The following is a 230,686-nucleotide window of genomic DNA, read 5'->3' as shown; positions in this document are numbered from 1 at the left end:
ATTGACGACATTGACCCTGATCTGCGCCTCCGCTCCTTCGAGCGCCAGGCAGCGGGCAAGATGGATCTCGGCGGCCTTGGCGGTGCAATAGGCGGACGCGTTGGGCGAAGCGGCAAGCCCGTTCTTGGAGGCGACGAAGACGACATTGCCACCGATTTTCTGGGCTCGAAACAGCCGGAAGGCCTCGCGCGAGACGAGGAAATAGCCGGTAGACAGGATGTCCATATTCCGGTTCCACAAGGCGAGTGTCGTCTCCTCGATCGGCGCCGAGGAGGCCAGGCCGGCATTGGAAACCAGGATGTCGATGCCGCCGAACTCGACCGCCGTTTCGGCGAAGCCCGAAAGCACCTGGTCCTCGGAGGTAACGTCGATCCGCACCGGACGGACGAAGTCCTTTCCGAACGCCTTCGACAGCTCTTCATTGGCGCTGGCCAAAGCCGCCTCGTCAATGTCGGCGAGCACCACGCAGGCGCCTTCGCGCAGCAACCGGTTGGCGGTGGCGCGGCCGATGCCGCCGGCGCCGCCAGTGACCAGCGCGATCTGGCCGGCCAGCGCCTTTGGCTTCGGCAGGCGCTGCAGCTTGGCTTCCTCGAGCTGCCAATATTCGATGTCGAAAGCTTCCTGCGCCGGCAGGCCGACATAGGACGAGACGGTGGAGGCGCCGCGCATGACGTTGATGGCGTTGACGTAGAATTCGCCGGAAATGCGGGCCGTCGCCTTGTCGCCGGCGAAAGTAAACATGCCGACGCCGGGCATCAGATAGACCACCGCATTGGGATCGCGGATGGCGGGCGAATCCGCATGCTTGCAGGCGTCGTAGTAGGCCTGGTAGCCCACGCGGTATTCAGCAATGTCGTCGGCGAGCCGCGCGATGACGGCATCGATATCGGGCTTTGCCGGATCGAACTCGATCACCAGCGGTCGGATTTTTGTGCGCAGGAAATGGTCCGGGCACGAGGTGCCAAGCGCCGCCAGCGACCGCAAATCCTTCGAGTTGACGAATTCGAGCACCGCCGGCTGGTCGTCGAAATGGCCGAGCTTATGGCTCTTTTCGGAGATCAGGCCGCGGATCCTCGGCATCAGCTTGGCGGCAACGGCGCGGCGCGCCGGCGCATCGAGCGACTTCACCGCCTCGCCGCCGAAAATAGCCACGCCTTCCGACCGGCGCTCGAACCACTCGATTGCCTGGTTGATCACCGAGATCGTCGTCTCGTAGCATTCCTTGGGCGTGTCGCCCCAGGTGAACAGGCCGTGGCTTTCGAGCACGACGCCCTTGGCTTCGGGGTTGTCGAGGCAGAATTTCTCCAGCCACAGGCCAAGCTCGAAGCCCGGACGCTTCCAGGGCAGCCAGCCGATCGCATCGCCGAAGATCTCCTTGGTGATCGCCTTGGAATCCTTGGCAGCGGCGACGGCGATGATGGCGTCGGGATGCATATGGTCGACACAGGCCTTCGGCACGTAAGCATGCAGTGGCGTGTCGATGGAGGCCGCGCGCGGATTGAGGTTGAAGGTGCAGTGGGGGAGATAGCCCACCATCTCATCCTCGTGCTCCACGCCGCGATAAAGAGCTTTGATGGCGCGCAGCTTGTCCATGTAGAGGGTGGCGAAACCGTCGAGCTTGATCGAGGCGCTGTCGCCGCCCGAGCCCTTGACCCACAGGACCTCGACCTCCTCGCCGGTCAGCGGGTCCTTCTGCCAGACCTTGGACGAGGTGTTGCCGCCGCCATAATTGGTGACGCGCTTGTCGGACCCCAGCGTGTTCGAGCGGTAGACCAGGAGCTCGGGACCGCTCATCCCTTCGGCTTTTGCATCGTCCCAAAGATTGGCGAGGCGCGAGCCGGAGCGCTTGTCGAGCATAGGTATCCTCCCTTGGAGCACGAAACGCCGCGCCCCTCATTTCTTGCTCGGGAATGTCTACGCTAGCGACCTACTTGTCAATCACAAACGATCAATATCGATCATATTGCACTGCACAATGAAAATATATGATCGGAAATGATTGACACTGCGCGTTTTCTAAGGCCTGATGCTCGGGCTGGGAGGAACCATGCACGAGAAAGAACGCCACAGGATCATTCTGTCCGCCGTCCAGGAAAAGCCTGTCGTGACGGTGCAGGAAATGGTCGAGCTGACGGACTCCTCCGAGGCGACGATCCGGCGCGACATCGCGGCGCTGCATGTGCAAAAGCGCCTGCGCCGGGTGCGCGGCGGCGCCGAGGCGATCTCGCCGCCGCAATTCATCGGCCTTGCCGGCCGGCCCTTCTCCGTCAACGAAACGCTGAACGCCGCGCAGAAGCGGGCGATCGCGCGGGAAGCGGTGAACCTTTGCGCGGACGGTGAGCCGATCATCATCAATGGCGGCACCACCACCTTCCAGATGGTGCATTTCCTGACCGGACGGCGCATGCCGATCTTCACCAACTCGTTCCCGATCGCCGAGCATCTGCTCAGGCACTCCAAGAACACGGTGATGCTGTCGGGCGGCACGATCTACCGTGAGCAGAACATCATCCTCTCGCCCTTCGACAATGACGTGACGCGCAACTTCTATGCGCGGCGCATGTTCATGGGGGCGCAGGGGCTGGGACCGCTCGGGCTGATGGAAGGCGATCCGCTGCTGATCCAGGCCGAGCAGAAGCTGATCGACCAGGCCGACGAACTGGTGGTGCTGGTCGATTCCTCGAAATTCCGCATGCGCTCCAGCCTGATCCTGTGCGGGCTGTCGCGCATCGCAACCGTGATCACAGACGACGGCATCGAGGACCGGGAGGCCAAGATGCTGGAAACAGCGGGCGTGGCGCTGATCGTCGCCCGCAAACAGTCAAGCGACAAGGAAGAATCTTCACTGCAGGCCTGAGGGAAACTCACGCCCGCAGCGGCGATGGAATGCAACGCTCAAGGGAGGATGTTCGATGAGCTTTTTGAAGAAACTGCTGGTCACGGCGGCCTTTTCCGCCGCCATGTTCGTGAATGCCGCCTATGCCGAAAACGTCAAGATCGCGCTGGTCGTGAAGTCGCTCGGCAACGGCTTCTTCGACGCCGCCAACAAGGGCGCCGAGGAAGCGGCCAAGGAACTGGGCGATGTCGACGTCATCTACACCGGCCCGACCAAGGCGACCGCCGAAGCGCAGATCGAAGTGATCAACTCGCTGATCGCGCAGAAGGTCAACGCCATCGCCGTTTCGGCCAATGACGCCGACGCGCTGGTGCCGGTGCTGAAGAAGGCGATGGATCGCGGCATCACCGTGATTTCGTGGGATTCCGGTGTCGCCAAGGAAGGCCGCCAGCTTCACCTCAACCCGTCCGACACCGGCCTGATCGGCGAGACCATCATCAAGCTCGCCGCCGACTACCTGCCGGAAGGCGGCGACGTCGCGATCCTCTCGGCTTCCTCGACCGCGACCAACCAGAATGCCTGGATCGAAGCGGCCAAGAAGGTGCTGCCGGAGAAGTTCCCGAAGATCAAGCTGGTCGCCACCGTCTATGGCGATGACGACTCGGCCAAGAGCACCGACGAGGCCAAGGGCCTGCTCAAGTCCTATCCGAACCTCAAGGCGATCATCGCGCCGACCACCGTCGGCGTCGTCGCCGCCGCGCAGGTCGTCACCGACGAGAACCTGATCGGCAAGGTCAATGTCACTGGTCTTGCGCTGCCGTCGGAATTCAAGAAATTCATCGACAACGGCGCTTCGCAGGCTGTTGCTCTCTGGAACCCGATCGACCTCGGCTATTCGGCGATCTATCTCGCCCATGACCTGGCGGTGAAGAAGGAAGAGGCCAAGCCCGGCGCCACGCTGTCGATCGGCCGCGTCGGCAAAGTGACGCTCGATGACACCAACTCGGCCGCGATGGCCCCGCCCTTCCAGTTCGATAAGACCAACATCGAGAAGTTCTCCAAGATCTATTGATCTCGGACTGACGGCGCTGCCCCTCATCCGGCCGCTTCGCGGCCACCTTCTCCCCGGTGGGGAGAAGAGCCAGGCGCCAAGCTCGCCAACCTCCTCTCCCCTCGGGGAGAGGTCGACCGAGCGAAGCGGAGGTCGGGTGAGGGGGAGTCAATGCGGAACATAGACGGGCTTGATACGACTCATGGATACGACGGCCCATCACGGCAAAGTAAACGAACGACCCCCGGCCTCAGCTCCCCGCCTGACGCTCTCCGGCATTTCCAAAAGCTTCCCGGGCGTCCGCGCCCTGCACAATGTCAGCCTGTCACTCTACCCCGGGCAGGTGACGGCGTTGATCGGCGAGAACGGCGCCGGCAAGTCGACGCTGGTCAAGATCATGACCGGGATCTACCAGCCCGACTCCGGCGAGATCGGCATCGACGGCCAGGCCACGACGCTGCCCAGCGCGCATGCCGCCTTCGGCCACGGCATCACCGCCATCCATCAGGAAACGGTGCTGTTCGACGACCTTTCGGTCGCCGAAAACATCTTCCTTGGCCACGCGCCGCGCACTCGCTTCGGCACCATCGACTGGCGCACCATGCGCAACAATGCCCGCGAGGTGCTGGAGACGATGCGCGCCGGCCATATCGACGCCGACGCGCGGCTGAAGGATCTCGGCATCGCCAACAAGCACCTGGTCGCCGTGGCGCGCGCGATGTCGATCGACGCGCGCATCGTCATCATGGACGAGCCGACCGCCGCCCTTTCGATGAAGGAGATCGAGGAGCTTTTCCTCTTGATCGAATTCCTGAAAAGCGACGGCAAGGCCGTGCTCTTCATCAGCCACAAGTTCGACGAGATCTACCGCATCGCCGACCGCTACACCGTCTTCCGCGACGGCGAGATGGTGGGCGAAGGTCTGCTGAAAGACACCGGCCAGAACGAGATCGTGCGCATGATGGTCGGCCGCAACGTCGACCACATCTTTCCGCAGCGCGAGCCGAAGATCGGCGCGCCGGTGCTTTCGGTCTCCGGCCTGTCGCATCCCACCGAATTCGATGACATCGGCTTCGAGCTGCGCAAGGGCGAAATCCTCGGCTTCTACGGGCTGGTCGGCGCCGGGCGCAGCGAGGTCATGCAGGCGATCGCCGGCATTACCCGCACCAGCCGAGGTGCCATTTCGCTGGACGGCAAGACGATCGCACCGAAATCGGCCGCCGATTCGATCGAGGCCGGCATCGTCTATGTGCCGGAGGAACGCGGCAAGCAGGGCGTGGTGATCGGCCTGCCGATCTTCCAGAACGTGTCGCTGCCTTCGCTCAAGCGTACCTCGAAATCCGGCGTGCTCAGGCTCGCGGAAGAGTTCGCGCTTGCACGTTCCTATACCGAGCGGCTCGATCTGCGCGCCTCATCGCTCAGCCAGGATGTCGGCACGCTGTCCGGCGGCAACCAGCAGAAGGTGGTCATCGCCAAATGGCTGGCGACGACGCCGAAGGTGATCATCCTCGACGAGCCGACCAAAGGCATCGACATCGGCTCCAAGGCCGCCGTGCACGGCTTCATGGCCGAGCTCGTCGCGCAAGGGCTTTCGGTGATCATGGTGTCGTCCGAACTGCCCGAGATCCTCGGCATGTCGGACCGCGTCGTGGTCATGCGCGAAGGCCGTATCGCCGCGACCTGTGACAACAAGGGCCTGGACGCCGAAACGCTGGTTCGGACGGCAGCGGGGATCGCGGCATGAAGAACTTTCTCAAATATCGCGAGATCTGGCTGCTGACCGGCATCGTCGTGCTGATCGGCCTGATCTCCACCCGTTTCCCTGGTTTCGCCGATCCGGCCAATCTGCGCCAGGTGTTCAACGACACCTCTATTTTGATGATCCTGGCGCTCGGCCAGATGGTGGTGATCCTGACACGCTCGATCGATCTTTCGATGGCGTCCAACCTGTGCTTCACCGGCATGGTGGTGGCGATGCTGAACGCCGCGCATCCGGCGATCCCGATCCCGGTACTGATCGTCATCGCATTGCTGGTTGGCCTGGTGCTCGGCGTGATCAACGGCTTCCTGGTGTGGCGGCTGAACATCCCCTCCATCGTGGTGACGCTCGGCACACTGACCATCTATCGCGGCGCCACCTTCGTCGTCTCCGGCGGCGCCTGGGTCAATGCCGACCAGATGAGCCCGGACTTCATCAACTTCCAGCGCGCCGCCTTCCTCGGCCTGCCGGTGCTGTCCTGGATCTCGATACTGGTGATCGCGCTGTTCTTCCTGGTGATGACGCGCACGCAGATCGGCCGCTCGATCTACGCGATCGGCGTCAATCCGACCGCCTCGGTCTATGCCGGCATCGATGTCGGCCGCACCAAATTCATCGTCTTCTGCATCTCCGGCATGATCGGCGGGCTCGCCGGCTATCTCTGGATCTCGCGCTATGTGATCGCCTCGGTCGAGGTCGCCAACGGCTATGAGCTCAACATCATCGCCGCCTGCGTCATAGGCGGCATCTCGATCGCCGGCGGCATAGGCTCGGTCGGCGGCGCGGTGCTGGGGGCGTTGTTCCTCGGCATCATCTCCAATGCCCTGCCGGTCATCAACATCTCGCCCTTCTGGCAGATGGCGATCTCGGGCAGCGCCATTATCCTGGCCGTGGTGCTCAATGCGCGCGGCGAGCGCCGGCAGGGCCGCATCATCCTGAGAAAGGCGGAAGCGGCATGACCGACACCCCTGCCCCGCGCCATATCCCCGACCGGCTCGACAAGCCGCTTTCCTCGGCGATCTTCTCCTGGGAAGCGCTGCTGGTCGTCATCGCGGTCGCCATCTTCGCGGTGAACAGTTTTGCCTCCCCCTATTTCCTCGATCCGTGGTCGCTGTCGGACCTCACCTTCAACTTCACGGAAAAAGGGCTGATCGCGCTGGCGATGGCGCTGCTGATCATCTCCGGCGAGATCGACCTCTCCGTCGCGGCGATCGTGGCTTTGGCCTCGACCATGATGGGCATGGCGGTGCAGGCCGGCGCCGGAACGCCGCTGCTGGTGCTGATCGGCATTGCCGTCGGCCTCGCCTGCGGCGCCTTCAACGGGCTGCTGGTCACGCGGCTCGGCCTGCCGTCCATCGTCGTCACCATCGGCACGATGAGCCTGTTTCGCGGCATCGCCTTCATCATCCTCGGCGACCAGGCCTACAAAGGCTATCCGGAAAGGTTTGCGTTCTTCGGCCAGGGTTATGTCTGGTGGGTTTTCTCGTTCGAGCTGGCGCTGTTCCTCGTCGCGGCGCTGATCTACTGGTTCGTGCTGCACCGCACGAGCTTCGGCCGGCGGGTCTTTGCCATCGGCAACAATCCGGTCGCCTGCCAGTTCTCCGGCGTGCGCGTCGATCGCATCAAGTTCATCCTGTTCTGCCTGACCGGGCTTATGTCGGGCATCGCCTCGGTGCTGATCACCTCACGGCTCGGCTCGACAAGACCGTCGATCGCGCAGGGCTATGAGCTCGAGGCGATCACCATGGTGGTGCTTGGCGGCGTGTCGATCCTCGGCGGCGCCGGCAGCATCCTCGGCGTCGTGCTCGCCGCCTTCATCATGGGGCTGGTGACGTTCGGCCTCGGGCTGCTCAATGTGCCCGGCATCGTCATGTCGATCTTCATCGGCCTGTTGCTTATCATCGTGATTGCGCTGCCCATCGTCTGGCGGCGGCTGCGCGAAGGACGCTTCGCCTGATGGAGAAATACGCCTTCAAAATGAAGCTCAATCCCGGCATGAAGGCTGAATACAAGCGCCGCCATGACGAGATCTGGCCTGAGCTGGTGGCGCTGCTGACAGAGGCCGGCGTTTCCGACTATTCGATCCATCTCGACGAGGAGACCGACATCCTGTTCGGCGTGCTGTGGCGGCGTGACGATCACGGCATGGCCGATCTGCCGAAGCACCCGGTGATGCAGCGCTGGTGGGCGCATATGGCCGACGTCATGGAGACCAAGCCCGACAACGAGCCGGTGGCGGTGCCGCTGGAAACAATGTTCCATATGGCATGATCGTCGCCGTCATCGACATCGGCAAGACCAACGCCAAGGTGGCGCTGGTCGATCTCGCGACACTGAGCGAGATCGCGCTGCGCCGCACGGCGAATGCGCCGGTGCGCCAAGGGCACTACCCGCATCACGATGTCGAGGCGCTGTGGACGTTCATCCTCGACAGCCTCGCCGATCTCAACCGCGAACGGCGCATCGATGCGATCTCGATCACCACGCATGGCGCGACTGGCGCGCTGGTCGACGCCGCCGGCGAACTAGTGCTGCCGGTGCTCGACTATGAATTCGACGGCCCCGACCGGCTGGCGCAAGAATATGACGCCGTCCGCCCGCCCTTCGCCGAGACCGGTACGCCGCGGCTGCCGGTCGGCCTCAATCTCGGCGCGCAGTTTTTCTGGCAGCAGAGGCGCTTCCCGGCGGAATTCGCCAGGGCGACCGCGATGCTGATGTATCCGCAATATTGGGCGCTGCGGCTGACCGGCATTGCCGCGACCGAGGTCACCTCGCTTGGCTGCCACACCGATCTGTGGAACCCCTGGACGTCCGACTATTCGTCGCTGGTCGGCAGAATGGGTTGGCGCCCGTTGATGGCGCCGGTGCGACCGGCCAAGGACCGGCTTGGCCCGATCCTGCCAGCGATTGCGCAACGGACGGGGCTCAATCCACAGACCCCGGTTTTCTGCGGACTGCACGATTCCAACGCCTCGCTGCTGCCGCATCTGCTGTCCGACGCGCCGCCCTTCTCCGTCGTCTCGACAGGCACATGGGTGGTGTCGATGGCCGTCGGCGGCAGGAAGGTGGAACTCGACCCGGCGCGCGACACGCTGGTCAATGTCAACGCGCTCGGCGATCCCGTGCCATCGGCGCGCTTCATGGGCGGTCGCGAGTTCTCGCTGCTCACCGACGGCCAGCCGCAGGAATGGATCGATGACGATGTCGCTGCGGTGCTGGCGCGGCAGGTCCTGCTTCTGCCTTCCACCCAACACGGCTCCGGACCCTTTCCGCATCGCGACGCGCAGTGGGTCAATGCCGAGACCTTAAGTCCCGGCGAACGCTTCGCCACCATCTCGTTCTATCTGGCGCTGATGACCTCGACCTGCCTGGAACTGATCGGCGGCGACGGACCGACGACGGTCGAGGGGCCGTTCGCGCGAAACCCGCTTTTCGTCCGCATGCTGGCGGCGGCGACAGAGAGGCCGGTCATCGTATCGGAGAACTCGACCGGGACCAGCATCGGCGCGGCGTTGCTGGCGACGGACGGCGCGCCCGCGATGAGTAAGGGCGAGTACAGCGCACAGCCTGCCGATCAGGCTTGGGGCGACTATGCAAGGACGTGGCAGTTGGCTGTTCAGACGCAACCGACCACTATCTGACAGGCAGGCGCTGCCCCTCATTTGCCCTGCCGGGCATTTCCCCCCGTAAAGTGACGGGGAGAAAGAAACTGGCGCCGACGATTTCGCCAATTGTCTGCGTCGCAAAATGGGCGTCGGCATCGCGGCCAGCTCTCTTCTCCCCGTTCAACGGGGAGAAGGTGCCGGTAGGCGGATGAGGGGCAGCGCCGACCTCAGAGATTAGGGAGGTTTCAGCGTGCCGTCCCGTGCAGCAATCCTTTGGGATCGATCTGCGGCTTTCTGCCGGCGACGACATCGGCCAGGAACTGCCCCGAGCCGCAGGCCATGGTCCAGCCGACATGGCCGTGGCCGGTGTCGAGGTAGAGGTTGCGGTATTTCGCCTGGCCGATCACCGGCACCGAATTCGGCATCATCGGCCGCAGGCCCGCCCACAGCACGGCCTTCTTCTCGTCGAAGGCTCCCGGGAAAAGATCCTTGCCGGTTTCCAGGATGGTCCTGCAATCACCTGGCTTGAAGCTGCGGTCGAAGCCGGTGAACTCGGCCGTCGAGGACATGCGCAGGCGATTGCCGAGCCTGGAATAGCCGATCAGCCGATCCTCGTCGGCGCCGCCCATGGTCGGCCCCTTGCTCTCATCCTCCAAGGGAATCGTCGCTGTGTAGCCCTTCACCGGATAGACCGGCAGGTCGATGCCGTAGCGGCGGCCGAGCAGCCCGCTCTCTGGCCCCATCGAAATGACGACGGCGTCGCCGGTTACCGGGCCGGCCGAGGTGACGACCGCGCGCACGCGATCGCCCTCGATGTCGAGGCCCTCGACCGTCGTGCCGAACAGGAATTTGACGCCGAGCTTTTCGGCGGCATAGGCGGCGAGCCTGTCCGTGAACTGCTTGGAATCGCCGGTCTGGTCGATCGGCGAATAGATGCCGCCGGCGATCTTTTCCTTCACGCCGGCAAGGCCAGGCTCCAGCTCGACCAGGCGCTCGCGGCCGACGATCTCGATCGGCAGGCCGTGCTCGCCGAGATAGCGATAATTGTCGGTGCCGGTGTCGAGGCTCTTTTGCGACCGGAAGAAGTAGAGGATGCCCTTCTTGCGCTCGTCGTAATGGATGCCTGTTGCCTCAGACAGTTGATTGATGCACTGGCGGGAATGGAGCGCCAATCTCAGCTTGATATCGGTATTGGCGCGCAGCCGCTTCACGGTGCATTCGCGCAGGAAGCGCAGACTCCAGAGATAGAAATACGGGTCGAGGCGCAGCCTGACCTTGATGCCGAGATCGTGGTTCCAAAGCGCGCGCAGGAATGTCTTCAGCGCGGCGGGCGAAGCCCAGGCTGTGGCGTCGCCCGGCGACACCAGGCCGGCATTCGACTGGCTGGTGCCGCGCGCCGCGGCTTCATGGCGCTCGATCACGGTCACCTCGTGACCGTCTTTGGCCAGATAATAGGCAGCCGCCGTGCCAACCACGCCGGCGCCGAGAACCAGGATCTTCATGCCGTCCCCTCAAGCATCATAGCGGCGGCGCGCGCCAACGCGCACCGCCGCATGAGGCTCAATACCGCTTCTAAAAGCGCCGGACGAGTCCTTGGCCCAACAGCTGGACTTTTTGTCTTGACGCAATTCCGGACGGAAAACCGCTACACACTTTTCCTGGAATTGCTCAGCTTCTCACGGAATTCTTGCCCGTCAGGATACGCTCCCAGGCCAGCGCATCGTTGACGATCAGGTCGAGATCGTCGCGCTGCGGCGTCCAGCCGAGCTCCTTGCGGGCAAGCTCGGAATTGGCGACCACGGCGGCGGCGTCGCCCGGCCGGCGATCCCCCATGCGGACATCGAAATCATGACCGAAGGCGCGTCGAACGCTGTCGATCACTTCCAGCACCGAATAGCCGTGGCTGTAGCCGCAATTGGCGACGAGGCTCGTGCCGCCGGCACGCAGCCGCTGCAGCGCCAGCCGGTGCGCGGCGGCCAAATCGCTGACATGGATGTAGTCGCGCATGCAGGTGCCGTCCGGCGTCGGATAATCGGTGCCGAAGACCTGCATGAAGGGGCGTTTGCCGAGCGCGGTCTCGCAGGCAACCTTTATGAGATGCGTGGCGCCGGGCGTCGACTGCCCGGTGCGGCCCTTCGGGTCGGCGCCGGCGACGTTGAAATAGCGCAGCGCCGTATAGCGGATGTCGTGCGCGAGCGCCGCGTCGCGCAGCATCCATTCGCTCATCAGCTTGGAGAGGCCATAGGGCGATTCCGGCGCAAGGCGGGCATCCTCGCGCACCGGCTCCAGCCCGGCGCCGCCATAGACGGCGGCGGTGGAAGAGAAGATGAAATGCGGCACGCCCTCGCGCACGGCTGTCTCGATCAGCGTGCGGGTCTTGCAGGTGTTGTTCTCGTAATAGCCGAGCGGATCGGCGACCGATTCCGGCACCACGATCGAGCCGGCGAAGTGGATGATGGCGTCGACCTTGTTTTCGCGGATGATCCGGCCGACCAGGTCACGGTCGGCGACGTCGCCGACAACGAGCTTTGCTTCCGGGGCGACCGCCCATTCGAAACCGGTGGAAAGCCGGTCGAGCACCACGACGCTCTCGCCGGCATCCAGCAACTCCCAGACCATATGGCTGCCGATATAACCGGCACCACCCGTCACCAAAACCGTCATCTTCTACCTCGCTGATCAAGATTTATCGGAAACTGTCTCAACAGCCCCCGTGCTGGAAACCCCGCCGCAAGCCCTTTATCCTCCCCCTAAATGTTAAACCCGTAATAGTTTCTCCCGTCCGAGGCATCGTACTGAAACAAAGCTCGTTCACACCCCGGGGAATAGGCCACGATCCGGCATCGTTAGGAACAGGGCAAAGGCGTGGCATTTTGACCGGTTGGGTTCGGTGGACGCGGCATGGGGCAGTGACTATGATCCGCCGCAAAATTGGGAAGTCGACATGAATTACCAGCGGTTCTTCGAGGATGCGATCGACCAGCTCCACGCGGAGCGGCGCTACCGTGTCTTCGCCGACCTCGAGCGCATGGTGGGCAAGTTCCCGCGCGCCATCTGGCGTTCCAACGGCCGCGCCCAGGAAATCACCGTCTGGTGCTCCAACGACTATCTCGGCATGGGCCAGAACGAGGATGTGATCGCCGCCTTCCAGACCGCTGCCGGCAGGATGGGCTCGGGCGCCGGCGGCACCCGCAACATCTCCGGCACCTCCAACCCGCTGGTCGAGCTCGAGCAGGAGCTCGCCGACCTGCATGACAAGGAGGCAGGGCTGGTCTTCACCTCCGGCTTCGTCTCCAACGAGGCCTCGATCTCGACCATCGCCAGGCTTTTGCCCAACTGCCTGGTGCTCTCCGACGAGCTCAACCATGCCTCGATGATCGAGGGCGTGCGCCGCTCGGGCGCGGAAAAGAAGATCTTCCGCCACAACGACGTCGCGCATCTGGAAAGCCTGCTTCAGGCAGCGGGCCGCGAGCGCGCCAAGCTGATCGTGTTCGAGAGCGTCTATTCGATGGACGGCGACATCGCGCCGATCAGAGAGATCGTCGAGCTGGCCGAGCGCTACAACGCCATGACCTATATCGACGAGGTGCATGCGGTGGGCATGTACGGACCGCGCGGCGGCGGCATCACCGAGCGCGAGGGCCTGGCCGACCGCATCGACATCATCCAGGGCACGCTGGCCAAGGCCTTCGGCACGCTCGGCGGCTACATCACCGGCACCAGCGCCGTGATCGACGCGGTGCGCTCCTACGCGCCGGGTTTCATCTTCACCACCGCGCTGCCGCCGGCGATTGCCGTCGCCACCACCGCCTCGATCCGTCATCTCAAGCGCTCGCAGGCCGAGCGCGACGCGCAGCAGCGCCAGGCGGCGCGCACCAAGCAGGTGCTTGCCGCGGCCGGCCTGCCGGTGATGGAATCGGCCACCCATATCGTGCCGGTGCTGGTCGGCGACCCCGAGCTTTGCAAGATGGCGAGCGACCGCCTGCTTGGCGTGCACGGCATCTATATCCAGCCGATCAACTATCCGACGGTGCCGCGCGGCACCGAGCGGCTGCGCATCACGCCCACACCGTTCCATTCGGACGCGCTGATCGCCGAACTGCAGGATGCGCTGGTCGAGACCTGGGATGCGCTCGGCATCCCCTATGCCGGCTCAGGCCGTCCCGCCGTCGCCAAGACCGACCGCATCATTCCGCTGCTTGTTCCGAAGTCAGGCGGCTGAAGCCGTTTTAAGCTCTACTCCGGCGGCCATCCGCTGCAACTTTCTGCGCTTCTACAGCGCCGCGCGTCCATTTCGGACGCGCAAAGGACGCTGTAGCAATTTCAATTTGGCGCATGATCCTTTCCGAAGATCGAATCCGATCTTCGGGGTCATGCGCGTGCTCACGGACCTGAATGTCCGCTGCGCTCCGGTTCTCGAAAGTCACACCGGCTGACTCACCGGAGCGAGTTTCAATCGACGGCTCGGCTACACAGTCTTCATCCACTTCGCCAGGCGATGCGCCGCTTCCTCGAGCTGATCGAGGCGGCGGTGGAAGCATAGTCTGAGGAAGCTCTCGCCGCCGGGACCGAAGGCGGTGCCCGGCGCCAGGCCGACATTGGCATTGTCGACGATGTCGAAGGCGGCTTTTCGAGAATCGGTGAGACCGTCGACCCTGAAGAACAGGTAGAAGGCGCCCTGCGGCACGGTGAAACGCGCCTTGCCGGTTTCGCCCAGTATATCGCAGACCAGATCGCGCGCGGCATGCGCGCGCTCCACCTGTTCGGTGATGAAGCCGTCGCCCTCGTCGAGGGCGGCGACAGCGCCGCGCTGCATGAACTGCGCGACGCCCGAGGTCGAGTACTGGATCAGGTTCTCGAACACCTGCTGCAAGGCTGGATGGGTCTTGATCCAGCCCACGCGCCAGCCGGTCATCGCCCAGTTCTTGGAAAAACTGTTGACGAACAGGATACGGTCCTCGGCCGTGGCGATGTCGAGGAAGGACGGCGCGCGGCCATGGCCATAGTGGAACAGCGAATAGATCTCGTCGGCGATCATCCATAGGCCCTTTGCGCGGGCAAGATCGAGGATCGCCTGGAGCGTTTCCTTGTCGGCCGTCCAGCCGGTCGGGTTGGACGGCGTGTTGATGAACAACAGCTTCGTGCGCGGCGTGATCGCGGAGGCGATCTTGTCGACGTCGCAGGACCAGCCATTGCCGGACTGGTCGAGCGTGACCGGCACCGGCACGGCGCCCGCCACGCCGGCGGCGGCGGCGAAATTCGGCCAGGCGGGAGAGAGGTAGATCACCTCGTCGCCGCTGCCGGCGATGGCGTCGATGGCCAGCTGGATGGCATGCATGCCGGATCCGGTGACGATGAACTCCTCCTCGGCGAAGATCTTGCCGAAATGCCTGGCGTAGTAGCGCGCGAGCGCCTGCCGGAGCTCGGGAACGCCTTTCTGCCAGGTGTAGAAGGTCTCGCCACTGGCGAGCCCGCGGGCAGCGGCATCGCTGATGAAGGAAGGCGTCGGCAGATCGCCCTCGCCGGCCCAGAGCGGGATCAGCCCTTCGCGCAGGCGGCCATGGTTGATGACGGCGACGATGCCGCTTTCGGGTGCGGCGCGGGCTTCGGCGCGCAAGGTCTCGATAATGGTCATGGCAAATCCGTGTTCGTGTCGTCAGCGCTCTTATCAGATCGCTAAACGAAAAACCCCGGCCGCCTGGAGCCGGGGTTTTGGTCCAGAGGGCCCACTCTGCGTTACTTCTTGGCGAGCAGGTCGCGGATTTCGGTCAAAAGCTGCACGTCGGCTGGCGGCGGAGCCGCGGGAGCGGCAGGCTTTTCGCGCTCAAGCCGCTTGCGCAGATTGTTCACCGCCTTGACCATCAGGAAGATGATGAAGGCAAGGATCAGGAAATTCAGCACCACAGTGATAAAGCTGCCATAGGCGAAGACGGCGCCCTCTTTCTTGGCATCGGCCAATGCGGCCGAATGGACGTTCGAGGACAGCCCGAAGAAGTAATTGTTGAAGTCCAGCCCGCCGAAAATCGCGCCGACGATCGGCATGATGATGTCGTTGACCAGCGAATCAACGATCTTGCCGAAGGCGGCGCCGATGATGACGCCGACGGCCAGGTCCATCACATTGCCCTTGGAAATGAACTCCTGGAATTCTTTCAGCATTCGACCCTCCTTGCCGTGACGGGCCGCGCTGCCGCCTCACCGATTGTCCTTCGGCGCTGGCCCCAGCCCACAATAACAAAAACCCCCGGTTGCAAAACCGGAAAAACAGCGGAGGCACCGGTTTGTGCTACGCTTCGTCATCGGCCGCATATGCGCCGAAAGCCGCGATGGACTTGGGCCCCGAGCTGTGGTTGCGTCAGGGCGGTCGAGCGTTTCATCGAAATGCCCGGCCGCTTGGGTATTTGTTCTGACGCAATTCCGGACGGCAAATCGCCTGGTAATTTTGCCCGGAATTGGTTGGGCAGGCCGGATGGGAGACCGGCCAGGGAGGAAGCGCGGGCCGTGCAAGGCTGGTTCGTCGTCATCATCGCGATCGCCTATGTGACGCTGCTTTTCGCCATTGCCAGTGTCGGCGACCGGCGTGCCGTCGCCACTGGGCTCGGCCGGGCGAGGCCGTTCATCTATGCGCTCAGCCTGGCCATCTACTGCACCTCCTGGACCTTCTTCGGCTCGGTCGGCCTTTCCTCCGAGCGCGGCCTCGAATTCCTCGGCATCTATACCGGCCCGGTGCTGGTCTTCGTGTTCGGCTTCCCGCTGCTCAACCGCCTGGTCCGACTGGCGAAAAGCGAGAAGATCACCTCGATCGCCGACTTTCTCGGCGCCCGCTACGGCAAAAGCTTCACCGTCGCGGCGATCGCGACGCTGATCGCCACGATCGGCGCGGTGCCCTATATCGCGCTGCAGCTCAAGGCAATCTCGGGCTCGGTCAGCCTGATGATCGAGCACTATACCGGCTCGCCGCCCTCTTTCGATCCGTTCGTCAGCGATATCTCGCTGGTTGTGGCGATGCTTTTGGCGCTGTTCGCGGTGCTGTTCGGCACGCGCCACGCCGACGCCACGGAGCATCAGGACGGGCTGGTTCTGGCGGTTGCAGTCGAGACCGTGGTGAAGCTCGCCGCATTCATAGCCATCGGCCTGATGGTGACGTTCCTGATCTTCGGCGGCCCCGGCGATATGTTCGCCAAGCTCGCCGCGAACGGTCAGGTGCGCCAGGCGATGAGCTACAACACCTCTTTAGCCACCTGGCTGGTGCTGACCACCTTGAGCGGCTTTGCCATCCTGATGCTGCCGCGGCAATTCTATGTCACCATCGTCGAGAACCGCAGCGAGGCCGAACTGCGCACGGCGACCTGGCTGTTCCCGCTCTATCTCGTGGCGATCAACCTCTTCGTGCTGCCGATCGCCTTTGCCGGCCTGTCGCTGGTCGGCACCAAGACCAGCAGCGACCTTTATGTGCTGTCGCTGCCGCTGCTCGGCGGCCATGACGTGCTCGCCATGGCCGCCTTCGTCGGCGGCCTGTCGGCGGCGACCGCCATGGTGATCGTCGAAAGCGTCGCGCTGTCGATCATGATCTCCAATGATCTCATCATCCCGCTGTTCGTGCGCCGCGTGATCAAGACCAGTTCTTCCGAGAACGAGGACTGGTCAACGCTGATCCTCAACGTACGGCGCGCTTCCATCTTCATCCTGCTGTTCATCGCGTTCCTCTATTACCGCGAGAGCACCAACAGCGCGCGGCTGTCCTCGATCGGCCTGATGTCGTTCGCGGCGATCGCACAATTCGCGCCGGCGCTGATTGGCGGTCTGATTTGGCGCCGCGCCAATGGCCGGGGCGCCGCGCTTGGCATGGTCGCGGGCATCGCTGTCTGGGGTTACACGCTTCTTCTGCCTTCGCTCGCCGGGCCCGGTTCCGACATCGTCGTGCATGGGCTGTTCGGCTTCGAGGCGCTGAGGCCACAGGCGCTGTTCGGCACCGTCGGCGAGCCGCTGAACCATGGCGTGCTGTGGAGCCTCTCGGTCAACGCCCTGTTCTTCATGCTGGGGTCGCTGTCGCGCGCGTCCGTGCCGCTTGAGCGCATCCAGGCGGCGATCTTCGTGCCGCGCGAGGCGGGCCCGATGCCAAGCCTCAGGCGGTTTCGCACCGCCGTCACCGTCAACGATCTCAAGGACACGATCTCGCGCTATCTCGGCGTCGAGCGCACGGAGCGCTCCTTCCAGTCCTTCGAGAAGAGCGCAAGCGTTTCGCTCCACGGCAAGGAGCAAGCCAGCATGGATGTCATCCGCTTCTCGGAGCAATTGCTGGCAAGCGCCGTCGGCTCTTCCTCGGCGCGGCTGATCCTGTCGCTGCTCTTCCGCCGCAACGACCGCGATTCCAGGGATGCCTTCAAGCTGCTCGACGACGCCACCGAAGCGCTGCAGCACAATCGCGACCTTTTACAGATCGCGCTCGACCAGATGGAGCAGGGCATCACCGTCTTCGACCGCGATTTCCGGCTGATATGCTGGAACCGGCAGTACCGGCTGCTGTTCGACCTGCCGGACGAAATGGGCCAGGTCGGCGTGTCGCTCGACCGGATCCTGCGCCATCTCGCCGAACGCGGCGATATTCCGGCCGACCAGCGCGTGACGATGCTCAACCGGCTAACCAGCTTCGCCGGGCCATGGCAGATGGAGCTGAAGACCAGCGGCCGCATCCTGGAGCTGCGCTCCAACCCGATGCCCGACGGCGGCATCGTCGCCACCTATGCCGACATCTCCGGCCGCGTCGAGCAGGACCTGGCGCTGAAGCGGGCCAATGAATCTCTGGAGCAGCGGGTCAAGACCCGCACCATCGAGCTCACCCGGGTCAACGAGGAACTGGCGCAGGCGCAGATGCTGGCCGAGGAGGCCAATCTCGGCAAGACGCGCTTCCTGGCCGCCGCCGGCCACGACATCCTGCAACCGCTGAACGCCGCCCGGCTCTATTGCTCGTCGCTGATCGAGAAGGCCGGCAAGGGGCCTGCCGGCAAGGCGGCGGTCAACATCGAGTCCTCGCTGGAATCGGTCGAGACCATCCTCGGCGCGGTGCTTGACATCTCGCGGCTCGACGCCGGCGCCATGAAGCCGGAAGACACCGCCTTCAGCCTCGGCGGACTGCTCAGCCAGATCGGCAACGATTTTCGCCCGCTCGCCGCTGAAAAGAAGCTCGAGCTCACGATCATCCCATCCTCGCTCGGTGTCATGACCGACCGCAATTTGCTGCGCCGGCTGATCCAGAACCTGGTCTCGAACGCCATCAAATACACGCGCCAGGGCCGCATCTTGGTCGGCGTGCGGCGGCGCGGCGAGCTGGCCGAGATCCAGGTGATCGACACCGGCATCGGCATCGCCGGCGACAAGCTCAACACCGTTTTCCATGAGTTCACGCGCCTCGATGAGGGCGTGCGCGAAGCGGAAGGCCTTGGCCTGGGGCTCTCCATCGTCGACCGCATCGCCCGGGTGCTGAGGCTCGAAATCCGCATTTTCTCCAACCCAGGCAAAGGCACGCGCTTTTCCGTCATCCTGCCGGTCGCCGCAGTCGCGGCGCCGCCGCGCGAGATCGGCAGGGCGCCGGCCCGCTCCGCATCGACGCTTGCCGGGCTCAATGTGCTCTGCATCGACAATGACGCGCGCATCCTCGACGGCATGCGGCTGCTGCTTGAAGGCTGGGGCTGCCGTGTCGAGACGGCTTCGGGATCGGCAGAGCTCGTGCTGCCCGGCAGGGCGAGGCCGGACGTCGTGCTGGCAGACTATCATCTCGACGGCGGCACCGGGCTCGATGCAATCGCCAGGCTGCGAGCCGCCTACGGCCAGGACCTGCCCTGCGTGCTGGTCACCGCCGATCGCTCCAGCGAGGTGCGCGCCGCCGCAAGCCAGCTCGACATTCCGGTCGTCAACAAGCCGGTGAAGCCCGCCGTGCTGCGCTCGATGATGGCAAGGGTCAGGCCGCTGGCGCCGGCGGCGGAGTGATTTTATGGACTGCCCTCAGCCACGATGGCCGAGACTTTTGAGATAGGCGCAGAGCATGTCGGCGAGCGCGTCGGAATAGGCTTCGATCTCGCCGGCCGTCCGCTCCTTCTCCGAGAAATCCGCTCCCACGGCGCTCAGTGTCCTCATCATCAGTTCGCCGGCCAGAGCGCGATCGGAATCCGGCGCGTCAGGAAGCGTCTCGCGCACGAAGGCCTCGACGGTCCGGTTCGCCGTCGCCCTCGCCTCCTGCGCCTCCGGCGCATCCCGGTAGAGCGGCGCGGCGTCGTTCAGCGCGACGCGCACCGCCGCCTCCTCGCATTCCGAGCGGATGAAGGCATGGACCAGCGTTCTTATCCGTTCGAGCGGCGATAGCTCGGCGTTTTCGAGGATGCCGCACAAGAGCTCGGTGGTCTGGCGCCATTCGTCGCTCTGCAGCCGGAACAGCAGCGCCGCCTTGTTCGGGAAATACTGGTAGAGCGAGCCGACGCTGACGCCGGCCCTTTCGGCGACGCGCGTGGTGGTGAAACGCTGCGCCCCCTCGCTCGCCAAAACCTGAGCGGCCGCCTGGAGAATGGCCGCGACAAGCTCCGTGGCGCGCGCCTGTTTGGGCTGTTTTCGGGTGGAAATTGAAGGGCTTGGGCGAATGGTCACGGACGCGCTCGGAAATGCGAATTGGAAACCTGAAGGATTATTCGTATTTTTCGAAGCAACACAAGAACCCGCCCGGAGACAGTCATGACCACCTTGACCGCAACCCCTTTGGCTCCGCTGCTCGCGCGCCTGTTCAAGGAAGCCGATGCGGCGACCAGCCCGGCGATCGCCCGCTACTCGCGCGAGGAACGGACGCGCCTCACTCACAGCAAGACCGAATACCGCCAGTTCTACGGCAGCCTGAAGGACTTGTGGCTCGCGGTCTCGCCGGAGACCGGCACGCTGCTCTACATGCTGGCGCGCAGCACCGGTGCGCGCATCATCGTCGAGTTCGGCATCTCGACGCTCTATCTTGCCGCGGCGCTGCGCGACAATGGCGGCGGCCGCCTGATCACGACGGAATTCGAGCCGTCCAAGGTGGTGCGGGCCAAGTCAAACCTGACGGAAGGCGGCCTCATCGACCTGGTGGAGATCCGCGAGGGCGACGCGGTGGAAACGCTGAGCAGGGACCTGCCCGACCGGATAGACCTGCTGCTGCTCGACGGCGCCAAGGCGCTCTATCCGGAGATATTGAGCCTCGTCGAGAGCCGGCTCAGGCCCGGCGCGCTGGTCATCGCAGACAATGCCGACTTCTCGCCCTCCTATCTGGAACGGGTGCGCGCCCCGGCCGGCGGTTACATGTCGACGCCGTTCGGCGACGACGTGGAGCTGTCGATGCGGCTGAACTGAACACCCTCCAACAATAAACCCATGCTGTCCGTCGGGCAGCCGTAGGCGTTTACGTCAACCAACGCGCAATCCCGGCCTTCGGGCCTTTTGACGCGTAGGTGACATCATGACCATCCTCCCATCGTCCTGGCGCGGGCTGCCGCGTCCGGCCCTGCTCGGCCTCTTCCTGTTCTTCTGCGCCGGTTTCGCGGACGGCGCGCTGGTGCCTTTCTTTCCACTGTGGGCGAGCAGCGAGGCGAACATCCCGATCGGCGCCATCGGCCTCTTGTTCGCCTGCTATGCCGGCGGCGAACTCGTCGCCGCGCCGCTGATCGGCGGCATCGCCGACCGGATCGGCCGGCGGCCGGTGCTGATCCTGTCGTCGCTCGGTGTCGGCTGCGGCTTCATCGCGCTGTTCTTCGTCCATGGCGTCGCCGCCACCGCGGCCGTGCTGCTGTTGACCGGCATGTGCGAGTCGGTGCTCCACCCGACCATCCTCACCGCGATCGCCGACGTGACCGAGCCGGCAGCGCATCCGCGCTGGTTCGGCATGGCAAGGGTGAGTTCGAGCGCCGGACAGATCCTCGGCCCGGCCTGCGGCGCGCTGCTGGCGCTCGTTTCGCTCGGCAGCGTGTTCCTGGCCGGCGGCGGCATGCTCATCCTTGGCGGCATCGTCATGATCGTCGCATTCGCCGAAACGCATGGCAGCGGTCGTGCCGAAGACGAAGCGGAGGAAGAGGACGGCCTGTCGGCGCTGCTGCCGGCTTTCCGCGACGGCCGCCTGGCGAAGCTGCTCGCCTGGCTCGTGCTGTTCGAGATTTCCGGCAACTGGATCGAGGCCGTCATCCCGCTCTACGCGCAGGATGCAGGCTCGCTCACCCCGTCCGGCGTCGGCGCGCTGTTTGCCTATGCGGCCGCCCTGACGGTCGGCCTGCAGATGCTGGTCAGCCGCTTTGCCGAGACGCGGTCGGCTCTTTGGCTGGCAGCCGGTGCGGGCATCTCGACCATCGCCGCCTTTTCGCTGCTGGCGGCCTCGCCGGCCATGATCTCGCTCGTCGCTGCGGTCAGCCTTTGCGCGGTGGGACAGATGCTGGTCGGGCCGCTGGTGCCGACGGCCGTCAACGCGTTGGCGCCGTCGGCGCGGCGCGCCTCCTATATGGCGGCTTCTTCCGTGGCGGTCGACCTCAAGGACTCGCTCGGGCCGTCGATCGGCACCGCACTCTATGCGCTGGCGCCGCGCCTGCCCTGGATCGCCGGCATTCCGCTGGTGGCCATCGCCTCGCTTGGTCTCGGCGCGGCGATCGGGCACGCTCGCAATCCTTCAGGCCCGACCGAGGACGATGCCTCGTCGCAGTTGGGCTCCGCCGTCGAAAATTATCGCTGACGGGCGCAGGCCGCCGACCCGACGCGAAGCGACCGCATCATCGCTTCGCGTCGGGTCGGATTCAGTTAGGGTGAAAAGCTTCGCCTCAAGTGGCCTGCGGTCAGCCAACCGGCTGCAACGGGTCATTGCCGATCTTGGAAAGCTGGATGACCGCCTGGGTGCGGCTGTCGACGCCGAGCTTCTGCAATATGGCCGAGACATGGGCCTTGATGGTGGCCTCGGAGACGCCGAGCTCATAAGCGATCTGCTTGTTGAGCAGGCCTTCCGCCAGCATGCCGAGCACGCGCGTCTGCTGCGGCGTCAGCGCCTGCAGGCGCTTGATCAGGTCGGAGATCTCCGGGTCGCGCTCGACGCCGAGCTCGATGCCGGCAGGTGCTGCTATGTCGCCAGCAAGCACGGCCTGCACAGCGGCGCGGATTTCTTCCATGCTGGCCGATTTGGAGATGAAGCCGGAAGCGCCGAGATCGAGGGCGCGGCGGATGGTGACGGGATCGTCATGCGCCGACACCACGACCAGCGGCACCGCCGGATGGATGCCGCGCAGCGCAATCAGGCCGGAAAGGCCGCTGGCGCCCGGCATCGACAGGTCGAGCAGCACCATGTCGATATCCTCATTGGCCAGCACCAGCGCCTTGGCGCTTTCGAAATCCCCGGCCTCGTGGATGGCGGCAACATCACCGATACCGGCCAGCGCCTCCTTCAGCGCGCCGCGAAAAAGCGGATGGTCGTCGGCAATGACGAAAGTGTGGCCCGACGGCAAATATTCCTCCCCCGATCCCATCATCATTTGTGTGCTTCTTGCGGGGACCGGAATGATTATGCGGCGGCGCGGCGCTTTTTCAAGCGGCAAAGGCCGCGCGCGGGGTTTTCCCCAGGGTCGGCCCGGCTGTTGTTTGCGCAATTCCGGACGGAAAACCGCTGTGCGCTTTCCCGGAATTGCGTCCCGGCTCAGGTCTTCTGCTGGTTAAGCTTGCCGCCGCCGTCGCCGTCTTCCTTGTCCATGTCCTTGACGATGTCCTTGAAGGTCCGGAAGAAGCGTTCCATGTAGCCCATGGTCCTGTTGAAATCCTCTTCGCTCGGCAGTTGCGATTCCAGCCGGGCGGAGAGCGAATTCTCCAGCTTGGCGACCCGCGCATCGAGGGCCTTGACCGAATTGTCCAGCCGGTCGATCTCGTCCTGGTAGGCGGCGCGCTCGTCCGCCGCCATCTTGCAGACGAGCTGGCCGGTGCGCTCCTCGCAGATCGACATGGCGCCGGTCCTCGTATCCATGCGGACATAGCCGTTGGCCGACTTCTCCAAACGGTAGTGGTCGGTCTCCTCGGAAAAGGCGGAAGCGGCAACCAACGAGCAAAGCGCCGCGGGGATCAGGATGTGCTGCAGACGCATATCGTCCTCCATGAGCCAGTGAAGGCCGGCTATCACAGGTTTGCGCCGGAAATGGGGAAGAGTCGAGCTTCAAGCCTTTCCCGCTCCTTCGGTTAAGACTATAGCGCGGGAATGTCTCAGATTATCTACAAGATCGCCCCCGAGGCGCTGTGGCGCGAAGCCGAAAAGAACGGGCGCTTCACCGGCGCGCCGATCGACCTCGCCGACGGCTTCATCCATTTTTCCACGGCTGCGCAGGTGCGCGAGACGGCGGCGAAACATTTCGCCGGCCAGAGGGGTCTGCTGCTGGTCGCCATCGACGCGGCAAAGCTGGGCGACGCGCTGAAATACGAGGTGTCACGCGGCGGCGCGCTGTTCCCGCATCTCTACGCCCCACTCGCTCTCGATGCCGTCCTTTGGGCCAAGCCTTTGCCGCTCGGCGCCGGAGGCCACGAATTCCCGGCGCTGGAGGGCGAATGAGCGTGCTCGACCGGATCGGCCAGAAGCTGCTTTTCTCCTTCGATCCGGAAACCGCGCATGGCCTGTCGATCGCGGCTTTGCGCTGCGGGCTGCCGGTCGGAGCGACGTCGCCACGCGACGCGCGGCTCAAGATCAGGCTTTGCGGGCTCGACTTCCCGAATCCGATCGGCATGGCCGCCGGCTACGACAAGAACGCCGAAGTGCCGGACGCGCTGCTAGGGCTTGGCTTCGGCTTCGCCGAAGTTGGCACCATCACGCCGCTGCCGCAGCCCGGCAATCCGAAGCCGCGCATCTTCCGCCTGACGGCGGACGAGGCGGTGATCAACCGGCTGGGCTTCAACAATGAAGGTCATGCGGCCGCCGAAAAGCGGCTTGCCGCGCGCAAGGGGCGGCCTGGCATTGTCGGCGTCAACATCGGCGCCAACAAGGACAGCGCCGACCGCATCGCCGACTATGAGCGCGGCGTCGCCCGCTTCGCGCCCCATGCGAGCTATCTGACCGTCAACATCTCCTCGCCCAACACACCGGGCCTGCGGAACATGCAGGCGCGCGAGCAGCTTGGCGAATTGTTGGCGCGGGTGATGGCCGCGCGTGCCGCGGCCGCCGCGCAGCCGCCGGTCTTCCTCAAGATCGCGCCGGATCTCGTCGAGGCGGAACTGGAAGACATCGCCGCCGAGGCCGCCGAGAAGAGGATCGACGGCGTCATCGTCTCCAACACGACGCTGGCGCGGACCGGATTGCGGAGCGGCGGCGTGGCCAATGAAGCCGGCGGCCTCTCGGGAAAACCATTGTTCGAGCGTTCGACCGCGGTTCTGGCCCGGATGCGCAAGCTGCTCGGACCGCAGATGGCAATCATCGGTGTCGGCGGCGTCGACTCCGCCGAGACGGCGCTGGAGAAAATCCGCGCCGGCGCGGATCTCGTCCAGCTCTACACCGGCATGATCTACGCCGGGCCGGCGTTGCCGGGGCGCATCATTGCCGGCATGGCGCGCTTCGTGGAGCGGGAACGGCTCAAATCCATCGCGGAGCTGCGCGACAGCGGCTGCGCAAGCTGGTCCGAACGACTCTGACGCACAGCATCAGGAGGACGGAAGATGGCCGAGATTCTGAGTTCCGTCGTGGACGCGATCGGTGGAACACCACTGGTCCGGCTCGACCGGCTGACGGCGCAAGCCGGCGTCGACGGCACAATCCTCGCCAAGCTGGAATATCTCAATCCGGGCTTTTCCAAGAAGGATCGTGCGGCGCTTGGGATAATCGAGGAGGCCGAAAAATCCGGCGCCATCAAGCCGGGACAAACGGTGGTCGAGCTTACCTCCGGAAATATGGGCACGGGCCTCGCGATCGTCTGCGCGGTCAGGGGTTACCCCTTCGTCGCGGTGATGTCGAAGGGCAACTCCGAAGAGCGCGCCCGGATGATGACGGCGCTCGGCGCGGAAGTGATTCTGGTGGACCAGTTGCCGGGGTCGGTGCCGGGGCAGGTCTCGGGCGGCGATCTGGCGCTCGTCGAGCAGGCCGCCAGAGCGGTGACGGCGGAACGAGGCGCCTACCGCGCCGACCAGTTCCATCGCGACGGCAACTGGCTTGCGCATTATCACGGGACCGGCCCGGAAATCTGGGACGCCAGCCATGGCGCCGTCGACGCATTCGTCGACTTCATCGGCTCGGGCGGCACCTATGCCGGGGTGGCGAGGGCGCTTAAGGAACGCAATCCCCTGATCAAGTGTTTCATCGTCGAGCCTGAGGGCGCCGCGGCGGCGGCGGGCGAGACGATCACCCAACCCGAACACCCCATTCAAGGCGGCGGCTACGCCATGCCGGACCTGGCGTTCCTGACCGACGCGCCCGTCGATGGCTATCTTCAGGTTTCCGGCGACGAGGCACGCGAGACCACGCGCCTGCTGGCGCACGCCGAAGGCATCTTCGCCGGCTTCTCCTCCGGAGCGAACGTGGCCGCCGCGCTACGTCTCCTACGCGGCGATCAAGCGGGCAAGACGATCGCCGTCGTGATTTGCGACGCCGGTCTGAAGTACCTCTCGACCGACCTCTGGAGCTGAGGAACGCCGGCGCTCGGCCGGAGCCGACCAATCGGGGCTAAAATGCGGTGCGCACCCTGAGCCTCAGCACCGCAAGCAAGCTCACTCCGCGCACCAGCAGGAAGACATGCAGCGACGCCCATAGCCCGTTGTTGCCGAAGGCCGGCGCCAGCGTGACGAGCGCGGCGCTGAAGGCGAGAAACGACAAAAGCATCATGTTGCGCATGTCGCGCGACCAGGTGGCGCCGATGAAGACGCCATCCATCTGGAAGGCCAGCACGCCGCTCAGCGCCGTGAAGGCCGCCCAGGGCAGATAAATGTCGGCGACTTCGCGGACCTCCGGCGAGGTCGTGACCAGCGCCACCAGGCTCGCGCCAGCAGTCAGCAGGATAAGGCTGGCGGCGGCCGCGAGGCCAAAACCCCAGATCAGCGTCAGCCGCACCGCCTGCCGGAAGGGAGCAGGCGCCTGCGCGCCGATGGCGCGGCCCGCGAGCTGCTCGGCGGCGGTGGCGAAACCGTCGAGGAAATAGCCGGCGACGAGGAAGAAATTCATCAGCACGGCGTTGGCGGCAAGCGTCACAGTGCCGAACTGCGCGCCCTGCCTGGTGAACAGCGCGAAGGCGGCGAGCAGCGAAAAGGAGCGGATCATGATGTCGCGGTTGAGCGACAGCATGCGCCGATAGGCCGGCAAATCGAGGATGCGGCGGCGCGAGGGCCGCTCCAGCCTGCGGAAGCGGTTGAGCACGATGGCAAGGCCAAGCAGCATGGCCAGGAACTCGCCGGTGACCGTCGCCCAGGCGACGCCGGCAACACCCCAGCCGAGCTCGAGGCCGAGGAGAAAGCAGAGCACGATGTTGATGCCGTTGAGCACCGCCTGCAGCATCAGCCCGAGCCCGCCTTCGCCGCGCCCCAGCACGTAGCCCAATATGGCGTAGTTGATCAGCGAGAAAGGGGCGGCGAGCAGCCTGATGCGGATATAGATGGACATCGCCGCGCTGACGCGCGGCTCGGCGCCCATGAACCACTGGCCGGCCACGGCAAAGAGCGGCGAAAGGGCGGCCAGTATGACGCCGGCGACGACCGCGATCAGCACGGCGCGCCACAGCACCGCCTGCTCTTCCAGCGCATCGCCGCGCCCGAAGGCCTGGGCGACAAGGCCGGTGGTGCCCGAGCGCAGGAAGTTGAAGGTGGTGAAGACGACGTCGAAGACCAGCGATCCCGCCGCCAGGCCGCCGAGCAGGGCCGCGTCGCCGAATTGGCCGACCACCGCCGTGTCGACGATGCCGAGCAGCGGCGTCGTCAGATAGGCAAGCGTCATCGGCACGGCGATCGCCAGCACCGAGCGGTTGGTGACGGCGAAGGACCTGACATTGGCTTCAGTCGCGTCCAAGGGGATTGCTGCCTTTTGATTGCGGCTTGATCGAGGACCCGATGTGCCCCAGTTTGCCGGCGTCACGCAACCACATCCGCCGGACTGCCAACCGAATTCCAAACCTGGCGCAGCCCCCGATACATGCCGCTACAGATCGTCCATCACCCCGACTATGACGCCGGCTTCGCCGTCAACCATCGCTTTCCGATGAGCAAATATCCGCTTTTGATGGAGGCCTTACGCTCGCGCGGACTGACCGCGCCGGAAGCACTCTCGATGCCGGAACCGGCGCCGGCATCACGGCTCAAGCTTGCCCACGCAGCCGACTATGTCGACCAGGTGATCGCCTGCCAGGTTCCGCAGATGATAGAGCGCGAGATCGGCTTTCCGATCGGCCCGCGCGTGTCGCTGCGGGCTCAGCTCGCCACGGCGGGCACGGTGCTGGCGGCCAGGCTGGCGCTGAAACACGGCATCGCCTGCAACGCCGCCGGCGGCAGCCATCACGCCAGGCGCGCGCAAGGCGCCGGCTTCTGCACCTTCAACGATGTTGCAGTCGCCGCGCTGGCGCTGCTGGCCGAAGGCGCCGTCGAAAACGTGCTGATTGTCGATCTCGACGTGCATCAGGGCGATGGCACGGCCGACATTCTGAAGGACGAACCGCGCGCCTTCACCTTTTCCATGCATGGCGAGCGCAATTATCCGGTGCGCAAGATCGCTTCCGACCTCGACATCGCACTGCCGGACGGCACCGGCGACGCCGCCTATCTCGAGCGGCTCGCCACCATCCTGCCGGAACTGTCCAGGCAAAGAAGCTGGGACATCGTCTTCTACAATGCGGGCGTGGATGTGCATGCCGAGGACAGGCTGGGCCGGCTGGCGCTGAGCGACGATGGCCTCAGCGCCCGCGAAGACATGGTCATCGGCCATTTTCGTAGCCACGGCGTGCCGCTGTGCGGCGTCATCGGCGGCGGCTACTCGACCGATGTGCCGGCACTCGCCGCGCGCCACGCCATGTTGTTCGAGGCTGCCTCGCGATACGCGTGATGCCACGCTGGGCTATTTCCTGTAGCTGGCGATCCGAAGCAAGATGAACACAGGAACGACGATCGCGGCGCCGAGCAGGATATAGCCGAGGAAGCGGTCGACGGCGTGGAAGCCGAGATTCCACAGATCCACGAAGAACTGGCGGATACCGTAGACGACGTCCATCGGCGACCAGCCGAAGGCATGCATGACGAGGCCGACGAGGAAGGAGACCACGAGCAGTTTCAGGAACACCCTGAGCGGCGTGTCGCCAAGAAAGCGCGTCAGTGCGGACAAGGCCATTCTCCGGTTCGAGCCGCCCGATTCGGCGGCGCGGTACCAGAGATACGCACTCGGCTGTCTACCATCAAGCCGGCGGCATGTGAGAGGGAGCCTGCGTCAGCCGCCGGCCGGCAAGTTGGAAAGCTCCAGCAGTTGGCTGAGCGGAGAACCGGCGGGGATAGGACGGTTGCCGAGCCGCTCCTTGAGCGAGTTGTCGCAGAGATGGATGCAGAGCGTGCGCGGGGTCACGATGTCCGCAAGCGAAAGGCCAGGGTCGAGCAACAACGAGACCTGAGCGTAGTGGACCGGATAGAAGACGTCGATGGCCGAGGCGTGATCGATGACACTGGCCCTACCGGCAAAGTAGGTCATCGCGCAGGGCCCGAGCATGCCCCATCCATAGTGCGAGATATCAATCGGCAGGCCTATCGCCTTGCGCCAATGGTAGCGTCGGCGCTTGCGCTCGCCGAGCCACGGGGCGATGAAATAGGGATCGTCGACCATCTTCAGCGCCTCGCACAGCATGTCGCTGTCCGAGGGCAGTTTCAGCACGGCGCCGTTGAGTTCGGTGTCGGTCTGGTAGCCGAATATGTAAGCGGCTTGCGGAATCGGCTTCAAGCAATAGACATCGCAATCGACATAGAGGCCCATTCCGGCCTCAAGGATCTTCAACCGGTAGAGGTTGGAGAACAATGAAGGACTGCCGTTGGATCTATAGGTGACAATGCGTTCCCTCGGCATCAGCCGGGAGGCATCGAAAACCTCGACGCCCTCGGGCACATTGTCCGGGACGTCATAACAATGAAGACGTACCCGGTGCCCGGCGAGCAGGAAGGAACGCAGACAGGCAGCATGGATTTTGCCAAGCGCGCGGCCGATCCAAAGGGCGTTTACGACGGGTTCCAACGGTGTCATGCGGCACGCCCGGCCGCGATGGCGCCCGCCTGAGCAATAAATTCGCCGACGATCCTTGGCGGTGATCGCAATTCGCGCATGGCATCGCGATAGGCCGCCGCACGACTTTCGAGTTCCGATATCGGCTCGCGCAGATCGCTCACCAGGTCCCGCGAGCAGGCCGTATGCGGTCGGAAACATCGCTTTGCGGCTGCGCTGAGGGAGTTCGCCGGCACGCCGACGGGTACCGAACCGGCATAAGCGCACTCGACATACTTCATCAATTCGACATTGAAGCGGGTACCGCACAGGAAGAAGTGCGTGAAACGAGCGACAAGAGCGACAAAGCGATCATGGGTGATGTCGTGCCGCGGCGGCTTGCCCTGTTCGGGATAGCCCGGATGCTCCAGATCGTGGACAAGGTATCTCAGCAACGGAGACCAGCGCCGCCTGCGGCGCAAGGCGTAGCGGACCGGATAGAGGCCTCGCGAATTGGCGCCCGACAGGAAGAGCCTGCGGCTGCGGCCTCGAAGAGGGGCGTCGATCTCTCGCGCGGAATCGTAGGCGAATGGAAGCCGGGCGACGCCGGATATCTTGAGTCGCGTGGTGAAAGCCAGGAACGGACCTTCCGGGTCGTAGGTCGTCGCGTAATGAACGCCGGGAAGGTCGGCGCAATCGAAGATGAAGCGGACGTTGGGGTTGGCCGCGTCCGGCATGTCGGGATCGCTGATCCGAAAGAAGATCGGAGGCCGGCCCCTCGCGGGATGTTCGAGGTAACGCCTGAGGCGCGCTACGTCTGCCTGCTCGAGACGGTTGTCGACGACGCCGATGTTGAAATCGCCAGCGTCCAGCCCGCTGATCGGCCTGACTTCCCAGCCGAGCGGGCGCGCAAAAGCCGGACCGACGCCCGGATAGATCGCCTTTTCGTAAGGATGAGTGTCGGAATAGAAATAGATGATCCGCAATACGATGCCCCAGACCGCCGCTGTGCGGGCACCGGTGCCTGACGGGCAGTGTCCTTCGCGGCAAGCGAAACCCCAGCATTTTGTAATTCATGTCGAGAGGTTCCGGCAATGCCGCTCGATACAGCGAGAGCTTCGGTCCGGTGGCACGGATGACGCCCGGCTCCACAGGTTAGTCCAATCGCTTTGCCGATTGCTTGCAGCCGGGGCCTCATGGTAACGAGGGCTCGCGCGGGTATGATGTAATGGTAGCCTGTCAGCTTCCCAAGCTGAACGCGCGGGTTCGATTCCCGCTACCCGCTCCAGTCTCTCAACCTGTTTGCTTGAACGTCGTGGCGCGCTGCTGCGCGACGCTGGCAGAGTTCTCCAAACACGGAATCGGGTCTTGCAGTGATCGTGCAAGACCCGATCCACGTCACTCAATCCTTAACCGGCGCCGGAACTACAGCCAGATATTGATCCAATAGCGCTCGCGCCAGCAGCGGCGGCGCCAGCGCCCATGACGCCAATAGCGGCGGCAGACGTGCCTCCAGCCACGCCGGCGGCGACGCCGGCGATGGCGCCAGCGCCAATCTCCGTAATAATGACGCCGGTGGGAGACCAGCTCCACTTCGGCCGGATCGTCGCCTTCGAAGACCGCGTTGTCCGGCTTGTCGAGCTCGTCCAGGATCCCGTTGCCGCCGGGAATACCGGCAACCGCCTTGCCGGGTCCGGCCAGGCTTGCAAGTGCCGCCGCTCCCGCAACGCCAAGCATTCCAGTCAGAAACAACCGACGTTCCATCAAAAACCTCCCGAGCTGTTGAGCATCGGCGGCTCTTCCCTCACCCGCAACGGGCTCCAGCGAGCGACCGATCGGTTTGAACGTAGAAGTAGCGTTCTCGTTCCATCACCCCACTTCGCGCAAGATGAAGTCGTGCAGCATTTTCGCGGCGGGCGAGAGCACGCGATTCTTGACCGTGATCAGGCTGTAGGGCCGGACCTCGATATCGAACTCGGTCTGAACCACGTCGATGGCGCCGGCGAGACCGTCGGCCCCCTGGATGAACCTGGCGACCTGGATCGAGACCGGCGCGATGGCGTCGGATTGCGCCACCATCACCAGGGTGAGCAACAGCGACGAGGTGTTGAGGATGCGGTCGGGCAGCGGAATGTCGCGGTTCAAAAAGTTGCTTTCCATCGCTTGGCGCAGCGGCGAGCCGCCGGACTGGAACACCCAGTCATAGGCTGCCGTGTCTTCCAGCCGCACCATCTTGCCGCTCGCCAGCGGGTGGCCGCGGCGCACGATCAGGCAGGCCTTCTCGACGCCGATAACACGCGATTCGAAGAGCCGCGGGTTAAGGTCGTCGGGAATGCGGGCGATGATGAAGTCGTGGCGCGAGGCGATCAACTCGCGGGCAAGCACGTTCGAGGTCTCGACCTGCATGGTGATCTCGATGCGCGGATAGATGCGGCGGATTTCGCGAATCGCCGGCACGGCCAACTCGATTGCCGGAGCCGTCACCGCGCCGAGGAACACAGAGCCGCCCTTGCCGGCCTTGAGCTCGGAAATCTCGCGATCGGCCTCCCGCATCTCGAGCAGGATCGAGCGGGCGCGCCGCGCGAGCGCCTTGCCATAAGGGGTCAGCGTCACGCCGCGCGGCAGCCGCTCGCACAACTTGACGTCGAGCACCGCCTCCATCTCGGCGATCATGCGGGACGCGGCGGGCTGCGAGATGTTCATGACCTGCGCGGCGGCGCTCACCCGTCCGTGATCGTCCAGCGCGGTGATCATGCGCATGTGGCGGAGGCTCAGGCCGCTGCGCAGCAGCGTCTCGCCGTCTCCCGGCGATTTCTCGTAACCACCTGAAATCGCGCCGAAATCTTGCATTGCCGCCATGATCCTGGACCTCCGCAGCGGGTTTCCGTTCAACCCTCTAAGCCATATCAGTTTCGATATAGCAACCACCAAAGATCGCATTTGACAGTTATGTCAAAGGGCCACACCCTTCGCGCGTTCCGAGGCGCAGGGGTCGGTAACGAGCGAATTCGTATCGATTGAAACTGCGTCGCGGGGCCGATTGGGAGGATACCGGAGATCGATAAAGCCGACAGAGGCGCGCCAGCGCATCTGCCCGGCTGCGCGGCCCGCGAAGCCCCGAGGTCGCGACCATCAACCAGGGAGAGTAATCGTGAAGATCATCAAGACGCTGGCCGCCGTGGCGGCCCTTGGCATTGCCGCTATGAGCTATTCGGCGCACGCGGCCGACAAGGGCCTCATCGGTGTGCTGATGCCGACCAAGACCTCGCAGCGCTGGATCAACGACGGCGATGCCGTCAAGTCCCAGCTCGAGAAGCTCGGCTACACGGTCGACCTGCAATACGCGCAGGACGACATCCCGAACCAGCTCAGCCAGCTGGAAAATGAAATCACCAAGGGCCCGAAGGCGCTGATCATCGCATCGATCGACGGCACCACCATGGCGGACGCGCTGCAGAAGGCCAATGATGCCGGCGTCGTCGTCGTCGCCTATGACCGCCTGATCAAGAAGACCCCGAATGTCGACTACTACACCACCTTCGACAATTTCGGCGTCGGCGTGATCCAGGCGAATTCGCTGGTCAAGGGCCTCAAGGAGCGCTTCCCGAACACCAAGCCGTGGAACGTCGAGCTGTTCGGCGGCTCGCCGGACGACAATAACGCCTTCTTCTTCTACAACGGCGCGATGTCGGTCCTGCAGCCGCTGATCGATGACGGCTCGATCAAGATCAAGTCCGGCCAGATGGGCATGGACAAGGTCGGCACGCTGCGCTGGCTCGCCGCCACCGCCCAGGCGCGCATGGACAACCTGCTTTCGGCCAACTACTCGGACGGCAGCCGCGTCGACGGCGTTCTGTCGCCTTATGACGGCCTGTCGCGCGGCATCACCGCCTCGCTGCGCGCCGTCGGCTACGGCACGGATGCCCAGCCCTGGCCGATCGTGACCGGCCAGGACGCCGAGACCGCCTCGGTCAAGCTGATCATCTCGGGCGAGCAGTATTCGACGGTGTTCAAGGACACCCGCGAACTGGCCAAGTCGACCGTGGAGCTGGTCGACAAGGTGCTCTCCGGCGGCAAGCCTGAGGGCCTCGACACCAAAACCTATAACAATGACGTCAAGGTCGTTCCCTCGATCCTGCTGACGCCGGTTGAGGTCGACAAGTCGAACTACGAGAAGCTGGTCGTCGAGTCCGGCTACATCAAGGCCGAAGAGCTGAAGTAATCCAGTCTTACAGGAAGGGGTCCTGCGCGGCCGCAGGACCCCTTTTCGTTCAAAAACGACCCCGGTATTGTTTTGCCGGCTTCTGTGGCGTCACGCGCCGCAGTATGTTGATTTCGCGCATGAGCCCTTCCGGAGTCCGATCCGGAGCCTTGCGCCCAAGGAGCAGACCCGATGGCCTCGACGATTTTGGAGATGCGCGACATCACCAAGACGTTCCCCGGCGTGAAGGCGTTGTCGAACGTCAATCTCAGCGTTGAGGAAGGTGAGATCCACGCCATCGTGGGCGAGAACGGCGCCGGCAAGTCGACGCTGATGAAGGTGCTGTCAGGCGTCTACCCATCCGGGACCTATGATGGCCAGATCGTCTTTCGCGGCCAGGAATGCCATTTCAAGGGCATTCACGACAGCGAGCATATCGGCATCGTCATCATCCATCAGGAGCTTGCCCTGGTGCCGATGCTGTCGATCGCGGAAAACATCTTCCTCGGCAACGAGCACGCCAGCTATGGCGTCATCGACTGGGACGCGAATGAGACGCGCACGGCCGCCCTGCTCAAGAAAGTCGGGCTGAAGGAAGATCCCAAGACGCTGATCACCAATATCGGAGTCGGCAAGCAGCAGCTGGTCGAAATCGCCAAGGCGCTCAGCAAGGAAGTGAAACTCCTGATCCTGGACGAGCCGACGGCCTCGCTCTCAGAAAAAGACAGCCAGGCGCTGCTCGACCTCCTGCTCGAGTTCAAGCGCCAGGGCATGACCTCGATCCTGATCTCGCACAAGTTGAACGAGGTGAACCGTGTCGCCGACAAGGTGACGGTGATCCGCGACGGGCGCACCATCGAGACCTTGCCGAGGAAGGACATCTCGGAAGACCGCATCATCACCTCGATGGTCGGCCGTTCCCTCGACGACCGCTACCCGCCGCGCGAGCCGCAGATCGGCGAGGTCATTCTCGAGGTCAAGGACTGGTCGGTCTACCACCCGATCCACGCCGAGCGCCAGGTGATCAAGAACGTCAACCTCAATGTGCGCAAGGGCGAGGTGGTGGGCATTGCCGGGCTAATGGGCGCCGGCCGCACAGAATTCGCGATGAGCCTGTTCGGCCGCTCCTATGGCCGGCACATCACCGGCGAGGTGTCGCTCCACGGCAAGCCGCTCGACCTCTCGTCGGTGAGCAAGGCGGTGGAGAACCGCATCGCCTATGTGACCGAGGACCGCAAGACCTATGGCCTCAACCTCATCGACCACATCAAGCACAATGTGACTTTGGCCAACCTCTCCGGCGTTTCCAGCCGCGGCGTCATCGACGACATGCGCGAGATGAGCGTCGCCAACGACTACCGCAAGAAGACCAACATCCGCGCCTCCAGCGTCTATCAGCTGACCGGCAACCTGTCGGGCGGCAACCAGCAGAAGGTGGTGCTGTCGAAATGGCTGTTCGCCGATCCGGAAGTGCTGATCCTCGACGAGCCGACGCGCGGCATTGACGTCGGCGCCAAGTACGAAATCTATACGATCATCGCCCGCCTCGCCGCCGAGGGCAAAGCGATCATCGTCATCTCGTCGGAAATGCCCGAATTGCTCGGCATCACCGACCGCATCTATGTGATGAACGAAGGGCGTATCGTCGGCGAAATGGCGGCAAGCGACGCCAGCCAGGAAAAAATCATGCGCGCCATCGTTCGCGGAGAAGGAAAAAAAGCATCATGAGCACAGAAAGCGCTCCCGCACCGCAGAGCGGCACAGCCGAGGACGTCAAGCAGGGTCCCCGCATCGCCGTGTCGGCGCTGACGACGAATCTGCGCGAATACGGCCTGATCATCGCGCTGATCGTCATCATGCTGTTCTTCCAGTACACGACGTCGGGCACGCTGTTCAAACCGGTGAACCTCTCGAACCTGGTGCAGCAGAACTCGTTCATCATCGTGATGGCGCTGGGCATGCTGCTGGTGATCGTCGCCGGCTATATCGACCTCAGCGTCGGATCGGTGGCAGGCTTCATCGGCGCGCTCGCGGCGATGATGATGGTGATCTGGCCGCTCGGCATATTCTCGAATCCGCTGGTGGTGTCGATCGTCTGCCTGATCGTCGGCGCGCTGATCGGCGCGGCGCAAGGCTACTGGATCGCCTATCACAAGATACCGAGCTTCATCGTGACGCTGGCCGGCATGCTGATCTTCCGCGGCATCTGCCAGGCGCTGCTTGGCGGCGGCTCCTCGGTCGGCCCGCTGCCGGACAGCTTCAAGGCGCTGAGCTCCGGCTTCATTCCTGACGTGATCGGCCCGCTGACGCTGATCCCGCCGACGGTCAATGCCGCCGGCAAGACCATCGTCGGCAGCGGCTTGACGCTACACATGACGACGATCGTGCTCGGCCTGATCGCGGTGCTCGCCTACGCCTATTTCGGCTTCCGGACGCGGCGCAAGCGCGAGCGTCATGGCTATGAGGCGGAGCCCTTCCCGCTGTTCGTCGTCAAGACGCTGGTCGGCAGCGTGCTGGCGCTATTCCTGGTGTTCCAGTTCGCGAGCTACCGGGGCCTGCCGGTCGTGCTGCTGGTGATGGGCGTGCTCATCTCGCTATTCGTCTTCGTCACCAAGCGCATGACCATCGGCCGCCGCATCTATGCCATGGGCGGTAACGCCAAGGCGGCGCAGCTGTCGGGCATCAACACCGAAAGGCTGACGCTGATGGTCTTCATCAACATGGGCGTGCTGTCGGCTCTGGGCGGCCTGATCATCGCGGCGCGCCTCGGCCAGGCCGTGCCGGCCGCCGGCCTCGGCTCAGAGCTCGACGTCATCGCGGCCGTCTTCATCGGCGGCGCCTCGGCAATGGGCGGCGTCGGCCAGGTGATCGGCGCCGTGGTCGGCGGCTTCATCATGGGCGTGATGAACAACGGCATGTCGATCATGGGCGTCAATGTCGACTGGCAGCAGGTGGTCAAGGGCCTGGTGCTGCTCGGCGCCGTCATCTTCGACGTCTACAACAAGAACAAGGCTTAACGGCCGGAACAAGTTCAGGAGGAATACGGGTTCCAGATCGCGACGCTGCCGGCAACCCGTCGGCGCCAAGAAGTCCAGGCAAGGACCGAGCTCGCGAACGCAATCCGGACGAAGAGTTTCAACCGTGGTGGGGATCGCTCCTCGCCGCGCCGGGTAAGGCTTGCCCGCGGGCGGCCGCTAAATGAGAGAGGATTCGAACATGCTGATCTCCCAGATCCTCGACGACGCCGAGACGATCCGCGTCGTCGCCCGCAATGGCGGCGGCAAGACCAGGGTCATCAATGGCGCGCGCAGCGTCTATTCGCTGGCGATGGAGGCCGCGCGCACCGGCATCGGCCTTGAAGCGCTGATCGAGCGCAAGGGCTATGGCGAGACGGTCGATCTCGATGCCGTCTACAAGAGGGGCCGGCTGGTTTCGCCGATCAACCATCCGGATCCGGCGCATCTGCATCTCACCGGCACCGGGCTGACGCATCTCGGCTCCGCGGCGACACGCGATTCCATGCACAAGAAGCTCAGTGAGGGCGGTGAGGAGGAGCTCACCGATTCCATGAAGATGTTTCGCATGGGTCTCGACGGCGGCAAGCCGGCCAAGGGCCAGGTCGGCGTGCAGCCGGAATGGTTCTACAAGGGCAACGGCACGATGGCGGTTGCGCCGGGCGCGCCGCTGATGTCGCCGGCCTTCGCGCAGGACGGCGGCGAGGAGCCCGAGATCGCCGGTATCTATGTGATCGGCGACGACGGCGCTCCGTTCCGCGTCGGCTTCACGCTGTCGAACGAGTTCTCCGACCACGTCACCGAGCGGGTGAACTATCTGTTCCTCGCCCACTCCAAGCTGCGCAACGCCTCGTTCGGCCCCGAGATCCTGATCGGCGACCTGCCGGCCGACGTCCGCGGCGCATCGCGCATCTGGCGCGACGGCAAGCTGCTGTGGGAAAAGCCGTTCCTGTCGGGCGAAGCGAACATGTCGCACACCATCGCCAATCTCGAGCACCACCACTTCAAATATTCGGCCTTCCGCCAGCCGGGCGACGTGCATGTGCATATGTTCGGCACCGCGACGCTCTCCTTCGCCGACGGCATCAGGACCGAGGCCGGCGACACGTTCGAGATCGAGGCGCCGGATTTCGGCCTGCCGCTGCGCAATCCGCTGGAGATCGAAAGGCCGGTGAAGGTGGCGGTGAAGGCGCTGTAGGATAGGACCGAGATTGGGGGAGAAATGAAACGCATCCGGCCGAGCTTGGCGTTCACAGGCTTGGTACTGGCGCTCGCCTGCTCCTCCTTGACCGCTTACGCCGCCGGAAAATGCAGTCCAATAACCTATCGTGAAGCCCGGTCGGCAATGTCGAGCCGTCTTCTGGCCACCGGATACTCAAGGACGCAGGCGGACTTTCTCATGCGCAATGCGGATCGCATGACATCCGCGCTGCCCGCAACTGCGCTGAACGACAGCGGCCAGGCTTGCGGCATCGACTCCGTGAGGGCCCATGTCCTTGGATGCCTCGACAGGCAACTGTTCCCATTGGGCGCGGGCTCAAGCTCTCCGCTTGATGAAACGAAGCAGACCAAGGGATTTTGGGGCAGGAAGCGTCTGACCGTTCGAGAGCTACTCTTTATCGGCCATTTCCATGCCTGCCTCGGCGCGGCGGAAGAATATCTCTTTCGCCACTGACAGGGCCAGCGAGGATCACCGCGCCGCGCGAAAATGCTTGGAAAGCTTCAAGCCCTGCGCCTGGTAGTTCGAGCCGAGATCGGTGCCGTAGAGCGCCCGCGGACGCTTCAGCATGTGCTCGTAGACGAGACGGCCGACGATCTGGCCGTGGTCGAGGATGAAAGGCACTTCGTGGCTGCGCACTTCGAGCACCGCGCGGCTGCCGCTGCCGCCGGCGGCGGAGTGGCCGAAGCCCGGATCGAAGAAGCCGGCATAGTGGACGCGGAACTCGCCGACCAGCGGATCGAAGGGTGTCATCTCGGCGGCGTAGAGCGGCGGCACGTGCACCGCTTCGCGCGAGACCAGGATGTAGAACTCGTCAGGGTCGAGCACGATCTCGCCGGCGCCGCTCTTATAGATCGGCTCCCAGAAGTCGACGACGTCCTGCGCGGCGCGCTTGTCGACGTCGACCAGGCCGGTGTGGTGCTTGCCGCGATAGCCGACAAGCCCGTCCTTGTCGCCGTCGAGATCGATGGAGAGCGCGATGCCGCCGCCGGAAATGTTGGGCGGCTCGGTGGCGACCAGCATCTCGGTGCGGTGAAGGTCACGCAGCTCGCTTTCCGAAAGCACGGCATTGCCGATGCGGAAACGGATCTGCGACAGCCGCGAGCCGGCGCGCACGACAATCGGGAAGGTGCGCGGGCTGACTTCGAGATAGAGCGGCCCGTGATAACCAGCGGCGATCTTGTCGAACTCGTGGCCGCGATCGGTCATGACCCGCGTGAAGATGTCGAGGCGGCCGGTCGAGCTCTTCGGATTGGCCGAGGCCGAAACCTCGGCCGGTAATGCCAGGCTTTCCAGCAAAGGCACGATGTAGACGCAGCCGGTTTCCAGCACCGCGCCCCCGGTGAGGTCTATCTCGTGAAGCTTCAGCCGTTCGAGCTTGTCGGCGACCAGATGATCGGGACCCGGCAGGAAGGAGGCGCGCACGCGATAGGCCTTGTCGCCGAGCCTGAGATCGAGGCTGGCCGGCTGGATCTGGTTGGTGTCCAGCGCGCGCGGCGACTTAAGCGCGTTCGCCTTAAACAGCGCCGCGATGTCCTGATCCGGAAGAATGCCTGTCTGCCGCAAAGGCTGGCTCCGTTCACAAGGCCGGGCGAGGACCTTAGCAGGCTCTTGCCGCCCGGCTGGTACAAACCTCTTAATGAAGCCGGCAATTGACGCAAGCGCGACACGGGTCTAAAGGGTCGTTATCCCGTGGTGATTTGGCCGGTCGGCTTGCAGCCACGTTAAACAAGTCGCTAAAGGACCGTCGAGCCGCAAGGCTATATGGACCGGTTGCGACTTCGCGGCCGGTTTTTTTGTGTCTGGAAGCAGGGCTATGAGCACCAAGAAGCGGAACTGGAAACCTCAAACGGCACTCGTGCATGGCGGAACGCTGCGTTCGCAGTATGGCGAGACGGCCGAGGCGATGTATCTCACGCAGGGCTATGTCTACGAGACGGCGCAGGCGGCGGAAGCTCGCTTCAAGGGCGAGGAGCCTGGCTTCATCTATTCGCGCTACGCCAACCCGACCGTCGACATGTTCGAAAAGCGCATGTGCGCGCTGGAAGGGGCCGAGGACGCCCGCGCCACGGCCTCCGGCATGGCCGCCGTTTCCGCCGCCCTGCTCTGCAGCGTGAAAGCCGGCGACCACATCGTGGCGGCGCGGGCCCTGTTCGGTTCCTGTCGTTGGGTGGTGGAGACGCTGGCGCCGCGCTACGGCATCCAGTCGACGCTGATCGACGGCACCGATATCGCCAACTGGGAAAAGGCGGTTCGGCCGAACACCAAGCTGTTCTTCCTGGAAAGCCCGACCAATCCGACGCTGGAGGTGGTCGACATCGCCGCTGTCGCCAAGCTTGCCAATTCGATCGGCGCGCGCGTGATCGTCGACAATGTCTTCGCCACGCCGCTGCAGCAGAAGCCGCTGCAGCTCGGCGCCCATATCGTGGTCTATTCGGCGACCAAGCATATAGACGGCCAGGGCCGCTGCCTCGGCGGCGTCATCCTGTCGGACAAGAAATGGATCGACGAGAACCTGCACGACTATTTCCGCCACACCGGCCCCAGCCTGTCGCCCTTCAATGCCTGGACGCTGCTCAAAGGCCTGGAGACACTGCCGCTGCGCGTGCGCCAGCAGACGGAGAGCGCCGGCAAGATCGCCGATTTCCTGGCCGAACGGCCGGAGATCGCCCGTCTCATCTATCCGGGCCGCGCCGACCATCCGCAGGCTGATGTTGTCAAGAAGCAGATGTCGGGCGGCTCGACATTGATCTGCCTCGACGTCAAGGGCGGCAAGGAGGCGGCCTTCGCCTTCCAGAACGCGCTCGACATCGTGCTGATCTCGAACAATCTCGGCGACGCCAAGAGCCTGATCACCCATCCGGCGACGACGACGCACAAGAACCTGAGCGACGAGGCGCGGGCGGAACTCGGGATCGGGCCCGGCACGCTCAGGCTCTCCGTCGGCCTGGAGGACACCGACGATCTGCTGGAGGACATCGAGCAGGCGCTGAAGGCGGCCAAGTAGTCCTGTAGATACCGCCGAAGATCGACCGAGACCTTTCAGGCGATCTCCTCGAGCTCCGTCAGCTCGCGGGTGCGGATGGTCATGGCGTTGCCCCGCCATTCGACAGCGCCGCCGAACCAGGCGCGCGCCCAGATGGCGGGCAGCATGACGTCGCGCACGATCATCGCGGTGACGCTGCGCGGCGACAGGCACCAGCCCTTGGCCAAGGCCAGCAGGCATTCCGGCAGGTAGGCGATCGCCAGCACGCACAAGGCCGTGGTGGTAAGGCTGACGCCGGCGCCTGCCGCGGCGATCAGCGCCAGCAGCAGCGGCACCGCGGCGCCCGTCAGGATCTCCGGCGCGAAGAACAGCGGGAACGTGACCCGGCGCAGCCGCGCCCAGCGCGTCTGTCGCGACCACATCTCGGCGAAGCTGCGCTGTCCGAGCGGCTGCTCGAAAGGCGAGGCGACGAGATTGACGTTGAGACCCAGGCCGTTGACCAGCTTGGTGGCGGCGGCGTCCTCGGCGATTTCGGCGGCCAAGGCCTGGATGCCGCCATTGGCGTCCAGCGTCGGCTTGTTCCACAGCATGCTCTTGCCCTGGGCGAAGCCGAGGCCGAGCGCCTCGCCGGCATATTGCCAGCGCGCCTGCAGCGTGTTGAGGAAGGCGCATTCGACTTCGGCCCAAAAACCGTCCGGCCGCGAGCCGATCGGCGTCGAGCAGACAAGGCCGGTATCCGGACGCCATGCCGCCATCAGGTGCTGGACGTAGTCCTTCGGCATCAGCACATTGGAATCGGCGAGGATCACCCAATCGTGCCTGGCCGACTGCCAGCCCTTGACGCAGTTGTTAAGCTTGGGATTGGCGCTGACGCGGTCGTCACCGATCAGTAGCCGCGCCGGGACCTTGGGGTGGCGCGCGACCGCCGCGTCGATGAGCCTGACCACCGGGTCCTCGGCTTGCGCGACGCAGAAGATCAGCTCGTAGCGCGGCCAGTCGAGCGAGAAGGCGCGCTGCAGGGTCTCTTCGGTGAACGGCTCGACGCCGCGCGAGGGCACGATGATCGAGACCGGCGGCCGCGCGGTGGCGGGCGGCGCAATGACATGCCGCCGCCTCAGCCGCGACGAGGCGAGCAGGATGCTGGCGAGATTGGAGAGAAGAAGGGCTGACGAAGCCAGGCCGGCTGCGATAGTCAGTTCCATCGAGATCTGGTCACTCCCGATCGAGAGTTTCACCGTTTCACAGAAACGGCGAACCACTCTATCTCTTTGTTTTCACGCAATTCCGGACGGAAAACCGCTCACACTTTTCCTGGAATTGCTCCTGGCCTAACGCGGCCGTTTCATCAGTCGACAGAGCGCCCGAGTCGCCCGGCACGGTTTGTGCACACCAACATTGTCATGTGTCACTTAAATGACATTGTTTTTCGGCACGTGCACTACAACGCTGGCAGGCGGACTTCCGCTTTCGCGTAATAACCGCGACTTGTGACAAATGTTTCCCTGCAGCGGCAACCGGAGTAGCCCATGTATCGCGCCGTGACGCGCAATATCGAAGTGCTGGTCAGGCCCTTCTATCTGGAGGATAGATCCGATCCGTCGGAGAACCGCTATGTCTGGGGCTATCAGGTGACGATCGACAACCGCTCCGACGATTTCGTGCAGCTTTTGTCGCGCTACTGGCACATCACCGACGGCCAGGGCCGTGTCGAGGAGGTGCGCGGCGCAGGCGTCGTCGGCGACCAACCGGAGCTGAATCCCGGCGACAGCTATCAATACACCTCGGGCTGCCCGCTCTCGACGCCGTCGGGCATCATGGTCGGCCACTACACGATGCGCAACGGCCGAGGCGAGACGTTCGATATCGCTATTCCGGCATTTTCGCTCGACATGCCGGGGACAAGGCGGACGGTGAATTAAAGAACTTGAGTTCCTCGCCCCCGCAAAGCGGGGGAGAGGTGTCCCGGCGAAGCCGGGACGGAGGGGGGGCGACCTTCGTGACGCCAGATCCCAGCGGAGGGATTGGTGCGGAACCGGCCACGAGATATGCGCTCAGGCGTCTTCGGGCAGCGATTTACCAACTGCGCCAAAGACCCCTCTCCGTCCCGGCTTCGCCGGGCCACCTCTCCCCACTTCGTGGGGCGAGGAACCGGAGCTTTCTCACTCCACCGCGAACTCGGCCGGATCGAAGTCGTATTGCGTCGAGCAGAACTCGCAGGCGACGTGGATGCCGCCCTCCTCGGTCGAGTCCTTGATCTCCTCAGCCGAGAAGCCCTGGAGAATGCCGTGGATCTTCTCGCGCGAGCAAGAGCACTGGTCGTCGACCGGCACGCCACGGAAGACGCGCACGCCGTGCTCGTGGAACAGCCGGTAGAGCAGCCGCTCGGCGCCCACAGTCGGGTCGATCAGTTCCGTCGGCTCGATGGTGCCGAGCAGCGCCAGCAATTCCTGCCAGGAATTGTCGGCCGGGTGGTCCGTCAACTCGCGGTCGTCGCCGTCGCCGCCCGAAATATCGGGAATGCGCATGCGCTCCGGCGCCTGCGGCAGGAACTGCGCCAGGATGCCGCCCGCCCGCCACTGCTCGCGTGCGCCACCCGGGCCGGGCGTGACCAGCTTGGCGACCGACATCTTGATATCGGTCGGGATCTGCTCCGACTGGCGGAAATAGGTGCGCGCGGCATCCTCCAGCGAGGTGCCGTCGAGTTGGACGATGCCCTGATAGCGCTGCGTGTGCGCGCCCTGGTCGATGGTCAAAGCCAGCACGCCGTTGCCGAGCAGCGCCTGCTGCGAGGTCTCGCCGGCGGCGATCAGGGCCTGCAGCCGGTCGGCGTCGAAGCGCGCATAGGCGCGCAGCGCATTCGGCGTGGTGAAATCAGCCACCAACATATCGACCGGCCCGTCGGTGCGGGTCTGCAGGATGAACTTGCCTTCGAATTTCAGCGAAGTGCCGAGCAGCACGGTGAGCACACAGGCTTCCGCCAGCAGGCGGGCGACCGGCTCGGGATAATTGTGGCGGCTCAAAATAGCGTCGAGCATCGGCCCGAGCTGCACGGTGCGGCCGCGCACATCGAGCGGCGCGACCTCGTAAGGCACGACGTGGTCGTCGCCGGCGAAGCCGAATTCACCGAGTTGGGGTTTGTGCTCAGCCAAGGTCTGGGTTTCCAACATGACAAAACTCCGGGGCGCAGCCATGCAACCCGATGAGCCGCATGCGTCGAAGCGCGTTCAATTTACGTGATGGCCCGCAGATAGGCATCACATATCCCCGGATCAAGTCGATCCCGATCGGGCCGGAAGCGGGCAGGTCCGCCCTTCTCAAGCGCCCAGGCACCAGGCCAGCACCGCCTTCTGGGCGTGCAGCCGGTTCTCGGCCTCGTCGAACACCACCGAATTCGGCCCGTCGATCACATCGTCGGTGACCTCTTCGCCGCGATGCGCCGGCAGGCAGTGCATGAACAACGCATCGGGCTTGGCCTTGGCCATAAGCGCCGCGTTGACCTGATAGGGCAGGAAGACGTTGTGACCGCGAGCGCGGTGCTCCTGGCCCATCGAGACCCAGCTGTCGGTGACGACGCAATCGGCCTGGTCGACGGCTTCCTCGGCCGATTTGGAAAAACGGACCTTGCCGCCATTGGCTTTCGACCAGTCGACATATTTCTCGAAAGGCTCGCTGCCTTCCGGCACCGCGACATTCAAGTTGAAACGGAATCGCGCCGAGGCTTCGAGCAGCGAGTGCAGCACATTGTTGCCGTCGCCGGTCCAGGCAAATGTCTTGCCGGCCACCGGACCGCGATGCTCCTCGAAGGTCATGATGTCGGCCATGATCTGGCAAGGATGCGTGTCGTCGGTCAGCCCATTGATGACCGGAACCGTGGCGTTCTCGGTCAGCTCGATCATCCGGTCATGCGAGGTGGTGCGGATCATGATGGCGTCGACATAACGCGACAGCACTTTTGCCGTGTCGGCGATGGTCTCGGAGCGTCCGAGCTGCATCTCGGTGCCGGTCAGCATGATCGTCTCGCCGCCGAGCTGACGCATGCCGACATCGAAGGACACGCGCGTGCGCGTCGACGGCTTGTCGAAGATCATCGCCAGCACCTTGCCATCGAGCGGTTTGGAGCGCTCGCCCGCCTTGAGCCTGGTCTTTCGCGCCATCGCGTCGTCCAGCATGATGCGCAGGTCGCCCGCCGAAACGGCGGATAGATCGGTGAAGTGGCGGACGCTCATCGGCAGGTTCCAGAACTTATTTCGCGGCTTCGGCCGCTATCGCGTCGGTCAGGCCCTTGGCGCCGCCACGGATGCGCTTCAGCGCCTCGCCGATCTCCTCGTCGGTGACGGTGAGCGGCGGCAGGAGGCGGATCACGTTGTCGCCCGCCGGCACGGCAAGCAGGTGCTGGTCGCGCAGCGCCATGTTCACCTTGGTGTTGGGCATGGCGCATTTCAGGCCAAGCATCAGGCCGGTTCCCCTGATGCCCTCGATGACATCGGGAAATTCATCCGCGACCGAGGCCAGACCTTGCTTCAACAACAGCGCCTTGCGCTGCACGTCCTCGAGGAAGCCGTCGGCCAGCACCACGTCGAGCACGGCATTGCCGACCGCCATCGCCAGCGGATTGCCGCCGAAGGTGGTGCCGTGCACGCCGGCGGTCATGCCGGTCGCCGCCTCGTCCGTGGCAAGGCAGGCGCCCATCGGGAAGCCGCCGCCGATGCCCTTGGCGATCGCCATCAGGTCGGGCGTGACGCCGGCCCATTCATGCGCGAACAGCTTGCCCGTGCGGCCGATGCCGCACTGGACCTCGTCGAAGATCAAAAGCAGGCCGTGCTGGTCGCAGAGCTGCCGCAGCCGTTTCAAGGACTGCGTCGGCACCGGGCGTATGCCCCCCTCGCCCTGCACGGGCTCGATCAGGATGGCCGCGGTCTCGGCCGTGATCGCCTTTTCCGCGGCATCGATGTCGTCGAATGCAACCTGGTCGAAACCTTCGACCTTGGGCCCGAAGCCCTCGAGATATTTGTACTGGCCGCCGGCGGCGATCGTCGCCAGCGTGCGGCCATGGAAGGCACCTTCGAAGGTGATGATGCGAAAACGCTCGGGATGGCCCTTGACGAACTGATAGCGCCTGGCCGTCTTGATGGCGCATTCCAGCGCCTCGGCGCCCGAATTGGTGAAGAACACCTTGTCGGCAAAGGTGGCATCGACCAGCCGCTCGCCCAGCCGGCGCTGTTCCGGGATCTCGTAGAGATTGGAGACGTGCCAAAGCTTGGCGGCCTGTTCGGTGAGCGCCGCGACCAGATGCGGATGGCTGTGGCCCAGCGAATTCACCGCGATGCCGCCAGCGAAGTCGAGATATCGCTCGCCCTTGTCGGTGACCAGCCAGGTCCCCTCCCCACGGTCGAAAGCCAGGGGTGCGCGGGCGAAGGTCTCGTAAAGCGCCGAACCGCTCATTATATGCGTCTCCGGAACCGGAAATCAAAAAAGCCGCCAATGCGGCGGCCTTTGCGGCTTATCATGTTTTTCGGCCATGAAGTCAACGAAAACGTCACGCAGAAGCGCGTGGCAAGCCCTGACGCCACGCCGGCTCATGAGCAGGCCGGCAAGTTGGGGAAAACCGTAAAAACCGAATCGGTGTTGCCTTTGGGACTCTTGTCACCGAGTCAGCGCATAAGGTATTTGTAGTCGAGAAATAACTATATTTCGTGCGGCGGACCTAAATCACCCGGTACATGTGGTGTCGTTTGCCCGGCGAGAGCCGGCTCGGGAAAGGATTCTGGCCGCCGCACGCATTAGCAGGAGCGCGGTCTCATGAACTGGACTGACGAGCGGGTAGAACTTCTCAGGAAATTGTGGTCGGAGGGTCTGAGCGCAAGCCAGATTGCCGCACAGCTTGGCGGAGTGAGCCGCAATGCCGTCATCGGCAAGGTGCATCGCCTGAAGCTGTCGGGCCGCGGCCGCGCGACGGCTGCCCCGGCACGCCAGAAGAAGGTGACGCAAGGCGCCTCGATGCAGAAGTCGGTGGCTCGCGCCGCGAGCCCGGCGCGCCATGTGACCGCCACCATCGGCGCCACCGCGCTGCAAGTGCAGTTCGACGCCGAGCCGGTCGCTCGCCACTACATCCGTCCGGTCGAGAACGTCGTGGTGCCGATCTCGCGCAACCTGCAGCTCGTCGAGCTGACCGAACGCACCTGCAAATGGCCGAACGGCGACCCGCTCTCGGAAGACTTCAGCTTCTGCGGCAACGACGCCGCCGAGACGGGACCGTATTGCAAGTATCATTCCCGGGTTGCGTTCCAGCCGGCGGCGGAACGGCGCCGCGCTCGCTGAATAGCGAATAGCGAATAGCGAATAGCGAATAGCGAATAGCGAATAGAACGGCTTGGCTTCTGTGATAGGGAGCAAGCCGTTTTTTCGTCGTTCCCTACTCGCTACTCCCTATTCGCTATTCGCTATTCACTTTTCACAGCCATCCGTTCTTCTTGAACCGCCAATACAGGAACGAGCAGATCGAGGCCATCACCAGCAGGATGACGGGATAGCCATATTCCATCTTTAGTTCCGGCATGTCGGAGAAGTTCATGCCGTAGATGCCGGCGAAGGCCGTCGGCACCGCCAGGATGGCGGCCCAGGAGGCGAGCTTCTTGGAGATCGCGGTTTCCTGGCTCTGTCCGACCAGAAGACTGGCTTCGAAAGCGAAGGCCAGAACCTCGCGCAGGGAGTCGATCTTTTCCTGCACGGTGCGGATGTGGTCGGTCACGTCGCGAAACAGCGGATGCATGGCGGCATGGATCTGCGGCAGGTCGGCGCTGGTCAGCCGGCGGCAGACCTCGACCAGCGGCAAGGCCGCATTGCGCAGCCGCAGCAGATCGCGGCGCAGCATGTAGAGGCGCTCGATTTCGGAACCAGTCATCGGCTTCAGAAGTACCTTGTCCTCGATCGCCTCGACCTCGTCCTCGATCTGCTCCAGCACCGGCATGTAGTTGTCGACGATGAAATCGAGGATGGCGTAGAGGACGAAGTCCTCGCCCTTGGCCAGGGAATGCGGGCAGCTTTCCCAATGCTGGCGCACGGCGGCGTAGGAGGTCGACGGACCGTGCCGGACGCTGACAATGTAGCCGGTGCCGACGAACAGATGCGTCTCGCCGAAGGTGACGCGGCCGTCGATCAATTGCGCGGTGCGGGCGACGATGAAGAGGGCGTCGCCATACTGCTCGATCTTCGGGCGCGCATGTGGATGCTCGGCGTCCTCGATCGCGAGGTCATGCAGGTGGAATTGCGCCTGCACCCTGAGCAGAAGGTTGCGGTCGGGCTCGAGCAGGCCGATCCAGACGACATGGCCGGGTTTGGCCGCCCATTCACCCGCCTGTTCGATGGCGATGTCGGCGACGCGCTTGCCGCTCAAATAGACGCTTGACGCTATGATGCCCGACGTTGGGGCCGGGGTCAGGTTTCGAACTTGTTCCATCGCAAACCTCCCGAGACTGCGACTGACAAAATCGCTCTGCCTGGAAGAGCTTAGCCTAAATCAGAAAACCGTTCGAGGGGCGCCCGTTCACTTAGCCGGCACCGTGCCGGGCAGCACCACCTTGTCGGTCTTGTCGCCCTTCGGCCGGTCGGCGGGCATCTGGTCGCCGGTGACGATGTAGTAGATGGTCTCGGCGATGTTGGTCGCATGGTCGCCGATGCGCTCGATATTCTTGGCGCAGAACAGAAGATGCGTGCAGGGCGTGATGTTGCGCGGATCCTCCATCATGTAGGTTAAAAGCTCGCGGAACAGCGAGGTGTACATGGCGTCGATCTGGTCGTCCCGGTCGCGCACGAAGCCGATCCTCTCGACCGAGCGCGAGGCGTAGACGTCGAGCACTTCCTTGAGCTGCGTCAGCGCCAGGTTGGCAAGCGCCTCGATACCGCGGAAAAGGCTGTTCGGTTGGCGGCCGTCGACCGAGGCCACGCGCTTGGCGACGTTCTTGCCAAGATCGCCGACACGCTCGATATCGGCCGAAATGCGGATCGCGCCGACGATCTCACGCAAATCCGTCGCCATCGGCTGGCGCCTGGCGATGATGATGATGGCCTTGTCGTCGATCTCGCGCTGTCCCTCGTCGAGGACGATGTCGTCCTGGATGACCTTCTGGGCAAGGCCATGGTCGACATTGACAAGGGCCGCGACAGCCTGCTCGACCATGCGCTCGGCATGGCCGCCCATCGCCGCAATGCGCTTGGACAGGAATTTCAGCTCTTCATCATAGGCACTGACAGTATGGACGGACTGCATCGATATGCCTTCCCGGTTTGTGCCGGCTGGTGCGTTCCCTCAATCTGTCGCTGATACGCGAACCGCATGACAGAAAGAAGAAAATCTCGGTTGGCAACCGGTACACGATCAGCGAGCCGGCAAATGAACCGTGAACGCCGCACCCTTGCCGACTTCCGACTTGATCGACAATCTTGCGTTATGACGGGTCAATATATGCTTGACGATCGAAAGGCCAAGCCCGGTGCCTTTCTGGGTGCGGCTGTTTTCGACATCGACGCGGTAGAAGCGCTCGGTTATGCGCGGGATGTGTTCTTCGGCGATGCCCGGGCCGTAGTCTCTTATGGTGACGTCGATGCCTGGGTCCTGACCGTCCTCGACGCGTGCCATGGAGACGGTCACGCGTCCGCCTGACTGGCCGTATTTGCAGGCATTCTCCATGAGATTTTCGAAAACCTGGAAGAGTTCGTCGCGGTCGCCGGGGACGGAAACCGGGCCATCGATGAAGTCCCGCTCGATGACGATGCCGTTTTCCGCGGCCAGCGGTCCGAGCGAATCGATGACGCTATCGATCGTCTGGCGAAGGTCGACCTCCGTGCCCGGCCGCAGATAAGGCTTCATCTCCAGCCGCGACAGCGAGAGCAGATCATCGATCAGACGGGCCATGCGTCCCGTCTGGTTCTGCATGATCTGCAGGAACTGGTCGCGCGCCGCCGGATCGTTGCGGGCCGGCCCGCGCAGCGTCTCGATGAAACCGGCGATCGAGGCGAGCGGCGTGCGCAATTCATGGCTGGCATTGGCGATGAAGTCGGCCCGCATGCGATCGATGCGGCGTGTCTCGCTCTGATCCTTGAACACCAGCACATAAAGGCCTGTGGCATGGCCGACCGTTGACGCGCTGACCCGGTATGTCCGCTCCACCGGGAGCTTTTCGGTGTAGTCGACCACATCGGCGGCGACCTCGCCCGACAGGATGCCGTCCAGCAGCGCCTGCATTTCCGGCGCGCGAAACTTCAACGCCAGCGACATGCCCGGCGCCAGGCCGCCGAAGGCCGCGAAGGCGGCGGCGTTGGCGTGGACCATCGTGGCGGAATGGTCGAAGATGATCAGCGGGTCGGCGACAGCCGCCGCCAGATATTCGCCGGACAGCCGCTGCAGTCCGCTGGCCTCGATCGCCGCGCCTGAATCTGCCGATCGGCGTTCGGCATCGACAGGCAGCATCGCGGCAGCCGCCAGCGCCACTAAGGCCAGGACCGGCACGTAAACGGACGCGCCGGCGAAGCTATAGACGGCAAGGACCGCGACAATGCCCGCGCCAAGCAGCCAGCGATTGCGCCACAACCGCGCCGCCAGGGCTTGTCCCTTACTGTCCTGCCCCGCGCCTGTCTCAGCCATAGGCCCGCGCCACCCCGCATCCCGTCGACCGGTCAGCAGTCTGCCGGACCGGCCTGGCGCATGGCCTGAAAATCAGGATCGATTTTCGCGAAGGTTCATGCGCAAAATCAACATGCTACAGCGTCTTTGCGCCTGGAGGCGCTTTGCTGCACAGGCTCCATAGCATGAGTCCGCAAACTGGAAAGGTTCGTCTGGATGAAAAAAGCCAAGCAAACGGCTGAAGCGGTGCCGGCCACGGCACCGATCAAGATCAAGATCGGCGGCAAGGAGCGCGAGTTCGACATCGACAATCCGGTGCTGCCGGACTGGATCGAGGACAACAAGCTGACTGCCGGCGGCTATCCTTACGACAAGAAGATGAAAGGCGAGGACTACGAAAAGGAACTCGAGCGGCTGCAGATCGAACTGGTCAAGGCGCAGGCCTGGCTGCAGGCGGCCGGGAAGCGGGTGATGGCGCTGTTCGAAGGCAGAGACGCGGCCGGCAAGGGCGGCACGATCTTCGTGGTGCGGCAATATATGAACCCGCGCACAGCGCGCAACGTCGCGCTGACCAAGCCGACGCCGACCGAGGCCGGACAATGGTACTACCAGCGCTATGTCGACCATTTCCCGACAGCCGGAGAATTCGTGACCTTCGACCGCTCCTGGTACAACCGGGCCGGCGTCGAGCCGGTCATGGGCTTCTGCACGCCGGAGCAGCACGAGAAATTCCTCGACGAGACGCCGCATTTCGAACGGATGATCTGCAACGAAGGCATCCACTTCTTCAAATTCTGGCTGAATATCGGCCGCGAAACGCAGCTGGAGCGGTTTCATGACCGCCGCTGGTCGCCGCTGAAGAACTGGAAGTTCTCACCGATGGACGTCGCAGGTATCAGCAAATGGGACGACTACACCAAGGCGCGCGACCAGATGATCGAGCGCACGCACAAGGAATTCTCGCCCTGGATCATCGTGCGGGCCAACGACAAGCGCCGCGCCCGGCTTGCGGTGATCCAGCGCATCCTGCTGTCGCTGCCCTATGACGGCCGCGACCTCGATGCCGTCGGCAAGCCCGACAAGAAGATCATCGGCGAAGGGCCTGCCTTCCTGAAGGACTAAATCAATTCCGTAAGTTACAGCGCCGCGCGGCTTTTGGCTCGCGCGGCGCTGAGACTTGCATGCCGGCCGCTCAGGCGGCCAGACGAGCGATCCGCTGCAGCCGCTTCAGCGTGGTGTCATCCTGAAGCGCCTGCTGGAACAGCGTGATCTCGTGGTCGATACGATCGCACAACACCGCCGTATCGCCCTTGAGAAGGCTCCGCGTCTGCAGCAATGCCGCCACCGGCTTCTTGGCGAGTTGTTTCGCCCTCGCCAGCGTTGCTTCCTCGGCGCTGCCTTGCGTCACGATCTCGCCGACAAGGCCGAGCGCCTTGGCATCCTCGACGCCGAGCGTGTCGCCCAGACAGAAGAAGCGGAAGGCACCGGCATAGCCGAGCTTCTGGGGCGCCAGGATGCTGGTCGCCGCGTCGGGCACCAGGCCGAAATCGACGAACGGCACCCTGAAGGTGCTGCCCTTCGAAGCGATCACCATATCGCAGTGGAACAGGATGGTGCAGCCGACGCCGACCGCATCGCCGTCGACACAGGCAAGCACCGGCTTGGGGAAAGTCGCCAGCATGCGGAACATGTCGGTGACGGCGGCGATCAGTTCCCGGTGCTTGGTGGCATCGAGGAATTCCGAGAAATCGCCGCCAAGGCAGAAACAGCCGGCAAGGCCACGCAGCATGACGACACGGACCTCGTCATTGACGGCCGCCTCGTGGAAGGTCCTGGCAAGGCTCGCATAGGCATGCCGATCTAGCACCGGCCGGCCGTCGTGCGAGGACACGGTGACGACCAGCGTATGGCCGCGCAGTTCCGGTTCGGGATGGAAGCTCATGACCACCTCCCCGCTCACGACGCCTGCTTCAGGCCGAGCAGGCCGGGATAGCCCCGGTTCAGCACCGGCAGGAAGTGGTTGCGGCGCTGGCGCACGATATCGAGCGTATGCTCGGTGAAAGTGAGCAAGGTCGCCACCACCTGCTGGTTGCCATAGGTGCGCTGGTAGCCGAGCGGCTTTGCCAGGAAGTGCAGTTGCAGCGCCCTGAGCACCCACATCGGCTCGAACTCGATGATGACCTGGTTGACGTTGCGCTTCAGTCCCCATTCGACGAAGCCGGCGATCAGTTCGGTGCCGACCGTCGAGACGCCGCGCTTGCCGTCACGAAAACCCGGAGCCACCGCGTAGCGGGTGAGTTCCCAGACATTCGGTCCCGAGGGGGACTGCCCCTCGCAGAGATCGGACAGCACGTCCGTCAGAAGATGCGGTCGAGTGGTCGGCAGCATGCGTTGGTAGCCTGCCAGTTCACCGTTGCGGATGACGAGGTGATGCTCGGCCTCGTCATGGTCGAACTGATCTATCTCGAGCTGGTCGGGACGGGCGAGATCGGTCCATCCCATTTCCTCGACGAAGATCTTGTGGCGCAGGCGATGCACGGCCTCCCAAAGGTCGGGGCGTTCCATCAATTCCTGAGTGGTAAGGGCGAAAAGCATTAGCCGTCTCCTGGGCTTAAGAGGATGATACGGCCGGGCTTTCCCGAAAATATTACGCGAACGCGTAGGCAAGAATTTTAGGCCAGCACGGCCGACTTGGCTAATATAGCCACGCCTAATGGCCTCCGCGACTGTCCGCACGCGGTTGGGGATGCCCAGTTTGATTTGGCGTTAAGAAATCATTAGCCCTCTCCCAAGAGGGAGATTCGGCTGCGCTTTTCTGAAAATATCACGCGATCGCGTAGGCTGAAATTTCTAGGTCGGCACGGCCGACCTAGCTAATATAGCCACGCCTAATCGCCTCCGCGACCGCCTGCACCCGGTTGGCTGCGCCGAGTTTGCTCTTGGCGTTAAGAAGATGTTTCTCGGAAGTGTGTTCCGAGATGCCTAAAATTTGAGATATCTCCCATTCGGACTTGCCAACGGCCGCCCATTGCAGGCATTCCCGCTCACGTGCCGTCAATTCTATATGATCGACGAGCTTGTCGGCCTTGGTATGCAGTTGCATGGCGCGGCCGATCGCATAGGTCGACGCCAGCGACACCATTCCGAATTCGGCATCCGACAATTCAACGGATTCGCCACCCAGCGAGACCATGACGATCTGGCCGTCGAGCGTCACCAACGGAAACGCAAGTCCGTCGCGCAGCTTGAACTGGCGGGCGTCGCCCATGACCTCGTCGCTGCTCTTGTCGATCACGGCGTTCTTGGATGCGTCCCGCCATTGGAACGGCGCCTGAAGCTGCTTCATGTGGCTGACGACGGGATCGTGGTCGACATAGTTGCGCGCCACGTAGCGCTCCAGCCATTCGCCGGGCCAATCGCAAAGCATCACATGCTGTTTCTGCCGGCCGCGTGGCGTGCCGGGCTGCGGCACGGTTCCCGCCATCAGGGCGGTCAGGCCGAAATTCGAAGTGACGCCCAGCAGCCTCTCGCAAACCGCCGCCGCGGTGCCAGCATTCTGCAACTGGTCTATATATTCCAGAGTTCTGTCAAACAGGCCCATCGCAACATCTACCCCATGTTGCTTCTGCTTTTTCGTTACCGATAGTAGACGCTCGAACACTCCTTCGCCATCAACCACGGGTCGCAATGGTCTCCGCAAAGCCGGTGGCTTCCCCCTTCCGGCGCGCAGGTTCATTTGCAACGAGCTGAACCATACGCTGAATTTAGCCGCTTGAAATCAAAAACCGTTGTGCCTGCATCATTTTCGTACGAAAAGCCTCCGAACGGGGACGAGGTCGGAGCCATATCGTGATCTTGCGGTGGATAACTCTGGTCCTGATATCCGCACTTGCCGGCATATTGCCCTTTGCCGGCGCGACTCAAGGCGCGGAGCCGCAGGTGCCGGTGCTGTGGGATGCCAAGGAGCGGTTGCCGAAACCCGATCTCTCCGCGTTGCCGCGACTCAGATTCCTCACGACCACCGATTTTCCACCCTTCAACTTCCTCGACGGCTCGGGCCGCCTGTCCGGTTTCCACATCGATCTGGCGCGGGCGATCTGCGCCGAACTGGACGTCGTCGAGAAATGCCAGGTCCAGGCCCTGCCGTGGAACGAGTTGGAGGATGCCCTGCAGAAAGGCGAAGGCGAGGCAATTATCGCCGGCATCGCCGCGACGGCGGACAGCCGCGAGAAATATGCCTTCTCGCGCTCCTATATGCAGTTCCCTGCGCGCTTCATCATGCCGAAGGCGAAAGCCTTCGCCGAGCCGATCCTCGACAAGCTGCGCAGCAAGCGGGTCGGCGTCGTCGCCGGCTCGGCGCATGAGAAAATGCTGCGCGATTACTTCAACACCGTGCAGGTGGTGACCTTCGACACACCGGAAGACCTTTATGCCGGCCTCAAGGCAGGCAAGATCGACGCCGCCTTCGGCGACGGTATGCGCTTCGCCTTCTGGCTGGGCGGCTCCGACGCGGCCGGCTGTTGTCGCTTTGCTGGCGGTCCGTATCTGGCGCCGGAGTATCTGGGCTCGGGCATGGCGATCGCCACCAGGGCGGGCGATCCCGCGCTGGCCGGCGCCTTCGACTATGCGCTGCAGGAAATCTCGATCAAGGGCACCTTCGCCGAGTTCTATCTGCGCTATTTCCCGGTGAGCTTCTTCTGAAGGTCGCGCCAACGCTAAGTCAGCGTGCGTAGGCGCGCCTTGGTCGCTCGCGCAATCGCAGCCACGGTCAGCGTGTCGAGGTCGAGCTTGAGGCGGATCAGTTGCAGGACGCGCACCTCCTCCATGCGCATTTCAAGATCGACGGCGGCGACCTCGAAGGCGGCGGCGTAAGCGGTGTCGCGCAGCCGCTCGGGCAGGGCTTCGGCAACGCGCGCCAGCACGCCTTCCAGCCCGCCCTTCTCTTGCAGCGCCTTCTGGCAGGCCTGCGCCACTGGAACCAGCCTGTCCTGGTTGAAATCGACGAACACCGGCCAGGAACGAATGACGTCGCCGATCCGCGCCAGTTCGACGTCGGTCATGTCGCGATCGGAAGCCGAGGTGATGACCATCAGGTAGATCAAGGCTTCGTGCGTCGTCAGCGAAGGCATTCAAAACTCCTTGAGTGTGCGGCTCGAACGTAGGAGCGCAATTGTGGCGCCGCAAGGAAAACCGCCGCAAATCGTTGACGCTCCGGCCTGTCGCGCCTAGAGACCGGTCGACAAATCTTATCCGCCGCAAAGACGGCCATGACTGGAACTTTGACATGACGGGATCAAACATCATCGATCTCACGCCCGAGATGCTTGCCGCGGCCGCCGAGAGCAAGGCCTGGCCGTTCGAGGAAGCTAAGAAAATCATCGCCCGTTACAAGGGCAAGGATTTCCCGGAAACCGTGCTGTTCGAGACCGGCTACGGCCCGTCCGGCCTGCCGCATATCGGCACCTTCGGCGAGGTGGCGCGCACGACCATGGTGCGGCATGCCTTCCGCGTGCTGACGCAGGACAAGGTCAAGACCAAGCTTCTGTGCTTTTCCGACGACATGGACGGCATGCGCAAGATTCCGGAGAACGTGCCGGATCGCGCGGCGCTCGAGCCCTACCTGCACATGCCGCTGACCTCAGTGCCCAATCCGTTCGGCGGCGATTATGCGAGCTTTGCCGACCACAACAACGCGATGTTGTGCCGCTTCCTCGACACGTTCGGCTTCGACTACGAGTTCGCCAGCGCGACGCAGTACTACAAGGCCGGCCGCTTCGACGAGGTGCTGCTGCGCGCCGCGGAGCGCTATGACGAGATCATGGCCGTGATGCTGCCGACGCTCGGACCGGAGCGCCAGGCGACCTACAGCCCGTTCCTGCCGATCTCGCCGAAGAGCGGCCGCGTGCTCTACGTGCCGATGATCAATGTCGACGCCAAGGCCGGCACCATCACCTTCGACGACGAAGGCACCGAAACCACGCTGCCTGTCACCGGCGGCCATGTGAAGCTGCAGTGGAAGCCGGATTTCGGCATGCGCTGGGCGGCACTCGGCGTCGATTTCGAGATGTTCGGCAAGGACCACCAGACCAATGCGGCGATCTACGACCGCATCTGCAACATCCTCGGCGGGCGCGCGCCGGAGCATTTCGTCTACGAGCTGTTCCTCGACGAGGAAGGCCAGAAGATCTCCAAGTCGAAAGGCAATGGGCTCACCATCGACGAATGGCTGACCTACGCGCCGACCGAGAGCCTCGGCCTCTATATGTACCAGCGGCCCCGGCAGGCGAAGAAGCTCTATTTCGACGTCATCCCGAAGGCGGTGGACGAATATTACGCCTTCCTTGGCGCCTATCCGCGCCAGGACTGGAAGGAGCGGCTGGGCAATCCGGTCTGGCACATGCATGACGGCAACCCGCCGGCCATCGACCTGCCGGTGCCCTTCGCGCTGCTGCTCAACCTGGTGAGCGCTTCCAACGCACATGACAAGTCGGTGCTGTGGGGCTTCATCTCGCGGCATGCGCCGGGCGTGACGCCGAAGACGCATCCGGAGCTCGATCGGCTGACCGGCTACGCGATCCGCTATTTCGACGACTTCGTGAAGCCGACCAAGGTTTTCCGCGCCGCCGACGAGGTGGAGCGCGAGGCGCTGGCGAAGCTTTCCGATGCGCTCGGCGCGCTGCCTCAGGGCGCCGACGGCGAAGCGATCCAGAATGCCGCGCTCAATGTGGCGCGCAAGATCGAGCGCTACCAGGACCATTCGAAGCGGAGCCCGGAAGGCGGACCCGGCGTGTCCGTCGCCTTCTTCCAGATGATCTACCAGGTGCTGATCGGCCAGGAACGCGGCCCGCGCTTCGGATCCTTTGCCGCGCTCTACGGCATTGCCGAGACGCGCGCGCTCATTGAGCGGGCGCTGGCTGGTCAGTTGGCGGCGTAACGGCGCCGCCATCGGCCGGCAGGATCGAATCCGGCGCCACCAGCGCCGGGCCCGAGACGGCCGGCACCGCCGGCAGGCCGTCAAGCTTCGGCGCCGGGCCGAAAATACCCTTCCTGGCAGTGCGGGCCTTGTTCTCGGCCTCGACATAGGGGCCGCCTTGCGCGGCGCGCGCCCAGCCGTTCTCGACCAGCCACTGGCCGATGTCCTGGTTGCCGATATGGCATTCGGCGGAAATGGTGTCGCGGCCGCCCTCCGGCGGCAGCGCGCAGGCGACCGCACGGCCGCGCAGGAAGGCGCGGAAGGCAGTCCTGGCGCGCGCGCCGCAGGCCCAGGTCTGGCCCTCGTCGCTGCAGGTTTCGTCCGCCTTGACAGCGTCCACGCCGGACACCGCGACCGCATAGCCCTTCGCCTCGATCAGCCCGGCGGCGGTGGCGACCGGCTGGAACAATTTGGTGCCGTTCCAGTCGCCCGGCATCTTCGTTTTGGGCGGCTTGGGCGGCCCGGCCAGCGCCAGATCGCTGAGTGGCGCCCGGGGCTCGACCCGCTCGAGTTCCTGGTCCGACAGCTCCGGCGGCGCCACGACGTCGGGATCGATGGCCCTCGAGTGAACAACGGGGTTCGGTGCCTGCGGAGCGGCTGGCGCCGGAATGGCCGAGGTCATGGGCTCTTCCGGGGGCGTATCCGCGCCGGAAGCGGAGAGCGTATCGTTGCCGTCGGTGGGGAGCGCATCGGCGATGGGATCGATCTGATCGACCGTGATGACGCTCTCATGCCCCTTGACCACGCGGCCGCCTGCCACGACGAGCGCGGCCATCACCGGAACCGCCAGAACCGTCAGGATGATCTGAAGAAGGCGCAACAGCCCGGACCTACTGGCTCGCCCAGACGATGCGCGCCACCCATTCGATTTCGCGCGTCGGGATGTCACGATCCGGGTGGGCGGGGTTGAGCGAAACCAGCACGATCGATTTCACCGTTTGCCGGTCGAGCACCTTGGCCATCACCTCCCCGGCGGTGGTCTTTACGACGACGCGATCGCCCTTGCGCGTCGGCGCGCCTGGCTCGACGATCAGCACATCGCCATTGCGGTAGAGCGGCAGCATGGAATCGCCCTGCACCTGCAGCGCGTAGGATGTCTCGGTCGCCCGCGCCGGAAGCTCGACCAGATCCCAGCCCTGCCCCGCCGGATAGCCGGCATCGTCGAAGAAGCCTCCCGCCCCGGCCTGGGCGAAGCCAAGCAGAGGAACGGCGCTGCGGTGTTGGGCCACCGACGCGGCGCCGCACCCTTCGACAAGTCCAGTGAATTCCTCGAGCGAAGCGCCGGTGGCCTCGATGATCTTGGCCAGCGACTCGGTCGAGGGCCAGCGCGGCCGGCCGTCGGAAGACAGGCGCTTCGACTTGTTGAAGGCTGTCGAATCGAGGCCCGCGCGCCGCGCAAGGCCGGAAGCCGACAGCGAATAGCGCTCGGCGAGAGCGTCGATTGCGGCCCATACGCGGTCGTGTGAGAGCACGCGCGCTCTCCTTCAAAACAGGAAAAAATGCCTCAGCTCTGTCTAACGCGCGACTATCTGATTGTCCACTGGCGAAGGGTCGGATCGCCTACGATCGGACCTGCTTCGCCTGCTCGCGCAAATTCCGGTGCGAAAGCATGAAAGCCCGCTCGGCGTCGGTCGGCGGGCGTGGACTGGCGGCGTGGCCGAGCGCCGCGACGACCTCGTCTATGTCGAGGAAGCGGCGTCCGCCGCGGTCATAGACGCCACCCGTGGTCAGGATCAGCGCCGCGGTCTCGCCGCCATCGAGGACGAAACGATGCCTGCCGACGACGGACGTACCTTCCCAGGTCTCGATCGACGAGACCACCTCGAAGCGGTGCCACAGCTTGATCTCGCGCACATAGGCCACCTGCAGGCCGCCGATCATCGGCGCCCAGCCCTTCTTGCGCGCCAGCGCGATGAGGCCGACGCGCAGGAATATGTCGATGCGGCCGAGATCGGCCAGCATCATGTAGCGCGCATTGTTGAGATGCAGGTTGAAATCGACGTCGATCGGCAGGCATCGAAAGGCGAGCCGGCTTTCCTCGCCGACCCGATAGGGACCACGGCTCGACGCCGTGGCCATGGTGCGTGCCATTCGCCCCCAGACATACATCCCGGTTCGTCAGGCCGCTTCTCTGACCTCACCCTTCTGATAAGGATCGAAGCGCTGGTAGAAGGTCTCGCCCTTCTCAGCCATATCGAGCAGCAGCTTCGGCGCCTTGAACTCGGCGCCATATTTCTTCTGCAGGCCCTTGGCGATCTTGACGAAACGCTTGGCGCCGATGCCGTCGACATAGGACAGGGCGCCGCCGGTGAAGGGCGCGAAACCGAAGGCGAGGATCGAGCCGACATCCGCTTCGCGCGGGTCGGTGACGATGCCTTCCTCCATCACGCGCGCCGCTTCCAGAGCGATCGTGACCAGCAGGCGCTCTTTCAGCTCCTCATAGTCGACCTTGTCGGGGTTGAGCTGCGGGTAGAGGTCCTTCAGGCCCGGCCAGAGCTTCTTCTTCGCGGGCTTCGCCGGATAGTCGTAGAAGCCTTTGCCGTTCTTGCGGCCGAAACGGCCATGCGTGTCGACCATGGTGTTGATCAGCGCCATCTGCTTGGGATCGACGGCCTTGTCGCCGAGATCGCGGATGGTCTGCTTCATGATCTTCTGGGCAAGGTCGACCGCCGTCTCGTCGGTCAGCGCCAGCGGGCCGACCGGCATGCCGGCAGCCTTAGCGGCGTTCTCGATCATCGGCGCCGGGACGCCTTCGATCAGCATCTTATAGGCTTCCGACATGTAGCGCAGCACGCAGCGGTTGACGTAGAAGCCGCGCGTGTCGTTGACAACGATCGGCGTCTTCTTGATGGCGCGCACGAAGTCGAAGGCGACGGCCAAAGCCTTGTCGCCGGTCTTCTTGCCGAGGATGATCTCGACCAGCATCATCTTGTCGACCGGTGAGAAGAAATGGATGCCGATGAAGTTCTTCGGCCGCGCCGAATTCTTCGCCAGCGCGGTGATCGGGATCGTGGACGTGTTCGACGCGAAGATCGCCGACGACTTCAGCACCGCTTCGGCCTTCTCGGTGGCGTCCTTCTTGACGGCTGAATCCTCGAAGACCGCCTCGACAACCAGATCGCAGCCGGCAAGGTCGGCATAGTCGGCCGTCGGAGTGATCAGCGACAGGAGCTTGTCCTTGTCTTCCGGCTTGGCGCGGCCCTTCTTGACCTGGTCAGCCATCAGGCTGTCGGAATGCGCCTTGCCCTTCTCGGCCGACGGCAGATCGCGGTCGAGCAGCACCACCGGAATGCCGGCGCGAGCCGTGACATAAGCGATACCGGCGCCCATTAAGCCGGCGCCGAGAATGCCGATCTTCTTGAACTTGGTGTCCGGCACGCCTGCTGGGCGGCGCGCGCCCTTGTTCAGTTCCTGCAGCGACAGGAACAGCGAGCGGATCATCGCCGCCGCTTCCTTGGTCTGCATGATCTCGGTGAAATAGCGCTGCTCGATCCTGAGCGCCGTGTCGAAGGGCACCAGCAGGCCTTCATAGACGCATTTCAGGATCGCGGCCGCGGCCGGATAATTGCCGTAGGTCTCGCGGCGCAGGATGGCGATGGCCGGCGGCCAGAGATTGGCGCCGGCCGCCGAATAGATCGGACCGCCGGGCAGCTTGAAGCCCTTCTCGTCCCAGGGCGCCACCGGCTTCAGGCCGTTCTTGATCATCGCCTTGGCGGTCTCGACGAGCTTCGAAGGCTCGGCGATCTCATGGATCAGGCCCATCTGCTTCGCCTTCTGCGGCGTGAGATTCTGCCCAGTGGTCAGCATCTGCAGCGCCTGCTGCTGATCGGTCAGCCGCGGCACGCGCTGGGTGCCGCCGGCGCCGGGGAAGATGCCGATCTTCACCTCGGGCAGCGCCATCTTCACCTTGTCGGAATCGGCGGCGACGCGGCCGTGACAGGCGAGCGACATCTCGAAGGCGCCGCCCATGCAGGTGCCGTTGATTGCCGACACAAACGGCTTGCCGCAGGTCTCGATCTTGCGGAACAGGCCGGTCATATAGCCGGCATTCTCGAACAGCGTCTTGGTCGCCTTGTCGAGATCCTTCTCCTTGTCGACGGCGAAGGTGGCGAGCATCTTCTGCAGCATGGTGATGTCGGCGCCACCGGAGAAAGAATCCTTGCCGGAGGTGATCACCGCGCCCTTGATGGCGGCATCGCCGGCCACCTTATCGACGACGGCGTTCAGCTCGCGCATCACCTCTTCGGTGAAGACGTTCATCGAGCGGTCCGGCATGTCCCAGGTGATCAAGGCAATGCCGTCGGCATCCACGTCGAGGGTGAAATTGGTGTAGCTCATCTCTTCTCTCCCTCAGACGCGTTCGATTATGGTGGCGGTGCCCATGCCGGCGCCGATGCAGAGCGTGACCAGCGCGGTGTTGAGGTCGCGGCGCTCCAGCTCGTCCAGCACCGTGCCCAGGATCATGGCGCCGGTGGCGCCGAGCGGATGGCCCATGGCGATCGCGCCGCCATTGACGTTGATCTTGTCGTGCGGAATGTCGAAAGCTTGCATGTAGCGCAGCACGACGGAGGCGAAGGCCTCGTTGAGCTCGAACAGGTCGATGTCCGACAGCTTCATCTTGGCGCGCTTCAGCAACTTCTCGGTGACGTCGACCGGACCGGTCAACATCAGCACCGGCTCGGAGCCGATATTGGCGAAGGCGCGGATGCGGGCGCGGGGCTTGATGCCCATGGTTTTCCCGGCCTTCTTGGAGCCGAGCAGCACCGCGGCGGCGCCGTCGACGATGCCAGACGAATTGCCGGCGTGATGGACGTGGTTGACCTCCTCGACTTCCGGATGCTTCTGCACGGCCACCGCATCGAAGCCGCCCATTTCGCCCGGCATGACGAAGGACGGGTTGAGCGAAGCCAGCGACTGCATGTCAGTCGTAGGCCGCATGTGCTCGTCATGATCGAGAATGGTAAGGCCGTTCTGATCCTTGATCGGGATGACCGAATTCTTGAAGCGGCCCTCGGACCAGGACTTCGCGGCGCGCTTCTGGCTCTCGACGGCATAGGCGTCGACGTCGTCGCGGGAGAAACCATACTTCGTCGCGATCAGGTCGGCCGAGATGCCCTGCGGCACGAACCAGCCGGGCAGGCCGACGGACGGGTCCATGAACCAGGATCCGCCGGACATGCCCATGCCGACGCGCGACATGGATTCCACACCGCCGGCGATGACGATCTCGTCCGCGCCTTGCGCGATCTTGGCGGCGCCGAAATTGATGGCGTCGAGACCCGAGGCACAGAAGCGCGATATCTGCATGCCGGGCGCCGAGGTCGCGTAGCCAGCTTCGAAGGCGGCGGCGCGCGGAATGACCGAGCCCGCCTCGCCGACCGGGTCGACGCAGCCGAAGATGATGTCGTCGACATTGCCGGTGTCTAACCCGTTACGGTCGCGCAGCGCCTCAAGCGTCTTTGCGGCAAGCCGCACCGCCGGCACCTCATGCAGCGAGCCATCCTTCTTGCCCCTGCCGCGCGGCGTGCGCACGGCGTCATAGACGTAAGCCTCAGTCATTTTCGTGCTCCTTGGCTTTGCCGGCCGCCGCGCTCAGAGAGAGCGCCCGATCAGCAATTTCATGATCTCGTTGGTGCCGCCATAGATGCGCTGGACGCGGGCGTCGCGGTACATGCGGGCGATCGGATATTCATTCATGTAGCCATAGCCGCCATGCAGTTGAAGGCATTCGTCGACGACTTTGCCCTGCAGGTCGCTAAGCCAGTATTTGGCCATCGAGGCGGTCACGGGATCGAGGCCGCCATCGATGTGGCGGGCGACGCAGTCATTGTAGAAGACGCGGCCGATCGTAGCCTCGGTCTTCAGCTCGGCCAGCTTGAACTGGGTGTTCTGGAAATCGATGACCGCCTTGCCGAAGGCCTTGCGCTCCTTGACGTAGTCGATGGTGAGCGCCAGCGCCCGCTCGATCATGGCAATGGCGCCGGTGCCGATCTGCAGCCGCTCCTGCGGCAATTGCTGCATCAGCTGGACGAAGCCCTTGCCTTCCTCGTGGCCGAGCAGGTTGGAGGTCGGCACGCGCACGTCGTTGAAGAACAGCTCGGACGTGTCGTTCGACTTCAGCCCGATCTTGTCGAGGTTGCGGCCGCGCTGAAAACCTTCGACCTCGTCGGTCTCGACGACGATCAGCGAGGTGCCCTTGGCGCCCTTGTCCGGATCGGTCTTGGTGACGACGATGATCAGATTGGCGAGCTGGCCATTGGTGATGAAGGTCTTCGAGCCGCTGATCTTGTAATGGTTGCCGTCCTTCTCGGCGCGGGTCTTGACGCCCTGCAGGTCGGAGCCGGCGCCAGGCTCGGTCATGGCGATGGCGCCAATCAGCTCGCCGGTCGCGAGCTTCGGCAGCCATTTCTGTTTCTGCTCCTCGGAGCCGTAATGCAGGATGTAAGGGGCGACGATCGAATTGTGCAGGCCGATGCCGAAGCCGTCGACGCCGACATGGCCGATCGCCTCGATGATGGCGCTCTCATGCGCGAAGGTGCCGCCCGAGCCGCCATATTTTTCCGGCATCGAAGCGCAGAGCAGGCCGGCCGCTCCGGCCTTCAGCCAGCTCTCGCGGTCGAACATCTCGTTCTTCTCGAACTCTTCATAGCGCGGCGCGATCTCTTCGGCCATGAAGCGGGACGCCATGTCGTAGAGCATGCCGACCTCATCCGCCGCCCAGGCGGGCTTCGGGAGACCAAGAATTTCGGCTGGGTTTGTCGTCACGATTTCCTCCGCGTTCCGACGATTGTGGGCCGGCGGCGCCGGCCCGCCGAACCTAGAACGCTTCCGCCGGCAGCGCCATTAGCGTGTCCGCGCCACTGGAAATGCGGGCAAGCCGCGTCGCCGTTTCCGGCATGATGCGCTCCATGAAGAAGCGGGCGGTCACCAGCTTGGTGTCGTAGAACGACGCAGCGCCATTGGCACCATCCGCCAACTTCGCCTGCGCGGATTTTGCCATCTGCGCCCACATATAGCCAAGCGCCACCAGGCCGAAGAGATGCATGTAGTCGGTCGAGGCCGCGCCTGCATTGTCGGGCTTGGCCATGGCGTTCTGCACCAGCCACATGGTGGCGGCCTGCAGGTCGTTGAGGCCCTTCTTCAGCGCCTTGGTGAAGGGCGCCATCTTCTCGTCAGTGCGGTTTTCCTCGCAGAACTCGCCGACCTCCTTGAAGAAGGCCTGCACGGCGCGGCCGCCATTCTGCGCCAGCTTGCGGCCGACGAGGTCGAGCGCCTGGATGCCGTTGGCGCCTTCATAGATCATGGCGATGCGGGCATCGCGCACGAACTGGCTCATGCCGTGCTCTTCGATATAGCCGTGGCCGCCGAACACCTGCTGGGCCATCACGGCGTGATCGAACCCCTTGTCGGTGAGCACGCCCTTGACCACCGGCGTCATCAACCCGGTGTAATCGTCGGCCGCCTGGCGGTCCTTGTCGTCGCCGGCGCGATGGGCGACATCGGATTTGATGGCCGTCCACAGCGCCAGCGCGCGGCCGGCCTCGTTGTAGGCCTTCATGGTCATCAGCGAGCGGCGGATGTCGGGATGGACGATGATCGGGTCGGCCTTCTTGTCCGGCGCCTTGGCCCCCGACAGCGAGCGGCCCTGCAGGCGGTCCTTGGCGTAGGAGACGGCGTTCTGGTACGCGATCTCGGAGACCGAAAGACCCTGCAGGCCGACGCCGAGGCGGGCCTCGTTCATCATCGTGAACATGGCCTTCAGGCCGCCGTTCAACTCGCCGAGCAGCGTGCCCTCGGCCTCGTCATAATTCATGACGCAGGTCGAGTTGCCGTGGATGCCCATCTTCTCCTCGATCGAGCCGCAGGAGAGCGTGTTGCGTTCACCGGGATTGCCGGAGGCATCCGGCTTGAATTTCGGGACGATGAACAGCGAGATGCCCTTGACGCCTTCCGGCGCGCCTTCGACGCGGGCCAGCACCAGATGGACGATGTTGTCCGACATGTCGTGCTCGCCGGCGGAGATGAAGATCTTCTGGCCGGAAATCCTGTAGGTGCCGTCGCCATTGGGAACGGCCTTGGTGCGCAGCAGGCCGAGGTCAGTGCCGCAATGCGGCTCGGTGAGGTTCATGGTGCCGGTCCAGCCGCCCTCGATCAGCTTCGGCAGCCACGTGGCCTTCTGTTCGTCCGTGCCATGGGTGACGATGGCAGCGATCGCGCCTTGCGTCAGGCCGGGATACATCATCAGCGCCATGTTGGCCGAGATCATGTATTCGGAGACGGCAGTGTGGACCGCATAGGGCAGACCCTGGCCACCGAATTCGGCAGGCGCGGCAAGCCCCATCCAGCCGCCCTCGCGGTACTGGTCATAAGCGTCCTTGAAGCCCTTCGGCGTCGTCACCGAGCCATCGTCATGGCGCACGCAACCTTCCATGTCGCCGACCCGGTTCAGCGGATGCATGACGTTCTCGGCGAGCTTGGCGCCTTCGGCGAGGATCGCCTCGACCACATCGGGCGTCGCATCCGAGAAGCCTGGAAGATTGGAATAGCGCTGATAGCCCAGCACGTCGTTGAGCACGAACAGCGTGTCCTGGATCGGCGCCCTGTAGATCGTCATGCCTTCCTCCACCCTTACAATCCGGCCGGCCAGCAAATTGCCTGTCCTGGACAGGGAGGCCGGGCCGATGTCGATGTTCGGATAGCAAATATTGACGTTTGCGTAAACGTCAACTTCGTCGCAGCCAAAAATTTTTCTGAGCGGCCAGGCATTGTGATGACAAAAAAGCCGCGCGGCCATAGCCACGCGGCTTTCCATTTCCGAGGTTTGCGCCGTTGAAGGCGAGGTGCGATCAGCCGGCGGCGCTGGCCTGCGGCGCCGCGGTGCGCTCGATGAGCATCTGACGCACGACGGACATCGAGTTGCTCAGCTCGCCGATCGCGTCGTCGATCAGCGCCCGCTGCTTCTGCAGGCGGGCGAGTTGCTTCTCGGACTTGTCGAGCGCCAGGCGCAGCTGCTTGGTGTTGGTGCCGGTTGGATCGTAGAGATCCATCATCTGCTTGACGTCGCGCAGCGAGAACCCGACCTTGCGGCCGAGCAGGATCAGCTTCAGCCGAGCCTTGTCACGGCGCGTGTAGAGTCGGGTCGAGCCGTCGCGATGCGGATTGAGGAGGCCCTTGTCTTCATAGAAACGCAGCGTGCGCAGCGTCACGCCGTATTTCTTGGCCATCTCGCCGATGCGGACGAATTCCTCGCCGGCTTCGGCCGGTATGTCATTGGTATTGGCCGCGGCTTCGCCGGGCGAAACGAGTTTCATGGTCACTGGCTTTCCCCTGGTGGCGTCGCGGTCGCGGACCAAGCGTCGCCTGAGTGGAAGCGGGGGCGTGCTTCCAATCGTGGTTGCAACAAATCAATCGCAAGAGGCACGGCTTCGCACCTTTTACGTTTACGTCAATCCTATACCGACAGCCGCAAGGTGACGCAAGGGCGTTGTCGGATCCGACCTTTATGCCGCACCCAGGCGCCGGCTCGTCAGGCGGGTCACGATTATACGCGTCTTCTTAAGCTTGGTTAACGCCTTGTTTACCACGTTGGGCGAAATGTGCGCATGTCGGTCACCCGTGGTTATCCTGTAGCGAATTTTTCACGGTTTTCGAAGCGCGGGTAAAACCCGGGAAGCTCGCCTTCCTCCGCAGCAAAACCGCTCGGCTCGCTTCGTACCCGGCAAGCTACTGGGAAACCGGTCTTTTGGCCGGCCACTCTGAACACGGGCGCATCGATGAACAGCAAGCGGTCCTATCTCGATACACTCAACGCCGGCAGGCAGCGCCGGCCGCACGCCTCGCTCGAAGAGCTGAACCGTTCGCTCGAAACGCTGGAGCAGCGGCTGGACCGGACGCGCGCCGACGTGCCCGACCGCCCCGACCTGCGGCGGCCGACCGCCGAGCCGCGTTACCCCAGCGCGCAGCCTTACGGCCAGGCACCGCGCTGGTATGAGGATCCCTATTCCGCGCAAAGGCCCCTGGACCGTGCGCCGCACAACCCGCGGCCGCAGGAGCGCGCCCCGCAAAACCCCGCGCCCGCCTATCAGGCGATCGCGCGCGACATCGACCGGGTGCGCGGCCAGGAAGACAGCGTCGCCATGGTCGGCAAGATCGCAGTCGAACTGCGCGGTCTGCGCGAGGAACTGCGCCACCAGATGACGGCCGGTCTGCAGCGCGAGTTCGAAGCGTTCCGCCAGGACATCGACCGCGCCCTGCAGGCCAACAGCCAGCGCGGCGCGATGCCCGACAAGAGCAGCGCCGAGCTTGGCCTCGAATTCGAACGGCTTTCGGGAGCGATCCAGTCGCTCGCCGAAAAAAGCGACGACCGCAGCGTCAATCTGCTGCGGCTGGAACTGGAACAGGTGAAGGGCGCGCTGGACACGCTGGCGCGCGAGGAAAGCGTGCAGAAGGTTGACCGCCGCTGGGACGATTTCGACCGCCGCTGGAGCGCCTTCGAGGACCGCGTCGATGCCGACCAGCGCAAGCGCGCGGAAGGCCCGAGCCTTTCGGTGCTGACCGACCGGCTCGAGCAGATCAGCAGCGCCGTCAACAGCCTGCCGGAATCGCTTTCGCTGCGCTCGCTGGAGGAAAAGGTGCGCACGCTTGCCGGCGCCGTCGACCGTTTTGCCGGCCAGCAGACCGCGCGCGGCGGCGAAACGCTCGCCATGATCGACGAGCGGCTGGACGAGATTTCCCGCGCCATCGTCGCATCGACCGTGGCCGCGCAGGCGAATGCCTTCGACCCCGAGACCTTCGGCCGGATCGAGAAGCGCATGGCCTCGCTGGCGGTGCAGATCGAAGAGGTCGCGCAGTCGCGGCCCGGCGCCGAGGTCATCGATCGCCTCAATCTTCTCACCAGCCGCGTGGACCAGCTGGCCGGTCGCGCCGACCTGCCGGAACAGGCCATGGAGCGGCTGGGCAAACAGATTGCTTCCATTACCGACAAGATGGACCGCGCGCCGGCCATGCCCGACGCCGACCAGATCTTCCACGGCCTGGAGCAGCGCTTCGACGCGCTGTCGATGCTGCTCGAGCGCCGCCAGGGAGATGCAATCGAACAAAGCAATGCATTGTTCCACGATCTCGAGCGTCGGCTGGACGAGGTTGCGAACAGGCTCGACCAGCGCATGCGCCAGGACGACAGCGCCGACATCATGGAAGCGATCGACGCCCGCTTCACCGCTTTGGCCAAGCGCATCGAAACGCGCGCGCCGGATCCCGCCAACGACATGGCGATCCGCGGGCTGGAAAGCCGGCTCGAGGACATTTCCAGCCGGCTGGAATCGTCGGCGCAGCAGGTCGCCGGCATCGATCCGGCCCTGATCCGCAGCCTGGAAGCGCAGGTCGCCGGCCTGTCGGCGCATCTTTCCAGGCCAGGCACGCCGCTGCCCGAATTCGAGGACATCAGCCCGCGATTGAACGAGATCGAGAAGTCGCTGGCCGGCACGCGCGACTCCATCTTGAGCGTGGCGCGCGAGGCGGCCGAGAGCGCCGTCAAATCGCTAGCAGAGGCGACCTCCAGCACGGCCCAGACCAACGCAACCGCCGTTGCCGGCCTCGCCCAGGACCTGAAGACGCTGGAAGCGCTCACCCGCCGCTCCGACGAACGCAACTCGCGGACTTTCGAGGCAATCCACGACACGCTGCTCAAGATCGTGGACAGGCTGGGTTCGCTTGAATCGAGCGAGACCAGCGAAGCGGTCAGCGAACTGGTCGATCCGCAACCGGTCGGCAAGCGCGGCCGCGGCAGCAAGATCGCGGTGCAGGACGCGCCTTCGATGGATATCGACCAGCCGCTGCCGCTCACCGGAGACATGGGAAGCCTTGAAGGCCGCGCAGCGGCGATCATGCGCGATGAGCCAGACGCGCCACGCACGCCTGCCGAGGCCGCGGCCGCAGCCGCCATGGCAGCCCTCGGGCCGGATGCGATCGGCGACCGGAGCGAGAGGGCCAACCGCAAGAAATCCATGTTCAGCGGCCTGGCGCGCGCTTTCAAAGGCAAGAAGGAAGCGGACACGCAGCCGCTTGCCGGCTCGGCGCCGGTCGGCGACGTGCCAAGCGTCGACATCGACGAACCGCTCGACCCCAAGGCCGCCAACCGGCCGTTGGAACCCGGCTCCGGTGCGCCGGACCTCAACGCCATCATGAGGCGCGTGCGCGACGAGCGCGGCGGCCAGCCGACGCGGCGCACCGACAGCGATGCCGCGAAGTCGGATTTTATCGCCGCGGCCCGCCGCGCGGCCCAGGCGGCAGCTGCGGAAGCCGATACGCTGAAGCGGCAATCGACCATGACCGGTCCGGTGAAGGCGCTGAGGATCGGCGACCTGCTCAAGGCGCGGCGCAAGCCGATCCTGATGGCGGCGGCGGCGATCATGATGGCGTTGGCCGGCCTGCAGCTGGGCAAGGCCTTCCTGTCCGATCCGGTCGAAACGGCCAACAACCAGCCCGCGCCGCTCGTCTCGACGCAGACGGTCGACACGGCGTCGCTCAACGCCACAGCCGCACCACAGGCCGACACGCAAAAAACCGACACACCGAAGATTGATGCCGCGGCGGCACAGGCCGAAAGCGCGCCTGCCCGTCCCGTCAGACAGGCGGAGCCCGTCCAGGAGACGGCACCAGCCGCATCTGTCCCGGCAAGTCCCGAAAGTGCTGCTGCCATGCCGGCCGAACCGGCACCCGCCCCGGTGGCGCTTGCAGCGCCTGCCGCCCCGGCGCCGATGGCTTCAGCGACGCCATCCGAACCCGCCGCCGCGGCTGCCACCGCGACGGACAGCGATGGCGACACGCAGCCGATGGCCAAGGAGCCCGTAGCAGCCAGTCCGGCAGCCGACGGCGCCGCGTCGAGCGCGCCGGCGACCACCTCCGCCGACACGACAGGCGCCGTGCCGCCGGCCGCAAGCCAGACGGCCGCGGCCAAATTCGACATTCCTTCCGAAATCGGCCCGGTGGTGCTGCATGACGCCGCCGCCGGCGGCGACGCCAAGGCGCTGTTCGAGGTCGGCTCGCGCTATGCGGAATCGCGCGGCGTGAAGGAAGACATGAAGGCCGCCGCCAAATGGTACGAGCAGTCGGCCGAGCTCGGCTTCGCGCCGGCCGAATACCGCATCGGCAATTTCTACGAAAAGGGCATCGGCGTCGCGCGCGACATCAAGAAGGCCAAGACGTACTACCAGCTCGCCGCCGAACAGGGCAACGCCAGCGCCATGCACAATCTGGCGGTGCTGTTCGCCATGGCGGCGGACGGGGTGAGCGACAATGAATCGGCGACGCACTGGTTCCAGGAAGCCGCCGACCTCGGCGTCAAGGACAGCCAGTTCAACCTCGGCATCCTGGCGGCCAAGGGCGTCGGCATGAAGCAGAACCTGGAAGAGTCCTATAAGTGGTTCGCGCTGGTCGCCAAAACCGGCGACAAGGACGCCGCCGCCAAGCGCGACGAGATCGCCAATGCGCTGCGGCCCGAACAGCTCGAGCGGGCGCGCGCCGCCGCGGAATTGTGGAAGGCCAAGCCGCTCAACGCCGCTGCCAACTCGGCCGACATTCCGGAATCCTGGCAGGACAGCACGCCACAGACCACCGCCGGCATCGACATGAAAAAGGCGGTGAAGAACATCCAGCTGATCCTCAACAAGAACGGCTACGATGCCGGCGGCGCCGACGGCGTGATGGGCGGCAAGACCAAGAACGCCATCATGGCGTTCCAGACCGACAACAAGATGACGCCGACCGGCGAGATCGACGCGCCGCTCGTCAAGGCGCTCCTGGCGAAGAAATAACGGCAGCGCGTCGCATACGCGACGCCCTGCCACACATTTGCCTGTTAACTGATTGAGATGGTTTTTGTTTCGGCGCGGCCGCGGGGGTTCAATCCCGCGGCCGCGCCGGCGCAATAAAAAATTGGCTTTTCGGTGCTTTAGTGTCCGGGGACGGCGCTATACGCCGACACGCAAACTGATCGAGACAGACGGGTGGGCATCTATCTCCCGATCGCGGAAATTTCCGTCAACGTCTTCGTGCTGCTGGCAATGGGCGCGGCGGTGGGTTTCCTGTCGGGCATGTTCGGGGTCGGCGGCGGCTTCCTCATCACGCCGCTTTTGATCTTCTACAACATCCCGCCGGCGATCGCGGTGGCCACAGGCGCAAACCAGGTCATCGCCTCCTCCTTCTCCGGCGCGCTGTCGCATTTCAAGCGCGGCACGCTCGACTTCAAGCTGGGCGGCGTGCTTCTGGCCGGCGGCATTGTCGGCTCGACGGCGGGCATCTATGTCTTTGCGCTGTTGCGCCGGCTCGGCCAGTTGGACCTTTTCATCTCGCTGCTCTACGTGGTGTTGCTCGGCACCGTCGGCGGGCTGATGCTGGTCGAAAGCCTCAATGCGCTGCGCGCCAGCCGCAGCGGCGCAGCGCCGGTCTTGAAGAAATCCGGGCAGCACAACTGGATCCACCGGCTGCCGTTCAAGATGCGCTTCCGCGCCTCCAAGCTGTTCGTCAGCGTCATCCCGGTGCTCGGGCTCGGCGCCGGGATCGGCTTCCTGTCGTCGATCATGGGCGTCGGCGGCGGCTTCATCATGGTGCCGGCGCTGATCTATCTGCTCAAGGTGCCGACCAATGTCGTTATCGGCACCTCGCTGTTCCAGATCATCTTCACCTCGGCCTACACCACCCTGGTACATGCCACGACCAACCAGACGGTCGACGTGATCCTGGCCTTCCTCCTGATGGCAGGCGGCGTCGCCGGCGCGCAGTATGGCGCCAAGGCCGGCCAGAGGCTGCGCGGCGAGCAGTTGCGCGCACTTCTGGCGATGCTGGTGCTGGCCGTCGCCATACGCCTCGCCGTCGATCTGTTCGTGACGCCGCCCAATCTCTATTCGCTGTCCGCCGCGGGCCTCAACTGATGGCGGGGTTGAGAGCGTTTGCAGCCGCCGTCCCGTTGTCGATGCTCTTCGCCCTTTCCCCGGCGACGGCCCAGACGCCGCCCACCGAAAGCATCCAGATCGGCCTTTCGACCGACGCCATTTCCATCACGGCGGGCTTCTCCGGCGCCGACCTGACGATCTTCGGATCGCTGGAAAACCCCGATCCGCTGGTCGCGCGCCAGGGACGCTACGACGTGGTCGTCGTGCTCGAAGGGCCGCCACGGCCCGTGGTCGTCCGGCGCAAGGACCGCGTGCTCGGCGTCTGGATCAACCTGGACTCGGAGACTTTCGAGAACGTGCCGGTCTCCTACTCCGTCGCGACGACGCGGCCGCTGCAGGACATCGCCGATCCTGCCAAATACAAGCAGCTCTCGCTCGGCGCGCAGAACCTCTACCTGAAGCCCGCCGACGCGACCGACAGCCCGGCAACAATCGAGGAATTCACCGCGGCACTTCGGGAGCGCAAGGCGGCGACCGGCCTCTACAGCGAAAATGTCGGCGGCGTGCAGTTCCTGTCGCAGAACCTGTTTCGCGCCACGGTGCGGCTCGCGCCCAACGTGCCGGTCGGCACGCACAAAGCCCGCGCCTTCCTGTTCAAGAGCGGCATGTTCGTCAAGGAAAGCTCGGCCCAGCTCGAAATCCGCAAGTCCGGTTTCGAGCAATCGGTCTTTCGCGTCGCGCATGACTATTCCTTCCTCTACGGCGTGTTCGCCATATCGCTCGCAATGCTGACCGGCTGGCTGGGGCGGCTCATCTTCCGCAAGGATTGAAGACACGGGAAAAATGGAAGCCCATTTTCCCGCAAGGGGTTTTCCTGCGGGCGATCATGCGATAAACCGCCGCCTCCCAGCCCAAGGGGTGAACAAGCACAATCAATTCGGCAGAGCGGTCCGGCCATCCGGATGACGGCGCGCTTGGCGTCGTCGGCAAGCCCGCCGCAAGGCAACGACAGGAGGCTGCGATGCAATCGGCATTCGGCGGCATCGATTTCGGCACGTCCAATTCCACTGTGGGCGTGATCCGCGACGGCCGGGCGCGACTGGTGGCGCTGGAAGGCGAGCAACCCACCTTGCCGAGCGCCGTCTTCTTCAATTTCGAGGACGGCTTCACCTATTTCGGCCGCCGCGCGATCAGCGACTATACCGACAGCATCGAAGGGCGGCTGATGCGCTCGCTGAAGAGCGTGCTCGGCAGCACGCTCGCCAACGAAAAGACGCGCATCAAGGCGCGCCAGATCGGCTTCATCGACATTGTCGGCATGTTCGTCGGCCATTTGAAGAAGCGGCTCGAAGAAGACGCCGGCGGCGCGGTTGAGAACGTGGTGCTGGGTCGGCCCGTGCAGTTCGTCGACGACGACGCGGCCGCCGATGCAAAGGCGCAGGGCGAATTGGAGAAGGCGGCGCGCGCGCAAGGCTTCAAGCACATCGCCTTCCAATTCGAGCCGATCGCTGCGGCGCTCGACTATGAGCAGAAGGTCACCCGCGAGGAGCTGGCGCTGATCGTCGACATGGGCGGCGGCACCTCCGACTTCTCGATCGTGCGGGTCTCGCCGGACCGCGCCCGCTCGACCGACCGCAAGGCGGATATCCTCGCCAATCGCGGTATCCATATCGGCGGCACCGATTTCGACCGGCTGCTCAGCATTGCCCATGTCATGCCCGAGCTCGGCTATCTGACGCGGACCAAGGACCACAAGCGCAACCTGCCGGCAGCCTATTTCATCGACCTAGCCACCTGGCAGCGCATCAACCTCGTCTACACCGCCAAAGCGATGACCGACCTGCGACAGATCCGCTACGAGGCCGAGCGGGCCGACCTCGTCGACCGGTTCATCCATGTCGTCGAGCATCGCTACGGCCACGCGATGGCGGGCCTGGTCGAAAAGGCCAAGATCGCGCTGACCGACCAGCCTTCGGCCGAGGTGAAGGTGTCGCTGCCCGGCGCGCGCTTCGCGGCCGAGATCACGCGCGCGGGCCTCGAGGAGACCATCGCCGGCGACATCGAACGCGTGGCCGCGACGGTCAGACAGACGATCGCCGACGCCGGCGTTCCAGCCTCCGCCATCACCGCCGTGTTCCTGACCGGCGGCTCGACCGCCATCCCGCTGGCCAAACGGGAAATCCTGTCGCTGGTGCCGCAGGCTTCGGTCATCGAAGGCGATATGTTCGGCTCGGTCGGCCTTGGCCTGGCGCTCGACGCGCAGCGGAAATACGCGTGATTATTCCGCGCTCGCCGGCGCGTCCGCCCGGCCCGTGAGATGCGCCTTCAGCGCCATCTGGGCGAGGCTGGCCTGGCGGTCGCGGTGCGTGATCATTGCGAAGTCGCGCTTCGGCAGCTCGACCGGAACGGCCCTGAGGCTGCCCTCGGCCAGGGAGCGCGCGACCACCAGCTCCGAGATGATCGTGGCGCCCGCGCCGGCCTCGACCGCCTGACGCACGGCCTCGTTGCTTGGCAAGACGAGGAAAATCTGCAGCTCGGCCGGCGGAACACCCTGACCATGCGCGAAATCCTCAAGCGCCTCGCGCGTGCCCGACCCGCCTTCCCTGATGATCCAGCGCAGCGCCTTGATGTCGAGATTGCCCGCCCGCGTCATCGGAATCTCGGGATGCGAACGCGCCACCACCAGCGTCATGCGGTCCTCGTCGACCGTGGCGCGGCGCAGGATGTCGGACTCGGTTCGGCCCTCGACCAGGCCGAAATCGGCGCGGCCATCCAACACATTGGTCTCGACCTGCCTGGTGTTGCCGATCGTCACGCTTAGCTTCACGGCCGGATAGGCTTCGTGGAAGGCGGCCAGGCGACGCGGCAGCCAGTAGCTGGCGATGGTCTGGCTGGCCGCGATCGACAGGCTGCCGGCGACGGTCTGCGAGACATCCTCCAGCACGCCGCGGGCGGCGGCGGCGCGATCCAGGACCGCCTTCGCCTCCGGCAGGAAACGGTGGCCGGTCTGGGCCAGCTCGATGTTGCGGCCGACGCGGTTGAACAGGCGCACGCCATGCTGGCTTTCGAGCGCGCGGATGGCGGCAGAGGCCGCCGATTGCGAGATGCCGAGCCGCTCGGCGGCCTTGGTCATATGGCCATGCTCGGCGACGGCAACGAAGATGCGCAACTGATCGAGAGTCATGGGCCAACTAAGAAGCAAAATCGATCGGAATTACAAGAGCCGCTTGTTAGACGCATCAATTGCTTTGTTCTAAGTTTTCGCCTGAGGTTGGAAAAAACTGGTCGTCAAAGGCCAAGACTGGGAAATGGCAGGGCGCTTCAAATCCCTATTCGCGCATTGGAGCCGCCGGCTGAAGCGGCAGCTCTCCGGCGAGCGCTATCATCCTGAACTTCATTACATGCGCGGCCCGGGACCGAAGACGAAGGCCAAGATGGCGAACGGCAAGAGCGTTCGCCAATCATGAGCAAAGCCGCGCCGCGCGGCGCCAACTCCGCACCCTCGCAACGGCCGCTGGCCGACACTCACGCACCAAATGAGGGCGACGGCGTCGAAACCTCGCCCAGCGTCTCCGACCGCATCGCCAAGACCACCTGCTATATGTGCGCGTGCCGCTGCGGCATCGACGTCCATATCAAGGACGGCAAGGTGCGTTACATCAACGGCAACAAGGACCATCCGGTGAACCGCGGCGTGATCTGCGGCAAGGGCAGCGCCGGCATCATGCAGCATTACAGCCCGGCGCGGCTGAGGAAGCCGCTGCTGAGGACAGGCCCGCGCGGCTCGGGTGAATTCCGCGAGATCGAATGGGACGAGGCGCTGACCATCGCCACTGAACGGCTGTCGGCGATCCGCCGCACCGATCCGAAAAAACTCGCCTTCTTCACCGGACGCGACCAGTCGCAATCGCTGACCGGCTGGTGGGCGTCGAAATTCGGCACACCCAATTTCGCCGCGCATGGCGGCTTCTGCTCGGTCAACATGGCGGCGGGCGGACTCTACACGATCGGCGGCTCGTTCTGGGAGTTCGGCGAGCCCGACTGGGACAATACGAAATACTTCATGCTGTTCGGCGTCGCCGAGGACCATGATTCCAACCCGATCAAGATCGGGCTGGGCAAGCTCAAGGCGCGCGGCGCCAAGGTGGTTTCGATCAATCCCTGCCGCACCGGCTACAACGCCATCGCCGACGACTGGATCGGCATCAGGCCGGGCACGGACGGACTGTTCGTGCTGGCGCTGGTCCATGAACTGCTCAAGGCCGGCCGCGTCGATCTCGACTATCTGCTGCGCTACACCAACGCGCCGGTGCTGGTTGTGCAGGAGCCGGGCGCGGCCGATGATGGACTCTTTGTGCGCGACGCCGACGGCAACCTGCTTGCCTGGGACCGTGTGGCGAAGCAGCCGGTCAACGCTGCCAACCCCGAGGCTAAACCAGTGCTGACCGGCGGCTATGAAGTCGGCGGGCGACGCTGCGTGCCGGTGTTCCAGCTCATGGCCGAGCGCTATCTCGACGAGAGCTATTCGCCGGATGCCGTGGCGGAGCGTTGCGGCGTCAGCGCCGAAGAGATCAGGCGCATCGCGGCGGAGCTAGCGCATGTCGCCTTCGAGCAGGTGATCGAACTGCCGGTCGCCTGGACCGACTGGGCGGGCCGCCGCCACGAGACGATCAAGGGGCGGCCGGTGTCGATGCATGCCATGCGCGGCATCTCGGCTCATGCCAACGGTTTTCACACTTGCCGCGCCATCCATTTGCTGCAGGTTCTGCTCGGCACTGTGGACGTTCCGGGCGGCTTCCGCTTCAAGCCGCCCTACCCGCGCTGCGCGCCGCCGGGACCGAAGCCATGTGGAAAGAATGCTCAGCCGATGACGCCGCTGGATGGCATGCCTCTCGGCTTCGTCTGCAGCCCGGACGATCTTCTGGTCGACGAAGCCGGCCGGCCCACCCGCATCGACAAGGCCTATTCCTGGGAAGCGCCCTTGGCCGCGCACGGGCTGATGCATACGGTGATCCGCAACGCCTGGGCCGGCGACCCTTACCCGATCGACACGCTGATGATGTACATGTCGAACATGGCGTGGAACTCGTCGATGAACACGATCGAGACGATCCGCATGCTGACCGACAAGGACGAAGCGGGCGCCTACAAGATTCCCTTCATCATCTATTCCGACGCCTATAATTCCGAGACGGTGGCGTTCGCGGACCTGGTGCTGCCCGACACCACCTATCTCGAGCGGCACGACTGCATCAGCTTGCTCGACCGGCCGATCAGCCATGCCGACGGAGCCGCCGACGCCATTCGCCACCCAGTGGTGCAGCCCGACCGCGACGTGCGGCCGTTCCAGTCGGTGCTGATCGAGCTCGGCGCGCGGCTTGGCCTGCCAGGCTTCGTCAACGAGGACGGCTCGGCGAAATACCGCGACTATGCCGACTATATCGTCAACCACGAGCGCACGCCCGGCATCGGCCCTTTAGCCGGCTGGCGCGGCAAGGATGGCGGCTCGATCGGCAAGGGCGACGTCAACCCTGACCAGTTGCAGCGCTACATCGACAATGGCGGCTTCTGGCACCACGATTTTTCCGACGACCAGCGCTATTACAAGATGGGCAACCGCGCCTATCTCGACTTCGCGGTGGAGATGGGTTTCATCGCCAAGGCGGAGCCTATCGTCTTCCAGCTCTATTCCGAGCCGATCCAGCGGTTCAGGCTGGCAGCGCGCGGCCATGGCAAGGTGCAGCCGCCGGAGGCCGAGCGCGGGCGCATCGAGGCCTATATGGACCCGCTGCCCTTCTGGTACGCGCCCTTCGAGGACGACACCGTCGATCTCGAAAAATACCCGCTGCATGCGCTGACGCAGCGGCCGATGCACATGTACCATTCCTGGGGCTCGCAGAATGCGTGGCTGCGGCAGATCACCAGCCAGAACCGGCTGTTCGTGCATCGCCAGACGGCCGCCGGACTTGGCCTTGCCGACGACGACTGGGTTTGGATCGAAAGCGTCAACGGAAGGGTGAAGGGCCAGATCAAGCTGATCGACGGCGTCAACCCGGACACGGTGTGGACCTGGAATGCGATCGGCAAGCGACGCGGCAGCTGGGGCCTGAAGGACGATGCGGCCGAGAGTAATCGCGGCTTCCTGCTCAACCATATCATCGGCGACCAGACATCGGCCGACGCCAACGGCAAGCGCTATTCTAACTCCGATCCCGTCACCGGACAGGCGGCGTGGTTCGACGTGCGCGTGCGCATCGTTAAATGCGCGGCGGACGAAGCCGGCTTCACCGAGCCGCAATTCGAACGCTTTGCCCAGCCGCCGCATTTCCAAGCTTCGCCCGAAGTGCTTCGCTTCGGCGCGGAATTCCGTATGAAGAGGGAAGCCGCCGAATGACCTGCCTTCCCGCCCAAACCGACAAGAAACTCGGCCTCGTCATCGACCTCGACACCTGCGTCGGCTGCCAGGCCTGCGTCACCGCCTGCAAGGAGTGGAACACGGGCGGCCACATGGCGCCGCTGACCGATGTCGATCCCTATGGCGGGCATGCCGACGGCGTCTGGTTCAACCGCGTGCATAGTTACGAACACACGACGGAATTGGGTGGCCGCACGGTGAACTTCCCGCGCTCCTGCCTCCATTGCGAGACGCCGGCCTGCGTCACCGTCTGCCCGACCGGCGCCTCCTACAAGCGCGCCTCGGACGGCATCGTGCTGGTCGACGAGGACAAATGCATCGGCTGCAAATTGTGCAGCTGGGCCTGTCCCTATGGAGCGCGCGAGTTCGACACAGATGTCGGCGTGATGAAGAAATGCACGCTCTGCGTCGACCGCATCTACAACGACCATCTGGCCGAAGAGGATCGCGTGCCAGCCTGCGTCGCCGCCTGCCCGACCAGCGCCCGGCATTTCGGCGATCTCGGCGATCCGGCCTCGGCGATCTCGCAGCTCGTCGAGGAGCGAGGCGGCGTCGCGCTGATGCCGGAGCTTGGCTACAAGCCGACCAACCGCTATCTGCCGCCGCGAGCCCGCAGCGAACGCGCCGCGAAGGTCGATGCGCCGGCGCTGCAGCCGATCAAGGCCGAGGGCGGTTTCCTCGGTTGGGTCGACCGCATGCTTTCGAACTGATCATGCATCCCGCTTTCTCGGTCGTCTTCTTCACCACCGCCACGGGCGCCGGCTACGGCCTGCTGGCGCTGCTCGGCGTGCTTGGTGGGTTGGGGTTCATTCCCGCCGATTTCTGGCTTGGCCTTGCCGGCATGGCGCTGGCGCTCGGCTTGACCGTAGCCGGGCTTTTGTCCTCCACCGGTCATCTCGGCCGGCCGGAACGCGCATGGCGCGCCTTCTCGCAATGGCGCAGCTCCTGGCTGTCGCGCGAAGGCGTGGCGTCGGTCGCGACCTTCATCCCGGCCACGCTGTTCGGCGTCGGCTGGGTGTTCCTCGGCAAGAGCGGCGGCTGGGTGGCGGTGGCCGGGCTGCTGGCGGCGGCAGGCGCGGTCACGACCGTCTGCACGACCGCCATGATCTACGCTTCGCTGAAGCCGATCGCGCAGTGGCACAGCCGCTATACGCTACCGGCCTATCTTATCTTCGCGGCGATGACCGGGAGCGTTCTGGCGAACGCCCTGCTTCAAAGCTTCAGCGCCGGCTCCAGCGCTATACTAGAGCTCGCTCTGCTTGCCACGCTCGCCGGCTGGGTCTGGAAGCTCGCGACCTGGCGCTACAATGACCAGTTGGAGATTCCGACCACCGCAAACACCGCGACCGGGCTTGCAGGTGGCACCGTGCGGTCGATCGAATGGCCGCATACGGAAGAAAACTACCTGCTGAAGGAAATGGGTTTTCGAATTGCGCGCAAGCATAGCGCGAAGCTGCGGTGGATCACGCAGGCGCTGGCTTTCGTGGTGCCGATCGTCCTGCTCATCCTCGCCTTCATGGCGCCATGGCCTTTGGCGGCAATGGCGTCCGTGCTTGCAGCCGTCTCGCAATTCGCCGGCATGCTTGTCGAGCGCTGGCTGTTCTTCGCCGAGGCGAAGCACACGGTCACGCTCTACTATGGCAGGGCATAGAGCCTCATCCCGGCCGCAGCATCGAGCCGGAAATCGCAAAAATGCGTTCGGCGCCGAGCATATAGGCCATCAGCGTTTCCAGCCGGAACAGGCCGGCATAGGCGCGGTCGAGCACGTTGAGCGAGCCGGTATAGGCGCCGAAGGCCGGCATGATCATGCGGCCGCCGTCGCCGGCGAAGCAGCGCCGCCTGACTGAGCGGCCGCGCTGGACGATACGCGCGCAAGGGTGGAGGTGGCCTGATATCTCGCCCTCGATCCGTGTCTTGGAGGGCTCGTGCCGGAAGAGCAGCGAGCCGATGGCGAGTTCCCGCACCGTCTCGCCGGGCAGATCGGCGGGCGCCTCGGGATCGTGGTTGCCGGCGACCCAGATCCAGTCGCGGCCGCCCATCATCGCTTCCAGGCGCTCGCGGAAGCTCGAATGCATGCGCTCGGCGCCGCCGCCGTCATGGAAGGAGTCGCCAAGGCTGACGACGATCCGCGGCTGGTAGTCGGCGATCACCGCCTGCAGCCGCAGCAAGGTCGCGCCGGTATCGTAAGGTGGAATCAGCGCGCCGCGCCTGGCCAAGGACGAGCCTTTTTCGAGATGCAAGTCGGAGACCGCGAGCAGCCGCAGATCGGGGAAATAGAGCACACCACGCCGATCGCAGACCGCGCGCTCGCCGGCGATGCCGACGAGATCGGCCTCGGCGATCAGCGTTGCGCGCGACAGCGAAAAATTCATCCCCTCTCGGCTCTCTCTTTCAGTCCGTCATCTCGGGCCCCATGGCCTCTTCGACGAGGGTGGCGGCATCCATCAACAGCGTCTCGTCCGCCTCGCCATTCACCGGCATCTTGCCGATTTCAAGCATGATCGGCACCGCCAGCGGCGATATCTGCTCGAGATTCTTATGCATGATTCGACCGCGGATGCGCGAGAGCATCTCGGCAAGTCTGCTGACATCGAGCAACCCGGTCGCGGCATCCGTGCGAGTGGCCTGCAGCAGAATATGGTTGGGTTCGTGGCTGCGCAGCACGTCATAGATCAGGTCGGTCGAAACGGTCACCTGGCGGCCGCTTTTCTCCTTGCCGGGGTGGCGCTTTTCGATCAGTCCGGAAATCAGCGCGCAATTGCGGAAGGTGCGCTTCAAGAGCCAGCTGTCGGCAAACCAGGCTTCGAGATCGTCGCCGAGCATGTCTTGATCGAACAGCGTGGCCAGGGACGGTTTTCTGTTCTTGAACATCCAGCCCATGTCGGCCAGCGACCAGATGGCCAGCGCATAGTCTGTGGCCACGAATCCGACCGGCTTGGCACCCGCCCGATCCAGCCGCCGGGTAAGCAGCATGCCGAGCGTCTGATGCGCAAGCCTGCCCTCGAACGGATATGCCACCATGTAATACCGGTTGCCGCGCGGAAAGGTTTCGATCAACAGGTCATCGCGTTTCGGCAAGACGGACTTGTCCGCTTGAAATCTCAACCAGTCAGCGACCTGCTCGGGGAGTTTCTTCCAGCGTTGCGGGTCGTCGAGCATGGCGCGCACCTGCTCGGCGAGGTAGGTCGAAAGCGGGAATTTGCCACCGCCATAGTAAGGCACCTTCGCGTCGCTGCCCGGCGCGTTCGAGACAAAGCACTCATTCTCGCGAATGCCTTCGAAGCGCAGGATCTTGCCGGCGAACATGAAGGTGTCGCCGTGGGTCAAAGTCTCCAGGAACGCTTCCTCGATCTTTCCCAGAACCCTGCCGCCGCGCGAGGCTGCCCCCCGACTGCCGGCCTGGACGTAGCGTACATTGAGCGCCGGCACCTCGATGATGGTGCCGACATTGAGCCTGTATTGCTGGGCAACGGCCGGATTTGAAACCCGCCACAGGCCTTCCTTGGTCTGCCGGATGCGGGCATAGCGCTCGTAATTCCTGAGCGCGTAGCCGCCGGTGGCGACAAAGTCGATGACCCGGTCGAATGTCGGCCTGTCCAGGCTGGCGTAAGGCGCGGCCGTCCTTACCTCATCAAACAGTGCGTCGGCATGGAACGGCGCGCCGCAGGCACAGCCCAGCACATGCTGCGCCAAGACGTCCAGCCCGCCATTGACCAATGGCGGCGTGTCCTGGGCGCCGAGATAGTTGGCGTCGAGCGCGGCGCGGCATTCCAGAACCTCGAAGCGGTTTGCGGGGATGAGGATCGCCTTCGACGGCTCGTCCATGCGATGGTTGGCGCGGCCGATGCGTTGTGCCAGCCGGCTGGCGCCCTTCGGCGCGCCGACATGCACCACCAGGTCGACATCGCCCCAGTCGATGCCGAGATCGAGCGTCGAGGTGGCGACGATGGCGCGCAGCGCATTCTCGCCCATTGCCTTCTCGACGCGGCGACGCTGGGCGACGTCCAGCGAACCGTGATGAAGCGCGATCGGCAAGGTATCCTCATTGACGCGCCATAGTTCCTGGAACAGCAGCTCGGCCTGGCTGCGGGTATTGACGAAGAGCAGCGTGGTCTTGTGCCGCTTGATCTCGCGATAGATTTCCGGCGTGGCGTAGCGGGCCGAATGGCCGGCCCAGGGAACGCGCTCTTCGGAATCGAGGATCGAGATCTCGGGCTTGGCGCCGCCCGTGACGACGATGAGCTCGGACATTGCGTCCGGGGAAGTCTGGCTGACCAGCCAGCGCCGCAATTCATCGGGCTCCGCGACGGTCGCCGACAGACCGATGGTCTGAAGGTCGGGGACAAAGGTGCGCAAACGCGCCAGGCCAAGCGCCAGAAGATGGCCGCGCTTCGAGGTGACGAGCGAATGAAGCTCATCGAGCACGACATAGCGCAAATCCTCGAAGAAGCGCCTCGCGTCGTTCGAGGCGATCAGCAGCGCGAGCTGCTCGGGCGTGGTGAGCAGGATATCGGGCGGCGCCAGTTTCTGCCGCTGGCGCTTGTGCGAGGGCGTGTCACCGGTGCGGGTCTCGATGGTGACCGGCAGGCCGATCTCCTCGACCGGCTTGCCGAGATTGCGCTCGATGTCGACGGCCAGCGCCTTGAGCGGCGAGATGTAGAGCGTGTGGATGCCGCGATGCGCCTGGCCCGGCTTGCGCTTCGGCCGGTTGGCCAGTTCTGTCAGCGAGGGCAGGAAGCCAGCCAGCGTCTTGCCGGCGCCGGTCGGCGCGATCAGCAGCACCGATTGCCCGCTTTGCGCCTTCGCCAGCAGCTCGAGCTGGTGGACGCGCGGCGACCAGCCCTTTTCGCCGAACCATTTGAGGAATGGCTCAGGCAGCAGGACGGCGGCATTCTGTTCGGCAAGGCGCGGCTGCTCTGTCACGCGCAACAGGTAGCGCGACGGCGCGCGCTCGCCAAGGAAAATCGGAACAAAAGGGGATCAAGGCGCCCTTTTCCTTCTCCCCTTGTGGGAGAAGGGTAAGCTGGCGCTACGGCCTCCTGAACCCCGTCGGGCCGCCATAGAGATAGCCGATGCGCTCGACCGCCCCTTTCAGCCCTTCGAGCGAGACCAGCATGGTGTGGCCGTTGGCGTGGATCATGTCTTTTTCGTCGGTCATGATCGCCACATGGCCCTTCCAGAAGACGAGGTCGCCGCGCTGAAGTCCGGAGTAATCCGGACCCGGCTCGAACGCCGTGCCGATCGAAGCCGCCTGCATATCGGAGTCCCGCAGGACATCCTTGCCCGTCATGCGCATTGCCAGCTGCACGAGGCCGGAGCAGTCGATGCCGAAGCCGGAGACGCCGCCCCACAGATAGGGCGTGCCGAGGAAGCTTTCGGCGATTGTGACGTAGTCCTCTGCGAGTTCGCTGATGGGTCGCAAATGGCGCGCGATGATCGCCTGGCCGGAAGGCAGCAGCGCATAATGCGTGCCGCGCGTTTCGGCCGAGCCGCTTACCGTCACGGCCGAGCCCATCGACAGCTGTCCGCTGATCGGAAAGCGCAAATCCGGCCCGGGATAGAGGAAGGTGCGCGGCACGCAGACGATGTGCGTGGGCGCATGTTCGCGCTGACCCAGGAGATTGTCCGCCACATAGCCGACGTAACCGTCGCGCTCGGCCTGTACCCAGGCCCAGCCTTCCGCGTCCTCGAAGACGAGCACGTCGTCGCCGAACAGCGCCTGCGTGTTCACGCCCGCATCGGGGCGCGGCGCCTTGCGCAGGTCGGCCACCGACGCCGTGATCCGCGCCGGGCGGCCGGTGACGAAGCGGTCGGCGGCGACCTCGCCTTTCAGCCTTGCGTCGGCAAGGTCGGAGCGGAAGGCGTGAAGGCGGGCATCCCTTGCGGTCAAATCGATAATCCAGTCGTCAGCGATGAGGTCAGATGGGCAGTTCTTGCGCCCTGGCGACGATACCATCGCCGAAGCGCTCGACAAAGAGCGCGCCTTCCACCGTGCGCCGGATGAGCACATTGCGCTTGTCGAGCTCGTCGCGGTGGCGCGAGACGAGCTTCAGCGCGCCCATCGTGTCCAGCGCCCGGGTGATGACCGGCTTGGTGACGTTGAGCCTGGCAGCCAGTCCGCGCACCGTATGCGGCGGCGGATCGAGGTAGATGGTGAACAGGATCGCCGTCTGGCGCATGGTGAGATCGGGCTCGCCATAGCGCACCTGGGCCAGCATCACCTGCTGCCACAGTCGCAAGGCCTGGCTCGGGCGCATCGAGATCGACATCGCCCAAGCATGCCGGCAAATTGTTTCGGTTCCGTTTCAGTAACGGCGTTTGCCGCTACGCTCCGAAACGCCCGGCGATGACCCGCTCCAGCGCGCGAATGCCCTGCGCCTCGCCGCCGGTCAGGCCGTGGGGACGGTCGGCCGGGTTCCAGGCGAAGATATCGAAATGCGCCCAGCTATGGGTCTTCTCGACGAAGCGCTTGAGGAAAAGCGCCGCGGTGATCGAGCCGGCAAAGCCGTCGGTGGTGACGTTGTTGATGTCGGCAATCTTCGAGGAAAGCTTTGCATCGTAAGGACGCCACAGCGGCATGCGCCACAGCGGATCCTCGACCGCCGCGGACGCGGCGGCAATTTCGGCGGCAAGCGTCTCGTCGGCGGTGTAGAAAGGCGGCAGGTCCGGCCCGAGCGCGACGCGCGCGGCTCCGGTCAGCGTCGCCATGTCGACCAGCAAATCGGGCTTCTCCTCATCGGCCAGCGCCAGCGCGTCGGCCAGGATCAGCCGCCCTTCGGCGTCCGTGTTGCCGATCTCGACGGTGATGCCCTTGCGGCTCCTGAGCACGTCGCCGGGTCGGAAGGCGTTGCCGGCGATCGAATTCTCGACGGCGGGAATCAACACGCGCAACCGGACATTCAGTTTCGCCCCCATGATCATGGAAGCGAGGCCCAGCACATTGGCGGCTCCGCCCATATCCTTCTTCATCAGAAGCATGCCGGACGACGGCTTGATGTCGAGGCCGCCGGTGTCGAAGCAGACGCCCTTGCCGACGAGCGTCACCTTCGGCGCGTCACTCTGTCCCCAGCTCATGTCGATCAGCCGCGGCGCGTCGGCGCTGGCCCGGCCGACAGCATGGATCATAGGGAAATTCCGCGCCAGGAGATCGTCGCCATGGACTGCCGAAATATCGGCGGCATGGGCGGCCGCCACTTGCCGGGCGGCTTCTTCCAATTCGACTGGACCGAGGTCGCTGGTCGGCGTGTTGACGAGGTCGCGTGTCAGGAACACGCTGTCGGCGACGCGGCGGACATGCGCAGCGTCAGCGCCCTCCGGAAGCGCGAAGCGCAAGGCCTTGCCGGGCTTCTTGCCGTAGCGGGTGAAGACATAGCCGCCCAGGACAAGCGCGAGTGCGGCGAGTTCGGGTTGCGCCAGGCCCGACGCGAAATACCAGTCGCCTTCCGGCAGCGCCCTCGCGAGCGCGCCCAGAGCAAGCGCGCTCTCGCCGTCGCCGGTGCCGAACAGCGCGCCGGCGAGGCCGCCGTCTTCGCCCGGCAGGACCAGGGTGCGTCCCGCCTCGCCGGAAAAAGCGTTGGCCCTTGCCCAGGCGATGGCAGGCGGCGGCAATGCCGCGGCTTCAAGGGCGTCCTTTGCCACCAGATAGACAGGCAAGGCGGCTTGCGGCTTTTGTCCGACGAGTTCGACAGGCATGCGATGATCTCCGGCCGAACAGGATGAGTCGGCTTCTTAACGGTCCGTTAGGGTTAACAGAATATTTCTGCGGGAGGGAAGACGGCCAGCCTATGGCCGCACAGGAATGGAGACCGGGCGCCGATGCCGATCAAAGCGTTGAACCATAGAGCCAGGCGTCTGATCAGCACAGCCTTCATGGCGGCGCTGGCAGCCAGCGTGGCAGGTTGCGGCAGCACCAGCCAAATGACCACCGGCTCCATCTCGCGCTCCGACAGAAGGCCGCTGGAAACGATGTCGGCCGGCGAACTGCACACGGCCACGTCCAGGCTTGGCGAATCCTACGCCCGCAATCCCAATGACAAGCGCATGGCGATGAATTTCGCGGCGGCGCTGCAAATGGACGGCGATGCCGATCAGTCGCTCGCCGTGATGCGCAAGCTGGCGATCGCCTATCCCAAGGATCGCGAGGTGCTTGCCGCCTATGGCAAGGCGCTCGCCGCCAACGGCCAGTTCGAGCCGGCGCTCGACGCCGTGCGTCGCGCGCAGACGCCCGAATATCCGGACTGGAAGCTGGTGTCGGCGGAAGCCGCGATCCTCGACCAGATGGGCCAGAAGGAAGAGGCGCGTCAGGACTACCGCAAGGCGCTGGAACTCAAACCGAACGAACCTTCGGTGCTGTCCAATCTCGGCATGTCCTATGTGCTCGAAGGCGACCTGCGCACGGCCGAGACCTATATGCGCTCGGCCGCGCAGCAGCCCAGCGCCGACAGCCGGGTGCGGCAGAACCTTGCGCTGGTGGTGGGCCTGCAGGGTCGCTTCGACGAGGCCGAGAAGATCGCCTCGCAGGAATTGTCGCCCGAGCAGGCGCAGGCCAACGTCGCCTATCTGCGCCAGATGCTTGCCCAGCAGAACGCCTGGAGCCAGCTGAAGGATCAGGACAAGAACAAAGCGAAAGTCGCCACGAACTGACCGGGGACCGCCGCTAGGCGTCGACCGCTGCAGAAAATCAAAAGCCGCGCGAAACCCCGCGCGGCTTTTTGATTGGCGCCAGCCGATAGCCTACTGGCTCGAGGAGCTGTGCTGGTCGCCGAAGATGCCGCGCTGGCTGACCTGGATGCCGGCCGGGCCCAGGATGATGGCGAACAGCACCGGCAGGAAGAACAGGATCATGGGCACGGTGAGCTTCGGCGGAAGTGCTGCGGCCTTCTTCTCGGCCGCGTTCATGCGCATGTCGCGGCTTTCCGAGGCGAGCACGCGCAGCGCGTGCGCCACCGGCGTGCCGTACCGTTCGGCCTGGACCAGGGCCTGCGACACCGACTTGACCGATTCCAGGCCGGTACGGCTTGCCAGGTTCTCATAGGCGATCTTGCGATCCTGCAGATAGGACAGCTCGGCATTGGTGAGCACGAATTCCTCGGCAAGCGCGACCGACTGCGCGCCGATTTCATCGGCGACCCTGCGCAGGGCCGCTTCCACAGACATGCCGGATTCCACGCAGATCAGCATCAGGTCGAGCGCGTCCGGCCACGCCAGCTGGATCGACTGCTTGCGCTTGGTCGCGCGGTTGTTGACGTAGAGGATCGGCGCGTAGAAGCCGCCATAGGCGACGACGACACAGACGAACAGCTTGATGAAAGCCGGCTGCTGCGGCAGGCCGCCGAGCACGAACAGGTAGACGGCCGCCAGCGCAAAACCCACGAATGGCAGGACGAGGCGGAAGAACAGGAAGCGCGTCAGCGGGTTCTGGCCGCGGAAGCCCGCGACCTTGAGCTTCTGGATCGTGCTTTCGTCGGCAAGCGCGCGCTTCAGATCCAGGCGGTCGACGATGTTGCGCATGCCGACGGACTGTTCCTCGCGCAGGCCCTTGCGGCGGCGGTCGGCCTCGCTGGCCAGCCGCGCGCGCTGCTCGGCGCGCAATCTGTCGCGTTCGAGCGCCACGGACTTCATGCGCGATTTGAGCGACGTGCCGCCGAACGCCGGCATAAGGGTGAACACGGTCGCGAACACGGCGATGCCGACCAGCATCGCGATCAGGAAGGAAGGGTCGGTGAGTGTTTTGACGACCTGTTCTGTCACCGGATTCGCGCCCCTACACCTCGAAGTTCATCATCTTGCGCATCACCAGGATGCCGATCGACATCCAGACGCCCGAGCAGCCGAGGATCAGGTTGCCGACACTGGTGGTGAACAGCGGCATGATATAAGTCGGGCTCGACAGATAGACGAGGAAGGCGACGACGAAAGGCAGGGCGCCGATGATGACGGCGGATGCCTTGGCTTCCATCGACAGCGCCTGGACCTTGGCCTTCATCTTCTTGCGGTCGCGCAGGACGCGCGAAAGGTTGCCCAGCGCCTCGGACAGGTTGCCGCCGGCTTGCGACTGGATCTGGATGACGATGCCGAAGAAGCCGGCCTCGCTGCAGGGCATCGTCTCGGACATGCGCATGGCGGCGTCGGGGACCGACATGCCCATCTGCTGGGAATCGACGATGCGGCGGAACTCCGACCGGACCGGTTCGGGCGATTCATTGGCGATCAGGCGGATCGCGTCGTTGAGCGGCAGACCGGACTTGACCGCGCGCACGATGATGTCGAGCGCGTTCGGAAACTCTTCCAGGAAGGCCTTGACGCGACGTGTGCGGCGAAACGAAACAAACCACCGCGGCAGGCCGAGCCCGCCCACCAGCAGGGCGCCGGGCAGCGCCCACAGGGGCGCGCCGACGAAAAAGAGAAGGCCCGTCAGGATGATGCCGCAGACGGCGGAGTACATGTAGAAGCGCTCGATCGGGACCTGCATGCCGGCCTGGCGGATCTGGACCTTCAGCGGCGGTTTCTTGACGTTGCGATCGTTGGTCTTCTGCTTCTCGTCGAGCTGCTTGAGCGAGTCCTGGAGACTCTTGCGCCGCTTGACCGCCTCCGCGGCGCGATCGCGCGTGGCTTTCACCACCGACCGGTCGGTTTCGGCCGTCTTGATCGTCTGAAGCCGCTTGCCGGCCTGCTTCTCATTGTCGAGGCGCGTGAACAGGAAAGCATAGGCCACCGCGCCGGCGCTGAAGCCGGCAAGTACGATGAACGCCAGGACGGTGGTGTCAATTCCGAACATCGACCGGTGCCCCTAGGCCCTTTCGCCGTTTCACAGAAACGGCGAACCGCCCTATTCCTTTGTTTAGATGCAATTCCGGACGGAAAGTTACGGCGAAGTCGCCGAACCCGACCGCTTCACACTTTTCCTGGAATTGCTTCAGACCTCCAGACAAATCAGTCAGCGCGTTTCTCCATCGCCTCGAGCGCATTGGCGAGGCGCTGCTCCTCGCCATAATAGCGGGCGCGATCCCAGAAATGCGGGCGGCCGATGCCCGTCGACACGTGCTCGCCGACCAGCCGCCCGCTCGAGTCCTCACCCTTGATGTTATAGAGGACGAGATCCTGGGTGATGATGACGTCACCTTCCATGCCGACCACCTCGGTGATGTGGGTGATGCGGCGTGAACCGTCGCGCAGGCGTGCGGCCTGGATGATCACGTCGATCGAGCCGACGACGATCTCGCGCACGGTGCGCTGCGGCAGCGAATAGCCGCCCATGGCGATCATCGATTCGATACGGTTGAGGCATTCGCGCGGGCTGTTCGAGTGGATCGTTCCCATCGACCCGTCGTGACCGGTGTTCATCGCCTGCAGAAGGTCGAACACTTCCGGTCCGCGCACTTCGCCGACGATGATGCGCTCGGGCCGCATGCGCAGGCAGTTCTTGACGAGATCGCGCATGGTCACCTCGCCCTCGCCCTCGAGATTGGGCGGCCGGGTTTCGAGACGAACCACATGCGGCTGCTGCAGCTGCAGTTCGGCCGAGTCCTCGCAGGTGATGACCCGCTCCTCGCGATCGATATAGTTGGTCAGGCAGTTGAGCAGCGTCGTCTTGCCGGAGCCGGTGCCGCCCGAGATGACGACATTGCAGCGGACCCGGCCTATGATCTTGAGGATTTCCGCGCCTTGCGGCGAGATGGCGCCGAACTTGACCAGCTGGTCCAGCGTCAGCTTGTCCTTCTTGAATTTACGGATGGTGAGCGCGGTGCCGTCGATGGAGAGCGGCGGCGCGATAACGTTGACGCGCGAGCCGTCGGGCAGGCGCGCGTCGCAGATCGGGCTCGATTCATCGACGCGACGGCCGACCTGGCTGACAATGCGCTGGCAGATGTTGAGCAGCTGCTGGTTGTCACGGAAACGGACGCCGGTCTGTTCGACCCTGCCATTGACTTCGATGTAGACGTTCTTGGAGCCGTTGACCATGATGTCGGCGATGTCGTCGCGGGCAAGCAGCGGCTCCAGCGGCCCATAGCCCAGAACGTCGTTGCAGATATCCTCGAGCAGCTCCTCCTGCTCGGAGATCGACATCGCGAAGTTCTTGATCGCGATGATGTCGTTGACGATGTCGCGGATTTCCTCGCGCGCGCTCTCGGGATCGAGCTTGGCGAGCTGCGACAGGTCGATCGTGTCGATGAGCGCGGAGAAAACCTGGCTCTTGGTGTCGTAATAGGTCTCGCTGCGCTCGCGCTGGACCCTTCTCGGCGGCTCGGGCGCCATCGGCGGAGCCTCGACGGGACGGCGGGCCGGCGGCGCGGACGGCGCGGGCGGCGCGCTGGACGCCGGCGCGGCCGGCCGCTCGGCCGTCATCGTTCCCGTCGAAGCGGGAGCGGCGGGCGCCGATGCCGGCGGACGGAATTCGGGCGTCACCCGGTTGCCGTCGTCTTTGCCTCTCTTACCAAACATGATCGACTACCCGATGCCGCTCAAACAGCGTCACTTCTTGTTGCGCGAGAGCTTGCCGAGGATCGAACCCAGGCCCGCCTTCTTCTTTGTCTTGATTTCGCTACGTCCGGTCAGCACATGCGCTATCTCATTGATGGTGGCGACGACCGGGTTCTTGGCGTCCATCTCGGAGAGCATGCGGCCGTTGTTGGCGGCATTGCCGAACAGCACCGGTTCGAAATTGATCACCGCCATGGGCGTGATGCCGAGCGGCTCGGCGAAATCGGAAGGCGCTATCTCCGGCCGTTTCGGCACACCTGCCTGGTTGATGACCAGCTTCGGCGGCGGATCGTTCGGACGCAGCCGCTTCAGCATGTCCACCATGTTCTTGGTGTTGCGAAGATTTGCGAGCTCGGGTGTGGCCGTGATGACGATCTCGTCGGCCTTGATCAGCGTGCTCTTCGTCCACCCGCTCCAGATGTGCGGGATATCGAGAACCAGCAGGGGCGCGCTGCGCTGCGCCATCTCGATGACCTGCGAGAACGCCTCAGCGTCGAAATCATAGACGCGCTCCAAGGTGGAGGGGGCCGCAAGCAGCGACAGATGCTCGGCGCATTGCGCGAGCAGGCGATCGAGATAGACCTCATCGACCCGCTCCGGCGAGAACACGGCCTCGGCGATGCCTTGAGCCGGATCCTGATCGAAGTTGATGTTGGCGGTGCCGAAGGCGAGGTCGAGATCGGCGATGACAACTTCGGACTTGAACAGCGACGACATCGCCCAGGCGGTATTGTGAGCAATGGTCGATGAGCCGACTCCACCCTTGGCGCCGATGAAAGCAATCGAGCGGCCGATCGGCTCCGATTCCGGATCGACGAAGATCGACGACACGACGCTGACGATGTCGGTCATCGAGACCGGCGCGATGACATATTCGGAGATTCCGGAACGGATGAGCTCGCGGTAGAGCCCGACATCGTTGTAGTGGCCGATGACCACGACCTTGGACGACGGATCGCAATATTCCGCGAGCTGGCCGAGTTGTTCGAGCAGTTGCTTCGGCTCGCTGCGCGATTCCAGCAGGATCAGGTTCGGCGTCGGCGCGGACTGGTAGAACTCGATCGCGGTCGGGACACCGCCCATATGGACCTTGAGATGGGCCTTGGCCATCCGGCGGTCCTCACCGGCGCGCTCCACGGGGCTGGCGACGCCTTCCGTCTCGCAGAAAGCCTGGATCGAAATGCGCGGCACGGGGCGCAGCGCCTGCATGGCGGCGATGTCCTGCTGCGAAAGGTCGCCGGTTTCCGCGGGCGTGTCGTAGGCAAGATTGCTCATCGTCATGCTCTTTCCGTGACTGCTCTCTTCGTCGTCCGGCGGCTCAGTACGTCACTTCCGAATTGCCGAGGAACTCGTCGGAGATGCCCCTGGCCCGGTACACATCGATCACCGCGCCGCGATTTTCGGCGTCGATTTCGGATTGCTTGCGCGGCCCGATCAGATCGTTGGGATTGGCGACCTGGGCCGCGAGATTGTTCTGGTAGGAGCAGCCGAAGTCAGCATAGTGCTTGTTCTCCGACGTCTCGGTCAGGTCGTCGGGCCAACGCCCGCATTTGTCGGTCTGGGCCCGCACCGCGACGAAGGCGACGCGCACCGGCGCGGACGCCTCCGGCACGGCCGACTGATAGGATGTCATGACGATGCGGTTGCGCTTGACGCCCGCGGCCATGGCAAGCCTGGCGAAATCGCGACCGGCCGCGCGGGCGGCAAGTTCGTTGGCGGAGCCGGCCGGCATCGCGATCGTCAGCGCCGGCGCGGCGCTCTTGTCGTAACCGTCGAGAAAACCGAGCAGCGTGTCGCGTTGCGCGCCCGTCATGCCGCGATCGCCGGCGCCGACCGGCAGGTCGATCTTCTGGTTCTTCTCGGCGATGACGATGGGATGGGTCGTGCGGTAGTCGTCGGGTATCGATCCGACTGTAACGCTGTCGCGATTGGCGCATCCGGCGAGCGACGCCGCAAGCGCGACCGCCAGTGCCGGGACCACCTGCCGGCGTATCCTTGCGATGCCGGATGCTGTCCGGACCGTCATGACCTTCGATGCTGACTTGGACATATCCGCATTCCCACTCATTTGTAGATGAAGCCGACAACGCCGTGATAGCGGCCCGGCGGCCTGTCGGTCTGCATGGTGCCGTAGACGCGGTTGACGCGGCCGAGGAACATTCCGGCGCCGTCGCTCGCCGCGTTGAAGTTATCATCCGGCTTGGCCAGGTCGTTGCGCGCCACCGGCCGCGCCAGGTAAGGCGTGATGATGATGACGAGCTCGCTTTCGTTGCGGACGAAGTCGCGGCTGCGGAAGAGCGTTCCGAGCACGGGGATCTTGGTCAGGCCGGGCAATCCGGTGACAGCCTGCCTGAGATCGTCGCGCACGAGGCCCGCGATCATCATCGAACCGCCGGAAGGCAGTTCCACCGTCGTATCGGCCAGGCGCTTGCGCAGCGACAAGGCGTTCATGCCGATGCTCTGATTGTCCGTGGATGCCGATACGGATCCTTCGGTCGTCGGTTCGGAAACCGACGTCCTAACCTTCAGGCTTATGCGACCGGGCGACAGAACAACCGGCTGGAACTCCAGCCCGATACCATACTCGATCTTGTCGACCGAATAGTTCTTCAGACCGGTCTGGTTGTCGGTGGACACGTTGGCGGAAACGCTCTTCACAATATTGTACTCGCCGCCGACCTTGAATGTCGCCTTTTCCCCGGACACGGCGGTCAAAGTCGGCTCAGCCAGGGTCTTCATGACCCCCGACTGTTCCATTGCGTTGATATAGGACTGCAGCCCTGACGAGCTGGTAGAGAGGCCCGCGTTCGACAGCGGTTTGCCAAGACCCGTGTAAGGGTCGCTGAGCGCCGCCCAGGAAATGCCGTTGCTGCCGCCGCTGGCGAGCATATTGACGCCGAGCTGTTTCATCACCGAGCGGCTGACTTCTGCGACCGTCACCTTGAGCGTTACCTGATCGTCGCCGATGATCTGCAACAGGTTGACGATTTTGGAGACCCGGCGTTCCTGGTCGGGGTTGTTGATGTCGACGCCGCCATTGACCGAGCCGCCGGCGGCGGTCTGCGAATATTGACCGGTCGTCGCTTCACCGCCGGACACGAAGATGGTTGCCAGGTCGACGGCGCGCTTGGCATCGAGAGGCGTGTCGACCGTGCCCGTCAGCACGACGTTGTCGTTGAGCAGCTCGACCTTGATCTGCGAAGACGGGATGAAGCGCTTCAGATAGTCTTCCAGCCCGGCGACATCGCGCTCGACGGCCAGGTCGAGGCTGACAATCTGCTCGCCATTGGGGCCGAAGACAAAGATGTTGGTTTCGCCGACCGCCTTGCCGAACAGGTAGATGCGCCGCGCCGTGCGCGTCACCGCGTCGGCAACCGCCGGATTGGCGACGAGGATGTCATAGGCATCGTTCGGCAGATCGATGACCACGGATTTGTTGAGGCCAAGCTTGACGCGCTGCGTGGCGACGGAAGCCGATACGCCGGCGCTCGCGGCTTTGGCTTCGACCAGTCCCGAAGCGTTGGTGCCAATCAGGAGCAGGCCGATCGCCGCGGCCGCCAGGAAGGGCAGCAGTTTACCGTTTAGCCTCATTTCCTTGCTCCAACCTCGGAAACTTCGCCCGACTTGATCAGACGCACTGTTCCGTGCCGGCCATTGCCGTTGACCAGATAGTCGGCTTCGTCCGTACTCTTTTCATGGATGTCGGTGATCGGACGCAGCGCGAGCGTCAGGCGGTCCGCCATCTGCTGCGCCACGGTGATGATCTCGGCCTGCTGCGGCGTCAGTTCCAGCGTCGCGGTCTGGCCGACCCTGGTCTTCTTGCCTTCCTCGTCCTCCTGGATGGTCTGGTCGATGGCCAGCACGCGGATGTTCTTGAGGATGGTCGAGGTGTTGAAGCCGCTGCCGCCGTTGCCGGTGTCGGCACGGCGGGTCATGATGACGTCGACGAAGTCGTTGGGCAGGATGAAGCCGCCGGCAGAGGTGTCGGCCGATATCGCGGTGGCGACAGCGCGCATCCCCGAAGGCAGGATCGAGGACATGAAGCTCTGCCCCTCGCCGACCAGCTTGGAGCGGCGCAGCGGCTCGCCCGTATACATGGCGACGCGCGCGACCGAGCCCTTGAGCTTTTCGACCGCGTCAGGTTCGGCGGCCCGCGTGATGAAATTGGCATTGACGCCGTCGGCCGGCCATTCTTCCCAGCTGATGTTGTTGCCGAGCTGGCTGCCCATCGCCACGTCGCCGGAAAGCACCAGAACGTCCTGCAATGCGACTGCCGGCTGCGCGGGCGCATTGACAACGACCTGCGCTGGCGGCGCCACGACCATGTTCTTGGCGACATAGCCCGCGCCACCCGCCGCGACCGCAGCCACGCCCAGAATAATCAATCGGGATGCTGGCATTCGTCCAAAACCCTTCGCCTCGTGGCAAACCACCCACGCCTGGCCGGACTTTGCAGCTGCAATCGTCAAAACAAGGTTAATGCAATGCTTACGATCGTGATTAATTTAAGGTTTACTCAAATTAGATCGAACGGCCCGCTATTAACAAAAAAGGCGGCCTGGCCGCCTTCGGTCGCCGACATCGATGTCGCCAAAACCTATGCCGTGAGCCTCTGCAGCGCCCAGACCACCAGCGGCGAATCCGGGAACGTGATCAGTCCACCGGCGCCAAGCGCGATGCCATAGGGAATGCCCACTTTCTCGTCGGCAAAGTAGCGCAGGAATCGGCTGTGGCCGGTATACGCGGCCAGCGGCGATTTCCGGTAAGCCAGGATTGCGACGGTCAGCAGTCCCCCGATGAAAGTCGACGTCACCAGATAGCCGATCAAGTTGATGTTGAGGCCCATCCATAGAGCGGTCGCGGCCAGAAGCTTGGCGTCGCCGCCGCCCATGCCGCCCAGCGCAAAAAGGCCGAATGTCGTGGCAAGCACGAGGGCGCCGGCAGCGAAGTGCCAGCCATAGGTTGCCCAGTCCATGCCGGTGAGCGGCGCGACAAGCGCGAATGTCGCCACCAACAGCACGGGAACGCGGTTGGCGATCGTCATCGACAACGTGTCGGAGATCGCAGCAAACAGCATGCAGAATGGGAAGACGACGAAGATAACGGCTTCAAGCATTGAAGCGGCACCCGTGGAAGCTCGGTTTGGAACTTAAGCACATCCCGTTAACAATCGATGAGACGGGACACTCCTTGATGCGCGCCGTAATGAAGCGGGTCCAGGCGATGCGTTTCAAGCGCTTGCTGGATGCATCTCTCATCGCGGCAAGATCGCTGCCCGCATCCGGACGACAGCATTGGTTGCCATCATGAAGAAGGGCCGCCAAACGGCGGCCCCTCTACTAGACAAGAATATTTCCGTTTATCACGGAGCGGTGCCGGTGTTGACCGCGCCTGCGATGGCGGTGAACTTGGCGTTCAGCGCGCCGCCGAGCTGCGAAGCGCCGACCATGATGGCGAGCGCGATGAGGGCGGCGATCAGACCGTATTCGATGGCGGTCGCGCCGGATTCGTCCTTCACGAAACGTGCAATGAGATTAGACATTCGAGAGCTCCTACTCCACGTGTTACAGCACTTCCGTCAACTTCTCTTTGCGGTTGATCGGATGCTGCGAATCTAGGGAGAAGCCGTTTCGATCGGCTTAATAAACAGCCTTACCGATTCCTTTCCGGGGGTGAACGCGCTGCGTGGTTAACCGCAGCCTAAACGTCATCGGCCAACGTGCGCCCCCCGCAAAACAGCGGAAACCAGCGGCTCCCGCAATCTTGCTAAAACAGCGGGCACAATGGATATGTGAGGCATCGGCAAACCGATCCCCCATCGCGACCCGGCACGGTTTAACCGTTGCTTCACCAATCTCGTTCATGTTCCGTTGAAGAATCCGCCTGCCGGGAGCGCTTCAATGACCTTGTCGAGATCACTGTTTCCAGTCGCCGCGCTGCTGGCGGCTGCTGCCTTGGTGATGCCGGCCAGGGCTGGCGCGGGTGTAGAAGTGACCATGAACCAGGCAAAGATCGTCAAATTGTCCCGCGCGGCCGACACCGTCGTCATCGGCAACCCGGCCATCGCCGACGCCTCGGTGCAGGACGCCTCGACCATCGTTCTTACAGGCAAAGGGTTTGGCGTCACCAATCTGGTGGTACTCGACTCGGACGGCAGCCCGATCATCGATGAACAGGTGACCGTCGTGCGGCAGGCCGCTTCCTCGGTGCGCATCTACAGGCGTGCCGAAGTCCAGACCATGTCTTGCACGCCCTATTGCGAGAGCGCCTACAAGACCGACGCCGAGAAGGCTTCCGAGACCGAAATGAGCGCCGCGCACTAAGCCCGAAGGGAGCGTCGGAGCAGGCGTTAAGGACAGCTTAAAGCCTGCCCGGCGAATTTAACGATCATCCAAACCGGACCTCAACGGGTCTTCGCTACCTTGCCGCCGGTACCGCAAGGGGATCGGCAGGAACGCAAATGAGCAAGGATGCCACATCCGGCAACGGCATGGACAGCACGGCGCGCGCCAAATCCCGCCCCGGCTTCTTCAGCGACAGACGCGGCAGCACCGCAATGGAATTTGCGATGCTGGCCATCCCGTTCGCGCTTCTCGTCTTCGCCATCCTCGAGAGCTGCATCTCGTTTGCCGGCCAGGAGGTGATGGCCAACGCCACGGATGACGTCGCCCGCCAGCTGCGAACCGGGCAGTTGCAGAGGTCGAACGTCACCGAAGCTTCCATCAAGCAAGCGATCTGCAGCCGCCTGCAGATCATGGTCGCCCAGAACTGCCCGGGGCTGAAGGTCGATCTGCGCGAATATTCGAGCTTTGCGCAGGCCGCCACGGCAGGCTTCAAGATCGTCGGCAACGACATCGTGCTGACCCAGTCGGGAAGCGACATGACCTTCACGGTTACGCCCGGCCTGGCAGAATCCATCAACATGCTGCGGGTGTTCTACAAATGGCCGGTGATGACGGATCTGCTGGCCAAGCAGATGCAGAATTTCAGCGACGGCACCACGCTGCATTTTGCGTCCGTGACCTGGCAGAACGAACCATTCGACGACAACTAAGGCCGGCGGGCGGCTGGGGCTTGGGCGGCTTGGAGGGATAGGATGTACCGTGCGGGGGCACATTGGGGGATTTCGGCCATCGTGGCGCGAGCGAGGCGGTTCGGCCACGATCGGCGCGGCGTCGCCGCGATCGAGTTTGCGTTCATCGCGCCGGTGCTGCTCATCATGTATTTCATCACGATGGAGGCATCGCAAGCCATCGAGACCAGCAAGAAGGTCAGCCGCATCGGCAGCATGGTGGCCGACCTCGTCACGCAGCAGCAGACGGTCGTGAAGGCGAACCTCGAAGCGATCATGCAGATCGGCAGCACGACGCTTCTGCCTTACAACCGCTCGCAGCCGTCGATCATCATCACCGCGATCCAGATCACGGACGAGGCAACACCGAGGGTGCTGGTGGCATGGTCGCGCAAGCTGGTGGGCAACACCTACAGCGCCGACGCGACCCCGAACACGATCACCACGGTGCCGACGAACTTGAAAATCCGCAACACCTTCCTGATCCGCGTCGAGAGCGACCTTGGCTATACGCCGGTGATCTCGTGGGACGCGAACAACGCCCAGCAGAGATCGGCCGGATTGTTGTCGACCTTCAGCCACATAAACATGAGCGAGACCTATTATCTCAGGCCTCGCCGGAGTCCGACCATTCCTTGCAGCGACTGCTGATCGTCACTCCCGGCCATCGGATGCCTGCCGCAAGATGGCCGTCGCCATGGCGTAATCCTTGGACATCGCCGGCACGAAGCCACCGGAATGCGCCCTCTCCAGCAGGTCGTACATATCGGGCGTCTGCGATTTGAGATTGGTCAGGAAGACCGTCAGCCGGCGTTTCGCCTCGGAATCGAGATCGCTGCGGACTGCGTGCGGCCCGTAGCGCAACAGGTCGGAGGTCCATAACACCCTAAGCGATGCCCCGGGGATGCCGGCAGCCTCCAGCCGCGCGAGCGTGCCGCCGGAATGGATGGATTGACCGTCGGCATCGGCCGGCTCCCATCCGAACAGGCCATCCGCATCGCCGCCGCTCAACATCGTCTCGGCCGCCGTGGCCGACGCGGTGCGTGCCAGGAACGGCGAATCCTGCGCAATCTTGACCCCTGCGGCGGAAAGGGCAGCCAGCGGCAGCAGCGCGCCGCCGACATTATCGGCCGGCGCAATCGCGATCCGATGCGAAGCCATGGCGGCAAGATCCTGCAGCCTGCCGTCGCGCGTCACCAGGACGGAGCGGATGCCGACGGCGCCGTCGGCGTCGACCGGCGCCACCAGTGGTTCGACACAGCCGCAGCGCTCTGAGGCCGTGGCATAGGCGAGCGCCGAATAGACAGCGTATTGCACGCGCCCGCTCGCCTGCGCCTCGATCAGCGCCGCATAGTCGCGCGCAACGACGAATTCGACCTTCATGCCGAGCGCATTGGCGTAGGCTTCCGTCAGACGCGCAAGCCCGGGGACGGAGTTGCCGCCGCCCGGCTCGGCAACGATGCCGATGCGGAACGTGCCGATGTCGTCACGCCAGTCGGCGTGTGCCGGCCATGCGGCGGCGCCTGACGCCAGGAGAGCGGCCGCGCATATTTTCGCGGCCTGCCTTGCCGCGGTTTTGCCGCGCCTCGCCATGCTTGCTTTGCTCCCGCCATATCCACGCCTCGTCGCAACTATGGCGCGAAGCGGTTGCGGTTTGGTTTCCGATTTGCCAACGCCGCGAGGGAACCTTATGTCTGGCGACCAGGACTGACAACAATGACACCCATGGCGCGCGCGTTCCTGTTCGTTCTCGATTCTTTCGGCATCGGCGGCGCGGCCGACGCCGAACGTTATGGCGATGCCGGCGCCGACACGTTCGGGCATATCTTCAAGGCTTGCGCCGAAGGCCGCGCCGATCGGGAGGGTTTGCGCAAAGGACCGCTCGCCGTGCCCAACATGATGTCGCTCGGGCTTGGCCGGGCGGCGCAAACCGCGACGGGGCTCAGAACCGGCATCGATGCGCCGCCGGTCGCCTCGGTCTTCCACGGCGCCGCCCAGGAGGTGTCGAGCGGCAAGGACACGCCGTCGGGCCATTGGGAGATCGCTGGACTGCCCGTGCGCTTCGACTGGGGTTACTTTCCCGATACCATGCCGGCCTTCCCGCCCGAGCTGACCGAGGCGATCATCCGCGAGGGCAAGGTGCCGGGCATCCTCGGCAATTGCCATGCGCCGGGAACCGAGATCATCGAGCGCTTCGGCGAGGAGCATATCCGCACCGGCAGACCGATCTGTTACACCTCGGTGGATTCCGTGTTGCAGATCGCCGCGCATGAAACGCATTTCGGCCTGGAGAGGCTTTATGAGCTTTGCCTCACGGTGCGCCGGCTCGTCGATCCGCTCAAGATCGGGCGCGTGATCGCGCGGCCGTTCGTGGGCGAGACGCCTGCCACGTTCCAGCGCACCCACAACCGCCGCGACTATGCGGTGCCGCCGCCGGAGCCGACCCTGCTCGACCGGCTGACGGAGCGCGGCAGCAAGGTCATCGCGGTCGGCAAGATCGGCGATATCTTCGCCCATCGCGGAATTTCGGACGTGCGCAAGGCCGGCGGCAACATGGCGATGTTCGACAAGGCGCTCGGCGCCATGGACGATGCCGGCGAAGGCGACCTGGTCTTTGCCAATTTCGTCGACTTCGACACCGAGTTCGGCCATCGGCGCGATGTCGCCGGCTATGCCGCGGCGCTCGAAGCCTTCGACCGCCGGCTGCCCGAGGCGCTGTCGCGCCTGAGGCCGGGCGACCTTCTCATCCTCACAGCCGATCACGGCAACGACCCTACCTGGCGCGGCACCGACCATACGCGTGAGCGCGTTCCGGTGATCGGCATCGGGCCGGGGCTGAAGGGCGGCGACATCGGGCTCAGGCCGACCTTCGCCGATATCGGCGAAACCGTTGCGGATCACCTTGGCCTGGCAGCCGGCCGCCATGGAACATCCTTCCTCGCAACGATAGGCGGCCATGCCTGAGCTGCCCGAAGTCGAGACAGTCCGGCGTGGACTGCAGCCGGTGCTAGAGGGTGCGCGGCTGGTCAAGGTCGAAGCGCGCAGGCCCGACCTTCGCTTTCCTTTTCCCGAACGCTTTTCGCAGCGGCTTACCGGCAAGACCGTGACGGCGCTTGGCCGGCGCGCCAAATATCTGACGATGCATATCGAGGATGGTCCGGTGCTGATCTGCCACCTCGGCATGTCGGGATCATTCCGGGTCGAAACCGCCGGGAGCAGCGACATCCCCGGCTCTTTCCATCACGAGCGGTCGAAAAATGCGGCGCACGACCATGTCGTGTTCGACGTCGTCTCGCAAAAGGGCGTGCGATCCAGCGTCATCTTCAACGACCCGCGCCGCTTCGGCTTCATGCTGTTTGCCGAAGGCGCGCCGGACACGCATCCGATGCTGGCCGGACTGGGCGTCGAGCCGACCGGCAACGCGCTCGACGGTCCCCTGCTCGCCTCACTGCTCAAGGATCGCAGATCGCCGCTCAAGGCGGCGCTGCTCGATCAGCGGCTGATCGCCGGACTTGGCAATATATATGTGGCGGAGGCCCTGTGGCGCGCCGGCCTGTCGCCGTTGCGCGAAGCTGGTACCATTGCCGGGTCGGCCAAGAAGGCGAAAGAGCAAAGCGGGCGCCTCGCGGAGGCGATCCGCGCGGTCATCGCCGACGCGATCGCCGCCGGCGGCTCCTCGCTGCGCGACTATGTGCAGGCCGATGGATCCCTCGGCTATTTCCAGCATTCCTTCGCGGTCTATGATCGCGAGGGAGAGCCATGTCCGAAACCGGGCTGCCGCGGCCATATCGAGCGCATCGTGCAGAGCGGCCGCTCGACCTTCTATTGCCGGACCTGTCAGCGGTGAGCTAGACCGGTCTCTCCAAGAGAAGCGAGGAGACGTACGCCATGACCTATGAAACCATTCTCGTGGAAACACGCGGCAAGGTCGGGCTGATCACGCTGAACCGGCCCAAGGCGCTCAATGCGCTGAATTCGCAGGTCCTTGCGGAGGTGGTGGTGGCGGCGGGCGCGTTCAACGCCGATGCGGGGATCGGCGCGATGGTGCTCACCGGCTCGGAAAAGGCGTTCGCTGCCGGCGCCGACATCAAGGAAATGCAGGCGATCTCCTTCGCCGACGCCTACACGCAGGATTTCTTCGTCGGCTGGGAGGAATTCACGCGCACGCGCAAGCCCATCGTCGCGGCGGTCGCGGGCTATGCGCTCGGCGGCGGCTGCGAATTGGCCATGATGTGCGACTTCATCATCGCCGGCGACAACGCCAAGTTCGGCCAGCCCGAAATCACGCTCGGCGTCATGCCGGGCATGGGGGGCTCGCAGCGGCTGACGCGCTTCGTCGGCAAGTCGAAGGCGATGGACATGTGCCTGACCGGGCGCATGATGGATGCGGGCGAGGCCGAGCGCTGCGGACTGGTGTCGCGGGTGGTCCCGGTCGCCGAACTGCTCGACGAAGCGTTGAAGACGGCGGCGAAGATCGCCGAGTTCTCGCTGCCGTCGGTCATGATGACCAAGGAAGCCGTCAACCGCGCCTACGAAACGACGCTGGCCGAGGGGCTGCGCTTCGAGCGCCGTCTGTTCCATTCGCTGTTTGCGCTCGACGACCAGAAGGAAGGCATGGCTGCGTTCGTCGAGAAGCGGAAACCCAATTTCACCAATCGCTGAGCCATGGCACGGCGCGATTCTGAGCGACACGTTATGAAGCCCGAAAAACACGGCAAAGCGGCGTTGACGCGCCGAAAAAGCTGAACTATAAGCCGCACCAACCGAGGCGGCCCGTGGCTGCCCGTTTGTTTTTTGCGCCCTGCGACATCGCTGGCGCTCACCAGATCAGAAGAGAGGCATCATGGCCAACACTTCCTCGGCCAAAAAGGCTACGCGCAAGATCGCCCGCCGCGCTGCGGTCAACAAGAACCGTCGCTCGCGCGTGCGCAGCTATGTCCGCAAGGTCGAAGAGGCGCTGTCCGCCGGCGACAAGGCCGCCGCGGTCGAAGCCTTCAAGGCAGCGGAGCCGGAATTGATGCGCGCCGCCACCAAGGGCGTCGTTCACAAGAACACGGCTTCCCGCAAGGTTTCGCGGCTGGCCCAGCGGGTCAAGACGCTGTCGGCCTGACCGACTCCTCTTTCACTCCGTCGATATTGAACCCGGCCGTACAGGCCGGGTTTTTTCGTTTGCCGGCAAGTACTTAAAAAGTTCGCCCGGAAGCCGCACTTGTGAGGCGATTCAAATGCCGGTAATGTTTTGCCGGCATATACAGCGCCGCTTATATCTGCGCGCCCCCGCTGCGGCAGCTGCCCAAATTCCCCTGTCAGAAATTCGGCATTTTTTTCAAAGACTTACAGACGGTCATCCACAGCTTGTTCAACGCGCGGTCGGACGGCGGGGGAGAAGTAGCTGTCAAGAGAATTATTTCAGAATATTTCGTTTCGGGGGGCCTTTTTCATATTCGCCGGAAAAGGGTTTGAATCACAATGGCTTTGTCAAAACGTGCCGTGGCGGCATCCGAATTCAAGCCCCTTCCGGTAACCAGATTCGTTAAAAAACCGTTAGACGTGGCCTTGCCCTATCCACAGCGATTTCGGTAATGTCCATCCATCGAAGGGACGGGCACTAAGCCCCTGACCCAGCCTGAATCGGCCAGCACAAAATGGCAGAATTCATGACGTGGAGCAATTCCGCGCGTGGCTTGGTTTGTCTCTTCGGTGGCGGTAGGGGACTGGCGTAATTGTACATTGGCAGTCGATGTCTCGCCGGCGTTTTCGCCGGAGGGTGGCGTATTGCCTTGTCTTTGTCGAAAGCCGGCGCGCGGAGCCGGCGGCTGGTCCCTTGCGCGAGTTGCGATGACCGTTTGCCGGCGGCGGCAGCGGCAGCGCAGCGAATGAGGTCGTCGGACCAAGGATGCAGGAGGCGCATCCCCGGCGGGAAAAGGGTACGAGAAGACAAGGAACTTTGATCATGCAGGGCGGCATCGAGAGGGAGATAGCGGGCGAGCTCCCATTTTCAGCAACTTTTGTCGGAGGGGACGACGTGGCGGCATCCAACGACGCGGAACAGAAGTTCGAGCGGGTCAAGGCCCAGCTGAAGGCGCGTCTCGGGGCCGAGGTCTATTCGAGCTGGTTTGGTCGCATGAAGGTCGCCGAGGCCTCCCGCGGCATTATCCGCATCTCGGTGCCAACCGCCTTCCTGCGGTCATGGATCAACGGCCACTATCTCGAGCTTATCGCGGAGCTGTGGCGGCACGAGGATCCCGACGTCCTCAAGATCGAGATCGTCGTGCGCACCGCGACGCGCCAGGGGCGCAACCATGTCGAGCCGGAAATCGTGCCGGCCCGCAAGATGACCAGGCAGACGCACACCGCGCTCGCCAACGGCACCGCGAGCGCCGGACGCGTGGAACAACGGGCGCCGGCGCCCCGTCAGGGCGCGTCCGTGGAACCGGAGTTCCGCCACAATGTGCTGGGATCGCCGCTCGACCCGCGCTACACATTCGCCTCCTTCATCGAGGGACCGTCCAACAGGGTGGCCTTCGCGGCGGCGAGAGCCGTGGCGGAATCGCAGTCGAGCGCGGTGCGTTTCAACCCGCTTTTCCTGCATGCCACCGTCGGGCTCGGCAAGACGCACCTCTTGCAGGCGATCGCGGCGGAATCGCTGCGGCACAATCCGAAGTCGCGCGTCGTCTATCTGACGGCGGAGTATTTCATGTGGCGCTTCGCCACGGCGATCCGCGACAACAACGCGCTGACGCTGAAAGAGCAGCTGCGCGACATCGATCTGCTGATCATCGACGACATGCAGTTCCTGCAAGGCAAATCGATCCAGCACGAGTTCTGCCACCTCATCAACATGCTGCTCGACAGCGCCAAGCAGGTGGTGGTGGCGGCCGACCGGCCGCCGTCGGAACTGGAATCGCTGGAACCGCGCGTGCGTTCGCGCCTCAATGGCGGCGTGGCGCTGGAAATGTCGGCGCCGGATTTCGCCATGCGGCTCGGCATGCTGAAGCTGCGCCGCGCCACCGCCAAGACCGATGACACCTCGCTCGACATCTCGGACGAGATCCTGGAGCATGTCGCCCGTACGGTCACCGGCAGCGGGCGCGAGCTCGAAGGCGCCTTCAACCAGCTTCTGTTTCGCCAGTCCTTCGAGCCGCAGATCACGATCGACCGCATCGACGAGATTCTCGGCCACATCTACCGCTCGGGCGAGCCGAAGCGGGTGCGCATCGAGGACATCCAGCGCATCGTGGCGCGCCACTACAACGTGTCGAAGACGGAGCTTCTGTCCAACCGGCGCACGCGCACCATCGTCAAGCCGCGGCAGGTGGCCATGTATCTGTCGAAAGTGATGACGCCGCGCTCGCTGCCGGAGATCGGGCGTCGCTTCGGCGGCCGCGACCACACGACCGTGCTGCATGCCGTGCGCAAGATCGAGGATCTCTCGGGCGGCGACAACACGCTGGCGCAGGAGCTCGAACTGCTCAGAAGGCTGATCAACGACCAGGCCTGAGGCAATGCGAAAATGGCCGGCGACCCGCATCGCCGGCTTTATCCCCAGAAAGCCCGCGCAACCGGCCGGAACCGGTGCCGCGGGCTTGCGTTCGCAGGCTTTTTACTGTCAGCTTACAGAGATTCTGAAAGCCTTTCAGGGCTTTCGCGGGATGCCGCCTGACGGTGACCCGTTCATTCATTGAAGCGAGCCTGTTCGTCATGCGTGTTATCCTGGAACGGTCAAATCTCCTGAAGTCCCTCAACCACGTCCACCGCGTGGTCGAGCGGCGCAACACCATCCCGATCCTCTCCAACGTGCTGCTCAGCGCCGAGGGGGCGAGCCTCGAGATGAAGGCGACCGACCTCGACCTCGAGGTGACGGAGGCGACACCCGCCAAGGTCGAGCGTGGCGGCGCGACGACGGTGCCGGCGCATCTGCTCTACGACATCGTGCGCAAGCTTTCCGACGGCGCCGAGGTGATGCTGAAGACGGACGAGGACGGCAACGCGATGACCGTCACCTCGGGACGTTCGAGCTTCCGCCTGCAGTGCCTGCCGCAATCCGACTTCCCGGAGCTTTCTGCCGGCTCGTTCTCGCATATCTTCCGGCTGGAATCGGCGGCGCTGAAGGGGCTGATCGACAAGACCCAGTTCGCCATCTCGACGGAGGAAACGCGCTACTACCTGAACGGCATCTACCTGCACGCCGTTGAGGTCGGCGGCAAGCTGAAGCTGCGCTCGGTCGCCACCGACGGACACCGCCTGGCGCGCGCCGAGATCGACGCGCCGGCCGGTTCGGAAGGCATGCCGGGCATCATCATTCCGCGCAAGACGGTGAGCGAGCTGCAGAAGCTGGTCGACGACCCCGATGTCGCGGTGACGACGGAACTGTCGGATACCAAGATCCGCTTCACCATCGGCAGCGTCGTTTTGACGTCGAAGCTGATCGACGGCACTTTCCCCGATTATCAGCGCGTGATCCCGACCGGCAACGACAAGAAGCTGATCATCGATCGCCAGAGCTTCGCCGCCGCGGTCGACCGCGTTTCGACCATTTCCTCCGAACGCGGCCGGGCCGTAAAACTGTCGATCAATGACGGCCAGCTCACGCTCGCGGTCAACAATCCGGATTCTGGCAGCGCCACCGAGGAACTGGCGGCCGACTATTCGTCGGACCCGATCGAGATCGGCTTCAACGCCAAGTACCTGCTCGACGTGGCGGCCCAGCTCACCGGTTCGGAGGCCAAGTTCATGCTGGCGGATGCCGGCTCGCCGACGCTGATCCACGACATGGCCGACGAAACCGCGCTCTACGTGCTGATGCCGATGCGGGTCTAGGTCTCTTGTCGACGCAATTCCGGACGGAAAACCGCTGTGCACTTTTCCTGGAATTGCGCTTTTGTCCGTCGCAATTCCAGGCGGAAAACCGCAGTGCCCTTTTCCTGGAATTGCTCTAGCGGACCTGATGTGTCGTCGTGACCGCGGATGCGAAACAGCTTCAGCAGCAAAGCTATATAAGTAAGTTAAAGCTTACTAATTTCCGCAACTATGCGGCGCTTTCGCTCGACCTTATACCTGGCGCGGTGGTGCTGTCGGGCGACAATGGCGCCGGCAAGACCAACCTCCTGGAAGCGATCTCATTCCTGACGCCGGGCCGGGGCCTGCGCCGCGCGCCTTATGCGGATGTGGCGCGCGAAGGCGGCGATGGCGGCTTCGCCTTGCATGCGCGCATCGAGGGGCCGGAGGGCCAGGTCGAGATCGGCACCGGCATTTCCGGCGGCGACGCCGCCGGCGAAGGCGGCAGGAAGGTGCGGATCAACGGCGCGCCGGCGCGATCGGCCGAAGACATGCTGGAATGGCTCAGGGTCGTCTGGCTGACGCCGGCCATGGACGGGCTGTTTCCCGGGCCGGCGGCGGACCGCCGCCGCTTCCTCGACCGGTTGGTGCTGGCGATCGATCCAGGCCATGGCCAGCGCGCGCTCGACTATGAGAAGGCCATGCGCGGCCGTAACCGCTTGCTTACCGAAGGCTCGCGGGACGGCGCCTGGTTCGACGCGATCGAGACGCAGATGGCCGAAACCGGCGTGGCCATCGCCGCGGCGCGGGCCGAGCTGGTGCGGCTGCTTGCGGCCATGATCGACAGATTGCCCGGCAGCGGGCCGTTTCCGCAGGCCGATATCAGCCTCGCCGGGGACCTGGAGAGCGCGCTCGGCGATGCAGCCGCCGTCGATGTCGAGGAACGCTATCGCGCGGCGCTTGCCAATGGCCGTGAACGCGACCGCGCCGCCGGCCGCACGCTGGACGGCCCGCACCGCTCCGACCTGGTGGTGCGGCACCGGCCCAAGTCTATGCCGGCGGAACTTTGCTCGACCGGCGAGCAGAAGGCGCTGCTGGTCGGCATCGTGCTGTCGCATGCCAGGCTGACCGGCGAGATGTCGGGGCTGACGCCGATCCTGCTGCTGGACGAGATCGCCGCGCATCTCGACGCGGGCCGGCGCGCGGCGCTGTTCTCGATCCTCGAGGAGCTCAACTGCCAGGCCTTCATGACGGGCACGGATGCCGCCTTGTTTTCGAGCCTTGCCGGCCGGGCGCAATTCCTCACGGTCGATCATGGCAGCGTCGCGCTGACCGGCTAGCCGGTGAAGCTATTTCGGCACTGCGCCACAAGGCCTTGCCTTGCGTCATGCCAATCTTTTGCCTCGTCATGTGGACCACAAGGCTTTGCCTTGCGCTTACTGACAAGGCTCTGCGTCAGCGATAAGGTCCAGCCATGACCAGTGCCGCCCTGACCGACGAAGAACTCGAACGCTATGCCCGGCACATCGTGCTGCCCGAGATCGGCGGGCCGGGCCAGCAGAGGCTGAAACGGGCGCGGGTGCTGGTGATCGGCGCCGGCGGGCTCGGCGCGCCGGTGCTCGAATATCTCGCCGCAGCCGGTGTCGGCACGCTCGGCATCGTCGATGACGACACGGTTTCCCTGTCTAACCTGCAGCGGCAGGTGATCCATGGCAACGACACGATCGGCCTGGCCAAGACCGACAGCGCAGCAGCAGCGATCATGCGCATCAACCCCAACGTCACGGTGGAAGCGCACCGCCTGAGGCTGACGGAAGAGAACGCCCCTGCTCTCGTTGCGCGCTACGATGTCGTTGTCGACGGCTCCGACAATTTCGAGACGCGCTACGCGGTCGCCGATGCCTGCGCCAGCGAGAAGAAGCCCCTCGTCACCGCCGCCGTCGGCCGTTTCGACGGCTCGGTGACGGTACTGAAGCCGTTCGAGACAGGCGCCGACGGCAAGCGCAATCCGGGCTATCGCGACCTGTTCCCGGAAGCGCCGCCCGAAGGGCTGGTGCCCTCCTGCGCCGTTGCCGGCATCGTCGGCGCGCTGACGGGCGTCATCGGCGCGCTGGAGGCGATGGAGGCGATCAAGCTGATCACCGGCATAGGCGAGCCGCTGATCGGCAGGCTGCTGCTCTATGACGGGCTCACGGCCCGCTTCGACACCATCCGCTACAAGGCCGTCTGAGCGCATGGACCAGACCGTCGGCATCTCCATAGTCGGGCTTCAGGCGGATTTCGACCGATGGGGCGACTTGCTCGCGCTGATCCGCCGCGCCTTTGCCTATATGGACGGCGTTATCGACCCGCCCTCCTCGGCGCATCTTCTGAGCGCCGACAGCCTTGCCGAGAAAGCGAAAAAGGAGACAGGGTTTCTGGCCGTCGAGAACGACCGCATCGTCGGCTGCGTTTTCGCGCTGGAGCGGGCGCGGGATTTCTATGTCGGCAAGCTCGCGGTCGAGCCAGAATTCCAGGGTCAAGGCGTCGGAGCCAGGCTGATGAAAGCGGTGGAGGATCTTGCCCGCGAACGGGACAAGGATGCGATCGAGCTCCAGACCCGCATCGAGCTGACCGCAAACCACGCGGCCTTCGCCCGGCTCGGCTTTCACGAGACCGGGCGCACGGCGCATCAGGGCTATGACAGGCCGACCTCCATCACCATGCGCAAGGTGCTGTCTTGAGTCTCGCACTCATCCCGCAAGAACAGGCGATCGCCGCCGGCCAGGACGGCGCGGGCATGGCGATGCGCATCGTCGCCGAAAGCGCACGGCTGCTCGGCGCGCCGCGGCTGATCCCGATCGCTTCCACCCATATCGACGGCGCGCTCTATCATGGCGACTCCGGGACGCTGTTCGCCGAGAGGCTGGTCGAAGGCGGCGCGAAGGTCGCGGTGCGCTCGACGCTCAATGTCGGAGCGCTCGACCTGATGGGCTGCTCGCGCATTCGTCTCGAGGAGCCGCAGCGCGGCATGGCGCGGCGGATGATGGAGGCCTATCGCAAGCTCGGCTGCGAGCAGAGCTGGACCTGCGCGCCCTATCAGGCCGGACACAGGCCAACACTCGGCAGCGACGTGGCCTGGGGCGAGTCCAACGCGGTCGTCTTCTGCAATTCTGTGCTGGGCGCGCGCACCAACCGCTATGGCGATTTTCTCGACATTGCCTGCGCCATCACCGGACGCGCCCCGGATTACGGGCTGCACCGGCCCGAGAATCGCCGGGCGAGGCTCATTTTCGATGTCTCGGGCCTGTCGCCTTCCTTCCTTGCCTCGGAGATCGCCTGGCCTGTCCTGGGCAGCCTCTACGGCCGCGAGGTCGGCAACGCGATCGGTGTCGTCACCGGCGTGGCCGGTCATCCCGGCGAGGACGCGCTGAAAGCCTTCGGCGCTGCGGCCGCATCGTCCGGCGCGGTCGGCCTGTTCCACATTGCCGGCGTCACGCCCGAAGCTCCCGACGTCGCAACCATCCTGGCCGGGCCGGAACCGGAGGCGGTGATCCGCGTGACGCCCGACATGGCGGCGAAGGCGCGCGCCGGCTTGTCCACCGCGGCGGCGGCCAGGACGATCGATGCGGTGGCGATCGGCAGCCCGCATCTGTCGCACGCCGAATTCGACGGCCTGGAGCGGCTGATCGCGGGACGGCGGCTAGCCGTGCCGATCTATGCCTGCACCGGCCGTCACGCGCTTGCCTTGCTGGAAAAGGACGGCCGACGCAAAAGGCTCGAGGCCAGCGGCGTGGTCATCGTCGCCGACACATGCGTGGTGGTGACGCCGATCATGCCCGACATCGGCAACGGCGTGCTGATGACCAATTCGGGCAAGTTCGCGCATTACGCGCCGGGCAACACCGGCTATGCGGTGCTCTACGCGTCGCTCGCCGACTGCGTCGAAAGCGCGGTCCTCGGCAGGCCGGTCTTCACGGATGTCACCGCATGAGCGCCGCCACCGAAATCCTTGTGCCGGGCACGGCGGGCGAAGGCGAAGCGCTGGTGCTGACGGCGCCGATCAGTTTTTGGGGCGGCGTCGACCCGAAGACGGGCCGCATCGCCGATGTCCGCCACCCGCAGCATGGCGAAGTCATTGCCGGCAAGGTGCTGTTCCTGCCGGGCACGATCGGCTCGTCATCGGCCTCGGCGGTGCTGATGGAACTGGTCCACAACGGACGCGCGCCGGCCGCACTCGTCCTGCACGAGCCGGACGCCATCCTGCTGCTCGGCCTGATCGTCGCCCGGGAGATGAGCTGGCAGACGCCGATCGCGGTGCGGCTTGAACGCGATCAATTCGACAGTTTTCGAGGCGGCCAAGTCGCCGTCGGCGCCGACGGGTCGATCTTGCGGCGTCTTGGTATTTTGGACGGGCTGCCATGAGCATTCTCATTCGCCCGGCGGCAAGGAACGACGCGTTGCACGTCGCAGCGATCGTCGACATCGCCGGGCACGGTATCGATCTCGACAGCTGGATCAGGGACAGCGGTCAAGACCATGCAGTGCTGGAGGCGGCCCGTCGGGCTGCATCCGCCGATGCGAACGCGCCCTATCATTTCTCCAAGTCCTGGCTGGTCGAGGTCGATGGGACGATAGCCGGCGGATTGGTCGGAGAGCTGCTTGCAAATAACCAGGACTACGCGGCAGAGATCTCGCCAGCCCTGATGCCTCTGGTCACGCTGGAAACAAGACTGATCGGCTACTGGTCCATCCTCGCGATTGCCACCTATCCCGAGTTCCGCGGCAAGGGCTTGGCAACGCGGCTGCTTGCTCATGCCGGCGAACTCGCCAGCTCAGCCGGAGCGAAAGGCCTGTGCCTGACCGTAGAAGACGCCAATTTTGCCGCGATTTCCGTCTATCAAAGGCTTGGTTTCGTCGCGGCCGACAAACTTCCCTGGATCGCTTATGGCGGCAGGAGCGGCCCAAGCGAATGGGTCATGATGAAGCGGGACTTCTAAAGCCACCCGCGACTGATTTGTAACTCAGGTCCTCAACGGCAAAACCCGGTCCGGCGGGCGATGGCCGTCGAAGAAGGCGCGGATGTTGATGATCACCTTCTCGCCCATGTCGATGCGGCCCTCGAGCGTGGCCGAGCCCATATGCGGCAGAAGCACCACCTTGCCCTTGGCGGCAAGCTTCAACAACTTGCTGTTCAGCGCCGGCTCGTGCTCATAGACGTCGAGGCCAGCGCCGGCGATCTTGCCGTCATGGATCAGCTTGATCAGCGCTTCCTCGTCGATGATATCGCCGCGCGCGGTGTTGACGAGGTAAGCTGAAGGCTGCATCAGCGCCAGCCGGCGGCCGGACAAAAGGTGGAACGTCGCCGGCGTCGAGGGACAATTGACCGAGATGATGTCCATGCGGGCCAGCATCTGGTCGAGGCTTTCCCAATAGGTTGCCTCCAGCTCCTCCTCGACCGCCGGCAGCACGCGGTGCCGGTTGTGGTAGTGGATCGACAGGCCGAAGGCTTTGGCCCGCCTGGCGACGGCCGTGCCGATGCGGCCCATGCCGACAATGCCGAGACGCTTGCCCCAGATGCGCCGGCCGAGCATCCAGGTCGGCGACCAGCCGGCCCATTTCTTCTCGCCCGTCAGCACATTGGCGCCTTCGGCGAGCCGGCGCGGCACGGCGAGCATCAGCGCCATGGTCATGTCGGCGGTGTCTTCGGTCAGCACATTCGGCGTGTTGGTGACGGTGATGCCTTTCTTGGCCGCCGCCGCGACGTCGATCTTGTCGACGCCGTTGCCGAAATTGGCGATCAGCTTCAGGTTTTCCCCGGCCTGGGCGATCAGCGCGGCGTCGATGTGATCGGTGATGGTGGGAACCAGCACGTCGGCTTCCTTGACCGCCGCCACCAGCTCCGGCTGGGTCATCGGCCGGTCCTCGACATTCAGCCTTGCGTCGAACAGCTCGCGCATGCGGGTCTCGACAGGGTCGGGCAGCTTGCGCGTGATGACGACGAGGGGCCGTTTTTTGCCTGCCATTTTATCCCCGAAGCTTCCTAGAGCAGGATGACGTTTCGTTGAATCGTCATCCTGATCCTACTCTTTTTTGGAGCATGATCTGTTCCGAAAACCGGTTCCCAATTTTCGGGATCCTGCTCTCGAAACCGATCTCGTTGAGACCTCTTTAACCAAGACCGGCGAAACTTGTAGCCAGTCGCGGCATCAGCCCACTCCTGTAACAAGCGGTGCCGCCGAAGACAAAGAAAAAGGGGCGCTCATCCGACGGACCGGCGCCGAAAGGAACGAAAGTGTCTGGTTTCGCGTCGCTTCGCCTGGCCTTCAGCGCAGCCATCCTTGGCGCCCTCCTTTGCGCGCCGCAGGCATTCGCGCAAAGCGCGGCCGCGCCGGCGCAAACCATAACGCTTGGTCCGAGCGGCCTGCCGCTGCCGCGCTTCGTCAGCCTGAAACCGGCCCGCGTCAATTCGCGCGTCGGCCCCGGCGCCAATTATTCCGTCAACTGGATGTACATGAAGGCCGGGCTGCCGATGGAAGTCATCCAGGAATTCGACACATGGCGCCGCGTGCGCGATGCAGATGGATCGGAGGGCTGGATCAACCAGTCGCTGCTTTCCGGCCGGCGCACCGCCATCGTCGCGCCCTGGCAGCGAGGCAAGGGCGGGCAGGTCAACCTGCTCGACGAACCCGACAAGGATGCCGGTGTCATCGCCATCATCGAGCCGGGCGTGATCGGCTCGATCAAGAAATGCGACGGCCAATGGTGCGAGATGACCTTTGACGGCCACACCGGCTGGATGGCCCAGTCGCAGGTCTGGGGCGCTTATCCCGGCGAGAAGTTCAAGAACTAGGCTGTGTCGATATTCAGGTGAGGCCGGCCTGCGAATGGCGGCTGCGCTTCCGGTGCTCACGTACTTTAAGTACGCTCCGCTCCGGTTCTCGGAAACCACCATTCTCGGCTCAGGCTGACCTGAATCTCGAAACGCCTCAGCCGGTCGCGCCGCTGCGGTCGCGGCCGATGCGGCCGAGATGCGTATCCTGAAAACCGGTGGGCAGCTTGAGGCCGTAGCCGAGGGCCCGGTCGATCGCGATATGCGCTATCCAGACAAGCGCCACCGCGGTCGTGAGCCGGCCGGCGAGCAACGCGCCCGCAAGCAGAAAGACCAGCGGAGCAATCAGGATATGCAAGGCATTGTAGGTGACGGCGCCGACGCGCGGCCCGGCGAGGTAGCCCAGCATCGACAGGTCCGGCGCCAGGATAAGCAGCGCAAACAGCCACCAGGAAAAGCCGGCCAGCGCGTAGCAAGCGACGGCCAAGGCGGCGACGGTGCCCCACTCAAACCGGACGATCAGGTCGACGGGCCGCGTCGCCACGGGATCAGTCACCGCGCTTCGGGCGAAGCCTCACGACGATGTCGACATTGGCGATCTCCATGCCCTCCGGCGGTGCCGGCAGGTTGGAGACGGTGACCGGCCCGCTTTCGATGTCGAAAATCCGGTTCTCGCCCTCGACGTAGAAGTGATGATGGTCGGAGGTGTTGGTGTCGAAATAGGTTTTCGAGCCTTCGACCGCCAGGATGCGCAAAAGGCCGGCCTCAGTGAACTGATGGAGCGCGTTATAGACCGTCGCCAAAGAAACCGGCACGCCGGCGGCGATCGCCTCTTCGTGCAGTTCCTCGGCCGAAAGGTGGCGGTCGCCCTTGGCGAAAAGCAGATCGGCCAGCGCAATGCGCTGGCGCGTCGGCCTCAGGCCGGCTTCGCGAACCCGCTTGTCCACAGCGACATTGTCCTTCCGGTAGCCCGAATCCATCTCTTCGCTTCGACGCTTGTTGCCCAGCCCATCAACAGGTCCAGAGTGGCAAAAAGACGTCAAAAGCCAAAACCGGACATCAGTCGACATATATTCTGTAGTCCGAATGCGATCAATAGCGCGCATTGACCCGGGCAGGCGCACGGGTTAAGCGCAAACGCCGGTTTCCGGCCGCAAACAGAGTGTGTTAGGAAACCAACGACAAGGGCGCTCTGCCGCCCGCGAAGAACACGGGGACGGAAATTTGATGGCGGATCAAAAGTCCAGCTACGATTACGAGGAACTGCTCGCCTGCGCCCGCGGCGACCTGTTCGGGCCGGGCAACGCCCAGCTGCCCTACCCACCTATGCTGATGTTCGACCGCATCACCGAGATCAGCGAGACCGGCGGCGCTTTCGACAAGGGCTTCATCCGCGCCGAATTCGACATCAAGCCGGACCTGTGGTTCTTCGCCTGCCACTTCATCGGCAATCCGATCATGCCGGGCTGCCTCGGCCTCGACGCGATGTGGCAGTTGACGGGTTTTTATCTCGGCTGGCTGGGCGAACCCGGCAAGGGCATGGCGCTCTCGACCGGCGAGGTGAAGTTCAAGGGCATGGTGACGCCGTCGGTGAAGAAGGTCGAGTACGGCGTCGACTTCAAGCGCGTGATGCGCGGCCGGCTGGTGCTCGGCATCGCCGACGGCTGGCTTAAGGCGGATGGCGAACCCATATATGCCGCCACGGATCTGAAGGTCGGCCTGTCAAAGCAGTCGGCCGCCTGACCGTTTTTCGCCACGGCGTCCGCGTACCCAATGGGCGCCACGTCAGTTTATTTGCGTATGATCACAGGCGAAAACCGGCTAGGTTTTCCGCCCGGATACGCCGGAAGGAGTTGCGAATGAGACGGGTCGTAGTGACAGGGCTCGGCATTGTGTCGTCGATCGGCAACAATGCCAACGAGGTGCAGAGCTCGCTTTACGATGCCAAATCCGGCATCAGCTTTTCCAATTCCTTCGCCGAGCACGGCTTCCGCTGCCAGGTCTGGGGCGCGCCGACGCTCGATCCCACACCGATGATCGACCGCCGCGCCATGCGCTTCCTGAGCCAGGGCGCGGCCTGGAACCACGTCGCCATGGACCAGGCGATCGCCGATGCCGGCTTAGGCGAAAGCGATATCACCAATGAGCGCACGGGCATCGTGATGGGGTCCGGCGGCCCGTCGACCCGGACCATCGTCGAAGCCGCCGAAACCACGATCAAGAACAACAGCCCCAAACGCATCGGTCCATTCGCCGTGCCGAAGGCGATGTCGTCGACGGCATCGGCCACCCTGGCCACATGGTTCAAGATCCATGGCGTCAACTATTCGATCTCATCGGCCTGCTCGACCTCGGCGCATTGCATCGGCAATGCCTATGAGCTGATCCAGTGGGGCAAGCAGGACGTGATGTTCGCCGGCGGCCATGAAGATCTCGACTGGACGATGTCGGACCTGTTCGACGCCATGGGGGCCATGTCATCGAAGTTCAACGACAAGGCATCGGCCGCTTCGCGCGCCTATGACGTCAACCGCGACGGTTTCGTCATCGCCGGCGGCGCCGGCGTGCTAGTGCTGGAGGAACTGGAGCACGCCAAGGCGCGCGGCGCCAAGATCTACGCCGAGATCGTCGGCTATGGCGCGACCTCCGACGGCTACGACATGGTCGCTCCGTCCGGAGAAGGCGCCATCCGCTGCATGCGGCAGGCGCTTACCACCGTCTCGACCCCGGTCGACTACATCAACACCCACGGCACCTCGACGCCGGTCGGCGATTCCAAGGAAATGGGCGCCATCCGCGAGGTGTTCGGCGACAAAATGCCCTACATCACCTCGACCAAGTCGCTCACCGGCCATTCGCTGGGCGCGGCCGGCGTGCAGGAATCGATCTATTCCATCCTGATGATGCAGGGCGGCTTCATCGGCGAGAGCGCCCATATCGACGACCTCGATCCGGAATTCGAGGGCATGCCGATCGTGCGCAAGCGTATCGACAACGCCAAGATCGACACCGTTTTGTCCAATTCCTTCGGTTTCGGTGGCACCAACGCAACGCTGATTTTCCAGCGCTATTCCGCATAAGGATCTGCCGCATATGGAAGGCTTGATGAAGGGCAAGCGCGGGCTTGTCATGGGGGTCGCCAACGATCACTCGATCGCCTGGGGCATCGCCAGGAAATTGTCCGAGCACGGGGCGGAGCTGGCCTTCACCTACCAGGGCGACGCCTTCGGGCGGCGGGTCAAGCCGCTTGCCGAGAAGCTCGGCGCTTCGCTCGTCGTGCCATGCGATGTCGAGGACAGCGCCTCGGTCACCGCGACCTTCGAGACCCTCGGCAAGGCCTGGGGCGGGCTGGACTTCGTCGTGCACGCCATCGGCTTTTCCGACAAGAACGAGCTCAAGGGCCTCTACGCGGACACCAGCCGCGACAATTTCGTGCGCACCATGGTGATCTCCTGCTATTCCTTCACCGAGGTCGCCCGCAATGCCGCCCCGCTGATGGGCAATGGCGGCTCGATGATCACGCTCACCTATGCCGGGTCGGTGCGGGTGATGCCGAACTACAATGTCATGGGCGTCGCCAAGGCCGGGCTCGAGGCCAGCGTGCGCTATCTTGCCAATGACTACGGGCCGCGCGGCATCAGGGTGAACGGCATCTCGGCCGGGCCGGTGCGCACGCTGGCCGGCTCGGGCGTTTCCGACGCCCGCCATATGTTCTCCTATCAGCAGCGCAATTCGCCTCTGCGGCGCACCGTGACCCTGGACGAAGTCGGCGGCTCGGCGCTTTACCTGCTCTCCGATCTTTCGTCGGGTGTTACCGGCGAGATCCATTATGTGGATTCCGGTTATCACATCGTTTCGATGCCATCGCTGGAGGAGCTGAAGCAGAACGACGGCCGCGAATAGTTCGCTAAGGCAAAGAGTATTTTCCAGTAAAATTGATTGCATCGGCGGAAACTCATTTTAAGGAGATATCCGCTATAAGGCCCCTTAATCCAGGGACCTTGCATGTCTGCAGTCAGTAACCCGAAGCGAACACCGCTGTTCCGGCTGATCACCATCGCCAGCTCCGGCATGGGCAGTTTCATCCTCGGATTGTGGGGGCTGCGGTTCGGCTTCGGCGACGGCATGGCCGGCATGCCGGCCGAGACGATGATAGGCGCCATCGCCGCGCTGTGCGCGCTTGCCGCCGGTGGTGCGGCGATGTCGTTCTTCGCCGGCGTCGATGAATCGGTGGCCTATGTCGTCAAGGAAACCCATTTCGACAAGCTGACCGGGCTTTTGTCTCGCCAGGCCATGGTCGGCGAGATAGCCGATGCCGCCTCGGAGACGATCCGGACCGGCGAGCCGGTGTTCCTGATCGACATCGATATCGACCGCTTCAAGCAGATCAACGACGCCATCGGCTACAGCCATGGCGACGAACTTGTCCGCGCCTTCACCAGCAGGCTGAAGGAGAGCATGCCGAAGGATGCGGTGATCGGGCGGATCGGCGCCGGCGAGTTCGGCGTGCTGCTGCCGGACCGCGACATCAAAGGTTCGATCGAGCGGCTCATCGAGAAGCTCATCAACGAGATGATGGAACCCTATCAGTTGCAGAGCCACCTGCAGTCGGTCAGCCTGTCGGTAGGCATCGTGGCGATGCCGAAGGACGGCGTCGACCCGGTCCAGGTCCTGCGCCGCTCGAACCTGGCGCTTCAGAATGCGCGGGCCAGCGGCGTCGGCAACTGGTCTGTCTTCCACGCCGACATGGGCCGCGTGGCCGACTATCGGCAATGGATCGAATCGGAGCTGAAGACCGCTTTCGACCGCGGCGACTTCAGCCTCCATTACCAGCCGCAGCTCAATCTGCCGAGTGGTCGTGTCGTCGGCTACGAGGCGCTGATCCGCTGGAAGCACCCGGAACGCGGCATGATCCCGCCGATGGAGTTCATTCCGATCGCCGAGGAAACCGGCATGATCAATCCGATCGGCGAATGGGTGCTGCGGAAGGCCTGCAGCGATGCCAAGCATCTGCCGCAGGACTGCTTCGTCGCCGTCAACATCTCGCCGGTCCAGTTCATGACCAGGGACTTCGTCGGCATCGTGCGCGAAGTGATGGAATCGACCGGCATCAAGCCGTCGCGGCTGGAGCTCGAGGTCACCGAGACGGCGATGATGCAGGATCGCGACCGCGCCGCCACGATCCTGAAGCAGCTTGCCGAGATGGGGATTTCGGTGGCCGTCGACGATTTCGGCACCGGCTATTCCAATTTGAGCTACCTGATCGACTTCTCCTTCGGCAAGCTGAAGATCGACCGTTCCTTCGTCAGCCGCATCGACACCGACTCCAGTTCCGGCGCGATCGTCTCGACCATTGTCGGCCTGTCACGGGCACTGGGCGTCGGCATCATCGCCGAAGGCGTGGAGACCGAGAACCAGGCCACGCTGCTCAGGGCCGCCGGCTGCGAGGTGGTCCAGGGCTATCTGTTCGGCCGGCCGGCGCCGCTCACGGTCGAGCTCGGCGAAGCGCGATCCGCTTTCGGCGCCCGCGAGCCGGCACGCATCGTCAGCCTGCAGTAAACTGCCACGCAACAGGCATTTCAGCGTCGCGCCGAAAACACCTTGAACATGCCGTCGCGGGCAATCTCGGCATGGCTGGCAAAATCCGCGGACAGCACCTGTTCGTAAGGAAGCTGCCGGTTCGCGACCATGAACAGGCGGCCGCCCGGTTTCAGCGCCTTCGACGCCGTGCGGATGATGCCGGCGCCGATACCGGGCTCCGCCGCGCGGCCGCTGTGGAACGGCGGGTTCATGACGATCGCGTCGTAGCGCCGTTCGACCGGCTCGGTGAGCAGATCAATCCAGAAAAAGCGGGGCTCGACGGCGCCATGGACATTCAGCCTGGCTGCCTCCAGGGCCTCGAAATCCGCTTCGTAGAGATCAAGCGCGGTGAGGCTCCGCGAGTGCTGCAGGATCTCCGCCGCCAGATAACCCCAGCCCGCGCAGAAATCAGCGATATTGCCTTTGAGGTCACCAGGCAGGTTCGCAACGAGTAGTTTCGAACCAGCATCGACCCTGTCAAACGAGAACATGCCAGGCGCGGTTCTGAAACCGCCTTCAACAACAAGGTTGGGATTGCCGGCGCGCAGCGTCGCGGCCGCCTCCGTGCCGGCCCGCCGGAACCAGAAGGCAACGCCGTGATGCTTTGGCAGGTGGCCTTCGAGCGGCGCCAGCGCATTGATCCGCTTGCGCAGGCTGTCGATGCCGTCATCCTTGCCACCGGCGACAGCGATCAGCCCGCCTGGCGCGACACGCTCGAGTGCTTCGGCGATGCGCAACTCATTCAGGCCGCGATGGCGGCCCGCAAGCACCAGCGCCATATCGAAGCCGGAACCTTCCACGCGCGGCGTGACCGTGTAGCCAGACGCCTGCAAGGCGCGAAAATGCGGCCGGAAGCCCTGCACGAGATGCAGCGCCGCGTCGAAGCCGACAGGCAGGCGGAAGCCGGGCTCGGCGCCGAGAAAAAGAACGCGGGCATCCTTTCGCGGCAGAGGCAGCGCCTCGGCCTCGAACGGATAGAACAGCGTCTTCAGCGGCTCGGCGGCCATTCATCCACCCTCGAAACAAAACGGGCGCGACCTTGCGGCGCGCCCGTCTCAAACTATCCAGCCAAACCGATCAGGCGGCGTCTTCCTCGCCTTCGGCCTTCTTCTTTTCCTGGACGATTTCCTTGCCGGTCGCCTGGTCGACGACCTTCATCGACAGGCGAACCTTGCCGCGCTCGTCGAAGCCCATCAGCTTGACCCAGACCTTGTCGCCTTCTTTGACGACGTCGGAGGTCTTGGCGACGCGCTCATTGGCGAGCTGCGAGATGTGGACGAGACCGTCGCGCGGGCCGAAGAAGTTGACGAACGCGCCGAAGTCAGCCGTCTTGACGACGGTGCCTTCGTAGATCTCGCCGACTTCCGGCTCGGCGACGATGGTGTGGATCCACTTCTTCGCCGCCTCGATCTCCTTGGCGTTGGCCGAAGCGATCTTGACCGTGCCGTCGTCCTCGATGTTGATCTTGGCGCCGGTCTTCTCGACGATCTCGCGGATCACCTTACCGCCGGAGCCGATGACGTCGCGGATCTTGTCGGTCGGGATGTGCATGACCTCGATGCGCGGGGCGAACTCGCCGAGCTCGGCGCGGGCGCCGGAGATGGCATGCGCCATCTCACCCAGGATGTGCAGACGGCCGTCCTTGGCCTGGGCAAGCGCGATGCCCATGATCTCCTCGGTGATGCCATCGATCTTGATGTCCATCTGCAGCGAGGTGACGCCGTTGGCGGTGCCGGCGACCTTGAAGTCCATGTCGCCGAGATGGTCCTCGTCACCGAGGATGTCGGAGAGCACCGCGAAGCGCTCGCCTTCCTTGATCAGGCCCATGGCGATGCCGGCGACCGGCTTCGCCAGCGGAACGCCGGCGTCCATCAGCGCCAGCGAAGTGCCGCACACGGTCGCCATCGAGGACGAGCCGTTGGACTCGGTGATCTCCGAGACGACACGCAGCGTGTAGGGGAACTGTTCCGCCGAAGGCAGCATCGGATGGATCGCGCGCCAGGCGAGCTTGCCGTGGCCGATTTCGCGACGGCCCGGCGAGCCCATGCGGCCGGTCTCGCCCACCGAGTAGGGCGGGAAGTTATAGTGGAGAAGGAACTTCTCCTTGTACATGCCGGTCAGCGAATCGACGAACTGTTCGTCCTCGCCGGTGCCCAGAGTGGCAACCACCAGCGCCTGGGTCTCGCCGCGGGTGAACAGCGCCGAACCGTGGGTGCGCGGCAGGACGCCGACTTCGGAGACGATCTTGCGCACAGTCTTGAGATCACGGCCGTCGATGCGCGAGCCGGTGTCGAGGATGTTCCAGCGCACGACCTTGGCCTGGAGCTCCTTGAAGACGCTGCCGATCTGCTCGGAGGTGTACTTGGCTTCCTCGCCCTCGGCCGGAGCGAAGGCGGCCTTGACCTTGGCCTTGACGGCGTCGACCGCGGCATAGCGCGACTGCTTGTCGGTGATCTTATAGGCCTCGCGAAGCTCGTCGCCGACGACCTTCAGCATCTCGGCTTCGAGCGCGGAATAATCCGGCGCGGTGAAGTCGCGCGGCTCCTTGGCGGCAACCTCGGCCAGCTTGATGATGGCATCGATGACCGGCTGGAAGCTCTTGTGGCCGAAAACGACGGCGCCGAGCATCAGGTCCTCGGAGAGTTCCTTGGCCTCGGACTCGACCATCAGCACGGCGTCGGCGGTGCCGGCGACGACGAGGTCGAGCTTGGATTCCTCCATCTCGTCGATATGCGGGTTGAGCACATATTCGCCGTTGATGTAGCCGACGCGGGCGCCGCCGATCGGACCCATGAAGGGCACGCCCGAAAGCGTGAGCGCGGCGGAGGTGGCGACGATCGACAGGATGTCCGGATCGTTCTCGAGATCATGCTGGACGACGGTGACGACGATCTGGGTATCGTTCTTGTAGCCGTCGGCGAAAAGCGGGCGGATCGGGCGGTCGATCAGGCGGGAAACCAGCGTTTCCTTTTCGCTCGGACGGCCCTCGCGCTTGAAGTAGCCGCCCGGGATCTTGCCGGCGGCATAGGTCTTTTCCTGGTAGTTGACGGTGAGCGGGAAGAAATCGAGGCCGGGCTTCGGCTCCTTCATCGAGACGACGGTGGCCAGAACCACGGTCTCCCCATAGGTGGCCAACACCGCGCCGTCAGCCTGGCGGGCGATCTTGCCGGTCTCCAGGATGAGCGGACGACCGCCCCATTCGATTTCCACTTTGTGATGATTGAACATATCTTGTCCTTCATGTGCGGAAAGGGCCGCACCGTCCTAACGGTCGCGGGTTCTCCCTTCCCTGGCTTCCTTCGGGCAGCCACGGGCAAGACAACGGGAAGCTCGATAGATCCGGCTCAAGGCCGAGCGAGCATCCTGCAATCCTGCCCCATGACCGTCCATGGGCGGTTCCGGATAGCCCTCTGCAGTCCGGAACCCGATTGGCCGGCTGGTCGGCCGGCCTTGCGCTTGACGCCGAAAACCCTGTTTCCGGAACGCGCCATGCGCGCAGGCGAATTTCCTTTCAGCATTGCGGCACCGGACCATCCGATGCGCCAATGCGCGACCGGCGGGCTCCCTTGGAGAGCCCGCCGGTCAATTGGTCAGCGACGGAGACCGAGCTTGTCGATCAGCGTCTGGTAGCGCGCGTCATCCTTGCGCTTGAGGTAGTCAAGCAGGCTGCGGCGCTGGGAGACCAGAGCAAGCAGGCCACGGCGGGAATGGTTATCCTTCTTGTGGTCCTTGAAGTGCTCGGTCAGGTTCTTGATGCGCTCGGAAAGGATGGCAACCTGGACTTCCGGAGATCCGGTGTCGCCCTTGGCGGTTGCAAATTCGGTCATCAATTCCTTCTTGCGATCGGCAGTGATCGACATCGAGCTTTTCCTTATCTGTTGGAGGAAACGGGACGCCCACAGCCGGGATGTCGTCCAGCAGGGGCCAGTGCAAGCGACGCGTCAGGGCGCGAAGCTGCGGCGCATATAGTGCAATTCCAGAAAAAACACCAGCCCAATTGTCAAGCCGGCTTGTCGCAGGTTCCGGCCGCGAAACCGGGAGAATTCAAAGGCTAATGCTTGTCGCCCAGAAGCGTGCAGCGGTTCTGGGAAACGCGCTTTAGAGCCACTTCTTCCATTTGAAGAACGCGATCAAACCGACCGCGACGACCGCCATGAATATGAGCGACGCCGGATAACCGTAGTAGGCCTTCAGCTCGGGCATGTTCCAGGGCGAGCTTTCCGGATCGAAATTCATGCCCCAAACGCCGACCAGGAAGGTCAGCGGCATGAAGATCACCGAGACGATCGTCAGATAGGAAATGACGTCGTTGGTGTGGGCCTGAGTCAGCGAGAGATGCATCTCGATCAGGCCGGTGAGCATGTCGCGCTGGTTCTCGACCAGCTCGATCAGCCGCAGCGAATGGTCGAGCGTGTCGTTGAAGAAGATCTTGGTTTCGGCTGTCACGAAGGGCACGTCGTTGCGGATCAGCGTCGCCAGCGCATCGCGCATCGGCCACAGCACCCCCTTCAGCACGTTGGCGTCGCGCCTGAGTTCATGCAACTGCCGCATCTGATGCTTGTGCGGCTTGTTCAGCATCTCGTCCTCGATGCCGTCGACCAATTCGCTCGCCGCTTCGATCGGCGGAAAATAGCTGTCGACGATGGCATCGATCAGCGCATAGGCGAGATAGTCGGCGCCGCGCGAGCGCAGCCGGTTCGGCATCGCGGCCGCGATGCGCTTACGCACCGGATCGAACGGATCGCCCTCGCGTTCCTGGAAAGTGACGACGAAATTCCGGCCGAAGAACAGCGAGATCTGTTCGTAGCGATGCGAGGTGACATCGTCGATCATGCGCATGACGACGAAGGCATGGTCCTCGAAGAAATCCACCTTGGGCCGCTGGCCGGTGTTGACGACGTCCTCCAGCGCCAGCGGGTGGAGGTTGAAGATACGGCCGATCTCCTCGATCAGCGGAATGTTGGCAAGCCCCGTGCAGTCCAGCCAGACGACAGGCCATTTCTGGCAATGGGTGTTGAGGTCGTCGATCGAGGCATTGTCGATGGTTTCGTATTTCTGCGGCGAGATCAATGTCAGCCGAAGCTCGCTGCGCCGTGCCGCCGGATCGGCGATCAGCGTGCCGGGCGACGCCCCGACCGGCGGCCGGCGGGTTCTCAGCGGCGCCCTCTTGTTGCCTGTATCAGCCATGTTCTTCCTGGGGTCATGAGTTCCCCGGGCTTCCGCGCTCGGCCGAGATTAGAGCATTCCAGGACAAGCGTGCAGCGGTTTTCCGTTCGGAATTGGATAAATAACAGACACTTGCACCGGATTATCCGGCAAAGACCCGCTTGGGCTTGAACATGCCCTGCTCGATGGCGCCGATGGCGACGAGCCTACCGCGCGCGGTGGCGCAGGCCTCCTCCGCCTCGACCGGCGCATCGCGGCCGCGAATGATGACGGGATTGCCCAGCCGGATCTTCGTCGCCGCGTCGTCGCTGACCGCGACCTGCGGCAGGCAATCGAGCGCCGCCGCCGTTTCGACCAGCAGCGCGTCGATGGCGCTGAAATCGACCGGCGTCTCGGCCTCGTCCGGAACAGCTTCGGCTTTGCCGCCAAAACGGGCCGCTTCCAGTTCGGCCACCGTGACAAAATCGTCCGGCGTGAACGGCTCGACCTCGACGCGACGCAGTTCGGCGATATGGCCGAAGCAGCCGAGATCGCGGCCCATGTCGCGGGCCAGCGAGCGCACATAGGTGCCCTTGCCGCATTCGACCTCGAAGACGGTCTTGTCGGCGCTGTGCTCGACGATGTCCAGGCGGCCGATCTCGATCTCGCGCGCGGGTATCTCGACGGTCTCGCCGTCGCGGGCAAGATCATAGGCGCGCTCGCCGGCGATCTTGATGGCAGAGAATTGCGGTGGCGTCTGCATGATGACGCCGGTGTACTTCGGCAGCAGCGCCCGCAGCTCGGCCTCGGCCGGGCGCCGGTCGGAGCTGTTGGTCACCGGGCCTTCTAGGTCGTCGGTCGAGCGTTCCTCGCCCCAGGCAACGGTGAAGCGGTAGACCTTGGCGCCGTCCTGCACATAGGGAACGGTCTTGGTCGCCTCGCCGAGCGCGATCGGCAGCATGCCGGAGGCGAGCGGATCGAGCGTACCGGCGTGGCCGGCCTTCTCGGCCTGGAACAGCCATTTGATCTTGGAGACGGCCTCCGTCGAGCCCATGCCGACCGGCTTGTCCAGCACCACCCAGCCGGAGACCGGCCGGCCCTTCTTCTTGCCGCGGCGCGCCACTATTCCTCGTCCTTGCCGTTGTTCTTGCCGTCGCCGAGATCACGCGCCACTTCGGGCGATTTCAGCAGTTCATTGATCTTCGCGAAGTTGTCGAAGGATGTGTCGAGCCGGAAGCGGAACTCCGGCATGTACTTCATCTGCCTCAGCGCGCCGGACACACGGCCGCGGATGAACTTCGCGTGTCTGTTGAGCGCCTCGACCACAGCGTTGTCGTCACCCGCGCCAAGCGGCGAGACGAATGCGGTGGCGATCTTGAGATCGGGCGACATGCGCACCTCGGAGACCGAGACGACGCTGTTCTCGATCACCGGATCGATGATCTCGCCGCGCTGCAAGGTTTCGGAAAGGGCATGGCGCACCTGCTCGCCGACGCGCAGCATGCGCTGGGATGGGCCTGACGTTGTCGAACGTGACATTTCTTCGGTCCTGAAATCGTGGAGCGCGGGATGGGACCACGCCGCATGTCTCAATATATGCGTAAAGGGAGCTGGGCGGCAGCCTCGCGGCCGCCGCCCGTTTCATTTCGGCAAGTATACCCGAATTAGAGCGTCCTGCTCACCATCTCGACGCGGAAGCATTCGATGACGTCGCCGACGCGCATGTCCTCGTAGTTCTGGAAAGCCATGCCGCATTCCTGGCCAGCCGGCACTTCCAAAACCTCGTCCTTGAAGCGCTTGAGCGTCTTCAACGTGCCTTCGTGGACGACGACGTTGTCGCGGATCAGGCGCACGCCCGCACCACGCTCGACCTTGCCTTCGGTGACGCGGCAGCCGGCGATCTTGCCGATCTTGGAGATGTCGAAGATCTCGAGGATCTCGGCATTGCCGATGAAGGTCTCCCGGCGTTCCGGCGAAAGCATGCCGGAAAGGGCCGCCTTCACGTCGTCGACGAGGTTGTAGATGATCGAGTAGTAGCGGATCTCGATGTCCGCGGCAGCCGCGGCCGTGCGCGCCTGCGCGTTGGCGCGGACGTTGAAGCCGATGATCGCGGCACCCGAAGTCTCTGCCAGCGAGACGTCGCTTTCGGTGATGCCGCCGGCGCCCGAATGGACGATCCGCACCCTGACCTCGTCGTTGCCGAGCTTTTCGAGAGCGGCGTTGATCGCCTCGATGGAGCCCTGCACGTCGCCCTTGATGACCAGCGGGAATTCCTTCAGCCCGCTCGTCTGCAACTGCGACATCATCTGTTCGAGCGAGCCGCGCTGGCCGGCATGCTTGGCCACCGCCTTGTCGCGCGCCAGGCGCTGACGGTATTCGGTGATCTCGCGGGCGCGGGCCTCGTTGTTGACGACGGCAAAGCGGTCGCCGGCCTGCGGCGTGCCCTGAAGGCCAAGCACCTCGACCGGCATCGCCGGCGGCGCTTCCGGTACATGCTCGCCGCGGTCGTCGACAAGCGCGCGCACACGGCCCCACTCGTTGCCGGCGACAATGATGTCGCCCGGCATCAGCGTGCCGGTCTGCACCAGAACGGTGGCGACCGGACCGCGGCCCTTGTCGAGCTTGGCTTCGATCACCGCGCCTTCGGCGGTGCGGTCAGGATTGGCCTTGAGGTCGAGAACTTCGGCCTGCAGCAGGATCGCTTCGAGCAGCTTGTCGAGATTGGTGCCCTTGGTCGCCGAAACCTCGACGTCCAGCACCTCGCCGCCCATCGATTCCACGAACACTTCGTGGCGCAGCAGTTCGGTCCGCACCTTCTGCGGATCGGCGTCGCGCTTGTCGATCTTGTTGATCGCCACGATGATCGGCACGCCGGCCGCCTTGGCGTGATTGATCGATTCGATCGTCTGCGGCATCACGCTGTCATCCGCCGCCACCACCAGCACGGCGATGTCGGTGACCTGAGCGCCGCGGGCGCGCATGGCCGTGAAGGCGGCGTGGCCGGGCGTGTCGATGAAGGTGATCTTCTGACCGTTCTTCTCGATCTGGTAGGCGCCGATATGCTGGGTGATGCCGCCGGCCTCGCCGGAGACAACATTGGCGTTGCGGATGGCATCGAGCAACGAGGTCTTGCCGTGGTCGACATGGCCCATGATGGTCACGACCGGCGGACGCGACACCAGGTCCTCCGGACGGTCGGCGATGTTGAACAGGCCTTCCTCGATGTCGGACTCTGCAACGCGGCGGACCGTGTGGCCAAATTCGGAAGCCACCAGCTCGGCCGTATCGGCGTCGATGACGTCGCCCGGCTTCAGGATCTGGCCCTGCTTCATGAAGAACTTGACCACGTCCACGGCGCGCTCGGACATGCGTTGCGCCAGTTCCTGGATGGTGATGGTTTCGGGCAGGATCACTTCGCGCATGACTTTCTCGCGCGGCTCATTGTGGAGCGCGCGTTTGAATTTTTCCTGGCGGCGGCGCATCGACGACAGCGAGCGGCCGCGCGCATCGTCATCCGACAGCGCCGAATTGAGCGTCAGCTTGCCACGGCGGCGATCTTCCTCGCCCTTGGTCGGCTTGGCCGGACGGGCCACTTCCGGGGTCGCGAGACGGCGCGGCGGCGCGCTGGCTCCACCACCGGCACCGGCGCGCCTCGGCTTGGCTTCTTCCTCGTCATCGGCCGTAGCGACATCGGCTGCCTGCGGCGCGCGACGGCGAGCCTCTTCCTCGGCACGACGCCGCGACTCGGCCTCGGCCTGCAGGCGCGCTTCTTCCTCCGCCTGACGGCGCGCGGATTCGTCGCGCTCGCGCTTGCGGCGCTCCTCTTCTTCGGCGCGACGCTTGGCATCTTCCTGAGCGCGCAGGCGATCCTCCGCCTCGCGGGCCTTGGAGCCTTCCAGCGCCCTGCGGCGCGCTTCCATCTCGCCGCGTGACAGCTCGTTCAGGACCATGCCCGAACGCTCCGGCGGCGGAGGCGGCGCCTTCGGCGCTTCCTGCACGACAGGCGCGGCGGCGACAGGGGCTGCCGCGGCGGGCTTCGGCGTGAACACGGACGGCGCCACCGGCTCCGGCTTGTCGCCGGGCAGCGAGAACTTGCGCTTCTTGGTCTCGACGACGACCGACTTGGTGCGGCCGTGCGAGAAATTCTGGCGCACGGTGCTCTGCTCGAGGCCGGGCCGCTTCAGCGTCAAGGTCTTCTTCGGCGTAACGCTCAACGTCTTGTCGTCGCCCGATTTCGTATCGTTCATTCCATATCCTCTGCGGCATCATCTTCGTCGGCAACGGCCGCAAGCATTGCCAGATCGTTCGGGGTACCGCCCCGATATCGGTCGAGCGCAACAACGCGCTTCTCAACCGCCAGTCCCGCGTCCTGCGCGAGGACGGCAGCATGTATCACATTTGTACCCCCCAATGCCAAGCTCAACTCGGCCTCGGAGAAAAGTTTGTAGGCAAGGATGGCGGGGCCGCCGAGATGGACGGTCGCCCGCCGCGCCTGACTGATCTTGCGGACACCGTCGTCCGACGCCTCTGCCGCATGCAGCACGAGCAGCGCCTGCCCGTCGCGCACCGCACCCTCGACCTTGGCGGCGCCAAGAACGACGGCGCCAGCCTTGCGGGCAAGGCCAAGCATGCCCAGAGCGGATCTGGAAAGCAGCCCATCGACCATGCCGCCGAGATCGGCCGGAACGGTCACCTGCGCCTTGAATGCGCGGGCAAACAGGTTCTTCGCCGCTGCCTTGTCGATATGTAGGCGATCGGCGGTGACCCAGCAACCGCGGCCGGGCAGATTTCTCTTGATGTCCGGAACGACGGCCGAATCCGGGCCGACGACGAAGCGGATCAGTTCATCCGCTTCGGCCTGCCTGCGCGTAACGATGCAAGTGCGATCGTTCATCTCGTCCACGGGCTTTGCGATTGGTGGTCACCTCACGCACCGACGGTTTCGCCGGCCACCGCCTCTTCGGCGGCGAGTTCTTCCTCGGTGATCCAGCCGGCCTGCTTGCGGGCGGCAAGCACCATCTGCTCGGCATCGGCGCGCGAGACGCCGTGAGAGGCGAGAACGCCCGGATAGACCTTGGTCTCGCCGTCCTTCCGCTCTTTCCAGCCGATCAGGTCGTCGGCGGCATAACCGGCGAAATCCTCGATCGTCTTCACGCCGTCCTCGCCGAGCGTCACCATCATGGCGGTGGTGACGCCGGGGATGTCGCGCAGTTCGTCCTTGACGCCCAGCGCCTTGCGCTTTTCGTCATGCTCGGCCTCGATCTTCTCCAGATATTCGCGGGCGCGGGTCTGGATTTCCGAAGCCGTGTCCTCGTCGAAACCGTCGATGGAGGAGATTTCGCCGGAATCGACATAGGCGACTTCCTCGACGCTGGTGAAGCCTTCGGAGGCAAGCACCTGGCCGACCATCTCGTCGACGTCGAGGGCTTCCATGAACAGCGCCGAACGCTCGACGAATTCCTTCTGGCGGCGCTCGCTCTCTTCCTGCTCGGTCAGGATGTCGATATCCCAGCCGGTGAGCTGCGAGGCCAGGCGCACGTTCTGGCCGCGGCGGCCGATGGCCAGCGAGAGCTGGTCGTCCGGCACCACCACCTCGATGCGCTCGGCATCCTCGTCGAGCACCACCTTGGCGACTTCGGCCGGCTGCAGCGCGTTGACGATGAAGGAAGCGGCCGAAGGCGACCACGGAATGATGTCGATCTTCTCGCCCTGCAATTCGCCGACCACGGCCTGGACGCGGCTGCCGCGCATGCCGACGCAGGCGCCGACCGGATCGATCGAGGAATCGCGCGAGATGACGGCGATCTTGGCGCGCGAACCGGGGTCGCGGGCCACCGACTTGATCTCGATGATGCCGTCATAGATTTCCGGCACTTCCATGGTGAAGAGCTTGGCCATGAACTGCGGATGGGTGCGCGACAGGAAGATCTGCGGGCCGCGCTGCTCACGGCGCACGTCATAGACATAGGCGCGGACGCGGTCGCCATACTTATAGTTCTCGCGCGGGATCAGCTCGTCGCGGCGGATGATCGCCTCGCCGCGGCCGAGATCGACGATGACGTTGCCATATTCGACGCGCTTGACGGTGCCGTTGACGATCTCGCCGATGCGATCCTTGTATTCGTCATACTGGCGATCGCGTTCGGCCTCGCGCACCTTCTGCACGATGACCTGCTTGGCCGACTGGGCGGCGATACGGCCGAAATCCATCGGCGGCAGCTGCTCGGCGATGAAGTCGCCGAGCTGGGCGTCGGGATTGCGCTCCCGCGCCGTGGAAAGCGCGATCTGCGTCGCGTAGTCCTCGACGTTATCGACCACTTCCATCAGCCGCTGCAGCTTCATCTCGCCGGTGTTCGGGTTGATGTCGGCGCGGATGTTGGTCTCCTGGCCGTAGCGAGAGCGCGCCGCCTTCTGGATCGCATCGGCCATGGCGGCGATGACGATCGACTTGTCGATCGACTTTTCACGCGCGACCGCATCGGCGATCTGCAGCAGTTCAAGCCTGTTGGCGCTTACAACCATTGTCTTTCTCCCGATTTCGCCTCGGACCTCAGCCCGGCGGCGCTATCAACTTTCCTGTTCGGTTTCGTTTTCCTCGGCGGCGTCTTCCGCTTCGCCGCGGCGTTTCCTGGCTTCCTTGCGCGCCCGGTTGTCCTTCGACAGGGCATCGCGGATGAGATCGTCGGTCAGCACCAGCCGGGCCTCGGCGATCGCGTCGTAAGGCACGCGCACAGTCGGCTCCTCGCCATAGGCCGCCTTGTCGCGTTCGATAAGGATGCCGTCGGCGTCGGCCGCGGCGATCTTGCCCTTGAAGCGCTTGCGGTCGCCGACGAGGACGGATGTCTCCAGCTTGACCAGATGGCCGGTCCAGGTGGTGAAATCCGACTTGCGCACCAGCGGCCGGTCGATGCCGGGCGAGGACACTTCGAGATGATACGCCTTTTCGATCGGATCATCGACATCGAGGGCCGGCGACACCGCACGGCTGACCTCTTCGCAATCCTCGACGGTCATGGTGCCGTCCTCGCGTTCGGCCATGATCTGCAGCGTCAGCCCGTTCTGACCGGTCAACTGCACCCGCACGAGACGGAAGCCGATGGCCTTGAGCACCGGCTGTACGATCAGCGCAATGCGCGCATCGATGCCGCTTTCGCGGATGATACGGTCGTCGGCCTCGCTTGCCGCTGCAGTCATCAGATCCCTGTCGCTTTTTTGGGTTCCGGCCGGCGGGTAACAAAAAAGAGCGGGACCGGGTGGACCCACTCTTCGTCATACCGACCAAGAATTTGACGCTGATATAGACGATTGCCGCCAGTGTTTCAAGCCTGCAGGCAGGGTTTGCGGCGATGCCTACAATTGTCGCGGCCATCGCTGGCTAAATGTAATACACAGGCCCCGGCTGCCACCTATCCCCGGATAAAGGTCAGATAAGCCGGCCGCCGTCCCTCGCGTATCGCCTTGGCCTCGTAACGCGTGCCGGGCCAACCCTCATAGGGTCGATGCCAATCCGCAGCCTCTCCAGCCTGCCACTGGAAGGCGCCGTGAGCGCGGCAGGCAAGCAGCGTCCAGTTGACATAGCTGTCGATGTCGGAGGCGAAGCGGAACCTGCCGCCCGGCTTCAGGACGCGGGCGAAGCGGCCGAGATTGGCGGCGCCGACGAAGCGGCGCTTCCAGTGCTTCTTCTTCGGCCATGGATCGGGATAGAGCAGGTCGATGCCGTCTAGCGAGCCTGACGGCAGCCAGTCGAGCAGGCGGGTGGCATCGTCGTCATAGACCCTCAGATTGCCAAGCGGCGCCTTGGCTAGCGCCGTCATCATCTTGGCCATGCCGTTGACGAAGGGCTCGACGCCGATGAAGCCGGTCTCCGGCGCTTCCTTGGCGCGGTGCAGGAGATGCTCGCCGCCGCCAAAGCCGATCTCCAGCTGCAACGCCGAAACCTCGGCCTTGAACAAGGTCCTCAAATCCGCCGGCGCTTGTGCCGTCAGGTCGAGCCGGTATTCGCGCAAGCCGCTTTCGAGGGCGATCGCCTGCTGCGGGCGTATGGTCTTGCCGTGCCGGCGGCCGAAGAATCCTTCGGTCGCCCGGCTCGGCCTGTCCTTTGCGTTCGCTGGCGTCAGGCGGCGACGGCGTCCTTGAGCGCCTTGGCGAGATCGGTCTTCTCCCAGGAGAAGGAACCGTCGCGACCGGCCTTGCGGCCAAAATGGCCGTAGGACGAGGTTTTTGCGTAGATCGGCTTGTTGAGGTCCAGGTGACGGCGGATGCCCGACGGCGACAGGTCCATCACCTTGCGCAGCGCCTCTTCAAGCTTCGATTCGTCAACCTTGCCAGTGCCGTGCAGGTCGACATAGACCGATAGCGGCTGGGCGACGCCGATGGCGTAGGAGAGCTGGATCGTGCAGCGGTCGGCGAGCTTGGCCGCCACCACGTTCTTGGCAAGGTAGCGCGCCGCATAGGCGGCCGAACGGTCGACCTTGGTGGTGTCCTTGCCCGAGAAGGCGCCGCCGCCGTGCGGTGCCGCGCCGCCATAGGTGTCGACGATGATCTTGCGGCCGGTGAGGCCGGCATCGCCGTCAGGCCCGCCGATGACGAACTTGCCGGTCGGGTTGATGTACCAGTTGCAGTCCTCGGCGATCTTCAGCTCGCCAAGCGCCTCGCGGATGTAGGGCTCGACGACCTTGCGGACCTTCTTGGAGTCCCAGCTGGCATCGAGATGCTGGGTGGAGAGCACGATCTGCGTGACTTCCGCCGCCTTGCCGTCGGCATAGCGCACGGTGACCTGGCTCTTGGCGTCCGGGCCGAGCTTGCCGGCCTCGCCATTGCCTTCATGGCGCGCGGCGGCAAGCAGTTCGAGAATCTTGTGGCTGTAATAGATCGGCGCCGGCATCAGGTCGGGCGTCTCGCGGCAGGCGTAACCGAACATGATGCCCTGGTCGCCGGCACCTTCCTCGCCCTGGCGGTCGGCGGCATTGTCGACGCCCTGGCCGATATCGGGGGATTGGCCGTGCAGCAGCACGTCGATCTTGGCGGTCTTCCAGTGGAAGCCGGACTGCTCGTAGCCGATCTCGCGGATCGCCTTGCGGGCAACCGACTTGAACTTGGTCGGATTGACCACGGGATGGCCGGACGCATCCTTGAGGACGTTGCCCGCCTTGTCCTTCTTCAAGAGTGTGTCGGGGACGCGGACTTCGCCGGCGATGACGACGCGGTTGGTGGTGGCCAGCGTTTCGCAGGCGACGCGAACCTTCCACGGATCCATGCCTGTCTTCTTGGCTTCGCGATAGACCAGATCGACGATTTCGTCGGAGATGCGGTCACAAACTTTGTCGGGATGACCCTCGGAGACGGATTCCGAGGTGAAGAGATAATTCTGCCGCGTCACGGGTGTCCCCTCTCGAAAAAAAATCGGCAGGTTGCCGATTTTTGGCGCGCCACGTGTTAGCGGTGCCGGGCGCCGCTCGTCAAGCGGGGCGACGGATCTGGCATGAATGTAGGCGAGGCCGGCTATGCCACCGGCGGCAGGGCGCTGCCGGCGGCATAGGTAAAAATCAATCGGCGTCTTCGGCGGAGAGCGCCTTCACTAGATCGATGATCCGGCGGCGCACCTTGACGTCGCCGATCTTGACGAAAGCTCGGTTGAGCTGAAGCCCTTCGGGACTGCCACAGAATTCGATGGCGAAGGCCATCGAGGAGTCTTCGGCAAATCCCCGGTTGCCGCCGCCGGTCTCCTCGCCCGGGGCGTCCTCGAAAAAGAAGGCGACAGGAACGCTCAGGATGGAGGCGATCGCCTGCAGACGGCTGGCGCCAACCCTGTTCGTGCCCTTTTCATACTTCTGGATCTGCTGAAAGGTGATGCCGAGATTTTCACCCAGCTTTTCCTGGCTCATTCCAAGCATATTGCGGCGCAGCCGAATGCGACTCCCGACATGAATGTCGATCGGATTCGGCTTCTTCTTGTTCTCTTCTGTCATTTTTTCCTCGCCGAATTTTTCCGGCTTTTTCTATTTTGTTCCGCCCATATGAAGCCGGAGCCACCTGCCCCAACAGAACCCTCCAACCGACTTCGAGAAAATTTTAGGCGTTACAGTATGAGTTTCTAATGTGCCGACTGTCAATTCACCCGTAGCCGCTGCCTTACATTCAATGTGAAGGCCGCCAGCGCAAACAGCAACATGATCAGCAATCCGTTAATTCGCCGCTGTTCGGGAGGCAGAAGGGCGCGCCCGGAGACCGGTACATGCGCGTCGATGGCGCCGCGCGCGTTGACTGCAAGCGCATCGATGATGCGCCCGCGCGAATCGACGACCGCGGAGATGCCGTTGTTGGCCGCGCGCAACAGCGGCAATCCGTTCTCCACCGCGCGAATCTGGGCCTGCCTGAAGTGCTGATACGGGCCTGGTGTGTCGCCAAACCAGGCGTCGTTGGTGACGTTCACGATCACGTCAGATGACGCAGAGTCGGCCGCGACGAGATCGGGAAAAATCACCTCGTAGCAGATGAATGGCGCGGCGCGCAGGCCGCCCGGCAGACTGATCGGATGCCGCTCGTTGCCGGCGGCGAAATTCATCGGTCCGGCAACGAGCTGGCCTATGCCGAAGCGTTCGAAAAGATCGGCGAAGGGCAGGTATTCGCCGAAGGGCACCAGATGCACCTTGTCGACGGCGTCGACGATCTCGCCCTTGTCGTTGATCGCCACCACGGAATTGTAATAGCGGCTGCCGGCATTCGCCGATCCGCTTTCCTCGCGCACGACCCCGGCAATCAGCATCTGGCCGTCGGCCAGCATGTCGCCCAGAGCCGTGAGCGCGTCCGGACGCTCGGTGAACAGGAAGGGCACCGATGTTTCCGGCCACAGGATGAGCTGCGGCTTGGCATGGCCCTCTTCCGGCGCTTTCCCCGATATCCCCAGCAAAGTCGCGAAGATGCGGTCGCGCACCGAGGCGTCCCACTTTTCGCTGAGATCGACCGACGGCTGGACGATGCGAACGTCGATCGAGCGGGCCGGCTCGACCGGGGCCGCGAGCCTGGCATAGCCGAAGCCGACATGGCCGGCGACGAGGATGACGAACAGGGCAAGGCCCAGCCTCAGATGCCGGCGCGCCGCGACCAGCGCGGGCAGCGAAAACACGAAGACCGCGAGCGCGTTCATGCCGATCATGCCGGTCACCGACACGCTCTGCATCAGCAGCGGCACCGGCATCGCCGCATAGCCGACGGCGTTCCAGGGAAAGCCGGTGAAGAGGAAATCGCGCAGCCATTCGGCGAGGCCGAAGCCGAAGGCAAGCGCGGCGACGCGGCCGATGTCGCTGCTCCAGAACAGCCGCGCTACCACGGCGGCGAAGCCATAGAAGAAGGCGAGCGCGAAGGGGATGCCGACAACGGCGAAGGGCAAGGCCCAGGCGAAATTGTCGGCCTCGACCAGCAATGCCTGGCCGATCCACCAGAGGCCGGCGAGGAAGTAACCGAAGCCGAACCACCAGCCGGTGGCGAAAGCCGGCCTCAGGCGCCGGAACCAGCCATCGGAAGCCTCGCCGGTGGCGCCGTCGAGCAGCCAGACCAGAACCGGGAACGAGACGAAGCAGACGGCGAAGAAATCGTAAGGCGCCTGGGCAAGCACCGCCAGCGCTCCGGCGGCAAAGGCCACCAGCGCCCGCCGCCACCCCCACAGCAGAATTATCCGGCCGGCAAAGCGCTGCATCCAGCTTCCCAAGTCGCGCGAATCAGGGAGCTAGAGGTTTAACAGGCTGCGGTGCCCGATCCAAACCCGGATAAGCGCGACCTGATTCAACGTCGCGCAATAGCGCATGCCGGATGACGTCAGGCCTGTTCGGTGCGTGCGGCGCGGCGGCGCTGCCGCTCGCCCTTCGGGCTCTGCACGATGCGCACGCGCTTGACGCGGCGCGGGTCGGCGTCGAGCACGTGGAACTCGAAGCCGGGAATGGCTTGCACGACTTCGCCCCTGGCCGGGACCCGGCCGAGCGTGTTGAAGATCATGCCGCCAATGGTGTCGACATATTCGCCATGCTCGCCGGCGGCGAAATCCTCGCCGATCATCTTGGCGACCTCGTCGATCTCGGCTTTGCCGTCGACGACAAAGACGCCGTCGCCGGTCTGCGTGATCATCGGCTCGTCGTCGTCATGCTCGTCCTCGATGTCGCCGACCACCATCTCGACGATGTCTTCCAGCGAGGCGAGGCCGTCGGTGCCGCCATATTCGTCGATGACTAAGGCCATCTGCGTGCGCGTCGTCTGCATGCGGCCCATGAGGTCGGAGGCCAGCATCGAGGGTGGCACGAACAGCACCTGGCGGATCAGATTGAGATCGCCGATGGTGCGCGCGAGATCGACCTGCGCAAGGTCGAGCGCCGTCGTCACCGGCGCCTTCGCCCTGGTGCGGCCCTTCTTGACGCGGGCGACCTTGGTGATGTGCGCGAGCACATCGCGGATGTGGACCATGCCGCGCGGATCGTCCAACGTCTCGGAATAGACCGGCATGCGCGAATGGCCGGATTGCTCGAAAAGGCCGAGCAGGTCGCCAAGCGTGGTGTTGATCTCGACCGCCTCGATATCGGCGCGCGGCACCATGACGTCCTCGACCCGCACCTCGCGCAGGCGCAGGATGTTGTTGAGCATGGCGCGTTCGCCGGGCGAGAAGGATTCCGCATCGGTCGTCGTTTCGGCGAGCGCGCCGGCGATCTCCTCGCGCAGGCTGGTGCCGTTGCGGTGCCGGAACAGGCCGAGCACGCGGTCGAAGAGGGAAGGACCGGCATGCGTCGGCTCAGCGGCCGCGCTGCCGGTGGGAATACTCGGACTCGAGCCCTCTTCCGTCTTTTCGGAAGGCTTGGCAGCACTGCCGGCGTCCGGGCGGGCGGCAGTTTCTGGTGTATCGTTCATCGCCATCAGGTCAATTGAGCTTTTTTGTTACGCGTAGGGATCGGGAATGGCAAGCCTCGCAAGCGCGGCGCGCTCGATCGCTTCCATCTCCTCTGCCTCGGCGTCGGTCTCGTGATCATGACCCAGCAAGTGCAGCAGGCCATGGATAACGAGATGGGTGATATGGTTCTCAAGCGGCTTGTCTTCCAGTGCGGCCTCGCTCGCCACCGTCTCGGAAGCCAGCACGATGTCGCCCAGCATCGGCGGCAGCTTGCCGCCTTTCGGAAACGGAAAAGCCGGAAAAGACAAGACGTTGGTGGGCTTGTCCTTGCCGCGCCATTCGGCGTTGAGCGTCTGGATGTGGGCATCGTCGGAAAAAACGAAGCTGAGCTCGGAGACGCCGGTCGCCCCGGTTTCGGCAAAGGCGGCCGCAACGGCGCGATCGACCAAGCGCGTCAGTTCGGCTTCGGCAGGCCAATCGCCGGCCTCGACGAAAATATCGATATCGACCGGCGTCTCGCCGCTGGATGCTGGATTGTCAGCCATATAGCCTTTTGATCAGCTTTCGGCGCCCAGGCCCCGCGCCAGCTTGCCGTCGCGGTCATAGGCCTTGACGATCTCGGCGACCAGCGGGTGGCGCACCACGTCGCCTTCGTTGAAGCGGACGGTGACGATGCCGGGCACGCCGTCGAGGATGCGCAGCGCCTCGACCAGGCCCGACTTGGTGTTGGGCGGCAGGTCGATCTGGGTCGGATCGCCGGTGACGATCATGCGCGAGTTCTCGCCGAGACGGGTCAAGAACATCTTCATCTGCATCTGCGTGGTGTTCTGCGCTTCGTCGAGGATCACCGCCGCATGCGCCAGCGTGCGGCCGCGCATGAAGGCCAGAGGCGCGATCTCGATGACTTCGGCCGCGATCGCCCGCTCGACCTTGTCGGCGGGCATCATGTCGTAAAGCGCGTCGTAAAGCGGCCGCAGATAAGGATCCACCTTCTCCTTCATGTCGCCGGGCAGGAAGCCCAGCCGCTCGCCGGCCTCGACGGCCGGGCGCGACAGCACGATGCGCTCGACCATGCCGCGCTCCAAGAGCATCGCCGCATGCGCCACCGCCAGATAGGTCTTGCCGGTACCGGCGGGGCCAATGCCGAAGACCATCTCCGAGCGCTCCAGCGCCCGCATATAGGCGTCCTGCGTCAGCGAACGGGCGTAGATCGTCTTCTTGCGTGTCGAGATCTGAGCGGCCGACACCTTGCCCTTGCGCTCCATGGTGGGCAGCGTCAGCTGGTCGTCGGCGGCGATCGCCATGCGCACGGCGCCATCGACATCCGACTGGCCGATGTCGACGCCCTTCTGCAGGATGCCGTAGAGCGTATCCAGCGCTCGGCGCGCCTGTTCGGCGGCCGAAGCCGAGCCCTTGATCGCAAGCTGGTTGCCGCGCGAGCGGATATCCACGCCGAGCTTCTGCTCGAGCCGCGCCAGGTTCTCGTCGAACTGACCATAAAGGGCGCTGGCAAGCTTGTTGTTGTCGAAGGTCAGTACGATGTGCGCCATGTCGGAAGCCCCGGACGCCTGGTTCTGGGGCGGATTCTTCAGTTCGGCAGCGCTCAACCGTCTCTCCTCATCTGCCGAGGCCCGTCAGGCCAGTTCGGCGAACAGGCTGTTGGGGCCTGTCTTCGTGATTCGCACATCAATAATGTCACCGATTCCACCGGCCTTGTCGTCAACAATCACCGGGTTCAGCCATGGCGAGCGGCCGACAACCTGGCCGGGGCGGCGACCGGGCTTCTCGATCAGCGTGCTGACGGTGCGGCCGACCACGCTGGTTATGAAATTCCGCTGCTGATCGTTGATCAGCGCCTGCAGGCGCTGCAGCCGTTCGTCCTTCACAGTTTCGGAAAGATGGCCGTCCATCTCGGCGCCCGGCGTGCCGGGGCGAGGCGAATATTTGAAGGTGAAGGCCGAGGCGTAGCTCACCTCGCGCACCAGTTTCAGCGTCGCCTCGAAATCCTCCTCCGTCTCGCCGGGGAAGCCGACGATGAAATCGCCGGACATGGCGATGTCGGGACGGGCGGCGCGGATGCGCTCGATGAGTGACAGGTAGTCGCGTGCCGTGTGCCTGCGATTCATCGCCTTCAAAATCCGATCGGAGCCCGACTGCACCGGCAAATGCAGATAGGGCATCAAGGCGGGCAGGTCACGATGCGCGGCGATCAATTCGTCGTCCATGTCGCGCGGATGGCTGGTGGTGTAGCGCAGCCGCGCCAGTCCGGGGATTTCCGCAAGCCGGAACAGCAGGCGGCCGAGCCCCCATTCCTCGCCGTTTTCGCCCACGCCATGCCAGGCATTGACGTTCTGGCCGAGAAGGGTCACCTCGCGCACGCCGGCCTCGGCCAGCCGCTCGGCCTCGGCGACGATCTGCGCCACTGGGCGCGAGACCTCCGAGCCGCGGGTATAGGGCACCACGCAGAAGGTGCAGAACTTGTCGCAGCCTTCCTGCACCGTGAGGAAAGCGGTGACGCCGCGCCTGGCAAGCTCGGCACGCTTCGGCTGCGGCAGATGCTCGAACTTGTCCTCTATGGCATATTCGGTCTCGACGATCTTCTCGCCGCCACGGACCCTTGCCAGCACGTCGGGCAGCCGGTGATAGGTCTGCGGGCCGATGACCAGGTCGACCGCCGGAGCGCGGCGGATGATCTCGGCGCCCTCGGCCTGCGCCACGCAGCCGGCGACACCGATCAGCAATTCGCGGCCGGCCTCGGCGCGCTCGGCCTTCATGTCGCGGATGCGGCCAAGCTCGGAATAGACCTTTTCCGCCGCCTTCTCGCGGATATGGCAGGTGTTGAGCAGCACCAGATCGGCGTCCTCGACGGCGTCGGTGGCGACATAGCCGTCGGCGGCCAGCGCATCGGTCATGCGCTGGGAATCGTAGACGTTCATCTGGCAGCCATAGGTCTTGACGAAGACCTTTTTCGCCGTGCGGTCAGTGCCAGCCGAGCGCTCGGCGGCAGCGCCGATACCGTGGCTTTCAATCGTGCTCAGTTCCATTGGGCGGCTTCTACCGCCTTTCCGTGACAAAAAACAGACGATTCTGCCCGAGGCGCGCCGCGCAACCCCGGACTCACCGGCTTTTGGCCGGGTCGGCGAGGATGGCCTGCATCATCTCGCGCACCTTGGCTTCCATCAGCCTTGCCGTTTCCTTGCGGTTCGAGCCCTTGGAGAACGGCACCGGCTGGCCGAAATGCACCTCGGCATCGATCGCGCCTTCGGCAAGCAGGGTTTTCAGATGCGGCATCAGGTCCTGATCGCCGATCCAGGCGGTCATCGGCCGGTGGCGTCGCCCCATCGGCATGCCGTGCAGGCGCGTATAGGCGATCGCCACGGGCTGGATGAAGACCTGCTCCGCGGCGCCTTCCGAGATCGCCATCGAGGCCGCGCCGAACAGCGTGCTCTTGAACGGCAGCACAAGGTTGCCGTCGCCGGTCGAACCTTCGGCGAACAGCACCATGGCGTCACCGTTCGCCATCCTTTTGGCGATCTCGCTCGCCTGGTCGCCGGAAGTGCGCTTGCGCTCGCGCTCGATAAAGACAGTGCGCTGCAGCTTGGACAGCATGCCGATCAGCGGCCAGCCCTCCATGTCGGCCCTGGCGATGAACTTCACATCGACGAAGGAGCCGAGCACCATGATGTCGGTCCAGGAAATGTGGTTGGCAGCCACCAGCAGAGGGCGGTCTTTGGCCAGCGCGCCCTTCACATGCACCCGCATGCCCAGCGCCCGCAGGATCATGCCGTGCCAGATCTTCAGGATGAACGTTTCGGGCCAGAGCCCCGTCTTCATCGACAGGATCTGCAGCGGCACCAGCACCAGTGAACAGACGACGACATAGAAGAGCGCCAGGAAAATCCGTAATTTCTTGATCATTCGCTCCCGCCCTACCGCGCGGATTGGCTAGCGAAGATCGCGGCGCATGACAAGCGCGCCGGTCGGGCCGTGCTCGGTCGAGCGGTAATAGTTCGGGCGATGACCGACCTGGATAAAGCCAAGCCTGCGGTAAAGCCCGATCGCGGGCGCATTGGTCTCGTCGACCTCGAGAAAGAGCGCTTCGGCGCGTTGCGCATGAAGCTCGCGCAGCACCGCGTCCATCAATTGCCAGCCAAGGCCCTGGCGGCGATGGCTGCGGGCGACGGCCACGGTCAGGATCTCGCCCTCGCCGGCCGCGAGCCGCGCCAGCACAAAGCCGACCGGCGGCTTGGAGCCCTGTCCCGTCTCACGCGCGGCATAGCCGAAGACCGTGTCCTGTTCGAGGAGTGCCGCAAACTCGCCGTCGGTCCAGGGCCGCACGAAATCCTCGCGGTGCAGCACCGAGACAGCGGCGCTGTCGGCGACCGTCAGCGGTTCCAGCGCATAATCCCTGCGGCGCGGCTGGAAGAACGGAATGCGCATCAGGAATCGTTCCCCTTGCCCTGTCTTGGCAGAATGAAGCCCGCCTGCGGCTTGGCGTCGGCGCCGCGCAGATAGAGCGGCTTCGGCTTCTCGCCGGGTCCCTTGGCGGCGGCCAGCCTGGCATAGGTCGCAATATCGGCGGTGGCGGCGACCGGACCGGTGTCGAAGACACGACCTGCCGACTGGGCAATCAGCGGCGCGGCGGTTCCGACAAGGATCGCGTCGGCGTTGATAGCCACGGTCACTGCCTCGGCAAGCGTGGCTACGGATGGTCCGTAAGTTTCGACTAACGCTCTATCATAGAGCGCCGCGTGGATTTCCTCGCGGCCGGCATCGAGCGCGGCAAGCACAGCGCGCCCGGGAAAGGCATGCGCACCCTCCGCGGCCAGGGCTTCCAGTGTCGTCACGCCGATCGCCGGGATTTTCAGCGCCAGGGCCAGGCCGCGCGCGGTCGAGACGCCGACACGCAGGCCGGTGAAGGAGCCCGGTCCGATCGAGACGGCAACAGCATTGAGGTCCTGATAGCCGGCCCCACTTGCTTCAAGCGCGGTCTCGATGACGGCCATCAGATGCTCGGCATGCCCTTTGCCGAGATCGCGCACCTCTCGGCCAAGCTCCGCATCCGCGTCCGAGTCATAGACGCAGGCGGCGCAGAGATTGGCAGCGCAATCGATGGCGAGCAGCTTCATAAGGTCGGCTTCATTCGGGCAGCTTCATATGGCCGGTTAAAGAACTGGATCGAAACACAATTCCCTCTGCCCGGCATGGGCCGCCGCCGCAAGGGCCAAGGTTGAGAAATGTTAAGCGGCTTTGCTTACCAGCCTCCAGGGGCCTCGGTTATCAAACCGGGGCCGCAATGCGCAGTATGTGGTTGTCCCAGACAAAATCCGGCTCGGAACGGATGGCGCCGGTGCCGCCGACGATCTCGCCGGCGCCGGTCGTCGCCATGAAGCCGGCGCCGTCGGGCGCGAGGCCACAGACCTCGACGAGCGACTTGGTCGCGACCACGCTTCCGCTGGCGGCATCGATGACGGCCAGCGAATTGCCCTCCGGCGAGGTGACGGCGACCGTACCTGTCGCGGCATTGGCGGCGACCGAGCCGATATAGTTGCGGAAGCCGGAGAGCACGTCCTGCGGCATCTCCACGAGCTCGAGCTCCTTGCCGCGCGCGGCACGGCCAACCAGCGCGGGGCGGTCTGTCGCCGGCCCGCGATACTGGCAACCGAACCAGACGGTGCCCGCCTGGTCGCGGTCCATATGGCGGATCGAAAGCTGATGCAGCGCCGGCGGCAATTCGTGCTTTTCGATCAGGTCGCCGGTGATGCGGTCGACCAGCGTGTAGGAGGGCTTCATCGTCGCGATGTTGAGCTCGGCACGGCCGTAGTCGGGATGAGTTTCGATGCCGCCATTGGCGATGGCCAAAGTGCGGCCGTCGCCGAGCAGGAGCAGCTCGTGCGGCCCCATGCCGTAGGTCGGGAACTCGCCGACGCGGCTGAACCTGGCCTTCGCGTCATAGACGCCGACGACACCGGCCGCGTTGTCGAAGTCGTTCTCCGTCGCATAGAGCAGCGCGCCGTCGGGCGAGAACACGCCATGGCCGAAGAAATGCCGGCCGGCGATGCTGGCAATGGTCAGAGGCTTGTCGCGGCCGGCATGGTCGAAGACGACCGCGAAAGTGCCGGGCTGCCGGGCAAAAACGACCGAGCGTTTCGACACCGGATCGAAAGTGACGTCATGGCCGCGATCCGGCAGATCGATGCTGTGCAGGATTTTCCCCGCTTCGGAGAGCACGGCTGCGCCAAAACTGCCGCCGCGCTTGACGAAGGCCGTGGCAAACACAGCGTCGGCGGCCAGCGTTTCGGCCCAGGCGCGCGGCGCCATGGCGGCGGCAAAGCCAGCGCCTGCGGCGCGGAGGAAATCGCGGCGGTCGATGAGGGGAGTTCTCACGGGACGATCTCCCTCGGAGCATGACCTTGTCCAAAAAGTCTGCAACTTTTTGGGGTCATGCTCAGTCCCCATCCAGCGACGAGAAACCGGCGGTAAGGCCGAACTCGGCGGTCATCCTGGTGCCGATCAAGGTCGACAGGCTCGAGGTGATCAGCGCGAAATGTTCGAGCTTGTCGCGCAGCGCGGGGTCGGCGAGCGCCTTGTCGATCGGGCCGGGGATCGATTTCGCAGTTGTTATGCCGTTGCTGAGCTGGATGTGGATGGACTCGGCCATCCACTGCGCGTCGGCGGGCAGCGCATCGCCTAGCTTGGAAGCCTGGAACAGCTGGTCGATGCCGGAGAGATTTCCGGCAAGCGAGGCCGCCGTGTTCCGCGAGCGCCAGTAGATCGCCTGCTTTGGCTTGTCGGCGTCCGGCTTGGCGCCAAGGAAGCCCTTGAGCCGCACATCGCGAATCATGTCCAGCTCGTTGATGAAGACGCCGACCAGTTCCGTCACCGCTTCGTTGCCGTCGCGGTAGAGCGGGTTCTTCGGGCCGGGATTGGCCCAGAGCGAAGCGAAGCCATCGGGCTTTTGCCAGGCATCGCGCACCTCGCCGGCCATGGTTTCGACGTTGCCGGCGACCGCCTTGCCATAGGCGCAACGATAGGGCTCGTCCTTCCCTGCAAGCGTTTCGGCGCCGTCGCCATAGAGCACATATTCGAGCGCGCCGAGGCCCTGCATGGCGACGCTCTTTCGCGCCAGTTGCACCGGATCGGTGGCTGACGGATCCTTCGATGCGAGCGTGGCCTGCACTTGTCTCAAGCCGATGCTCTTGCGGTCCGGCCAATAGAGCATGCGTTCCAGCCGGTTGTTTTCCTTGATCGGTCCGAAGGCAATGATCTCGGCCACCGACCAGGCCTCGACCGCGCCGGAAAACGCCGAGCGCGCCGCTTCGAGATTCTCCTCGGACGGCGTTTTGCAAAGCTGGCGCATCGTTTTGGTCAGCCCCACCGCATGCTCGTCAAGGCTGGCATAGGCGGGGCGGACGAACCCATCGATCGCGCGTTCGATGACATCGGAAGCCTTGACCGCGGCCGATGCCGGCAAGGCGGCGGCTAGAAATAGCGCAAGAACAAGGACTAGGCGTTTCGACATCAGAGCGACGCGTTTTAACATCACAGGGACTCCAGGAATTTGATCAGCGCCTCACGGTCGACCGCGGCCGCCTCGGCAAAGCGGTCGCGCGCCTTCTGCCCCTCGCCGCCATGCCACAGTATCGCCTCGGCGAGCGTTCGGGCGCGGCCGTCATGCAGATAAAAGGCGTTGCCGTTGACTGTCGCGGCGAGCCCAATGCCCCATAGCGGCGGGGTGCGCCACTCGCTGCCCGTGGCTTCTCCAACCCGTTGTCCGTCCGCAAGGCCCTCGCCCATGTCGTGCAGCAGGAAGTCGGAATAGGGCCAGATCAGCTGGAAGGCCTGCGCCTTGTTGGGCGTGCCGCGCATGGTGACGAATTTTGGTGTGTGGCAGGCAATGCAGCCCATGTTGTAGAACTGCTTCTTTCCGGCGAGCACTTGCGGTGTGGCGATGTCGCGCCGCGCCGGCACGGCCAGATTCTGCGAATAGAAGGTGACGAGGTCCATCACCGGCGGCGGGGCTTCGGCCGTGCCCAGCCGCTGCTGCACGCCGTTCGGCATGGCCAGGCAATCCTTCTCGGCCTCCGTGCAGTCGCCCCAAGGCTTCGGCATTTCCGGAGTCGAGATGCCGATATCGCCGGCAAAAGCATCGGCCGCCTGCTGGCGGATCGAGGCGGTCTGCGCCTTCCAGCCGAAGCGGCCCAGGGTCACCGCACCGCTTAGCTCGTCGCGCACGATGTTCGGCCGGCCCGAAATGCCGTCACCGTCGCGATCGTCCGGATCGGCATGGGCGAGGATATCGGCCGGCGCGATCTGCTCGATGAGGCCGAGCCCGATCATCGGCGGCGTCAGGCGCGGCGACAGCGTGGTGCGCGGATCGAGCGGACCGTAGCCGGGATTTTCGACAGAGTAACGCGGCTTGCGCAGCGAAACGACCGCGCCGTCGCCGAGCGTGACCTTCTGCTCCTGGTAATCAACGCGCATCCTGCCTTCGCCCTTGAGGCCCGGGACGGCGAGTTCCTGCAGTTGGGAGCCGTAAACAGGATCAGGAAAGTTCAGCACCTTGTGGTCGGCGAGCGCTGCTTTTTCCTCTGCGCTGCTCGCGTCGCGCGCGAGCCTGAGGAACATCGACGTCGATCCGGCATCACCTTGCGGCGGGCGGCCGCGGCCATCCTTCAGATGGCAATTCTGGCAGGCGCGCTCATTGAACAGCGGGCCGAGGCCGTCAGAAGCCTGAGTCGACGACGGCGACGACACCCAGTTCTTGCGGAAAAGCGCATTGCCGAGCTTGAAATTGCCCTCTTCCTCGAAAGTGATGTTGGCTGAGGACTGCGAGAAGGCATCGCGGTTGACGTCCTTCTCCGACGTGCCGGCTCCGCCCTGCATCAGCTCGAACGGCTCAGGCCTGGTGAAGTCGGTCGTTGGCCTGGTGACGGCCAGAACCCGCGCCTGGTCCTTCGGCGTCAGGTCGGTGCGGCTCGTCGGCAGAGCGGCCGGCTCGCCGGCCAGCGTGGGTGCGGAAAGCATGATCGCCAGCAAAAGCGACGCCCCGCGACCGGTCCGGTATCGCGGGCTCTTCTGAAGCGGCAAGCCGTCGATTGCGGCCCGCCGGGCGCGGCGCGAAACGTCTACGGGGCGCCGCATTCCCGCATGTCCTTACTCCGCCTCGTTGGCCGAGTCGGCATTGAGCAGGCCGTACTTCTCCTCGCCGATCGAGGCGAGCAGGTCGAGCTGCGTTTCCAGGAAGTCGATATGACCTTCCTCGTCGGTCAAAAGGTCCTCGAACAGTTTCATCGAGACGAAATCGCCTTCGTCGTGGCAGATCTCGCGCGAGCGCTTGTAGGCGGTGCGCGCGTCATATTCGCCGGCCAGATCGGATTCGAGCACTTCCTTGACGTTCTGGCCGATGCGCAGCGGCGCGACGGACTGCAGGTTCGGGTGGCCTTCGAGGAAGATGATGCGCGCGATCAGCCGGTCGGCGTGATGCATTTCCTCGATCGATTCCGCCCGCTCCTTCTTTGCCAGCTTGGTGTAGCCCCAATCCTCGAGCAGACGGTAATGCACCCAGTACTGGTTGACGGCTCCAAGCTCCAGAAACAGAGCTTCATTAAGCCGCTCGATGATCTGCGGTTCGCCTTTCATGGGTTCTGCTCCGGTATTGGCCGCGCAAGCCTCGCACGCGATCCAGGTGTGAAACGATGTCCACGCCGCCCACCTCTGAGCGGGCGTGGTAGTTCTCGGTGACCCGAATGATCGTTTCCACCACATTTGGGAAACAGCCGCAACAGCGGCCGCGCTTGCGCATCGCGTGGTAGACCTTCGCGGGCACGATCAGTTGCCAGGGATCCTCATCCAGCAGGCCGACGATCGTCTGCTCGATCTCCTTCTCGGTGATGATGTTGCAATGGCAGATCAGCATTTCACTTGCTCTGGCTGACGGCGCCGGTCCGGCGCCGCTTGGCTGGTGGCTACGTTTAAACCTTACTTGAACACCTTGTCAGGCGCGTCGAGGCTGTCGGAACCCTCGAAGGCGATCTGGTTCAGCTTGAGCGATCCGACGGCGCGCTCGATCGACTTGGTCTGGTCGATCAGCGCGTCGATCGCCGCCTGTACGGTGGCGTTGCCTGCAGTGTTGCCCTCGGCGATCTGCTGGTCATAGGCCTCGCCGGCCAGCGCGCGCGCCTTGATGGCCTCCATCTTGGCGACGGTGGTGTCGAGCTTGCCCGACAGCTCCTTGTCGATCGCCGGATCGGCGGCCTTCACCATGTCGGACACCGACGGACCCGAGACCACGGAGCCGTCGAGCCGGGTGTAGCTGGCATGATAGGCGGCGCGGATGCCGATCGCGTCATAGAGATGCGAGTTGTAGGTGTTGTCGGAGAAGCAGTCGTGCTCCTCTTCCGGATCGTGCAGCAAGAGGCCGAGCTTCATGCGCTCGCCCGCCAGTTCGCCATAGGAGAGCGAGCCCATGCCGGTGAAGATGGTGGAGATGCCGGTATTCGCGTCACCCTCGGTGAGGTTCTTGCGCGCGGCGCCGTCTTCCTTCCAGTTGCCGACCATCTCCTGCAGGTCGGACACCAGAAGGTCGCTCGCCGATTTCAGATATTCGGCGCGGCGATCGCAATTGCCGCCCGTGCAGTTCTTGAGGTCGTAGTCCGTGTAGGGCCGCTCGCCGGCGCCCGGACCAGTGCCGTGCAGGTCCTGTCCCCAGAGCAGGAATTCGATCGCGTGATAGCCGGTCGCGACATTGGCCTCGACGCCACCGGCTTCCTGCAGCGTGCCGGACAGGAATTCCGGCGTCAGCTTCGAGGCGTCGACCTTCTTGCCGTTGATCTCGATTTCCTTGTTGGCGATGACGTTGGCCGTGTAGAGCGAGTTCTCATCCGACTCGGTGCCGTAGCTCTTGGCGACATAGTCGATCAGGCCCTCATCCAGCGGCCAGGAATTCACGCGGCCTTCCCAGTCGTCGACGATCTTGTTGCCGAAGCGATAGACCTCGGTCCGCTGGTAGGGAATGCGCGCCGCCTTCCAGGCTTCGCGCGCGGCGTTCAGCGTGTCGGCGGAGGGGCTTGCGATAAGCGCATCGACAGCCTTGTCCAGCGCCTGCGCGGTGGTCAGCGAATCCTCATATTTGGCCAAAGCGATGTCGGCATAGGTCTTGATCACTGCTTTGGCGTCGGTCTCGGCTTTCGCCGGCAACACGAACACCGCCGCCGTCAGTGCAGCCGTGGCGCAAATCGCAGCCAGCCTGCCGCCATTACGTGCCGTCATCATGCTTCTCCAGTTCTTTCGGAATTTGACAAAAGGCGCATGTGTCCACCCGCGCCGAGGCATGAGCATGCCGGGAAAAATGGTGGCCGCGCCGATGCGCGGTTCGCGATAAAAAGACACTCACTTGCCTCCAATCGAAAGGGTTCAAGGCCCAGACATCAAAGGGGATGCGCTTTCCGCGCAGCTCTCCATAAAGCGATGGAAAGGCCGGAAGTCAACTAGCGCCGCAGGAAAAATTCAATTGAAACAATAGTTTAGAATTATTCTAAACTGCAAATGTCAACTTTAAGTCGGACCAAGGCAGGAAAAGTTCACCGACGGCTCGATTGACAGACAGCCGTTCTGGGTGCGACCCGATCGGCGGCTCTTGCGGCGGCGGCAGACAATCGCCACTTGGCGCAACAGCCTAGATTTCAAGGCAAAAAGGATTGCGATGACGAACGGGGTTGTGATTGTCGGTGCGGGCCATGCCGGCGTGCAGGCCGCAGCCAGCCTGCGCGAAGAGGGCTATGAAGGGCCCGTCGTCCTGATCGGCGACGAGCAGGAACTGCCTTATCACAAGCCGCCGCTGTCCAAGACCTTCATCAAGGATCCCGAGGCCAAGCCGCAGCCGTTGCGCGGCGAGGCCTTTTACACCGGCAACAGCATCGATTTTCGGCCTGGTGTGTGGATCGAAGGCATCGACGCTAGCGCGGGCCGCCTGAATGTCGCAGGCGGCGGTAACCTTGCCTTCGACCGGCTGATCCTCGCGACCGGGTCGCGGCCGCGCCTGCTCAAGCTCGACGGCACCGGCCTTGCCGGCGTGGTCTCGCTGCGCTCGCTGGCCGACGCGCGCCTGATCCGCGAGCTCAGCGCGCAAAGCGAGGACGTGGTCATTCTCGGCGGCGGCTTCATCGGGCTGGAGATCGCGGCGACGCTCAGGGCCGCCGGCCGCAACGTCACCGTCGTCGAGGCCGTCGACCGGCTGCTCGGCCGCGCCGTGGCGCCGGTCATCGCGACGCATGTGCGCCAGCGCCTGGAGGCGATCGGCGTACGCATCCTGACTGGCACCACCGTTGCCGGTCTGGAAGGCGACAACGGACGCGTCTCGGCCGCGATCACATCAGGCGGCGAGCGGCTGCCGGCGCAGATGGTGATCATCGGCATCGGCGTGGTGCCCAATGTCGAACTGGCGGAAGCCGCGGGCCTCGCCATCGGCAACGGCATCCGCGTCGACCAGCATATGCAGAGCTCTGTTCCCCAAATCCTCGCCATCGGCGACGCGGCCTCCTACCAGCACTGGTTCACGGGCGGTGACGTGCGGCTGGAATCGGTGCAGAACGCCACCGACCAGGCGCGGCTTGCCGCGCGCACCATCCTGGGGCACGTGGAGCCCTTCTCCGCCGTGCCGTGGTTCTGGTCGGATATCGGCGACATGAAGCTGCAGATGGTCGGCCTGACGCAAGGCGGGGACAGCCACGTGGTGCTCGGCGATCTCGCCGACAACAAATTCTCGATCTACCACTATGCCGGAAGCCGGCTGCTCGGCATCGAATCCGTCAATCGGCCGGCCGACCACATGCTTGGCCGCAAAATGCTCGGCGCGGGCTTCTCACCGACGCCGCAGACGGTGGCGGGCGGGCCGGATGCGCTGAAGGCGGCGCTTGCGGCCTTCAGCCAGGACGAACCGGCCAGGGCGACGGGCTGATTGTTCAATCCAACATGCTGGTAACAGCGCTTGGGGGTGCGAAAGACACCAAACCTTGGCAAACGGACATCGCTGACTTATCATAAACTGATAATTTCGGATAAAGCGAAAGATTGTTCCATGCCTGCAAGCTACAGCATTGGCTCCCGCTACGAGGCATTCGTGCGTGAGCTTGTCGAGAGTGGCCGCTATGCCAGCGCAAGTGAGGTGGTGCGCGATAGCCTGCGTCTGCTGGAAGAACGCGAAGAGCACCGGCAGGCGAAGCTTGCCGCGCTGCGCGAAGACATCCGCAAGGGTGTGGAGAGCGGACAAGCTATTGCAGCCGACGACGTTTTTGATCGGTTGGAGAAAAGACATGCGGCTGAAAGTCGCAAATAATGGCTCTCAGTTTCGCACCCGTCGCCGTGCAGGACATTGAAGAGATTGGCGATTACATCCGGGCTGAAAATCGGGCCGCCGCCCGCCGCTTGATAGCGGCTCTTCGAGTATGATGCGACACTATCTTGGATGCACCACGTGGTGGCGCTCCCCGTGCCGAACTCTGGCCTGGGCTGCGCTCCGTCGCGTTCCAGAGATATGTCATCTTTTATAGCCTCGAGGGCGACGACGTGCGTGTTGAGCGCATCCTGCACGGCTCACACGACATCCAGGGCATTTTCGATGAAGGGAAAATGCCCAAGGATAGTTGAAGCTGACACTCGATCAGGCCGCCCGCGCGTCGCGGATCGAGCTTTCCAGAATATCCAGCGCTTCCGTCATGACGCCGTCCTGGATGGTGATCGGCGACAGGAAGCGGAGGACGTTGCCGTAGACGCCGCAGGTCAGCAGGATGAGGCCCTTGTCCAGCGCCTTCAGCCTGACCGCGTTGGCGAATTCGGCCGACGGCAGACCCTTCTTCACGTCGTTGAACTCGACCGCGTTCATGAAGCCCGGGCCGCGGATGTCGGCGATCTCCGGCACGTCGTCGCGGATCGATTCCAGCCGCTGCTTCAGCCTGGCACCCAGCGCATTGGCACGGTCGCAGAGCTTTTCCTCCTCGATCACGTCGAGCACGGCGTGCGCCGCGGCGACACCGATCGGGCTGCCGCCATAGGTGCCGCCGAGGCCGCCGGGACCGGGCGCGTCCATGATCTCGGCGCGGCCGGTGACGGCCGACAGCGGGAAGCCGCCGGCAAGGCTCTTGGCCATGGTGGTGAGATCGGCGGCCACGTCATGGTGATCCATGGCGAACATCTTGCCAGTGCGGGCAAAACCGGTCTGCACCTCGTCGGCGACAAGCATGATGCCGTGCTGGTCGCAGATCTTGCGCAGTGCTGTCATGAAGTCACGCGGCGCTTCGTAGAAACCGCCCTCGCCCTGCACCGGCTCAACGATGATGGCGGCCACCCGGTTCGGATCGACATCGGCCTTGAACAGCTTGTCGAGGGCGGCGAGGGAGTCCGCGACCGAAACGCCATGCAGCGCGACCGGGAAAGGCGCGTGGAAGACATCAGCAGGCATGGCGCCAAAGCCGACCTTGTAAGGTACCACCTTGCCGGTCAGCGCCATGCCCATGAAGGTGCGGCCGTGAAAGCCTCCGGAAAAGGCGATGACGGCCTGACGGCCGGTGGCGTTGCGGGCGATCTTGATGGCGTTCTCGACCGCCTCGGCGCCGGTGGTGACGAAGACCGTCTTCTTCTCGAACTTGCCGGGCAGCATGCCGTTCAGCCGCTCGGCCAGGCGCACATAGCTTTCGTAAGGCACGACCTGGTGGCAGGTGTGGGTGAAGCGGTCGAGCTGCGCCTTGACCGCCTCGATGACCTTCGGGTGGCGGTGGCCGGTGTTGACCACGGCGATGCCGGACGAGAAGTCGATATAGCGGCGGCCCTCGACATCCCAGATTTCCGAATTTTCGGCGCGATCGGCGTAGATCTGCGTCGTCATGCCGACGCCGCGCGAAATCGACTGGTTCTTGCGTTCGGAAATGGCTAAATTCTTCATGTCGTCCCTCAATCGGGCATCCCTGTTCGGGATCAAACCCGTTCCGTTGATCAAACCCTTCTGACCTTATTTCACGTTTTCCTCAAGTTGGCACGTTGGCCCAGTCCATTGGGCCTGCCTAAAGGATGGGGAACGAACGCTCTTAACCGACGATATACGCCTCGGGAGATAGTTTCCTTTTCCCGCCGATCGATTAATCTCATTTCATCCGCGACGTGCCGCCGTCAGGAGCGGCTCCCACGAGTTGAGGGGAACCATGAGCTCGAACGCGACATCGTCCGCCTTGCCGTCTTCGTCGCTCCGCCTTCCTTGTCCTTCAAGAACCTTGTTGATGCTGGCCTGCGCCGGCGCGGCGATTTCTGCATCCGGCTGCCAGAAGCAGCAGGCGGCGGAGAAGAAATTGCCGGTGTTGGTGACCACGCAGACGGTCGCGCTCGCCGACTATGCGCCGCGGACCTCGCTGACCGGGGTGATCGCGGCCCGCACACTCAACAATCTGTCGTTCCGTGTCGGCGGCCGGGTCGCCGAGCGTCTGGTCGATGTCGGCCAGCATGTCGATCAGGGCGCGGTGCTTGCGCGCATCGATCCGCAGGAACAGCAATCGGACCTGCGCTCGGCGCAGGCCGACCTCGACGCGGCGCAGGCGCAGCTCACCCAGGCGGCGGCCACTTATCAGCGGCAAAAGACGCTGCTTTCGCAAGGGTTTACGACGAGACGGGATTTCGACAGCGCCGACCAGGGGCTGAAAGTGGCGCAAGGCAGCGTCGATGCCGCGCTGAGCGCACTGTCCAACGCCAAGGAAAACCTGTCCTACACCGAGCTCAAGGCCGGGGCCGCTGGCGTCATCACGGCGCGCCAGGTAGAGGCCGGGCAGGTGGTGCAAGCGGCGCAGACCGTGTTCACCATCGCCGAGGACGGCGACCGCGACGCCGTCTTCAACGTACACGAGACACTGGTTGTCCAGACACCTCCTTCTCCGGCGGTGACGATCACGCTGCTGTCGGACCCGCAGGTGCGCGCGACCGGCAAGGTGCGCGAGATCTCGCCGGCGATCGATACCCAGTCTGGATCGATCCGGGTCAAGGTCGGCATCCCCGACACACCGGCCGGCATGCCGCTGGGCGCAGCCGTGATCGGCACGGTCAGCGCCAAGCCGGTCAAGGCCATCCTGTTGCCCTGGCAGGCGCTGACTTCGACCGCCGGCAAACCCGCCGTCTGGATCGTCGATCCGTCGAGCAAGGCTGTCAGCACGGCGCCAGTCGAGGTGCTCGCCTTCGATTCCGGCGTGGTCGCCGTCGACAAGGGTTTGCAGGAGGGCCAGAGCGTCGTCACCGCCGGCGGACAATTGCTCAGCCCCGGACAGACGGTCGAGGTCGCTGGAGCCAGCCAATGAACCGGTTGCCGCACATCGCTCCCTTGCTGATCCTTGCTACGCTTGCCGCCTGCTCGCGTTCGGAAGAGAAGCCACCGGAGGTCATCCGGCCCGTTCTGTCGGTGGTGGTCGAGCCGAAGACCGTCGAGACTTTCGGCTTTGCCGGTTCGGTCGAGCCGCAATACAGCGCCGACCTTGCCTTCCGCCTCCTCGGCCGCGTCGTCTCGCGCGACGTCAAAGTCGGCGATCTCGTCACCAAGGGCACGACCATCGCGGCGCTCGATCCGACGGCTCTGGAGCTCGCCGTCCAGGCCTCGAAAGCTGATCTGTCGAACGCGCAGGCGCAGTTCATCAACGCCGCCGCCAGCGAGGATCGCCAGCGGCAATTGCTTGCCTCGGCCAACACCTCGCAGGCCACGTTCGGTGCCGCCAAACAAGCGCGGCAGGCGGCGGAAGCCGGTGTCGAGCGGGCCAATGCCGCTTTGGCGAAATCGCAGGAACAGCTCGGCTATGCCCGGTTGTTCTCCGACTTCGACGGCGTCGTCACAGCGGTCGGCGCCGAGGTCGGGCAGACTGTTTCGCCGGGACAGACGGTCGTCACCGTGGCGCGCACCGACCCGCGCGAGGCCGTGGTCGACATCCCCGATCAGCTGACCGGCGACCTCACTGTCGGCATGCCCTTCGAGATCGTCCTGCAATCGCTGCCGACGATCAAGACACAGGCCAAGCTGCGCGAGATCGCGCCGCAGTCGGAAGGCGCTACCCGCACACGGCGCGTGAAGCTGACGCTGGTCGATCCGCCGACGGCGTTCCGGCTCGGCTCGACGATCACCGCGACGCGCATGACCAAGGTGGCGCCGACGATCGAACTGCCGATGTCGGCGCTGCTCGAAAAGGACGGTTCGGAGAAAGTCTGGATCGTCGATCCGCAATCCTCCAGCGTGAGCGCTCGTGAGATCAAGGTCGCTTCGAAAAATGGCGGCTCCTTCACGATTGCCGAGGGGCTTGAAGCCGGCATGCGCGTGGTCACTGCCGGCGTCCACAGCCTGAGCGAAGGCCAGAAGGTCAAAGTGCCGGAGGGCGGCGTCTGATGAAGGGCTTCAACCTCTCCGACTGGGCGCTCAGCCACCGCTCCATGGTCTGGTACTTCATGCTGGTCTTCGTGGTGGCCGGCATTTTCTCATATCTCAATCTCGGCCGGGAGGAAGACCCCGCCTTCACCATCAAGACCATGATCATCCAGGCCAATTGGCCCGGCGCCTCGGTCAAGGAGACGGTGCAGCAGGTGACCGACCGCATCGAGAAGAAGCTCGAGGAACTCGACAGCCTCGACTACACCAAATCCGTCACCACCGCCGGCCAGACCGTCATCTTCGTCAACCTGAAGGACACCACCAAGGCGCGCGACGTCGTGCCGAACTGGCTTCAGGTGCGCAACATGGTCAACGACATCAAGGCGCAGCTTCCGCAAGGCGTGCAGGGACCGTTCTTCAACGACCGCTTCGGCGACGTCTTCGGCAACATCTACGCCTTCACCGCCGATGGGCTGACGCCGCGCCAATTGCGCGATTACGTGGAGGATGTCCGCACGAAGATCCTGACCGTGCCGAATGCCGGCAAGGTCGATCTGGTCGGCGCGCAGGACGAGGCGATCTATCTCGAATTCTCGAGCCGGCAGATCGCGGCGCTCGGCCTCAACCAGCAGCAGATCGTCGCCAGCCTGCAGGCGCAGAACGCGATCACGCCCTCCGGCGTCATCGAGTCCGGACCAGAGCGCATCAGCGTGCGCGTCGGCGGACAGTTCACCTCAGAGGAAAGCCTCCGGGCCATCAATCTGCGCGTCAACGATCGCTTCTTCCGGCTGAGCGATGTGGCGACGATCCGGCGCGGCTATGTCGACCCGCCGACAGCCCTGTTCCGCTTCAACGGCCAGGACGCGATCGGGCTTGCCATCGGCATGAAGCCCAATGCCAACCTGCTGAAATTCGGCGAGGCGCTGCATGAGGAGATGCAGAAGGTGCTGGCCGACCTGCCGGTCGGCGTCGGCGTGCATCTGGTCGCCGACCAGCCGGTCATCGTCGAGGAGGCGGTCTCGGGCTTCACGCGGGCGCTGTTCGAGGCCGTCGCGATCGTGCTCGCCGTCTCCTTCATCAGCCTCGGCATGCGCGCCGGCTTCGTCGTGGCGCTGTCGATCCCTCTTGTGCTGGCGATCACCTTCACAGTCATGGCCTATCTCGGCATCTCGCTGCAGCGCATCTCGCTCGGCGCGCTGATCATCGCGCTCGGGCTATTGGTCGACGATGCGATGATCGCGGTCGAGATGATGGTGGCGCGGCTGGAGGTCGGCGACAATCTGCGCAAGGCGGCGACCTATGTCTACACCTCGACCGCCTTCCCTATGCTGACGGGAACGCTGGTGACGGTCGCCGGCTTCATCCCGATCGGCCTCAACTCGAGCGCCGCCGGCGAATACACCTTCACGCTGTTTGTCGTCATCGCGGTATCGCTGCTTGTGTCATGGATCGTGGCGGTGCTGTTCGCGCCGCTGCTCGGCGTCACCATCCTGCCGGCGACGATGAAGGCGAAGCACCACGACCAGCCCGGACGCCTCACCTCGCTGTTCCGGCGCGTGCTCGTCTTTTCCGTGCGCCGCCATTGGCTGACCATCATCGTGACGGTGCTTTTGTTCGCCGGCTCGGTGGCCGGCTTCGGCCTTGTGCAGCAGCAATTCTTCCCGCCGTCCGACCGGCCGGAGCTGATCGTCGACTGGAACCTGCCGCAGAACTCCTCGATCACGGAAACGCGCGACCAGATGGAACGCTTCGAGCAGCGCGCGCTGGTCGGCAATCCCGACATCGACCACTTCTCCTCCTATATCGGCGAAGGCGCCGTGCGCTTCGTGCTCTCCTATGACGTGCAGCCGGCCAATCCCTATTTCGGCCAGACCGTGATCGTCACCAAGAGCATCGAGGCGCGCAACCGGGTGAAGGCGGCGCTGGAGAAGCTGCTGCGCGAGGAATTCGTCGGCACCGACGCCTTCGTCAAATTGCTGGAGCTCGGCCCGCCGGTGGGCCGGCCGGTGCAGTACCGCGTAGGCGGTCCCGACATTCAGACGGTGCGCGAGCTCGCGCAGCAATTCGCCGGCCTGATATCGGCCAATCCGAAGCTGGCGGCCCCCACCTTCGACTGGAACGAGCCGCAGCGCGTGCTGAGGGTCGACGTGCTGCAGGACAAGGCGCGCCAGCTCGGCATCACCTCCTCCGACATCGCCAGCGCGCTGAACAGCACGGTCGGCGGCGCGACGATCACCCAGGTGCGCGACGCCACCTATCTGATCGATGTCGTGGCGCGCTCGCGCGAGGCGGACCGCAGCTCGATCTCGACGCTGCAGAATTTGCAATTGCCGACCGGCACCGGCGAGTCGATCCCGTTGGCGGCAATCGCCAACTTCCGCTACGACCTCGAACAGCCGACGGTCTGGCGGCGCAACCGCGCGCCGACCATCACCGTGCGCGCCGGCCTGGTCGGCGACGTCCTGCCGGCGACCGTCGTCAACGAGCTGAAACCGTCGGTCGACGCCTTCATCGCCAAGCTGCCGCCGGGCTATTCGGTGCAGACCGCCGGCTCGGTCGAGGAAAGCGCCAAGAGCCAGGGGCCGATCGCGGCGGTGGTGCCGCTGATGCTGTTCGTCATGGCGACCATCCTGATGGTGCAGTTGCAGAGCTTCCAGCGCCTGTTCCTGGTGGTGGCGGTGGCGCCGCTCGGCCTGATCGGCGTGGTGGCGGCGCTGGTGCCGAGCGGCGCGCCGCTCGGCTTCGTCGCCATCCTCGGCGTGCTGGCGCTGATCGGCATCCTGATCCGCAACTCCGTCATCCTGATCGTGCAGATCGAGGACCTCGTCAAGGAAGGCAAGGACCGCTGGGCGGCCGTGGTCGAAGCGACCGAGCATCGCATGCGGCCGATCGCGCTGACGGCGGCCGCCGCCAGCCTGGCGCTGATCCCGATCGCGCGCGAAGTGTTCTGGGGGCCGATGGCCTATGCCATGATGGGCGGCATCATCGCCGGCACAGCGATCACGCTGCTCTTCCTGCCGGCGCTCTATGTGACGTGGTTCAGGATCAAGGAGCCGAAAGATAGGGAAAGCGTGGCTGTTTCAGAGACCGGCGATCTGGCGCAGACCACCCCAACCTGAGGCGTCATTCGTCATCGCGTAGGCCGAGGGGACGCGACTTGGCGCGCTGCCACGGCGATGACTTTGAGCTGCGCCAAGCGTGCCAACCCTTTGGCAAATCGGCCAATTCCAGGATGCTCTTGTCCCGGTCAACCATCTCTCGCAAGCCTACGAGCATCATGTCGCTTTCATTCCGATCCCGCGTGTCGCTGCTGTAGAACTGCCAACTGCCCCCTTCATCGTCATTTTCATGCACAACGTATGCGATCCAGTCGCCGTGTCTGAATATGCCCTTGTCCGATAAGACCGCGACGTTCGGTGGGTCTTCGAAGTCCCATCGCTCCATGCGAAATCTCCTAAATTGGCTATGCGCCAACAGGAACCATCTCAAGCCGTCCGCACAAACCCCTCGCTGGCCCTGAGCAAATTCCGCGTATAATCCTCGCTCACCCGGTGGCCGATCAGCTGGCTCGCGGTCAGCGTCTCAACCGCCTCGCCATTCTGCATCACCATCAGCCGCTCGCACATATGGGTGATGATGGCGAGGTCGTGGCTGACCATCAGGAAGGTCAGCTTGTGTCGCCTACGCACCTCTTCGAGCAGGTTCAGCACCTCGGCCTGTACCGAGGCGTCGAGCGCCGAGGTCGGCTCGTCGAGCAACAGGATCGAGGGTTCGAGGATCAGCGCACGGGCGATCGCCACGCGCTGGCGCTGGCCGCCGGAGAGCTGGTGCGCGTAGCGGAAGCGGAAGCCCTTGCCGAGGCCAACCTCGTCCAGCGCGCGTTCGATGCGCTTCTCGCCGTCGGCAATGCCATGGATCGCGAGGGGCTCCTGCAGCAGGCGGTCGACCGTCTGGCGCGGATGCAGCGAGCCGTACGGATCCTGGAAGACCATCTGCACATCACGGTAAAAGGCCTTGTCGCGCGTTTTGCCGAGCGTCTTGCCGTTGACTATGATGGTTCCTGAAGCGACAGGCGCAAGGCCGGTGATCGCCCTCAACAGCGTCGACTTGCCGGAACCGCTTTCGCCGACGAGGCCGTAGGATTCGCCTTCCCTCACTTCGAGGCTGACGCCCTTCAGCGCGCGAAAACGGTCGAAGACCACTTCCAGTCCCTCGATGGCGACGGCGGCCGTCATGCAGCCCACTCCGGCTTGCGGTCGAGCACCGGCAGCGGATGGCGCTCGAAGCCGATCCTCGGCATGCAGTTGAGCAGGCCGCGCGTGTAGGGATGCTGGGCGTCGCGCAGCTCGGAAGCCTTGATCTGCTCGACCACCTTGCCGGCATACATGACGACGACCCGGTCGCAGAAGGACGAAACCAGGCGCAGGTCGTGCGAGATGAAGATCAGCCCCATGCCGCGCTCGGCGACGAGCTTGTCGAGGATCTTGAGCACGTCGAGTTGCACGGTGACGTCGAGCGCCGAGGTTGGCTCGTCGGCGATCATCAGCTCCGGTCCGGTGATCAGCATCATGGCGATCATGGCGCGCTGGCCCATGCCGCCCGAAACCTCGTGCGGGTAAAGGTCGAAGACGCGGGCCGGATCGCGGATCTGCACCGCCTGCAGCATGGCTAAAGCTCTCTCGCGCGCCTCTGCCCTGGAGACCTTCTCATGCGTGCGCAGCGTCTCGACGATCTGGCGGCCGATGGTCATCACCGGATCGAGCGAATATTTCGGATCCTGGAGGATCATGGCGATGCGGTTTCCCCGCAGCGACCGGCGCTGGCGAGGCGAGATCGAGAGCAGGTCGATGCCATTGAAGGCGAGCTTCTTCGCCGACACCTCGGCCTGCGGCGGGGTGAGGCCCATGATGGCGCGGCCGGTCTGCGATTTGCCGGAGCCGCTTTCGCCGACGATGCCGAGACGCTCGCGGCCGAGCGAGAAGGAGACGCCGCGCACCGCCTGCACAATGCCCGTGCGAGTCGGGAAGGTGACGCGCAGGTCGTCGACTTCGAGGAGCGTGTCGCCGTTCATTGGTCGCCACTCCGGGGATCGAGCGCGTCGCGCAGACCGTCGCCGAGCAGGTTGAAGCCGAGGCTGACGATGAGGATGGCGGCACCAGGGGCCGCGGCAACCCACCACTGGTCGAGGATGAAGCGGCGACCCGATGCAATCATCGCGCCCCATTCGGGCAGCGGCGGCTGCGCACCGAGGCCTAGGAAGCCGAGGCCCGCGGCGGTGAGGATGATGCCGGCCATGTCCAGCGTCACCCGGATGATCAGCGAAGAGATGCAGAGCGGCATGATGTGGCGCAGCACGATGCGGAAGGGCGAGGCGCCCATCAGTTGCACCGCCTTGATGTAGTCGGAGTTGCGCACCGTCAGCGTCTCGGCGCGGGCGATGCGCGCATAAGGCGGCCAGGAAGTGATGGCGATCGCCAGCACGGCGTTCTCGATGCCGGGACCGAGCGCCGCGACGAAAGCCAGCGCCAGCACCAGCTTCGGAAAGGCGAGGAAGATATCGGTGATGCGCATCAGGATCGTGTCGGTCCAGCCGCCGGCATAACCGGCGACCGTGCCGACCAGCAGGCCGATGGGCGCGGCGATGATGGCGACGAGGATCACCACATAAAGCGTCCAGCGCGCGCCGTAGACGATGCGCGAATAGATGTCGCGGCCTAGGTCGTCGGTGCCGAACCAATGCGCGGCGCTCGGCGGCAGCAGGCGGGCGTTCTTCAGGTCGCCCACGGTCGCGGAATAGGGCGCCAGCACGTCGGCAAGCGCGGCGACCAGCACCAGCGCGATGATGATCAACATGCCGACCAGCGCCAGCCGGTTGGCGGAGAAGCGACGCCAGGCGACATAGGCGCGGCCTAGCCTTGCCTGCAGGCGCGATGCCGGCCGGTCGCTGAGCAGCCATTCGCGCCTGGACTGGATGGTTTCAGCACTCATCCGGTCTTCGTCCTTGGATCGAGCAGCCGGTAGAGCAGATCGGACAGGAGGTTGATGGCGATGAAGACCGAGCCGATGGCGATGGTGCCGCCGAGCACGGCGTTCATGTCGGCATTCTGCAGCGAATTGGTGATGTAGAGCCCGATGCCCGGCCAGGAGAAGACGGTCTCGGTCAGCACCGAGCCCTCGAGCAGGTTGGCGTAGGAAAGCGCGATCACCGTCACCATCGGCACAGCGGCGTTGCGCAGCGCGTGGCCCCAGATGATGCGCGTCTCCGACAGACCCTTGGCGCGCGCCGCGACGATATATTCCTGCGCCAGCTCGTTCAGCATGAAGGAGCGGGTCATGCGGCTGATATAGGCGAGCGACAGATAGCCGAGCAGCGCAGCGGGCAGGACGATGTGGCGCCAGGCGTCGTGGAAAACGTCCCACTGCCCCTGGATCGCGGCATCGAGCAGGTAGAAGCCGGTGATCGGCGTGAATGTGTATTCGTAGACGACGTCGAGCCGCGCCGGGAAGGCGATCCATTGCAGCTTGGCGTAGAACAGCACCAGGCCGAGCAGCCCAAGCCAGAAGATCGGCACGGAATAGCCGATGAGGCCGACGACGCGGGCGATCTGGTCGATCAGGCTGCCGCGCTTGACGGCGGCCAGCACGCCGAGCGGCACGCCGATGACGGCGCCGATGATCGTGCCCAGCGTCGCCAGCTCGATAGTCGCCGGGAAGACGCGGCGGATGTCGGCCATCACCGGATTGGTGGTCAGAACCGAGGTGCCGAAGTCGCCTCTCAGCGCTGCTTTGACATAGAGGTAGAACTGCTCGATCCAGGGCAGGTCGAGACCCATCTCGCGGCGCGTGCGCTCGACGACGGCGGTCGGCGCGCGATCGCCGAGGACGGCCAGCACCGGATCGATCGGGATGACGCGGCCGATGAAGAAGGTCACCGCGAGAAGACCGAGATAAGTCGTCACCGCGACGACCAGGAAGCGGCCGAGCGAGGATAGGATGGCGACAGCACGGGCGCTGCCGCGCCCCGCCGCCACCTGGTTTTCAGCTACGCTCACGAGGGGCGTCCGAGGACGCTATTCCTTCGAGACCGGACCGACGAAATTGGTGTCGAAGCTCGGGCCGAGCGCGAAGCCCTTGAGGTTCTTGCGCAGGCCCGCCACTTCCAGCTGCTGGTGGATGATGACGAAGGGGCTGGTGTCGAGAATCTTCTTCTGCAGATCCTTGTACATGTCGGCGCGCTTGGCCGAATCCTTTTCCAGAAGCGCCGCCTCGGTCTCCTTGGTCAGGTCCGGGATGTCCCAGGCGTTGCGCCAGGCCAATGTCTTGATCTTGGCCGCGTCGGAATTGTCCGGGTTGGAGGCGAAGGTCTGGGCATTTGAGTTCGGATCGAAATAGTCCTGGCCCCAGTTGCCGATATAGATGTCGTGGTTGCGGGCACGGTATTTGGTAAGCGTCTGCTTACCATCGCCCGGAATGATCTCCAGCTGGATGCCGGCCTGGCCGAGCGTCTGCTGGATCGATTCCGCCATGCCGGTGGTCGGCTGGCCGGTACGAACGTCCATGGTCACCTTAAAGCCATCCGCCAGGCCGGCCTTGGCGAGCAATTCCTTGGCCTTGGCGACGTCGAGCTTGAAGGGATTGTCGTCGATCGCGCCAAGGTCGCCCTTCGGCAGGAAGGACTGGTGGATCTCGCCGATACCCTTGAGGATGGTGGTGCTCAGCGCGTCATAGTCGACCAGATATTTGAAGGCTTGCCGAACCTCGGGCTTGGCGAGATTCGGGTTCTTCTGGTTGAGGCTGATGTAATAGACCGTGCCCTTCGGCGCGCTGGTGGTGGTGAGGTCCGCGTTCTTGGCGATGGCGTCGAGATCGTTCGGCTCGAGGTTGCGGGCGACGTCGATGTCGCCGGCCTCTAGCGCCAGGCGCTGCGCCGAGCTTTCCTTCATGTTGCGGTAGATGACGCGGGCCAGCTTGGCCTTCTCGCCGTTGTAGTTGTCATTGCGCTCCAGGACGACGGCCTCGTTGGCGCGCCATTCGCGCAGCTTATATTGGCCCGAGCCGGCATAGCCGGTCTTCAGCCAGGCATTGCCGAAGTCGTTGTCCCATTTGTAGTCCGCGCTCGGCGTCACGGCAGCGACATGCTCCTTGACCAGCTTCGAGTCGACGACGGAGGCGACGGTGGCGGACAGGCAGTTGAGCACGAAGCTTGGCGCGTAAGCCTTATCGACGACGAACTGGAAGGTCGTGTCATCGACCGCCTTTGCTTTCTCGGTGACATTGTCGCCGCTGATGCCGAACTGGTTGATGATGAAGGCCGGGCTCTTGTCGAGCTTGATGGCGCGCTCGAAGGAATAGGCGACGTCGGCCGCGGTGATCGGATTGCCGGACGCGAACTTCATGCCGGGCTTGAGCTTGAAGGTGTAGGTCAGGCCGTCGTCGGAAACGGTCCAGCTCTCGGCGAGGTCCGGCTTGACCTTGGAGGTGTCCTTGAGGTCGAGACGGACTAGGAGATCATAGGTGTTGCCGGTGACTTCGGCCGTCGACAGCTCGAACGCCTCGCCCGGATCCATCGAGATGATGTCGTCGATGGCGAAGCCCTCAACCAGCGTATCGGCGGGCGTGACCGCGAAAGCGGGCGTCGCGAGCAGCGCGGTCATCGCCACACCTGCAAGCAAGCTACGGACGGCAAACTTTTCCAGCATCATGATGATCGTTCCCTGTTCTTGTTGACCTGAGTTCCCGGCTCAGGGTTTGATTATTCTTTGCGAAGCCGGCAGCGGCTTGGACCACTTACCGTCGTGGTTTTTGTCCAGTTGGTCAACTCCCTATTCGACGGTGCCCCGCTCCGCAACATGCATTTTGCGAGACGGCATATCGGACCTAACGGACGGCGATCCGTCGACCCATGCGCCGGCTAAATGGAGCAGCCGATCCGGAAAAATTTGCCAGAGTTCGTGGCCATGAAGCAGCCGTTATTTCAGTTGCGCGACCAAGCCTGCGTCGGGAAAACAGGTGGCAGGCTTACCGTTCTTCGCCTGCCAGACGCCGATCGAGCGGCGGGTCTTGAAGCCGGGCAGGCCGTCGGAGCTGCCGACGTCGTAGCCCTTGGCTTCCAGCGCCCGCTGCAGCGCGGCGATGTCGGAGCGGTGCAGATCGCCGATCGGCCCCCAGCCGCCAACGAAGGTGGCGTCGCCCTTGGCGATGCGGTCGGCGGCATGGCCGATGAACAGGCCGTAGAGGTCGCTGTTGTTGTATTGCTTGATCACATAGAAATTCGGCGTGACGAGAAAAGCCGGGCCGCTGCGCCCCGCCGGCATGAGCAGGGAGCTTTCGGCCTTCATCTCGCTTGCCTGAAACGCCTTGTTGTCGACGCGCCTGATGCCCATCGCCACCCAGTCGGAAATCTTCTTGCCCTGGTCGGGTCCTTCGAGCGCACAGGAAACGTTTGCCGGCACCGTCACCTCGACGCCCCAGCCGCGCCCCCTCCCCCAGCCGTAATGGACAAGGTAGTTGGCGATCGAAGCGAGCACGTCGGGCGTCGAATTCCAGATGTCGGGCCGGCCGTCGCCGTCGAAGTCGACGGCGTGCTTCAAGAAAGAGGTCGGCATGAATTGCGGCTGGCCAAGCGCGCCGGCCCAGGACGACTTCATCGCGTTGACCGGCGCCAGCCCGCGCTCGACGATCTCAAGCGCCGCCAGCACCTCGGTGCGAAAAAAATCCTTCTTGGTCGACATGAAGGCATCCGTCCCCAGCACCTCGAAGGCGTCGTAGGGCATCTTGGCCGCGCCGAAGCCGGTCTCGCGACCCCAGATCGCCAGCACGATCTCGCCCGGCACGCCGTAGCGTTTCTCGATCAGACCGAGCACCCTTGAATTGGCGCTTTCGCGTGTGCGCCCGCCCGTGGTGACGGCGCGGACGATTTTTTCGGCGAAATAGTTGGCCGGCGGGCCGAACTCGGCCTGGTGCTGCTTCTCGGGCGTCGTGGGCTTTTCGCCGGGCAGGACGAGGTCGGGCAGCTTAAGGTTCGGCTTCACGCCGAGGAACGCCTCGTCGAAGGTCTTTTTCGAGATGCCTTTGGATTTGGCTTCGGGCCAGAGATCGGTTTGAAGCCATGACCGGAACTGGTCGTCGATCGCGGCGGCGCGGGAGGGGATGGTGAAAAGCCCAATCAGTGCGAACAACAGAAATGCGAGAGCAAGCTTGTGAAAGCCGCGTTCCTTCGCGCCCCCCTCTGTCCTGCCGGACATCTCCCCCACTTGGGGGGAGATCAGATGTCGCGACGGCTTTCGCCAATCGCCAACGTTGCAGGAAGAGCGCCGGGAGCGAAGCTGCCAATCTCCCCCCTCGTGGGGGAGATGTCCGGCAGGACAGAGGGGGGCGCGAAGGAATGCCGTCATTTCCAGGTCGCCCCCCAATTCGCTCAAAACGCCGTCCGCGACCTGAGCGCCGCGGCCAGCGTGCCTTCGTCGAGGTAATCGAGCTCGCCGCCGACAGGCACGCCATGGGCCAGCCGCGTCACCTTGACCTCGAAGCCGGACAACTGGTCGGTCAGGTAATGCGCGGTCGTCTGCCCCTCTACGGTGGCGTTGACGGCAAGGATGACCTCCTTCACCTCGCCGCCGGCGACGCGGTCGACCAGCGAACGGATGTTGAGCTGGTCCGGACCGATGCCGTCGAGCGGCGACAGCGTGCCGCCGAGCACGTGGTAGCGTGTGTTCATGGCGGCCGCGCGCTCCAGCGCCCAGAGGTCGGAGACGTCCTCGACGACGATCAGCGTGCCCGCGTCGCGGCGCGGATCGGTGCAGATCATGCAAGGATCAGAGGTATCGACATTGCCGCAGGTCGAGCAGATGCGCACCTTGTCGACCGCCTCGCTCATGGCTGCGGCCAAAGGCTCGAGCAGCTGTTCCTTCTTCTTGATGAGATGGAGTGCGGCGCGCCTGGCCGAGCGCGGCCCAAGCCCCGGCACCTTGGCCAGGAGCTGGATCAGGCGTTCGATTTCCGGACCGGCGATTCTCTTCGACATCGCCTTGATCTAGAGCAATTCCAGGAAAAGTGCGAAGCGGTTTTCCGTCCGGAATTGCGTGAAAACGAAAAGATGGATCGGTTCGTCGTTTCGTGAAACGGCGGACTGATCCAGGATTTTTCCGAGCGGTTTGGAGCAGCCGCAACGACACAGGGCCCGCCATGCTGCCATGACGGGCCCTGTGTTGGATGCAATCGGGTTCAGTTGGTTTCCAGCGGCCGGTCCTGGCTGGCGATCATCGCGCCGATGGCGTCGGTGTTCTCGGGCGTTGACTGGAAGCCCATCGACGCTTCCTGCGGCGCGTTGGGCACCGAAGTGATATAGCGGCCCTTGAGCGTGCCGCCGAAACGCGAGGCGTCCGGTTCGGCCATCGGTTCCTGCATCGCCACGACCGTCGGCTTCTGCGCGAGGCGCCCGGACTTCTGCGACGGCGCCGCGGCGGCCGTCATATAGGTCTGCCCGGCCGGAACGACCACCCTGGCCGGAAGCGTCGGTTCGGCCGGATCGGTCGCGACCTGCATGGCCGGATCCTGCCGCACGATCGTCTTGACCACCGGTTCGGCGGAAGCCATCAGCACGGGAGCGGTTGGATCAATCTTCTGCTGTTTGTCGGAGGCCATGGCGACCATCGGCTCATCCGGCAGCGGCTGCCAATTGCGGCCGCGCTTCTCATAAAAGGCGTTGCCGCCGGCCACCATCGTGTAATGCATGTTCTTGTAGGGGAAACGCAGGCCGGCGGTGTGGAAATACATCGTGTTCTTGAGCTTGGCCTTGCGCTCGCCTCTCAGCACCGCATCGGCGGCTTCCTCGACATCGGGCAGCGCCCTCGAATTCATCGGCCGCGTCAGCACGCCGGGCGCGAACTGACCCGGCTCACCGACGACCTCGCAGATGGTGCTGCCATGTTGGCCCGAACGCAGGCGGTTCATCACGACCGTGCCGACGGCGATCATGCCGTCCCGGCTCGACCGGTTAGACTCGAAGAACATCGCCCTTTGCAGGCATTCCTTGTCCTTCAGCGAGTGGCTTGTACGGGTGGTGAGGAAACTCGGCGTGAGGGCGTCGGTCAGACCCGACACCGACATGCCATGGGAGGAAGTGGTCTGGCTGCAGCCGGCCAGGAGCAAAGGGGAAGTGACGATGCCGATAAGCAGCAGCGGCGTCTTCCATCGCGTCGCGATCACCAAAAAAGCCTCATGTCCAGATGCCAGCCCGCCCCGAGATGTGGCAAGAATGAGACTCTTTCAGGCAAAAAGATGGCTAGAGGGTTAGCAACTTCTGGACTTGGGTAAAACTTTATGAAAGCCGCGAAACGAGCCCGTGAGCATTGCCGGCAAAATGGTTAATATCGCGGTCCGGGCTCGATTTCCGTTCATAATCAATTAACTGGCGGAGGCCGCCTCAGAACGGCAATTTCATTCCAGGGGGAATCGGCAGGCCCGCGGTCAACGCCTTAGTCTTCTCCTGCATCACGTGCTCGACCTTACTTTTGGCGTCATTGTGGGCGGCCAGGATGAGGTCCTCGAGGATCTCGGCTTCATCCGCCTTGATCAGCGACGGATCGATCTTCAGCGCCTTCATCTCGAACTTGCCGGTGAGCGTGATGCTGACCAGGCCGCCGCCGGCCTGGCCGGTGGCTTCAAGCGTGGCGATCTCGTCCTGCATGGCCTGGAACTTGGCCTGCATTTCCTTCGCCTTGCCCATCAGGCCGAGAAGATCTTTCATCGGGTGGTCCTCTAAGATTGTTTCAGATTTCGTCGTCGTCGGCCGCGGGCTCGACCGGCACTTCGGCTTCGGTCTCTTCCACGTCCGGCACATCCGGAATGCGCACATCGATGATCTTGGCGCCGGGGAAGCGAGCGAGGATGGCCGCGACAGTCGGATCCGCCTTGGCGTCGGAGAAGGCGTTCTCGCGCTTCGTCGTCTCCATCTCGGCCAGTGTCTGGCCGCCCTCCTCCTTCGACAGCGACACCAGCCAGTTGCGGCCGGTCCAGGCGCGCAGCTTGGAGGTCAGGTCGTTGAGCAGTATCTTCGGCGCGTCATCGGTCAGGGTGACGTCGAGACGGCCGGGCTCGATGCGCACCGGCCGCACGCAGCGTTTCAGCAGCACCTTGAACGCGATGTCGCGATTGGCGTCGGCGAGCGCGACGATGTCGGCCAGCGATTTCACCGGAACGACAGGCGCTTCGGCGACCGGCGCCGGTTGCGGAACGTAGGCCTCCGGCACAGGCTGCGCCTCGACCAGCCGCATCGTCTGCGCGCTCCCGCCGGTGGAAGCCGGCATCCGGGCCTGCGCGACGGCACTTGCGCCGCCGCCATTGCCCGGATTTGCCGGTGCACCATTGGCGCGCGGCGCGCCATTCGGCAGCGGGCCTACGCCATCCAGCGATTTCAGCGCCTCGTCCAGCGTCGGCAGGTCGGCGGCATGCGCCAGCCTGATCAGCACCATCTCGGCGGCGCTGACCGGGCGGTTGGAGGACTGCACCTCGGGAATGCCCTTGAGCAGCATCTGCCAGGTTCGCGACAGCACGCGCACCGAGAGCGTGCCGGCGAATTCGGCGCCGCGCCGGCGCTCGTCCTCGGAAAGCGAGGCGTCGTCGGCGGCCGCCGGTACGAAGCGCAGGCGGGTGACGAGGTGGTTGAACTCGGCAAGGTCGGTGAGCACGGCGGCCGGATCGGCGCCGGTATCATATTGGGCGCGGAACTCGGAGAGCGCCGCCGCCACATCGCCTTTCATGACATGCTCGAACAGGTCGATGATGCGGGCGCGGTCGGCGAGGCCGAGCATTGCGCGCACCGCGTCGGCGCCGACGGTGCCGCTGCCATGGGCGATCGCCTGGTCGAGGATGGACAGCGAATCGCGCGCCGAGCCCTCGGCGGCGCGCGCGATCATCGCCAGCGCCTCGTCATCGACCGAAATGCCTTCCTTGGCCGCGATCGAGGACAGGTGCCCGACCAGCGCGCCGGCATCGATGCGCCTCAAATCGAAGCGCTGGCAGCGCGACAGGACCGTGATCGGCACCTTGCGGATTTCGGTGGTGGCGAAAATGAATTTGACGTGCGGCGGCGGCTCTTCCAGCGTCTTCAACAGGCCGTTGAAGGCCTGGGTGGAGAGCATATGCACTTCGTCGATGATATAGACCTTGTAGCGGGCCGAGACCGGCGCGTAGCGCACGCGGTCGATGATGTCGCGGATATCGTCGATGCCGGTGTGCGAGGCGGCGTCCATCTCGATGACGTCGACATGGCGGCCCTCCATGATCGCCTGGCAATGCTCGCCGGGGATCGAAAGGTCGACGGAGGGTTGGTCGACGGTCGCCGTTTTGTAATTGAGAGCGCGCGCGAGGATGCGCGCGGTCGTGGTCTTGCCGACGCCGCGCACGCCGGTCAGCATCCAGGCCTGGGCGATGCGGCCGGTTGCAAAGGCATTGGTCAGCGTGCGGACCATCGGCTCCTGGCCGATCAGCTCGGAGAAATTCGAGGGACGATATTTGCGCGCCAGGACGCGATAGGCGCCGGCCTTACCGGTCTCCAGGCTTTCCGTCCCCAAGTTTCCGGCTTCGCTCATTCGCCGTCAAAAGCTCCCAGGACCGCGACGGAAGGCGGCCGATTCCTGCGCATAGTTTCGCCCGCACGGCTTGGCGCCGTCAATGTCGCGGAAGAAAGGCGAAGAGGCGGGAGGCTGGAACAATGACCCGTTCCGGGCTCGTTAGGGCTGCTTCCTTCCGGACCTGACCCGGTTGGCGAGTGGATCGTCCACCACCAACCTCCCGCGCTCCATATCGGCAATTCAGCGGCGAAATGCAAGGGGAGAGCCGGAACCTGCGACCATATCGCGACCGGGAAGTCCTTCAAATCGCCAAGAGCGGTCAATGAATCGCTTGCAGCCACCTTGCCGCCGCTCTAGCGTTCCTTGGTTTGAAGAATGATACAAAAAACAAAGGAAACGCCCATGCTGCCTGGCCTCAAGGCCGGTTTCACGCTGGACGCCCGTCTGGAGGCGGACAGCGAGCAGCTTATGTGGCTTGGCCTTTGCGAACTCAGATTGATGAACGACCGCCGCTGGCCGTGGCTGGTGTTGGTGCCGCAGCGTCCGGGCATCGAGGAGTTGCACGAGATGACGCCGCTCGACCAGGCGATGCTGACCTTCGAGACCAATATGGTGGCGCAGGCGCTGAAGCGGGTAACCGGCTGCACCAAGATCAACACCGCCGCGTTGGGCAACATCGTGCGCCAGCTGCATGTGCATGTCGTCGCGCGCTCCGAGGGCGATCCGGGCTGGCCGGGTCCGGTCTGGGGGCACGGCATACGCGAACCCTACCAGCGCTCCGACATCAGGCGGTTTGCCGAAACGATCAAGGCGGCGCTATAAGCTGACCAGTGTCCACCAGCATACCCAGAGTCCCCATGACCTTCCGCCTGTTTGACGCGCCCTTGCGCGAGCCGAGCCAGTTTGTCGGCTTCGCCGGCAACCGGATCGACCGGCAATCCGAGAACCGCGCCGACGACGCGGTCGAAAAGGCGCTGGCCGACCAGACCACCGGACTGATGCTGATGCATGCCGGCCGGCTTTACCTGAAGCTCGACGACGGCAAATTCGACCCCTGGTTCAACGTGGCCGAGAGCGAGACCTTCGATGTCTCGCTCGACCGTGGCGTGCTGCTCGGCTTCTCAGAGGAAGGCCCGGTGCTGGCCGTGCCGGCGGGTATCGAGCCGGAAAATCTCCCCGAAACGGTCAAGGCGATCGACTATCGTTCCGTCTATATGCAGGGGCTGATCGACGAGGAGGCCGCCGGCGCGCTGGCGCAAGGCGCGGCGCTGCTCGCCTGGCATGCCAGCCACGCCTTCTGCTCGAAATGCGGCAACCGCTCGGAAATGCGCGCCGGCGGCTACAGGCGCCACTGTCCGGCCTGCGGCACCGACCATTTCCCGCGCACCGACCCGGTGGCGATCATGCTGACGGCAACGCGCGAAAAATGCCTGCTGGGGCGCGGCCGGCATTTCGCGCCGGGCATGTATTCAGCGCTTGCCGGCTTCATCGAGCCGGGCGAGACGATCGAGGCGGCGGTGCGGCGCGAGACGCTGGAAGAGGCTGGCATCCGGCTCGGCCGCGTCGTCTACCACGCCAGCCAGCCCTGGCCGTTCCCTTATTCGCTGATGATCGGCTGTTTCGGCGAGCCGCTGAATGAGGATATCCAGGCCGATCTCAACGAGCTGGAGGACTGCCGCTGGTTTTTCCGCGACGAGGTGCGCGCGATGCTGGACAGGACGCATGGCGACGGCCTGGTTACACCGCCGAAAGGAGCAATCGCCCATCACCTCATCCGCGCCTGGGTCGACAGCGAATAGGAGCGCAAGAATGATCCGTCACACCGTGGTGTTCACCTTGAAGCACGAGCCGCATTCGCTGGAGACAAAGCGCTTCCTCCACGACGCCAAGAAGATCCTGACCGGGATCAAGGGCGTCACGCATTTCGAGCAGCTGCGGCAGGTGAGTCCAAAGAACGACTACCAGTTCGGCTTCTCGATGGAGTTCGCCGACCAGGCGGCCTACACGCGTTACAACGAGCATCCCGACCACGTCGCCTTCGTGCGCGACCGCTGGGTGCCGGAGGTGGAGAAGTTTTTGGAGATTGATTACGTGCCGCTGGGGTTCGGCTGAGATTGGGTTGAGCGCACACGTCGGGGGCTAGCGAAGGCCGTCGTGCTTGGTCATCCACGGGCGAAGCAAGGAGCGAAGCGACGCGCGCAGACCCGAGGATCCATGCCGTGACTTCGACGCGTGGCGACGGTCCAGAATTCTGCTCCGCTGCGCCCCTCGACTGAGGTAAGGGCATGGATCCTCGGGTCTGCGCTCCGCTTCGCGTCGCTCCGCCCGTGGATGACGACTTCGCGAAGGCTCCCGCCAATCTCGAAGGTCGTGAGTTCCGAACCGCCGGTGACGGCCGCTAACCGTTCAGTCCGCCACCTTCCACTGCTCGCGCGAGGCGCTGGCCGGATAGACGCCGAGAATGCGCATCTCGCGCGAGAAGAAGCGCAGCTCGTCCAGCGCCAGCTTGACCAGCGGATCGTCCGGGTGGCCTTCGATGTCGGCGTAGAACAGCGTCGCGGTGAAGGCGCCGAGCTGGTAGCTCTCGAGCTTGGTCATGTTGATGCCGTTGGTGGCAAAGCCGCCCATCGCCTTATAAAGCGCGGCCGGCACGTTGCGGACGCGGAAGATGAAGGTCGTCATCATCTTGGCGTCCGGCGTGGGGCGCTCCACCCATTGCTTGTTCTTGGTCAGCACGACGAAGCGAGTGACGTTCGAGTCCGTGTCCTCGACATTCTTCTCGATGATGTCGAGGCCGTAGAGCTCGGCCGCCAGAGCCGGCGCCAGCGAGGCCATGGTGCGGTCCTTGACCTCGGACACCATCTTGGCCGAACCCGCCGTGTCGCCGGCGACCACCGGCTTCCAGCCGTTCTTGCGGATATATTTGCGGCACTGGCCAAGCGCGTGGATGTGGCTGTGCACGGTCTTGATCTCCTCGCGCTTCACCCCGGGCAGCACCATCAGCTGGAAATGGATCGGCAGGAAATATTCGCCGACGATGTGCAGCTTCGATTCCGGCAACAGGTGATGGATGTCGGCGACGCGCCCGGCGATCGTGTTCTCGATCGGGATCATGGCGAGCTCGGCCTTGCCGGTCTCGACCGCGTTGAAAGCGTCCTCGAAGGTCGGGCAGGGCAAGGGGTCCATCGTGGGGAACATGTTGCGGCAGGCCGTGTCGGAATTGGCGCCGGGTTCACCCTGGAAGGAGATTCTGTTGGTCTTGGCGGTCATGGAGACGTCTCAGTTGGAAAGGAGGATCTGTCTTGCGCGCTCAAGATCGTCGGGTGTGTCGACGCCGAGCGGCAGCGATTCGACGATCTCGGCGTCGATGCGCATGCCGGCTTCCAGCGCGCGCAATTGCTCCAGCCGCTCGCGACGCTCCAGCGGCGACGGCTTGAGCGCCACAAAGCGTTCAAGCGCGGCACGGCGGTAAGCGTAAAGGCCGATATGATGGTAAAGCGGCCCCTCGCCCCAGGGCGCGGTGGCGCGGGTGAAATAGAGCGCTTTCAGCCGTGTCGACGACAGCGGCGAGCCGACGATCTTGACGACATTCGGGTTGGTCTTCTCCTCGTCGCGCACGATCTCGACGCCGAGCGTGGCGATGTCGACCGATCTGTCCTCAAACGGCCGCAGCGACGCGCCGATGATCTCGGGATCGATGGTCGGCAGGTCGCCCTGCACGTTGACGATCGTTTCGACCCTTTTTTCTGGATCGAGGGCCGTCAGCGCCTCGAAGATGCGGTCCGAGCCCGATTCGTGATCCATGCGGGTCATGACCGCCTCGAAGCCATGCGTGCGCACGGCTTCCGCGACGGCTTGGGTGTCGGTCGCCACCACGACACGGCCAAGCCCCGCCTCGGCGGCGCGGCGGGCGACGTGGACGATCATCGGCACGCCGACAATATCGGCCAGCGGCTTGCCCGGCAGGCGCGTCGAGGCCATGCGGGCGGGGATCAGGATCAAGGTTGACATCGGATTTTGGAGCGGTCGAAAAACAGGGATGGAAAAGTGGCAAAAGGTCTCACTGGAAGCGCCCTTATAGGTGTTGCAACGCCAGAGCAAAAGACCTAGTTTCCGCCCGGTTTGACTGGCCTTTCAGGGCAGTTCGCGATACCGACGGACGGAGTGGACGGGACGGTCCGCCGGAAAAGGGAGCAAGGGGCGTATGGATTCCAACGAAGTCAACAAGCTGCTCGGCGGATTTCTGGGAACCTGCTTCATCATCTTTTCGATAGGCCTCGTCTCCGACGGGCTGTTCGCCTCGCCGGCGCCCGAAAAGCCCGGCTTCGCCATCGAGGCGCAGGAGCCGACCGAAGGCGGCGCGGCCGCGCCGGCCGCGGCTGAAAAGCCGATCGCCGACCTGCTTGCCAGCGCCAGCGCCGATGCGGGCGCCGCCATCTTCAAGAAGTGCCAGGCCTGCCATTCCGGCGAAAAGGGCGGCCCGAACAAGGTCGGCCCGGATCTTTGGGACATCGTCGACCGCCCCGTCGCCGAGCATGAGGGCTTCGCCTATTCGTCCGGCATGAAGGATTTCTCCAAGGGCGGCCAGGAGCACTGGACCTACGAGAATCTCAACCACTTCATCACCTCGCCGAAGAAGTTCGTGAAGGGCACGGCTATGGGGTTTGCCGGCCTGCCGAAGGAAGAAGACCGGGCCAATGTGATCGCCTATCTGCGCACGCTGTCGGACAATCCTAAGCCGCTGCCGCAGCCGGGTGCCGCCGCCGACGCCTCGGCGAAGCCGGCCGAAGCCGCGAAGCCGGCGGAAGGTGCGGCGCCAGCCAAGCCCGCCGAAGGCGCAGCGCCAGCCAAACCCGCGGCGCCCGCTCAATAAACAATTTGTAATCGAAGCATCCTCAGAAAAGCCGGGTTCGTCCCGGCTTTTCTGTTAGGAAACCTGCATGGACCGCTACAAAGCCGGCCCTTGCGGTTTCCACCGGCGTCAAATGATCTAGATTGCGGGTGAGCAAAGTTCGCGACGAGGAGAACGCATGACGGTCGGCCGCTTCCGCACGCTTTTCGCATCGGCATTCGCGCTCACCTTCGCCGCCAGCCTGCAGGCCGGCTTCGCCGACGAATGGCATACGACGTCCTCGCTGATCGGACCTTCGAAATACGGCGAGAATTTCCAGCGCTACGACTACGTCAATCCGGACGCGCCGAAGGGCGGCACCTACAACTCCGTGGTCGTGGGCACCTTTGACAGCTTCAACCCCTACATCGTGCAGGGATCGCCGGCCGCCGGTTTTGCGGAGTTCGGCGGCGGGCTGCTCTACGATACGTTAATGGATCAGGCGACCGACGAAGGCAGCGTCAGCCACCCGCTGATCGCGGAGGCGTACAAATACCCATCGGATTACTCATCCGCGACCTATCGGCTCAACCCCCAGGCAAAATGGCATGATGGCCAGCCGATCACCGCTGAAGACGTGATCTGGTCCTTTCAGGTGCTGAAGGCCAACAGCCCGATGTATAGTCGCTATTTCGAGAACGTGACCGACGCTGTGGCAATCTCCAATCGCGAGGTCGAATTCCATTTCAACCAGAAAGGCAACCGCGAGTTGCCCAAGATCCTCGGCGATCTCGTCGTTTTGCCGAAACACTGGTGGGAAGGCACGAACGCCAGCGGCAAGAAGCGCGACATCACCAGGCCGACGCTGGAGCCACCGCTGGGCTCCGCCGCCTACAAGATCGCCAGCTTCAAGCCCGGCTCGGAGATCGTCTGGCAGCGCGTGCCCGACTATTGGGGCTCCAAGCTGCCGGTGAAAGTCGGCCGCGAGAATTTCGACATCCAGCGCTTCACCTACATCCTGGACGACAATGCCGCATGGCAGGCCTTCACCAAGGGCGGGCTTCAGGATATTAAGCCGGAGAACAGCTCAAGACGTTGGGCGACATTCTACAATTTCCCGGCGATCAAGGCCGGTGACGTGATCAAGAAGGAGTTCAAGACCACCTCGCCCGAGCCGATGCAGGCCTTCATGCTCAACCAGCGGCGGCCGTTGTTCCAGGATCGGCTGGTGCGTGAGGCACTGACCTATCCGTTCGATTTCGAGACGATGAACCGCACATTGTTCTACGGTTACAATACCCGTACCACCAGTTACTTCCAGAGCACGGAACTGGCGTCGAGCGGATTGCCGCACGGCAAGGAACTCGAAATCCTGGAGAAGTACCGCGACAAGCTGCCGCCGGAGCTATTCACCCAGGAATTCAGGCTGCCGGTCTATGATTCACCCCAGGCCGAACGCAAATATCTGAAGCAGGCTGTCGCCCTCTTCGCCCAGGCCGGCTGGGTGATCAAGGGCGGCAAGATGGTGAATGCCAAGACCGGCGCGCCATTCAAGTTCGAAATCCTCGGCGCGGCTGACACGGATCAGGTGATTTCCAGCCCTTGGATCGCCAATCTGCGCAAGATCGGTGTCGACGCGACGCTGCGGATCATCGATCCGACCCAATACATCAACCGGCGCAACAATTTCGACTACGACGTCATCATCGGCCAGCTTGGCCAATCAGAATCGCCCGGCAACGAGCAGCGCGACTTCTGGAGCTCGAGGGCGGCGGACACGCCGGGATCGCGCAACTATGCCGGCATCAAGAACCCGGTCGTCGACGCGCTGGTTGACCGCATCATCTTCGCCACCGACCGCGACGATCTCGTCGCCACCACCCACGCGCTCGACCGCGTGCTTTTGTGGAACTACTACGTTGTTCCACAATATTATCGGGCGGTGGTGTGGCTTGCCTATTGGAACAAGTTCGGCATGCCGGAGAAGCAGCCCACTTACCGCGGCGCCGATATCGATTCCTGGTGGATCGACCCAGCGAAGGAAAAGGCGCTGGCCGCCAAATACAAGGGCCTCAATTGATGGAGCGGCGGACTTCGCTTCCTCGCCGCGACTTCCTGGCGCTCGGCATCGCGGCGACGGCTGCCGCGCTGCTTCCTGGCCGCGCCTTCGCCGACACCCCGACCGGCGTCAAGCTGCACGGCCTGTCGGCCTTCGGCGACCTGAAATACAAACCCGACTTCACGCATTTCGACTATGTCAACGTCGACGCGCCTCAAGGCGGCACCTTCAACTTCTCGCCACCCAATTGGAGCCAAAACCAGAGCCCGCAGACCTTCAACACGCTGAATTCGTTCGTCCCCAAGGGCGATTCCCCGCAGCGCATGGAAATGTGCTTCGATTCCCTGATGGTGAGGGCGCTCGACGAGCCGGACGCGGTCTATGGATTGATCTCCGACGGCGTCACGATCTCCGATGATCGCAACGTCTTCACCTTCTCGCTGCGCCCGCAGGCACGCTTCCATGACGGCACGCCGCTCACCGCCGACGACGTCGCCTTCACCTACAAGCTGCTCAAGGACAAAGGGCATCCGGACTATGCGCTGTCGCTGACGCATCTGGATGATGCGGTGGCGAAGGATACCCACACGGTCGAGCTCAAATTCTCCGGCAAGCAATCCGCCCGCACCATCCTCAACGTGGTCGGTTTTCCGATCCTTTCGAAGGCCTTCTTCACCGCCAATCCCTTCGACTCCTCCCAGCTCAACCCGCCGCTCGGCTCAAGCGCCTACAAGGTCGGGCGCTGGTCGGCGGGCGCCTGGATCGAATATGAGCGCGTGGCCGACTATTGGGGCAACGACCTGCCCGTCAACCGCGGCCAGAACAATTTCGGGCGCATCCGCATCGAGTTCTACCAGGATCGCACGGCCGGCTTCGAGGCCTTCAAGAAGGGCGAGATCCTCTACCGCGAGGAGTTTACGTCACGAGTCTGGGCGACGGCCTACGACTTTCCGGCCTTCACCGCCGGCAAGGTGATCAAGCATGAGTTCCCGGCCGAGACCACGCCTTCCATGCAGGCCACGGCGGTCAACCAGCGGCGCGAGCAATTCAAGGACCCGCGCGTGCGACAGGCGATCGCGCTCTGCTTCGATTTCGAATGGACGCGGCGCAATTTCTTCTACGGTTCCTATGAGCGCTCGCAATCCTGCTTCGAGAGATCCGGCTTCCGGGCCGCGGGCATGCCAACGCCGCAGGAGCTGGCGCTGCTGGAGCCGCTGCGCGACCAACTGCCGCCGGAGACCTTCGGCGAAGCGGTGACGCAGCCCCCATCGGACGGGTCCGGGCGGGACCGCAAGCAACTGAGCGCCGCGCTGAAGCTGCTCGCCGAGGCCGGTTGGAAGCGCTCCGGCGATTTCGTTCTCAACGACAAGGGCGGGCGGTTGGCCGCCGAATTCCTGGTCGACGACGAAACCTTCGTGCAGGTCTATTCGCCCTGGGTCGCCAACATGAAGGCCATCGGCATCGATGCCTCGATCCGTCTGGTGGATTCGGCGCAATACCAGCTCAGGCAATCGACATTCGATTTCGACCTGCTGTCGGCCGCCTTCAATTTTAGCGCCACGCCGACCCGCGACGATCTGGAAATCTTCTTCCACTCGCGCAGCGCCACTGTGTCGGGCTCGCGCAACCTGTCGGGCATCGCAAGCCCGGCGGTCGATGCGCTGATCGATGCCGTCGGCGCCGCCAAGGACCGTGAGAGCCTGACCACCGCCATGAGCGCGTTGGACCGGGCCTTGCGCGCACGGCGCGATTGGATTCCAAGTTGGTATCTGGCGAATCACCGAAGCGCCTATTGGGACATGTTCGGCTTCCCCGAACAGAAACCCGATTTCGGCTTTCCGGTCGAGGCGCTGTGGTGGGTCGACAAGGGCAAGGCGGCAAAGATTGGCAAAGCCTGACATGAACCTTTGCGCGGAGTCCGACGCCTGATGGGCGCCTATATCCTGCGCCGCATTCTTCTCATGATCCCGACGCTGTTCGGCATCATGGCGATCTCCTTCGCGGTCATCCAGTTCGCGCCGGGCGGCCCGGTCGAGCAGGTGATCGCCCGGCTGACCAACCAGGGCGGCAACGACCGCCTCGGCAGCGGTGGCGGCGACGCCGGTGGCGGCGGCAATCTCGACGTTGCCGGCGACGTCGGCTCGAAATATCGAGGCGCGCAGGGGCTCGACCCCGAATTCATCAAGAAGCTGGAAAAGCAGTTCGGCTTCGACAAGCCGCCGCTTGAGCGCTTCGGCATGATGCTGTGGAACTATATCCGCTTCGATTTCGGCGACAGCTATTTCCGCGACATTTCGGTGCTGAACCTGATCCTGGAGAAGATGCCGGTCTCCATATCCATCGGCCTGTGGATCACACTGTTATCCTATCTGATCTCGATCCCGCTCGGTATCCGCAAGGCAGTGAGGGACGGCTCGACCTTCGACGTCTGGACCAGCGGCGTCGTCATCGTCGGCTATGCCATTCCCGGCTTCCTGTTCGGCATCATGCTCATGGTGCTGTTCGCCGGCGGCTCGTTCTGGGACTGGTTTCCGCTGCGCGGCATCGTTTCGGACAATTGGGATCAGCTCTCCTGGCCCGCCAAGATCGCCGACTATTTCTGGCACATGACGCTGCCGCTGACGGCGCTGGTGCTTTCGGCTTTCGCGACGACGACCCTGCTGACCAAGAACTCCTTCCTTGAGGAAATCCGCAAGCAATATGTCGTCACGGCGCGCGCCAAGGGCCTGTCGGAGCGCAAGGTGCTCTACGGCCACGTCTTCCGCAACGCCATGCTGATCGTGATTGCCGGCTTTCCCGGCGCCTTCATCTCGGCCTTCTTCACCGGCTCGCTGCTGATCGAGAACATCTTCTCGCTCGACGGCCTCGGCCTGCTCGGTTTCAAGTCGGTGATCGACCGCGACTATCCGGTGGTGTTCGCCACGCTCTACATCTTCTCGCTGCTTGGCCTGTTCGTCGGCCTGTTGTCCGACCTGATCTACACCTGGGTCGATCCGCGCATCGACTTCGAGCGGAGAGACATCTGATGGCCGAGGCTGCGATCGAAAGCGCACCGGCCAGGCCCCGCAGGCCATTTCTGTCGCCGCTCAACCAGAGGCGGTTGCAGAACTTCAAGGCCAACCGGCGCGGCTACTGGTCGCTCTGGATTTTCCTGCTCCTGTTCGTGCTGTCGCTGTTTTCCGAACTGATCGCCAACGACAAGCCGATCATCGCCTCTTACAAGGGCGAGATCCTGTTTCCGGTCCTGGTCGCCTATCCGGAGGAGAAGTTCGGCGGTTTCTATGCCGTCACCGACTATCGCGACCCGGTTATCCAGGACGAGATCAATTCCAATGGCTGGATGATCTGGCCGCCGGTCCGTTACTCCTATCAGACGGTCAACAACGCCATTCCGGAACCGGCCCCGGCGAAGCCATCCTGGCTCTACGACAAGAAAACGCGCTGCAGCCAGTATCCGAAAGGCGAGGCCGACGAGAACTGCACCGTCGGCAACTGGAACTGGCTGGGCACGGACGATCAGGCCCGCGACGTGTTGGCGCGCGTGCTTTACGGCTTCCGCATCTCGGTTCTCTTCGGGCTGATCCTGACGCTCGGGTCATCGCTGATCGGCGTCGCGGCCGGTGCGGTGCAAGGCTATTTCGGCGGCTGGACCGACCTTCTCTTCCAGCGTTTCATCGAAATCTGGTCGGCGATCCCGGTGCTCTACCTGCTGCTTATCGTCTCGGCCATCCTGCCGCCCGGCTTCTTCATCCTGCTCGGCCTCATGCTGCTGTTTTCGTGGGTGGCCTTGGTCGGCGTGGTGCGGGCCGAATTCCTGCGCGCCCGCAACTTCGAATATGTCAACGCGGCCCGCGCGCTCGGCGTGCCAAACCTCACCATCATGTTCCGGCACCTGTTGCCGAACGCCATGGTGGCGACGCTGACCTTCCTGCCATTCCTGCTCTCAGGCTCGATCTCGACGCTGACCTCGCTCGACTATCTCGGCTTCGGCTTGCCGCCAGGCTCGGCCTCGCTCGGCGAATTGCTGAAACAGGCGCAGCGCAACCTCAACGCCCCCTGGCTCGGCATATCCGGCTTCATCGTCATCTCGCTGATGCTGTCCCTGCTAGTCTTCATCGGCGAGGCGACGCGCGATGCCTTCGATCCGCGCAAGACGTTCAAATGAGTGAAGCCCTGCTGTCCGTCCAAGATCTGAGCGTCGCCTTCGCGCAGGGCGGCAAGCAATCGATCGCCGTCGACCATATCTCGTTCAACATCGGCAAGGGCGAGACGGTTGCCCTGGTCGGCGAATCCGGCTCGGGCAAATCGGTATCGGCGCTGTCGGTGCTGAAGCTTCTGCCCTATCCCGCCGCCAGCCATCCCTCGGGCAAGATCATGTTCAGTGGCGCCGACCTGCTCGCGATGAATGAGAAGGCGTTGCGCGGCGTGCGCGGCAACAAGATCACCATGATCTTCCAGGAGCCGATGACCTCGCTCAACCCGCTGCACACGGTCGAGCAGCAGATCGTCGAGGTGTTGCAGCTGCATCAAGGCATGCGCGACGCGCCGGCCCGCGCGCGCACGCTGGAGCTGCTCAACGAGGTCGGCATCCGCGAGCCTGAAAAACGTCTCGACGCCTATCCGCACCAGCTCTCCGGCGGCCAGCGCCAGCGCGTCATGATCGCCATGGCTTTAGCCAACGAGCCGGAGCTTTTGATCGCCGACGAGCCGACGACGGCGCTCGACGTCACCGTGCAGGCGCAGATCCTTCAACTGCTCGCGGAGTTGAAAAGCCGCAAGGGCATGTCGATGCTGTTCATCACCCACGACCTCGGCATCGTCAGGAAGATCGCCGACCGTGTCTGCGTGATGACCAAGGGCAAGATCGTCGAGACCGGGCCGACCAAGGAGATCTTCGCCAACCCGCAACATCCTTACACCAAGCATCTCTTGGCCGCCGAGCCGAAGGGCAAGCCGCCTGCGGCAGACCCGGGCGCCAAGGCCGTCATGACGGGCAAGGACATGAAGGTCTGGTTCCCGATCAGACGAGGCTTCTTCCGCAAGACCGTCGACCATGTGAAGGCCGTGGACGGCATCGACGTCACCGTGCGCGCCGGCCAGACGCTCGGCGTGGTCGGCGAGTCCGGTTCCGGCAAGACGACGCTAGGCCTGGCGCTGGCCCGCATGATCTCTTCGACGGGGGCGATCAATTTCAACGGACGCGACATCAACCAGCTTTCCTTCAGCGCCATGCGGCCGCTCAGGCGCGAATTGCAGATCGTTTTCCAGGATCCGTTCGGGTCGCTCAGCCCACGCCTGTCGGTTTCCGAGATCATCGAGGAAGGCTTGAAGATCCACGAGCCGAAGCTCTCGCCCGACCAGCGCGACGACAAGGTGGTCGCCGTGCTGAACGAGGTCGGCCTCGATCCTGAAACGCGCCATCGCTACCCGCACGAGTTCTCCGGCGGCCAGCGCCAGCGCGTGGCGATCGCGCGCGCCATGGTGCTCAATCCGCGCTTCGTCATGCTCGACGAGCCGACCTCGGCGCTCGACATGAGCGTGCAGGCGCAGGTGGTCGATCTTTTGCGCAACCTGCAGGCCAAGCACAATCTCGCCTATCTCTTCATCAGCCATGACCTCAAGGTCGTCCGCGCCCTTGCCAATGACGTCATCGTCATGCGCAATGGCAAGGTCGTCGAAGCGGGACCTTCCGAACAGATCTTCGGCAGCCCGCAGACCGACTACACGCGCGCGCTGATGGCGGCGGCCTTCAAGATCGAGACGGCGCCGACCGGCGTGGTCAGCGAATAGGCTCGGCTGGATTGACGTAACAAGGACTGAATCCGCAATGGAAAAGGGCAAAATCCTGCTTGCCGTCACGGCGTTTCATCCGCAGCGCTGGCATCAACTGCTGGCGGCCGAGCGCGAGGTGGTGCTGGAGCCGGCCGGCGCCAACGATCCCTCGATCGCCTACGCGGTGGTGTGGAAGCACAAGCCGAACCTGCTCTCCGGGCTGCCCAACCTGCGAGCCATCTTCTCAGTCGGCGCCGGGGTCGACCATATCTTTGCCGATCCCGGCTTGCCCGGCGTGCCGATCGTCAGGGTCGTCGCCGACAATCTCACCCAATACATGACCGAATATGTCGTCTGGCGGGTGCTCGATCACCATCGGCACGGCATGCTCTATCGGGCTCAGCAGCCGAAGAAGATCTGGCACGAGCCGCCGCAGCGCCCGGCCGGCGACATTTCCGTCGGCATCATGGGCCTCGGCCATCTCGGCCGCGCGGCGGCCTCGGTGCTTTTGTCGCTCGGTTTCGCCGTGAACGGCTGGTCGCGCACAGAGCGGCCGATGAAAGGTGTTTCGACCTACGCCGGCGAGGCGGGGCTGATCCCCTTCCTCAACGCCACCGACATCCTCGTCGTACTCCTGCCGCTCACGCCGCAAACCCAAGGCATCGTGAATTATGGGCTGCTGAAGGAACTGCGCCGGCGCAACGGGCTTGGCGGCGCCGTACTGATCAATGCCGGGCGTGGACGCCTGCAGAAGGACGCCGACATCGTGCGCGCGCTGGACGACGGCACGCTGAAGGAAGCGAGCCTCGACGTGTTCGAGGTCGAGCCATTGCCGAAGACAAGCCCGCTGTGGAGCCACCCGAAAGTCTTTATCACGCCGCATGCAGCGGCGACCTCGGACCCGGCTCATCTGGTGCCAGCCATGTTGCGGCAGATGGATGCGTTCGAGCGCGGCGAAAAGCTCGAAAACCTGGTCGACCGCGAGGCGGGGTATTAACTCAGGGTCAAACCCCAGTCCTGGAAGCACTGCTTGATTGCACTCACCGAGGATAGCTGCAGCTTCGGCACGTCGAGCTCGTCGAACATGGCGCTGTAGTGCTTGCGATTTCTTGGCTGCACCACGGCGATATGGTGGATCATGTCCCATTTGACGCTGTCGCGCCCGCCTTCCAACGCGCCATGCCGCTTGGTCTCGAACAGCGTTCGGCGAAAATAACGCAACAGGCTCGCCGATGTGGAGACATCCAGCAGGATCAAGCCTGTCGCCCGCCGAAAGCGCTGCGGCATGCAGACCGAATAGTTTCCGTCCATGACCCAGCGCTCGCCGGCAATTGCGGCGTCGTGCAATGCAATGAATTCGTCCCTTGAACGCGGCTCCCAATCTGTATTGGGCAGATGATGAAGCACGTCGAGGTGGACGGCTTCCAAGCCGCGCTTGCGCGCGATCGCGTTGGCAAGGGTGGACTTGCCGCTGTTGGATGGTCCCACGATACAGATGCGGTCGCCGAGGTCTGAGAGGTTCATCCGTTGGTCTTTCAAGCGCGACCGAACGCTCGTCGATCCCGCAGAGCGTTAAGCCGAATACCGAATATCGAACGCTCAGGACGGCGTGGAGCCGGGCAGCCCGAACGTCTCCTTCTTCTTCGGCTTGCCGCAGTCGCGGCGCTCGATCGAGCGGTTCATGGCGTCGATCTCGCCGCTCGCCTCGTTGGTGGCGCGCTCAGCCTTGGAGCGCATGTCCGGCGTGAACGGGCCGAAGCCCATCGCCGGATTGGAGAAGCTCGGCTTGGCCGTGATCGGCAGATTGTTCTGCTGCGCCAGTTGATTGCGCTGCGCCAGCAATTGATCGCAAGGCACATCGTCATATTGCAGTGAGGATCGAACGTCCTCGTCCTGGCGCTCGGCCATCGACGTGCCGCCGACACAGCCGGCGACCGTCAGGCCGGCAATCATCAGGCAAGACGCCAACACAACCATGGTCCGGCGCATGGATTTCTCCTCGTGATGTCTGCCCCGCGCCACCCCGACCATGCCATTCAGGCTTTTTCGCAGCAAGGTCGGGTTCATGCGGGTGCCGGATTGCTCACCTCGGCAAATGCGGCGGGGAAGCCGGCCACGATGGCCAGGCCTTCGACCGGATCGCGCCGGTCGTGCCGGATAACCATGCTTTCCAGAGACAGCACCGCCAGCCCGCTGGCAGAGAGCACGCGCCGCGCATAGGCCTCGGAATGGGCGTAGCGCCGTGACGGCCGCAGGGCGAAATCGCCGCCGGCAAGCGTCTCGAGCGAGAAGGCAAACAGGCCGTCCTCGGCAAGCGTGCCCGCCACCGCGCCGACGATGCGTTCGAGGGCGCCCAGATAGATGAACACGTCGGCCGCGACCACGAGGTCGGCCCCGTCGCCGGAGTGGCAGAAATGCTGAAGGTCGACCTTGGCCAGCAGGTCGTAGATGCCCTTGGCTTTCGCCTTCCTCAGCATGGCGGCCGAGATGTCGTAGCCCTCCAGCCGGTCGACGAACGGGCGCAGCCTTTCGCCCATCAGGCCGGTGCCGCAGCCGATGTCGATGGCCAGCCGGAACCGGCCGGGCCTTGCCTTGCGGATGGCCTGGCTCAGAAAATCCGGCAGCCGATAGCCCAGCTTCCCGACAAGCGAGCCCTCGAAACTGTCGGCGTAGTGATCGAACAAGGTCTCGACAAAGGCGCTGGGAGGCGCCGGAGCCGCGGGCGCCTTGCCGATCAGTTGAAGCTTGAGCGCGGCGCCAAGGCGGTCCGCGGGATCCAGCTTCAGCGTCATGGCCCAGGCCTGCGCAGCTTGATCGAGCCGGCCGGCCGCCTCCTGCATTTCGCCGAGGCGAAACCAGCCGGCGGCCCATCGCGGCGCCAGCTCCAGCGCGCCGAGCAGGAGCTCCGCCGCCTGCGCCGGCTCGCCCGAGGCGAGCAGCATCTCGGCGAAATCGGCGCGACGGTCGGCGTTCAAATCACCGGACGAGGCCTGAAGCGGTTTCATTGCGCAAATATCCAGCCGGCGCGGGCCGCCGGCGGCTGGCTTTAAGATGAGTCAGCAGTCTCTTGCAACGGGCTTCCCGCGCTGAATTTAGCCACTATCTTGGAGCGATGCGCGCCAGCGACCTGCTCAAATCCCGGCCGGAGGGCCTCTATTGCCCGCCCGGCGATTTCTTCATCGATCCGGTGCGGCCCGTGGAGCGGGCGCTGATCACGCATGGCCATTCCGACCATGCGCGCTCCGGCCACCGCTCGGTGCTCGCCACACAGGAAACGCTCGACATCATGGGGCTGCGCTATGGCGAGGATTTCGCCGGAACGACGCAGGCCGCAGCGCTTGGCGAAACGCTCGACATCAACGGCGTCGCCGTCACCTTCCATCCGGCCGGGCATGTGCTGGGCTCGGCGCAGATCTGCGTCGAACACAAAGGCATGCGCATCGTCGCTTCCGGCGACTACAAGCGGCAGAAGGACGCCACCTGCCTGCCGTTCGAGCCCATCCGCTGCGATGTCTTCATCACCGAGGCGACCTTCGGCCTGCCGGTGTTCCGGCATCCGCCGGACCATGAGGAGATCGCGCGCGTGCTGAAATCGGCGGCGCAGTTTCCCGAACGTTCGCACCTGATCGGCGCCTACGCGCTCGGCAAGGCGCAGCGCGTGATGCGGCTGCTGCGCGACGCCGGCTACGACAGGCCGATCTATATCCACGGCGCGCTGGCCAAGCTCAGCGAATATTATCAAAGCCAGGGCATCGATCTCGGCGTGTTGGAGCCGGCGACGGTGGAAACCGGCAGCAAGGCCGATTTCGCCGGCGCCATCGTCGTCGGCCCGCCCTCGGCTTTCGCCGATCGCTGGGCGCGGCGTTTTCCGGACCCGATCTCCTGCTTCGCCTCGGGCTGGATGCGCATCCGCCAGCGGGCAAAGCAAGGCGGCGTCGAGCTGCCGCTGATCATTTCCGACCACGCCGACTGGGACGAGCTGATCATCACGATCAAGGAAACGGGTGCGGAGGAAATCTGGGTCACGCATGGCCGCGAGGAAGCACTGGTGCGCTGGTGCGAACTGGAGGGGATCGCGGCAAGGCCGTTGCATCTGGTCGGGTATGAGGACGAGGGCGATTGATGACGCAGGGTTCGCCAATCGTCACCACCGCGCTCTACGGCGCCCCCCTCTGGCCTGCCGGCCATCTCCCCCACAAGGGGGGAGATCAGACGTCACATGAGCCTTCGCCAATCTCCAACATTGGAGCGATGAGCGAGGCGCCGAAACTGCCAATCTCCCCCCTTGTGGGGGAGATGTCCGGCAGGACAGAGGGGGGCGCGAAGGAACGCAAACCTCGCCTATTTGCATTGCGCGCACCATCATGAACCGCTTCGCCGAACTCCTCGACCGTCTGGTGCTGACGCCGTCGCGCAATGGCAAGCTGACGCTGCTCACCGATTATTTCCGAAGCGTCGAGGACCCCGATCGCGGGCTGGCGCTGGCGGCGATCACGGGCGATCTCAATATCGCGGCGGTGAAGCCGGCGATGCTGCGCGCGCTGGTGGTCGAGCGCATGGATCCGGTGCTGTTCGGCTATTCCTACGACTATGTCGGCGACCTCGCCGAGACCGTGTCGCTGGTCTGGCCGCAGCCGCAAGGCCACATCCCCAACCAGGTGCCGACACTTGCCGAGGTGGTCGGCAAATTGCAGGCCGCCAGCCGCTCCGACGGGCCGAAGGTGCTGGCGCGGCTGCTCGACGACGCCAGCATTTCGGCGCGCTTCGCCATCATCAAGCTGGTCACCGGCGGCCTGCGCATCGGAGTGTCGGCGCGGCTCGCCAAACAGGCTCTGGCCGACCTCGGCAAGGTCGATGTCGCCGAGATCGAGGAACTATGGCACGGGCTGACGCCGCCTTACACCGAACTGTTCGCCTGGCTGGAAGGCCGGGCGGAAAAACCGAAGAGCGCGGCACTTGCACTGTTCCGGCCGGTGATGCTCTCCAACGCCGTTGACGATGGCGATCTCGAAAAGCTCGACCCGGCCGACTATGCGGCGGAATGGAAATGGGACGGCATCCGCGTGCAGGCGGTGTGCGAAGGCAGCGTCCGCCGACTCTATTCGCGCACCGGCGACGACGTATCCGGCGCCTTCCCGGACCTTGCCGCGGCGATGACTTTCGAAGCGGCGCTCGACGGCGAGCTTTTGGTCGGCGATCCGCGCGAGGCGACCGGGACCTTCTCCGACCTGCAGCAGCGGCTCAACCGCAAGAGCGTCTCGCCAAAGATCCAGCAGCAATATCCGGCCTTCATGCGCTGCTACGACGCGCTGCAGATCAATGGCGAGGATTTGCGTACGCTGCCCTTCGCCGAGCGCCGCAAGCATCTGGAGGCGTTCGTCAAGACACTCGATCCCAGCCGCTTCGACCTCTCGCCGCTGGTCGCGTTCCGCGATTGGGAGACGCTGGAACGGCTGCGCCAGGCGCCGCCGCATCCGATCATCGAAGGGGTGATGCTGAAGCGCTGGGATTCGCCCTACCTTGCCGGCCGGCCGAAGGGCCCGTGGTTCAAGTGGAAGCGCGACCCGCACACCATCGACGCGGTGCTGATGTATGCGCAACGCGGCCACGGCAAGCGTTCGAGCTTCTATTCAGACTACACGTTCGGCGTCTGGTCCGGCCCCGAGGGCTCGGAAGAGCTGGTGCCGGTAGGCAAGGCCTATTTCGGCTTCACCGACGAGGAGCTGAGAGAGATCGACAAATATGTACGCGAGAACACGATCGAGCGTTTCGGGCCGGTGCGCTCGGTGCGCGCCGACCGCCGGAACGGGCTGGTGCTGGAAGTGGCGTTCGAAGGCCTTAACCGCTCGACCCGGCATAAATCGGGTGTCGCGATGCGCTTTCCCCGCATCTCGCGGCTGCGCTGGGACAAGCCGGCGGCCGAGGCCGACCGCATCGAGACGCTGCAGGCGTTGTTGGACTGACAGCCAGCAAAAATTCGACGTCGGCGCTGTCACCCCGCCCGGCGCTTCGCGCCGACCTCCCCATCGAGGGAAGGTAGGGGTTGGCGCTACATCCTACCTCCCCTCGATGGGGAGGTCGGCGCGAAGCGCCGGGTGGGGTGCGGCGCCAGCGTTGATAGGTAGAGCGCACGGATCACTGCGCGATCGAAACGCGTATCTCGTAGATATCGACCGACTTGCCCTGCTTGTCGAAATCGGAGTTGATGGCGATGGTGCCGGCGGCGCCCGGATGCTTATCCGGGAACTGCACGTCGAACAGATATTCGTTGCGCTCATGGCCGACGGCGTAGCGTTTGCGGCCGCAATCGCCGAGGTCACCGAAATTGCAGTCGACCGATATCTGCGTCTCCTTGCCCTCTTCCGAGCGGGCGACGACGTCGAACATGGCGTGCTTGCCGACAAGCTTCTCCAGCACGCCCTGGCCGACATCAAAGGCAATGGCCGAACCGGAAGCGCCCGAGCGGATGCGCAGGAACTGGCCGGTGTCGTCCTTCATCACCTCGGCGCCGGCGTCGGATGGCGCGCTGACATGAGTCGGATCGGCGGGCGAGAAGACATTGATCCAGTTCTTCGACTGGTCCGCCTCGCCCGGCTTCTGCGGCGAGCCGGTGTCAGCGGGCTCCGAGGAGTCCTCGCTGTCAAGGGTCGGCGCCGGTTCCGGCGGGCCGGTGTCGAGCTCGGCCGCCGTCTTGAAGACACCGGTCTGCTTGGCGAAGTAGAGACCGATGCCGGCGGCGGCGAGCAGTGTGGCGACGACGAAGATCGCTGTCAGCGGCAGGCGCCGGCCCCTGATCCGCCGCTCGTCGCGATCGGGCGCGACCTGGGCGCCGTTGCCGACGGGCGCGCCCGGCGAATCATCGAGCGACGGCGCGTTGGGAAGCGCCGCATCGTCAGGCATGATATCAGGCACGCGCGGCAGAACGCGCGAACGCGGTTGGTCTGAGGCATCTGGCTGCACCGGCCCGTCGAAGGTGATCGAGGGTGAGCGTGCTGATTGCGACGGCGGCAGCGGCGCGTCAACCGAAGGCGCGGCCGAAACGGCCGGCGCCTCGACGCCGGGCGCCGGCGCGCCATTGCCGGCCGGCACGACATTTTCCGGTGGCAGCGTCACATCGGGGACGGCCGGCAGGAACTCTGATTCGATCTCGGTGATCTTGGCCTGCACCGCCTTGCGGCGGCTGATGGCGGCCTCGACCGTGACGTTCGGATTGGCCTGCAACACGCGGTCGAGCGCGGCAAAAGCCGATCGATAGACCTTCTCTCGGAACGCCCGGTCCTCGGCATTGCCTTTCTCGAAGGCATTGCGGATAGCTTTCTCGATGGGGTCCAAGCGAGCTCCCTCTGCGCATTCGCTCACAGTTCCCTGATCGTTAGCCGCAGGCGGCCAATCGATCAACGGGCGAGCGGCTGCCTTGCCGGCGTATCCAATGCCATTTCGGCGTTTTTTGCTGGAGAATCAACATTTTTCATCACGAACACTCCGGGCGATGCGGCCGTGGAGCAACCGGCTTGGACGCCACCTCGCGCCACGGCCGCGCCCGTTGCGCGGTAACCCTAGATGGGAATTGCCGGCAAAGAGCCCGGAATTCGCCGCTGCCCATCTTGAATTAGCGGGCGGTTGAGTCTATCACCCAGCCCATTCTGGAAGCGCATCGCTTCCCGGGCCGCTTTAGCTCAGTTGGTAGAGCACATCATTCGTAATGATGGGGTCGCGTGTTCGAGTCACGCAAGCGGCACCAAAAGTTCAAGCACTTAGCTCCTCGCCTCTCCCGGTTTGTCCAGAGCGGGGAACATCTGGTCGTATCTGGGATGACGAGCCAGGTTTGTCATACCTTCTTTCCCCCAGTCGCGGGTCATTCAGCCGGTGTAGTCACGGCGCGGCGCGAAAGCGTAACCGCATAAACGAACAAGCCTGCGGCGGTCAGCACGAATCCGGCAAGTGGTGAGAAAAGGACACTGTATCCCGCTGCGATAACCAGTGCGCCGCCCCAAGCCCCGAGGGCATTCGCCACGTTAAGGGCGGCAAGGTTCATCGCCCCCATAAGCGTTGGAGCTTCGGGGGCGAAGTGCGTCATGCGCACTTGAATGGTTGGAATTGCTGCCATCATTGCGGCACCCACGGCAAATAGGCAGGGAAAGAAAACCCATGCGTGGCTTCCAAGACTTGACAAAACAACCAGCACCGCGAGCGTGAGCGCATATCCGAGGACCAGACCGCGGAATGCAAAATTGTCTGCCAGATACCCGCCGGCCAAATTGCCGGCCGTCATACCGACACCAAAGACGCCGAGCGCCAATGGTATCGTGGATGGATCGAGCTGCACCACATCGGTGACCAGCGGCCCGATAAATGCATAGACCGCGAAAATGCTCGATATCCCCAAGGCCGCGACGATGATCATCGCCCAGACATCCCACCGCCGCAGCGCCGACAGCTCGTGCACGACCGAGCCTCCGCGAAGGGCTTCGGAGCGCGGAACGAAGAGGAACAGTGCAAGGAATGCGACGGCGCCCAGTGCAGCCACCGCGAGATAGGTGTTCCGCCAGCCGAGCGTCTGACCCAGGAACGTTGCCAACGGCGATCCAAAGATCGTTGCTACCGTCAGTCCGGTCATGACGAGCGAAAAGGCCTTTCCTGCTCGTTCCGCGCCGAAGAAGTAGGCTGCCACAACTGCTCCCGCTCCAAAGTAAGCGCCTTGCGGCATGCCGCTTATGAACCGGGCAACCGTAAACAGACCGATATTGCTCGCCATCGACGAGAGGACGTTTCCAACGACCCAAAGTCCCATCAGACACAGCAAGAGAGTGCGCCGATTTAGCTTGGCTGCGACGAGCGTAACCAGTGGCGCCCCCAGCACGACCCCGAAGGCGTAGCCGGTGACCGCGTTCGTAGCGGTCGGAATATCGATCCCAAGATCGGCAGCATACAGTTGGATGATGCCCATGCTCGCGAACTCGGCCGTGCCGATGCAGAAGCTGCCCAGCGTCAGCGCGAGAAGGGCGAGTGTCTGGTTCTCATGGGGCACACTGGAGGGAGCAAGTTTCGTTGCCCTGCATTGAGCCTCATAGGCCTTCTCAAACATAGATCCACCACATCGGTCTTAGCCGGCCGAAATGACGGCCCATCTGGATCGTTGTGACTGAATTGCGAGGACGTATATGCTCGCATGGCTGTCTCCCTGAAGCCGTTCGTAACCGCTCCAACGGCAGTCAGCTAACAACAGGCAAGCCCTGCGCGCTACTATGCCGAGGTATGAAACGGGCACCCTTTCGGACGCAGCGACTGACCAGAATCGACGTCTAGGAGATCCACCGGGTTGAGCAGTCGCTCCGCTGCCCCCGATGGCCTCAAGCAACACGTCGCGGTCGGAGAAGAAGTCTGCCGCACACCTATGCAAGGTCCATTGCTGGCTCGACGAATACCCGTCGCGCGCCTCAAGCTTGCAAGTCCCACGCCGGGCTACGCGCGGCTTCTGTGTCCAAGCTGCTTGCCGCGTGCGTACCGCGGCAACCGCGTCCCTGCCCGGAATCAAGCTTGATCAGGGCGGCCACGTGCGAAAACGCGGCCTCATTTTACTTTCCGTCCTGCTGCCTCAACCAGGGGGCCGGAATAACAGACCCATACCATTATTTACCTCGTTTTACTGCTCAGTCGAAACCGGCTTCCTTATGGTTTTGCGATGGCGGCCCTTCGAGCCTGCGAGACGCCGGGCTGCCAAAGGACGAACATCGCCGAACGTGCAGCCTCAATGCTTCCGCGTCCCGCGACGTTGACGATGCTGCCTTTCACTCTAGGAGGCGCCCGTGCCGAAACCCAGGATTCGACCCTATAGATCGCCGGCCGGCGGCTGGGGCGCATTGGAGGCCACGGCTAAGGCACTGAGTAAGCAAGAAATACTGCTGAGCGGTGCCGTCACCCTCATGCGCATGAACCAGCCTCAAGGCTTCGATTGCCCTGGCTGCGCCTGGCCTGAGCCGAAACAAGCCGAGCCAATCCAGTATTGCGAGAACGGCGCCAAGGCGCTGGCCTGGGAGGGCACAGCCAAGCGCTGCACCCCTGATTTCTTCGCAGAGCATACCGTCTCCGAGCTGGAGACTTGGGACGATTATGACCTGGAGATGGTCGGGCGGCTCACGCACCCGATGGCTTACGACGCAGCCTCAGACAAATACCTGCCCGTTTCCTGGGAGAATGCCTTCGCCCGTATCGGCGCAATCATGCGGGGCCTGGACGATCCCAACAGCGTGGAATTCTACACGTCAGGCCGCGCGTCGAACGAAGCGGCATTTCTGTTCCAGCTCTTCGGCCGCGCCTTGGGCACCAACAACTTCCCCGATTGTTCCAACATGTGCCATGAGGCGACGAGTGTCGGCATGCCGCAAAGCATAGGGGTTGGCAAGGGCACGGTGCTGCTCGATGACTTCGATCTCGCGGACTGTATCCTAATCATCGGCCAAAACCCGGGCACGAACAGCCCCCGCATGATGACCAGCTTGCGCAATGCCTCGCGTCGAGGCTGCACCATCATCAGCTTCAATCCCTTCAGCGAACGCGCGCTTGAGCGGTTCCAGGCGCCCCAGAACCCCATCGAAATGGTCACCTTGACGTCGACTCCGATTTCCTCGCGCGTGTTTCAGCTTCGGGTCGGCGGCGACGTTGCAGCACTGAAGGGTATCATGAAGGCCTGTATCGAGGCTGATGATGCGGCGATCGCGGCGGACGAGGCGCGCGTGCTCGATGCCGATTTCATTCACGGACATACAGTTGGATTTGAAGCTCTGGCGACGGATCTTCGCAGAACATCCTGGGAGGCGATCGAGCGCCAGTCTGGCCTCAGCCGATCGGATTTGCACATCGCCGCCGACGCCTACCTCAAGTCGGAGAAGACGATCCTTGTTTACGGGATGGGCATCACCCAGCACCGGCGGGGCACTGAGAATGTCCGCCAGATCTGCAACCTCGCATTGTTGTGCGGCAACATTGGCCGGCCAGGTGCCGGCATCTGTCCGGTTCGGGGTCATTCCAATGTGCAAGGAAACCGGACAGTCGGCATCACTGAAAAGCCACCCGCCGAGATGCTCGACCGCATCCGGGATCTGTTTGGCTTCGAGCCGCCGCGCGCCGATGGGCATGACACGGTGCTTGCGCTTGAAGCGATGCTGCGTGGCGAAGCCAGGGTACTGATCGCACTTGGCGGCAATCTTGCCGCGGCGGCGCCGGACACCCTGGCGGCGCACCGCGCGTTGCGCGGACTCGATCTCACTGTGACCATCTCCACCAAACTCAATCGCACTCACATGGTGCACGCCAAAGATGCTTTCATCCTGCCCTGCCTGTCGCGCAGCGAAATCGATGTCCAGTCGAGCGGGCCGCAGTCGATTACGGTCGAGGATTCCATGTCCATGGTGCATGCGTCCGCGGGCCAAAACGCGCCCGCCTCCGAACACCTGCGAAGCGAGACCGCCATTGTAGCAGGACTCGCCCGCGCCGTTCTGGGTGAGTCTTCTTCCGTCCCTTGGGAGAACTTCGCAGCTGACTACGACAAGATCCGCGACGCGATCGAACGCGTCTTCCCAATATTCCAGGGTTACAATGCTCGCGTCCGTATTCCCGGTGGGTTCCACCTAACTTCACTTGCCCGAGAGCGGATTTGGGCGACCCCGTCAGGAAGGGCCGAGTTTGCGGTATTCGAGGGCCTGGAGGAGGATCCACACCAGGATGATCCGACCGCGCTTTGGCTTACCACGATGCGCAGCCACGATCAGTACAACACGACGCTCTACAGCCGCTCCGACCGCTATCGTGGCGTATTCCACCAGCGCATGGTCGTGTTTCTGAATGGCCGCGAAATGGCTCGTCAGGGGGTCAGACCAGGGGACACCGTAGCACTCGAAACGATCTCCACCGATGGCGTCACACGCAGGGTCGACGGGTTCAAGGTGATTGCTTACCGGCTGCCCGACGGATGCTGTGGCGCATACTACCCGGAGGCCAATCCGCTCGTCCCGCTCTATGCCCGCGATCCGCAGTGCCACACCCCCTCATACAAGGCCGTGCCGGTGCGCATCCGTCGTTTGGAGGCCTAGGGGGTTGACTATGGACGCCACGACGCTGTCGCGTATTCAATTCGGCTTTACCATCGGATTTCACATCCTGTGGCCCGCCTTCACGATCGGTATCGCTTCCTTCGTGGCCTTCTTGAGCTTCATGTGGTGGCGGACCCAGGATCCTGTCTACGGCAGCCTTATGCGGTTCTGGATTCGCATTTTTGCGCTCGGATTTGGTATGGGCGTGGTGACCGGTGTGGTGCTCTCTTATGAGATCGGCACCAACTGGAGCGGCTTCTCCCGCGCCGTGAGCAATGTGCTCGGCCCCTTCTTCATGTACGAGGTGATGACTGCCTTTTTCCTTGAGGCGGGCTTTATCGGCATCGTGTTGTTCGGCGAGAACCGTGTTGGCCGTGGCATGCACTTCTTTGCCTGCCTCATGGTTGCATCGGGAACCTTGTTCAGCGCCAGCTGGATACTGGCCTCGAACAGTTGGATGCAGACCCCGGCCGGATACTCGATCGACGCCAGCGGCGTCTTCCACGTCGTCGACTGGTGGGCGGCCGTATTCAATCCATCGTTCCCGTATCGTTTCCTGCATATGGTCTGCGCAAGCTATCTGACCGGCAGTTTCGTGGTCGCGGGGGTGTCGGCCTATCATCTCTGGCGTGACCAACATATTGCCGCGTCGCGCAAGGCGTTCTCACTTGCGCTGTGGGCGGCGATCGTTCTGGCGCCTCTGCAGATTGCGCTCGGCGACGCCCAGGGGCGCAATACGCTTCAGTATCAGCCCACAAAAATCGCAGCGGTGGAGGGCCTGTGGGACTCCGGCGACGGCGTGCCGGCTACGTTGTTGGCCTGGCCCGACATGACCGCGGAGAAGAACCGTTTCGCGATTGCCATTCCGCATTTTGCAAGCGTCTATCTAACCCATTCGTGGAACGGACACGTTCAGGGTCTGAAAGCAGTGCCGTCCGCTGACCGGCCTTATGTTCCGCTCGTCTTCTTCGCATTTCGGATCATGGTCGGTTGCGGGCTGCTCCTCCTCGCGATGGCGATAACGGGCGGGGTCCTCCGCTGGCGTGGGCGGCTGTTCACCACCCGCTGGTTCCAACTCGCCGCCATGGCGACGACGCCGCTCGGATTCGTCGCGGTAATCGCCGGCTGGACTGTGACTGAGACAGGGCGCCAGCCCTACGTGGTCTATGGCCATCTGCGCACCCTGGATGCAGCCTCGCCTATCGCGGCGAGTTCCGTAGTCGTTTCGCTGCTGCTGTTTGTGATGGTCTACAACCTTCTGCTGCTCGCCTTCTTCTGGTACGGCGCGCGGATCGTCATGCGCGGCCCGGAAGACGTAAGCATCCACCCAAATGCGGTGCGACCCGGGCTTGAACAGGCAGGCCCGGCCATGGTGGGCGGTTTCCTCAACAAAAGTCCGTCGCTGGCGGGAGAATGACCATGGATCTTCCGCTGATCTTCGCGCTTGTGGCGGCCGGAGCGGTCGGACTCTATGTCCTGGCGGACGGCTTCGATCTCGGCATCGGCCTCCTGTTTCTTCTCGCGCCGCGTGAGCAGGACCGGGATCTGATGATGGAGAGCATCTCGCCGATTTGGGATGGCAACGAAACCTGGCTCGTCTTCGGAGGGGCGCTTCTCTGGACGGCTTTCCCTATCGCCTACTACGTCCTTCTTCCTGCGTTCTACTTGCCTCTGATGATCATGCTTTTCGCGTTGATCTTTCGAGGCATTGCCTTCGAGTTCCGTTTTCAGGCCAGGCTATTCCGGCGAGGCTGGGATTATGCGTTTGCCGCCGGCTCGCTTCTTGCGGTGTTTGCCCAAGGCCTCGTGCTCGGGGGCTTCATTGGCGGAGTACCGGTCGAGAGCGAGATGTTTTCCGATGGACCATTCAGCTGCTTTACTGTCCTGGGGTTGCTCTGCGCGGTGGGCCTTGTCGGCGGCTATGCGCTGCTCGGCGCGGGCTGGCTTATCTGGAAAACGGACGGCCCGACCCAGATCTTCGGCCGGGAGGTTGGGCATGCGGCGCTGATCCTGACGGCGGCCTCCATGGCCTTGGTTAGCGCCTGGACGGCTCTTACGGTGCCTGAGGTGGCGGAGCGCTGGTTCGCCTGGCCGCGCATACTGCCGCTGGCCCTCATGCCCCTGGCGGCGGTGGTCGCCATCGTGCTGATCTGGCGCTCGCTTTGGGGTTCCAACGATGGTCGGCCATTCGTGTTGACGATTGTGCTGTTCCTGCTTGGCTTTGGCGGGCTCGCGGTCAGCCTGTGGCCCTATGTTGTGCCGCGCCATGCCACCGTGTGGAGCGCCGCTTCAGATCCAGCGACCCTGCGTTTTGTCGGCACGGGCGTGCTCATCATCCTTCCCATCATCATAGCCTACCTCGGCCATGCTTACTGGGTGTTCCGCGGCAAGACGGTGCTCGGAGCCGGCTACGGCAGTCGGGGTGCCGAGCTGCATGTTGGACGTCGCACGGCGGCGAGCCGCAATGAACTCCATTTGAGCTGAGCGATCGGCGTTGACTGGCGGCCATGGAGGGAAGAGCCGAGGTGAGCGCGTCATTGGCAACAACTCACGAAGGCTGTCAGTTCCGCTTCTTGGGATTGCCGTGGAGCGCATGGAGCTTCGCATTCCGCACGTGGATCGCGATGATGGCAGCGCTCCATGTAGCCTTCTGGCTGCAGCTTGAGAGCCCCTCGGCGGTCGATCGCCCGTAGACGGCAAAGAGCACTTTAGTGCGGCCGTGCTGGCAAGGGGTCCGTGGTTTGGCTCAAGGCGCTCATTCTTCTTCCATTTGCGGCAAGGTGAACTGGAAAATGGCGCCGCGCGGCTTGTTTGCGCTTGCCCACATTTTTCCGCCATGAGCCTCTATGATGGTGCGACAAATCGGAAGCCCCATCCCGAGGCCCGTTGGCTTGGTCGTATAGAGAACTTCGAAGACGTCCTCGGCACTCTTCAGAGTTAAGCCCGGTCCAGTGTCGCGAACCATAACGATCACGCCATCCGGCGTATGCTGCGCGGTGGTGATGTGTAGATCGCGAGCTTTGTCCTCAATCTCACTCATCGCCTCGATCGCATTGGCGATCAGGTTGAGGACGACTTGCTGGAGCTGAACCCGGTCCGCTCGAACAACCGGCAAGCCCCCTTCGAGTTCCGCACGTACTGTGACCCCGTTCTTGAGCGCTTCGCCTTGGGTGAGAGCGACGATCTCTCCTACCACTTCATTGATGTCCAGGTCCGCCTTGGACGGCGGTGCCTTTCCGAAGAGCGCGCGCATCCTGTCTATGATCTCGCCCGCTCGCGTACCGTCCTTGACGATGCGTTCCAGCGCCTGCTGGACTTCCACCAAGTCGGGCGGCTGCTTGCCGAGCCAACGCAGGGCGGCTTGGCCATTGGTAAGTGCCGCGGCGATCGGCTGATTGACTTCGTGCGCAATCGAGGCCGTCAGTTGACCCATTGTCGCGACGCGGTTGGCACGAGCTAGCCGCGACTGAATCTCTCGATACCGCCGTTCGTTCTCGCGCGCTTCAGCCTCCGCCCGCTTGAGGCCTGTCAAATCGAGCACGAAGGCAACGCCCTCGCCGCCCCTCTCCTCGAAGCTCGCCACACCGATAAGCACGGGCAACCGGGTTCCATCCTTCCGCAAGTACTCTTTCTCGTAGGGTGGCAGGCTGCCCGCGATCTTCAGTTCTGGCACAAACTGCTGCAGATCGCGGTCAAGCCATTCGGCCGGTGTCAGGTCCGTCCATCGCAGGCGGCCTGAGGCAAGATCGTCACGGTCATAGCCCACCATCCGGAGAAGCGCCTCGTTGGCCTCGGTGATCCGGCCTTCGATGTCCCAAAAAAAGATACCGATGATATTGGCGTCGACCAAACGCCTGATTTTCGTCTCCCGCTCTGTCAGGTCCATATATAGTCGCGTGTTTTCCAGCGAGATCGCTGCCTGCGACGCAAGCAGCTTCAGCACCGGAATTCGCGTCGGCGCGAACACACCGGGAGCAAGGTTGTTCTCCAGGTAGAGCACACCGATGAGCTTGGATTGGTTGAGCAACGGCAGGCAAAGGACGGAACGGGCCTGAACTGCACGGAAGTAAGAATCTTCCGAGAATGGATTGTCTGCCCTAGCCTGATCGATGACCACGCTTTCCCGCATTTGCTCGACATAGCGTAGAACGGAGGCCGGCAGCCTGTCCGGTGACATCGCCTCGTCCAACAACTGGACAGTTACCGTATCTCCATCGGTAATCGCCTCGACGACGATCCGTTGCTCTGCTCCTCGCGAGATCAGCAGCACTCCCCGTTGCGCACCGGCCTGTTCGATGGCCGTGCGCATGATCGTGTCGAGCAGCTTTTCCAGGATAATCTCGCCGGACACGGATTGCGAAACCTTGAGCACCGTCGCGAGGTCGAGGTGCTCGACGGGTGCCTGGATCGTTGTTGTGGGATTGGGCGTCGAGCGCTCGTCATCCCCGAGATGAGGGTAGAGTTGATCGAGCTGACGCACCTTGCCGTCGGCGCCCCAGTTCAAATAACAGCGCCTGGCGTTCCGAAAATAGAGATGCGATATCTCATCGAAGCCGCGCGCTCGATAAAAGCGGGCGGCCCCTTCATAGGCCAGCCCCTCGTTCTGCATGAAACCCTGCTCGCGTGCCGAGCCCACGGCGCGTTCGTAGAGCCGCTCGGCCTCCAGTTCCCGACCTTGCAGGCGAGCGATCTCCGCTTCGACCAGGGCTGCTCGATTTTCGAAGTTCTCGGGGCAATTCCCCGCCCAGAACACGAGCTTCTTGTGATGCTCCCCCAACGCCTTGAGGTGCTCGCGCTGTTCGACCGGCGTCGCGTCATCAAATGCAGCCGCCCGCGCAAGCGCGTCGTAGAAATGGTATTCAGCCGCTTCGATGAACGGGCCATCCGTCCAAAAAAACTGTTGCACATGGCGGCCGGCTTCCAAGGCCTCATCATAGCGACCGGAGAGAACGAGAGCCTGGAGTTTTCGGATCCAATACCAACATGCTGGCAGCGCCAGATAGCGGTCGGCGAGCAGATATTGTTCGAAGCGGCTGTCGTCAAATTGGTCGTCGGAAAACGATCCGAAGTCAGGCGTGAGGCCTCTGAGCGTCTTGATGATCCCCAACTGGCCAACAATGACGGCGGTGGTTACATCGAAACCCAGTTTTTGCGCGAATTGAAGGCCATGCTCGGCCGTGCGCTGTACCTCCGTAAGCGGCGTACCCAGCGATAGGAGTTGCGTGACAGTCGCGTCGTACAAATAGCCGGCGTAAGTCAACTCACCCGCTTCCAAAACCATCTCAAACGCACGCCGGATCACTGGCTGGGCGTCACGGAAGGGCCGAATCCAGGGTAGAACCATCACCCCGAAAGCCGAGTGCACACGAACCTTGTAGCGTTCAAAGCCCTCTTTCCCGACTAGATCCAAGCTAAGCTGGCTGAAGCGTTTCGTCGATTCATAGTCACCGAAGCGGACGCCAAGTGCCAGGTTGAGGCTCGCATAAGCATGGGCAGACGCATCGCAATTGCCGTGGTCTATGCTCAGATTTACCATCCGCAATACGAGCAGGCTTTCCAGGTTCTCATTGGCGTACAGGCCCGGCGACAGAAGCTCGAGGAGCACATCCATCGTGGCGCGCCGTTGCGGATCCGACATTAGCGGCAAATCGTACAGCGCCTCGATACTCCGGCCTTCGAGCCGTCGCCACATGCTCTCGAGCTCCTCACCGACTTCCTCATCCGTCGGGGCAGCGGACCACTCAATGCCAATCTCGCGCAAATATTGGAGGCCCACCTCAATGGCACGATCCGGGCGCCCCGACAGCATGTGGAGAAGAACCTGCATACGTGTAGTTGCAGCTCTGTCCAGAACGCTCGCAGCGCGCCGTTGCAGCATCGACAGCCGCTCCTCCGCACCGGCCAGATTGCCGGTCAGCAACTCGCATTCGGCATTGTTGATGTCGATTGCAAAGGCGATTTCATAGCAGCGCGTCCACCGCTCAACGGGCAGAAGCGTCCCCCCGAGGACGAAGTAGTTCAACGCTGAAGCGTAGGCGGTCGCCGCCTTGGCGCGCTTACCGGCTATCAGGTTCAATTCGGCCAGCTGTAAACGCTCGCCCTCAGCCGTGATCAGGGCAGCGCCGCGGTTGAGCTGATTGACGATCTCGAAAATGACCTCGTCCCGCTTGTGGGGCGGCGTGTTGGCCGCAAGCAGCCTGCCAATCCTGAGATGGACCGCCGCTCGCAAATCTTCGGGAATCAGCGAATACGCAGCTTCCTGGACACGGTCATGGAGGAAGCGGTAGGCGTCTTCCGAACGGAGCACGAGACCCGCACGAACTGCTTCCCAGAGGTCGCTGTGAATGTCCTCCATCGATGTGTCGTAGACCGTAGTCAGCAGACCTAGTTCAGCACTGGCACCCAAGCAGGCAAGCTTCTGCAACGCTCTCTGGGTTCCGACCGGCAGCCGGCTCAATTTTTCCAACAAGAGGTCAACGACATTGTCGGTGTAGCCCTTGGCGTGAATGCGATCGATGTCCCATGACCATTGCGCCTCGCGGTGGTCGAAAGCGAGCAGCCCCTCTTCCGCGAGCGAGGAAGTGAATTGAATGGCGAAGAATGGATTGCCGGCCGTCTTCTCGTGGATCAGTTGCGCCAGCGGTCGAACGCGCTCCGGCTCGTGGCGAAGAGAATCTCCGGTCAGGCGCTCCAGATCTTCCGGGGCGAGCGGCGCAAGCACGATCTCGTTGACCACCGAGCCCGACTTGCGGATGGCGTTGAGCTTGTGCATCAGCGGATGCGCGAGGCTCACCTCGTTGTCGCGGTAGGCGCCAACCAGCATCAGATGCCGAACGTCCTGTTGGATCAATATGTCCTCGATGAGATCGAGCGTCGCCAAGTCGAGCCACTGCAGATCGTCCAGAAAAAGCGCAAGCGGATGCTCCGGCCTCGCAAAGACGCCAATAAAGCGGCGGAACACGAGCTGAAAGCGGATTTGCGCCTGTCGCGGCTCAAGCTCAAGCACCGGCGGTTGCTCGCCGATGATGAGCTTCAGCTCCGGCACCAGATCAACCACCAGGCGTCCATTAGGACCTAGCGCCTCCAGAAGATCATGACGCCAGGCAACCAGTTCGGCCTCGCTCTTCCCGAGAAGCGGCCGCACAAGGCCCTGGACGGCTTGGACAAGCGTCCCGTAGGGGATATCGCGCTTGTACTGGTCGAATTTTCCAAATGCGAAAAGGCCTCGGGGCGGAACGAGCACCTTGTGAAGCTCATGGACGACTGACGTTTTGCCGATCCCCGAATATCCGGAAATCAGCACAAGTTCCGGCCTGCCGCTCCCCACAACCCGATCGAAAGCGGTGAGAAGGGTCTCGACCTCGCGCCCCCTCCCGTACAACTTTTCGGGGATCAACAAGCGATCAGGCGAGTCTTGCCTGGCGAGCGGAAACGGCTCGATGCGCTGCACAAGTTCCCACTCGACAAGGCATCGCCGAAGATCATTCTCGACGCCAAGGGCGGTCTGGTAGCGCTCCTCCGCCGTTTTGGCGAGCAGCTTCATAATGATTTGCGAGACTGGCGGCGGAACATTCGGCGTGCGTTCCGAGGGGGCAAGCGGCCGTCTCGCAATATGGCAATGCACCCATTCCAAGGGTTCGGATGCGGTGAATGGCAGCGCGCCGGTTACCATCTGATAGAGGGTGACGCCGAAAGCGTACAGATCACTGCGGGAATCGATTGATCGGTTCATTCGCCCCGTTTGCTCTGGAGCCATGTAAGCAAGCGTCCCAGCGATTGCCTCGGGCGCATCGGGCGCCGGCCGCTCGCGAGGCAGCCGCGACGCAAGACCGAATCCGGTGAGCCGCACCAGGCCATCGTTACATCCCACCATGATGTTGGCCGGCTTGATGTCTTTATGGACGAGTCCGCATTCGTGCAGGCTTCCCAACGCCTTCGCGATGCCGACCGCGAGGCTCAAGAACGAGCTCAAATCCATGGGGCCATCAAGCAGCCGGGCCAGCGGCTCGCCACCCGGGTCCTTGAGAAGCAGCATCGTCCGCCCACGCTCGTGCACCAGCTGCAGCGGCCGCACGGCCCAAGTCTCGTCCAGTTCGTCCCTCAGGGCGTATTCGTGCGCGAGGCGCTGGAGGCTGGTCGAAGGCGAGTGCTTGGCGGTCGGCAGCAAGGCCAGCACGCTCTGATCATTTTCGGTGTCCCCGCGTTCAGTCCTACAGAGGACGTATTCCCCGTCGGCCCACAGCACCTGCAGGCTACGATCTTGATCAGCGCCGAGCCCGAGGGATGGGCTCACGTGCCGAACTCCGCGGTCACGCCCGTGCTCGGGCTGCGGCCATGGAATTGATTTACTGCTCGAACGTTCCGCCTCCAGGAAATGGCCAGAGTGAGTTCAAACATAGGTTTATGACGGTGTCCTTCCCGTGAGCGCAAAACCAGCCCTGCTTCCTCGTTTCACAGGCGCGGATACCGTCGCTCGCGCTTTCAGTGAACCCACCCGTAACGTTCGATGATAGCTGGGGCCTTGGCGTGAACCAAGACCCAGCCAGTCCAAGTTCCTGATCGACGTCGGAAGATCAAGCCCGACGCCATCGCGCTTGCCCGAATAACCACCTCGTTGGCAACGTCGGAATCAGGGTGTCGGGCGAGATCAATGGTCGAAGGTCGTGGAGGTCAGCTTCATGCGATAACTGAACAGGATGAGCGCTACGATAGTCACCACGAAAGGGATCATTCGGATGAGCTCCGCCGGGATCCAGTTGAACAGGCCGGGCATGACTACCGAAAGCGCGTCGAACATACCGAAGAGCAACGCTGCGAGCAGCGCACCGACTGGGTGACGCGCACCAAGCAGCACAGCGCCGAGCGCGATGAAGCCACGACCCGCAGTCATGTCGCGGGTGAAGCCGACATAATTGAACATCGAGAGCTGCGCTCCGGCGAGTCCGGCGAGCGCACCGGACGCCACAAGACTCCAACCTCTGAGGGCATTGGCGGAAACGCCTGCAGCCTCGAGCGCGCTCGGATGTTCGCCGACGCTCCGCAGCTGTAAGCCCCAGGACGTCCGGTACAGAAAATACCACAAGACAAAAACGAGAAGACCTGCAAGCCAGGACAACACGGAATGTCCGGAGAGAGTTCTCACAAGCAGGCCTCCCACGCCGGGGACCATGCCAAGGAAGGAGAGGTCGAGCGCCGGCACCGGCTTCGATATCAAGTTGGTCGAACTGCCCTTGTCTCCGCCGGTGGCGAGTGTGAGTGCAAACACCGTAGCGCCGGAGGCGAAGATGTTGATGGCGAAGCCGACGAGCACAATGTCGGCCTTGAGACGCAGATGAAAAAAGGCCATCACGCTGCCGAGGAAGGCGCCGGCAAGCAACGCCGCGATCACCGCGACGTACCACGGGGCATACACCGAGACGACGACCGCAGTCAGGCAGCTGACCAGCATTATACCTTCAAGCGCGACGTTGAGCGCGCCCGAAAGGTCCGCGATCAGTCCGCCAAGCGTCGCAAGCAACAGTGGCGTCGAGGTGCGGATCACCGTCAGGAAGAACGCCGCGGAAAACACGGTCGCCAGTAGCTCTATCATTTTACCGCTTCGACATGGGTCCTGGCCGGCCGACTGCTACGCGTGATCGCGGCAAGCATGGCGCGCGGCTTGACAGAGTAGGAGGACGCGACGAGGAGGATGATAACAGCGGTGACGATGACAATTATCTCCGAAGGCACATCGGTTCGGATACTCATGAGCTGCGCGCCTTGGCGCAGATAGCCATAGAAAAGCGCCGCAACGGGCACGGCAAGCGGTCGGTTGCGCGCAACGATGGCGATCAAGAGGCCCTCAAAGGCTAGGTTGCCCTCAAATGACACAGCAAGCTTACCGAAGGAGCGCCCTTCAACGAACATGGCGCCTAGCAGCCCTCCCAACGCGCCGGAAGCGGCCATCGCCGACACTATGATGAAGGCCTCCTTGATGCCAGCATACTGCGCGAAGCGGCTGTTATGGCCAACCAGCCTGAGCTTCAGGCCCCAGCTCGTACGGTAGAGAGCGAACCATACTGCGACGACCGACGTCAGCGCGAAGATCAGGCCAATGTCGATACGCGTATTGGGGATGAGCGCCGGGAAGACGGCAGTCGACGGAAACGGAGCGGTGGAAAGCAAGCGGCTGTTCGGCGTCGTGAGATCGACGCGGATCAGGTAGTTGGCGAGCTCGATCGCTACATAGTTCAGCATCAGCGACGAGACGATCTCGTTGGCGCCGAGTCGCGCCTTGGCGATCCCAGGCAGAAAGCCCCACAACGCGCCTCCCGCCATGGCGCAGACGATGCCGAGTGGGATCGCACACCACGTCTGGCCCAGCGGCGAGAGCGCGATATAGCTCGCTGCGAGCGCGCCGACATAGACCTGACCCTGGACGCCGAGCGCGAACTGGCGCGCCTGGAAGACCAGGCTGTAAGCAAGCCCCGCGACCGTCAGCTTGGCAACGTCGTCGATCCAAAGTCCGACGGTGCGCACCTTGGTGATCGGTGCGGTAGTCAGCGTAGCGAAAGCTTGCAGCGGAGTCTTGGACGAAAAGAGAATGATGAGAAACGCGACGGCTAGGGCGATGATCGCCGCGCCGAGCGCCCGTCCCGTTTCGCGGCGCAATACGGCCCAGCGGCGGGTCGTCGCCGCTTCGCTCATGCCAGCGCAGCCCGCATTTCCTCAGGCGACTGTCTCGACAATCCCAGCATGCAGGCGCCAAGCATCTCGGTTGTCAGCTCATCGGAGTTGCGGAAGGCGGCGACGATCCGGCCTCGATAGAACACCATAAGCCGGTCCGACAGAGCCAGCAACTCGGACAAGTCCGCGGAGCTGAGCAGCACCGCCGCTCCGGCATTGCGCGTCTCGGTCAGGATGCGCCAGATAAACTGTGTCGAGCCAAGATCGACACCGCGTGTCGGCTGGCTGACCAGCAATAGCCTAGGTTGCTCCGACAGCTCGCGCGCCACGACGACCTTCTGCATGTTGCCGCCCGAGAGCGTAGCGGCGAGTGCGTTGGGGCCGTCGATCCGAATCGAAAAGCGTTCGATCAGGCGCTCGGCATTGGCGCGCATCTCGCCGAGATCGAGCAACCCGCCGCGGGCGAATAGTCGATCGTCAAGCCGCGTCGCAACGAGATTTTCGGCCACGCTGGCGCCTAGCGCCAGCCCTTGTGAGATGCGATCCTCTGGAATACTGGCCATGCCTTTGCCGCGCCGCGCCCGCACGCCGAGTGGCAAGATGCTCTCCCCGCCGATCGCAATGTCGCCACCCGCAACGGATCTCAGTCCGGCGATCGCTTCGATCAACTCGGCCTGGCCGTTGCCTGCGACGCCGGCGAGGCCAACGATTTCGCCGGAGCGCACGGTTAGGCTGACATCGTCGCAGACCGTGGCGCGCAGTTCGTTCATCAGGCTCAACCTGTTCACCGCGAGCGTGACCTTGCCGTTATACGGCTTGCGCTCGACGCGTAGCGTCACCTCGCGGCCGACCATCATGTTGGCGAGCTTCTGCTCGGTCGCGTCCTTGGTTTCGATTTCGCCTATCGTCTTGCCCCCTCGCATGACCGTTATGCGGCTGGATATCTCCAGCACCTCCGGTAGCTTGTGGGCGATAAAGATGACCGTCCGGCCCTGTGCGACAAGCGCGCGGATCGCGGAGAACAACTCGGTCACCTCCTGAGGTGTGAGCACGGCAGTTGGCTCGTCCAGGATCAAGATGCGCCCGCCGCGGTAGAGCGCCTTGAGTATCTCGACGCGCTGCTGCTGGCCGACCGGCAGCTGCCTGACCGGCTGCAACGGATCCACATGGAGGCGAAAACGCGCCGAGAGCGCTCTCACCTCCTCAATCGCCTTCCTGCGGTCGAAGCGTATACCGGAACGCGGCTCTGACCCGAGCACGATATTCTCGTAAGCCGAGAAGGAAGGCACCAACGAGAAATGCTGGAAAACCATGCCGATGCCGGCATTGATCGCGGCTCGAGGGCTCCCGAAGCGGACCTGCTCGCCAACCAACCTCAACTCACCGCTGTCGGCCTGCTCGACGCCGAACAGTATCTTCATGAGCGTCGATTTGCCGGCGCCGTTTTCGCCGACGACCGCGTGGACCTCTCCAGCGTTGACCGCGATGTTCACGTTGTCATTGGCGACTACCCCGCCGGGGTAGGTCTTGCTGATCCCGATCGCCTGCAGGAGCGGTGCCATATTTTCTGTCGTCATTCCGCCCTGGCCGACATGTCAACACCATTCGGCGCTTAGCGCTTCCGATCACTTCAATAGCGTCTCCGGGACAATCTCGCCCTTGGATATCTTTTGCTCCACAGCATCGATCTCGGCCCGAAGGCCGGCGGGCACAAGCTTCTCGTAGTAAGCGTTGCGCGATATGCCGACCGCACCTTCAGGCAGGCCGAGCAGCAGGCGCGTGCCGTACTTCGCCTGGCCTTCGATCGTATCCTTGAGAGCGATGTAGAGGGACCGACCGATCCTCTTCTCGACGGAAGTGAAAATCACGTTGGCTTGCGCCTGATCAGTAGCAGCGAAGATCGTCGCCTGATCGCTATCTACGCCGACCGCGAGCTTGTGTGCATCTCGCACTGCCTGTAGCGCGCCGATACCGGTGGCTCCTGCTATCGGGAAAATCACATCAGCACCCTGATCGAGCTGAGCCCGCGCTATCTCTTTGCCCTTGGCAGGATCGTCAAATGTGCCCGCGACTTGACTTAGGATCTTAATGTCGGGCCTTGCGGCTTTAGCCCCCTCGTCGAATCCTACCTTGAAGTTCGTCACAGTTGGGAACTCCATCCCACTGATCGTGCCAAGTGTCCCCGTCTTGCTGAGCTCGGCCGCGGCATAGCCGGCGAGATATGCCGCGGACGAAGTCTGATACTCGATTGCGAGCACATTCGAGCAGGAGCATTTCGAGAAATCCGGTGCATCGTCGAAGATAATGAACTTGGTCTCGGGATTTTGGGGAGCAAGGTCGACAATGAAGCCGGTCATGTCGAAAGTGCCGGCGATGACAACGTCATAGCCGGCATCGGTGGCGTCGGCGAGCGCCGGCTGCCAGCGGCTGGGATCGTTACCGGCCTCGATGATCTTCACGTCAACCGGAAGCTCGGCCTTTGCTTTTTCCAGGCCAGCTGCCGCCGAATCCATGAAGCTCTTGTCGCCGAGGAAGCCGTGGACGACGAGCGCCACCTTGAGCGGATGTTCTTTCGAGTAATCCGCGGCTTGCGCTACCGGCAGGGCCGCTGATGCCCATAGGTTTGCGGCGAGAAATAGGGCGACGAAGGTTTGACCGACTGAAAATCTTGGCATCACAGTTCCCCTCAAATCCTTGGTAGCTATGTTGTTGCTAATTTATGCCCAGTGCAATGGCGAGACATGTCGTGTCGCTACGGTGGCGCAGCTGAAACGCACCATCCTATCGGACCGATCCCAGTTCCTGGAGGCGCTCGGCAACACGAACGAGGTCCGCCAATGTGTGGACAGTCATCTTTCGCATCACATGACCGCGATGGATTTTGACCGTAATCTCGCTCAGTCCCAACTCGCCCGCTATCTGCTTGTTCATGAGGCCTTTGGTCACGAGAGACATGACTTCTTTTTCTCTTGACGTCAGTGTTTGATAAAGAGCTGAAATTGCATCGTTGTATGGCTCCTCTTCCCGCCTCTCGCGGTCGCGCGCCAAAGCCGCGAAAACCGCTTCGAGCATATCCTGATCGCGAAACGGCTTGGTGAGAAAGTCGATAGCCCCTGCCTTCATGGCACGGACCGACATCGGGATGTCGGCATGGCCAGTTACGAAGATAACCGGAATGTTGATGCCCGACTTGCCTAACTGCCCCTGAAAGTCGAGGCCGCTGATCCCGGGAAGCCGGATATCAAGAACAATGCAGCTTGGCACTTTGCGCAATTGGCTGCCTTGGAACTCTGCCGCCGACGCGAACAACTCTACTTCCAGGCCGACGGACCGAAATAGCGTGCTCAGGGCATCTCGCAAGGACGCATCGTCGTCGATGACATACACGACCGAGGTGTCTGAGCTCGAGTTCCCGCTGTCGTGTTTCATGGAACCACCTTTTGCAGAACGGCCAGACGGATGGCCAAGCACTCGCCTAGTTCTAGACTCGACTTGGCGCAAATGCGACCTCTGTCCCCGCGTTTGGCAGACCGGCACATCGTAATGCAATGAAGGCCTCGAGGCGGATCGCCGAAGTGCTCGAGGAACCTATCGTTGTTGCGCGATCTCAACTCGGCTGGCTCAAAACTGCATCGACACAATCGAGCAATGCGCCAGGGTCATACGGCTTGATGAAAAACCCAACTGCGCCTGCGCTCGTGGCTTGCTTTAAAGTACGTTTCTCCGGATAGGCGGTGATGAAGACGACCGGCGTCGTGTAGCCGCGCAAACGCAGCACATCCAAAAGTTCAAGTCCTGTCATCCCCGGCATCTGCAGATCGGTAATTATTACGGCGGCTTCGTTCAGCTTTGCTGAATCGAGCAAGTCCGCGGCCGAGGCGAAAGGCGCCGCGTCATAGCCGGCGGATCGCATGAGACTGGCGATGGAGACCCGAACGTCCATGTCGTCATCGACTATGGCAACCATTGGAATTCGCGGCATTGGCACTACTGGCAATCCCCCCGGGAGACCCTTTTCTTAGCAACGAATTTTTTTCCCCCCACCCAACATACAAGAGTGCCTACACGGCCGAAACCATACAGAGGTTTACCTAGGCGGCTTGCGACCCGCCGGCACTCATCTTTCTCGGCCTTCGATCAATCGCGCCAACAATCAATGATGGGCCGCCCGATCAATCGAGTTGGGAAGCACGCGTAAGATACCAAGGTATGCTTCTCGCACCCCTGCAGATACCCGTGATTAAACCCGCATACGATTGATCGAACCCCTAGCCTCCCTAAACTCTCATCAGCATCAGCCGGAGCGATCGACCCAGCCTTTGTCCGGCCTTGCTGCCTAGCCTAGCCTCGCCAGCGATGGTGCAACGCTGGCTTCTTGGGGCCAATGCAACCGAACGTTCGAGCCGATGGGCAACTCGGCGACGTTGGGGGCAGTGGCGCTGGTCCGGAGGACATCGGAATATGCTAAGCGATTCAGGATATCGGTTCGGCGCATTTGAGCTATTCGTTCGCCGGCAGCTTCTAATGCACGCCGGCACTCCGGTCCGCGTGGGCAGCAGGGCGATTGCCATCCTGACTGCGCTTGTCGCAGCCGCAGGCGACATTGTTACCAAGCAAGAACTGATCGCCGCAGCTTGGCCGACTACCTTCGTCGACGACAGCAATCTGAAAGTCAATGTCGCCAGTCTTCGACGGGCCCTTGAGGTGATCGATCCGGGGCAGGATTACATCGCGACCGTACCAGGTCGCGGTTATCGCTTCATCGCTCCTGTCCGCCGTATTTCGACCGGGACTGTTGGGTTGCCGGCCAAGATCCGGCTCATAGGAAGGGTCGATGAATCGAGGGACGTTCAGGAAAGGCTGACCAGGAACTCCGTCGTTACGGTTTCCGGAACCGGTGGCATTGGAAAAACCGCACTTGCGACCAATGTGGCGCATGCGGTCGCAGCACAATTCCCCGACGGCGTGATGTTCGTCGACCTCGCCCAAATTTCCGATCCTCAGTTGATCCCGGCCGCGCTAGCGTTGGCACTGGGGCTAGCCGCGGGAGGCAGCGAGCCGCTCGCAGGGATAGTCCACGCCCTTGAGGGACAGCGCAGATTGTTGCTGATTGACAATTGCGAGCACCTTTTGCCCGCTGCTGCGAGCGTGATCGACCGGCTCTCGGCCAGCCTAGAATGCTTGCGGATCCTGGCGACGAGCCGGGAGCCGCTGCGGATCCGGGGTGAATGTGTATATCGTTTGGATCCGCTCAAGACCGATCCACGATCAAGCCCAACTCTATCCGAGGCTATGGCATATCCGGCGGTGGAGCTCTTCGCGACAAGGGTATGTGACCAAACAGGAAACGAGCTTCAGGATGCGGACGCCCCAAGCGTCGCGGAGATATGTCGGCGGCTCGACGGCATTCCGCTGGCGATCGAGCTCGCCGCAACACAGATTGGCGCCACGACTCCGGCGAGATTGCTGGAAATGCTACCAGGTCGCTTCGAGGTTCTCGCATACGGATGCCGTAAGACACCAGCGAGACAGCAGACGCTTCAAGCGACCCTCGATTGGGGCTACCGCTTGCTATCCGATGGGGAGGCTGTCTTTGTACGGGCGCTCTCCGTGTTCGCCGGCGCTTTTGATCTCGAGGGCGCAGTGGCGCTATCTCCAAGTGGCACGCTACCCAAAACAGCTGCGGACATTCTTTCATCGCTAGCCGCCAAGTCCTTCATCGAAACAGACTGGCAGGATTGCGGAGTGACTTACCGTCTCCTTGCAACGACACGTGCCTATCTTGCGGAACGGTTGCGGTTCAATGGCGAGGACAAGGAAGCCCGGCACAGTCATGCAGCATTCATGTGCGCATTTCTTGAGCGCGGAATTGATCCGTCAGCAGTCGTTGCAATTCAGGAGCGGCGCCGAAAATTTGAGCGCTGCCTGAACGACGTCCGCTCCGCCTTGGCATGGACGCTTGGTTCGGGTGAAGACGTGGCGCTAGGTGTTCGCCTGGCTTTCGCATCGCTACCCCTGTGGAGGGACTTGTCGCTGATGGACGAGTGTCGCGACATTTTGGGGCGTGCGCTGGCTCAGCTGGATGCGATGCCTCTACCAGATCAACGGTTGAGTGCTCGCCCTCAGCTCGGCCTGGCAATTGCCGGCGGTTGGGCCTCCGAAGATGATCGCTCACACCGCCGCGCTTTGGAAAGCGCTTTGCAGGCAGCGCAGAAAACCGACCCTGATCCTCTGTCGCAAGTGTTGAGCTGCGCGGCGTGAGCAGCCAGATGCTCGCCGGGCGACTGTCGCGCGACATGACCACACTGCCGGCAGAGGCGGAGGTGCGCCCACCATTCGTCGCCCGTCCGGTGCCATTTCGTGGCCAGCGGACGTAGCGCTCGTGTCGGACGCGCAGAGTGGAACCCGGAGCAAAGGAAGGGGCGCACGCCTCGCGCGCTCACAACTCACTGGACGGAATATCTCGCGAAGCCCGCTCAGCTGGGCGCACCGATGGTTCGGGATCTAACCGAGCAATAACAGCAGAAGCAACGCATCATCTTTCATTCAAAGGAGAAGACCGTGACTCACCATGTCCTGTTCATCGTCACCAACGCCGCCGTGCTCGGTCCGCACAACCGCAAGACAGGTTTCTTTTTCGCCGAGGTCGCTCATCCTTTCGGCGAGCTCGATAAAGCGGGAATCGCGGTTGAGTTCGCCTCGCCTGCTGGGGGATGGACACCCTACGACGCGTATGACGAGAAAGATCCCGCTCAGAAGGAGTTTTTCGAGAGCAAGGCATTTCGTCGATTGAATCATAGCCGCAGGTTGTCCGAAGTGGACGTCGCCGACTACGATGCGATCCTGGTCCCTGGGGGGCTCGGGCCGATGGTCGACATCCAGCGAAATGCGGACGTCCAGAGGGCCGTCGTGCGCGCCTGGACCACGGGCAAGCTCGTGGCTGCTGTTTGCCACGGTCCGTGCGCGCTGCTCGGGGTCGACGTTGGTGACGGCGCACCGTTCGTACGCGGTAAAAAGCTTACATCATTCTCAAAGAAGGAAGAGTACGACTACGCCCGCGAAGACGTCCCCTACGAACTCGAGGACGCTCTAAGGGCGGAGGGCGCCGAGTACTCGTCTGCATCCAACTGGGAACCTCATGTCATCGTTGATGGTCGGCTTATCACCGGTCAGAACCCCGCCTCGGCGGGGCCGCTTGGGAAAGAGTTGGTCGCCGCCCTCAAACGGGCTGGCGTTCCAGCGTGAATAGAACACAGCCTGAGACATCTATGCTGGCTTGCACGCTGTGATCTCACCTCCGTAGCCTCTAGCCCGCCCATTCCAAACGAGCGCAGGTGCGCATATCGTCGGGAGCCGTTCGCATGACTCAGTCACCAGCCAAGATCACTGCAATCCTAACCCCCCATCCCGGCAAGGCCGCTGACCTGGAGGCATTACTCGTTGCCATGGCACCGCATTGCAGAGCCGAACCGGGCAATCTGCGCTGGGATGTCTGGCGCAATCAGGCCAGCCCGGAATGCTATATTCTCGACGAGCTTTATCGCGACAGGGATGCGGTGGAGGCGCACCGGGGGACGCCGCACTACCAGGATTATCTGGCGCGTATTCCTTCGCTGGCAGACCGGTCAGCTTTCGTACTCGAGGCGGTGTCGGTGTCCTGAGGCCGTCGAGGCTGGCGAACATTCATGATAGAGGTCGTTCAAGCCCTTTGGAGACGGACTGGCGGGAGCCTCACGCGGTCGGCTGCACGGCCTAACGACCAGAGCTGGCACGCGCCGGCGTCACCGCCTCCTCGACACGGCCTTCAAACATAACGAGACATAGGTCCCGGTTGCGGTGTCGAGACAGCACCATCCATAGCCTTCCGGCGAATCGTAACCCTTGATGATCGGACGGCGGCTGCGCTGAGTGGCGAAGTGCGGCTACGGCTGCGTCCGCAACTGAAACGTCCTGCTCAATCGTCTCGGCGCTCGCCTCAATGGCGCCAACGATGTTGCCGCCAATGGTGACGGTATGCCAGCGTCGAAGATGACAACTTTGCCGGCATCGCTTTCCTGAATGCCGAACGACGGTTTGCCCGACTGGGCCTGGCTCGCCGGCCCGTCAAACATTCTCGCTGTCACTGCCTTGTTGATGGCGAGGTCGATACTGCCCATGAGGGCTCCATCCTGACGGATGAAAGCGATCAGGTGGCCAACGGCATCGACGACCGCAACGTCGAGCGTAAGGCTGTCGTATGATCGCGGCACACAAGCCTCAATGCCGATTGACTTACCTTACTTCCGCTTAGAGGCAACGGGGCACTTTGTTTGCCACGAGATTGCAGCGCGCCCCGGAAGGCCGTCAAATGATGACGGCTTCCGGTTCCTCACCAAACGCTTCGGCGTTATCGATCGTTATTTTCTCCCGCGACCGCGTCTGCGAGAGCCGAGCGTTCGGCAGGTTGCGTCGCAAAAGGCCGCTTTCGCGCGCCTCGGCGTGGCGTCGGCAATTTCGCTACTCTGCCGCCTTGATTATCAGATCAGCGACCTGCTTTGGATGGGACAGCATAGCGACGTGGCTAGCCGGCAGTTCGATCGCCTTGGCGTTGGCGGCCTTGACCTGATCCTTTTCCATCTGAGGCGGAATGATCGCATCGTTCGTCGCAACAACCATGAAGGTAGGCTTCTCGCGCCATGCGGCGTGGGTCACTGGTGCCGATAGTGTCCGGATATGGAATGGTCCCTGCGTCGCCGCCACGACGGCCTGTTCCGTAGGCGAAAGGTCGGCGGCGAAGTATTTCTTGATGCCCTCGTCACTGATGGTGAGGTAGCCATTCGGATCCTTGTTGAAGGCCTTCAGACTTTCCGGTGGCGGATATTTCGAAGTAGCGGTCTCCACCGATTGGCCTGTGTCCGGAGCATAAGCGGCAACATAGACGAGCGATTTGACCTTTTCGTCATTCCCCGCCTCCGTGATGACGGCGCCGCCCCAGGAATGGGCGACCAGGACGACCGGACCTTCCGCATTTTGAATGGCCCGTTTCGTGGCGGCGACGTCATTGTCCAGAGAGTCGAGCGGGTTCTGAACCGCAATGACCTTGAGACCAGCCTTTTCCAGATATGGAATGACTTTGGCCCAACTCGATCCGTCGGCAAACGCACCATGGACCAGGACCGCAGTTTTGGCTTTCAGCTCGGCGGCCGAAGCTGGCAGGCTTGCTGCTCCAGCAGCGCTCAGCAGGATGCTCAAGCCAATAATGCTTTCGTACATTTTCATCGCCAAATTCCTTTATTGATGGAGATCTTGATCGTTGACGCTCTCGCCAATCCGACCTTGCTTTGCATTGGCGAATCTATGCGCGACCGCCATTTTCCACCCGTAAAAAAAGGTTAAATGGCTGCCGTCGGTCGGGGCTGGGACCCAAGCTGGAACCAATCCCATTTCTTTCCACGGCGGCGTTCACAGAACGGATGGTCTAACACCTATGGATCGCCTTGCGGCGGTCGCGCCTTGCCTCAGACGGTCGATCGCTGCAGACCGTGCGGGATAGGTCCGCCCGGGGAACTCCCTACCTCCGCCGCGCGCGCCGCGATGGTTCGAATTCACCTCGTTTAACCACCGCTTCAAACGGCAACAGAATATGTTGTTCGGGAGCGCTTCCGGCGCCGGCCACAGCTTCTCCGGCAAACCGCAAACGCAATGCCGAAAATCCGAGGAAACAGCCCGAACGCGGACGAGTTCCCCCTGCAACACCAGGAGACTGTCTCATGGACGCTACTGATAATTCACCCGTAGCTTACGACCTGAAGACCCCGACCGGCTTGGGCGCAGACGCGGCAAGGGACATCGGCGCCGCCGCAAGAGTGCTGCTCGCCGACATCTTTGCACTCTATGTGAAGACCAAGAATTTCCATTGGCATATGTCGGGTCCCCATTTCCGCGACTACCACCTTCTGCTCGACGATCAGAGCGCCGAAATCTTGGCTATGACCGATCCGCTGGCGGCGCGGGGTCGCGCGCTCGGCGCCGGCACCATCAAGTCGGTCGGAGACATTTCTCGCAGGCAGCGGCTCCTGGACAACGACACGGATTTCATCCGCCCGCACGAGATGCTCGCCGAACTTCGCGAGGACAACCTGGCGCTCGTCGCGAGCATGCGCTCGACGCACGATGTTTGCGACGAATATGGCGACGTGGCCACAGCCAGCCTTCTGGAAAACTGGATCGACGAGACCGAGAAGCGCGTCTGGTTCCTTTTCGAAACACTGCGCGGCAGCTGAGCTGCTGGAACGGTCCCAACTGCGTTGCCTGGTTGGCAACCAGCTTTGCCCGTGAGGCCCATTCCTCCCGGTAAACTGCGCTCGTTCATAACAAAGGAGAAGTAAACATGGCAATCAAAACTATAGTGCTCGTCCATGGGGCGTTTGCAGACGGTTCCTGTTGGGCAAAAGTCATTCCTCTTCTGACGAAACGAGGTCTCAAAGCAGTAGCTGTTCAGAACCCACTGAGTTCGCTGGCCGACGACGTGACGGCGACGCATCGCGTCATCGGAATGCAGGAAGGGCCGGTCCTTTTGGTCGGTCATTCATGGGGCGGCGCGGTGATCACCGAGGCCGGCAACCATGCGCAGGTAAAGGCACTTGTATATATCGCAGCGGGTGCGCCGGACAGTGGCCAGTCATTCGGCGAGTGGTGGAAGGACTATCCGCCGGCCCCCGCTGCGGCCGAGATCAAACCCTATGGCGAGGGCTATGTGGCGCTGACGCCCGAAGGTGTCCGCAAGCATTTCGTCCAGGACCTCCCGGCGGAAGAGGCCGACATCGTCTACGCCACGCAGGGCCCGCTGGCCGCACGGTGCTTCAGCGACAAGGTGTCAGTAGCCGCATGGCGCTCCAAACGGTCCTGGTACATTGTCGCGGCACACGACGAAACCATTCCGCCGGCCGTCGAACGGGACTCCGCTGACCGCATGGGTGCCGAAACTATGGTCCTCCAGAGCAGCCATGTTCCGATGCTTTCGCAGCCGGAAACGGTGGCAGAATTCATCGCCAGCGCCGCGACGAAGGTTGCGGGTTAGACGTCGAGGCGCCGGGGGTTCGAGTCCACATTGTGAGCAACTCGAAAAAATATCAACAAATACTTAGATAGGCGTTCTGGTGGGCCCGGAGGGTCGTCGTTTTCTACCGGAAATCAATACGTTAGCGGATGGTTCGCCAACCCATTTCCTTCGTATTCTCTCGTATGGTCTGGCGAACCTAACGACGACGAACGAGATTAACAACTAGCTTCGGGATATCGACATTGTGGCCACGGTCGCCATGAACTTCTTCGTAGTGAATGACCGAAATGGGGCCGAAAGCGGAATGACGGCTTCCGCCTCCAGAACGAGGATATCAGACATTCAAACTGCCAGGTCGTGAGCCCAAACGGTCATTGTTTCCACCCGCGCCCAATGGCAATTGACCTGCTCCTGTGAGGGCTGCGTCGCAATGTCATTCTGCGCAAATAAGCAGCTATTCGTGGGTGGCGACCGATCTCTGGTGGGTTTGATCTGGAGCAAAGCGCTTCATACCGCGCGCGCTATCCTTTCGTCTGAGTTTGCCTCAGTGGAGGAGTCCAATCCGGACCGAGCCCGCCGTGAAGTCTCTGCGCGTCGTTGTTCGCCATCATGGCGGACCTGAAGTTCTGGAGATCGTGGAGGACGACGCGCCCCATCCGGCTTCAGGTGAGTTGCGGGTGCAAATAATCGCCGCCGGCGTCTCCTTCGCAGAGCTATTGATGCGAGAGGGGATCCATCCAGAAAAAACGACCCTGCCATTCACGCCAGGATGGGACATCGTGGGCATCGTAGACGAAGCCGGAGAGGGTGCGTCCCATGCAATGCTCGGTAAACTGGTTGCGGCATTGCCCATTCATGGTGGCTACGCCCAGTTCATCTGCCTCCCTGAAGATGAACTCACTTCAGTTCCGACTGGCGTTGATCCGATCGAGGCAGTTAGCCTCGTGCTGAACTACGTCACAGCCCATCAGATGATGCATCGCCTTGGGCATGCTTCACCGGGTCAACGGGTTCTCATTCATGGCGCGGCCGGTGGAGTCGGCACGGCTCTGCTGCAACTTGGCCGCCTGGCAGGTTTAGAGATGTATGGGACTGCGTCTCTTGCGGATCATCAGATCGTATCTGATCTCGGGGCCACGCCGATCGACTACGAACGGGCCGACTTCGTCAAAGAGGCCCATCGCCTGACAAACGGCGGCGTGGATGTCGTCTTCGACGGGGTCGGCAAAGCCAATGTCTGGCGGTCGTTTCGGGCTCTGAGGCCCGGTGGCCGCGTCATAGCGTATGGCTTCACTTCATTTCTGCAGAAGGGCCGATTGGCAGGAGGCTTACGCTATCGCCTACGCGGGATACTTCGACCTGTGTGGTACGCGGTCTGCGCTTTCGTCTCACCAGGCCGACGACGCATACTCCCCTACAGCATACAATATTTGAAACGGTGGAAGCCCGCCTGGTTCCGCGAAGATCTCAGCGCCCTGCTCAAGCTGCTTCGCGACGGCAAAATCAAGCCGATGGTGGCCATGCGGATGCCATTGACCGAGGCTCGTCGCGCCCAGGAACTGCTCGGTCAGGGAGGCGTCAAGGGCAAGCTCGTGCTGATCTGCAATTCGCTGGCATCCCGACAAGGTATTGCTGAGCAAGAGCAGAGCCTTTGAACCATGAAGAGCCGCCGCCAGCGTCGGCCTTGGCCCTTTCAACGACCGCTTCGAGGCGCAAAGCTGCCTTCGCTCGATTTCGATCACACTGGTTAGTCTGAAAAGGGGCCGAAACTTGCCCTTCCGGTTTTGGAACGAAGTTATCGACTAGCAGCCCTTCAGCCTTTGGCGGCGTTCATCGCTGTTGATGCTACCTGCTCTGTTTGACTGTCGGCAGAAATGCGCGAAGCTATTCCGTTGCTGGCACCACATTGCCGAGCTCATCGACCTGGCAACTGACCAATCATGTTGCAATCGACCGTGCGGCCGGAACGCTCCGTGTACGCGGCGTAGATCACCTGATCCACGTTCATGGAGATTTCACGAACCAGCTTTCGACGGACCGCTGTGGCGAACATCGCGGCGTCGGTGACGCCGATTGCAAATGCGTCCGGTCCGCCGATGACGCAGCGCTCGAAATAGGATTGCAGGCTGGAATGGTCGTACCGTGCAAACCCGTCGGACTCGCCATTGCGGGGTAGTGCGATAGGCAGCCCGTTGATCGCCACACCTTCCGCGAGAAGAAACTGCCGGATGGGGTCAACGGGTGCCCCGGCATTGTTGGGTCCGTCGCCGGATACGTCAATAACACGGCGCGGGCTGCGCAAGCCGCTCTTCGCAAACAGTCCATTCGCGGCCTGCAACGCGCCGGAAATCGACGTTCCGCGGCCTTCAGTCAACGACAGAGCCGCAAGCCTGTCCGCCAAAGTCAGAGCGTCCTCGCGGCTTTCAACAATTGTCCACGGCACGATGACGGTTTGCTGATTTGGTCCCGCCCACTCCAGATAGAGGACTGCGATTCTTCCCAGTTCTCCGGCCTTGATTGCCATGGCGATGTCCGCGTGGCGGAAAGCATCAACATAGCCGTCGCGCTGCACTTTTTGCTCAATTCTGCTCATCGACGGCGAGACGTCCACGGCAAGGATCAATTGCAAATCGACTTCGGCCAAGCCGCCAGCGGGACGGTCCGTCGAGTGAGCTTGTGGCGCTGTCGCGAAGAATAGGGCGAGCAGGAAGGCGCCCGTAAGCCGCAGCACTGTTCTTGCACCCATGCTTCCGGCAATCCGTACTAAGCAGTCCATAGCGAACCCCTCTCACCGACAATGGAATTGTGGAATTGTCGGTCCGGGGCATTTGCCAAGTCACGAACGGCTTACGATCATTCGCCGAAATCCGCGCTCCCAGGGCCTGGATGATGATCAGTCTTCGAAACACGAAACCGTGCTAGTATGGGGCTGCGGCTTCGTGCTTGAGGGGAACCGGCTTGAATAGCTCGCCGCCCACGACGTTCGTGCTCAACGGCGTGACCGCCGACGTGAGCAGCGAGACCTTGCGCGACCAGTTCAACAGGACAATCGCAGTTCGCCACCAGACCTTTGCGGTACTTCGCCACCTTCTGGAGAATGCTGATCGCGTGATCACCAAGGACGAGCTGATGAAGGCGGTCTGGAATGGGCTAGCCGTCACCGATGACAGCCTGGTCCAATGCATTCACGAGATCCGTGCGGCGCTTAACGACAGTCGCCAGGCCGTCGTGCAGACAGTGCCGAGGCGCGGTTACAGGTTGGTCCTTCCCTCAGATGCCGGACCAAGATTGGTTACAATTCTGGCGGCAGAATTGGCCGCCGAAGTCCGGCCGGCAGGCAAGGATGAGCGGAGCATTGCTGCACCTAAGCCGGCGTACAGGGAGGTCCTTGATCGGCTGCTGATAAAACATTCCGGCCGTGTCTTCGCGAGCGTCGGCGAGACAGTCCTTGCGGAGTTTGCTGGCCCTGTCGAGGCACTGCGGTGTGCGAACGAGATCCAGCATGAGGTCGATAGGCGGAACTGCGAGGTTCCCGAGACAAAGCAGAGGCGCTTCCGCATCGGCGTTGACCTCGGTTACGTCGTCGCCGAGGGTGACCACCTCAGGGGCGAGGCCATCGAGGTCGCAGCTCATCTTCAAACCTTGTCACGCCCCGGCGGGATTTGCATCACGGAAGCGGTCCGCGCCCAGGCTCAGGACCACCTCTCGCTGGAATTCATCGATCTCGGCGAGCACAAACTGAAGGATGTCGCCCGTGCCTTGCGCATCTACGGCGTATGTCTTGCGTCCGAGGAGCCGGTCAGGTCGCCATTTCGCGGTCTCGATGCCTTCGAATTCGAAGATGCCGATCTATTCTTCGGCCGAGCCCGGGCGATTGCCGCCTGCACGGCCAGACTGGAGCAGCAGGCAGCAAGCGGCACGGCATTCCTGCTCATCTACGGAATGAGCGGTTGTGGCAAGTCTTCCCTCCTGCGCGCCGGCCTGCTGCCATCATTGACGCGACCTGGAGCCGTGGCAGGCATATCCTTGTGGCGCCGCTGCCTGATCCGCCTCTCCGAGGGACCGGATGCATTCGCTGTATTGGCTGCGGCGCTGCTTCACGAAGCTGCTGTGCCGGAGCTGTCCTCGGAAGCAACCGCCGCGGAGTTTGCTCGCCTCTGCAGGAGCACACCGGATAGAGCCCTGGCGATGGTCCGACAGGCGCTTCGTAAGGCCGCCGGGCCGGCTCGCTCGCAGATCAGACTGCTTGTGGTCATCGATCAACTGGAGGAGCTGTTCACGACGGAGAGGCAGCCTGCGACGCGCGTGGCCCTTGTCCGGTTCATGGCGGTGCTGGCGGCGAGTGGACTGGTCTGGGTTATAGCGGCGATCCGTTCGGACTTCTTTCACCGATGCGGCGAGGTTCCGGGTTTCTCGGCGCTCAAGGACGGCCTCGCCAGCTACGAACTTCTGCCACCAACCGGCCCAGAGATCGCGCAGATGATCCGCGAACCTGCGGTCGTGGCTGGGCTCCGCTTCGAGGAGAGTGCCGAGTTGGGGCGGCTCGATGACGTGCTGCAGGCGGCAGCAACTGCCGATCCCGGATCATTGCCGCTTCTCGAGTTTGTCCTCGACGCGTTGTACCAAGCCAGTGGCGACCGACGCGTTCTCACCTTTGCGCATTATCGTGCGCTCGGCGGGCTCGAAGGCGCAATCGCGCGCCGCGCCGACGAAGTCGTGGACTCGCTGGAGCCCGGCATCCAGGAGGCCTTGCCCTCGGTGTTGCGCGCACTCACCACGGCGAGCCTGGGCGATGAAACAGTCACGGCACGTCCGGCCCAGTATACCGAAGTTGCGAGCACTCCCGCGCGATCAACCCTCGTCAGGGCCTTGATCGACGCACGGCTCCTCGTCAGCGACGAGGACGCCGCGGGGCGTGTTTTCGTTCGTCTAGCACATGAAGCACTCTTGAGCCGTTGGCCCCGCGCCAGTGACATTGTGAATGCAAACCGGAACTTTCTCGCGACGCGCGAACGCCTGAGGGCCGACACCCACCGATGGCACCTGGAAAGCAGGAATCGAGAGCTTCTCCTTCCCTCCGGCAAACGCCTGGCGGAGGGCGAAGAGTTGATGCTTTCAAGGCGGGAGGAGGTCGACGCTGCCGTCCTTGAATACATCGAGGAGTCCTTGCGTGCCCATCGGCAGAAGGAGGAGAAGGATCGTCAGGCAGAGCTAGCGCTGGTCGCGGCTGCCGAAGAGGCAAAACGCGAGCGCCTGGAGCGCGAGGCCGAACGCCGGAGCCTCGCGGCTGCCGCAGCAAACCGGCTTGCCCGGCGGACACGGTACGCCGCTGTCGTGGCAATAATGCTCGCTCTTATGGCGGGTGCAGGCGCACTGGTCGCCTTTAAAGCGCGGGAGGAAGCAAGAGGCCAACGCGATCAGGCGCTACGCAATCAGTTCCTTTCGCTCTCGTTCCTCTCGGAGCGATCCGCCGCGGCAGGCAACACAGAGGCTGCGATCCGGTTGGCGCTTGAGGCCCTACCCTCGAAAGAGCAACCCGAGCGGCCATATCTCTTTGAAGCGGAGGCAGCTCTCTACAAGGCTCTGCTGGCGCACCGGCAGATCGAAATTCTCCGCCCTGGCGGCGGTGTGGCGCATGCGGCATTCAATCCTACAGGCGATCGCGTCGTCACCGCATCCTACGACAAAACTGCAGCCGTCTGGGACGTCTCCAGCGGTGCCGAAACTGCAATTCTAAAGGGTCATGATGGGGCCGTGGAGAGGGCCGAATTCAGCCCCGACGGAAGCCGTATCCTGACGGCCGCGAGGGACGGCACCGCACGTCTCTGGGACGCCGTCTCGGGAGAGCAGCTCTCCATCCTGCGGCCGGTAGGCAATTACCCGACGGCAATCTTCAGCCCGGATGGCACCCGGGTGCTGACGGCGGGGGAGAACAGCAATGCGACGCTCTGGGATGCTGAGACCGGAAAGAAAGTCCTAGGTGTAAGCAGCGACGCATATACGCGTGCTGCTTTCAGTTCAGACGGCCGCAGCTTCGCGACGGCAGGCAAGCATTCTGTGTCTATCTGGAATACCGCGGACGGCGCACTGACGCAGTCGATCCGAGTGACCTCCTGGCCATACACCCTGGCGTTCAGCCCGGACGGAAGCCGGATGGTGGCCGGCCCGTGGGGCTGGCATTCACATCGCGACACTTCCAGCCTTTTCGATGTGTCGAAAGGAACGGAGATCGCAAAGTTGGCCGGCAGCAAGAGCGACACGCAATTGAACGGCGTGATTTTCAGCCACGGGGGTCAACGGATCGCCACGGTATCCCTCGACGGCACTGCCCGGATTTGGGATGGAACGTTGGGAACGCTGGATGAGGTGCTCGGCCAAGAGGTTTCGGGGTTGAAGCCTGACATCGACACAGATGAACGCGATGTGGAGATGAACGGTGCCTTCTCCCATGACGACCGCTTCCTTGCGACGACCTCGATCAATGGGCCGATCCGCATCTGGGACGCTGAACGGGCCTCGTTGGTGACGACGATCGCCGGTCATGAAGCCTTGGTCGAGCATTTGGAATTCAGCCCGGTCGACAGCAACATTCTACTGACTGCTTCACACGATGGCACCGCTCGGCTTTGGGATGTCGACGGCGCCCTGACGACGGCGCTCTCACATGAATATCGGCCGACTTTCGCGGTCTTCAGCCCCGACAGCGTCCACCTGCTTACCGGCGGCGGCGACAGCGCGGCGCACCTGTGGGATGTCGTGAGCGGGCGCGAGATAATCCGCCTCGACACGCATGAGATCATTCAAAGCGCCTCGTTCAGCCCAGATGGGAAGCGCGTCGCCACAGCATCTCTTGAGGGCGTGGTCCGAATTTTTGATGTGGCCACGGGACACGAGACCGCCCAGTTCCGATCAGATGCCGGACTGATCAAGATCCAGTTTGGTCGCGATGGCAAATCGCTTGTTTGCGCATGGATCAACGGCACCGCCCAACTGCGGGACGCGACGGCCGGCACGGAGCTGGCCGTCATCGCGACAAGCAGCAATCTGCCCCAAGCCGTTCTTAGCCCTGACGGACGTCTGATCCTCTCGGCCAGGGAAGACAATGTGGGACGCCTCTTGACGACGAGCGCAGCCGAACTCAGGGCTCTGGTTGGGCATCGGGATCGCATCACGGCAGCGGCCTTCAACCCGAACAGTCAACTGGTCGCAACGGGCTCACTCGACCACACGGCCCGAATTTGGTCGACCACGGAGGGAATAAGCGTCAGAACGCTGGAGGGACATACCGGCGCGGTCACGGCGGTCGCCTTCAGTCCCGATAGTCAGTCGTTGCTAACCGCTTCGCGCGATGGAACCGCCCGGATATGGAGCGTCTCAGGCGATCTGGAAAAGGTTCTTAGGGGCCACAGCGGCGCGCTGGATAGCGCCGAGTTCAGCCCCAATGGCTTGTATGTCGTGACCGCGTCGACCGAAGATCGAACGGTGCGGCTATGGGCGGCGCAATCGGGGCGCCAGCTTGCCGTCCTTGGCAGCCAGGACGAAGCAACCTTTCGACCGGGCTTTACACGTGCAGCTCTCAGCGCCGACGGCAACCACGTCGCGATTATTTCCGGCGAACAAAGAGTGAGCATCGTTCGCCTCTTCCAGACACCCAAGGAGCTTATTGACTTCGCCCTCCATACCGTCCCTCGCGAACTAACGCCTTGCGAGCGGCGAAGCTTCTTCCTTCCTGAAGACCCTGCAAAGGGCACCTGTCCGGGCTAACGTCGACAACGGTCAGACTTCGCCCCTTGGGCCGGCTGCTCGAAACTCCAACCGTCTTACCTAAGTGATGACCGGGCGGATCGGCCCCGCCTCCGGACGGCGTGGCGCTTAACAGTCACTGTTTCGCTTGCCCGTCGGATTAGCGGTCGGGCCCGACCACGATCACCAAAGCGTTCATTTTTGACGTCTGCTTTTGGAAAGCGGCGGTTGGCGACCTCAACGACCGAAATGAGGTGCGAAGCTGCCATTCGTTCGATGTCGATCAGACTAGTAGTCTGGAATGGGCCGGACGCTGGCGGTCGGCTTTCGTCGCCGAGAGAGCAAGCGTCTTTTGTGACGACCAGCATAGCCTGCCCAACATCACCCAGTGAGGTTAGCGGTGCGCTGTGACGGCGACGCATCCTGACATGTTTGCGCAAACCTTCATGGTACTGTGCGCTGGTTTTTGCGACACCCGGTCATGCCTGCCACAATTCAAGAGGAGAGTTCATACGTCCAGGATCAATCGCCGTGCCCTGCTCTTTCACTCCAGCAGCGCTGTTGTCGCGTCGACGGTTACGGCAGCGGCTCTCGCCGCAGAGCTGCCAAGCCGAGACCAAGAGCCATCCATCGAACTGCGTGCATTGATTGAGGCGCACAAGACAGCATATGCGGAGTTTATTAAGGCCGTCCACGACATGGGCGGAAGCAGCCGCGACCACGACAGAGCTAGCCAAGCAGAGGAAAAGGCGTTGCTGGCCATCTGCGCGTACCCTGCGATCACGGAGGGCAGTCGCTGGGGCAAGGCTCGATATCTATTGGAGATCGAGGCGCGCGGCGAACTCGACCTGCCAGACCATCTGCAGGCTCTTCTTCGCTCAACAATGTGGAAGGGATGAGACTGACCTTGGTGCCGCCGGTCAGTCTCCATCAGATTACCCCAAGGCCGCCGGCTGACGTCTTTCCGGGAACGAGGCGCAAAGCCTCCATTCCGTAACAGAGAAAGGCGGTCGGCGAGTGCGTGGCCGAGCTTCTTGAATCGACTTCGCCGAACTGCTTTGCAGGCTATTGACAGACAACAGTTATGTTGTGGTCGCCGAGAGAATTTGTGGGCTGAGATGAGGTTCGATCGTTCGACCCGGCCCTTGCTCACAAGCCTGTGGAAAGTAACCGCTTGTTCACCATAAATGGGCAACCTGATTGAAGGCGATCCAATCACGCCTGAATCTGAGTATGCGCCTCTAGTGGCGCGCCCCGCCCAAGTGCCGGCGGCCGACGTTTTCAAATACCCATTCCCCAACAGTATACGTCGGCCGCCAGTTCGATGGCCAGTGTCATTGCGCTTGGCCGCGATCATCGTTCGCCATGCGAGGGAACAGTTTCCCGCCTCGCGGGTTTCTAGGCGTCCCGTTGCTTATTTGAGGCGGCATCGTCGTGCGACAGATCAGCCACTCCGAAAAGCTCGTTAAGTACCTCGATGAGAGGGAGCGGCAAACCTCAGCCGCATTAAGGAAACTCAGGAGCTCATCGAGCAGAACCGCCGGCTCATAGAGCGGTCCCGTGAAATGCTTGCGAGCGCGCCCGAGCTGACTGCTGCGCCTGGCGAGGACCTCGTCGATAATACCTCCTGCCGCTACTGACGGTTGCCGAGAAGCAGGAAGCTCGGGAGCTCAAGCGTAGCCAGCATGCTCCGCGGCGCACCGGCCAGAAACACCATATGTTCGGAACGCCGCGGTAGCGTGGGCAATGGCTTTGTGAAGCGCGACCGCAAGCCTGGGCGTCGTGGAGCGGGCCGGCCGCCCACACGATGGGGCTCCGGCCTGTAGCTGGGGCAAGCCACTCCTGAGGTGCTATGAGGCGAGCCATGGTTCAGTCCACGGCTCGCCAATGAATCAAACTTGCAGCGCAAGAATGCCCATCTCCGCGGGCTCCATGGCGGAATCGGCCTGATGCGGTTCACTGATCCGGAACCATGCGACATAGAGCGCCGGCAGGAAGATCAGGGTAAGAACCGTCGCGACGGCGAGTCCACCGATGATGGCGAAGGCCATTGGCCCCCAGAAGACGGTCGGCGCGATTGGCACCATGCCAAGTGTCGCGGCGGCTGCCGTGAGCAGGATCGGACGTGTCCGGTGGATCGCGGCTGTGACGACTGCGTCCCATGGGTGTGCGCCCGTCTTCCTTTCGGTCTCGATCTGATCGATCAGGATGACCGAATTGCGCGCGATCATGCCAGTCAGCGCCAGCACGCCTAAGATCGCGACGAAGCCCAGCGGAGCTTGTGCAAGGAGCAGGGCCGCCACAACGCCGATAATGCCGAGCGGAGCGACACTCAAGACCAGGAACATACGCTGGAAGCTCTGCAGTTGGAACATCAGGATCGTCAGCACAAGAAGGCCCATCGCCGGCAGCACAGCCATAACCGAAGCTTGGGCTTTGCCACTCTCCTCCACCGAGCCGCCAGTCGCGATGTGATAGCCGCTCGGCAGTGCCGCCACGAGATTGGCGAGTTGCGGCTCAAAGGCCTTGACGGCCGTTGCCGGCAGCACACCCGGCACCACGTCGGCCTGCACGGTCAGGGTCGGAACGCGATCGCGCCGCCAGACGATTGGGTATTCCTGGGAATAGTCGAAGGTGGCGATCTGCCTCAGCGGAACCACCCGCCCGCCCGGGAGCGGGATCTGCAACGAGCGAAGCGATTCAAGAGAGGTCCGCTCTGTCTGCTCTGATCGCGCGACCACGTCGACCAGGTAAATATCGTCGCGAACCTGCGTCATCGTCGTGCCGGAGACAATGGCATTGAGCGCGGTCGCCACCACGGCGGAGCTAAGGCCGAGCTGTCTCGCCTGGTCCTGGTCGACCTTGACACGCATAACCCGTGATGGCTCGACCCAGTCAAAGTTGACGTTGCGCACGCCCGCCGTCTTGCCCACGGCATCGGCAACCTGCAGGGCAATCGAGCGAACCTTTGCGGGATCCGGTCCGTCCACTCGGTATTTCACCGGCCAGCCAACGGGGGGGCCAAGCTCCAGCGGATTTACCCGCGCGACGACCTGCGGGAACCGCGTCGCCAAAGCCTTCTCCAGACGCGCGCGAACCTGCTCGCGTTCCTTGAGCCCTTTGGTGACTATGACCGACTGGGCGAAGAAGGGATTCGGCAGGGCTACATCGAGCGGCAGATAAAAGCGTATGGCACCCTGCCCTACGTAGGTCGAGAAATGCTCGACGTCAGGATCGGCGGCCACGATCTCGTCGAACTGTTGCACGACCTCGTTGGTCGCAAGGATCGAGGCATTATCCTGCAGCTTCAGATCCACCAACAACTCAGGCCGATCGGAGGAGGGAAAGAACTGCTCCGGGATAAGACGGGTCCCGGCCAGGGCTGCAGCGAAGAGAACCGCCGTAACAAGGATGGTGATCCATTTGGCTCGCATTGCAGCCAGCAGAGCACGCTTGAACAGGCGCATCGGGGCGCTTAGCGTTTCACTATGCGCATGTTTGGGCTTTCCAAGGAGCGCAACGCCCACCACCGGAGCAAAGAGACCCGACACCACCCAGGAAGCGATTAGAGACAGCGCCACCACGGCAAAGAGCGAGAACGTGTATTCACCTGCGTCGCTGCGCGCAAAACCAACTGGCACAAAGCCGGCGACCGTGACCAGCGTCCCGGCAAGCCGCGGCATGGCAGTCGAAGCGTAGGCGAAGACGGCCGCGGTCGGCTTGTCGTCGCCACGTTCGAGACGGCTCACCATGGTCTCGATGGTGATCATGGCATCGTCCACCAACAGCCCGAGAGCGATGATGAGGGCGCCAAGCGAGATACGCTGAAGGTCGATGCCCAAGGCCAGCATTGCCGCGAACACGATCGCAAGAACCAGCGGAATTGAGATCGCGACAACGGACCCGGCGCGGAAGCCGAGGCTCAAAATACTCACGACAAGGACGATGGCGATCGCTTCCCACAGCGCTTCCATGAAGTCGCCGATTGCATGACTGACCGTCTCCGGCTGGTTGGCGATCATTGTGGGCTCGATGCCGACCGGCAAGTCCTTCCTGAGTTCCTTTATCGTTTCTTCGACGTTGCGACCGAGCGCCAGGACGTCGCCGCCGTCGCGCATGGAGATCCCAAGGCCGAGGCCCGGCTTGCCGTTGATGCGAAAGATTGGATCTGGCGGGTTGGCATCCTCGCGGCGCACTTGAGCGATGTCGGCAAGGCGAATGATGCGATCGCCCACTGCAAAGTTGACGGCGAGGATATCCTTCTCGGATTTCAGCGCGCCGCTTACCTGCAGTTTGATGCCTTCCTGATCGGTGACGATCTCACCCGAGGGAACCACGACGTTTTGGGCCTGCAGCGCTGTTGTCAGAGCTTCCGCGGTAAGGCCGTATCCCGCGAGCTTTTGAGGTGAGAACTCGATGTAGATGCGCTCAGGCTGGGCTCCGATCAAATTCACCTTGGCGACGTCGGGCACCTGCAAGAGCCGAGAACGAATGCTTTCCACGTAATCTCGTAGCTCGCGGTTGGTGTACCCATCGGCGGTAAAGCCATAGATGATGCCGTAGGTGTCGCCGAACTCATCATCGGCAACCGGGCCGATCACGCCCAGCGGCAAGGTCAGCCTGATGTCTTCGATTTTCTTGCGCACCTGATACCAGGTATCCGCCACCGTCTTCGGTGCCGTCGATCCCTTCAGATATACGAAGACGGTGGACTCGCCGGCCTTGGTGTAGCTCTTCAGGTAGTCCAGATGAGGTGTTTCCTGAAGTTTGCGCTCCAGGCGCTCGGTTACCTGGTGCAGCGTGTCGTCGAGCGTGGCGCCAGGCCATCTCGCCTGCACCACCATGGTCTTGATGGTGAAGGTAGGATCCTCGTTGCGACCGAGCTGCAGGTAGGCTCCAATGCCAAGGACCAGGACAGCGAGCATTAGATAGTAGACGACCGAGCGATGCGCGAGCGCCCAAGCGGAGAGATTGAAGCGGCTCATTGGGAAGCTCCCAGCAGCCGGACGTTCTGGCCGGGGCGCAGCGCATGCACGCCGGCCGTCACCACGATTTCGCCGCTCTCGACGCCTCGCGAAACCACAATATGGGAAGAATCCTGTCGAAGCAGATCGACGGTTCGAAGCGAGACTTGCTGCGTTTTGCCGTCGACGATCCAGACCGCCGGCCGGTCCTCTGCCGTCGTTAAGGCGGTTGCTGGCAGCTCTATGCCGCTCGCTACCTGCATATGCGTCTGACCGGTTACTGTTGCGCCAAGGCGCATCGCCTTCGGCCAGGCGCTGAGCCCAACTTTAACCCGATAGCTGCGGGTGACGGGATCGGCCTGTGGCGCCACCTCCCGGACCTGGCCAACGGCGCGCACCGACGGATCATCCGTCAGCGCGACGTCGATCGGCGCGTCAGGGGCCACCTGGCGCATGAGGCTCGCCGGCACGTCGAAGACGGCGTCGGCACCGTCACCGTGCGCGACAGTGACAATCGTCTGGCCAGCTTTGACAACCTCCCCGGCCTCAGCGCCGGTGCCGATCACGGCGCCGGACGAGTCGGCGACCAGCTTGGTGTAGCTGAACTGGTCCTGAGCCGTGTGCAATACGGCCGCCGTGGAATCCACCTCGGCTTTCGCGCTCAGATATGCCCTTTCGGCGGCATCGAACTGGGCCCGGGTGGTCCAACCCTGCCCGAGCAGAGCCTTCTGACGCTGCAGGGTGTTTGAGGCTTCGTGGACGGCCGCTTGCGCTGCTTCGTTCTGCGCCTGCGCGGCATGCAGGCCATCCTGCTGGGGCTGCGGATCGATTTCCGCGACGACGTCGCCCAGCTGGACCACCTGCCCCACACTGGCCTTGCGGCTAATCATCCGGCCGTCAATGCGGAAGGCAAGGTTCTCCTCGGTGCGTGCGCGGACGTGGCCCGTTAGCGACACGGGCTCCCCTTCCGTGCTGGCCGAGGCGACCACGGTCCGCACAGGGCGGACCTCCGGTGGTGGGGGTGGCGCGGACGCACCAACGCACGCAAAGACGGCTAATCCCAGGCAGGCAATCGTGGATGCGGACTTCATTGACAGACCCTCTGTTGTGGCCAGTGCGATGAAATTCGTCGCCGGCCTCGGCAATTTCGGGCTTGCTTATATACATTCTTGCATGTATGTAAATAGGGAAAGTCGTGGATGTATGTAAAAATTGACGCAGAGGAAGGACTTCACATGAGACGCACCAAGGCCGAGGCCGAACAGACACGCGAGGCCGTCTTGGCCGCGGCCATCGACGTCTTCCTCGCGCGCGGTGTGTCCCGTGCTACCCTGGAACAGATCGCAAATGCCGCAGGCGTAACGCGCGGGGCCGTCTACTGGCATTTCCGGGACAAGCAGGAGATATTCGCTGCGCTGGAGCGCCGGGCCAATATGCCGAATGAGGCGTTTGGCGACCGGCTTACGGCTCGCCTCGCCGCTCAGCCTGACCTTGATCCACTGCGCGAGTTGGCGGACGCAATCCGGGAGGGACTGCAGGCGTTCGAAACCCATCCGGAACGTTCGCGCATCCTTTCAATACTCTGGCTGCGTTGCGAATATTCCGAGGACATGCTGCCGGTGGTTACGCGTCAGCGCGAAGCGGACTTGGCGCTCCAGAAATTGTTCGAGTCCGTTATCGGACTGGCCGCCGCGCGCGGCCGACTCGCGCCTGCCCTCTCACCAGAATTGGCCGGGCGAGCACTCCTGCTTTTGGTCAATGGATCGGTTCTCGATTGGCTCCGCGCTCCCGGACAGTCTGGGCTGACTGAAAATACAACGCCGATGGTGGCTGGGTTTCTCGAGGCAATCCGCGGGCCAAAACGCACATAACGGTAGATCAAAAGCACGCCACCTCGGAGCAGAGCTATGACAAGTAAAGCAGTGGCCCGAGCCGAGCCGGAGCGACGCCGACCAATACCTTCTGGCCGCCAGCTAGCTGTGGAGCCTCAACAGGTTGTCCTCGGTTAGAGCGAGGCGACTGATAGGTGTTTTGGACTTTAGGCTCCCGTGGGGACGGTGCCAATTGTATCTGTGCAGCCAGACCGGCAACTCTGCGGC

The 230,686-nt window shown here is 63.5% G+C and carries 197 protein-coding genes, 2 tRNA genes, 1 other RNA gene, 1 pseudogene and 1 riboswitch (1 of these 202 cut by a window edge); of the genes and pseudogenes, 87 read left to right on the top strand and 114 right to left on the bottom strand.

All coding sequences use genetic code 11. The features are described 5' to 3' along the window. On the bottom strand, window positions 1–1,857 hold the 5' portion of the coding sequence (locus tag EN862_RS29620) for a bifunctional rhamnulose-1-phosphate aldolase/short-chain dehydrogenase (protein ID WP_127868575.1). Its footprint begins 246 nt before the window's first position; only the first 1,857 of its 2,103 coding nucleotides appear in the window; its start codon is at window positions 1,855–1,857; the stop codon falls past the left edge of the window. A gap of 190 nt (window positions 1,858–2,047) precedes the next feature. On the opposite strand from EN862_RS29620, the gene EN862_RS29615 reads away from it, so the two are divergent. From EN862_RS29615 to EN862_RS29585, 7 genes are all read left to right on the top strand, one after another. Further along, on the top strand, window positions 2,048–2,857 hold the full coding sequence (locus EN862_RS29615) for a DeoR/GlpR family DNA-binding transcription regulator (RefSeq protein ID WP_127868576.1): 810 nt from the start codon (window positions 2,048–2,050) through the stop codon (window positions 2,855–2,857). Window positions 2,858–2,912: 55 nt separating this feature from the next. Further along, window positions 2,913–3,908 carry a rhamnose ABC transporter substrate-binding protein gene (gene rhaS / locus EN862_RS29610; RefSeq protein ID WP_042637283.1) on the top strand — a complete coding sequence of 332 codons (996 nt, stop codon included), beginning with the start codon at window positions 2,913–2,915 and terminating at the stop codon, window positions 3,906–3,908. A 181-nt stretch (window positions 3,909–4,089) separates the two neighbouring features. Then, the gene (locus EN862_RS29605; RefSeq protein ID WP_127868577.1) at window positions 4,090–5,631 is read left to right on the top strand and encodes a sugar ABC transporter ATP-binding protein; all 1,542 of its coding nucleotides are present in this window, start codon (window positions 4,090–4,092) and stop codon (window positions 5,629–5,631) included. Further along, window positions 5,628–6,605, top strand: a complete 978-nt coding sequence (locus tag EN862_RS29600) for an ABC transporter permease (RefSeq protein ID WP_127868578.1) — start codon at window positions 5,628–5,630, stop codon at window positions 6,603–6,605. Before EN862_RS29605 ends, EN862_RS29600 begins: the two co-directional genes overlap by 4 nt. Beyond that, window positions 6,602–7,603: an ABC transporter permease gene (locus EN862_RS29595; RefSeq protein ID WP_127868579.1), complete on the top strand. Its 1,002-nt coding sequence runs from the start codon at window positions 6,602–6,604 to the stop codon at window positions 7,601–7,603. Before EN862_RS29600 ends, EN862_RS29595 begins: the two co-directional genes overlap by 4 nt. Continuing rightward, window positions 7,603–7,917 (top strand): L-rhamnose mutarotase, encoded by a 315-nt coding sequence (gene rhaM, locus EN862_RS29590; protein WP_193771604.1) that lies wholly within the window; start codon window positions 7,603–7,605, stop codon window positions 7,915–7,917. The genes EN862_RS29595 and rhaM overlap by 1 nt, the downstream gene beginning before the upstream one ends. After that, a complete protein-coding gene (locus EN862_RS29585; protein ID WP_127868581.1) occupies window positions 7,914–9,287 on the top strand; it encodes an FGGY-family carbohydrate kinase in 1,374 nt (457 codons plus the stop codon). Before rhaM ends, EN862_RS29585 begins: the two co-directional genes overlap by 4 nt. A 209-nt stretch (window positions 9,288–9,496) precedes the next feature. Here the strand turns inward: EN862_RS29585 and EN862_RS29580 are convergent, their stop codons facing one another. Beyond that, entirely contained in the window at window positions 9,497–10,753 is a 1,257-nt protein-coding gene (locus EN862_RS29580; protein WP_127868582.1) for a D-amino acid dehydrogenase, read from the bottom strand. 166 nt (window positions 10,754–10,919) lie between these two features. Next, complete coding sequence (gene galE / locus EN862_RS29575) at window positions 10,920–11,915, bottom strand: UDP-glucose 4-epimerase GalE (protein ID WP_095819620.1); 996 nt, start codon at window positions 11,913–11,915, stop codon at window positions 10,920–10,922. 280 nt (window positions 11,916–12,195) lie between these two features. Between galE and hemA the strand changes: the two genes are divergently transcribed. Further along, complete coding sequence (hemA, locus tag EN862_RS29570; protein WP_128192808.1) at window positions 12,196–13,473, top strand: 5-aminolevulinate synthase; 1,278 nt, start codon at window positions 12,196–12,198, stop codon at window positions 13,471–13,473. Between the two features lie 246 nt (window positions 13,474–13,719). On the opposite strand, the gene EN862_RS29565 is transcribed toward hemA, so the two are convergent. Further along, a complete protein-coding gene (locus EN862_RS29565) occupies window positions 13,720–14,886 on the bottom strand; it encodes a pyridoxal phosphate-dependent aminotransferase (RefSeq protein WP_127867474.1) in 1,167 nt (388 codons plus the stop codon). 101 nt (window positions 14,887–14,987) lie between these two features. Beyond that, complete coding sequence (gene mscL / locus EN862_RS29560; protein ID WP_127867475.1) at window positions 14,988–15,410, bottom strand: large conductance mechanosensitive channel protein MscL; 423 nt, start codon at window positions 15,408–15,410, stop codon at window positions 14,988–14,990. A 342-nt stretch (window positions 15,411–15,752) separates the two neighbouring features. Between mscL and EN862_RS29555 the strand changes: the two genes are divergently transcribed. Beyond that, window positions 15,753–19,238: a PAS domain-containing hybrid sensor histidine kinase/response regulator gene (locus EN862_RS29555; RefSeq protein WP_193771603.1), complete on the top strand. Its 3,486-nt coding sequence runs from the start codon at window positions 15,753–15,755 to the stop codon at window positions 19,236–19,238. A 15-nt stretch (window positions 19,239–19,253) separates the two neighbouring features. Here EN862_RS29555 and EN862_RS29550 read toward each other — a convergent pair whose 3' ends face one another. Continuing rightward, window positions 19,254–19,889: a TetR family transcriptional regulator gene (locus EN862_RS29550; protein ID WP_127867477.1), complete on the bottom strand. Its 636-nt coding sequence runs from the start codon at window positions 19,887–19,889 to the stop codon at window positions 19,254–19,256. 84 nt (window positions 19,890–19,973) lie between these two features. On the opposite strand from EN862_RS29550, the gene EN862_RS29545 reads away from it, so the two are divergent. Next, window positions 19,974–20,618: a class I SAM-dependent methyltransferase gene (locus EN862_RS29545; RefSeq protein WP_127867478.1), complete on the top strand. Its 645-nt coding sequence runs from the start codon at window positions 19,974–19,976 to the stop codon at window positions 20,616–20,618. Window positions 20,619–20,724: 106 nt separating this feature from the next. Then, window positions 20,725–21,981: an MFS transporter gene (locus EN862_RS29540; protein ID WP_127867479.1), complete on the top strand. Its 1,257-nt coding sequence runs from the start codon at window positions 20,725–20,727 to the stop codon at window positions 21,979–21,981. A gap of 100 nt (window positions 21,982–22,081) precedes the next feature. Here the strand turns inward: EN862_RS29540 and EN862_RS29535 are convergent, their stop codons facing one another. Together EN862_RS29535 and EN862_RS29530 are read right to left on the bottom strand one after the other, a co-directional pair. Then, the gene (locus tag EN862_RS29535) at window positions 22,082–22,741 is read right to left on the bottom strand and encodes a response regulator transcription factor (protein ID WP_127306323.1); all 660 of its coding nucleotides are present in this window, start codon (window positions 22,739–22,741) and stop codon (window positions 22,082–22,084) included. 188 nt (window positions 22,742–22,929) lie between these two features. Then, on the bottom strand, window positions 22,930–23,367 hold the full coding sequence (locus EN862_RS29530; protein WP_127867480.1) for a hypothetical protein: 438 nt from the start codon (window positions 23,365–23,367) through the stop codon (window positions 22,930–22,932). Window positions 23,368–23,478: 111 nt separating this feature from the next. Between EN862_RS29530 and EN862_RS29525 the strand changes: the two genes are divergently transcribed. From EN862_RS29525 to EN862_RS29515, 3 genes are read left to right on the top strand one after another with little or no spacing between them, the layout of a single operon-like run. Next, the gene (locus tag EN862_RS29525) at window positions 23,479–23,826 is read left to right on the top strand and encodes a DUF952 domain-containing protein (RefSeq protein ID WP_127867481.1); all 348 of its coding nucleotides are present in this window, start codon (window positions 23,479–23,481) and stop codon (window positions 23,824–23,826) included. Continuing rightward, the gene (locus tag EN862_RS29520) at window positions 23,823–24,896 is read left to right on the top strand and encodes a quinone-dependent dihydroorotate dehydrogenase (protein WP_127867482.1); all 1,074 of its coding nucleotides are present in this window, start codon (window positions 23,823–23,825) and stop codon (window positions 24,894–24,896) included. The genes EN862_RS29525 and EN862_RS29520 overlap by 4 nt, the downstream gene beginning before the upstream one ends. A 24-nt stretch (window positions 24,897–24,920) precedes the next feature. Further along, window positions 24,921–25,883 carry a cysteine synthase family protein gene (locus EN862_RS29515; RefSeq protein ID WP_127867483.1) on the top strand — a complete coding sequence of 321 codons (963 nt, stop codon included), beginning with the start codon at window positions 24,921–24,923 and terminating at the stop codon, window positions 25,881–25,883. Window positions 25,884–25,920: 37 nt separating this feature from the next. Here EN862_RS29515 and EN862_RS29510 read toward each other — a convergent pair whose 3' ends face one another. After that, a complete protein-coding gene (locus EN862_RS29510) occupies window positions 25,921–27,252 on the bottom strand; it encodes an MATE family efflux transporter (RefSeq protein ID WP_245519730.1) in 1,332 nt (443 codons plus the stop codon). 123 nt (window positions 27,253–27,375) lie between these two features. On the opposite strand from EN862_RS29510, the gene EN862_RS29505 reads away from it, so the two are divergent. Next, entirely contained in the window at window positions 27,376–28,278 is a 903-nt protein-coding gene (locus EN862_RS29505; RefSeq protein ID WP_127867484.1) for a histone deacetylase, read from the top strand. Window positions 28,279–28,290: 12 nt separating this feature from the next. Here the strand turns inward: EN862_RS29505 and EN862_RS29500 are convergent, their stop codons facing one another. The 3 genes from EN862_RS29500 to EN862_RS29490 form a co-directional block, all read right to left on the bottom strand. After that, window positions 28,291–28,560, bottom strand: a complete 270-nt coding sequence (locus EN862_RS29500; protein ID WP_193771602.1) for a DUF6460 domain-containing protein — start codon at window positions 28,558–28,560, stop codon at window positions 28,291–28,293. Between the two features lie 96 nt (window positions 28,561–28,656). Beyond that, window positions 28,657–29,454 (bottom strand): galactosyltransferase Lgt5, encoded by a 798-nt coding sequence (locus tag EN862_RS29495; RefSeq protein WP_127867486.1) that lies wholly within the window; start codon window positions 29,452–29,454, stop codon window positions 28,657–28,659. After that, window positions 29,451–30,398 (bottom strand): hypothetical protein, encoded by a 948-nt coding sequence (locus tag EN862_RS29490; protein WP_127867487.1) that lies wholly within the window; start codon window positions 30,396–30,398, stop codon window positions 29,451–29,453. Before EN862_RS29490 ends, EN862_RS29495 begins: the two co-directional genes overlap by 4 nt. A 228-nt stretch (window positions 30,399–30,626) precedes the next feature. Between EN862_RS29490 and EN862_RS29485 the strand changes: the two genes are divergently transcribed. Further along, a tRNA-Gly gene (locus tag EN862_RS29485) sits at window positions 30,627–30,700 on the top strand. Between the two features lie 137 nt (window positions 30,701–30,837). Here the strand turns inward: EN862_RS29485 and EN862_RS29480 are convergent. Both EN862_RS29480 and EN862_RS29475 read right to left on the bottom strand, forming a co-directional pair. Continuing rightward, a complete protein-coding gene (locus EN862_RS29480; protein WP_127867488.1) occupies window positions 30,838–31,176 on the bottom strand; it encodes a protamine-2 (modular protein) in 339 nt (112 codons plus the stop codon). A 105-nt stretch (window positions 31,177–31,281) separates the two neighbouring features. After that, the gene (locus EN862_RS29475; protein WP_127867489.1) at window positions 31,282–32,271 is read right to left on the bottom strand and encodes a LysR family transcriptional regulator; all 990 of its coding nucleotides are present in this window, start codon (window positions 32,269–32,271) and stop codon (window positions 31,282–31,284) included. A 292-nt stretch (window positions 32,272–32,563) separates the two neighbouring features. Here EN862_RS29475 and chvE point away from each other — a divergent pair, with 292 nt between their 5' ends. The 5 genes from chvE (at window position 32,564) to EN862_RS29450 (ending at window position 38,302) form a co-directional block, all read left to right on the top strand. Continuing rightward, window positions 32,564–33,634: a multiple monosaccharide ABC transporter substrate-binding protein gene (gene chvE, locus EN862_RS29470; RefSeq protein ID WP_127867490.1), complete on the top strand. Its 1,071-nt coding sequence runs from the start codon at window positions 32,564–32,566 to the stop codon at window positions 33,632–33,634. A gap of 171 nt (window positions 33,635–33,805) precedes the next feature. Next, window positions 33,806–35,341, top strand: a complete 1,536-nt coding sequence (mmsA, locus tag EN862_RS29465; RefSeq protein ID WP_127867491.1) for a multiple monosaccharide ABC transporter ATP-binding protein — start codon at window positions 33,806–33,808, stop codon at window positions 35,339–35,341. Continuing rightward, window positions 35,338–36,630 (top strand): multiple monosaccharide ABC transporter permease, encoded by a 1,293-nt coding sequence (mmsB, locus tag EN862_RS29460; RefSeq protein WP_127867492.1) that lies wholly within the window; start codon window positions 35,338–35,340, stop codon window positions 36,628–36,630. The genes mmsA and mmsB overlap by 4 nt, the downstream gene beginning before the upstream one ends. 199 nt (window positions 36,631–36,829) lie before the next feature. Beyond that, the gene (gene araD1 / locus EN862_RS29455) at window positions 36,830–37,825 is read left to right on the top strand and encodes an AraD1 family protein (protein WP_127867493.1); all 996 of its coding nucleotides are present in this window, start codon (window positions 36,830–36,832) and stop codon (window positions 37,823–37,825) included. Between the two features lie 24 nt (window positions 37,826–37,849). Continuing rightward, on the top strand, window positions 37,850–38,302 hold the full coding sequence (locus EN862_RS29450) for a hypothetical protein (RefSeq protein WP_127867494.1): 453 nt from the start codon (window positions 37,850–37,852) through the stop codon (window positions 38,300–38,302). Between the two features lie 15 nt (window positions 38,303–38,317). Here the strand turns inward: EN862_RS29450 and EN862_RS29445 are convergent, their stop codons facing one another. Continuing rightward, window positions 38,318–39,412: a 2'-deoxycytidine 5'-triphosphate deaminase gene (locus tag EN862_RS29445; RefSeq protein WP_127867495.1), complete on the bottom strand. Its 1,095-nt coding sequence runs from the start codon at window positions 39,410–39,412 to the stop codon at window positions 38,318–38,320. Window positions 39,413–39,528: 116 nt separating this feature from the next. After that, a riboswitch (SAM riboswitch) is annotated at window positions 39,529–39,606 on the top strand. Window positions 39,607–39,662: 56 nt separating this feature from the next. Between EN862_RS29445 and EN862_RS29440 the strand changes: the two genes are divergently transcribed. Continuing rightward, entirely contained in the window at window positions 39,663–40,853 is a 1,191-nt protein-coding gene (locus tag EN862_RS29440; RefSeq protein ID WP_127867496.1) for an O-succinylhomoserine sulfhydrylase, read from the top strand. A gap of 35 nt (window positions 40,854–40,888) precedes the next feature. Here the strand turns inward: EN862_RS29440 and EN862_RS29435 are convergent, their stop codons facing one another. Beyond that, window positions 40,889–42,034 carry a ceramide glucosyltransferase gene (locus EN862_RS29435; RefSeq protein ID WP_127867497.1) on the bottom strand — a complete coding sequence of 382 codons (1,146 nt, stop codon included), beginning with the start codon at window positions 42,032–42,034 and terminating at the stop codon, window positions 40,889–40,891. 324 nt (window positions 42,035–42,358) lie between these two features. Between EN862_RS29435 and apaG the strand changes: the two genes are divergently transcribed. Further along, the gene (gene apaG / locus EN862_RS29430) at window positions 42,359–42,751 is read left to right on the top strand and encodes a Co2+/Mg2+ efflux protein ApaG (RefSeq protein WP_042641259.1); all 393 of its coding nucleotides are present in this window, start codon (window positions 42,359–42,361) and stop codon (window positions 42,749–42,751) included. 240 nt (window positions 42,752–42,991) lie between these two features. On the opposite strand, the gene EN862_RS29425 is transcribed toward apaG, so the two are convergent. From EN862_RS29425 to EN862_RS29415, 3 genes are all read right to left on the bottom strand, one after another. Then, entirely contained in the window at window positions 42,992–44,023 is a 1,032-nt protein-coding gene (locus EN862_RS29425; RefSeq protein WP_127867498.1) for an Hsp33 family molecular chaperone, read from the bottom strand. Window positions 44,024–44,146: 123 nt separating this feature from the next. Next, a complete protein-coding gene (gene argF / locus EN862_RS29420) occupies window positions 44,147–45,058 on the bottom strand; it encodes an ornithine carbamoyltransferase (protein WP_127867499.1) in 912 nt (303 codons plus the stop codon). 16 nt (window positions 45,059–45,074) lie between these two features. Then, a complete protein-coding gene (locus tag EN862_RS29415; protein ID WP_127867500.1) occupies window positions 45,075–46,274 on the bottom strand; it encodes an aspartate aminotransferase family protein in 1,200 nt (399 codons plus the stop codon). 357 nt (window positions 46,275–46,631) lie between these two features. Here EN862_RS29415 and EN862_RS29410 point away from each other — a divergent pair, with 357 nt between their 5' ends. Beyond that, window positions 46,632–47,150, top strand: a complete 519-nt coding sequence (locus EN862_RS29410) for a GcrA family cell cycle regulator (RefSeq protein WP_095819596.1) — start codon at window positions 46,632–46,634, stop codon at window positions 47,148–47,150. 133 nt (window positions 47,151–47,283) lie between these two features. Here the strand turns inward: EN862_RS29410 and EN862_RS29405 are convergent, their stop codons facing one another. From EN862_RS29405 to EN862_RS29395, 3 genes are all read right to left on the bottom strand, one after another. Continuing rightward, window positions 47,284–48,288 (bottom strand): magnesium and cobalt transport protein CorA, encoded by a 1,005-nt coding sequence (locus tag EN862_RS29405; protein ID WP_127867501.1) that lies wholly within the window; start codon window positions 48,286–48,288, stop codon window positions 47,284–47,286. 87 nt (window positions 48,289–48,375) lie between these two features. Then, entirely contained in the window at window positions 48,376–49,098 is a 723-nt protein-coding gene (gene phoU, locus EN862_RS29400) for a phosphate signaling complex protein PhoU (RefSeq protein WP_127867502.1), read from the bottom strand. A 108-nt stretch (window positions 49,099–49,206) separates the two neighbouring features. Beyond that, a complete protein-coding gene (locus EN862_RS29395; protein ID WP_127867503.1) occupies window positions 49,207–50,472 on the bottom strand; it encodes an ATP-binding protein in 1,266 nt (421 codons plus the stop codon). 195 nt (window positions 50,473–50,667) lie between these two features. On the opposite strand from EN862_RS29395, the gene ppk2 reads away from it, so the two are divergent. After that, window positions 50,668–51,573 (top strand): polyphosphate kinase 2, encoded by a 906-nt coding sequence (gene ppk2 / locus EN862_RS29390; RefSeq protein WP_127867504.1) that lies wholly within the window; start codon window positions 50,668–50,670, stop codon window positions 51,571–51,573. Between the two features lie 70 nt (window positions 51,574–51,643). Here the strand turns inward: ppk2 and EN862_RS29385 are convergent, their stop codons facing one another. The 3 genes from EN862_RS29385 to EN862_RS29375 form a co-directional block, all read right to left on the bottom strand. Next, complete coding sequence (locus EN862_RS29385) at window positions 51,644–52,393, bottom strand: enoyl-CoA hydratase-related protein (protein ID WP_127867505.1); 750 nt, start codon at window positions 52,391–52,393, stop codon at window positions 51,644–51,646. A gap of 14 nt (window positions 52,394–52,407) precedes the next feature. Further along, entirely contained in the window at window positions 52,408–53,046 is a 639-nt protein-coding gene (locus EN862_RS29380) for an acyl-homoserine-lactone synthase (RefSeq protein ID WP_127867506.1), read from the bottom strand. A 274-nt stretch (window positions 53,047–53,320) separates the two neighbouring features. Beyond that, complete coding sequence (locus EN862_RS29375) at window positions 53,321–54,052, bottom strand: LuxR family transcriptional regulator (protein WP_127867637.1); 732 nt, start codon at window positions 54,050–54,052, stop codon at window positions 53,321–53,323. A 275-nt stretch (window positions 54,053–54,327) separates the two neighbouring features. On the opposite strand from EN862_RS29375, the gene EN862_RS29370 reads away from it, so the two are divergent. Continuing rightward, window positions 54,328–55,152, top strand: coding sequence for a transporter substrate-binding domain-containing protein (locus tag EN862_RS29370; RefSeq protein WP_245519753.1), 825 nt, complete (start codon window positions 54,328–54,330; stop codon window positions 55,150–55,152). Between the two features lie 14 nt (window positions 55,153–55,166). Here the strand turns inward: EN862_RS29370 and EN862_RS29365 are convergent, their stop codons facing one another. Further along, window positions 55,167–55,580 carry a tellurite resistance TerB family protein gene (locus tag EN862_RS29365; protein ID WP_127867507.1) on the bottom strand — a complete coding sequence of 138 codons (414 nt, stop codon included), beginning with the start codon at window positions 55,578–55,580 and terminating at the stop codon, window positions 55,167–55,169. A gap of 155 nt (window positions 55,581–55,735) precedes the next feature. Here EN862_RS29365 and EN862_RS29360 point away from each other — a divergent pair, with 155 nt between their 5' ends. Further along, window positions 55,736–57,385, top strand: coding sequence for a lysine--tRNA ligase (locus tag EN862_RS29360; RefSeq protein ID WP_127867508.1), 1,650 nt, complete (start codon window positions 55,736–55,738; stop codon window positions 57,383–57,385). Here the strand turns inward: EN862_RS29360 and EN862_RS29355 are convergent. The 8 genes from EN862_RS29355 to EN862_RS29320 all read right to left on the bottom strand — a co-directional run bounded on the left by EN862_RS29355 (window position 57,348) and on the right by EN862_RS29320 (window position 66,735). Then, the gene (locus tag EN862_RS29355) at window positions 57,348–58,244 is read right to left on the bottom strand and encodes a thermonuclease family protein (RefSeq protein ID WP_245519728.1); all 897 of its coding nucleotides are present in this window, start codon (window positions 58,242–58,244) and stop codon (window positions 57,348–57,350) included. The genes EN862_RS29360 and EN862_RS29355 overlap by 38 nt on opposite strands. A 10-nt stretch (window positions 58,245–58,254) precedes the next feature. Next, on the bottom strand, window positions 58,255–58,896 hold the full coding sequence (locus tag EN862_RS29350; RefSeq protein WP_127867509.1) for a helix-turn-helix transcriptional regulator: 642 nt from the start codon (window positions 58,894–58,896) through the stop codon (window positions 58,255–58,257). Between the two features lie 88 nt (window positions 58,897–58,984). Further along, window positions 58,985–59,533: a thioesterase family protein gene (locus EN862_RS29345; protein WP_127867510.1), complete on the bottom strand. Its 549-nt coding sequence runs from the start codon at window positions 59,531–59,533 to the stop codon at window positions 58,985–58,987. Window positions 59,534–59,542: 9 nt separating this feature from the next. After that, the gene (locus EN862_RS29340; RefSeq protein ID WP_127867511.1) at window positions 59,543–61,762 is read right to left on the bottom strand and encodes a 3-hydroxyacyl-CoA dehydrogenase NAD-binding domain-containing protein; all 2,220 of its coding nucleotides are present in this window, start codon (window positions 61,760–61,762) and stop codon (window positions 59,543–59,545) included. A gap of 12 nt (window positions 61,763–61,774) precedes the next feature. Then, window positions 61,775–62,983, bottom strand: a complete 1,209-nt coding sequence (locus tag EN862_RS29335) for an acetyl-CoA C-acetyltransferase (RefSeq protein WP_127867512.1) — start codon at window positions 62,981–62,983, stop codon at window positions 61,775–61,777. Between the two features lie 33 nt (window positions 62,984–63,016). Further along, the gene (locus EN862_RS29330) at window positions 63,017–64,189 is read right to left on the bottom strand and encodes an acyl-CoA dehydrogenase family protein (protein WP_127867513.1); all 1,173 of its coding nucleotides are present in this window, start codon (window positions 64,187–64,189) and stop codon (window positions 63,017–63,019) included. A gap of 52 nt (window positions 64,190–64,241) precedes the next feature. Then, the gene (locus tag EN862_RS29325) at window positions 64,242–66,038 is read right to left on the bottom strand and encodes an acyl-CoA dehydrogenase (protein WP_127867514.1); all 1,797 of its coding nucleotides are present in this window, start codon (window positions 66,036–66,038) and stop codon (window positions 64,242–64,244) included. Window positions 66,039–66,270: 232 nt separating this feature from the next. Then, a complete protein-coding gene (locus EN862_RS29320) occupies window positions 66,271–66,735 on the bottom strand; it encodes a MerR family DNA-binding transcriptional regulator (RefSeq protein ID WP_127867640.1) in 465 nt (154 codons plus the stop codon). Window positions 66,736–67,197: 462 nt separating this feature from the next. Here EN862_RS29320 and EN862_RS29315 point away from each other — a divergent pair, with 462 nt between their 5' ends. The 4 genes from EN862_RS29315 (at window position 67,198) to EN862_RS29300 (ending at window position 74,593) form a co-directional block, all read left to right on the top strand. Then, window positions 67,198–71,238: an SEL1-like repeat protein gene (locus EN862_RS29315; RefSeq protein WP_127867515.1), complete on the top strand. Its 4,041-nt coding sequence runs from the start codon at window positions 67,198–67,200 to the stop codon at window positions 71,236–71,238. Window positions 71,239–71,430: 192 nt separating this feature from the next. Further along, the gene (locus tag EN862_RS29310; RefSeq protein WP_095819366.1) at window positions 71,431–72,354 is read left to right on the top strand and encodes a sulfite exporter TauE/SafE family protein; all 924 of its coding nucleotides are present in this window, start codon (window positions 71,431–71,433) and stop codon (window positions 72,352–72,354) included. After that, a complete protein-coding gene (locus tag EN862_RS29305; protein WP_127867516.1) occupies window positions 72,354–73,145 on the top strand; it encodes a TIGR02186 family protein in 792 nt (263 codons plus the stop codon). The genes EN862_RS29310 and EN862_RS29305 overlap by 1 nt, the downstream gene beginning before the upstream one ends. Before the next feature lie 191 nt (window positions 73,146–73,336). Beyond that, window positions 73,337–74,593, top strand: coding sequence for an Hsp70 family protein (locus EN862_RS29300; RefSeq protein WP_127867517.1), 1,257 nt, complete (start codon window positions 73,337–73,339; stop codon window positions 74,591–74,593). Here the strand turns inward: EN862_RS29300 and EN862_RS29295 are convergent, their stop codons facing one another. Then, entirely contained in the window at window positions 74,594–75,499 is a 906-nt protein-coding gene (locus EN862_RS29295; protein ID WP_127867518.1) for a LysR family transcriptional regulator, read from the bottom strand. Window positions 75,500–75,623: 124 nt separating this feature from the next. Between EN862_RS29295 and EN862_RS36335 the strand changes: the two genes are divergently transcribed. From EN862_RS36335 to EN862_RS29280, 4 genes are read left to right on the top strand one after another with little or no spacing between them, the layout of a single operon-like run. Beyond that, entirely contained in the window at window positions 75,624–75,782 is a 159-nt protein-coding gene (locus EN862_RS36335; protein ID WP_193771601.1) for a hypothetical protein, read from the top strand. Beyond that, window positions 75,779–78,709: a molybdopterin oxidoreductase family protein gene (locus tag EN862_RS29290; RefSeq protein ID WP_127867519.1), complete on the top strand. Its 2,931-nt coding sequence runs from the start codon at window positions 75,779–75,781 to the stop codon at window positions 78,707–78,709. The genes EN862_RS36335 and EN862_RS29290 overlap by 4 nt, the downstream gene beginning before the upstream one ends. Continuing rightward, window positions 78,706–79,440: a 4Fe-4S dicluster domain-containing protein gene (locus EN862_RS29285; RefSeq protein WP_127867520.1), complete on the top strand. Its 735-nt coding sequence runs from the start codon at window positions 78,706–78,708 to the stop codon at window positions 79,438–79,440. Before EN862_RS29290 ends, EN862_RS29285 begins: the two co-directional genes overlap by 4 nt. Window positions 79,441–79,442: 2 nt before the next feature. Then, the gene (locus tag EN862_RS29280; RefSeq protein ID WP_127867521.1) at window positions 79,443–80,381 is read left to right on the top strand and encodes a DmsC/YnfH family molybdoenzyme membrane anchor subunit; all 939 of its coding nucleotides are present in this window, start codon (window positions 79,443–79,445) and stop codon (window positions 80,379–80,381) included. Window positions 80,382–80,385: 4 nt separating this feature from the next. On the opposite strand, the gene pdeM is transcribed toward EN862_RS29280, so the two are convergent. From pdeM to EN862_RS29255, 5 genes are all read right to left on the bottom strand, one after another. Beyond that, a complete protein-coding gene (pdeM, locus tag EN862_RS29275; protein ID WP_127867522.1) occupies window positions 80,386–81,102 on the bottom strand; it encodes a ligase-associated DNA damage response endonuclease PdeM in 717 nt (238 codons plus the stop codon). A 19-nt stretch (window positions 81,103–81,121) separates the two neighbouring features. Further along, the gene (locus EN862_RS29270) at window positions 81,122–83,653 is read right to left on the bottom strand and encodes a ligase-associated DNA damage response DEXH box helicase (RefSeq protein WP_127867641.1); all 2,532 of its coding nucleotides are present in this window, start codon (window positions 83,651–83,653) and stop codon (window positions 81,122–81,124) included. 106 nt (window positions 83,654–83,759) lie between these two features. Further along, a complete protein-coding gene (locus tag EN862_RS29265) occupies window positions 83,760–84,620 on the bottom strand; it encodes an NlpC/P60 family protein (protein WP_189401563.1) in 861 nt (286 codons plus the stop codon). A 28-nt stretch (window positions 84,621–84,648) separates the two neighbouring features. Further along, the gene (locus tag EN862_RS29260) at window positions 84,649–84,999 is read right to left on the bottom strand and encodes a MarR family winged helix-turn-helix transcriptional regulator (RefSeq protein WP_127867524.1); all 351 of its coding nucleotides are present in this window, start codon (window positions 84,997–84,999) and stop codon (window positions 84,649–84,651) included. 55 nt (window positions 85,000–85,054) lie between these two features. Beyond that, window positions 85,055–86,422, bottom strand: a complete 1,368-nt coding sequence (locus EN862_RS29255; protein ID WP_112127928.1) for a leucyl aminopeptidase family protein — start codon at window positions 86,420–86,422, stop codon at window positions 85,055–85,057. Between the two features lie 123 nt (window positions 86,423–86,545). On the opposite strand from EN862_RS29255, the gene EN862_RS29250 reads away from it, so the two are divergent. Next, window positions 86,546–87,373: a tetratricopeptide repeat protein gene (locus EN862_RS29250; RefSeq protein WP_112127929.1), complete on the top strand. Its 828-nt coding sequence runs from the start codon at window positions 86,546–86,548 to the stop codon at window positions 87,371–87,373. Window positions 87,374–87,463: 90 nt separating this feature from the next. On the opposite strand, the gene EN862_RS29245 is transcribed toward EN862_RS29250, so the two are convergent. The 9 genes from EN862_RS29245 to EN862_RS29205 form a co-directional block, all read right to left on the bottom strand. After that, window positions 87,464–88,480 (bottom strand): type II secretion system F family protein, encoded by a 1,017-nt coding sequence (locus EN862_RS29245; RefSeq protein ID WP_127867525.1) that lies wholly within the window; start codon window positions 88,478–88,480, stop codon window positions 87,464–87,466. Window positions 88,481–88,493: 13 nt separating this feature from the next. Continuing rightward, window positions 88,494–89,507 carry a type II secretion system F family protein gene (locus EN862_RS29240; RefSeq protein ID WP_127867526.1) on the bottom strand — a complete coding sequence of 338 codons (1,014 nt, stop codon included), beginning with the start codon at window positions 89,505–89,507 and terminating at the stop codon, window positions 88,494–88,496. Between the two features lie 155 nt (window positions 89,508–89,662). After that, window positions 89,663–91,171, bottom strand: a complete 1,509-nt coding sequence (locus EN862_RS29235; protein WP_127867527.1) for a CpaF family protein — start codon at window positions 91,169–91,171, stop codon at window positions 89,663–89,665. Between the two features lie 30 nt (window positions 91,172–91,201). Further along, complete coding sequence (locus tag EN862_RS29230; RefSeq protein ID WP_127867528.1) at window positions 91,202–92,491, bottom strand: CpaE family protein; 1,290 nt, start codon at window positions 92,489–92,491, stop codon at window positions 91,202–91,204. A 37-nt stretch (window positions 92,492–92,528) separates the two neighbouring features. Continuing rightward, window positions 92,529–93,260: a CpaD family pilus assembly protein gene (locus EN862_RS29225; RefSeq protein WP_127867529.1), complete on the bottom strand. Its 732-nt coding sequence runs from the start codon at window positions 93,258–93,260 to the stop codon at window positions 92,529–92,531. A 14-nt stretch (window positions 93,261–93,274) separates the two neighbouring features. After that, complete coding sequence (locus EN862_RS29220; RefSeq protein WP_127867530.1) at window positions 93,275–94,801, bottom strand: type II and III secretion system protein family protein; 1,527 nt, start codon at window positions 94,799–94,801, stop codon at window positions 93,275–93,277. After that, a complete protein-coding gene (cpaB, locus tag EN862_RS29215) occupies window positions 94,798–95,610 on the bottom strand; it encodes a Flp pilus assembly protein CpaB (RefSeq protein ID WP_095819350.1) in 813 nt (270 codons plus the stop codon). The genes EN862_RS29220 and cpaB overlap by 4 nt, the downstream gene beginning before the upstream one ends. 197 nt (window positions 95,611–95,807) lie before the next feature. Next, window positions 95,808–96,326 (bottom strand): prepilin peptidase, encoded by a 519-nt coding sequence (locus EN862_RS29210; protein ID WP_127867531.1) that lies wholly within the window; start codon window positions 96,324–96,326, stop codon window positions 95,808–95,810. A 246-nt stretch (window positions 96,327–96,572) separates the two neighbouring features. Then, window positions 96,573–96,752 carry a Flp family type IVb pilin gene (locus EN862_RS29205; protein ID WP_095819348.1) on the bottom strand — a complete coding sequence of 60 codons (180 nt, stop codon included), beginning with the start codon at window positions 96,750–96,752 and terminating at the stop codon, window positions 96,573–96,575. Window positions 96,753–97,110: 358 nt separating this feature from the next. Between EN862_RS29205 and EN862_RS29200 the strand changes: the two genes are divergently transcribed. The 3 genes from EN862_RS29200 (at window position 97,111) to EN862_RS29190 (ending at window position 98,933) form a co-directional block, all read left to right on the top strand. Beyond that, the gene (locus EN862_RS29200; RefSeq protein ID WP_112127940.1) at window positions 97,111–97,533 is read left to right on the top strand and encodes a pilus assembly protein N-terminal domain-containing protein; all 423 of its coding nucleotides are present in this window, start codon (window positions 97,111–97,113) and stop codon (window positions 97,531–97,533) included. A gap of 167 nt (window positions 97,534–97,700) precedes the next feature. Continuing rightward, on the top strand, window positions 97,701–98,264 hold the full coding sequence (locus tag EN862_RS29195; RefSeq protein WP_245519752.1) for a TadE/TadG family type IV pilus assembly protein: 564 nt from the start codon (window positions 97,701–97,703) through the stop codon (window positions 98,262–98,264). Between the two features lie 42 nt (window positions 98,265–98,306). After that, a complete protein-coding gene (locus tag EN862_RS29190) occupies window positions 98,307–98,933 on the top strand; it encodes a TadE/TadG family type IV pilus assembly protein (protein ID WP_127867533.1) in 627 nt (208 codons plus the stop codon). Window positions 98,934–98,936: 3 nt separating this feature from the next. Here the strand turns inward: EN862_RS29190 and EN862_RS29185 are convergent, their stop codons facing one another. After that, window positions 98,937–99,875, bottom strand: coding sequence for a PhnD/SsuA/transferrin family substrate-binding protein (locus EN862_RS29185; protein WP_127867534.1), 939 nt, complete (start codon window positions 99,873–99,875; stop codon window positions 98,937–98,939). Between the two features lie 132 nt (window positions 99,876–100,007). Here EN862_RS29185 and EN862_RS29180 point away from each other — a divergent pair, with 132 nt between their 5' ends. From EN862_RS29180 to EN862_RS29125, 12 genes are all read left to right on the top strand, one after another. After that, window positions 100,008–101,246 carry a phosphopentomutase gene (locus EN862_RS29180; RefSeq protein ID WP_127867642.1) on the top strand — a complete coding sequence of 413 codons (1,239 nt, stop codon included), beginning with the start codon at window positions 100,008–100,010 and terminating at the stop codon, window positions 101,244–101,246. Beyond that, the gene (gene mutM, locus EN862_RS29175; protein WP_127867535.1) at window positions 101,239–102,129 is read left to right on the top strand and encodes a bifunctional DNA-formamidopyrimidine glycosylase/DNA-(apurinic or apyrimidinic site) lyase; all 891 of its coding nucleotides are present in this window, start codon (window positions 101,239–101,241) and stop codon (window positions 102,127–102,129) included. Before EN862_RS29180 ends, mutM begins: the two co-directional genes overlap by 8 nt. A 41-nt stretch (window positions 102,130–102,170) precedes the next feature. Further along, window positions 102,171–102,944 carry an enoyl-CoA hydratase gene (locus EN862_RS29170; RefSeq protein ID WP_127867536.1) on the top strand — a complete coding sequence of 258 codons (774 nt, stop codon included), beginning with the start codon at window positions 102,171–102,173 and terminating at the stop codon, window positions 102,942–102,944. Between the two features lie 181 nt (window positions 102,945–103,125). Further along, window positions 103,126–103,392, top strand: a complete 267-nt coding sequence (rpsT, locus tag EN862_RS29165) for a 30S ribosomal protein S20 (protein ID WP_127867537.1) — start codon at window positions 103,126–103,128, stop codon at window positions 103,390–103,392. Between the two features lie 843 nt (window positions 103,393–104,235). Further along, the gene (gene dnaA, locus EN862_RS29160; protein WP_127867538.1) at window positions 104,236–105,783 is read left to right on the top strand and encodes a chromosomal replication initiator protein DnaA; all 1,548 of its coding nucleotides are present in this window, start codon (window positions 104,236–104,238) and stop codon (window positions 105,781–105,783) included. A 200-nt stretch (window positions 105,784–105,983) separates the two neighbouring features. After that, the gene (gene dnaN, locus EN862_RS29155) at window positions 105,984–107,102 is read left to right on the top strand and encodes a DNA polymerase III subunit beta (RefSeq protein ID WP_095819339.1); all 1,119 of its coding nucleotides are present in this window, start codon (window positions 105,984–105,986) and stop codon (window positions 107,100–107,102) included. Window positions 107,103–107,239: 137 nt separating this feature from the next. After that, on the top strand, window positions 107,240–108,400 hold the full coding sequence (gene recF, locus EN862_RS29150; protein ID WP_127867539.1) for a DNA replication/repair protein RecF: 1,161 nt from the start codon (window positions 107,240–107,242) through the stop codon (window positions 108,398–108,400). 134 nt (window positions 108,401–108,534) lie between these two features. After that, on the top strand, window positions 108,535–109,290 hold the full coding sequence (locus EN862_RS29145) for a molybdopterin-synthase adenylyltransferase MoeB (protein WP_127867540.1): 756 nt from the start codon (window positions 108,535–108,537) through the stop codon (window positions 109,288–109,290). 4 nt (window positions 109,291–109,294) lie between these two features. Further along, window positions 109,295–109,783, top strand: coding sequence for a GNAT family N-acetyltransferase (locus tag EN862_RS29140; protein ID WP_127867541.1), 489 nt, complete (start codon window positions 109,295–109,297; stop codon window positions 109,781–109,783). Continuing rightward, window positions 109,780–111,033, top strand: coding sequence for an aconitase X catalytic domain-containing protein (locus EN862_RS29135; RefSeq protein ID WP_127867542.1), 1,254 nt, complete (start codon window positions 109,780–109,782; stop codon window positions 111,031–111,033). The genes EN862_RS29140 and EN862_RS29135 overlap by 4 nt, the downstream gene beginning before the upstream one ends. Continuing rightward, window positions 111,030–111,464: a DUF126 domain-containing protein gene (locus EN862_RS29130; RefSeq protein ID WP_127867543.1), complete on the top strand. Its 435-nt coding sequence runs from the start codon at window positions 111,030–111,032 to the stop codon at window positions 111,462–111,464. The genes EN862_RS29135 and EN862_RS29130 overlap by 4 nt, the downstream gene beginning before the upstream one ends. Then, window positions 111,461–112,039, top strand: a complete 579-nt coding sequence (locus EN862_RS29125) for a GNAT family N-acetyltransferase (protein WP_127867544.1) — start codon at window positions 111,461–111,463, stop codon at window positions 112,037–112,039. Before EN862_RS29130 ends, EN862_RS29125 begins: the two co-directional genes overlap by 4 nt. Before the next feature lie 24 nt (window positions 112,040–112,063). Here EN862_RS29125 and EN862_RS29120 read toward each other — a convergent pair whose 3' ends face one another. Next, window positions 112,064–113,065 (bottom strand): D-glycerate dehydrogenase, encoded by a 1,002-nt coding sequence (locus tag EN862_RS29120; protein ID WP_127867545.1) that lies wholly within the window; start codon window positions 113,063–113,065, stop codon window positions 112,064–112,066. Window positions 113,066–113,334: 269 nt separating this feature from the next. Between EN862_RS29120 and EN862_RS29115 the strand changes: the two genes are divergently transcribed. Next, the gene (locus tag EN862_RS29115; protein WP_095819378.1) at window positions 113,335–113,892 is read left to right on the top strand and encodes an SH3 domain-containing protein; all 558 of its coding nucleotides are present in this window, start codon (window positions 113,335–113,337) and stop codon (window positions 113,890–113,892) included. A gap of 136 nt (window positions 113,893–114,028) precedes the next feature. Here EN862_RS29115 and EN862_RS29110 read toward each other — a convergent pair whose 3' ends face one another. Then, complete coding sequence (locus EN862_RS29110) at window positions 114,029–114,415, bottom strand: DUF4260 domain-containing protein (RefSeq protein WP_127867546.1); 387 nt, start codon at window positions 114,413–114,415, stop codon at window positions 114,029–114,031. Between the two features lie 4 nt (window positions 114,416–114,419). Beyond that, window positions 114,420–114,851 carry an iron response transcriptional regulator IrrA gene (gene irrA / locus EN862_RS29105; protein WP_127867547.1) on the bottom strand — a complete coding sequence of 144 codons (432 nt, stop codon included), beginning with the start codon at window positions 114,849–114,851 and terminating at the stop codon, window positions 114,420–114,422. A gap of 247 nt (window positions 114,852–115,098) precedes the next feature. Here irrA and fabA point away from each other — a divergent pair, with 247 nt between their 5' ends. The 4 genes from fabA (at window position 115,099) to EN862_RS29085 (ending at window position 119,430) form a co-directional block, all read left to right on the top strand. Continuing rightward, on the top strand, window positions 115,099–115,614 hold the full coding sequence (gene fabA / locus EN862_RS29100; RefSeq protein WP_040985924.1) for a 3-hydroxyacyl-[acyl-carrier-protein] dehydratase FabA: 516 nt from the start codon (window positions 115,099–115,101) through the stop codon (window positions 115,612–115,614). 116 nt (window positions 115,615–115,730) lie between these two features. After that, entirely contained in the window at window positions 115,731–116,951 is a 1,221-nt protein-coding gene (gene fabB, locus EN862_RS29095) for a beta-ketoacyl-ACP synthase I (protein ID WP_127867548.1), read from the top strand. Window positions 116,952–116,964: 13 nt separating this feature from the next. Further along, on the top strand, window positions 116,965–117,774 hold the full coding sequence (fabI, locus tag EN862_RS29090) for an enoyl-ACP reductase FabI (protein ID WP_127867549.1): 810 nt from the start codon (window positions 116,965–116,967) through the stop codon (window positions 117,772–117,774). 102 nt (window positions 117,775–117,876) lie between these two features. Continuing rightward, window positions 117,877–119,430: a bifunctional diguanylate cyclase/phosphodiesterase gene (locus EN862_RS29085; RefSeq protein WP_127867550.1), complete on the top strand. Its 1,554-nt coding sequence runs from the start codon at window positions 117,877–117,879 to the stop codon at window positions 119,428–119,430. A 20-nt stretch (window positions 119,431–119,450) separates the two neighbouring features. On the opposite strand, the gene EN862_RS29080 is transcribed toward EN862_RS29085, so the two are convergent. From EN862_RS29080 to EN862_RS28950, 27 genes are all read right to left on the bottom strand, one after another. Further along, window positions 119,451–120,458, bottom strand: a complete 1,008-nt coding sequence (locus tag EN862_RS29080; protein ID WP_127867551.1) for a class I SAM-dependent methyltransferase — start codon at window positions 120,456–120,458, stop codon at window positions 119,451–119,453. A gap of 70 nt (window positions 120,459–120,528) precedes the next feature. Beyond that, the gene (gene pnp, locus EN862_RS29075; RefSeq protein ID WP_127867552.1) at window positions 120,529–122,679 is read right to left on the bottom strand and encodes a polyribonucleotide nucleotidyltransferase; all 2,151 of its coding nucleotides are present in this window, start codon (window positions 122,677–122,679) and stop codon (window positions 120,529–120,531) included. A gap of 362 nt (window positions 122,680–123,041) precedes the next feature. Beyond that, the gene (gene rpsO, locus EN862_RS29070; protein ID WP_281035868.1) at window positions 123,042–123,353 is read right to left on the bottom strand and encodes a 30S ribosomal protein S15; all 312 of its coding nucleotides are present in this window, start codon (window positions 123,351–123,353) and stop codon (window positions 123,042–123,044) included. A 196-nt stretch (window positions 123,354–123,549) separates the two neighbouring features. Next, window positions 123,550–124,638, bottom strand: coding sequence for a magnesium/cobalt transporter CorA (gene corA, locus EN862_RS29065; protein ID WP_127867553.1), 1,089 nt, complete (start codon window positions 124,636–124,638; stop codon window positions 123,550–123,552). 121 nt (window positions 124,639–124,759) lie between these two features. Further along, window positions 124,760–125,719: a tRNA pseudouridine(55) synthase TruB gene (gene truB / locus EN862_RS29060; protein WP_127867554.1), complete on the bottom strand. Its 960-nt coding sequence runs from the start codon at window positions 125,717–125,719 to the stop codon at window positions 124,760–124,762. Further along, complete coding sequence (gene rbfA / locus EN862_RS29055) at window positions 125,719–126,135, bottom strand: 30S ribosome-binding factor RbfA (RefSeq protein WP_127867555.1); 417 nt, start codon at window positions 126,133–126,135, stop codon at window positions 125,719–125,721. Before rbfA ends, truB begins: the two co-directional genes overlap by 1 nt. Window positions 126,136–126,260: 125 nt before the next feature. Further along, window positions 126,261–128,843 (bottom strand): translation initiation factor IF-2, encoded by a 2,583-nt coding sequence (infB, locus tag EN862_RS29050; RefSeq protein WP_127867556.1) that lies wholly within the window; start codon window positions 128,841–128,843, stop codon window positions 126,261–126,263. Further along, window positions 128,840–129,490 (bottom strand): RNA-binding protein, encoded by a 651-nt coding sequence (locus tag EN862_RS29045; protein ID WP_127867557.1) that lies wholly within the window; start codon window positions 129,488–129,490, stop codon window positions 128,840–128,842. The genes infB and EN862_RS29045 overlap by 4 nt, the downstream gene beginning before the upstream one ends. Window positions 129,491–129,522: 32 nt before the next feature. Then, a complete protein-coding gene (nusA, locus tag EN862_RS29040; RefSeq protein ID WP_127867558.1) occupies window positions 129,523–131,118 on the bottom strand; it encodes a transcription termination factor NusA in 1,596 nt (531 codons plus the stop codon). A 45-nt stretch (window positions 131,119–131,163) separates the two neighbouring features. Next, window positions 131,164–131,790, bottom strand: a complete 627-nt coding sequence (gene rimP / locus EN862_RS29035) for a ribosome maturation factor RimP (protein WP_127867559.1) — start codon at window positions 131,788–131,790, stop codon at window positions 131,164–131,166. A gap of 212 nt (window positions 131,791–132,002) precedes the next feature. Next, on the bottom strand, window positions 132,003–132,713 hold the full coding sequence (locus tag EN862_RS29030; protein WP_127867560.1) for a tRNA (guanosine(46)-N(7))-methyltransferase TrmB: 711 nt from the start codon (window positions 132,711–132,713) through the stop codon (window positions 132,003–132,005). After that, a complete protein-coding gene (metK, locus tag EN862_RS29025) occupies window positions 132,710–133,975 on the bottom strand; it encodes a methionine adenosyltransferase (RefSeq protein WP_112127969.1) in 1,266 nt (421 codons plus the stop codon). Before metK ends, EN862_RS29030 begins: the two co-directional genes overlap by 4 nt. Window positions 133,976–134,141: 166 nt before the next feature. Further along, the gene (locus EN862_RS29020; protein WP_095819313.1) at window positions 134,142–134,564 is read right to left on the bottom strand and encodes a helix-turn-helix transcriptional regulator; all 423 of its coding nucleotides are present in this window, start codon (window positions 134,562–134,564) and stop codon (window positions 134,142–134,144) included. A 140-nt stretch (window positions 134,565–134,704) separates the two neighbouring features. Beyond that, the gene (gene lnt, locus EN862_RS29015; RefSeq protein ID WP_127867561.1) at window positions 134,705–136,291 is read right to left on the bottom strand and encodes an apolipoprotein N-acyltransferase; all 1,587 of its coding nucleotides are present in this window, start codon (window positions 136,289–136,291) and stop codon (window positions 134,705–134,707) included. A 119-nt stretch (window positions 136,292–136,410) separates the two neighbouring features. Further along, window positions 136,411–137,487: a hemolysin family protein gene (locus EN862_RS29010; RefSeq protein ID WP_127867562.1), complete on the bottom strand. Its 1,077-nt coding sequence runs from the start codon at window positions 137,485–137,487 to the stop codon at window positions 136,411–136,413. A gap of 27 nt (window positions 137,488–137,514) precedes the next feature. Next, window positions 137,515–138,012 carry an rRNA maturation RNase YbeY gene (ybeY, locus tag EN862_RS29005; protein ID WP_127867563.1) on the bottom strand — a complete coding sequence of 166 codons (498 nt, stop codon included), beginning with the start codon at window positions 138,010–138,012 and terminating at the stop codon, window positions 137,515–137,517. 12 nt (window positions 138,013–138,024) lie between these two features. Further along, complete coding sequence (locus EN862_RS29000) at window positions 138,025–139,017, bottom strand: PhoH family protein (RefSeq protein ID WP_245431563.1); 993 nt, start codon at window positions 139,015–139,017, stop codon at window positions 138,025–138,027. 84 nt (window positions 139,018–139,101) lie between these two features. Next, a complete protein-coding gene (miaB, locus tag EN862_RS28995; RefSeq protein WP_127867564.1) occupies window positions 139,102–140,511 on the bottom strand; it encodes a tRNA (N6-isopentenyl adenosine(37)-C2)-methylthiotransferase MiaB in 1,410 nt (469 codons plus the stop codon). A gap of 73 nt (window positions 140,512–140,584) precedes the next feature. Beyond that, window positions 140,585–141,385: a lysophospholipid acyltransferase family protein gene (locus tag EN862_RS28990; RefSeq protein WP_127867565.1), complete on the bottom strand. Its 801-nt coding sequence runs from the start codon at window positions 141,383–141,385 to the stop codon at window positions 140,585–140,587. Between the two features lie 27 nt (window positions 141,386–141,412). Further along, window positions 141,413–141,907, bottom strand: coding sequence for an N-acetyltransferase (locus tag EN862_RS28985; protein WP_040985961.1), 495 nt, complete (start codon window positions 141,905–141,907; stop codon window positions 141,413–141,415). Next, window positions 141,907–142,596, bottom strand: coding sequence for a tRNA (adenosine(37)-N6)-threonylcarbamoyltransferase complex dimerization subunit type 1 TsaB (tsaB, locus tag EN862_RS28980; protein ID WP_127867566.1), 690 nt, complete (start codon window positions 142,594–142,596; stop codon window positions 141,907–141,909). The genes EN862_RS28985 and tsaB overlap by 1 nt, the downstream gene beginning before the upstream one ends. Before the next feature lie 151 nt (window positions 142,597–142,747). After that, complete coding sequence (locus EN862_RS28975) at window positions 142,748–143,854, bottom strand: DUF1513 domain-containing protein (protein WP_127867567.1); 1,107 nt, start codon at window positions 143,852–143,854, stop codon at window positions 142,748–142,750. 61 nt (window positions 143,855–143,915) lie between these two features. Continuing rightward, window positions 143,916–144,989 (bottom strand): imelysin family protein, encoded by a 1,074-nt coding sequence (locus EN862_RS28970; RefSeq protein ID WP_127867643.1) that lies wholly within the window; start codon window positions 144,987–144,989, stop codon window positions 143,916–143,918. A gap of 20 nt (window positions 144,990–145,009) precedes the next feature. Beyond that, window positions 145,010–146,611 (bottom strand): di-heme oxidoredictase family protein, encoded by a 1,602-nt coding sequence (locus EN862_RS28965; protein ID WP_127867568.1) that lies wholly within the window; start codon window positions 146,609–146,611, stop codon window positions 145,010–145,012. Between the two features lie 12 nt (window positions 146,612–146,623). After that, window positions 146,624–147,109: a bacterioferritin gene (gene bfr / locus EN862_RS28960; protein ID WP_040985970.1), complete on the bottom strand. Its 486-nt coding sequence runs from the start codon at window positions 147,107–147,109 to the stop codon at window positions 146,624–146,626. Beyond that, on the bottom strand, window positions 147,075–147,386 hold the full coding sequence (locus tag EN862_RS28955) for a (2Fe-2S)-binding protein (protein WP_127867569.1): 312 nt from the start codon (window positions 147,384–147,386) through the stop codon (window positions 147,075–147,077). Before EN862_RS28955 ends, bfr begins: the two co-directional genes overlap by 35 nt. 62 nt (window positions 147,387–147,448) lie before the next feature. Next, window positions 147,449–148,738 carry an imelysin family protein gene (locus tag EN862_RS28950; RefSeq protein WP_127867644.1) on the bottom strand — a complete coding sequence of 430 codons (1,290 nt, stop codon included), beginning with the start codon at window positions 148,736–148,738 and terminating at the stop codon, window positions 147,449–147,451. Between the two features lie 433 nt (window positions 148,739–149,171). On the opposite strand from EN862_RS28950, the gene EN862_RS28945 reads away from it, so the two are divergent. The 3 genes from EN862_RS28945 (at window position 149,172) to EN862_RS37010 (ending at window position 151,114) form a co-directional block, all read left to right on the top strand. Continuing rightward, entirely contained in the window at window positions 149,172–150,425 is a 1,254-nt protein-coding gene (locus tag EN862_RS28945) for an FAD-dependent oxidoreductase (protein ID WP_127867570.1), read from the top strand. A gap of 120 nt (window positions 150,426–150,545) precedes the next feature. Beyond that, window positions 150,546–150,803, top strand: coding sequence for a type II toxin-antitoxin system ParD family antitoxin (locus EN862_RS28940; RefSeq protein WP_127867571.1), 258 nt, complete (start codon window positions 150,546–150,548; stop codon window positions 150,801–150,803). A 125-nt stretch (window positions 150,804–150,928) separates the two neighbouring features. After that, window positions 150,929–151,114, top strand: a complete 186-nt coding sequence (locus tag EN862_RS37010; RefSeq protein ID WP_245519727.1) for a type II toxin-antitoxin system RelE/ParE family toxin — start codon at window positions 150,929–150,931, stop codon at window positions 151,112–151,114. Between the two features lie 13 nt (window positions 151,115–151,127). Here EN862_RS37010 and EN862_RS28930 read toward each other — a convergent pair whose 3' ends face one another. Together EN862_RS28930 and EN862_RS37005 are read right to left on the bottom strand one after the other, a co-directional pair. Beyond that, window positions 151,128–152,405 (bottom strand): 4-aminobutyrate--2-oxoglutarate transaminase, encoded by a 1,278-nt coding sequence (locus tag EN862_RS28930; RefSeq protein ID WP_127867572.1) that lies wholly within the window; start codon window positions 152,403–152,405, stop codon window positions 151,128–151,130. A 204-nt stretch (window positions 152,406–152,609) separates the two neighbouring features. Beyond that, window positions 152,610–152,825 carry a hypothetical protein gene (locus EN862_RS37005; protein ID WP_245519726.1) on the bottom strand — a complete coding sequence of 72 codons (216 nt, stop codon included), beginning with the start codon at window positions 152,823–152,825 and terminating at the stop codon, window positions 152,610–152,612. Between EN862_RS37005 and EN862_RS28925 the strand changes: the two genes are divergently transcribed. The 3 genes from EN862_RS28925 to EN862_RS28915 are packed head-to-tail and all read left to right on the top strand — an operon-like array spanning window position 152,812 to window position 157,969. Continuing rightward, window positions 152,812–153,798, top strand: coding sequence for an efflux RND transporter periplasmic adaptor subunit (locus EN862_RS28925; RefSeq protein WP_245519751.1), 987 nt, complete (start codon window positions 152,812–152,814; stop codon window positions 153,796–153,798). The two genes, EN862_RS37005 and EN862_RS28925, sit on opposite strands and share 14 nt — an antisense overlap. Then, a complete protein-coding gene (locus EN862_RS28920) occupies window positions 153,795–154,868 on the top strand; it encodes an efflux RND transporter periplasmic adaptor subunit (protein ID WP_127867574.1) in 1,074 nt (357 codons plus the stop codon). Before EN862_RS28925 ends, EN862_RS28920 begins: the two co-directional genes overlap by 4 nt. Next, the gene (locus tag EN862_RS28915; RefSeq protein ID WP_127867575.1) at window positions 154,868–157,969 is read left to right on the top strand and encodes an efflux RND transporter permease subunit; all 3,102 of its coding nucleotides are present in this window, start codon (window positions 154,868–154,870) and stop codon (window positions 157,967–157,969) included. The genes EN862_RS28920 and EN862_RS28915 overlap by 1 nt, the downstream gene beginning before the upstream one ends. A gap of 4 nt (window positions 157,970–157,973) precedes the next feature. On the opposite strand, the gene EN862_RS28910 is transcribed toward EN862_RS28915, so the two are convergent. The 12 genes from EN862_RS28910 to ffs form a co-directional block, all read right to left on the bottom strand. Next, window positions 157,974–158,294 (bottom strand): hypothetical protein, encoded by a 321-nt coding sequence (locus EN862_RS28910; RefSeq protein ID WP_127867576.1) that lies wholly within the window; start codon window positions 158,292–158,294, stop codon window positions 157,974–157,976. Between the two features lie 41 nt (window positions 158,295–158,335). Beyond that, window positions 158,336–159,085, bottom strand: coding sequence for an ABC transporter ATP-binding protein (locus EN862_RS28905; RefSeq protein ID WP_127867577.1), 750 nt, complete (start codon window positions 159,083–159,085; stop codon window positions 158,336–158,338). After that, window positions 159,082–159,921 carry an ABC transporter ATP-binding protein gene (locus tag EN862_RS28900; protein ID WP_127867578.1) on the bottom strand — a complete coding sequence of 280 codons (840 nt, stop codon included), beginning with the start codon at window positions 159,919–159,921 and terminating at the stop codon, window positions 159,082–159,084. Before EN862_RS28900 ends, EN862_RS28905 begins: the two co-directional genes overlap by 4 nt. Continuing rightward, entirely contained in the window at window positions 159,918–160,838 is a 921-nt protein-coding gene (nikC, locus tag EN862_RS28895) for a nickel transporter permease (RefSeq protein WP_127867579.1), read from the bottom strand. The genes EN862_RS28900 and nikC overlap by 4 nt, the downstream gene beginning before the upstream one ends. Beyond that, a complete protein-coding gene (locus EN862_RS28890) occupies window positions 160,835–161,902 on the bottom strand; it encodes an ABC transporter permease (RefSeq protein ID WP_127867580.1) in 1,068 nt (355 codons plus the stop codon). Before EN862_RS28890 ends, nikC begins: the two co-directional genes overlap by 4 nt. A gap of 18 nt (window positions 161,903–161,920) precedes the next feature. After that, window positions 161,921–163,552, bottom strand: a complete 1,632-nt coding sequence (locus EN862_RS28885; RefSeq protein WP_127867581.1) for an ABC transporter substrate-binding protein — start codon at window positions 163,550–163,552, stop codon at window positions 161,921–161,923. Window positions 163,553–163,819: 267 nt separating this feature from the next. Continuing rightward, window positions 163,820–165,094 (bottom strand): lytic murein transglycosylase, encoded by a 1,275-nt coding sequence (locus EN862_RS28880; RefSeq protein WP_127867582.1) that lies wholly within the window; start codon window positions 165,092–165,094, stop codon window positions 163,820–163,822. 173 nt (window positions 165,095–165,267) lie between these two features. Continuing rightward, window positions 165,268–165,873 (bottom strand): recombination mediator RecR, encoded by a 606-nt coding sequence (recR, locus tag EN862_RS28870; RefSeq protein ID WP_127867583.1) that lies wholly within the window; start codon window positions 165,871–165,873, stop codon window positions 165,268–165,270. Between the two features lie 200 nt (window positions 165,874–166,073). Continuing rightward, window positions 166,074–167,057 (bottom strand): cell wall hydrolase, encoded by a 984-nt coding sequence (locus EN862_RS28865; protein ID WP_127867584.1) that lies wholly within the window; start codon window positions 167,055–167,057, stop codon window positions 166,074–166,076. 217 nt (window positions 167,058–167,274) lie between these two features. Next, window positions 167,275–167,598: a YbaB/EbfC family nucleoid-associated protein gene (locus EN862_RS28860; RefSeq protein ID WP_127867585.1), complete on the bottom strand. Its 324-nt coding sequence runs from the start codon at window positions 167,596–167,598 to the stop codon at window positions 167,275–167,277. A 22-nt stretch (window positions 167,599–167,620) separates the two neighbouring features. Next, on the bottom strand, window positions 167,621–169,441 hold the full coding sequence (locus EN862_RS28855) for a DNA polymerase III subunit gamma/tau (RefSeq protein WP_127867586.1): 1,821 nt from the start codon (window positions 169,439–169,441) through the stop codon (window positions 167,621–167,623). Between the two features lie 106 nt (window positions 169,442–169,547). Further along, an RNA gene (ffs, locus tag EN862_RS28850) (signal recognition particle sRNA small type) lies at window positions 169,548–169,644 on the bottom strand. A 181-nt stretch (window positions 169,645–169,825) separates the two neighbouring features. Between ffs and EN862_RS28845 the strand changes: the two genes are divergently transcribed. Genes EN862_RS28845 through EN862_RS28835 form a run of 3 tightly spaced genes read left to right on the top strand, consistent with a single transcriptional unit; the run spans window position 169,826 to window position 171,535 of the window. After that, complete coding sequence (locus tag EN862_RS28845) at window positions 169,826–170,245, top strand: HIT family protein (protein ID WP_127867587.1); 420 nt, start codon at window positions 169,826–169,828, stop codon at window positions 170,243–170,245. Between the two features lie 35 nt (window positions 170,246–170,280). Beyond that, window positions 170,281–171,222: an NAD(+) diphosphatase gene (gene nudC / locus EN862_RS28840; protein ID WP_127867588.1), complete on the top strand. Its 942-nt coding sequence runs from the start codon at window positions 170,281–170,283 to the stop codon at window positions 171,220–171,222. Window positions 171,223–171,232: 10 nt separating this feature from the next. Then, window positions 171,233–171,535 carry a Dabb family protein gene (locus tag EN862_RS28835; RefSeq protein ID WP_095819284.1) on the top strand — a complete coding sequence of 101 codons (303 nt, stop codon included), beginning with the start codon at window positions 171,233–171,235 and terminating at the stop codon, window positions 171,533–171,535. A gap of 294 nt (window positions 171,536–171,829) precedes the next feature. Here EN862_RS28835 and EN862_RS28830 read toward each other — a convergent pair whose 3' ends face one another. Continuing rightward, entirely contained in the window at window positions 171,830–172,693 is an 864-nt protein-coding gene (locus EN862_RS28830) for a prephenate dehydratase (protein WP_127867589.1), read from the bottom strand. Window positions 172,694–172,702: 9 nt separating this feature from the next. Then, window positions 172,703–173,434, bottom strand: coding sequence for a 3-deoxy-manno-octulosonate cytidylyltransferase (locus EN862_RS28825; RefSeq protein WP_127867590.1), 732 nt, complete (start codon window positions 173,432–173,434; stop codon window positions 172,703–172,705). Between the two features lie 193 nt (window positions 173,435–173,627). Here EN862_RS28825 and EN862_RS28820 point away from each other — a divergent pair, with 193 nt between their 5' ends. From EN862_RS28820 to EN862_RS28790, 7 genes are all read left to right on the top strand, one after another. Continuing rightward, entirely contained in the window at window positions 173,628–174,296 is a 669-nt protein-coding gene (locus EN862_RS28820) for a cytochrome c family protein (RefSeq protein ID WP_127867591.1), read from the top strand. A 157-nt stretch (window positions 174,297–174,453) separates the two neighbouring features. Beyond that, window positions 174,454–176,334: an extracellular solute-binding protein gene (locus tag EN862_RS28815; RefSeq protein WP_127867592.1), complete on the top strand. Its 1,881-nt coding sequence runs from the start codon at window positions 174,454–174,456 to the stop codon at window positions 176,332–176,334. After that, window positions 176,334–178,211, top strand: a complete 1,878-nt coding sequence (locus tag EN862_RS28810; RefSeq protein WP_127867593.1) for an extracellular solute-binding protein — start codon at window positions 176,334–176,336, stop codon at window positions 178,209–178,211. The genes EN862_RS28815 and EN862_RS28810 overlap by 1 nt, the downstream gene beginning before the upstream one ends. Window positions 178,212–178,241: 30 nt before the next feature. Next, window positions 178,242–179,339, top strand: coding sequence for a microcin C ABC transporter permease YejB (locus tag EN862_RS28805; protein ID WP_127867594.1), 1,098 nt, complete (start codon window positions 178,242–178,244; stop codon window positions 179,337–179,339). Then, on the top strand, window positions 179,339–180,478 hold the full coding sequence (locus EN862_RS28800) for an ABC transporter permease (RefSeq protein ID WP_095819277.1): 1,140 nt from the start codon (window positions 179,339–179,341) through the stop codon (window positions 180,476–180,478). The genes EN862_RS28805 and EN862_RS28800 overlap by 1 nt, the downstream gene beginning before the upstream one ends. Further along, a complete protein-coding gene (locus EN862_RS28795; RefSeq protein ID WP_127867595.1) occupies window positions 180,475–182,103 on the top strand; it encodes an ABC transporter ATP-binding protein in 1,629 nt (542 codons plus the stop codon). The genes EN862_RS28800 and EN862_RS28795 overlap by 4 nt, the downstream gene beginning before the upstream one ends. A gap of 37 nt (window positions 182,104–182,140) precedes the next feature. After that, a complete protein-coding gene (locus tag EN862_RS28790; protein WP_127867596.1) occupies window positions 182,141–183,082 on the top strand; it encodes a glyoxylate/hydroxypyruvate reductase A in 942 nt (313 codons plus the stop codon). On the opposite strand, the gene EN862_RS28785 is transcribed toward EN862_RS28790, so the two are convergent. The 3 genes from EN862_RS28785 to EN862_RS28775 all read right to left on the bottom strand — a co-directional run bounded on the left by EN862_RS28785 (window position 183,079) and on the right by EN862_RS28775 (window position 185,090). Continuing rightward, window positions 183,079–183,609, bottom strand: a complete 531-nt coding sequence (locus tag EN862_RS28785) for a GTPase (RefSeq protein ID WP_127867597.1) — start codon at window positions 183,607–183,609, stop codon at window positions 183,079–183,081. The two genes, EN862_RS28790 and EN862_RS28785, sit on opposite strands and share 4 nt — an antisense overlap. A gap of 75 nt (window positions 183,610–183,684) precedes the next feature. Further along, window positions 183,685–184,074, bottom strand: coding sequence for a hypothetical protein (locus EN862_RS28780; RefSeq protein WP_127867598.1), 390 nt, complete (start codon window positions 184,072–184,074; stop codon window positions 183,685–183,687). Window positions 184,075–184,148: 74 nt separating this feature from the next. Beyond that, window positions 184,149–185,090: a methyltransferase gene (locus EN862_RS28775; RefSeq protein WP_127867599.1), complete on the bottom strand. Its 942-nt coding sequence runs from the start codon at window positions 185,088–185,090 to the stop codon at window positions 184,149–184,151. 107 nt (window positions 185,091–185,197) lie between these two features. Between EN862_RS28775 and EN862_RS28770 the strand changes: the two genes are divergently transcribed. Both EN862_RS28770 and EN862_RS28765 read left to right on the top strand, forming a co-directional pair. Further along, a complete protein-coding gene (locus EN862_RS28770; protein WP_127867600.1) occupies window positions 185,198–186,208 on the top strand; it encodes a ligase-associated DNA damage response exonuclease in 1,011 nt (336 codons plus the stop codon). A gap of 241 nt (window positions 186,209–186,449) precedes the next feature. After that, window positions 186,450–188,048, top strand: coding sequence for a cisplatin damage response ATP-dependent DNA ligase (locus tag EN862_RS28765; RefSeq protein ID WP_127867601.1), 1,599 nt, complete (start codon window positions 186,450–186,452; stop codon window positions 188,046–188,048). Window positions 188,049–188,220: 172 nt separating this feature from the next. On the opposite strand, the gene EN862_RS28760 is transcribed toward EN862_RS28765, so the two are convergent. Then, window positions 188,221–189,417, bottom strand: coding sequence for a hypothetical protein (locus EN862_RS28760; RefSeq protein WP_193771600.1), 1,197 nt, complete (start codon window positions 189,415–189,417; stop codon window positions 188,221–188,223). Window positions 189,418–189,750: 333 nt separating this feature from the next. Here EN862_RS28760 and EN862_RS28755 point away from each other — a divergent pair. Continuing rightward, window positions 189,751–189,826, top strand: a tRNA-Thr gene (locus EN862_RS28755). A 114-nt stretch (window positions 189,827–189,940) separates the two neighbouring features. Here EN862_RS28755 and EN862_RS28750 read toward each other — a convergent pair. Further along, window positions 189,941–191,170 carry an MFS transporter gene (locus tag EN862_RS28750; RefSeq protein ID WP_127867603.1) on the bottom strand — a complete coding sequence of 410 codons (1,230 nt, stop codon included), beginning with the start codon at window positions 191,168–191,170 and terminating at the stop codon, window positions 189,941–189,943. Between the two features lie 721 nt (window positions 191,171–191,891). Between EN862_RS28750 and EN862_RS28745 the strand changes: the two genes are divergently transcribed. From EN862_RS28745 to EN862_RS28735, 3 genes are read left to right on the top strand one after another with little or no spacing between them, the layout of a single operon-like run. Continuing rightward, a complete protein-coding gene (locus tag EN862_RS28745) occupies window positions 191,892–194,174 on the top strand; it encodes an FdhF/YdeP family oxidoreductase (protein ID WP_127867604.1) in 2,283 nt (760 codons plus the stop codon). Between the two features lie 10 nt (window positions 194,175–194,184). Beyond that, window positions 194,185–195,591, top strand: a complete 1,407-nt coding sequence (locus EN862_RS28740; RefSeq protein WP_127867605.1) for a cytochrome ubiquinol oxidase subunit I — start codon at window positions 194,185–194,187, stop codon at window positions 195,589–195,591. 2 nt (window positions 195,592–195,593) lie between these two features. Beyond that, complete coding sequence (locus tag EN862_RS28735) at window positions 195,594–196,658, top strand: cytochrome d ubiquinol oxidase subunit II (protein ID WP_245519725.1); 1,065 nt, start codon at window positions 195,594–195,596, stop codon at window positions 196,656–196,658. 271 nt (window positions 196,659–196,929) lie between these two features. Here the strand turns inward: EN862_RS28735 and EN862_RS28730 are convergent, their stop codons facing one another. From EN862_RS28730 to EN862_RS28700, 7 genes are all read right to left on the bottom strand, one after another. Then, on the bottom strand, window positions 196,930–202,467 hold the full coding sequence (locus EN862_RS28730; protein ID WP_245519724.1) for an AAA family ATPase: 5,538 nt from the start codon (window positions 202,465–202,467) through the stop codon (window positions 196,930–196,932). 354 nt (window positions 202,468–202,821) lie between these two features. Next, entirely contained in the window at window positions 202,822–203,715 is an 894-nt protein-coding gene (locus tag EN862_RS28725; RefSeq protein ID WP_210235685.1) for an ABC transporter permease, read from the bottom strand. A gap of 44 nt (window positions 203,716–203,759) precedes the next feature. Continuing rightward, window positions 203,760–204,860 (bottom strand): ABC transporter permease, encoded by a 1,101-nt coding sequence (locus EN862_RS28720; RefSeq protein ID WP_127867608.1) that lies wholly within the window; start codon window positions 204,858–204,860, stop codon window positions 203,760–203,762. Then, a complete protein-coding gene (locus tag EN862_RS28715) occupies window positions 204,857–206,401 on the bottom strand; it encodes an ABC transporter ATP-binding protein (protein WP_127867609.1) in 1,545 nt (514 codons plus the stop codon). The genes EN862_RS28720 and EN862_RS28715 overlap by 4 nt, the downstream gene beginning before the upstream one ends. 63 nt (window positions 206,402–206,464) lie before the next feature. Then, window positions 206,465–207,514 (bottom strand): BMP family ABC transporter substrate-binding protein, encoded by a 1,050-nt coding sequence (locus EN862_RS28710; protein WP_127867610.1) that lies wholly within the window; start codon window positions 207,512–207,514, stop codon window positions 206,465–206,467. 106 nt (window positions 207,515–207,620) lie between these two features. After that, entirely contained in the window at window positions 207,621–208,268 is a 648-nt protein-coding gene (locus EN862_RS28705; protein ID WP_127867611.1) for a response regulator transcription factor, read from the bottom strand. Window positions 208,269–208,446: 178 nt separating this feature from the next. After that, window positions 208,447–208,806, bottom strand: a complete 360-nt coding sequence (locus EN862_RS28700; RefSeq protein ID WP_245519723.1) for a response regulator — start codon at window positions 208,804–208,806, stop codon at window positions 208,447–208,449. 494 nt (window positions 208,807–209,300) lie between these two features. Between EN862_RS28700 and EN862_RS28695 the strand changes: the two genes are divergently transcribed. From EN862_RS28695 to EN862_RS28685, 3 genes are all read left to right on the top strand, one after another. After that, window positions 209,301–211,100 carry a winged helix-turn-helix domain-containing protein gene (locus EN862_RS28695; RefSeq protein WP_193771599.1) on the top strand — a complete coding sequence of 600 codons (1,800 nt, stop codon included), beginning with the start codon at window positions 209,301–209,303 and terminating at the stop codon, window positions 211,098–211,100. Window positions 211,101–211,400: 300 nt separating this feature from the next. After that, window positions 211,401–212,084: a type 1 glutamine amidotransferase domain-containing protein gene (locus tag EN862_RS28690; RefSeq protein WP_127867613.1), complete on the top strand. Its 684-nt coding sequence runs from the start codon at window positions 211,401–211,403 to the stop codon at window positions 212,082–212,084. A gap of 116 nt (window positions 212,085–212,200) precedes the next feature. Then, window positions 212,201–212,500 (top strand): putative quinol monooxygenase, encoded by a 300-nt coding sequence (locus EN862_RS28685; RefSeq protein WP_127867614.1) that lies wholly within the window; start codon window positions 212,201–212,203, stop codon window positions 212,498–212,500. A gap of 261 nt (window positions 212,501–212,761) precedes the next feature. Here the strand turns inward: EN862_RS28685 and EN862_RS37000 are convergent, their stop codons facing one another. After that, window positions 212,762–213,088 carry a heme-binding protein gene (locus EN862_RS37000; protein WP_245519722.1) on the bottom strand — a complete coding sequence of 109 codons (327 nt, stop codon included), beginning with the start codon at window positions 213,086–213,088 and terminating at the stop codon, window positions 212,762–212,764. 247 nt (window positions 213,089–213,335) lie between these two features. Beyond that, the gene (locus tag EN862_RS28675) at window positions 213,336–214,097 is read right to left on the bottom strand and encodes an alpha/beta hydrolase (RefSeq protein ID WP_245519721.1); all 762 of its coding nucleotides are present in this window, start codon (window positions 214,095–214,097) and stop codon (window positions 213,336–213,338) included. A 491-nt stretch (window positions 214,098–214,588) separates the two neighbouring features. On the opposite strand from EN862_RS28675, the gene EN862_RS28670 reads away from it, so the two are divergent. From EN862_RS28670 to EN862_RS28660, 3 genes are all read left to right on the top strand, one after another. Then, entirely contained in the window at window positions 214,589–215,101 is a 513-nt protein-coding gene (locus EN862_RS28670) for a DNA starvation/stationary phase protection protein (protein ID WP_127867615.1), read from the top strand. A gap of 107 nt (window positions 215,102–215,208) precedes the next feature. Further along, on the top strand, window positions 215,209–215,898 hold the full coding sequence (locus tag EN862_RS28665) for an alpha/beta hydrolase (protein WP_127867616.1): 690 nt from the start codon (window positions 215,209–215,211) through the stop codon (window positions 215,896–215,898). Between the two features lie 560 nt (window positions 215,899–216,458). Continuing rightward, a complete protein-coding gene (locus EN862_RS28660; protein WP_127867617.1) occupies window positions 216,459–217,535 on the top strand; it encodes a medium chain dehydrogenase/reductase family protein in 1,077 nt (358 codons plus the stop codon). Window positions 217,536–217,795: 260 nt separating this feature from the next. Here EN862_RS28660 and EN862_RS28655 read toward each other — a convergent pair whose 3' ends face one another. Further along, on the bottom strand, window positions 217,796–218,626 hold the full coding sequence (locus EN862_RS28655) for a DUF1194 domain-containing protein (protein WP_193771598.1): 831 nt from the start codon (window positions 218,624–218,626) through the stop codon (window positions 217,796–217,798). A 212-nt stretch (window positions 218,627–218,838) separates the two neighbouring features. Here EN862_RS28655 and EN862_RS28650 point away from each other — a divergent pair, with 212 nt between their 5' ends. Together EN862_RS28650 and EN862_RS28645 are read left to right on the top strand one after the other, a co-directional pair. Continuing rightward, on the top strand, window positions 218,839–223,644 hold the full coding sequence (locus EN862_RS28650) for a winged helix-turn-helix domain-containing protein (protein ID WP_193771597.1): 4,806 nt from the start codon (window positions 218,839–218,841) through the stop codon (window positions 223,642–223,644). A 407-nt stretch (window positions 223,645–224,051) separates the two neighbouring features. Beyond that, a complete protein-coding gene (locus EN862_RS28645; RefSeq protein WP_245519720.1) occupies window positions 224,052–224,522 on the top strand; it encodes a hypothetical protein in 471 nt (156 codons plus the stop codon). 993 nt (window positions 224,523–225,515) lie between these two features. Here the strand turns inward: EN862_RS28645 and EN862_RS28635 are convergent. Then, on the bottom strand, window positions 225,516–228,608 hold the full coding sequence (locus tag EN862_RS28635) for an efflux RND transporter permease subunit (RefSeq protein ID WP_127867620.1): 3,093 nt from the start codon (window positions 228,606–228,608) through the stop codon (window positions 225,516–225,518). Next, window positions 228,605–229,585 (bottom strand): efflux RND transporter periplasmic adaptor subunit, encoded by a 981-nt coding sequence (locus EN862_RS28630; protein ID WP_210235684.1) that lies wholly within the window; start codon window positions 229,583–229,585, stop codon window positions 228,605–228,607. The genes EN862_RS28635 and EN862_RS28630 overlap by 4 nt, the downstream gene beginning before the upstream one ends. Window positions 229,586–229,822: 237 nt before the next feature. Here EN862_RS28630 and EN862_RS28625 point away from each other — a divergent pair, with 237 nt between their 5' ends. Beyond that, complete coding sequence (locus EN862_RS28625) at window positions 229,823–230,458, top strand: TetR family transcriptional regulator (RefSeq protein WP_127867622.1); 636 nt, start codon at window positions 229,823–229,825, stop codon at window positions 230,456–230,458. A gap of 102 nt (window positions 230,459–230,560) precedes the next feature. On the opposite strand, the pseudogene EN862_RS28620 reads toward EN862_RS28625, so the two are convergent. Continuing rightward, a pseudogene (locus EN862_RS28620) lies at window positions 230,561–230,686 on the bottom strand (IS481 family transposase); the annotation flags it as partial.

This window comes from Mesorhizobium sp. M2E.F.Ca.ET.219.01.1.1 (assembly GCF_004016445.2).
GTDB lineage: Bacteria > Pseudomonadota > Alphaproteobacteria > Rhizobiales > Rhizobiaceae > Mesorhizobium.
The sequence above is the reverse complement of the archived record's forward strand: the minus strand, read 5'-3'. Positions and strand labels throughout refer to the sequence as shown.

Bases quoted from the DNA above. Each gene is read 5' to 3' on its own strand.
- EN862_RS28910 (WP_127867576.1), bottom strand. From the start codon at position 158,294: ATGGAGCGATGGGACTTCGAAGACCCACCGAACGTCGCGGTCTTATCG.
- EN862_RS29125 (WP_127867544.1), top strand. From the start codon at position 111,461: ATGAGCATTCTCATTCGCCCGGCGGCAAGGAACGACGCGTTGCACGTC.
- EN862_RS29285 (WP_127867520.1), top strand. From the start codon at position 78,706: ATGACCTGCCTTCCCGCCCAAACCGACAAGAAACTCGGCCTCGTCATC.
- EN862_RS29365 (WP_127867507.1), bottom strand. From the start codon at position 55,580: ATGCCTTCGCTGACGACGCACGAAGCCTTGATCTACCTGATGGTCATC.
- EN862_RS28765 (WP_127867601.1), top strand. From the start codon at position 186,450: ATGAACCGCTTCGCCGAACTCCTCGACCGTCTGGTGCTGACGCCGTCG.
- EN862_RS28820 (WP_127867591.1), top strand. From the start codon at position 173,628: ATGGATTCCAACGAAGTCAACAAGCTGCTCGGCGGATTTCTGGGAACC.
- EN862_RS29415 (WP_127867500.1), bottom strand. From the start codon at position 46,274: ATGAGCGGTTCGGCGCTTTACGAGACCTTCGCCCGCGCACCCCTGGCT.
- EN862_RS28920 (WP_127867574.1), top strand. From the start codon at position 153,795: ATGAACCGGTTGCCGCACATCGCTCCCTTGCTGATCCTTGCTACGCTT.
- EN862_RS29410 (WP_095819596.1), top strand. From the start codon at position 46,632: ATGAACTGGACTGACGAGCGGGTAGAACTTCTCAGGAAATTGTGGTCG.
- EN862_RS28945 (WP_127867570.1), top strand. From the start codon at position 149,172: ATGACGAACGGGGTTGTGATTGTCGGTGCGGGCCATGCCGGCGTGCAG.
- EN862_RS29225 (WP_127867529.1), bottom strand. From the start codon at position 93,260: ATGTCCAAGTCAGCATCGAAGGTCATGACGGTCCGGACAGCATCCGGC.
- EN862_RS28635 (WP_127867620.1), bottom strand. From the start codon at position 228,608: ATGAGCCGCTTCAATCTCTCCGCTTGGGCGCTCGCGCATCGCTCGGTC.
- EN862_RS28810 (WP_127867593.1), top strand. From the start codon at position 176,334: ATGGAGCGGCGGACTTCGCTTCCTCGCCGCGACTTCCTGGCGCTCGGC.
- EN862_RS29130 (WP_127867543.1), top strand. From the start codon at position 111,030: ATGAGCGCCGCCACCGAAATCCTTGTGCCGGGCACGGCGGGCGAAGGC.
- nusA (WP_127867558.1), bottom strand. From the start codon at position 131,118: ATGGTTGTAAGCGCCAACAGGCTTGAACTGCTGCAGATCGCCGATGCG.
- EN862_RS29120 (WP_127867545.1), bottom strand. From the start codon at position 113,065: ATGGCAGGCAAAAAACGGCCCCTCGTCGTCATCACGCGCAAGCTGCCC.
- phoU (WP_127867502.1), bottom strand. From the start codon at position 49,098: ATGCAGTCCGTCCATACTGTCAGTGCCTATGATGAAGAGCTGAAATTC.
- EN862_RS28700 (WP_245519723.1), bottom strand. From the start codon at position 208,806: ATGGTTGCCATAGTCGATGACGACATGGACGTTCGGGTCTCCATCGCC.
- apaG (WP_042641259.1), top strand. From the start codon at position 42,359: ATGTATCGCGCCGTGACGCGCAATATCGAAGTGCTGGTCAGGCCCTTC.
- mutM (WP_127867535.1), top strand. From the start codon at position 101,239: ATGCCTGAGCTGCCCGAAGTCGAGACAGTCCGGCGTGGACTGCAGCCG.
- galE (WP_095819620.1), bottom strand. From the start codon at position 11,915: ATGACGGTTTTGGTGACGGGTGGTGCCGGTTATATCGGCAGCCATATG.
- EN862_RS28950 (WP_127867644.1), bottom strand. From the start codon at position 148,738: ATGACGGCACGTAATGGCGGCAGGCTGGCTGCGATTTGCGCCACGGCT.
- EN862_RS28805 (WP_127867594.1), top strand. From the start codon at position 178,242: ATGGGCGCCTATATCCTGCGCCGCATTCTTCTCATGATCCCGACGCTG.
- EN862_RS29240 (WP_127867526.1), bottom strand. From the start codon at position 89,507: ATGTTCGGAATTGACACCACCGTCCTGGCGTTCATCGTACTTGCCGGC.
- irrA (WP_127867547.1), bottom strand. From the start codon at position 114,851: ATGGATTCGGGCTACCGGAAGGACAATGTCGCTGTGGACAAGCGGGTT.
- EN862_RS29010 (WP_127867562.1), bottom strand. From the start codon at position 137,487: ATGAACGATACACCAGAAACTGCCGCCCGCCCGGACGCCGGCAGTGCT.
- EN862_RS29530 (WP_127867480.1), bottom strand. From the start codon at position 23,367: ATGCGTCTGCAGCACATCCTGATCCCCGCGGCGCTTTGCTCGTTGGTT.
- EN862_RS28880 (WP_127867582.1), bottom strand. From the start codon at position 165,094: ATGTCCGGCAGGACAGAGGGGGGCGCGAAGGAACGCGGCTTTCACAAG.
- EN862_RS29320 (WP_127867640.1), bottom strand. From the start codon at position 66,735: ATGAAACTCGTTTCGCCCGGCGAAGCCGCGGCCAATACCAATGACATA.
- EN862_RS29505 (WP_127867484.1), top strand. From the start codon at position 27,376: ATGCCGCTACAGATCGTCCATCACCCCGACTATGACGCCGGCTTCGCC.
- EN862_RS29280 (WP_127867521.1), top strand. From the start codon at position 79,443: ATGCATCCCGCTTTCTCGGTCGTCTTCTTCACCACCGCCACGGGCGCC.
- EN862_RS29540 (WP_127867479.1), top strand. From the start codon at position 20,725: ATGACCATCCTCCCATCGTCCTGGCGCGGGCTGCCGCGTCCGGCCCTG.
- EN862_RS29360 (WP_127867508.1), top strand. From the start codon at position 55,736: ATGACGGGATCAAACATCATCGATCTCACGCCCGAGATGCTTGCCGCG.
- EN862_RS29440 (WP_127867496.1), top strand. From the start codon at position 39,663: ATGAGCACCAAGAAGCGGAACTGGAAACCTCAAACGGCACTCGTGCAT.
- EN862_RS29185 (WP_127867534.1), bottom strand. From the start codon at position 99,875: ATGGCGAGGCGCGGCAAAACCGCGGCAAGGCAGGCCGCGAAAATATGC.
- EN862_RS28785 (WP_127867597.1), bottom strand. From the start codon at position 183,609: ATGAACCTCTCAGACCTCGGCGACCGCATCTGTATCGTGGGACCATCC.
- EN862_RS28970 (WP_127867643.1), bottom strand. From the start codon at position 144,989: ATGTCGAAACGCCTAGTCCTTGTTCTTGCGCTATTTCTAGCCGCCGCC.
- EN862_RS29395 (WP_127867503.1), bottom strand. From the start codon at position 50,472: ATGGCTGAGACAGGCGCGGGGCAGGACAGTAAGGGACAAGCCCTGGCG.
- bfr (WP_040985970.1), bottom strand. From the start codon at position 147,109: ATGAAAGGCGAACCGCAGATCATCGAGCGGCTTAATGAAGCTCTGTTT.
- pdeM (WP_127867522.1), bottom strand. From the start codon at position 81,102: ATGAATTTTTCGCTGTCGCGCGCAACGCTGATCGCCGAGGCCGATCTC.
- miaB (WP_127867564.1), bottom strand. From the start codon at position 140,511: ATGGAACTGAGCACGATTGAAAGCCACGGTATCGGCGCTGCCGCCGAG.
- EN862_RS28770 (WP_127867600.1), top strand. From the start codon at position 185,198: ATGCGCGCCAGCGACCTGCTCAAATCCCGGCCGGAGGGCCTCTATTGC.
- dnaA (WP_127867538.1), top strand. From the start codon at position 104,236: ATGCAGGGCGGCATCGAGAGGGAGATAGCGGGCGAGCTCCCATTTTCA.
- EN862_RS28675 (WP_245519721.1), bottom strand. From the start codon at position 214,097: ATGAAAATGTACGAAAGCATTATTGGCTTGAGCATCCTGCTGAGCGCT.
- EN862_RS28830 (WP_127867589.1), bottom strand. From the start codon at position 172,693: ATGACCGCCAAGACCAACAGAATCTCCTTCCAGGGTGAACCCGGCGCC.
- araD1 (WP_127867493.1), top strand. From the start codon at position 36,830: ATGCTGATCTCCCAGATCCTCGACGACGCCGAGACGATCCGCGTCGTC.
- EN862_RS29300 (WP_127867517.1), top strand. From the start codon at position 73,337: ATGCAATCGGCATTCGGCGGCATCGATTTCGGCACGTCCAATTCCACT.
- EN862_RS28645 (WP_245519720.1), top strand. From the start codon at position 224,052: ATGTTTGCGCAAACCTTCATGGTACTGTGCGCTGGTTTTTGCGACACC.
- rhaM (WP_193771604.1), top strand. From the start codon at position 7,603: ATGGAGAAATACGCCTTCAAAATGAAGCTCAATCCCGGCATGAAGGCT.
- EN862_RS29170 (WP_127867536.1), top strand. From the start codon at position 102,171: ATGACCTATGAAACCATTCTCGTGGAAACACGCGGCAAGGTCGGGCTG.
- EN862_RS29545 (WP_127867478.1), top strand. From the start codon at position 19,974: ATGACCACCTTGACCGCAACCCCTTTGGCTCCGCTGCTCGCGCGCCTG.
- EN862_RS29140 (WP_127867541.1), top strand. From the start codon at position 109,295: ATGGACCAGACCGTCGGCATCTCCATAGTCGGGCTTCAGGCGGATTTC.
- nikC (WP_127867579.1), bottom strand. From the start codon at position 160,838: ATGAGTGCTGAAACCATCCAGTCCAGGCGCGAATGGCTGCTCAGCGAC.
- EN862_RS29200 (WP_112127940.1), top strand. From the start codon at position 97,111: ATGACCTTGTCGAGATCACTGTTTCCAGTCGCCGCGCTGCTGGCGGCT.
- EN862_RS29565 (WP_127867474.1), bottom strand. From the start codon at position 14,886: ATGACCATTATCGAGACCTTGCGCGCCGAAGCCCGCGCCGCACCCGAA.
- EN862_RS29180 (WP_127867642.1), top strand. From the start codon at position 100,008: ATGGCGCGCGCGTTCCTGTTCGTTCTCGATTCTTTCGGCATCGGCGGC.
- dnaN (WP_095819339.1), top strand. From the start codon at position 105,984: ATGCGTGTTATCCTGGAACGGTCAAATCTCCTGAAGTCCCTCAACCAC.
- rimP (WP_127867559.1), bottom strand. From the start codon at position 131,790: ATGACTGCAGCGGCAAGCGAGGCCGACGACCGTATCATCCGCGAAAGC.
- EN862_RS29335 (WP_127867512.1), bottom strand. From the start codon at position 62,983: ATGACTGAGGCTTACGTCTATGACGCCGTGCGCACGCCGCGCGGCAGG.
- EN862_RS28855 (WP_127867586.1), bottom strand. From the start codon at position 169,441: ATGAGCGAAGCCGGAAACTTGGGGACGGAAAGCCTGGAGACCGGTAAG.
- recR (WP_127867583.1), bottom strand. From the start codon at position 165,873: ATGTCGAAGAGAATCGCCGGTCCGGAAATCGAACGCCTGATCCAGCTC.
- ybeY (WP_127867563.1), bottom strand. From the start codon at position 138,012: ATGGCTGACAATCCAGCATCCAGCGGCGAGACGCCGGTCGATATCGAT.
- EN862_RS28740 (WP_127867605.1), top strand. From the start codon at position 194,185: ATGGACGCCACGACGCTGTCGCGTATTCAATTCGGCTTTACCATCGGA.
- EN862_RS29260 (WP_127867524.1), bottom strand. From the start codon at position 84,999: ATGTCGATCTCGATGCGCCCGAGCCAGGCCTTGCGACTGTGGCAGCAG.
- fabI (WP_127867549.1), top strand. From the start codon at position 116,965: ATGGAAGGCTTGATGAAGGGCAAGCGCGGGCTTGTCATGGGGGTCGCC.
- EN862_RS29425 (WP_127867498.1), bottom strand. From the start codon at position 44,023: ATGGCTGCGCCCCGGAGTTTTGTCATGTTGGAAACCCAGACCTTGGCT.
- EN862_RS29325 (WP_127867514.1), bottom strand. From the start codon at position 66,038: ATGACGATCTACAGGGCGCCGATCCAGGACACGCTGTTCGTGCTCAAC.
- EN862_RS28860 (WP_127867585.1), bottom strand. From the start codon at position 167,598: ATGAAAGATCTTCTCGGCCTGATGGGCAAGGCGAAGGAAATGCAGGCC.
- EN862_RS28780 (WP_127867598.1), bottom strand. From the start codon at position 184,074: ATGCGCCGGACCATGGTTGTGTTGGCGTCTTGCCTGATGATTGCCGGC.
- EN862_RS28800 (WP_095819277.1), top strand. From the start codon at position 179,339: ATGGCCGAGGCTGCGATCGAAAGCGCACCGGCCAGGCCCCGCAGGCCA.
- EN862_RS29385 (WP_127867505.1), bottom strand. From the start codon at position 52,393: ATGAGCTTCCATCCCGAACCGGAACTGCGCGGCCATACGCTGGTCGTC.
- EN862_RS29405 (WP_127867501.1), bottom strand. From the start codon at position 48,288: ATGGAACAAGTTCGAAACCTGACCCCGGCCCCAACGTCGGGCATCATA.
- EN862_RS29475 (WP_127867489.1), bottom strand. From the start codon at position 32,271: ATGGCGGCAATGCAAGATTTCGGCGCGATTTCAGGTGGTTACGAGAAA.
- EN862_RS29380 (WP_127867506.1), bottom strand. From the start codon at position 53,046: ATGCTTTTCGCCCTTACCACTCAGGAATTGATGGAACGCCCCGACCTT.
- cpaB (WP_095819350.1), bottom strand. From the start codon at position 95,610: ATGCCAGCATCCCGATTGATTATTCTGGGCGTGGCTGCGGTCGCGGCG.
- EN862_RS28715 (WP_127867609.1), bottom strand. From the start codon at position 206,401: ATGGCACCGCTCCTGCAGGCGATCGGGATCAGCAAGACCTACCCCGGC.
- EN862_RS28775 (WP_127867599.1), bottom strand. From the start codon at position 185,090: ATGAAACCGCTTCAGGCCTCGTCCGGTGATTTGAACGCCGACCGTCGC.
- EN862_RS29235 (WP_127867527.1), bottom strand. From the start codon at position 91,171: ATGTTTGGTAAGAGAGGCAAAGACGACGGCAACCGGGTGACGCCCGAA.
- EN862_RS29080 (WP_127867551.1), bottom strand. From the start codon at position 120,458: ATGGCCGCCGAGCCGCTGAAGACGCTGTTCTATCCGTTCGAGGCCGAG.
- EN862_RS29615 (WP_127868576.1), top strand. From the start codon at position 2,048: ATGCACGAGAAAGAACGCCACAGGATCATTCTGTCCGCCGTCCAGGAA.
- pnp (WP_127867552.1), bottom strand. From the start codon at position 122,679: ATGTTCAATCATCACAAAGTGGAAATCGAATGGGGCGGTCGTCCGCTC.
- EN862_RS28985 (WP_040985961.1), bottom strand. From the start codon at position 141,907: ATGCGCATTCCGTTCTTCCAGCCGCGCCGCAGGGATTATGCGCTGGAA.
- EN862_RS29585 (WP_127868581.1), top strand. From the start codon at position 7,914: ATGATCGTCGCCGTCATCGACATCGGCAAGACCAACGCCAAGGTGGCG.
- EN862_RS29495 (WP_127867486.1), bottom strand. From the start codon at position 29,454: ATGACACCGTTGGAACCCGTCGTAAACGCCCTTTGGATCGGCCGCGCG.
- EN862_RS29295 (WP_127867518.1), bottom strand. From the start codon at position 75,499: ATGACTCTCGATCAGTTGCGCATCTTCGTTGCCGTCGCCGAGCATGGC.
- corA (WP_127867553.1), bottom strand. From the start codon at position 124,638: ATGGCTGATACAGGCAACAAGAGGGCGCCGCTGAGAACCCGCCGGCCG.
- EN862_RS28940 (WP_127867571.1), top strand. From the start codon at position 150,546: ATGCCTGCAAGCTACAGCATTGGCTCCCGCTACGAGGCATTCGTGCGT.
- EN862_RS29500 (WP_193771602.1), bottom strand. From the start codon at position 28,560: ATGGCCTTGTCCGCACTGACGCGCTTTCTTGGCGACACGCCGCTCAGG.
- EN862_RS28625 (WP_127867622.1), top strand. From the start codon at position 229,823: ATGAGACGCACCAAGGCCGAGGCCGAACAGACACGCGAGGCCGTCTTG.
- EN862_RS28835 (WP_095819284.1), top strand. From the start codon at position 171,233: ATGATCCGTCACACCGTGGTGTTCACCTTGAAGCACGAGCCGCATTCG.
- fabB (WP_127867548.1), top strand. From the start codon at position 115,731: ATGAGACGGGTCGTAGTGACAGGGCTCGGCATTGTGTCGTCGATCGGC.
- EN862_RS28710 (WP_127867610.1), bottom strand. From the start codon at position 207,514: ATGCCAAGATTTTCAGTCGGTCAAACCTTCGTCGCCCTATTTCTCGCC.
- EN862_RS28655 (WP_193771598.1), bottom strand. From the start codon at position 218,626: ATGGGTGCAAGAACAGTGCTGCGGCTTACGGGCGCCTTCCTGCTCGCC.
- EN862_RS28685 (WP_127867614.1), top strand. From the start codon at position 212,201: ATGACTCAGTCACCAGCCAAGATCACTGCAATCCTAACCCCCCATCCC.
- EN862_RS28665 (WP_127867616.1), top strand. From the start codon at position 215,209: ATGGCAATCAAAACTATAGTGCTCGTCCATGGGGCGTTTGCAGACGGT.
- EN862_RS29305 (WP_127867516.1), top strand. From the start codon at position 72,354: ATGGCGGGGTTGAGAGCGTTTGCAGCCGCCGTCCCGTTGTCGATGCTC.
- EN862_RS29020 (WP_095819313.1), bottom strand. From the start codon at position 134,564: ATGACAGAAGAGAACAAGAAGAAGCCGAATCCGATCGACATTCATGTC.
- EN862_RS29195 (WP_245519752.1), top strand. From the start codon at position 97,701: ATGGACAGCACGGCGCGCGCCAAATCCCGCCCCGGCTTCTTCAGCGAC.
- EN862_RS29230 (WP_127867528.1), bottom strand. From the start codon at position 92,491: ATGACGATGAGCAATCTTGCCTACGACACGCCCGCGGAAACCGGCGAC.
- EN862_RS29205 (WP_095819348.1), bottom strand. From the start codon at position 96,752: ATGTCTAATCTCATTGCACGTTTCGTGAAGGACGAATCCGGCGCGACC.
- EN862_RS28955 (WP_127867569.1), bottom strand. From the start codon at position 147,386: ATGCTGATCTGCCATTGCAACATCATCACCGAGAAGGAGATCGAGCAG.
- EN862_RS29045 (WP_127867557.1), bottom strand. From the start codon at position 129,490: ATGAACGATCGCACTTGCATCGTTACGCGCAGGCAGGCCGAAGCGGAT.
- EN862_RS28915 (WP_127867575.1), top strand. From the start codon at position 154,868: ATGAAGGGCTTCAACCTCTCCGACTGGGCGCTCAGCCACCGCTCCATG.
- EN862_RS28990 (WP_127867565.1), bottom strand. From the start codon at position 141,385: ATGATCAAGAAATTACGGATTTTCCTGGCGCTCTTCTATGTCGTCGTC.
- ppk2 (WP_127867504.1), top strand. From the start codon at position 50,668: ATGAAAAAAGCCAAGCAAACGGCTGAAGCGGTGCCGGCCACGGCACCG.
- EN862_RS29480 (WP_127867488.1), bottom strand. From the start codon at position 31,176: ATGGAACGTCGGTTGTTTCTGACTGGAATGCTTGGCGTTGCGGGAGCG.
- EN862_RS29085 (WP_127867550.1), top strand. From the start codon at position 117,877: ATGTCTGCAGTCAGTAACCCGAAGCGAACACCGCTGTTCCGGCTGATC.
- EN862_RS29145 (WP_127867540.1), top strand. From the start codon at position 108,535: ATGACCAGTGCCGCCCTGACCGACGAAGAACTCGAACGCTATGCCCGG.
- EN862_RS29600 (WP_127868578.1), top strand. From the start codon at position 5,628: ATGAAGAACTTTCTCAAATATCGCGAGATCTGGCTGCTGACCGGCATC.
- EN862_RS29580 (WP_127868582.1), bottom strand. From the start codon at position 10,753: ATGAAGATCCTGGTTCTCGGCGCCGGCGTGGTTGGCACGGCGGCTGCC.
- hemA (WP_128192808.1), top strand. From the start codon at position 12,196: ATGAATTACCAGCGGTTCTTCGAGGATGCGATCGACCAGCTCCACGCG.
- EN862_RS29605 (WP_127868577.1), top strand. From the start codon at position 4,090: ATGGATACGACGGCCCATCACGGCAAAGTAAACGAACGACCCCCGGCC.
- EN862_RS28815 (WP_127867592.1), top strand. From the start codon at position 174,454: ATGACGGTCGGCCGCTTCCGCACGCTTTTCGCATCGGCATTCGCGCTC.
- EN862_RS29340 (WP_127867511.1), bottom strand. From the start codon at position 61,762: ATGAGCTACACCAATTTCACCCTCGACGTGGATGCCGACGGCATTGCC.
- EN862_RS28705 (WP_127867611.1), bottom strand. From the start codon at position 208,268: ATGAAACACGACAGCGGGAACTCGAGCTCAGACACCTCGGTCGTGTAT.
- EN862_RS29210 (WP_127867531.1), bottom strand. From the start codon at position 96,326: ATGCTTGAAGCCGTTATCTTCGTCGTCTTCCCATTCTGCATGCTGTTT.
- EN862_RS29375 (WP_127867637.1), bottom strand. From the start codon at position 54,052: ATGGGCCTGTTTGACAGAACTCTGGAATATATAGACCAGTTGCAGAAT.
- EN862_RS28735 (WP_245519725.1), top strand. From the start codon at position 195,594: ATGGATCTTCCGCTGATCTTCGCGCTTGTGGCGGCCGGAGCGGTCGGA.
- tsaB (WP_127867566.1), bottom strand. From the start codon at position 142,596: ATGAAGCTGCTCGCCATCGATTGCGCTGCCAATCTCTGCGCCGCCTGC.
- EN862_RS29315 (WP_127867515.1), top strand. From the start codon at position 67,198: ATGAACAGCAAGCGGTCCTATCTCGATACACTCAACGCCGGCAGGCAG.
- EN862_RS28825 (WP_127867590.1), bottom strand. From the start codon at position 173,434: ATGTCAACCTTGATCCTGATCCCCGCCCGCATGGCCTCGACGCGCCTG.
- EN862_RS29190 (WP_127867533.1), top strand. From the start codon at position 98,307: ATGTACCGTGCGGGGGCACATTGGGGGATTTCGGCCATCGTGGCGCGA.
- EN862_RS28900 (WP_127867578.1), bottom strand. From the start codon at position 159,921: ATGAACGGCGACACGCTCCTCGAAGTCGACGACCTGCGCGTCACCTTC.
- EN862_RS29520 (WP_127867482.1), top strand. From the start codon at position 23,823: ATGAGCGTGCTCGACCGGATCGGCCAGAAGCTGCTTTTCTCCTTCGAT.
- EN862_RS28790 (WP_127867596.1), top strand. From the start codon at position 182,141: ATGGAAAAGGGCAAAATCCTGCTTGCCGTCACGGCGTTTCATCCGCAG.
- infB (WP_127867556.1), bottom strand. From the start codon at position 128,843: ATGAACGATACGAAATCGGGCGACGACAAGACGTTGAGCGTTACGCCG.
- EN862_RS29595 (WP_127868579.1), top strand. From the start codon at position 6,602: ATGACCGACACCCCTGCCCCGCGCCATATCCCCGACCGGCTCGACAAG.
- rbfA (WP_127867555.1), bottom strand. From the start codon at position 126,135: ATGTCACGTTCGACAACGTCAGGCCCATCCCAGCGCATGCTGCGCGTC.
- lnt (WP_127867561.1), bottom strand. From the start codon at position 136,291: ATGCAGCGCTTTGCCGGCCGGATAATTCTGCTGTGGGGGTGGCGGCGG.
- EN862_RS28795 (WP_127867595.1), top strand. From the start codon at position 180,475: ATGAGTGAAGCCCTGCTGTCCGTCCAAGATCTGAGCGTCGCCTTCGCG.
- EN862_RS28930 (WP_127867572.1), bottom strand. From the start codon at position 152,405: ATGAAGAATTTAGCCATTTCCGAACGCAAGAACCAGTCGATTTCGCGC.
- EN862_RS29220 (WP_127867530.1), bottom strand. From the start codon at position 94,801: ATGAGGCTAAACGGTAAACTGCTGCCCTTCCTGGCGGCCGCGGCGATC.
- EN862_RS29435 (WP_127867497.1), bottom strand. From the start codon at position 42,034: ATGGAACTGACTATCGCAGCCGGCCTGGCTTCGTCAGCCCTTCTTCTC.
- EN862_RS28845 (WP_127867587.1), top strand. From the start codon at position 169,826: ATGCTGCCTGGCCTCAAGGCCGGTTTCACGCTGGACGCCCGTCTGGAG.
- EN862_RS29250 (WP_112127929.1), top strand. From the start codon at position 86,546: ATGCCGATCAAAGCGTTGAACCATAGAGCCAGGCGTCTGATCAGCACA.
- EN862_RS29515 (WP_127867483.1), top strand. From the start codon at position 24,921: ATGGCCGAGATTCTGAGTTCCGTCGTGGACGCGATCGGTGGAACACCA.
- argF (WP_127867499.1), bottom strand. From the start codon at position 45,058: ATGAGCGTCCGCCACTTCACCGATCTATCCGCCGTTTCGGCGGGCGAC.
- EN862_RS28885 (WP_127867581.1), bottom strand. From the start codon at position 163,552: ATGATGCTGGAAAAGTTTGCCGTCCGTAGCTTGCTTGCAGGTGTGGCG.
- EN862_RS28720 (WP_127867608.1), bottom strand. From the start codon at position 204,860: ATGAGCGAAGCGGCGACGACCCGCCGCTGGGCCGTATTGCGCCGCGAA.
- EN862_RS29000 (WP_245431563.1), bottom strand. From the start codon at position 139,017: ATGGCGCACATCGTACTGACCTTCGACAACAACAAGCTTGCCAGCGCC.
- EN862_RS28670 (WP_127867615.1), top strand. From the start codon at position 214,589: ATGGACGCTACTGATAATTCACCCGTAGCTTACGACCTGAAGACCCCG.
- rhaS (WP_042637283.1), top strand. From the start codon at position 2,913: ATGAGCTTTTTGAAGAAACTGCTGGTCACGGCGGCCTTTTCCGCCGCC.
- mmsA (WP_127867491.1), top strand. From the start codon at position 33,806: ATGGCCTCGACGATTTTGGAGATGCGCGACATCACCAAGACGTTCCCC.
- rpsT (WP_127867537.1), top strand. From the start codon at position 103,126: ATGGCCAACACTTCCTCGGCCAAAAAGGCTACGCGCAAGATCGCCCGC.
- EN862_RS29345 (WP_127867510.1), bottom strand. From the start codon at position 59,533: ATGTATGTCTGGGGGCGAATGGCACGCACCATGGCCACGGCGTCGAGC.
- fabA (WP_040985924.1), top strand. From the start codon at position 115,099: ATGGCGGATCAAAAGTCCAGCTACGATTACGAGGAACTGCTCGCCTGC.
- EN862_RS28695 (WP_193771599.1), top strand. From the start codon at position 209,301: ATGCTAAGCGATTCAGGATATCGGTTCGGCGCATTTGAGCTATTCGTT.
- EN862_RS29255 (WP_112127928.1), bottom strand. From the start codon at position 86,422: ATGCCTGTCGAACTCGTCGGACAAAAGCCGCAAGCCGCCTTGCCTGTC.
- nudC (WP_127867588.1), top strand. From the start codon at position 170,281: ATGACCTTCCGCCTGTTTGACGCGCCCTTGCGCGAGCCGAGCCAGTTT.
- mmsB (WP_127867492.1), top strand. From the start codon at position 35,338: ATGAGCACAGAAAGCGCTCCCGCACCGCAGAGCGGCACAGCCGAGGAC.
- EN862_RS36335 (WP_193771601.1), top strand. From the start codon at position 75,624: ATGGCAGGGCGCTTCAAATCCCTATTCGCGCATTGGAGCCGCCGGCTG.
- EN862_RS28965 (WP_127867568.1), bottom strand. From the start codon at position 146,611: ATGCGGCGCCCCGTAGACGTTTCGCGCCGCGCCCGGCGGGCCGCAATC.
- mscL (WP_127867475.1), bottom strand. From the start codon at position 15,410: ATGCTGAAAGAATTCCAGGAGTTCATTTCCAAGGGCAATGTGATGGAC.
- EN862_RS29450 (WP_127867494.1), top strand. From the start codon at position 37,850: ATGAAACGCATCCGGCCGAGCTTGGCGTTCACAGGCTTGGTACTGGCG.
- EN862_RS28905 (WP_127867577.1), bottom strand. From the start codon at position 159,085: ATGACGGCCGCCGTCGCCATCGAGGGACTGGAAGTGGTCTTCGACCGT.
- EN862_RS29290 (WP_127867519.1), top strand. From the start codon at position 75,779: ATGAGCAAAGCCGCGCCGCGCGGCGCCAACTCCGCACCCTCGCAACGG.
- EN862_RS29525 (WP_127867481.1), top strand. From the start codon at position 23,479: ATGTCTCAGATTATCTACAAGATCGCCCCCGAGGCGCTGTGGCGCGAA.
- EN862_RS28750 (WP_127867603.1), bottom strand. From the start codon at position 191,170: ATGTTTGAGAAGGCCTATGAGGCTCAATGCAGGGCAACGAAACTTGCT.